This is a genomic window from Streptomyces sp. NPDC053673 (assembly GCF_055585225.1).
In genome coordinates, this window is record NZ_JBVJKN010000012.1 from 55,692 (window position 1) to 218,681 (window position 162,990).

Sequence of the window (162,990 nt, forward strand, 5' to 3'; positions counted from 1 at the left end):
TCCCGACCGCCGCAGCCGCACAGGGACACGGCTTCCGGGCCTGCCGACGCTGCCGGCCGGACGCCGTCCCGGGATCGGCCGAGTGGAACGTACGGGCCGATGTCGTCGGACGGGCGATGCGGATGATCGGTGACGGCGTGGTCGACCGGGAGGGTGTGCCCGGTCTCGCGGGCCGCCTCGGGTACAGCGCGCGGCAGGTGCAGCGGCAGCTCAACGCCGAGCTCGGCGCGGGGCCGGTCGCGCTCGCCCGCGCCCAGCGGTCCCACACCGCACGCGTTCTGCTCCAGACAACCGGGCTGCCGGTCACGGAGATCGTGTTCGCGTCCGGTTTCTCGAGTGTGCGCCAGTTCAACGACACGATCCGCCGGACCTACGCCCGTACGCCGAGCGAACTCCGCGCCGAGACGGGATCCAGGCAGGCCGTGAACAGCGCCGGGATCCCGCTGCGCCTCGCCCACCGGGGGCCCTACGCGGCCCGCGAGGTCTTCGACCTGCTCGTGCAGGAAGCCGTGGACCGGATCGAGGAGGTCGCCGGCGCCACCGGCAGCCGTACGTACCGGCGTACCCTGCGGCTTCCGTACGGCTCCGGCATCGTCTCCGTCGACGAACGCTCGGCCGGACCCTGGCTGGAGGCCCGCATCCAGCTGAGCGACCTGCGCGACCTGACCACCGCCGTCCAGCGGCTGCGCCGGCTCTTCGACCTCGACGCCGACCCGTACGCCGTCGAGGAACGTCTCTCCGCCGACCCCGCGCTCGCCCCGCTCGTCGCCGCCCGCCCCGGGCTGCGCTCACCCGGGACGGCCGAGCCGGAGGAGTTCGCCGTGCGGGCCGTCCTCGGCCGCGAGGAGGCCGCGCGACTCGTCGAGGCGTACGGCAAGGTCCTGGACCAGCCCTGCGGCGGGCTCACACATCTCTTCCCCGAACCGGCCGTGCTGACGGACCACCCGGTCGCCGGCCCGCTCGCGAGCGCCGTCGCCGACGGGCACCTGCGCCTCGACCCCGGCGCGGACCGCGACGAGGCCGAGCGGACGCTCCTCGCCCTGCCCGGCGTCACGCCCCGCACCGCCGCGCTGATCCGCATGCGCGCACTCGGGGACCCGGACGTCGCCCCCGACGACGGCCGCGACGACGAGTCCCACCGGCCATGGCGTTCGTACGCGGCCCGGTACCTCGCCACCACGGACCGCTAGGTCGTGTCTGACACATAGCGCCGTCCGCCCGCAGGGCGGGGCGCGCGGCGTCCGGTGCGTGCAATCGCAAGGCGGTGGGGGCACCTCCCAGGCGCAGCTCTGGGGGAGATCATCCTCGTACTGGACGTACGTGGACGACTCCGACCACGCAGCGTGGGGGCAGCTCCCGTGCCCGAAGGGCTACGGGGGAGGGCGTGCCGGGCATCGCGCGCCAGGCGGGATTTGTCAGACACGGCCTAGCGCGTCCGGCCTACGGCGCGAGCCACTCCGCCTGGAGCCGGGCGCCGCGTTGGTCTCTCCTGTGAACAGCCAGTTCGAGGTGACGGCACTTCCGGTGGTCCGGAAGGCCCTGAGGGAGATCACGTCACCGGCATTCAGCTGAACGATCGTTGACGCGTCCTGCGAGGTGCCCGGGCCGACCGGGGCGTCCGCGGTGTCCTGTCCGTCGAAGGCGACGACACTGCCGTTGACGGAGATGCGGAGTTGACGCTGTCCCTCGTCAGGCTCGTGATCAATACACCTCGGCCCTGTCCGGCTCCTGGCTTCCGGCTCCCGGCCTCCGGCTTCCGGCTCCCGGCCTCCGGCTTCCGGCTTCCGGCCTCCGGCCTCCGGCCCTACGGGGAGGGCTCTTCCAGGCCCCAGCTGTGGATCTTCTTCGGGTGGATCCGGATCACCTCCTCGCTGAAGTGCGGCCCCAGCTCGTGCGGCCCCGTCAGCAGCTCCGCCTCGCCCCGGATGTCGACCCCGCGCACCCGCCACGGCCGCGTGCTCACGATGTCGTCCACAACGAGCGCGACCTTCGGGTTCGCCTGCAGATTGCGCCACTTCTTCGTCTTCCCCATGGCCAGTCCGCCGACGAGGATCGTGCCGTCGCCCTGGGGGAAGAAGCCGACCGGGTTGGCCTGTGGCTGCCCCTGAGGGTCCACGGTCGCCATCCGCCCCAGCTTCTGGGTCCTGAGATACGCGCGCTCGGCTTCGCTGAATTCGGTCATGAGGTGAGCATCGCCCGCCCCGATCGGCTGCGCATCGGCATGTCGTCCTCGTCCGGAGGTCCTAGGCCGTGTCTCACAAATCCCGCCTGGCGCGCGACGCCCGGCACGCCCTCCCCCGTAGCCCTTCGGGCACGGGAGGTGCCCCCACGCTGCGTTGTCGGAGTCGTCCACGTACGTCCAGTACGCGGATGATCTCCCCCGGAGCTGCGCCTGGGAGGTGCCCCCACCGCCTTGCGATTGCACGCACCGGACGCCGCGCGCCCCGCCCTGCGGGCGGACGGCGCTATGTGTCAGACACGACCTAAGCCAGGGCCGGCCCGGCGCCCGGTGCGGCCGCCCCTCGTTCGGCCGGGGGTTCAGCCCCAGACCACCGCACCCACCCACGCGCCCACGACCAGCAGACAGCCGAACAGCTCGACCAGCACGCTCGTCCCTGCTGCCCGCATCACCGTCCGGGTCGAGGTCATGGCCTCCCCGTGCCCGCCGAGGCGCAGCCGCTCGGAGCCGTACACGCCCCCGATGAATCCCACCACCGCGCCCACCACGGGCAGCAGCACGAAGCCCAGCAGCGCCCCCGTACCCGCGAAGACCGCCATCCGGCGGGTGATGCCCACACCACGCATCCGGCGCGGTCCCAGCTGCCAGACGACCACCTGATTGACCAGCAGCAGCGCCGTCGCGCCGACCAGTACCCACCACGCAAGGGCCGTCCTCGCCTGCACCGCCCACCACAGCACCGCGGACCAGACCAGCCAGGTGCCGGGAACACCCGGAACCAGCACCCCGAGCAGGCCCAGCAGCATCACCATGCCGACCAGTACGAGCTGCCATGCACCCATCTGCCAAGGGTGCAGGACCCCGCTCAGCTCCGCAGGTCGCGCACCAGGTCCTGGCCCGCGGCGCGTTCCAGGTCGCGGGTCGTGTCATGTCCCAGGTCGTGTTCCAGGTCGCGGGCCGTGTCGCGCGCCACCCAGCGCTTCTCGTACGCGTGCCACCCCAGCTGCAGCCGAGTGGTCACCCCGGTCAGCTCCATCAGCCCCTTCACCCGCCGCTGCACGGTCCGCAGGCCCAGCTCCAGCTGCTTCGCGACGCTCGCGTCCGTCATCCCCGCCAGCAGCAGCGACAGGATCTCCAGATCGGTGGCGTCGGGGCCGGGCGTCTGCTCCTCCGTCAGCTGCCCGCCCGCCCCGAGCCGCAGCGGCAGCGCCTCCCGCCACACCGCCTCGAACAGACCCATCAGCGACTCCAGCAGTCCGCTCGCATGCACCACGAGCGCCGCCGGCTCCGAACCCCGCCCGGTCAGCGGCACCATCGCCAGTGTCCGGTCGGCGACCACAAGCTTGGTCGGCACCCGGTCCACGACCCGGACCTGCTCGTCGCGGCCGAGCGACGCCGACACCTCGGTGAGCCCGGAGGGCAGCGCCAGTACCTCGCGCTCGATGACGATGCGGTACGCGACCCCGCGCTGCGAGGCCCGCTCCTCCGCCTCGTTGTCCATCCCCGACACCACGACCGGCTTCCCCGTGACCAGCGCGCAGACCTCGTCCGTCGCACCCAGCTGAAGCTGCAGAAAGCGGTGCGCCACCGCGCTCGCGCCCGTCACCACTTCGACCAGGTCGTGCACGGCCGGTTCCGTGGCCTCCGCCCGGTACTCCTCCGCCAGCAGTGCCGCCGCCAGCTCCGCCTGTTCCAGCTCGTGGCGGTGCTGGGTGAGCAGTGCGCCCAGCGCGACCCCGGGCGGCGCCGCCACCCAGCGGCCCGCCCGCGCGGACGACTGCGCGGCCAGACCGTGCCGCTCCAGCAGACGCAGCGCACGCTCCGTGTCCGTCTCCGGAAGTGCGAGCCGGTGCGCCAGATCGGTGACCTCCGCGGCGCCCAGCGCCACCAGCGCGCGGTACGCCGACTCCTGTCTCGTATCGAGACCTATCGCTCCCAGCACCCCTGTCCCCTCCCCGGACCTGGGCCCTGTCTTCCGGATCCTGCCGGGCTCGCGTGCCCGGCACGCCGATCCAGCCTGATCCAGAAGGCAGGACCTGACCATTCCGCATGTGGCCGACATGTGGCCGACATGATCGTGGCGGAAATCGGCCACGGCGTAAACCCGCCGATCACATCATCCCTGCACCACCCGTCGCTCTGCCAATGAGGCGCCACCGCAGCAGCAACAGCCTCCGGATACATGGCATTTGGTGCCTGTGTGCCGAAATCAAATGGGGAGAGCGATGTGCCCGGTATCGCGTACGGCCGTGGGGGTGGCGACCGCCGCCGCCCTGGTCGTCACCGCGGTCGCGCCGTCCGTGGCCGCCAGGCCGCAGGACGACCCGGCCGGGAACCGACCTCTGACAGGCAGTCAGGCCGCGTCGGCCGCTCAAGGACGGCCCGTCACCGTCACCCTCGTCACCGGCGCCCGCGTACTGGTGCGCGGGGCCGGCACGGCGAGCCCCGCCGCCGCAGCGCTGCCCCGCGAGGACGGCACCGTACCGCTGCTCCAGACCCGCCGTGCAGTGGGCCGTCGACAACAAGGCCGGCATCGCCTCGATGAGCCTCGGCAGCCGCGTACCGACCGACTGCACCGACCCGATGAGCGTCGCCGCCGAACAACTCGCCCAGAACAAGGGCACCCTGTTCGTCGTCGCCGCAGGCAACTCGGGCCCCGCGCTGAACACCGTCTCCTCGCCTGGCTGCGCGCCGAGCGTCCTCACCGTCGGCGCGGTCGACCGCGACGACTCCACCGCGAGCTTCTCCAGCCGCGGCCCGGCGATCGTCTCGCACACCCTCAAGCCGGAGATCGCCGCGCCGGGCGTCGCCATCTCCGCCGCGGCGGCGGGCGGCCGCGGCGTGTACGCGGCGGCAGGAGCCGTGAACCGGTCACCCTGAAGGCCGAGTTGACCGACGCCAACGGCAACTCCGTCACCCAGACGGCGGAACGCGCGTACGACGTGCGCTGACCACCGGTACGTCCGCCGGGCGGCCTTCCCGTGGGGGGCGGGCCGCCCGGTGGACCCATGTGCGGACAGATTCGGGATCGATTTTCGGAATGCTCCGTTTTCGTGCGGCCGCCGCCGTGGACAATATGGGCATGAGTCAGCAGGGGGAGAGGCCCGCCGCCGGCGACGACTGGTGGAACCGGCTGTACGACGAGTCCGCACCGGACACGGGACCCGACCAGGGGGCGGGCGACACCCTCGACGACCGCTTCGACTCCGCGGCGGACACGGTGGGTGTGGTGCCTCCCGAGGCGGCGCCCGAGCACCGCCCCCGCGCCTGGTGGGACCCGTCCCCCCAGCAGGGCGGGGCGCCGTGGGAAGCACCCGCGGCCCCGCCTCGCCCGCAGCGCGCTCCCGCACCACCCCGCCCCCGTACGCCACCGTCCACGGCCCCGGCGCGACCGGAGCCGTCCGCGCCCGCCGCGGCCGGCCCGCCGGTTGCCACCCCGCCGCACGCCGCCGCGCCCCGGCAGCCGGACGTGCCCGCACCGGCTGTGCCCGCACCGGCTGTGCCCGCACCGGCTGTGCCCGGTCCGGATGTGCCCGCACCGGATGCGCCGCCCCGGCCCGCGGCGCTCCCGCGCCCGCGCACCGGGCACGTCGGGGACCGGCCGCCCACCTACGACGCCGAGCCCACCGCGCTGCCCGCCGCACGCCCGCAGCAGCTGGACGAGCTCGTCGCCGACACCGTGCTGGACGGCGCGCGGTACGGGACGTACACCCTGCGGGCCGCGTCCGTGCGCGGCGACTCCGCCCGCTACCGGGGCGAGCCCCGGCGCGACGCGCTGCTGACCGCGCGCTTCGGCGCGGGCGAGGGCGCCCTGGTGCTGGTGGCCGTGGCCACCGGCGCACGCGCCACCGAAGGAGCGCATCTCGCCGCGGCCGACGCCTGCCGCTGGATCGGCGGAGCTGTGGGCCGCAGCCACGCCCGGCTCGCCGACGACATCAGGTCGGGTCGCCGGGGCGACCTCAAGTCCGGGCTGCACCGGCTCACCGACCGTTCCTTCGGCAGGCTCCGCGCCCGCGCCGCCGAACTCGGCCTGCCCCCCGAGGAGTACACGGCGAACCTGAGGTGCCTGCTGCTCTCCGCCGACCCCGCGTGCCGCACCCGGGTGTTCTTCGGCATCGGCGGCGGCGGGCTCTTCCGGCTCCGCGACGGCGGCTGGCAGGATCTCGAACCCGTCGTGCCCGAGCCCTCGGCCGTCACCGGCGAGCCGGTCGTCGGCTACGGATCCCCGGCGCCGGAGGAGACCGGGGACGACCGGCTCACGATGGACCTGGGCATCGCCACACCTCCGTCCCCGTACGTCGAAGCCCCCGTCCCGCCGCCGGCCGAGCCCTTCCGCTTCCGCGCCTCGGTGGCCCGCCCCGGCGACACCCTCCTCCTGTGCAGCGCCGGCCTCGCCGATCCGCTGCGCAGCGAGCCGGCCCTCGCCGGGGAACTCGCGCAGCGCTGGGCCGCGGCCGAGCCGCCGGGCCTCGCTGCGTATCTCGCCGACACCCAGCTCAGGGTGAAGGGCTACGCCGACGACCGCACGGCGTGCGCCGTCTGGGAGGCGTAACACGAGAGGCGTCGCTCACCCGGCCATGGATAGATGGACCCATGGCCAAGCAGAACGTCGCAGAACAGTTCGTCGACATCCTCGCCCGCGCGGGCGTGCAGCGGCTGTACGGAGTCGTGGGCGACAGTCTCAACCCCGTGGTCGACGCCATCCGGCGCAACAGCGCCATCGAGTGGATCCAGGTACGCCACGAAGAGACCGCCGCCTTCGCGGCCGGCGCCGAAGCGCAGATCACCGGCAGGCTCGCGGCCTGCGCCGGCTCGTGCGGCCCCGGCAACCTCCACCTCATCAACGGCCTCTACGACGCCCACCGCTCCATGGCGCCCGTGCTCGCCCTCGCCTCCCACATCCCGTCCTCCGAAATCGGCCTCGGGTACTTCCAGGAGACCCACCCCGACCAGCTGTTCCGCGAATGCAGCCACTACAGCGAGCTCATCTCCAGCCCGAAGCAGATGCCGAGGCTGCTCCAGACCGCGATCCAGCACGCCATCGGCCGCAGCGGGGTCAGCGTCGTCTCGCTCCCCGGGGACATCGCCGCCCAGCAGGCCCCCGAGAAGTCCATCGAGCACGCCCTGGTGACAACCCGCCCGACGGTCCGCCCCGGCGACACGGAGGTCGACGCCCTCGCCCGCATGATCGACGACGCGGACCGCGTCACGCTGTTCTGCGGTAGCGGGACGGCCGGCGCCCATCACGAGGTCATGCAGTTCGCGGAGCGCATCAAGTCACCCGTCGGCCACGCGCTCCGCGGCAAGGAGTGGATCCAGTACCAGAATCCCTACGACGTCGGTATGAGCGGACTGCTCGGCTACGGCGCCGCGTACGAGGCCACCCACGAGTGCGATCTGCTGATCCTGCTCGGCACGGACTTCCCGTACAACGCCTTCCTCCCCGACGACGTCAAGATCGCCCAGGTCGATGTCCGGCCCGAGCACCTCGGCCGCCGCTCCAAGCTGGACCTGGCCGTGTGGGGCGACGTACGCGAGACGCTGCGCTGTCTCACCCCGCGGGTGCGGATCAAGAACGACCGGCGCTTCCTCGACAAGATGCTGAAGAAGCACGCCGAGGCGCTGGAGGGCGTCATCAAGGCGTACACCCGCAAGGTGGAGAAGCACATCCCGATCCACCCCGAGTACGTCGCCTCCGTCCTCGACGAACTCGCCGACGAGGACGCCGTCTTCACCGTCGACACGGGCATGTGCAACGTATGGGCGGCCCGCTATCTCACGCCCAACGGACGGCGCCGCGTCATCGGTTCCTTCAGCCACGGCTCGATGGCGAACGCGCTGCCGCAGGCCATCGGTGCGCAGTTCACCGACCGCGGCAGACAGGTCGTGTCGATGTCGGGCGACGGCGGATTCGCCATGCTGATGGGCGACTTCCTCACTCTCGTCCAGTACGACCTGCCGGTGAAGGTCGTCCTCTTCAACAACTCCTCGCTGGGGATGGTCGAGCTGGAGATGCTGGTCTCCGGACTGCCGTCGTACGGCACCACGAACCACAACCCGGACTTCTCGGCGATCGCGCGGGCGGCAGGTGCGTACGCCGTGCGCGTGGAGAAGCCGAAGCAGCTCGCGGGCGCCCTGAAGGACGCCTTCCAGCACCGGGGCCCGGCCCTGGTCGATGTGGTCACGGACCCGAACGCGCTCTCCATCCCGCCGAAGATCAGCGCCGAGATGGTGTCGGGCTTCGCGCTCTCCGCCAGCAAGATCGTGCTGGACGGCGGGGTGGGCCGCATGGTCCAGATGGCCCGGTCGAACCTGCGGAACGTGCCACGGCCCTGAGACGCGGAGAGTGCCCCGCCGATGACGCGGCGTGAACCGGCATGCGTGGCGGCACCGGGGCGGGGCATGCATGTCGTGGGCGCTCGTGCGAGTGCCGTCTCGAAGAGGAGAGGACCGTTCCGACGTGCGGTGGGGGATGATGACGAGACGTCAGGGAAGGTCCGGGCCTGCGCAGCTGCGTCGCAGTGTGGGGCGCGCGGATCTCAGGGCCGTACCGGAAGTGCGGCGGGCCCTTCGTGACTTATTGGGGCACTGGGGCGAGCCGGGCTCGGCCGAGGTGGCGGAGCTGCTGACCAGTGAGCTGGTGACCAACGCACTGATCCACACGGACGACGGCGCGGTCGTGACGGCCACCGTCGCGCCCGCCAGGCTCCGGGTCGAGGTACGGGACTTCACGAGCGGCCCGGCCGAGCCGCACGCCAGAGCCGCGTCCGACGACAGCACGCACGGCAGAGGGCTCGTCCTGGTGCAGAGCCTCGCGGACGCGTGGGGAGTGCGGGCGCACGAACTGGGCAAGGTGGTGTGGTTCGAACTGGCCGGCGGGCAGACCTGATCGGTAGGGATCGCGCCCGCCCGCCGTACCGGCTCGTCGGCTGCCGCTTCAGCCGAACTGCTGCTCAAGATGCTTGAGCTTCTGCTCGAGGGAGTCCAGACGCGGGAGCGCCTGTGTGTCGTCCTCCGCGGTGAGGTCGACGGTGACGGGCTCAGTGCCCTTCACGGCCTGAAGGGAGGGCCGGGGGCGCAGTGGCAGCTGTCCCGGCTCGGCTATGGCAGGCTCCGCGACCGGCCCGACGGCCGGTGCGGAGCCCGCCGGACCACTCAGGGTGGGGACATCGACCTGGCGCCCGCCGCCGCGAGCGCGGCCCCACGCCCGGTGCTGCCGGTTCAGTGCCCGCAGGTGCGCCCGCTCCAGCTTCTCCTGGTCGCGCCTGCGCATCCGGGTCTGTTCCTTCTGCCGTCGGTCCTCGCGGACCTCGTCGACCGCCTCGTCCAGCGTGCGTACGCCTTCGAGCAGCATCAGCGACCAGGCGCCGAAGGTCTCGCGGGGCGCCCGCAGCCACCGTACGACGCGGATCTGCGGCAGCGGGCGCGGCACCAGGCCCTGCTCGCGCAGCGCGGCCCTGCGGGTCTGCTTCAGCGCGCGGTCGAAGAGCACCGCGGCCGACAGCGACATGCCGGCGAAGAACTGCGGGGCGCCCGCGTGATCCAGACCGCGCGGCGCGTGGACCCAGTTGAACCAGGCGGCCGCACCCGCGAACGTCCACACCAGCAGCCGGGAGCCCAGGGCGGCATCGCCGTGGCTCGCCTCGCGCACGGCGAGTACCGAGCAGAACATGGCGGCGCCGTCGAGGCCGAACGGGACCAGGTACTCCCAGCCGCCGGAGAGGTTCAGGTTCTGCCGGCCGAAGCCGACCAGACCGTGGAACGAAAGCGCCGCGGCGACCGCCGCACAGCAGAAGAGAAGCAGATAGGAGGCGGTTCCGTAGACCGCCTCTTTACGCCGGCGGCGTTCCTCGCTGCGCTCCCAGGAGTCGTCGGCCGCGGAACCGTCACGGGCGCGCATGTTGCGCGCGAGCACCGCCACCGCCGCCACGACCCCCGCGAGCAACACGCCAGCCGGAAGCAGCCAGTCCAGCGATATCTCGGTCAGTCTCATGCGGTGTCCCTTGCATCTGCATCGCGGTAGGCGTTTTCGGGCGCCATATTGGCCGAAGTCACGGGGCGGTCAGAGGGTTTCGGGGCAAGAGAACGCCAAGAGAGCATCAGGGCATACGAATAGGTGCGTTCTGCTCGAACACACCTCAGAGCGAAGGGATTTGAGTTCGATTTATGCCACCTGGATGAGTGGCGTGGCGTGAGGCGGCCGCTGTCAGCCCTCCGTGGCGCTGAGCCTCCGGACGCGGTCGGCGTCGCACGTGCGAGGGCAGGTGACGCAGGTGTCCTCGGGGCGCAGCGTGTAGAAGAGGCAGCAGCTCGCCCGGTCGCGGGTCGGCAGTGGCTCGCCGCCCGGACCGCTCAGCTCACGGAAACCGGCCGTGCCGACGTACGGCTTGGTGGTGCCGGGCAGCAGTGCCTCCAGCTCCGCCATCGCGCGCCGCTCCTCGCCGAGCAGATGCGCGACGTACCAGAGCCCCTCGACGATCTCGTCGGTGGCCATGCCCCACAGGGCCCGCCTGCCGCGCCGCATCCGCGGCCCGAATCCGTCGAGCACGGGTCCGATGTGCTCGGCGACGGCGTCCCGCACCTCCGAGAGCAGCGCCTCCTCGTCCGGCACGATCCGGGCGCCGGGCAGCGCCGCGGCCGGGTCGCCGGGAAGGCAGGCGAAGTCACGCACCCGCACGGTCATCCGGCCGAGGGCCCGGTGGACGGACACGTTGGCGACGGGCAGTCGGGGCACCCGGCGGTCCAGAAACCAGGGGACCGTGATCAGCAGACAGGCCGGCCATGCGTACCGGTGGAGTCCGAAGCTGGCGACGACGTCGGCGCGGGCCTGCTGTCCGTAGTCACGCAGCACCTGTGCGTTGTCCCAGGCCAGGAAGGCGTCGAGGGCGGGACCGCCCGCCGCGAGGTCAGCCGCCGCGGCCCAGCCGGCCCCGCGGGGGGCCTGCTCGCCGTCCGTCAGCTCCTGGACGCGCAAGCCGGGAAACGCCGTTGTCAGGCGCGCGTACGCGTCCGTGAGGGGCGAGGAAGCGGCAGGCCGCGAGCTGGGGAGGACAGCGGGGACGGTCATGCAGGGACCACCGAATCGCGATCGTCAGCAGGTTAGCCTTACCTTACCCGAAGCGATCGATGTTTGAACTCCGCCCTCGTCCGCCTATCGTGCACAGGGGACCTGTGCCACGCGAGCCGGGCCCGGTACGAAGCCGGAGGAGGACCCGAGTGGAGCAGGGCAGAGCGCGCGCGAGCGCCGCGGTACGTCCCTACGCGCCCGCCTCCGTCCCCGGGCAGGTCCGCGGTGAGCAGGTCCCGGGCGGGGGCCCCGGCCAGAGCCGCGGTGAGGAGGCGCGCGGTGAGCACACGCACAGCGAGCCACCCGCACCCGGCACCGTCGTACGCCGCCATTCCGTACGCGGCCAGATCCTTCAGGCCCTGCGGGCCGCCCTCGTCAGCGGTGAGCTGCGCCCCGGCGAGGTCTACTCCGCGCCCGCCCTCGGGATGCGCTTCGGCGTCTCCGCCACCCCCGTACGCGAGGCGATGCAGCAGCTCGCCCTCGAAGGGGCGGTCGAGACCATCCCGAACCGCGGCTTCCGCGTCACTCTGCGCAGCGCCCGCGAGCTCGCCGAGCTGGCCGAGGTCCGTGCCCTCCTCGAGGTCCCGGTCATGCTCCGCCTCGCCCGCACCGTCCCGGCCGCCCGCTGGGCGGAGCTGTGGCCCCTCGCCGAGGCGACCGCGGCGGCCGCGGCCATCGGCGACCGTGCCAGCTACGCCGAGTCGGACCGCGCCTTCCACCGGGCGGTCCTCTCCCTCGCCGGCAACGACCAGCTCGTCGCCGTCGCGGACGATCTCCATCGCCGTTCCCAGTGGCCGCTGGTGAGCTCCCCGGCCCCCCGCAGGGCGGACCTCGTCGCCGACGCGGCCGAACACTCGGCGCTGCTGGAGGCGCTGATCGCTCAGGACCTGGCGGTGGTGAACTCGCTGGTGCGGGAACATTTCACCGGCGCGGACGGCTGAGGCGGGGCCGTTGCCGGACGCGGTTGTTCTGCTCGCGGGCCAGAGCGTACGAGGTGCGGTGTGGGCTCTGGCGAACCAGCTCGGAGTGGCCGCGCGGACACCGGGCGAGCTGGTCGGTGCCCTGACGGCCGACGCCCGCCGGAGGGTGGTCGTCCTGCCCGATCTGAACGCCGCCCACGATCCGGACGCGATCGCCGAACTCGTGTGCGCGCTCAGGGATCTGGGCCACATCGAGCTGATCACCGGGACCCGGTCGCAGGCGGCGGACGTGGCCGGCGCCGCGCCGGCCCTGGACGACCCCGCCGCGGTGTGCGCCGCGGACCCGTCACGGGTGACGACCGCGTACGAGCACCACGGCGACCCGCAGGGCGACCACGGCGGCCTGCGGTCGGCCTGGTTCCGGGCCGGCCCGTCGCTGATCCGCGACCAGCCGGTCTCCGGGCGGGCCCTGGTCCTGCTCACCGCTCTCGGTGACGACGCGGACCCGCGGCTGCGCCCCGCCCTCACCGAACTCGCCGCCGACGCGCCCTGGCAGGCCGACTGGACCCGGATACGCGGCGACGTCAGCCCGCCCTGGCCGGGTCCGGTGGCCGCACTCGCCAACGGCACCGGCCGCTGGGCGGGCCATCTCCTGGTGGCGGACCAGCGCGGTACGGTCCGCTCGCTGCACCCTGCCGACGCCGAGCCCGCGGCGGGCTCCGCCCCCATGCCCGTACGGATCAGGGCACTCGCGCCCGTACCCGACGGCACCCTGTTGATGCTGGACGAGCGGGGACGTCTGCACACCCACGGCCGTACGCCCCTGACGGAAGCCGTCACCGCCACGCTGGCGAAGCACCCGGGCACGGCGCTGGCCGCCACCGACGGCCTCGTACTCGCCGGCGACCGGCACGGCTCGCTGCATGCGTTCGGTCCGCGGGGCGTGCACCAGGCGGCCCCGCACCGCGGCCGGGTCACGTGCCTGACCGTGGTCCGCCGTCCCGCACCGCTGGTCTGCAGCGGAGGAGCGGACGGCACGGTCCGCACCTGGTCCCCGGGCAGGCCTCCGGCGTCCGCCCCTGTCGCCGAGCGTTCCTGTCCCGTGGTCGCCCTCTCGGGCGAGGGCCCGGCCCTGGCGGTCGCCTGGGCCGACGGCCTCGTGGAGCTCCACGACTTCGGAACGGGCGAGGTCCTGGGCTTCCGCCCGGGCCCGCCGGTCCGCGCGGTGGCGGTGGTCGCGGACCGGTCGGTGGTCATCGGCACGGACGAGGCCCTGATCCGCCTGACGGCGCGGTCTGCGCACTGAGGTCGGGCGCGGACTGCCACGCGGGCCAACACGGGCTTCAGCGCGTCTCTTTCGCACCTTCGGCCTGTGCCTCGCCCTGCGTTTCGGCCGGTGCTTCGCCCTGCCCATCGGCCTGGGCTTCGCTGCGCTTGTGCCGCCACACGGAGAGGGCCCCGATGCCTCCCGCGGCGACGAAGAAGCCCACCTTCACGGCGGCTTTGGCGGAGAGCCAGGCGATGCCCCAGCGAAACCCCCAGCCCAGCCACCACACGAGCGCGCAGACGGCCCCCGCGGCGAGAAGCCCCGCCGCGACACCCAGGGCGGTGCGCTTCCACGTCCGCCCGTCGGTGGTTTCCCCCGTGTCACTGTTCATGCGGATCACGCTAGGGGCCGTGCCGCCGGGCCTCGTCGGCTCGAAGGACGATCGTGCCTGCGACTTTCGTCGCGGCGTCCGCCCGGGAGACGAGCCGAAGGTCGCTAGGGCCTCTCGTTCGGATCAGGCCGGGCTCGCGTGCCCCGGTGCCGTACCTCGCTGTGTTGTCGTCAGTCGCCAATGTCCCCCGTAGCCCTTCGGGCACGGGAGGTGCCCCCACCGCAGTGGCTCCTTTCTCCGCCTTGCGATGCACGGCACCGGACCCCGCTCGCTGATCCGGCCTGATCCGAACGAGAGGCCCTGGTCCGGCGGTTCGGGAGGGGTTCGCCGGTCCGTGCCGGACGGGGATGCGTCAGGCCGCCGGCGCCGGTGGTGCCAACTGGTCCGCGAGCCACGTCGGTACGCCACCCAGCAACCGGAACAACCGGGTGGCCTCGGCGCGCAACCGGCCCGCCTCCGGCTCCGGTTCGGTGTCGGCGAGGGCGGCGAGCGCCGGGGCCGTGCCGATGAGATAACCCAGCTCCTCGCGGATACGGAGCGACTCCGTGAAGCCGTGCCGGGCCTCGGCCAGTTCGCCGTCGCGCAGCGCGAGCGCGGCGAGATGGCGCCAGGTGAACGAGAGCAGCAGGGTGTCGCCGTGGGCGACGGCGCCCGCGTGCGCGCGCTGGTAGGCGGCGCGGGCGGCCTGCGGGGAGTCGGCGAGGTGTTCGGCGATCAGACCGCGGCGGAAGTCCAGGAGAGGGCGGCCGGGCGCGGACGGATCGAGCAGGGCGGCCGCCCGGCCGAGCGCGGCGCGAGCCTCGTCCGCCCGGTCACGCACGCTCAGCACGGTCGACGCGTACGCGAGTTGCCCGCGTTCGCAGGCCGCCGCGCCCCGCTCGTCGTCGTCGCCGGCCGCGGCCTCCGCGGTACGCAGGGCGTCCTCCGCGTCCTCCCAGCCCTTGCCGGTGAACAGACAGCGCTCGACGAGCAGTGCCGCGCGCTGCAGCGTGAGCGCGGGAGACCCGGTGTGCGGGGCGAGCAGCGCCGCCGCGTCGGCCCAACAGCCGCGCGAACGCAGCCGCCATACCGCGGTCTGGAGTGGATCGTCACCTGCTGTGGTTCCGTAACCAGACATGGCGGTATGCGCCACATTGCCCTCCCCGAGCGCGCCATTGTGCTGTTGAGTCAGACCGAATCTCAGCATGGATCAGCGTGCCTGGCCAAGAGGTCTGGTGAATGAATTCACAATCGCCGTGGGTTCAACCGGTGCAGGCGGATGGAATTCGCCGGGATTCAACGGCCACTGGTCAGCTTGTCGTCAATTCGGGTGAACGGGCGTACGCCGTTTGACATCCGGCGCTGTGGGAAACCGGCCGTGGCCGAACTCCCACACCGGAGGTGAAGGTTGCGCGGCGCGAAGCCGGCGCCCCGCCGGAGGGCGCGGGGGTCCTGCCCCCACGCTCGCGCCTCCGCCTAGTGCCCCTCCCGGCGAGCTTTGCCCTGTCGGGCAAACATTGCCGGTCGCGGCACTAGGTCCTGTCCGGGCGATCTTCGAGGAACAGGCCGCGGCGTCGGATGCATGGGGTCTCCCCAGGCCCGGAGGGCCGAGGGGACGCATCGCAAGGCGGTGGGGGCACCTCCCAGCGGCAGCTGGGGGAGATCGCCCTCGTACTGGGTGTACTTGGGCGACTCCGACAACGCAGCGAGGTGCCGCAGCTGGGGGTACTCCCCCTGGCTGCGCCGGGGGCACCCCCACCCAGGCGAAGCTCTGGGGGAGCGTCGCGGCCCCGACAAGATCGCCCGGACAGGGCCTAGGACATCCGCAGCGCCAGGAAGAAGTCCAGCTTGTCCTCGAGTCGCGACAGGTCCCGCCCCGTCAGCTGCTCGATCCGGCCCACCCGGTACCGCAGTGTGTTCACATGCAGGTGCAGCCGGGTCGCACAGCGCGTCCAGGAGCCGTCGCAGTCCAGGAACGCCTCCAGGGTCGGGATCAGTTCCGCGCGGTGCCTGCGGTCGTAGTCGCGCAGCGGGTCGAGGAGGCGTGCCGTGAAGGCCCGGCGGACGTCGTCGGGGACGAACGGCAGCAGCAGGACGTGCGAGGCGAGCTCGTGGTGGCCGGCCGCGCACACCCGGCCCGGGCGTGCCGCGGCGACGCGGCGGGCGTGCCGGGCCTCTTCCAGGGCGCCGCGCAGGCCCTCCGCCGAGTGGACGGCGGCGCTGACGCCGAGGGTGAGGCGGCCGTCGCCGTCGAGCCCCGCGGACAGAGGGTCGCGGACGGCGGCGAGCAGGGCGTCCGCGTGCAGCCCGATGCCGGCCGTGTCGGCCATGTCGGGGGGTGTGCTGTCGAGCAGGTCGGCGTCCGCGGTGACGGTGACCGCGGGCAGGGGCACGAGCGCGATCGCCTCGTCCCCGGTGTGCGCCACGGCGATGCGGTCGGCGGAGTCCGAACCCGTCGTCGCGGGGTCGACCAGGATCTCCTCCAGCAGCGACTGGGTGACGGGGCCGGCCTCGATCGGGGCATCGCCGCCTTCCTGCTCCCACTCGACGCGCGCGACGACGACCTGCCAGTGCGGCGCGGTGCCGAGGCCGGGGAGCAGTACGGGTGCGGCGACCCGCAGCCGGGCCGCGATCTCGGCGGGCGCGGCGCCGGCCTGGACGAGTTCCAGGACCTCCTGGGCGAGCCGGCGCCGTACCGTACGGGCCGCGTCGCGCCGGTCCCGCTCGACGGCGATCAGCTGGGTGACGCCCTGCAGCAGGTCGAGGCGGGCCGCGGGCCAGTCGGAGGCGTCGGCCTCGACCGCGAGCAGCCAGTCGGACAGCACGGTCTCACGGACGTCCCGGGACGCCGGGACGGCGCCGCGTCCGGTGTTACGGATCGGGAAGAGCGAATAGGTGACGCCCGCGGCGGTCGCGCGGTGCGGGCCGCGCCGTCCGGTCCGGGTCGCCGTCAGATGCTCCGCGGCGAGCGCGGCGCTCGCCTCGGCGGTCAGCGGCTCACCGGCCCCCGCGATCTGCCGGCCGGTGGGGGAGAGGACCCAGGCCCGAAGGTCCAGGTCGGAGCCGAGGAGGTCGAGAACCACCTCGGGGCCGCCGCCCGTGGGTCCGGAGGTCATCAGCCGGCGGTGCCGGTCGACGACGGCGGCCAGATCCCCGGCCCGCTCGCCGGAAACCTGTCGCACCACATACTCGGTGATCGTCGCGAACGCAACGTCCTCATTGACCGCGAACACCGGCAGCCGGTGCCGTACGCACGCCTGCACGAGGTCGTCGGGGATGTCTCCGAGCTCCGCCTCGCCCGCCGCGAGCCCCGCGACCCCCGCGCTTGCGAGAATACGTACAAAAGGCTCGGAATCATCGGCGGTGCGTCGCCAGGCGAGCCCGGTGAGGACCAGCTCACCGCCCGAGAGGTAGCGGCTCGGGTCCCGTAGGTCGGTCGTCATCACGCCGCGGACGGTGCGGTCCAGCTCGTCGTCGCCGCCGAGCAGCCGCAGTCCCAGCGCGTCGGTCTCCAGCAGTGCGCGCAGCCGCATCTCGTCGCCGCCGATCTGTCTCGTTGTTGCCGTTGGACTGTGCTGATGGGTGTGCCGTTGGTTTCGGGAGGAAAGCGGAGAGGTTACTGAGCCTCGCCTTTCGTTCGAATCTACAAGACGAGGGTGGCGACCAGCCAACTCCTTCATGGTTTCGGTGACTGCACCGGGCGGGACGGTGCTTGTGTACTTGGGCCACACCGCGTTAACAGGACATGAATAACCAGTCCAGGGCCGGCCGTCCCCAGCCCCTGAGAACGACCGAATCACGTAGAAGAGAGCCACTCATGGACTTCCTTCGCCCCGCCAGCTGGGAGGAGGCGCTCGCTGCCAAAGCAGAGCACCCCACCGCTGTGCCCATTGCGGGTGGCACCGACATCATGGTCGAGATCAACTTCGACCACCGGCGGCCCGAGTACCTCCTGGACCTGAACCGCATCGTCGAGCTGCGCGAATGGGAAGTCGGCGAGGAGAACGTCCGTCTGGGCGCCTCCGTCCCGTACACCCAGATCATGGAGAACCTGCGGGCCGAGCTGCCCGGCCTGGCACTCGCCTCGCACACCGTCGCCTCGCCGCAGATCCGCAACCGCGGCGGCGTCGGCGGCAACCTCGGCACCGCGTCCCCGGCCGGTGACGCCCACCCGGCCCTGCTGGCCGCCGGCGCCGAGGTCGAGGTCGAGTCCGTACGGGGTGCGCGCTTCATCCCCATCGATGAGTTCTACACCGGCGTGAAGCGCAACGCGCTCGCCCCGGACGAGCTCATCAGGGCCGTCCACATCAAGAAGGCCGACGGGCCCCAGCAGTACTCGAAGGTCGGCACCCGCAACGCGATGGTCATCGCGGTGTGCGCCTTCGGTATCGCTCTGCACCCCGAGGCCCGCACGGTGAAGACCGGCATCGGCTCGGCCGCGCCCACCCCGGTGCGCGCCAGGGCCGCCGAGGAGTTTTTGAACGCCGCGCTCGAAGAAGGCGGCTTCTGGGAGAGCGGCAAGATCATCACTCCCTCGATCGCCAAGCAGTTCGCGGAGCTGGCCTCCGCCGCCTGCAACCCGATCGACGACGTCCGTGGCACCGCCAAGTACCGCCGTCACGCGGTCGGCATCATGGCCCGCCGCACGCTCGGCTGGACCTGGGAGCAGTACCGCGGCACCGGCCGCACGCTTGAAGGAGCTGCATAACCATGCGCGTGAATTTCACGGTCAACGGCCGTAAGCAGGAAGCCGACGACGTCTGGGAGGGCGAGAGCCTCCTCTACGTGCTGCGTGAGCGCCTGGGCCTGCCCGGTTCCAAGAACGCCTGTGAGCAGGGCGAGTGCGGCTCCTGCACGGTCCGCCTCGACGGGGTGCCGGTGTGTTCGTGTCTGGTCGCCGCCGGTCAGGTCGAGGGCCGCGAGGTCGTCACCGTCGAGGGTCTGGCGGACTTCGCCAAGCAGCGCTCCGAGCACGGCGGTGCCTGTGGCACCGGCGCCTGCGGCACGTCCCTGCAGGAAGCCCAGCAGTGGAACGCGAAAGGCACCGATTCGCAGACCGGCGAAGGCGTGGAACTCGCCCCGATCCAGCAGGCGTTCATCGACGCCGGCGCAGTGCAGTGCGGCTTCTGCACCCCGGGTCTGCTGGTCGCGGCCGACGAGCTGCTGGAGCGCAACGCCTCCCCGTCCGACGCGGACATCCGCGAGGCGCTCTCCGGCAACCTCTGCCGCTGCACCGGCTACGAGAAGATCCTCGACGCGGTCCGCCTCGCGGCCGCCCGTCAGGAAGAGGCGGTCTGAGCACCATGGCGCTGAATCCACGAGTCGCCGCCGTCCCGGCAGGCACACCCACCAAGGTCACCCAGGGATCGCAGACCAAGGGCGGCATCGGCGAGTCCACGCTGCGCCCCGACGGCACCCTCAAGGTCACCGGTGAGTTCGCGTACTCCTCGGACATGTGGCACGAGGACATGCTCTGGGGCCAGACGTTGCGCTCCACCGTCGCGCACGCCGAGATCAAGTCGATCGACATCTCCGAGGCCGTGGCGATGCCCGGTGTGTACGCGGTGCTGACGTACGACGACCTGCCGGCCGAGATGAAGAACTACGGCCTGGAGATCCAGGACACCCCGGTCCTCGCGCACAAGAAGGTCCGCCACCACGGCGAGCCGGTGGCCCTGGTCGCCGCCGACCACCCGGAGACCGCGCGCCGCGCCGCCGCCAAGATCAAGGTCGAGTACGCCGAGCTGCCGCTCATCACCGACGAGGCCTCGGCGACCGCGCCCGGCGCGGTCCTGGTCCACGAGGGTCGCGACGACCACCACATCGGTCACGTCCCGCACCCGAACATCGTGCACCGCCAGCCGATCGTCCGCGGCAACGCCGACGAGGCCGCGAAGCGCGCCGACGTGATCGTCAAGGGCGAGTACACGTTCGGCATGCAGGACCAGGCCTTCCTCGGCCCCGAGTCCGGCCTCGCCGTACCCGCCGAGGACGGCGGTGTCGACCTGTACGTCGCCACCCAGTGGCTGCACTCGGACCTCCGCCAGATCGCCCCGGTCCTCGGCCTGCCCGAGGAGAAGGTCCGTATGACGCTCTCCGGCGTCGGCGGCGCCTTCGGCGGCCGCGAGGACCTGTCGATGCAGATCCACGCCTGCCTGCTGGCGCTGCGCACCGGCAAGCCAGTCAAGATCGTCTACAACCGGTTCGAGTCCTTCTTCGGGCACGTCCACCGCCACCCGGCGAAGCTCTACTACGAGCACGGCGCCACCAAGGACGGCAAGCTCACGCACATGAAGTGCAGGATCGTCCTGGACGGCGGCGCCTACGCGTCGGCCTCCCCGGCGGTCGTCGGCAACGCCTCCTCCCTCTCCGTCGGCCCGTACGTCATCGACGACGTCGACATCGAGGCGATCGCGCTCTACACCAACAACCCGCCCTGTGGCGCGATGCGCGGCTTCGGCGCCGTCCAGGCGTGCTTCGCCTACGAGGCGCAGATGGACAAGCTGGCGGCGGAGCTGGGTATCGACCCGGTCGAGTTCCGGCAGCTGAACGCCATGGAGCAGGGCACGATCATGCCGACCGGCCAGCCGGTCGACTCGCCGGCCCCGGTGGCCGAGCTGCTGCGCCGCATCAAGGCCCGCCCGCTCCCGCCGGAGCGCCAGTGGGAGGTCGCCGGCGGTGACGCGGACGTACGCGCCCTGCCCGGCGGTCTGTCCAACACCACGCACGGCGAGGGCGTCGTCCGCGGTGTCGGCTACGCGGTCGGCATCAAGAACGTCGGCTTCTCCGAGGGCTTCGACGACTACTCCACCGCCAAGGTGCGCATGGAGGTCATCAACGGTGAGCCGGTCGCGACCGTGCACACCGCGATGGCGGAGGTCGGCCAGGGCGGTGTCACCGTCCATGCCCAGATCGCCCGCACGGAGCTGGGCGTCACGCAGGTGACGATCCACCCGGCCGACACGCAGGTCGGCTCCGCCGGCTCCACCTCGGCGTCCCGCCAGACGTACGTCACCGGCGGCGCGGTCAAGAACTCCTGCGAGGCCGTCCGCGAGAAGGTCCTGGAGATCGGCCGCCGCAAGTTCGGCTCCTACCACCCGGCCTGGGCCACCGCCGAGCTGCTGCTCGAAGGCGGCAAGGTCGTCACCGACGGCGGCGAGGTCCTCGCCGACCTGGTCGATGTGCTGGAGGACGAGGCCGTCGAGCTGGAGCTCGAGTGGCGCCACCGTCCCACCGAGGCCTTCGACCTGCGCACCGGTCAGGGCAACGGCCACGTCCAGTACTCGTTCGCCGCGCACCGCGCGGTCGTCGAGGTGGACACGGAGCTGGGCCTGGTCAAGGTCATCGAGCTGGCCTGCGCCCAGGACGTCGGCAAGGCGCTCAACCCGCTGTCCGTCGTCGGCCAGATCCAGGGTGGCACCACCCAGGGCCTGGGCGTGGCGGTCATGGAGGAGATCATCGTCGACCCGAAGACCGCGAAGGTGCGCAACCCCTCCTTCACGGACTATCTGATCCCCACGATTCTCGACACGCCGACCATCCCGGTCGATGTGCTCGAACTGGCCGATGAGCACGCCCCGTACGGGCTCCGTGGCATCGGCGAGGCCCCGACCCTGTCGTCCACCCCGGCCGTCCTCGCGGCGATCCGGAACGCGACGGGGCTGGAGCTCAACAGGACGCCGGTACGCCCCGAGCACCTCACCGGCACGTAACCCTCCGGGGGGTTGGGGGGACTTCGTCCCCCCCGGCCCCCATAACCCCCCCTCCGGGGGAGGTGACCTGGGGACTCGTCCTCGGACCGCTTCCCCTCTTCGGGGGAGGTGGCCCGGGGACTCGTCCCCGCACCGCTTCCCCCTCCGGGGCGGAGGTGGTCCGTGGGACCTGTCTCCCGGACCGCTTCCCCTCCAGGGGAGGTGACCCGGGGACTCGTCCCCTGGACCCCTCCCCCGACCGGAGCGGAGGTGACCCGGGGACTCGTCCCCGGACCGCCTCCAACCCGGAGCCGCACCGCTCGCGGTCAGCAGCAACACCCGGCAACACCCAGCAACACCCGAAGAACTGCAGAGTCGAGCCAGTCCCCGTGGCTCCCCGATCTGCAGCCCCGTTCGTCTCGGGCCGTCCCCCGGGTCGTGCAGCCAACGCAAGATCCCAAATCCCGCAGCTTGTCTGACGTTCCAAGTCTTATGCGGGTGCCCCTTTGAACCTTGGGAGTAGGCACCATGACCCAGTCGTCAGTGGAGCCCAAGACCGCATCGGAGGACGCGGGCCCCGGCTCGCACGTCCCCGCCGGTAGGTCTTGGCTCGACCGGTACTTTCACATATCCGAAAGAGGATCGACGGTCGCGCGTGAGGTGCGCGGCGGCATCACCACCTTCATGGCGATGGCGTACATCCTTTTGCTCAACCCCCTGATCCTCAATGGCAAGGACGTTGCGGGCAATGTCCTCAGCCAGCCGGGACTCATCACTGCGACTGCCTTCGCGGCCGCCGCGACCACCCTGCTGATGGGCTTCGTCGGCAAGGTTCCGCTCGCCCTCGCGGCCGGCCTGAGCGTCTCCGGCGTTCTCGCCTCGCAAGTAGTGCCCCAGATGACCTGGCCGCAGGCCATGGCCATGTGCGTGGCATACGGCCTGGTGATCTGCCTCCTGGTGGTCACCGGTCTGCGTGAGCTGATCATGAACGCGATCCCGCTCCCGCTGAAGCACGGCATCACCATGGGCATCGGCCTGTTCATCGCCCTGATCGGCCTCGTCAAGTCGGGCTTCGTCGGCAAGGGCTCGGAGTTCGGACCGCCGGTCACCCTCGGCGTCGGCGGCGAGCTCGCGGGCTGGCCCGTCCTGATCTTCTGCTTCACCCTGCTCCTGATCTTCATGCTGCAGGCCCGCGCGATCCCCGGCGCGATCCTGATCGGCATCGTCGTCGGCACCGTGGTCGCGGTCGTCGTCCACAACGTGGCCGGCCTCGACGCCAAGGCATGGAACATGGCCCCGCCGGAGCTCGGCGGCAGCGCGGTCTCCATGCCCGACTTCTCGCTCTTCGGACACGTCGAGTTCGGCGGCTGGGGCGACGTCGGGGCGATCACCGTCGGCTTCATCGTCTTCACGCTGGTGCTGGCCGGCTTCTTCGACGCCATGGCCACCATCATCGGTGTCGGCACCGAAGCCAACCTCGCCGACGACAAGGGCCGGATGCCCGGTCTGTCGAAGGCGCTGTTCATCGACGGTGCCGGCGGTGCGATCGGCGGTGTCTCGGGCGGCTCCGGCCAGACCGTGTTCGTCGAATCGGCCACCGGCGTCGGAGAGGGAGCCAGGACCGGCCTCGCCTCGGTCGTCACCGGCCTGTTCTTCGCCGCGTGCCTCTTCTTCACGCCGCTCACCGCGATCGTGCCGCCCCAGGTCGCCTCCGCGGCCCTGGTCGTTATCGGCGCGATGATGATGCAGAACGCCAAGCACGTGGACTGGAGCGACCGCTCGGTCGCCATCCCGGTCTTCCTCACCGTCGTGCTGATGCCGTTCACCTACAGCATCACCCCGGGTGTGGCCGCCGGAGTCATCTCCTACGTCGCCATCAAGGCGGCCCAGGGCAAGGCCCGTGAGGTGGGCGGCTTCATGTGGGGCCTGACCGCGATCTTCATCGTGTTCTTCGCCCTCAACCCGATCGAAGGGTGGCTGGGGGTCCACTGACCCCGCCCAGGTCCTGTCCGCCCGATCGAGCCCGAGGCAAGATCGGGCGGACGGGACCCAGCCCCCGCGCATTCCCCGACCCCCTGAGGAGAAGACATGCTGGACATCGCCGACGAGCTGCACCGGTGGGTCGAGCAAGGGCGTGACTTCGCCGTCGCCACCGTGGTGGCGGTCGGCGGCAGTGCGCCCCGTCAGCCCGGTGCCGCGCTCGCCGTCGACGGCGAGGGCTCGGCGATCGGGTCGGTCTCCGGGGGATGCGTCGAGGGCGCCGTGTACGACCTGTGCCGGCAGGCGCTCGAGGACGGCGAAACCGTCCTCGAGCGCTTCGGGTACAGCGACGAGGACGCCTTCGCCGTCGGTCTGACCTGCGGCGGGATCATCGACATCCTCGTCACCCCGGTACGCGCGGACTCTCCCGCCAGGGAGATCTTCGCGGCCGCGCTGACCACCGCCGCGCGAGGGGAGGCAGCGGCGGTCGCGCGGATCATCGACGGACCCGCCGAGCTGATGGGCCGCGCCCTGCTCGTCCGTACGGACGGCTCGTACGACGGCGGCCTCGGCGGCCACCCGGAACTGGACCGCACCGCCGCCGGCGAGGCCCGCGCCATGCTGGACGCCGGCCGTACCGGCACCGCCGTCATCGGCGCCGACGGCGCCCGCTGCGGGCGGCCGCTGACCCTGCTCGTCGAGTCGAGCGTCCCCGCCCCCCGGATGATCGTCTTCGGTGCGATCGACTTCGCGTCCGCGCTGGTGCGGGTCGGGAAGTTCCTCGGCTACCACGTGACCGTGTGCGACGCCCGCCCGGTCTTCGCGACGAAACTGCGCTTCCCCGAGGCGGACGAGATCGTCGTCGACTGGCCGCACAGATACCTGGAGTCGACCCCGACCGACAGCCGTACGGTGCTGTGCGTCCTCACCCATGACGCCAAGTTCGACGTCCCCCTGCTGGAACTGGCGCTGAAGCTGCCCGTCGCCTACGTCGGCGCGATGGGCTCCCGCCGCACCCACGAGGACCGCAACACACGGCTGCGCGAGGTCGGCGTCACCGAGCTGGAACTCGCCCGGCTGCGCTCGCCGATCGGCCTCGACCTGGGCGCCCGTACGCCCGAGGAGACGGCCCTGTCGATCGCGGCGGAGATCGTCGCCGGCCGGCGCGGCGGCAGCGGGATCTCACTGACCGGCGCGCACACCCCGATCCACCACGACGAGCCGCGCATACCGGCCCAGGTCGTCCCCTCCGTCGCCTGACGGCGCGCCGCCCGGTCGGCGCCCCGGTCCGGTCCGTGGTGAAGGCGACCGGGGCCACCCTCGTCGCCACCCGACCCCGGTCCGCCGCGCCGGCGGGCCGGCATCAGGCGGGCAAAGCCGACATCGGGCGAGCAAAGAGATCAAAAGATAAGATCGAGGCATGGCTGAGCGGCCCGCAGCGCCGACCGCGCCCGAGCTGGTCATCGAAACCGACGGGGGCTCGACGTTGATGAGCCCGGGCCGGGTGTACCACGTCGGCCGCGACCCCATGAGCGAGATCGTCCTCGACGACGCCCGGGTGTCGTGGCACCACGCCGTCCTCAGGACCGTGGCCGGCCAATGGACGCTGGAGGACGCGAACAGCACCAACGGCACCTACGCGGAGGGCTGCCGCATCCAGGAGTCGGACGTGGGTCCCGGCACCGTCATACGGTTCGGCAACCCCGACGACGGCCCCCGCGCGGTCCTCGTCGGCTCGGCGGCCCCGCCGGAGCCCGCGTCGCCGCGCCCGCCCGGCGAGGCCCGCCTCTCCGCCGTCTCCATGCCCTCCGCCACCGGCACGTTCCAGCAGCCCACCACCGTGCGCCCGCTGCCCACCCGAACGGTCCGCATCGGCCGCGGCGCCGACAACGACGTCGTCATCGACGACCTCGTGGTCTCCCGCCGCCACGCCGAACTGCGCATCCAACCGGACGGTACGTTCGAGATCGCCGATGTCGGCAGCCACAACGGCACCTATCTCAACGGGCAGCCCATCACCCTCGCCACGGTCTCCGCCGGGGACATCATCGGCGTCGGCCACTCCGCGTTCCGCCTCGTCGGCGACGAGCTGCAGGAGTTCGTCGATTCCGGCGAGGTCTCGCTGGACGTCCAGGATCTCGGCGTCGCCGTCGACGAGGGCCGCAAGGTCCTCCTCGAACATGTCTCGTTCCCCGTCGGCGAGAAGTGCCTGCTCGCCGTCGTCGGACCCAGCGGCGCCGGAAAGTCGACCCTCCTGAACGCGCTCACCGGACTGCGCCCCGCCGACCACGGCACCGTCCTCTACGACGGCCGCGATCTGTACCGCGACTACGCCGAGCTGCGCCGGCGCATCGGACTCGTACCGCAGGACGACATCCTGCACATCCAGCTCACCGTCCGGCGGGCCCTCGGCTACGCCGCCGAACTGCGCTTCCCCGAGGACACCACGCCCGCGGAACGCGAGGCACGGGTCGAGGAGGTCATCCGTGAGCTGGGCCTCGAACAGCGCGCGGAGCAGACCATTCACAGTCTCTCCGGCGGCCAGCGCAAGCGGGTCAGCGTCGCCCTGGAGCTGCTGACGAAGCCGTCTCTGCTCTTCCTCGACGAGCCCACCTCTGGCCTCGACCCGGGGATGGACCGCTCGGTGATGAACATGCTGCGAGGCCTCGCCGACGACGGCCGTACGGTCATCGTCGTCACCCACAGCGTGCTCAGCCTCGAGGTGTGCGACCGGCTGCTGGTGATGGCGCCCGGCGGCCGGGTCGCCTACTTCGGCAAGCCCGAGGACGCCCTCGCCTTCTTCGGCTTCGAGGAGTGGCCCGAAGCCTTCGAGGCGTTCGAGAACGATCGCGGACGCGACTGGGCGGGGCAGTACCTCGCATCGCCGTTCCACCGCCAGTACATCGACGCGAGCGCGCAGCCCCGGCTCGCCCGCGAGCGGCTGCCCCAGGGTTTCGCGCAGCCCCCGCCCAAGTCGCAGAGGTGGGTCGCCCAACTGCAGACCCTCGTACGGCGTTACGTGGCCGTGCTGAGCACCGACCGGACCTTCATGTTCGTCATGGTCGCGCTGCCGTTCGGGATGGGCGGCATGGCCCGGCTCATGGCCGGCAGAAAACTCGACGCGGAAACCGCGATCAATACCCTGCTCGTCCTGGTCGTGGGTGCGGTCCTGACCGGGGCGGCGAACGCGGTGCGCGAACTCGTCAAGGAACGCGTCATCTACCGGCGGGAGCGCGCCGTCGGGCTGTCCAGATCCGCCTATCTGACGTCCAAGGTGGTGGTGCTGGGCATGATCACGGTCGTCCAGGCCGTCGTCATCACCCTCGTCGGACTCTTCGGCGTCAATCTCAACACTCCCGGCGGCGAGGGCGTCCTGATGCCGCCGCTCATCGAGATCACCCTGGCCGTCGCGCTGCTGGCGTTCTGCTCGATGATGGTCGGCCTCGTCATCTCCGCACTGGTGAGCAAGGAAGAGGTCACCATGCCTCTGCTGGTGCTCATGACCATGGTCCAGATCGTCTTCTGCGGTGCTCTGTTGACGCTGTACGACACGGTGGGCCTGGAGCAGCTGACATGGCTGGTGCCGGCCCGGTGGGGCTTTGCGGCCTCGGCGGCGACGATCGACCTCGGCAGAATCGTGCCGGAGAAGCAGTTCGCCGACCCGCTGTTCGAGCACGCCGCCGACGCGTGGCTGATCAGCATGGGCGTCCTGGTGGTGTACTGCATCGCGCTCTGGTTCGTCGTCGCCCGGCTGCTGCGACGTCATGAGCCCGCGATCATGCGAAAGTAGAGAGCGGTGACGACGTGATCGATTCCGTTTCCGTGCCGGGCTTCCGGCCCACCCATGTCGTCCCCGGTGACGGGATCGCCACCTGGGAGGCCCCCGACATCAACCGTCCCAGCGCGCCGCTGGACCCCTTCCTGCCGGTCGAGCTCGTCGACCGGCGCGGCGACTGGGGCCAGATCCTGTGCGCCAACGGCTGGTCGGCCTGGGTCGACGGCCGGCTGCTCATCGCCGTACCGCAGGCCCCGCCGGCGGCCGGGCAGCCGCTCGCCCGTACGGCGGACCCGCGGCCGCTGCTCGCCCGGGCGGAGAAAGCCCTGGCCGACTACCGCAGCGTGGTGGAGTCGCTGGCCGCGGGCCAGGTGGACGGCGAGACCTTCCGCACTCGCACCCGCGGTCTGCACGTGGGGATTCTCGTGGACGGCGAGGCGGTGTGGCTGTACGAAGCCGAACACGAGCGGTGGGTGTACTGCGACGGCAAGCGGCTGGCCACCTTCGCGACCGAATCGCCGCCGCAGGACGTACCCATGGACAGCAAGCCCTCGGGCGGAGCTCCGGCGGAGAAGCCCGCCGACCCGACGCCGACGCAGATCGTCACTCCGGGCGGGCCCACACCGCCGGCCCCCGGTACGGGTGGTGGTCAGGGAGGCGCCGGCGGCGGGTGAACGACCTTCGCGGGTGAACGACTTCAATCAAGTCCGGTACGCCCAGGTACACGTCCGTACGCCCAGGTACTACAAGATTGCACGAACACGCCAGTACACCCGGGTCAGTACCACTGCGACCGGTCGCGGGGCCGGTCCCGGGCCGGGACGCCGGGGGCGGTCTCCACCTCGCCGCGGCGCCGTACCCGGGCGGCCATCAGGGAACCGAGCAGCCCGGCGACGAGCCCCCAGACCAGACCGAGGCCAACGGCCGTCCACAGATGGGGCTGCAGCTGCACCTCGCCGCCCAGCCCCTCGAGGTCCCCGATGCCGATCAGGGACAGCGCGAACCGGGCGGAGAGCGGGCTGAGCAGGCAGACCACCAGCACGGTGAGAGCCAGTGCCACGCCCATGTGCAGGGCGTGCTGCCAGGGCCGCATGCGCGCCGGTGAGCGCACCGCCATGAGGAACGCCGCGGCGAGCACCAGGACGACGGCCACGACCACGAGCCACCACAGCTGCGCGTTGTGCTCGGCGAGCGTGGAGACATTCAGCGTCGCCGTGTCCCCGGTGCGCAGGACAGCGTCCAGCGACTGCGGCATCGGCAGCCCGAAGGGCCCTTCCACCCGGCCGTTCCAGGAGGCGCCGAGGCCGAGGGTGAGCGACGGCCAGGCGATGTTGGGCAGGCCCAGCAGGATCACCGCGAACGTCCGGTCCGGGTGACCGCGGGTCGCGGCGACCACGAGCCCGACGCACAGGCCCGCGACGACGTACGCGAGCAGCAGCGCGACCATCGCGAACGCGGCCGGGCGGACCGACTCCTGAAAGCGCACCAGCCGGGTGGGCAGCGGAGCCTTCCGGGACACCAGGAGCGCCATCGCGACCACACCGACGAGCCACAGCAGGCCGAAGAGGAGCGTGAGTCCCACGTCCGCCCGGAAGCCGACCTTCGGCGAGGCGTCGAGGAAGTCGCCGATGTCGCCGACCAGGGAGTCCTTGCCGAGCGAGAGGTCGAAGGTGTGCCGGGCCAGTCCGGCGAGCCCCGCGAGCCCCAGCAGCCACAGGACCGCGAGCTGGACGAACCGGCCGAGCAGCTCACGGGTCCGGGCCACGGCGCGGTGCCGCAGCGGCCGCAGGAACAACCCGGCCGTCACCAGGGCGCCGACGAGGCTCACGGACAAGGGCATGACAGCGAGTTCGGCCTGAGACTCGGCGACGAAGCCCGCGTCCCCGGCGAGATCCACGGTGCCGCCGGCCGCCATGACGACGAGGGCGGCGACGACATGCGGGAAGGCGCCGTCGGGGAGGTCCGCCCCGCCCGCCGCCCACAGACCCAGTGCGGCCACCACGATCATGGCGGCGAGGCCCGCGAGGACCGCCACCAGCGCGTCGCGCCAGTCCCGTACGGTGTGTGCGGCACCGGCCCTTGCGGTCGATGGGTACTGGCTCACTCTGTCCACGGTAGGCAGCGAAGAGGTTCCCCGCGCGCCGGAGGGTCCGACCCCGGTCCGGCTTGCGGGCTGCGCGGGAGCGGAGCACACAATTGGGGGAAGGCTTCTCCGAATCTCTGGGACAGCTGGGATGTCCGGGACCGCCGGAACGCGGGAGTCCGGGACGTCTGGGAAGTAGAGCCCGTGAGCGCCCAACCGCCGTCAGGCCGACCCACCGGACCCCCGTCCGGACCCCTGTCGGGCCCGGAACAGCCGCCACCGCCGCCACCCCCCGAGCCACCGGGCGGGCCGCCGAGCGGGCCTCCCAGCGGCGGGGGAGGGGCAGGACCGTCCGGCGGTGGCCCGTCAGGTCCCAAGGGCCCCGCGGGCGCCGGAGCGGGCAACGGGGGCCCCTGGTGGCGCTCCATACCGAGGATCGCGTCGATCGCCGCGGTGCTCGCCGCGGCCGTCGCCCTCGCCATCGTCCTCACCCGCCCCGAACCCGCGTACGGTGGCGAGGTCCTCCTGGAGACCGCGAGTTCGACCGGCCCCGACCCCTTCACGGCGTCCACGGCACGCGCCACCGCGACGACGCAACCGGCCGCGGTCCTGCCACGCGGGGCCACCACCGCGACGCCGACCGAAGGCAACGTCACCCGCGGCGTGCGGGGTTCGATCCCCGGTCTGTACGGCGGGACCCGGGAGCTCGCCAGTTGCGACACCGAGATGCAGATCCGCGAACTCTCCGCCGCGCCCGCAAAGAACACCGCCTTCGCATCGGCCCTCGGCATCGCGCCGTCCGCGGTCCCCGGCTATCTCCGCTCCCTGACCCCTCTCACCCTGCGGATGGACACCCGGGTCACCAACCACAGCTACGTCGACGGCAAAGCCACCCCCTACCAGGCCGTGTTGCAGGCCGGCACCGCCGTCCTCGTCGACGACCGCGGAGTGCCGCGCGTGCGGTGCGCCTGCGGGAACCCGCTGGCGCCCCCTGTCATCGTCCGCGGCGGCGCGCCCCAGCAGAAGGGCGAGGCCTGGCCCGGATACCGCGCGTCCAACACCGTGGCCATTCAGTCCTCGCCGACGGCCGTGAAGACCTTCGTGGCGTACGACCCCAAGGACGAGACGTACTTCGCCCGTGAGCGCGGAGACGCCACCGGCGGGACGGACAAGCCGGCCCCGGCGCCCCGTCATCCCCTGACCCCGGTCCCGGCCCCGTTCGTGCCGACGCCCACCGGACCCACCGACGAAGAGGAACCCGACGACGACACGGACGACACTGACGAGACCGACAAGGACAAGAAGACCGACAAGGACAAGAAGACGGACAAGGACAAGAAGACCGACAAGGACGAGAAGACCGACAAGGACAAGAAGACGGACAAGGACAAGAAGACCGACAAGGACAAGAAGACCGACAAGGACGAGACCGACAAGGGCTCGACGCCGCCGAAGAGCCCGACCAAGCCGACGCCGTCGAAGAGCGAGAAGACGGAGCGCGAGTTCTCCGAGAGCCCTACCGAGCCGACGCCGTCGACGAGTCCGTCGCCGCAGAGCCCGGAGAAGCCCACGACGGGACCGGGGACGCCGGGCGGGACCACGCCGAACGTGCCGCCCACCGGGCTGACGCCCCCGGCGCCGTCCCCTTCGCCACCAGCCGTATCGGAGCCCGCCCCCCCGTCCCCGCCCCAGACCGGCGGACCTCCGACCCAGGAGCAGCAGCCGAAGGAATCTCCGAGGCAGGAGGAGCAGCCGGAGCAGCCGGCCGATACGCCGCAGCAGGAGCAGCAGGAGGAACCCGAGGCCCCCGCGGAGCCGGAGCAGCCTCAGGAACCCGGGTCCTAGGTCGTGTCTGACACATAGCGCCGTCCGCCCGCAGGGCGGGGCGCGCGGCGTCCGGTGCGTGCAATCGCAAGGCGGTGGGGGAACCTCCCAGGCGCAGCTCTGGGGGAGATCATCCGCGTACTGGACGTACGTGGATGACTCCGACAACGCAGCGTGGGGGCAGCTCCCGTGCCCGAAGGGCTACGGGGGAGGGCGTGCCGGGCATCGCGCGCCAGGCGGGATTTGTCAGACACGGCCTAGCCGTCGGCTCGCAGAGCGCGCCGACGACGTGGCTCCGATGCTGCTGCGTCCGACCGTCCAGGGCCCTTGTCCTGACGGGTCCTTGTCCTGCTGGTCCGGTCCCGCTCAGGACTCCTGTCAGGCCCGTATCTGGCTCTGGACCGGCTGTTCCTCCGTGACCTGGGTCGAGCGGCGGCGGCGGATGCGGGCGGCGAGCAGCGCGACATCGTCCTCCGCGTGCTCCGCGTCGAGCGCGGTCACCACCGCGTCGACCAGATCCTCCACCGGTGCGGTGCAGGGCTGCCGTACCCGGGTCAGCCGTGCCAGCGACGCGTCGATGTCCTCGTCGCGCCGCTCCACCAGGCCGTCCGTGTACAGAAGCAGCGTGTCGTCCGGGGTGAGCTCGCGGGTGACGACCTCGTACCCCCCGAGACCGGTGCCGAGCGGCGGCCCGGCCGGTACGTCGACGAGCTCCGCGGTCCCGTCGGCGGTGAAGACGACGGGCGGCAGATGACCGGCGCTGGAGAACGTGCCGATTCCGCGGGCCGGGTCGACCCGGACGAGCAGACACGTCGCCGGCCGGGCGCTGGTGTCGGCGATGGCGAGGTCGAGCTGGCGCAGCACCCGGTGCGGCGGCAGATCGGCGGCGGCGACATCGCGCAGCATCGCGCGGTACGTGTTCATCTCGACGGCCGCATCGACGCCGTGTCCCATCACGTCGCCCATGACGAGCAAGGTCCGCCCGTAGTGGAGGCGTACGGTCTCGAACCAGTCGCCGCCGACCAGATTGCTGGTGCCGACCGGCAGATAACGGGTGGCGAACTCGAGGTTGGGGTGGGGCTTGCCGGGCTCGGTCAGCAGAGCGCGCTGCAGCTCGACGGTCTTGCGCTGCTCCGACTCGAACTCACGGGCGTGCGTGATGCCCACGGTCGCGCGGCGGGCCGCGTGCCGGGCCATGGCGATGTCGTTCCCGCTGAACGCGGAGCCCGTACGGCCGAGCAGGGCGACACCCAGCACGTGGCCGCTCCGGCCGGTGGCCCCCAGCGGTACGGCGAGGACCGTGGCGCGGCCGGCGACGCCGTGCTCGGTCGCCGGCAGTCCGGACTCCATCGCCCGCCGGGCCGCCGACTGAGCCTCCTCGTTGCTCCGGCAGCGGCCGCCGAGCAGTTCGACGGGGCCGGCCGTCGCGGCACGGAGCATGCTGGCCGGGGTGGGCGCCTTCGGCGCGCCCTTCGCGGGCGGGGGCGGGAGCACATCGACGGCCACGGCATCCCCCAGCCAGGATTCGAGGAAGTCCGCCAGCTCCCGGCAGGTGCGGGTCTCGTCGAGGGAGCTCCCGATGCGCTCGACGGCCTCGTCCGCCGCGGCGAGCCGGGCCCTGGCCAGTTCCAGCTCCTCGTACAGCTCGGGGGTGGGGGTCGGGATCACGATGCACAGGACGCCGGTCACGGTCCCGTGGTTCTCCAGCCGGAGGCAGGTGGTGTGGTAGCCGGCACGTGGGCCGGTGATCCGGGCGCGCGGGACACCGTCGGCGAGCACATCGGCCAGCAGACCTGCCGGACCTATGTACTGTTCCGCGACCGCGCTCGGGGACCGGCCCGCGAGGCCGGCCGGGGACTCGCCGGTGATCCGGCAGTAGGCGGGGTTGGCGAAGAGATAGCGGAGGTCCGTGCCGAGAGCGCCGACGCCGGCCGACGTGCCTTGCAGAACGTCCTCCAGGGCCCAGTCACCCGGCCCGCCGGCCTCGGCCGTGCGGAGTCCGCGACGGCCCTCCGACCAGGCCTGACGATCGGCTGCCACACGATCACCTCCTCCCCTCACGGGGCGGTGACCCCAGCTTGCTCCAGTGCCTTTCCGCCCGCACCACCCGCCGGACGGCCGTGGCACACAATGGTCCTGTGACCGGCACTGCTGAGAACCATTCGGACAGGTCCATGATTCCGGGTGCGACCGGATCCGACTTCCTCCAGCTGAACACGCGCGAGGCCCCGCCGGGCGGTCTCGCCGACTGGCTCGCCGGCCACCTCCGCCTCGCGATCGCCGACGGCCGGCTTCCGGTGGGCAGCCGGCTGCCCGCGACGCGTGTCCTGGCGGCGGATCTGCGGGTTTCCCGCGGCGTCGTCACCGAGGCTTACCAGCGTCTCACGGACGAGGGGCACGTCGCGGGCCGAGGCCGGGCGGGCACGATCGTGGTGGCGGCCCCAGGGCTGTCCGGCGCGCCCCGGGCCGGGGCCGGGACCTCGCCCGCGCCCGGGACCGTTCCCGCTGCCGTGGCCGTGCCCACGGCTGAGCCCCCGGCACCGGGGCCGGGGCTGTTCACGCGCCCGCCCGGGCCCGAGATCTTCGAGGCCCTGCGCGCGGCGCCGGCACGGATCGATCTGACGCCCGGGGTGCCCGACCTCGCCGCGTTTCCGCGGGCGGCGTGGATGCGGGCGGAGCGGGCCGTACTGGCGGAGCTGCCCGCGGCGGGACTCGGCTACGGAGACCCGCGGGGGAGGCCGGAACTGCGCGTGGCGGTGGCCCACTGGCTGGCCCGTAACCGGGGGATCAGGGCGGACCCCGGGGAGGTACTGGTGGTGGCGGGGACCGCGCAGGCACTCGGGCTGCTCGCGAGGGTGTTCCGGGACGACGGGATCGCGTCGGTCGCGGTCGAGGACCCCGGCTCGCTCGGTGCGCGGCAGCATCTGCGCCACTGGGGCCTCGACACCCCGGCCGTGCCGGTCGACGCCGAGGGTGTACGGGTCGACGCGCTGCGTGCCACCGGCGCGCCGGCCGTGCTGCTGACTCCCGCGCACCAGTTTCCGACGGGGGTGGTGCTCGGCGGCGCGCGGCGCCGGGCGCTGATGCGGTGGGCTGCCGGGGACGGCGCGCTGATCGTCGAGGACGACTACGACGCGGAGCACCGCTACGACCGGCCCCCGGTCGCCGCCCTGCGGTCACTGCTCCCCGACCGCGTCCTGTACGCCGGCAGCGTCTCCAAGCTCCTCGCCCCGGCCCTGCGGACCGGCTGGGTTCTCGCACCGCCCCGATACCGGGACGTGCTGGTGGACGCGAAGCGCTTCGCCGACCTCGGTAATGCCGCGCTGCCGCAGCTCGTGCTGGCCCGGCTGATGGAGTCCGGCGAGATGGAGCGCCATCTGCGGCTGATCCGGCGCCGGCACCGCCGCCGCCGCGACGCCATGATCGAGGCGATCACGGCCCGGCTCCCGGGCGCGCGGGTGCACGGCGCCGCGGCGGGCCTCCATCTGATGATCACCTTCGACGCCCGGTTCTCCGACACCGCACTGGCGGCCGCGGCGCTCGCGCGCGGGGTGAAGGTGCAGCCGCTGTCCTGGCACACCACCGGCCCGCACCGCCCGGGACTGGTCCTCGGGTACGCCGCGAGCTCACCGTCCGGCATCGCCGAAGGGATCGCCGTACTCGGCGAGGCCGTCCGTGCCCTGTCCCGATCCTGACGCGCGCACCGAGGACCGCGAGGGGTCGCCCCGGCGCGCGGCTCGTCCGCGCCGTGAGCCACGCCGGGCGTCACCGGCGCTCGTGGTCACTCCGCGGAAGACGGCGCAGCGGGAGGCGGCCGTCCCGCTACCGGCTCTCCCCCAGGAATTCCGCGATCACGGGCGCGAGCGCGACCGGATCGACCATGTGCGTCTGGCCGTCCAGGATCCGCCGGCGCCCGTCGCGCACCGCCCGGGCTATCACCCGCCCGGCGTCCTTCATCCAGCCGAAGCCCTTCCCGCCGTTCACGACCAGCACGGGCACCCCGACCGACGCCAGCCGCTCCTCGGGCACCAGTCCGTCGCCGAGGACCGCGTAGTCGTACGCGATCGTGGGCGCAAGCGTCTCCAGCTGCCCCCACAGCGGGGTCTGCCGCATCCCCGCGATCAGCTCGGGCGCCATGCCCGTGCCGGACAGAAAGAGCTCCAGGGCGTCCCCGCGGCGGCCCTCGGCCAGCAGTTCCCGCAGCCATGCCGCCTGTTCCCGCCGCGCCGGGACGGCCGCCTCGTCGATCGTCATCGGCGGTTCGTACACCGCCACCTTCGTCACCGGCAGTCCGGCGGCCGCCGCCTCCAGCGCGAGCGCCCCGCCGGACGACATGCCGTACAGCGCCGCGCTGCCGCCCACCGTGTCGATCAGCGCCGCGATGTCCTCGACCTCCCGGGCCACCGCGAACGGTTCCGTGTCACCGCTGGCGCCGCGGCCCCTGCGGTCGTACGTCACCGCCCCGAACCCCCGCTCGGCCAGCTGCGCCGCCAGCGGTGCCTCGGCGGCGCCCGTGCACGTCGCGCCGCTGACGAGAATCACCGCCGGCCCTTCGCCGGACCGCTCGTACGCGATCGGCGTGCCGTCGCGCGAGATCACTTTGCCTGTGGTGCCCATACCGGTGCTGACCGTTCGGGACCGCGGAACTCATCGGCCCGCCTGGCACGGCTTCGGCATCCCGGAGTCAGCAGCTCAGCGTCAGCGCGAGAACGGCCTGGTCGTCGTTGTCCGCGGCGGCCGACCAGCGTTGCGCATCGGCCCGTACGAACGCCACGACGGCCTCGGGGTCGGGTGCCGTCGTGCCGTCGTGCCGTTCGAAGTGCTCTGCGAGCCGCTCCAGGACCGGATAGAAGACGCCCTGCGCGTTCCGCGCCTCGCTCACCCCGTCCGTGTGCGCGACCAGCACCTCGCCGGGCGCCAGCGGATGCACCGTCGCCTCGGTGTCGCCCAAGGACAGACCGCCGAGACCCAGGGGGAGCCCGGGCGCCGTGACCAGTCGCCGCGCGCCGTGGGGGCCGACGACGATCGGCGAGGGATGGCCGCGGTCGACGATCCGCACCTCGTGGCCCGAGAGCGGGAACTCCAGCACCAGCGCGGTCACGAACAGTTCGGGGTCGCCCTCGTCCCCGGCCGGACTGTTGCGGGTGATGCTGAGCTCCAGACGGTCCGCCAGACTGCTCAGGCTCTTCCACTCATGGGCGGACACCCGGAAGCTGCCCAGGACGGCCGCGACCGTCTGCACCGCGTCCAGTCCTTTGCCGCGGACGTCGCCGATGATCGCCCGTACCCCGAAAGGGGTCTCGCACACGTCGTACAGATCCCCGCCCACGAGCGTGCCGCCCTCCCCGGCCTCGTAGAACCCGGCGGCCCGCACCGGACCGAGCCTGCGCGGCACCGGACGCAGCAGCGTCCGCTGCATCGCCTCCGCGACCGAATGGGCGCGGACCAGATGCCGCCGGGTCCGCTCGCGCTGCGCGGAGAGGGCGACACTCGCGATCCCGATGGCCAGGGTGGCGGCGTAGACGGCCACATGGTGCTGCTCGTCGAAGTGGCCCGGGCGGCGGGCGGCCATCCACATCTGGAGCCCCAGACACACCGCGGTCGACAGCGCCGTGCCCCGCGGGCCGCGCGTCGCGGCGGCGAGCGGCGGGACGGCGATGAGCAGGAAGCTCACGGGCTCCCGCCCCCTGACGATCAGCTCGGCGGCCACATCGATCAGCACCGCGACCAACGGCAGCCACCAGACCCACCCCCGATGGCGGAACAGGGAGTGCCGGTCGGTGCGAGAACTCCTGCGTCGCATGAGGCGCACCCTAAGAGCCCCGACGCGCGGGACCGGTCACGGAGCGTGCCGTGTCGTGGACCGAACTCTCGATCCGGGCGAGCTGTGCGGTGAGGCTGCGCAGCCAGTACTCGAGGTCGATCAGCATGGGCAGGGGCGGGCCGTCGGGCACCGGGAGAGGCGGATCCGGCGGCCGCGGCGGCCCCGGAGCGCCCTCGGCGAGGGCCGCGACCCGGTCCGTGGTCCGCGCCAGCCGGTCCGCGGCCGTACGGGCCCAGTCGGCGGCGACCGGCGGGACCGGCACCGCAGGAGGATCGAACCGGGGAAGCCAGTGGGCGCCGAGGAGGACCTGGTTCGCCGTGATGAGCACGGCGTGCCAGTCCGCGGGGGCGGTGGCACCGTCGCCGCCCGGTTCGCTCCGGTACTGGTCGTACGCGACCTCCGCGAGCCGCAGGTGGCGCAGGGCGGACCACGTGGACGGCGACTGCGGCCCGGCACCCGGCGGGGTGGTCAGCAGGACCCGGACCGTCCCCGTGATCAGCGGGCCGCAGCAGCGGAGCAGGGCCGCCATGGTTCTGCGCACCTCGCGCCGGGCCCCGGCGGGCCAGGCGAGCAGTCCGCAGAGCAGCCCGATCGCGCTGCCCGTCACGACGTCGATGATGCGTGCCTCGGCCAACTGCCAGGACGCGGGGGCGAGCTGGCCGAACGCGGACGCCACGACGAGCGTGAACAGCGCCTGCGCCCACGCGATCCCGAGCAGCGGCCCGAGCGCGAAGGCGACGAGCATGCCGGGCGCGAGGACGACCGCGTACGCCACGGTGTGCCCGCCGATCCACTGGATCAGCGCACCCGCCGCCACCGCGCCGAGCAGGTTCCCGGCCACCGCCTTGCGCACGGCCGTCCACGTCGCCCCGAACGTGGTCCGGCTCAGGGTCAGGACGGCGAGCAGCACCCAGAAGCCGTGCGTCAGATCCAGGGATCCCGCCACCAGCCGGGCGGCCCCCAGACCCAGCGCGGTCCGCGCGGCATTCTGGAACTGCACCGACCGCAGGGTCAGGTTCCCGAAGAGCCGCGCCGTCCACAGCCGCACGGCGCTCGCGTCGGCGTACCAGAACAGCGCCTGCGGCGGAATCGGCGCCGTACGCCGCCCGTCCATGCCGACCCGTACCGAGGTCTCCAGGATCCGCGCCGACTCCGCCATGGCCAGCACTGCCGCCTGCCACCGCAGCACCGGCACCGTCGGCACGGCGTCGGGCGGCCCGGTGGCCTGCCGGACGCGCAGCTGCTGGAAGCCCCGTATCGCCTCTTCGAGCGTCCCGGGCGCCGGGGGCGGCGTGCCGGTGCGCAGGGCGCCCGCGATACGGGTGCACAGGGCCGAGACCCTGCTCAGGAGCGACGCGGAAGCGGCGTCCTGCGCATCGCCCCCGTAGCCGGGCCGCGCCGTGTCCGGCCGCACCGGGCCTCCGGGAGACAGTGCGTCCGCGTGATGCGCCAGCTGGTCGAGGAGGCGGCGCGCCGCACTGCCCGCCTGGAACATGGCACGGTCCGTCCGCCAGGGGCCGGCGGGCCGTTCGGCCGGCGGCAGCTGCGAGAGGCGCAGATCGCTTCCGGCCGAGCGGAGGCCGGCGGGGGAGGCGGCGGAGGGGTTCGCCGCCGCGGCGGCGGCGATGTCGACCGCCGCCGCGAGCCGCTCCCGAGCGGAGACGGTCGCCGGGGTGGGCAGCAGGAAGACCTCGCAGGCGACCAGGAGCAGGACCCCTGTGGTGAGACCGATGAGGCGCAGTCCCAGGGTTTCGGGGGCGTACGGCGGGAAGCACGCCAGGATGTAGAAGAGCTGCAGCCCGGGCCCCACCCCGGCCGGGCGGGGGCCCGCGACCGCCGCGAAGGCGAGCAGGAAGCCGACGACGAGCATCCCGAGCACCGCCGCCCAGGTCCGTACCGCCAGCGCCGTTCCCAGCGCGACCAGCACCAGACCGATCGGCAGCGCCTTCAGCATCACGACCGCTCGCTGCCGGCCCGACCCCGGGACCCGTGAGAGGACGCCGAGGGAGATGGGGGCGAACAGCGCGTACAGCGCCGTCACGGGCTCACCGAGCCCGTACAGGAAGGAGTAGAACCCGGCGCTCGCCGCGACGGTCACCCGGACCGCCCGGTGCAGTATCTCCGTCCGCTCCGCTCCGCCGGTCACTTCAGGTCACCGGCCTGTGCACCCGCGCCCACCGGCGGCCAGGGCGCGCTCATGGACAGCGGCGGCAGCTTCCCGTGGACCACGAGCCGGTGGCGTGCGACCTGAATGCAGAACAGCGCGACCGTGACCGCGATGAAGGCCCCCGTCCGCGCGGCCGACGACGACTCTGCGCGCATGGGCACATTCCTCTCGGGCGACGTCGTCGCGACGCCACCGTGGTCGGACCTGCGACCTGGTCCCATTGTGGGGCGGCGGCGTACGGACCGCAGCCCGGCCTGTTCGGTCGCGGGGGACGGCGGGCCGGGGTCACCATGGCAGGAAGTACGGGACGCACGACGCGGGTGGAAGCGGGAGGTCGTACGGTGCAGACCCTCCTCCCGGTCCTTTTCGCCCTCGCCTCGGCGCTCAGCAACGCCTTCGCCACCGTGCTGCAGCGCCAGGAGGCTCTCAAGGTGCCCAGCGCCACGGGCTTCCGCGCGGGGCTGATGCTCGATCTGCTGCGGCGTCCTCTCTGGCTGGCCGGCATCGGCGCCGTGATCGTCGCGGGCGTGGGCCAGGCGCTGGCTCTGAACAGCGGGCCGATGGCGGTCGTTCAGCCGCTCTTCGTCCTGGAACTGCCGCTCGCGTTGATCGTCGCGTCGTTGCTCATGCGCCGCCATCTGCCCCGTGCCGGCTGGCTTGCCGTGATCTGTGTGGTGGTGGGCCTGGGCGTCGCCCTCGCCGCCCTGGCCCCCGCAGGCAATCGCACACAGGTCCCGATGGATCGGTGGCTGCCCGCTCTCGTCGCCTGTGCCACAGCGGTCGTCGTCCTCTCCGCCGTGGCCCTGCGGCGCCCTCAGGGGCGGGCACGGGCGGCCTTCCTGGGCGCGGCCACCGCCATCAGTTACGCACTGACCGCGGCACTCATGAAGTCGGCGACCCACACTCTGGACGACCACGGGATCGCGGCCTTCTTCACCGCCTGGCAGACCTATGCCTTCGCGGTGACCGGCGGTACCGCGCTCTTCCTGCTGGAGAACGCGCTGCAAGGGGGGCCGCTGGTCGCGTCGCAGCCTGCGCTCACACTCGGCGACGCCACAGTGAGCCTCACGCTCGGCATCCTCCTGTACGAGGAGCATGTGCGCTCCGGCTGGTGGCTGCTGCCGCAGCTCCTCGGCCTCGCGCTGATCGCCCTCGGCGTGGTCGCTCTGGCCCGTATCCCGCTCACCCGGTCGCTCGTCGCCGACGGGGCGTCCGGTCCGTCACCTCCTCCAGCCGCGCTGCCGCCGCCGTGAGCAGCATGTCGAGCGCCCTCGGGTAGGCGCTGAGATTCATGTCCGCCACCAAATGCCGTGCCGTGGCGGCGATATGGGGGTGGGTCTCGGCGGGCAGCCCGGCGTACGTCGACCGCCATGCCGCCTCGTCCGCCTCCCGTGCGGCCGCCGGCAGCGCGGTGGCCGCCGAGTCCAGGGCCGCGAACGCCAGGGCCTGGTCGACGAAGGCGTGGTAGATCCGTACCGCCTCGGCATCGGGGAACCCGGCCCCGCGCAGCACGCCGATCATCGTCTCCACCGCCCGGATCTCATGCAGCCGGCCCGTCACCCGGCAGGCGCTCAGCACCGCCGCCTGCGGATGCGCGAGGTAGTCGGCGTGCATCCGCAGACCCAGTGACCGCAGATCGGCGCGCCAGTCGCCGGTCGGCCGCCAGGCGCGCAACGTACGGCCGATCAGCTCGTCGGCGATGGCGAGCAGCAGCTCGTCGGTGTCCCGGAAGTACCGGTACAGCGCGCTCGGGTCGGCGCCCAGCGCGAGGCCGAGGCGGCGGACCGTGAGCGCGTCGGCGCCGTGCTCCTTCATCAGCCGCAGGGCCGTCTCGACGATCAGCTCCTCGGACAGCACGACGCCCTGCTTGGTCGGGCGCCTGCGCCGCCGGGCCGCCGGTGGTACGACGCGTTCGCTCATCGACGTCCTCCTCACCCAGGGCCCGTCTTCCGGATCCTGCCGGACCGCACTGTCCGGTCGGGCCATGGCCCCGCACCTTATGACAACGCCATTGACCTGTGAAGTGCACCGCCAGTTTCATGTGCGGTCACCGGGGCCGGCCAGGCCCCTTCGGTGCGAGCGGAGCTGGCCATGACAGTGAAGAAGACCCTCTACGGCGCGGATGGTCCCGCCCACGCCTCCCTGCGCAAGTCCCTCGGCGTCGTGGACTGCGTCGCCATCGCCGCCTCCAGTACGGCGGCGACCACCAGCATCGGCATCGGCCTCGGTGTCACGGCCGCAGTGGTCGGGCTGCATCTGCCAGCGATCATGCTGGTTGCCTTTCTGCCCGTCCTCGGCATCGCCGGTGCCTTCTCCCGGCTCAACCGGGTCGAGCCGAACGCGGGCAACGGCTATGTCTGGGTCGGCCGTTCGCTCACTCCCTGGCTCGGCTTCCTCGTCGGCTGGCTGGCCATCGTCGCCACGGTCGTCTTTCTCGCCTACACCACGGCCGTCACCGGGTCCACGGTCCTCCAACTGGCCGGACAGGCCGGTCTCCACGACGTGGCAGGACTCGTACTGGACCCGGACTCCACGGCCCAGGCGACCGCGGTGGGCATCCTGGTCCTGGTCGCCGTCACCCTCACCGCGGTCACCGGCGTCCGCACCGCGGCCAGGCTGCAGGGCTGGCTGCTGGTCTTCGAGTACCTGGTGCTGCTGGGCTTCTGCGGCTACGGCATCGTCACCGGGCCGCACTCCTTCAGCCTCGACTGGTTCAACCCCCTCGACATACCTTCGCCGTCCGCGCTCGCGCAGGGTCTGCTGCTCTCGGTCTTCTGCTACTGGGGCTTCGAGGCGGCGTTCACCGTGAACGAGGAGGTCCAGGAGCCCCGCGACGCGTCCCGTGCCGGGATCACCACCCTGTTCACGATGCTGGCGCTCTTCCTGCTCGGCTCGGTCGCCTTCCAGCGCGTCCTGGGCGAGGAGGAACTTGCGGGCCACGGCGCGCAGGGGCTGGCGTTCTTCGCCGAACGGCTGGCCTCCCAGCCGCTGGCCGCGCTGCCGCTGGTGGCCCTCATGTTCTCCGCCGTCGCCTCGCTCCAGGCAGGCGTGATCCCGGCCGCCCGGGGCATGTTCGCGATGAGCCGGGACCGTACCGTCGGGCCCGTGTGGTCCAGGGTCAGCCCCCGGTACGGGACACCCGCGGCCGGGACCGTGGTCATCGGCGCCCTCGCGGCCACCGTCGCCGTCCTGTCGCTGGTCATCCCCCAGCTCGCCGACCTGATCCTGGCGGCGGTCAACGCGATCGGCATCGTCGTCGCCCTCTCCTACGCCCTCATCGCCCTGGCCGCCGCCGTACGGTTCCGCGGACTGCTGCGCGAGGCCTGGTGGGAGGGCGTGCGCGCGGTGATCCTGCCCGCGCTCAGCGCCGCCGCACTGCTCGCACTCGGCGGCTACCTCGCCTGGTCGTTCTACGACTCGGCCGACCACTTCGAGGTCAGCCCGGACAACGGCTGGTTCATGCTGCTGGTCCCGGGACTCATGATCGTCTCCGGGTTCGCGGCCGCCGCCTGGGCCAAGTGGGGCCGCAGGTCTCCGTACTTCCGTACCGGCCGCGGCACCGATGCCGACGACGTCCGGCTGCTCACCGACGAGCCGGCCACCACCGTCTGACCGTTTGACCGCCTGACGACCTGACCGCCCGACTGCCTGACCACAGAACCTGACTGCCCGACCACAGAAACGGAAGCCGTATGCACTCCCGCCACGCCGACCTCGTCTTCACCGGCGGCCCCGTCCTCACCCCCGGCACCGCCGCCGACGGCCGGCCGGCCGCGGTCGCCGTCACCGGCGACCGCATCACCGCCGTCGGCGACGCGCACGACGTACAGGACCTGATCGGCCCGAAGACCGACGTCGTCGACCTCGCCGGACGGCTGCTGATGCCCGGCTTCCAGGACGCCCACATCCACCCGGTGCCCGCAGGCCTCGAACTCACCCAGTGCGACCTCACCGGTGCCAGGACGGCCGAGGAAACGCTCGCCGCCGTACGGGCGTACGCCACCGCCCACCCCGACCGTGAGTGGATCACCGGCGGCGGCTGGTCCATGGAGGCCTTCGAAGGCGGTACGCCGACGAAGGGACTGCTCGACGCGGTCGTCCCGGACCGGCCGGTGTATCTGCCCAACCGGGACCACCACGGCGCCTGGGCCAACAGCCGCGCCCTCCGGCTGGCCGGTGTCACCCGGGACACCCCCGACCCCGCCGACGGCCGGATCGAGCGCGACGCCTCGGGCGAACCCACCGGCATGCTCCAGGAAGGAGCCATGCAGCTCGTCGGCCGCCTGACGCCCCCGGCCACCCCCGACGACCGGCTCGCCGCCCTCCTGCACGCCCAGCGGTATCTGCACTCCCTCGGCATCACCGCCTGGCAGGACGCGCTCATCGGCGACTTCCTCGGCATGGACGACCCGTCCGGCGCCTACGTGACGGCCGCCCGGGACGGGCTGCTCACCGCCCGCGTCGTCGGTGCGCTGTGGTGGGACCGCGAGCGTGGGGCGGAACAGATCCCGGAGCTCGTCGAACGCCGGGCCGCGCTGACCCACGGCCGGTTCCGCGCCGGCACCGTCAAGATCATGCTGGACGGAGTCGCCGAGAACGGCACCGCCGCCCTGCTCGACCCCTATCTCGACCGCTGCGGCTGCGCCACCGCCAACCGCGGCACCAGCTTCGTCGACCCGGCACAACTGGGCTCGTACGTCACCGAGTTGGACGCGCTCGGCTTCCAGGTCCACTTCCACGCCCTCGGCGACCGGGCCGTACGCGACGCCCTGGACGCCGTCGAGGCCGCCCGTGCCGCCAACGGCCCGACCGACTCCCGCCCGCACCTGGCCCATCTGCAGATCGTCCACCCCGACGACGTCCCCCGCTTCCGGCAGCTCGGCGCCACGGCCACCATGCAGCCGCTGTGGGCCGCACACGAACCGCAGATGGACGACCTCACCATCCCCTTCCTCGGACCCGAACGGGCGGCATGGCAGTACCCGTTCGGCGCTCTGCTGCGCGCGGGCGCGACCCTCGCCGCGGGCAGCGACTGGCCGGTCAGCAGCCCGGACCCGATCGAGGGCATCCATGTCGCGGTCAACCGCGTCCTGCCGGGGGAGCGGGGCCCGGTGTTCCTGCCCGACGAGCGCATCGCCCTGACCACCGCACTCACGGCCTACACCGCGGGCTCGGCGTACGTGAACCACCTCGACGACACCGGCAGCGTCCGGACCGGCACCCTCGCCGACCTGATCGTCCTGGACCGCGACCCGTGCGCGGGGCCGCCCGAGGCCATCGCGGAGGCCAAGGTCGCGCTGACCTACGTCGGGGGAGAGCGCGTGTACGCCGCACCCGACGCCTGAGCGCCGCGACGGCCCCGGCCCGGCAACGACCCGGATGGGCGTACTGGCCGAGCGGCAGGGGATGGAACGCATGGAGGCGACGAAGTCCCCGTCCGAGCACGTTCCATCCCCTGCCTGAGGAGACGCATGAACGCCGGTCCGTCGGAGCCCACCCGCCGCACGAAGAAGACCGCTGCCGCCGAGGCCACCACCCGCAGGACCACCGGCCGAAAGACCGCGGCCCGCAGGACGAGCCCCGACGGCGGGACGGCACCCGCCCGCAAGACGGCTTCCCCCGGAAGAAGGCCGCCGCCGGCACGGCCGCCTCGTCGAACGGCAGCGGCCGCGCTCCTGGCGCGACTCGACGAGCGCGACCCGGAGCGCGAACCGGGTCGCGCCCCGGAGCGGGCCCCGGCACCGATGCCGGCGGGCAGGCCGGCATGACGGACACCGTCGCGGGCTTCGTGGCCCTCCCCGCCGACACCCCGAGGGCCCTGGCGGCCCGGGTCCTCGTCGAGGTCCGGGACGTCTCGCCGGCCGACGCTCCTTCCACGGTGGTCGGGGCACAGGTCCAGACGGACGTCGAGCTGACTCCGGGGGGCCGCGTGCCCTTCGCCGTCAGGGTGCCGGACCTCGATCCCGGCGCCTCCTACGGACTGCGGGTCCACATCGACCTCTCCGGCACCGGAGCTCTGTCCCAGGGGGACCTGATCAGCACTCAGGCGACCCCCGTTCCGCCGGAGTCGGCCGATGAACTGATCGCTCCCGTCACCGTCGTATGACCGTGCCGCAGCCGCCCGGACACGGTCCGTATCCGTCCCCACGAGTTGTCCCGGCCGCGTTGACCGGAACAGCGCAAAAAGCGTTTCATTGCAGGTGAAGGGCCGATTTCACGCTTCCGAAGGAGGCGGCCCGCCATGACCACCCACCCAAGCATCGAGCAGCACCCCGACCTGGCCGAGATGCGCGCACGTTTCGAACGGGCGACCGCGACGCCTCGCGCGCAGGCGATAGAGACGCTGGCCCTCCTCACGGGCCTGTACCTGGCGGCTTCTCCGTGGATCGCCGGGTTCAACGGCCTCACCACGCTGGCCGTGTGCAACCTGATCACCGGTGTCGCCTATGCCCTGTGCATGGGCGGGTTCGGCTCGGCCTACGAGCGGACCCACTCCCAGGCCTGGTGCGCCATAGCCATCGGAGCCTGGACGATCATCTCCCCCTGGGTCGTCGCCGGTAACGTCGCGACGGCCCGCAGCATCGTCAGCAACGTCATCGTCGGCGTCGTGGCGCTGCTGCTCGGTCTGGCCATGGCGGCCGTGGCCGAGCGCCGCGTCGGCGGCCTCCGCCGCACTCGGGCCTCCGCGCGCGGCGGCCCGGACATCGGTCCCATGCGCTGAGCGCGCGTCCCGCCTCAGGGAAGGCTCCGGCCCCGGCAAGTGCCGACCGGGTCGGGGCCTTCCCGCACGACTGCCGGTTGTTCCGCTCAGCCGTCCCCGAACTCGCCGCACGGCCGCCGCAGTCGGCAGCCGCGTACGGGGCTGTCCCACCAGCCGGACAGTGGCCGACGGTTCCCGTGGGCGACCACGGTGCGTGAGCTATGTTGAACCCAAGTGGGATGCGAAGGAGGCACACCGTGCCATCAGATCAGCAGGCGCGCGCGCAGGCGTCTGCGATCACGCCGGGAAGGCAGTCTCCCGATGCGGAGCCGACGCCTGTGGAGAGGGTCCGTGCTCTGTTCGGCGGGCATCGGCTGTCTCCCGGGCAGCGGCGGATCGCGCAGTACATCATCGACCACCTCACCGAGGCCGCCTTCTTGTCGATCACGGATCTCGCGGACCGGGTGGGGGTGAGCCAGCCGTCGGTGACGCGGTTCGCGTCGTCGGTGGGGTTCAGCGGATTCCCGGCGCTGCGGGAGGCGCTGCAGCCCATCGCGCTGAGCGCGGTCGCCGGGTCGGTGGACACGGGGGAGGACCGCCGCAACGAACTGCAGGCGGCCGTCGACGCCGAGATCGGCAGTCTGGAGGGCCTGCGCCGTGTGTTCGCCGACACGGGCAAGGTGCTCGACGTCGGCCGGGAGCTCGCCCGGTCGGTCCCGCTGACGGTTCTCGGCCTGCGGATCTCCTCGTCGCTCGCGGAGTACTTCGCGTACGGGGCGAGGCGGATCCATCCGGACGTGCGTCTGGTCTCGCGCGGGGGGAGCGTGGCCTACGACGCGCTGCTGCAGTCCCGGGAGGCGGGCGGCACGTGGGTGCTGGCGTTCGCGATGCCGCGGCACGCCAAGGAGACGCTGGCGGCGATGCGGGCCGCACGCAGTGCGGGCCTGCGCACCGCACTGATCACGGACCTGACGATGGGGCCACTGGTCGACGAGGCCGATGTCGCGTTCACGGCCGCCACCGGATCACGTCTGGTCTTCGACTCGTACGCGGCGCCGGGGGTGCTGTCGGCGGCCATCCTCCAGGCCATGGCCGATGCCGATCCCGAGCGTACGCAGATGCGTCTCGAGCAGTACGAGCAGGCCGCTGAGCAGCACGATTTCTTCCTGGAGGACTGACGCCGGCGGGGCCGGGCGGCGGTCTTGCGGAAGGGACTTTCACACCCAGAGGTGCATGAATTTTTTCATGCCCTTGCTTACTTGGCAGTAAATATATTTACTTCAGGTGGCACTGCGGACGACACTCCTCCTCGTCGGCCCCACGGTGTTCTGTTAGGGCAGCCTCTCCCCTTGGCTGCCCCCCGGCGGCCCCGGTCAACCCCTGGGCCGGGGCCGCCGGCAAGACGGCCGGTCTGCTGCATGCAGGCCACCCGCACCCGCGCATCACCTTCCGGAATGTGAACAGTGATGTCCGCGCACCCACGTACCCCCTACGCTGACCGTGCAGCTGGTACGCCCTGTCAGCCGGACAGGAGCGTCGTAAGAGGGAACCCGGTGGGAATCCGGGACTGCCCCGCAGCGGTGAGCGGGAACGACCGCCGTCATACGCACTGGGCCCGGCCGGGTCTGGGAAGCGACGGCCAGTAGATGTCCGCCGGGAAACCGGCAGACGTGCCCGCGAGTCCGAAGACCTGCCCGTTGCCCGCCCGCGACGTACGCGTGCGGAGATCCCGGTGACCTCGAGGGCGGGTCGGCGCACACACCAGGCGGAACGGGCAACACCCGGCCGCCCGGTCGCCGTTCCTTCGCGCCCTCGACCCGTCCCGGGGTCGTATCGGAGACACGCTCGCGAAGGAGAGTTCCGTGACCAGCAAGTCCGCAGCCACGGGAGCACGGGCCACCGTGTACGGCTACCCCCGGCAGGGCCGGAACCGGGAACTGAAGAAGGCGATCGAGGGCTACTGGAAGGGCCGCGTCACCGCGGACGCCCTCCGGGACACCGCCGCGGACCTGCGCCGCACCCACTGGCGGCAGCTCGCAGAGGCCGGTGTCCACGAGATGCCGACCGGTGACTTCTCGTACTACGACCACGTCCTGGACACCAGCGTGATGGTCGGCGCGATCCCCGCCCGCCACCGTGCCGCCGTCGAGGCAGACGCCCTGGACGGCTATTTCGCGATGGCACGCGGCACCCAGGACGCGGCGCCGCTGGAGATGACCAAGTGGTTCGACACCAACTACCACTACCTCGTCCCCGAGCTCGGCCCCGGCACCGTGTTCTCCGCCGATCCGGCCAGGCAGGTCGCCGAGTTCAGGGAGGCGCTCGCACTCGGCCACCGCGCCCGCCCCGTGCTCGTCGGCCCGGTCACGTACCTGCTGCTGGCCAAGCCCGCTCCCGGCGTCGACGACGGCTTCGAGCCGCTGACACTGCTGGACCGGCTGCTGCCGGTGTACGCCGAGGTACTCGCCGATCTGCGGGCCGCCGGGGCCGAGTGGGTGCAGCTGGACGAGCCCGCCCTCGTCCAGGACCGCACCCCCGCCGAACTGGACGCCGCCGCCCGCGCCTACCGCGCCCTCGGCGGCCTCAGCGACCGGCCCAGGCTGCTGGTCGCCTCCTACTTCGACCGGCTCGGCGAAGCACTGCCGGTCCTGGCCAAGGCTCCCGTCGACGGTCTCGCCCTCGATTTCACCGGCCCGGCCGCCGCGAACCTCGGCGAACTCGCCGCGGCCGGCGGGCTGCCCGGCAAGCGCCTGGTCGCCGGAGTCGTCGACGGCCGCAACGTATGGATCAACGACCTCTCGGCCTCGCTCGCCACCCTGGGTACCCTGCTCGGTCTCGCCGACCGGGTCGATGTGTCCGCCTCCTGCTCGCTTCTGCATGTGCCGCTGGACAGCACCGTCGAGCACGACATCGATCCACAGATCGCCCGCTGGCTCGCCTTCGCCCGCCAGAAGACCGCCGAGATCGTCACCCTGGCCCGTGGTCTCGCGCAGGGCACGGACACGATCGCGGCGGAGCTGGCCGCGAACCGGGCCGATCTGGCTTCCCGTGCGGGCTCGGCGATCACCCGCGACCCGGCGGTGCGCGCCCGGGCGGCAGCTGTCACCGACGCGGACGGCCGCCGCGCGCAGCCGTATCCGGAGCGGGCCGCCGCCCAGCGCGCCCACCTCGCGCTGCCGCTGCTGCCGACGACCACCATCGGATCGTTCCCCCAGACCGGCGAACTGCGCACCGCCCGTGCCGATCTGCGCGCCGGGCGTATCGACACCGCCGGCTACGAGGAGCGCATCGAGGCCGAGATCCGCGAGGTCATCTCCTTCCAGGAGAAGGCCGGAATCGACGTCCTGGTGCACGGTGAGCCCGAACGCAACGACATGGTGCAGTACTTCGCCGAGCGGCTCACCGGCTACATCGCCACCCGGCACGGCTGGGTCCAGTCGTACGGCACCCGCTGCGTCCGCCCGCCGATCCTCGCCGGCGACATCTCCCGCCCCGAACCGATGACCCTGCGCTGGACCCGCTTCGCGCAGTCACTCACCGACCGACCGGTCAAGGGCATGCTCACCGGCCCGGTCACCATGCTCGCCTGGTCCTTCGTCCGCGACGACCAGCCGCTCGGGGACACCGCACGCCAGGTCGCCCTCGCCCTGCGGGACGAGGTCGACGACCTCGAAGCGGCGGGAACCTCCGTCATCCAGGTCGACGAACCCGCCCTGCGCGAGACGCTGCCGCTGCGCGCCGCGGACCGGGCCCGCTATCTCACATGGGCGACCGAGGCGTTCCGCCTCACCACCAGCGGGGTGCGCCCGGACACCCAGATCCACACCCATATGTGCTACGCCGAGTTCGGTGACATCCTCCAGGCCATCGACGACCTCGACGCCGATGTCATCAGCCTGGAGGCCGCCCGCTCCCATATGCAGGTCGCCGGTGAACTCGCCATCGCCGGCTATCCGCGCGAGGTCGGCCCCGGTGTGTACGACATCCACTCGCCACGCGTCCCTGGCGCCGCCGACGCGGGGGCCCTGCTCCGCAAGGGACTCGAGGCCATCCCGGCGGAGCGGCTGTGGGTCAATCCCGACTGCGGCCTCAAGACCCGCGGCTGGCCGGAGACCCGGGCGTCACTCGACAACCTCGTCGCAGCGGCCCGTGAGATCCGGACGGACCTCTCCGCACCGGCATCCTGAGCCCACTCCGTGCCGGGGCCGGGCACCGATGTGCGTGCCCGGCCCGGCACACCCCCGACCAGCGCCGGAGTGGGACCGCTCGGCGAGGCGGTCACGCAGCAACTCTGTACGTACGCAGCGACACCCGGCGCGGCGAGGCCGCCCAGGTGCCCGGCTGCCCGGGACAGCGGATGAGGCTGGCTCCGGGGTGCCCGGGCCCACTAGTGCCGCGACCGGGCAAAGCTTGCCGGGAGGGGCACTAGCTTTCGTCGGGACCATCCGGTACTCGCGGCCCGGGGATTCCTCCCCGGGCGGCGGTCGACCCCTGTGGGAAGGCGAACGATGAGCGAGAACCCTGCGGTGCGGATCGAGCGCGAGGGCCCCGTGCTCACGGTGATCCTCAGCCGCCCCGAGGTCCGTAACGCCGTCGACGGCCCGACCGCCGCCCGACTCGCCGAGGCCTTCCGTGAATTCGACGCCGACCCTGACGCGGCCGTCGCCGTGCTGTGGGGCGAGGGCGGTACCTTCTGCGCCGGCGCCGATCTCAAGGCCATCGGCACGCCACGCGGAAACAAGGTCCTCGCCGACGGTGACGGGCCGATGGGCCCCACCCGGATGCGGCTCGGCAAGCCCGTCATCGCGGCGGTCTCCGGCCACGCGGTGGCCGGTGGCCTGGAACTGGCGATCTGGTGCGACCTGCGGGTCGTGGAGGAGGACGCCGTCTTCGGGGTGTTCTGCCGCCGCTGGGGCGTTCCGCTCGTGGACGGCGGCACCGTACGGCTGCCGCGCCTGATCGGGGAGAGCCGGGCCATGGACATGATCCTCACGGGCCGCCCCGTCCCGGCCCCGGAGGCGTACGGCATGGGGCTCGCCAACCGGCTCGTACCGGTCGGCGACGCCCGCCGGGCGGCGGAGCAACTCGCCCGGGAGATCGCGGCGTTCCCTCAGCTGTGCCTGCGCCACGACAGACTTTCCGCCCGCGAGCAGCACGGCCTGAGCGAGCCGGTCGCCCTGGCCGCCGAGTACCGGCACGGCATGGTGCCGCTGACCGCGGGGGAGACCCAGTCGGGCGCCGACCGGTTCGCGGGTGGCGCGGGCCGTCACGGGAGCTTCGCGGACTGAACCGCGGAGCCTGCCCATGCCCCGGCCCGCGGCTCCGCCCCCGGCCCGGCGGCGGACCGGGCATGTGGCCGGGGGCATCGGGACCGGCTGTGGTTCAGGCCTTCGCGGCCTTCGCGGCCTTCCTGGCGGAGTCGAGGTGGGCGAAGACGACGACGTTGTCCTTGTAGTCCTTGGTCTTCAGGTCGAATTCGCCACCGCACGTGATCAGGCGCAGCTGCGCCGACGGGGTGTCGTTGTAGACGCGCTCATTGGGGAAGCGCGCCTTGCTGAACATCTCCACCGAGTCGACTTTGAACGTCGCGACCTGCCCGTCCTTGCGGGTGATGTCGATATGGTTTCCGGGCTTCAGCGCACTCAGCCCCACGAACACGGCCGGGCCGGTCTTGGTGTCGACATGGCCCGCGACGATGGAGGTGCCGCGTTCACCGGGTGTGGCACCCGCCTCGAACCAGCCCGCCAGATTCTTGTTGTTGGGTGGCGGCGGGTTGAGCTGTCCGGACGGGCCGATCTTCAGAGGGGTGAAGGGCGCGTTGACGGAGATCGCCGGGATGGAGATCCGAGTCGGGGCGGAACGGGTCAGCACCAGCCCGGTGGTGGCCTGGGGGGAGCCGGCCTTGTGGGTGGTGGGCGCGGGGGCGGCGGCCGCAGGAAGGGGTCGCGGTCTGTTCTCCCCGATGGAGTCGAAGGAGTTGTGGAGGAGCAGAGCGCCGAGCGCGACCGCCGCGGCGGGCCACAACAGGCTGCGGCTGACGGAACGGGAGGAGGACGGTTGCCCGGGCGTCTTCGGATCGGGCGGCTGCTGGGCGGTCATGGGAAGTGCCTTTCGTGTACCCGGAGGGGAGCGGCGTGAGCGAGCGGCGGATCGGGGCCGTGGCGGCGGAAACGTAATCGCCGCGGCCGCCGTCCGAGGGGGACGGCGGCCGCGACAGCGCAGCGAACTGCTAGTGGTGCGGCCTCATCAGGCAGAGGTCCCGGACTTGACGCCGCGGCGACGCAGCTTGTAGACACCGGCGCCGATGCCACCGAGCATCAGAGCCGAACCGGCAGCCAGGCTGCTGCTGTTCATCGCCAGACCGCCACCGCCGGTGCCCACGCCACCGTTCGGCTTGTCCTTGTCGTCGTCGTCGTCATCGTCGTCATCGTCGTCGTCGTGGTCGTCCTTGTCGTGCTTCCACGACTTGCCGTGGTCGTCCTTCTTGTCGCCCTTGTCGTGGTCGCCCTTGTCGCCCTTGTCGCCCTTGTCGTAGTCGGAGTCGTCCTCGGCTACGGCCATGGCGAGGGCGCCGCCGCCGGCGTCGACGCCGCCCTTGGGCTCGTCGTCATCGTCGTCGTCGTCATCGTCGTCGTCGTCGTGGTCGTCCTTGTCGTGGTCCTTCTTGCCGTGGTCGTAGTCCTTCTTGTCGTGGTCGCGCTTCCACGACTTGCCGTGGTCGTCCTTCTTGTCGCCCTTGTCGGAGTCGTCCTTCTTGTCGCCCTTGTCGTAGTCCGACTTATCGCTCTTGTCGTAGTCGGAGTCGTCCTCGGCTACGGCCATGGCGAGGGCGCCGCCGCCGGCGTCGACGCCGCCCTTCGGCTTGTCGTTGTCGTCGTCGTCATCGTCGTCGTCGTGGTCGTCCTTGTCGTGGTCGCCCTTGCCGTGGCCGTGGTGCTTCTTGCCGTGGTGCTTCCACTTGTCGTGGTCGTCCTTCTTGTCGCCCTTGTCGTGGTCGCCCTTGTCGGAGTCGTCCTTGTCGCTGTAGTCGTCCTTCTTGGAGTCGTCCTTGTCGCTGTAGTCGTCGCTGTAGTCGTCCTTCTTGGAGTCGTCCTTCTTGCTGTAGTCGTCGCTGTAGTCGTCCTTCTTGGACGTGTCCTGCTTCTCGGAGTCGTCCTTCTTGCTGTAGTCGTCCTTCTTGGACTCGTCCTTCTTGCTGTACTCGTCCTTCTTCGAGTCGTCCTGCTTCTTGGACTCGTCCTGCTTCTGGTAGTCGTCCTTCTTCTCGGACTTGCTGTGGTCCTCGCTGGAGGAGGAGCCGGAGTCCTGGCTCCAGTCCTCCGCAACGGTCATGGCATATGCGACCGGAGCAGTAATCGTCAGAACCGCGGTGATGGCGGCTGAGGCGCACAGGGTGCGGGCAGAGCGCATGAGAGCACGTTCCTTTCGCCGCTTCTGCGAGGGCTGACACATCGTCGGCTCATCGGATCGCAGCTGCGACTCGTTCACCGTCAGCCAGATCACGGCTCCGCACCAGCGGAGAAAGCTGCATTAGGGGGACACCGTGGGCCCTTCGAGTGGCGACACGCCGCACAATCACCCGTTGAGCGGCAGTCAGGGCGGAGCAACGCCTGGAGGGCTCTGTGAGAGCGGCCGGACTCCGACGTCCCGCGGAGCCTTCGCCATGCATCGGGGACTCAACGTAAGCACTCGTGTCGGTGCTGTGATTTTCCGGGCTTTTGCCCATCCGGGTTCGCGGCGGCGCCGAACTAGTTGTGTCACTGCCGAACACGGCCATCGGGTGCCGGATCCGAACAGCAGAGGCAGGGTCCTCGGCCCGGATACGGGCAGCGCCGTGGCGTGTGCGTCCGTTCCACATCAGGGAGGAGTGTCCGATGGCTGGTTCCATCCGTTTCCGCCGTCTGGTGACAGGCGTCGCTGCCACGGGCCTGCTGGCCGGAGGCGCGGCGTTCGGTCCCGTCGGTGCGGCTGCCGCCACGCCCGTCCCGGCGACCACTGCGGCGAGCACACACGTTGTCGGCGGCGACGACGATTGCGAATGGAAGAAGGGGCACTGGGAGAAGAGGTGGGTCGAGGACGACTCGGAGAAGGCGTGGCACAGGGACGACTCCGATCGTGACGACAGGAATCGTGACGACGAGCGGACCAACGGCCACTGGGAGGAGACCTGGGAGAAGGGACACTGGGAGTGCACACAGCGGTGACCGCGCCGGTGACCGGTACCGGTGTGCGGAGCGGACTCCGGCCGCCCGGATCGGGGCGGCGGAGGCCCGCACATCCAGGCGTGCGGACGGTTCGAATCAGTGGTGGCATGGATAGCGGGCCAGCCCGCTGGGCACTGCGGTGTCCACGACGCACGAGGGAACGAGTGTCAGCACCTGATCCGGATCCTGGCGTCCCGGGGCCGCTGAGCGAGCCGGGGCTGGATGAGCTGATGGTCCGGGTGGGTCGTGGTGACCAAGACGCCTTCGTGCCTGTGTACGAAAGGGTCAGCGGTCCGGTACTGGGGCTGGTGCGCCGGGTCCTGAGGGATCCGGCCCAGTCCGAGGAGGTGACTCAGGACGTGCTGGTGGAGGTGTGGCGCACCGCAGGCCGGTTCCGGCCCGAGCAGGGCAGCGCCCTGACATGGGTGCTGATGCTGGCCCACCGGCGCGCGGTGGATCGCGTCCGCTCGGCCCAGGCCCGCGGCGAACGGGAACGCCGGGTGGCTCTGCTGGAGTCCGGGCCGCCCTTCGACGAGGTGGTGGAACAGGTCGAGACCAGCCTCGAGCGTCAGCAGGTCCGCCGCTGTCTGCAGTCGCTGACCGACCTGCAGCGGGAATCGGTCGTGCTCGCCTTCTACCACGGGCTCACCTACCGGGAAGTGGCCGACTCTCTGTCACAGCCGCTCGGCACGATCAAGGCACGCATGCGTGACGGCCTGATCCGGCTGCGTGACTGTCTGCGGGAGGGAGGGGCACGGCGATGAAGAACGGAGAGCGGCACTCGGCAGCCGGCGCGTATGTGCTCCACGCACTGCCGGACACCGAGCGGCGCGCGTTCGAGGAGCACCTGGCCTCCTGCGACGCGTGCACGGCAGAGGTCGCGCAGCTCTCCGCCACGGCCGCGCGGCTGGGGCAGGCGGCGGCCGCCGAGCCCCCGGCCGATCTGCGGCGGCGCGTACTGGAACGGATCGCCGTCACCCCGCAGGATCCGATCGTCCCGCGGCAGGCGGGAGTGCGAAGCCGCGATAGGGGCCGCCGACTGCTCCAGCTGGCGCTGGCGGCGTGCCTGGCGCTGGCGGCGGTCCTCGGCGGCGTCGCCGCCTGGCAGTACCAGGCGGCGGAGGATGCCAGGTCGGAGCTGGCCCAGGCAGAGGAACGGTATGCCGGTGTCGCCGACATACTGGCCGCGCCCGATGTGGAGCTCCACACGCAGACGCTGTCGGACGGAACCACCGGCACGATCGCGGTGTCCCGCAGCGCGGACGCCGCGGCCTTCTTCGCCTCGAGAATCCCGCCGCTGCCTGCCGACAAGACGTACGCGCTGTGGTTCAGCGACGACGGTACGTTCAGGCCGGCCGGGCTGGTCAGCGGAGCCGAGGCCCAGGAGATGCAGATGCTGGACGGGCCCCTGAACCAGGCGACGGCCGTGGGCGTCACCGTCGAGCCCATCGGCGGCTCGCCGCAGCCGACCAGCCAGCCGCTGGGTCTGATCGGCATTCCGACGTGACCGTCTGATCGGCATTCCGGCATGACCGCACGTGCCGCCACACGAAACCGTCAGCGGGTGGCGGGTCCGGGGCTCATGCGCAGCAGCGACCTGCCGCCGATCGCGGCGAGCGTGAGAATCCCGATGCCGGACACCACCAGCGGAACGTTCACCTCGGCGACCTTCGCGACCGCGCCGGCCGCGAGCGCCCCGAACGGCGACACGCTCACCGACAGCAGGCGGAACACGCCGTTGACCCGGCCCAGAATCTCCGGCGGAATGGTGGCCTGCCGGAAGGCCGTGATCAGTGTGTGCCAGATGGCGATGCCGAGCCCGACCGCGCCGAAGGAGACGGCCGCGACGGCCGGCGACCGGGTCGTGCCGAGCAGCAGACAGGCGACTCCCATGACGACGAGGGCCAGTACGGCGCCGGGCAGCACACCGATGGCCCGCCGGACCCGGTCGCTGCCGAGCCCGCCGATGACCCCGCCGACCGCGTTCGCCGCCAGATAGAACCCGAATGCGCTCTCCGGCAGGTCCAGCCACTGCACGACGTACAGCACCATCAGCACACCGAGGCTCATGGTGAAGAAGTTGAGGGCACCCAGAATGGCCGCCAGCCTGACGAGCAGGCGGTCCTCCCGCAGATAGCGCAGCCCCTCACGGATCGCCTGCCACCAGCTGGTGCGGGGCCCGGCCTGCTCGACCCGCACCCGCCGCACCAGCGGAAACATCAGCAGCAGCACACCGAGCAGGAAGGAGACGCCGTCGAGAACGAACGGCGCTGCCGCCGCGAACGCGAAGAGCACACCGCCCAGGGGCTGGCCGAGGCTGTCACGCATCACGACCTGCACGGCGTGCAGACGGCCGTTGGCCGTCGTCAGCGCGTCCTTCGGGACGACCTCGGGAAGCAGCGCCTGCGCCGTGACCAGGAAGAACGACTCGGCCATGCCGAGCACCGCCGCCGCGACGTACACCGCAGCCAGACCGAGCGTGCCGGTCAGCTGGCCCAGAGCGATCAGAGCGACGACGCCGAACCGGCACAGGTCGATCACGATCAGCAGGGCCCTGCGGTTGAACATGTCGGCCCATACGCCGCCGAGCGGCGCGAGCATCATTCCCAGCCCGATGACGACGGTGATCAGCGACAGCAGCAGCGGGTCGTGGGTGAATGACAGGGCGAGCAGAGGCAGCGCGGTGTTGCGCACGCCATCGCCGAGAGACGACAGGGCGTTCGCCGTCCACAGCCGGCCGAAATGCGGCCAGGACGGTTTCTCCGCCGCCGGTTTCGCGGAATCCGGGGTCCCTTGCCGCAGCGCGTTCTCCGGGCCGTCCATGCTGCTCGCTTTCGTCACTCGTCCACCGGACAGGCCCTAGCCGACGGTCTCGACGCCGGTGACGAGACTCAGCAGGCGCCCGTCCTCCTCGAAGAGGATCCGGTGCTGCTGGAGCGTTTCCAGCCAGTCGGTGACCTGGGACGGCGACGTACCGTCGGGGCCGGTCAACTGGTCGGGCCGCTTGGGCGAATTCAGCGCCCGCAGCAGGGGCAGCATCTGCTCGTCGACCGGGATCCGCTGCGCCGGACCGAACCGGGTGTCCTCGATGTGGAGGTCGTCGCCGTCGCGCAGCAGCACGAGGCGCGGTCGCCCTTCCGGGCTGTCCCAGCGGGCGCGCCAGTCGTCCACGACCCGCTGCAATGCGGGATACCATTTCAGGCCGGTCATGGCGTAGGGCGCGGGACCGTGGTCGGAGAAGAAGTACGCGAGCTGGTCGAGACTCTGCGAATCGAAGGGGAAGACCAGCGGATAGAAGTCCATCGGACGCAGGTCGAGACCGTACTTGAGCCGCTCGTTGTAGTACGGGCTGAACCGGTCGAAGCGGATGAAGAACGCACCGGTCGGCGGAGTCAGATGAACGAGCAGGGGAAAGTCCCGCTCGTACTTCGCGTACATCTCCTCCGGCTCCTGCGGCGCGCCGATGAGCAGATTCCACTCCGGATGGATGCGGTACTGGAGGCAGTGCTTCATGAACTGCAGGTTCTGGAACGAAGTGGTGCCTTTGCCCAGCAGTTTGAGGGTCTCGGAGTTGAGCGACTCGATCCCTGCCTGGAGACGGTTGACCCGGGCGTCGGCGAGTGTCTTCATGGTGGCCGCGCTGACCGGGACCTTGAGCTCGTAGAAGATCGACGCGTCGTCCGGCGGGGAGGTGTGCGGGAAGACGTCCGTCGGGTAGTTCCTCGGCATGATGTAGTCGGTGCACATGTAGTTCTTGAACTGCGGATGGAGCGAGAAAAGCCACTCGAACTGCCGTATCGCGAGCTCCGGCGCCATCTGCCGGAATCCGATGGTCTCGTCGTTGAGACCACAGAATGTGCAGTGACTGCGGGCACCCCACCAGCATCCGCGCGAGGTCTCGAAGAACAGCGTGGGCTCCAGCTGTCCCTCGGCTACGACTTCGGCCGAATCCCGTATGGCGTCGGCGAAGTCGTCGTAGTAGAGGGGCACATAGTCGTTGATGTCACGGTCCCGGCCGACGCTCAGCCGGACCTGCGGCTGCTTGCAGTTCTCCCGGCTGATGACGCCCCGGATGGAGGAGAGTTCGGCAGTCCGGCCGGCGAGCAGGTGCTCCAGGAATTCGGAGAAGCTCACCAGGCTCGGACCGGAGAACACGTAGTCCAGATAGTCCACTTCCGACGCGAGGACGGCGCCCATCGTGGTCTCGCAGTTGGACCCGCCGAGGAGGATCACACACTCCGGGTTCCGGTCCTTGATCATCTTGGCCAGTGCGAGGGCCGGCGTGGTCTGTGCGAACATCGAGGTCAGACCGACGACGTCGGCGGAGGCCAGGTCGTACCGGTCGATCAGCCCGGCCATGAATTCCTCGATGCCGTCGCGGTGCCGCAGCAGGTCCTCGCGGAACGAGTCCCAGGCGGGCTCGCGGTAGTACCGATGGAAGTAACTGTCGGCGTTGTCGGGCTCATCGGGAAACGCGATGTGCCGGAACAGCCACTCGCCCACCCCGCTGTAGAGGTGGGTCATGTCGCCGGCGATCTCCTCGTACGTGCCGACGCCGAAGTATTTGGTGAAGTCGAGGTTCAGGTAGTGCAGCTGGGCCGTGGCCCGGTCGGAGAACTCCTGCTTGATCAGACCGGCGAGCTGGCTCAGCGCGAACGAAGGGCGATTCCAGTCGGCGAAGGGCATGTTGACGAAAGAGACGCGAAGCACGGCGAAACCTCTCGGAATGGCGGGCGACTCTCGCCGGATTCTCCGTATGAGAACACTTCGTACGAGGTGTCAGAGGTCTCCGGCGTCGAGCGTGTCGTCGACTGCCACGGGAGAACGGGCGCTTCGCGCCACGTCGGGCTCGGCCGAGATAAAGGCGAGACTTCTGCAAGGTGCATTGAGGTCATCGGCTGGCCCTCCCCCGTGTGGCCGAATGCTGCACGAGCCTAGGCACAGGAACTTCGGCCGGTCAAGGGTCGAAAGTGATGCATGACGCGGCCCGGGCGGGCTTCCCGCTCGGCGGTCCGGCGTCGCTGCCGACGCGGTGGCCTCCTCGGCTTGCGGTCCCATCAATTCCGGTTGGCTGAGAGCGAGTTGACGTACAGTGGGCGTGCTGCGCCGGGCACGTCCACGGCCGCCGAGTTCAGTCGACCGACCCGCGGGGGGAATTGCGTTGAACACCGACACCGACAAGCGGACGCCGACCGAGTCCAAAGTGGTGGAGATCTGGACGGATGTCCTCAACCATGATCAGTTCGGGCTCGACGACAACTTCTTCGCCGTCGGCGGAAACTCGATGTCCGCGACAATGGTGACCTACCAGTTGCGTGATGCATCCGGACTTGAACTCCCGCTCACTCTCATCTTTGAACACTCCACGGTCCGTGAACTCGCGAATGCCGTCGACGAGGCCACGAAGGGCGGCGCAGGCTCCGGAACCATCGCTGACTGAACCGGTCGTCAGAACGGTGCGACCCGGCATCCGGGTCCGCGCCGTTCCTCGGCGTGCCGTCCGCGCCGATCCCGCGCGAAAGATGTGGCGAGATGCACTCAGACCTGACTCTCGAACAGCGGCGTGCCCGGTTTCTGCGCCGGATCCACCGCGCCGCCGCCCGACGCGACCGGCCCCGGCCCCGGCCCCGGCCCGGGGCCCAGACGGTTCCCACGGCACTGCCCCGTGCCGTGGCCACGGGTCCGGCTCCCCGGCCCGCCCGCCGACGGGTGGTACGCGACCTCGACGAAGCCTGCACCAAGGCGCTGCACCACATCGCCGCGGAGTGTGATGTGCCGGCCGCGACGGTCGTGGTTGCGGCCGCGCTCGCGACCATCGCGCGGTACTGCGCGGAATCGGACCTGCTGGTCGCCGTCTCCACCGGACCGTCCGGCAGCCGGCCGCTCGCACTCGCCATCGACCCGGCGTGGCGGACGCCCGACCTCGTCGCGGCGACGGACCGCGCCCTGGCCGAGTCCCGGACGGCCGGCGCCCCGCCTGGGACCGCGGCCCGGCCGCCGGTCCTGCTGCGGATCGACGAGCACATTGGCGAGAACGACGAGAACGACGAGAACGGGGAGCACGTCGACGCCGCTGTCCACGGCGACGACAAGTCCCGTACCGGCACCGGCGACGATTCGCGCGTCGGCGACGTCCACATCGGACTGTCCACGGCCACGGGCACACTGACCGCGGCCTACGATCCCGACCGCTACGAGACGGAGCTGGTCGAAGGCGTGCTGCGAGGCACCGAGACCCTGCTCAAGGCCGCATCCGCCACCCCGGACCTACCGGTGTCCGCCCTCGCGCTCCACTCCGACGACGAGCTGCGCGACGTGATCGAGGGCCCCAACCGGACCGCGACCTCCCGTCGGCCCGACACCCTCACCGCGGCTTTCGACCGTGCGCAGCGGCGTTTCGCCGACCGGACGGCGCTCGTGGATGCGGCAGGCGCGCTCACCTACCGGCAGGTGGCGGAGGCTGCCGCCTGGCTCGGACGGAGGCTGCGCATGGCAGCCGGTGCCGGGCCCGAGGACCTGGTTGCCGTCCATGTCACCCGTGACGACAAGCGCTGGGTGATCGCCTGCCTCGGGGCGCTGTACGCCGGCGCCGCCTGGCTGCCGATCGACCCGGCGGTGCCGCCCGGCCGGCTGGCGACGCTCCTGCGCGACGCCGGGGTACGTGCGGTCGTCTCCGACGCCCGGCTGCGAGGCAGGATCCCGGCCGGTGACTGGGTCGTCGTGAATCTCGACGACGACGCCGTGCCCGACTGCGCCCTGCCCGATGCCGCCGGTGCCGACGACTCCATGCCCATGGAACCGCCGGCCACCGACCCCCGTCAGCTCGCCTACGCCATGTACACCTCGGGCAGTACCGGAGCACCACGCGCGGTCCTGGTCGAGCACGACAGCACCGTGAACTTCGTCGAATCCCTGCAGCGGCTCTTCGAACTGACCCCCGACGACCGGCTGTTGCAGTACGCGTCGCCCGGCTTCGACGTCTCGGTGTTCGAGATCTTCTGCGCACTGCTGAGCGGTGCCTCCCTCCGTATGATCGGCGACGACGACCGCCGCTCGGTGGAAGGACTGACGCAGGCGCTCGTCCAGGGCGGCATCACCGTCGCCGAGCTGCCGCCCGCCCTGCTGGAGCTGCTCGACCCCGGCCGCGTACCGATGCTGCGCCTCGCATCGGTCGGCGGCGAGCCGTTCTCCGGCCGGCTGACCACACGCTGGGCCGAAGGCCGCCGGTTCGTGAACGGATACGGGACGACCGAGACCACCATCGGCGTCATCTACAAGGAATGCACCGGCACATGGCGGTCCTCGCCGCCCATCGGGCGGCCCGTCGACAACCACCAGGCGTACATCCTCGACGACGACCTGCGCTCCGTACCGCCCGGCGCGGTGGGCGAACTGTTCGTCGGCGGAGCCGGCGTGGCGCGCGGCTACCTGGGCCACGCGGCCCGCACGGCGGAGCGTTTCCTGCCCGACCCGTTCCGGCCGGGCGAACGCCTCTACCGCACCGGCGACCTCGCCCGCTGGTCCGCCGACGGCGACATCGTCTTCCTGGGGCGCCGGGACCGTCAGGTGAAGGTCCGCGGACAGCGCGTGGAGCTGGGCGAGATCGAAGCGGCCCTCGCCGAGCGGCCCGAGATCTCCGCCGCCGTCGTCGCCGACATCGACGCCACCCTCGTCGGCTACCTCGTGCCCGCCGCCGGTCACCGGCCGCACCTCGACGACATCCGCCGGGATCTCGCCGATCGCCTCCCGTCGTACATGGTGCCGGGGCTGCTCGTCGAGGTGGAGCAGATCCCGATCACCGCCTCCGGCAAGGTCGATCTGGCCGCGCTGGCGGCCCGGAACCCCACCGGCTCCGCCGGCCCGGCCGCGCGCGACGAGGAGCGGGGCGCCCGGCTGCAGGGACACGGGACCGGCCCCGGGGCCGCCCTCGTGCGGCGGATCACGGAAGAGGGCTATGCCGCCGTACTGCCCGGTGCGGCCGTCGGCGACGACACCAGTTTCTTCGCCGCGGGCGGCGACAGCATCCGCGCGATCCGGCTGCTGTCCTGGGTGCGTGAGGCATTCGGTGTCGAGGTGGCGATGAGCCGGTTCTTCCGGCGTCCCACCCCCGCGGCGCTGGCCGAGACCGTCGAGCGAGCCCTGAGCGCAGACCCCTCGGACGGCCCGGAGCCGGCCGGCTCGCCGCCGCGGACGCCCATCCCCGTCACGGCCACGGACACGGACGCCGAAGCACCGTTGTCGTCGGCACAACAACGCCTGTGGTTCCTGGACCAGTTGCAGCCGGACAACGCCGCGTACAACGTCACCGAGGTGTTCCGCCTGCGCGGTGCCCTCGATGCCGAGGCCCTGCGCCGCGCACTGCACGCGCTCATCGTCCGGCACGAGATACTGCGCACCCGGTACCTGACGTCGGCCGGAGTGCCCCGCCAGGTGGTGGACCCCGAACCGACCACGGAACTCGCGGTCGTCGATCTGACCGGCGCCCCCGGCGGGGAGCTGGACGAGCTGCTGGCCGCCGCCGCTGCCGGGCCGTTCGACCTCTCGACCGGTCCACTGATACGCATCACGCTCGTGCGCCTGGGCCCTGATGAGCACGTGCTCTCGTGGGTCATCCACCACATGGTCGCCGACGGCCGCGCTACCGAGGTGCTGTTCTCCGAGCTGAGCGAGCTGTACCACTCCTTCCGCCACGGAGGGCCCGCGGGCCTGCCCGCCGTCCCCCTGCGCTTCCGGGACTACGCCCGCCGGCAGCGGGCAGCCCTCGGCGATGACGCGCACCACCGTGACCTCGCCTACTGGCGCGAGCAGTTGGCCGGCGCGCCGGCCCAACCGGAGCTGCCGGCGGACCGGCCCCGGCCGGCCCGCCCCACGAACCGCGGCGGCACCCTCCACTTCAGCCTCCCGCCCGAGACCGGAGCCGCACTGGCCGGATTCGCCGCCCGCTCCGGTGTCACCTCGTACATGACGCTGCTGACCGCGTTCTTCGCGCTGCTGTCCCGGTACGGGCGCGGCAAGGACATCATCGTCGGCACGCCGTTCGCCAACCGCAACCGGCGCGAGGTCGAGGATCTGGTCGGCTTCCTGGTCAACACGGTGCCGCTGCGCGCGGACTGCACGGGCGACCCCACGTTCGCCGCCCTGCTCCGCCAGGTGACCGAGACGACGCTCGCAGCGGGCGATCACTCCGAGGCGCCGTTCGAGGACCTGGTTTCCGAACTGCGCGTGGAGCGCGATCTGCGGGGCAACCCGCTGGTGCAGGTGATCTTCCAGGCGATCGAGGCCCCGGAGGACCAGTTGCGGCTGGAGGGCGTCGAGCTGACGAAGATCCCGGTGGACGAGCGGTCCGCGGCCTTCGACCTCGTCATGGAGGTACGCACCGACCGGCACGGGCGGCTCACCGGGCGGATCAATTTCAGCGCCGACCTGTTCGACCGGGAGACCGTCGCACGGATGGCCGGGCACTACCGGCGGCTACTGAGCTCGGCACTCGCCGATCCCGACCGGCGGCTGTCACAGCTCGACATGCTCGGACCCGACGAGCGACGGGAGCTGCTGGAGACGTTCAACTCGACCGTCACCACCCCGGTGGACACCATCACCGCGGTCGTCGAGCGGCAGGCCGCGGCGGCCGGCGCCGCCATCGCCGTCGTCGACGAGGCCGGGCGGACCACGTACGCGGAGCTCAACGCGGCCGCGAACCGGCTCGCCCACCACCTGCGGTCGCTCGGTGTGGGCCCGGACGTCGTCGTCGGCGTCTGCCTGCGACCTGGCGCGGACCTCGTCACAGCCATGCTCGCGGTGCTGAAGGCCCAGGGAGCGTATCTGCCGCTCGACCCCGGGCATCCCGCGGAAAGGATCCGCCTGCTCCTCGCCGACTGCGGCGTGACCGTGGTGATCGGCCACCGGGACGTACACGACAGACTGCCGTCCGGCCTCTCGCTCGTCGTCCATCTGGACGACGAGCGGGCAGACATCGCGGGCCTCCCGTCGGACAATCCGCCCGGCCCCGATCCGGAGGGTCTGGCGTATGTCATCCACACCTCGGGCTCCACCGGGCGCCCGAAGGGCGTCGCCGTACCGCACCGGGCCCTGGTACGGCTCGTGTTCGGCGGCGACCAGGCGCCGGTGGGCAGCGACGACACGTTCCTCCTGCTGCATCCGGCCAACTTCGACCCGTCGAACCTGGAGATCTGGCTGCCGCTGGCACACGGTGCGACCATCGCGGTGCCGGGGGAGCGGCTCACCGATCCGGTCGACATCGGCGCGGCCGTCCGCCGCCACGGCGTGACCGTCCTGTGGATGACTGCGGCTCTGGCGCATCTGGTCGTCGACACCGATCCCCAACTGCTCGCCGGGGTACGGCAGCTGGGCATCGGCGGCCAGGCCCCGTCGGTACCGCACATACGCCGTCTGCTCCGGGAGCTGCCCGAGTTGCGGCTCCTGAACTGCTACGGCCCCACCGAGTCCGCGACCAACACCACGCTGCACCCCATCGAGTCCGAACCGGCACCGGACGCCACCTCGATACCGATCGGCCGGCCCGTCGGCGACACCCGTGTCCACGTCGTCGGCACGGACGGCGAACTGGTGCCGATCGGCGTACCCGGGGAGCTGTACATCGGCGGCCGCGGGCTGGCGCGCGGCTACCGCGGCGCTCCCGCCCTGACCGCGGAACGTTTCGTTCCCGACCCGTTCGGACCCCCCGGGCAGCGCGCCTACCGCACCGGCGACATGGTGCGGTGGCTGCCGGACGGCACGCTCGACTTCCTCGGGCGCGAGGACGACCAGGTGAAGATCCGGGGGTACCGGATCGAGCTCGGCGAGGTGGCCGCGGTGATCCGGCGCCACAGCGGCGTACGGGACGCCCATGTACTGCGGCGCGGCGTCGCAGGGACGGCCGAGCTGGCGGCGTACGTCGTCGGAGCGGACGGCTTCGACACCGATGACCTGTTCCGCGGTCTGCGACAGCAGCTCCCGCACTACATGGTCCCGGCGACGATCACCCCGCTGCCCGAGCTTCCGCTGTCGTCCAACGGCAAGGTGAACCACGCGCTGCTGCCCGAACCCCGGCAGACCGGCGCGGACAGCGCCGGCCGGCCGCCGCGGACCGACCTGGAGAAAGTGGTCCATGCGGTGTGGGCGGATGTACTCGGCCGCGGGGAATTCGGCATCGACGACGACTTCTTCGCGCTCGGCGGCAACTCGTACCAGGCCACCCGCGTCATCGCACGGCTGCGCTCGCTGCTGAGCGTCGAGCTCCCGGTGCGTGCGATCTTCGAGCACCGGCGCGTCACCGAACTGGCGACCGCCGCGGCGGCGGCACCGGTGGCATCCGACGCCGGCAGCACGGCGATCCGCCCGCGGCCCGCAGACCGGCCGGCGCCGCTCTCGGTCGGCCAGCAACGACTGTGGTTCCTCGACCAGCTCCACCCGGGAAGCGCCGACTACAACGTGCCGCTGAACCTGTGGCTGCGCGGGAGTCTCGATGCACGGGCGCTCCGGGCGGCGCTGCGCGAGGTGGTGTCCCGGCACGAGGTCCTGCGCTCCCGGTTCACGCTGGGCGAGGACCGGGTCCTGGTGCAGTTCGTCGAGCCTGCCGACGCCTTCGAGATCTCCGAATCCGACCTGTCGGGCCTGCCCGCCCCGAAGGCCCGGTCAGCAGCCGAGGATCGGGCGGCCGGGGCCGCACGGCGGCCGTTCCGGCTGGACCGGGGTCCGCTGATCCGCGCCGAGTTGCTGCGCGTCGGAGCCGAGGAGCACCTGCTCTCCGTCGTGGTGCACCACGCTGCCGCGGACGCCGAGTCGTTCCGTCTGCTCCTTGCCGAACTGGCACAGCTCTACGGCACGTACGCCGCGGGGCTGCCCAGTCCCCTGCGGACGCTGCCGGTCCAGTACGGCGACTACGCGCTGTGGCAGCGGCAGCTCGGCGGGACGGCCGAAGAAGCAGCCCTGGGGTACTGGCGGGACCGGCTCGCGGACCTGCCCGTGCTGCGACTGCCGACCGACCGGCCCCGCCCGCGGATCCGGACCGGGGCCGGCGGCCGGCACCACTGCGACCTGCTGGACGAGTTGGGCGCGAAGCGGCTGAGCGCGGTCGCACGGGCCCACGGCGCGACGGAGTTCATGGTCCTGCTCGCCGCCGTGCAGACCGTCCTCGGCCGGACCGGCAAACAGGACGACTTCGGCGTCGGCACGCCGGTCTCCCAGCGGACACGGCCCGAACTGGCGCCCCTGATCGGCTTCTTCGTCAACACCATTGTGCTGCGCGCCGACCTCTCCGGCGACCCGACCTTCGCCGAGCTGTTGACGCGGACCCGCGACATCGCCCTGGCCGGGTACGCCCACCAGGAGGTGCCGTTCGACCGGTTGGTCGAGGAGCTGCTGCCGGCCCGCACCCCGGGGCGCAATCCGCTCTTCGACGTGGTCTTCCACGTGGACGACGCCTCCGGCACGGTGCCGGCGCTGCCCGGGCTCGACGTGCACCAGACCGATGTCGACACGGGCACCGCGAAGTTCGACCTCGATATCGCCGTGGTCCCCCGGGACGGGGTCCTGACCTGCACGGTGGAGTTCAGCACCGACCTGTTCACCACGCCCACGGTGACACGGCTGATGGCCGGGCTGCGGGAAACGCTGGGCGCGGCATTGGCCGATCCGGGACGGCGGCTGTCCGAGCTGCCCGGGCCGACGGCGCTCCCCGGGTGCTCCGGGGATTCCGGGCCGGACGGCGGATGACCGGCACCGGAGTGAGCCTGCACAACGACGAGACAGATTCGATCATGGGGGTGGGAGGATGAGCGCCGGCGTCGAGAAGACCGGTGTATCCGACGACGTGGACCGCTGGTTCCTCGGCGGACTCGGGCGGTCGTGGCGCGGGACCCAGATGCTGTGCCTGCCGCACAGCGCCGGCAACGCATCGAGCTACCGCACCTGGCTGGCCGCGGTCGAGGCCGATGCGGGCGCCGACGCGGGCATCGACGTCGACGCCGACACGGGCATCGACGTGGTCCCCGTACAGCTCCCGGGCCGGGAAACCCGGCTCTTCGAACCGCCGTTCACGGATCAGCCGACGCTGATCACCGCGCTGGCCGGCGTCGTCGAGCGGTCCGGCTTCCGGCGCATCGCGCTGTTCGGGCACAGCATGGGCGCCGTGCTGGCCATCAATCTGTGCCGCGCGCTGGAGGCGGCGGGCACCCCGGTCGCCCATGTCTTCGTCTCCGGCCACGCCGGTCCGGCCCAGCGGCCGACGGCCGCCTTCCCGACCGACGTCTCCGACGAGACCGTCATGGAAGCCCTCGGCGCCGCCGGCTCACCGAGCCATCAGATGCTGCTGAAGCACCCCGAACTGAGGGAGCTGGTGATTCCCGTCATGCGGGCCGACCTCCAGCTGGTCATGACCGGTATCGCCGCAGGGCCGCCGGTGCAGGCGCCGATCACGGCAGTGAACGGGGCGGACGACGACTCGCTGGACGGGCGGGATCCCAGCGGCTGGGCCGCCCTCACCACAGGGCGATGCGTGTCGCATCGCCTGCCCGGAAACCACTTCTACCTGGCGGAGCAGGGCGACGAGGTCGCCCGCATCGTCCAGGACGTCCTGGCGGACGGGGACTAGGCCGTGTTTTAGAACTCCCGCCTGGCTCGCGACGCCTGGCACGCACACTCGCTGCGTTGTCGGAGTCATCCAAGTACGTCCAGTACGAGGATGATCCTCCGCTTTGCGATTGCACGCACCAGACGCCGCGAGCCCCGCCCTACGGGCGGACGGCGCTAGTTCTAAAACACGCCCTAGGCCGAGTCTGCAGGCACCTCCACTTCTCACCACCTCCACCACTGAGAGGATCCACATGTCGTCGTACACCGTCGTCGTCAACGACGAGGAGCAGTACTCGATCTGGTCGGCGGACCGCGAGATCCCGGCCGGATGGCGGGAGACCGGTATGCGCGGATCGAAGGACGAGTGCCTGGCCCACATCGACGAGGTCTGGACCGACATGCGCCCGCTGAGCCTGCGTCTGCGGATGGAGTCGACGAGCCGATGACGTCCTCACGTGTAGCAGTCGTCACCGGCGCCGGACGCGGCATCGGTGCCGCCACCGCCCTCCGGCTGGCCGCCGACGGTGCGGCCGTCGGTGTCCTCGACATCGACGAGGACACCGCGGCGGACACCGCCGACCGTATCCGTGCGGCCGGTGGCACCGCCGTCCACGTCGTCGCCGACGTCGGCGATCCCGATCAGGCCGGCGCCGCGCTGGCCGCCGTGGCCGCCGAACTCGGTCCCCCGGTGATCCTCGTCAACAACGCCGGCGTCATCAGGGACCGGCCGCTGCAGGACCTGACACTCGACGACTGGAACACCGTCATCGACGTGAACCTCCGCGGCGCGTTCCTGATGTGCCAGGCGATCCGGCCCCATCTCGTCGCGCAGCGGTGGGGCCGCATCGTCAACCTGTCCAGCTCCTCCGCGCTGGGCAACCGCGACCAGGCGAACTACTCGGCCGCGAAGGCCGGGATCGACGGTCTGACCCGGACGCTCGCGATCGAACTGGGATCGCACGGGGTGACGGTGAACGCCGTGGCCCCCGGATACATCGTCACCGACATGACCGCCGGAACGGCCGCGCGCATGGGCGTGGACTTCGAGAAGCTCCAGCGCATGGTGGCCGCGCAGACACCGGTGCAGCGGGTGGGCCGGCCGGCCGATGTGGCGAACGCCGTCGCGTTCCTGGTCGGGGAGGACTCCGGCTTCATCTCCGGCCACATGTTGTACGTCACCGGGGGCCCGATGCGCTGACCGTGTCCGCCGCCGCCAGCGCCGCTGCGAGCTCCGCCACCGTACGGTGCTGGAACAGCATCAGCGGCGGCACCTCGGCACCGCACCGCTCGGCGAGCGCGGCGGCCACATGGAGGGTGTCGAGGGACGTGCCGCCGAGGGCGAAGAAGTCGTCGGTCACGCCGGCCGGCGACCGGCCGAGGACGGTGGTCCAGACGTCGCTGACCGCGGTCTCCCACCCGGTGCGGGGAGCCCGGTCGCCCGACGTGGCGTCGCGTCGGCGTACGGGGTCCGGCAGCGCCCGCCGGTCGACCTTCCCGTTGCCGGTCAGCGGCAGCCGGTCCAGCGACACGAACGCCCCTGGGACCAGCGGTTCGGGCAGCCGCTCCCGCAGATGGGCGCGCAGCGCCGCACCGTCCACACAGTCCGCCACCACGTACGCCACGAGTCCGGCCGTCATTCCGCTGCCCCGGACGGTCACGAACGCGTCGCGCACGCCCGGATGCCCCACCAGCGCCGCCCGGACCTCACCTGGTTCGATACGGAAGCCACGCAGTTTGACCTGATCGTCGATGCGGCCGGCGAACTCGATGGTGCCGTCGGGAAGCCGGCGGGCCAGATCTCCGGTTCGGTACAGCCGGCCGCCCGGCGGCCCGAACGGGTCGGGCACGAACCGTTCCGCGGTCAGCGCCGGCCTCCCCAGGTAGCCCCGGGCCACACCGGCCCCGCCGATGAGCAGCTCGCCGAGGACACCCACCGGCACCGGATCGCCGTTGGGGTCCACGACGTAGGCACGGGTGCCGCCGATGGGCCGGCCCACCGGAACCGGGACCCCCGTGTCGAGCTGGTCCAGGGCGACCGGATGTGTGGTGGCGAAGGTCGTGGTCTCGGTCGGCCCGTAGCCGTTGACGATCCGCAGCCCGGGAACCGCCTCCAGCAGGGTGCGCAGATGCGGGACCGACAGCGCCTCGCCGCCCACCACCAGGGTGTGCACCGACGCCAGGGCCTGTGGGTGGACGTCCGCGACCAGATTCGCCAGCTGGGCGGTCAGCCACAGTACGGTCACGCCCAGCCGGTCCAGTTCCGCGCCCAGCTCGCGTGGACCGACGGGCCCGGGCGGATGGACGGCCAGCCGGGCTCCGTTGCAGAGCGCGTTCCACATCTCGAACGTGGACGCGTCGAACGCGGTGGGGGCGAGCATCAGCAGGGTGTCCCGTGGGCCGGCCTCGACCTGGTCGAGACCGCACACGAGCCGTACGACGCAACGGTGGGTGACCGCGACCCCTTTGGGGACGCCCGTGGAGCCCGATGTGTAGATGACGTACGCGAGATGGTCCGGCGCGATGTCGACCGCCGGCGGATCCGACGACTGCCGTTCGGCGCCGGGCGGCGGCACGTCGATGAGCAGTCGCTCCACATCGACGGGATACCGGCCGGACAGCTCCTGATCGGTCACCAGCAGACGTACCGAGCTGTCGCGGTGGACGAACGCGATCCGCTGCGGGGGAAGGGCCGGATCGACCGGTACGTACGCACCGCCTGCCTTGAGCACCGCCAGCAGCGCCACGACCTGCTCCGGCCCGCGCGGCAGCAGCACCGCGACCCGGTCGTCCGGGCGGATGCCGAGGGCGACGATGCGGTTCGCCAACCGGTTGGCCTCGCCGTCGAGTTCGGCGTACGACCGCTCATATGGCGGGCTCCACAGGGCCGTGGCGCCGGGGGAGGCGGTCACCTGCCGGGCGAAGAGGCCGACCACCGTCGCCGCCGGTGTGTCCGCCGTCCGGTTGACGGCCTCGACGACCTCCTGCCGCTCCGCCTCGCCGAGCATGTCCAGTCCGGACAGCGGCCGGTGTGGGTGGGCGAGCGCGTGGACGAGCAGTCGCTGGAAGTGGCCCGCCATGCGCTCCGCCGCGTCCGCGCTGAACAGGTCGGCGTTGCAGGTGAAGGCTACGGGGTACGCGTCGTCGTCGCTGTCGTCGCCGCTGTCGACGACGGTGACCGCCACATCGAACACGGAACGCGGCTGCGCGGCGACGGCCGGCCGCAGGCAGTCCCGCGCCTCCTGCTCGTCCCGCCCCCGGTGCCCGTCCCCGGCCGGTGCCGTCCTCGGCCAAACGTCAAGTGCGACCTGCGCGATCGGATGCCGGCTCAGGTCCCGATCAGGTGCGACGGCCCCGACGAGCCGCTGGAACGGCAGACCGCCGTGGTCGACCGCGGCCCGGGTGGCCTCGCGTACCCGGTCGACCAGTGCCCGCAGCGAGGGCGTGCCGGACCCGTCGATCCGCAGCACCAGCAGATTGGACAGGTACCCGACCACCTGCTCGGCCCCGGCGGGCCTGGCGCCCGGCGTCTGCGTGGCGAACACGACGTCACGCGAGCGCGAGTACCGCGCGAGAAGTGCGGCGAGCGCGGCAGCGAAGACCGTGAACGGCGTCGTACCGTCGGCGGTCCGTGTGCACAGCTCCCGCACGGGCCGGCGGGGAACGGCGACGACGACGGTGCGGCCGCGCTGGGTGTGCACCGGCGGCCGGAGCCGGTCGCTGGGCAGCTCGGCCCCGGCGGGCAGATCCCTCAACCTGGCCTGCCAGTAAGCGAGTTGCTCGTCCTGGTCGTCCTGGTCGGCGGGTGGGGGCTGCTGCACAGGGATCGCCGGGGGTGACGCCGCGGACTGCGGCGTGCCGGTGACGGCCGACCGGTACAGCGCGGTGAGCTCGGCAGACAGGAGTCCGGCGGAGTGGGGATCGCAGACGATCCGGGGCACCGCGACCGTCAGAAGATGCTCGTCGGTGCCGTGTTCGGTCACGTTTCTCGTCACGATGGCGCGCAGGAGCGGACCGCGGCGGAGATCGAACGGCTGACGCGTCACGGCGTCCACGGCGTCCACGACGTCCGGAGCCGTCGTCCCGTCGCGGCCCTGCGGTTCATCGGTGGCCAGGGTCAGTTCGTAGTCATCCGTAGTCGCCGTCGACTGCCGTGGCACGACCTCGTCGGAGCTGAAGCGGGTCCGCAGCGCCGGGTGGCGCCGCACCAGTGCCGTCAGCGCCGCGCGCAGCGCCGTAGGGTCGGGTCGGCCGCATATCCGCCACGCCAGAACGACGTTGTCCGCGGGACCGGACAGGCACCGCTCGGCGATCCATTGCCGCTTCTGCGCATCGGACAGCGGTGCCCGGTCCCGGCCGGCCGAGCCGGCTGCTTCGGTGTCGACCGGTGCGGCGCCTGCCGTCACTGCGCCCTCCTGTTGGGTCGGGACATTCGATCACCGTAGCAGCCGAGATCGAACTGGACGGTGACTTTCGAACCGGTGCACTAGGCTTCGGCGGAGCGCGCTCGCAGGGAACCGGAAGGCTCTGAATACGGGGGGACATATGGAATTCGGCCATTCCGCCGATGAATGGGAGTTCCGCGACCGGGTCCATACCGAACTGGAATCCGCGGAACTCGTCGCCGAACTGGCACGGTTGCATCGCAGTGACGAACGGGAGCCGGACGAACGGGAGTTGTACCGGCTGCTCGGCGAGCGGGGACTGCTCGGTGTCGACTGGCCCCGCGGTTATGGCGGACAGGGACGCAGCACCGTGCACGCCGCCATCGCCGTGGAGGAGATGATGCGGGCCGGAGTGCCCGACACGCTGTACGTCAACGGTATTCAGACCGTGGGAAATCTGATCCTGCTCACCGGCAGCGAGGAACAGAAGCAGCGCGTTCTGCCGTTGCTGGCCAACGGCCGGGGCTTCGCTAGCGTTCTCTACACCGAGCCCGGCGTCGGTTCGGACCTGAGTGCCCTGACCACCCGGGCGGTCGCGGTCGACGGCGGCTTCCGTATCGACGGCGTCAAGATCTTCAACCTCAAGAGCGGCATCACCGACTTCGGACTCTGTGCGGCGCGTACCTCCACGGAGGTGTCGCGGTACGAAGGCATCACGCTGTTCCTGCTCGACATGCGTGCACCGGGGGTCCACGTCGAACGCCTGGACACCATGGCCGACGAGCAGTTCCACCGGGTCGAGCTGGACGGTGTCCTCGTCACCGACGCCGATGTCGTCGGTGGCATCGGCAACGGCTGGGCGGCGCTGGCCGAGGCACTGCCGCTGGAACGCACGGGATTCGACTTCGCCCTGCGCGCCGAACGCTGGTACCGGGCCGGCTGCTCGGGACTCACCGGCGCGGACGCCGCGCCGGAACCCGGACCCGGCGCCGACTGGCTGGCGGAAGTCGGACGGCACGGGGCCGCCGCCACGGCGGCACGCCTGCTGGCCTGGCGCTGCGTCGGGGCGGCCGACGCCGACCGGTACGACGAAGTCCGGACGTCGGCAGCGAAGTGGTACGCGAGCGAACAGGCGGCGGCGATCGCCCGCTGGGCCGCGGTGCGCCACGGATTCGACGCGCCGCCGGAACTGGCGGCGCTGCTCGACAGCGCCTATCGGGAGGCGCCGGGCCTGACCCTCTCCGGCGGCACATCGGAGATGATGCTGCAGACTCTCGCCGGTTTCCTGCTCGCCGGTGAGCCGTCGGCTCCCGGCCGCCCGGCGGTGGTCTGACATGCGGCTCGAAATCGACGACGTACAGCGTGACATGGCCCTGGCCGTGCGCGCCGGGCTCGAACAGGTGGCCGGTTCCACGGGGGAGATCGATCCCGCCGACGTACATGCCTGTCTCGCCGGCCTGGAGCTCTTCGCGCTGGAACTGCCGGCCGAGGCCGGCGGGCTGGAGTTCGGACCCGCCGACGCGGTACCGGTCTGCGAAGAACTGGGGCGTTGGGCCGCCCCCGACGCGTACCGGACGAACACGCTGTTCGCCGACCTCGTCATGTCGGCCGGAGCAGGCGTGGACGGCAGCGGGCACGGGGCACCCCTCAGAAGCGACCTGCTCGCCGCGGTCGCTGCCGGAAAGGTCACCGTGAGTCAGGCCGCCGGCGCCGGCGTGACCGCGGCAGCGGCGTCCGACGGGCTCCGGCTCACCGGGGAATGCGCGCTGCCGGACCCACTGCCGGACCCGGGCTTCCACCTCGTTCCGGCCGGCCGTGACGGAACGGCCGTGTTCGCCGCGGTCGCCGCGGACGACCCCGGCATCACCATCCGGACCACCCGGCGCGACGGGGTGCGCCGCCTGTTCCTGACGGGCGCCACGGCGCTCACACTGTCCGGGCCGCTGCACGCCACGGACGGCGTACCCGCACCTCTGCTCGTACGCGCTCGCCTCCGGCAGGCCGCCTACCTGCTGGGGCTCGCGGCCGGCGCGCATCGGCTCGCGGTCGCCCGGGCGGCGACCCGGCAGCAGTTCGGGCGCGGCATCGGTGAGAACCAGGCAGTCGCCTTCCCCCTGGCCGAGCAGTTCGCGCACCTCGAGGCGGTGCGACTCCTGGTGCACCAGGCGGGCCGGGCCGACGGCCGGGACGCGGCGCTCGGCGCCACACAGTCGCTCGCGTACGCGGCGGAACTCGCCCTGCGGGTCACCGCTCACGCGGTGCACGTCCACGGCGCGGCCGGCATCACCCGGGACTCCCCGGTCCAACGGCACTACCGGGCCGCAGCCATCGAGGCGACCCGATGGGGCGCACCCGCCTCGTTGTGGCGGGAGGCCGGAGCGCTCCGGCTGGCCCCGGACAGCGCTCAGGCGGACTGAGCCGGTGGCGGAGGTTCGGGCAGTGTCACGCGGGTGCCCGGACCTCCGTCGGACGTGGTCCCCGGCGCACTCGCCGAGAGGCCGTCCGTGATCCGCACCTGCGCCACACCGCCGGCGAGCGCCTCGCGGGCCGCGACGAGCTTGATGGTCATGCCGTCCGTCACCCAGGCCGGCGCCGCGGCACCCGCCGGCGGCAGACGGTACGTGTCGAGCACGCTCGCCGGATCGGCGGGGTCGCGGAGCACGCCGGGCGCACCGGTCAGGAAGACCAGACTGCGGGCCCGGAGCGCGACCGCGACGGCGGCCGCGGCGCGGTCGGCGTTGGTGTTGACCGGCTCTCCGTCCTCGGCGAGCGCCGGGGGCGACACGACGGGGACCATGCCCGCGGCGAGAAGGCCGTGCAGCAGCCCGGCGTTGACGTCGACGATGCGGCCGCCGCGGTCGTCGCGTACAACGGTGAGCCGCCCCTCCACGACGGCGCGCACGGCGGCCCGGCGGCGGGCTCGCAGCAGCCCCGCGTCGAGGCCGGTGAGCCCCACCCCGAGGACGCCGTGCCGGGCCAGGGCGGCGACCAGAGCGGGCTTGACCCGGCCCGCCAGCGCCAGCGTCAGCACATCAAGGGTCGCCGTGTCGGTGTAGCGGGTCACCACACCGTCGGGTGCGGTGAGGTGCCGCAGCCGCACGCCGAGCTGCCCCGCGAGCCGCTCCATCTCCGCGGACCCGCCGTGGACCAGCACCACCTTCCCGCCCGCCGCGGTCAGCCGGGCGACGTCCGCGCAGAGCCGGGACACGTCCACGGCGCCGCTGCCCCCGCACTTGACCACCAGGATCCCCGGCTCCGGGCCGGACTCGTCGGTGCTCACAGCGGGTGCAGTCCGGCGAACTCCAGACCCAGCCGCTCCGGCCAGCCCTGGCGGATGTTGACGCACTGCACCGCGTTACCGGCCGCACCCTTCATCAGGTTGTCCAGCGCCGCCACGGCAACCACCTGCCCGTTGTCCTCGTCGAGGGCGAAACCGACGTCGCAGAAGTTCGAGCCGCTGAGCATCTTCGGCTCGGGCAGCCGGTACAGCCCCCTGCGCTGAGCGACGACCCGCACGAAGGGTTCGGTGCCGTAGCAGTCGCGGTACACCCGGCGCAGATCCGGCTCGCGCACTTCTGTGACCAGCGAGGCACGGCACAGGACCTGTGCGCCGCGCACCGCCTCCACCCCGGTCGCGCTCATGCTCACGCTCAGGCCGGTGGCCTGCGCCACCTCCGCCTCGTGCCGGTGTCCGGCGGGTGCGAACACCCGCATGGCGCCGCTGCGTTCCGCGTGCAGATTCATCCGCCCCGCGCCGGAGCCCGAGCCGCTGGACCCGATCCGGCCGTCGACCGTCACGCGCGCGTCGACCAGGCCGGCCGCCGCCAGCGGATACAGGGCGAGAATCGCCGCGGTGGCCATGCAGCCGGGGACACTGATGCGGTCGGCGTCCGCTAGTTCCTTGCGATGCCGCTCCGGCAGTCCGGTGACGAAGTCCGGCAGCAGCCCGGGGGCGGTGTGCGCGGCACCGTAGTACCGCTCGTACACCTCCGGGTCGCGCAGCCGGAAATCGGCGCTGAGGTCGACCAGGCAATCGGCCCGGTCCTTCCACTGCGCCATCATGTGCATCGTCTCGCGGTGCGGGGTCGCCAGGAACAGCACGTCGCACCGGGGCGCGTCGTCCCAGCCGACGAACGTCAGGTCGGTCAGACCCCGCAGGTTGGGGTGCGCACCGTCCACCCGCTTCCCCGCCAGACCGCGGGAGACCGGCGCGACCAGATCGAGGAAGGGGTGGCCGAGCAGCAGCCGGCACAGCTCCCCTCCGATGTATCCGCTCGCGCCGACGACTCCCGCCCGCAGGACACGGCCGTCCGCGTCACTCACCCCAGTCCTCTTCCACCTCCGGCGCCAGCGCCAGCAGGACCGGCTCCACGCTGAGGATCTCCAGCTCGCTGCGGCACTCGGGGCACTCGACGATCTCGTTCTGCCGGGGCGCGGCGTCGAGCGCGACGCCGCCTTCACAGCTGGGGCACAGGGCCGTGGTCGTGGGCATGGTCAGACTCTCCTTGTGTCGGTGTGGTCGTTGTGGTGCGTGTGGTCGGTGTGATGGGTGGTACGGGGATCGACCAGGGTCAGCGCCTCCGCCACGATGCGTTCCACCGTGACGCCGGAGTCCTCCAGCAGCTCCCGCTCGCTGCCGACGGTCTCGACACGGCTCTCCGCGACCCCGACCCGGCGCACCCGGCACGGGTGATCGGCGGTCACCACCTCGCTCACCGCGCCGCCGAGGCCGCCCACGACGACGTGGTCCTCGACCGTGACGATGCCGGCGGTTTCGCGTGCCGCGCGCAGCACCGCCGCCTCGTCGAGCGGCTTGACCGTGTGCATGTTCAGCACCCGGGCCGCCACTCCCGAAGCCGCGAGCCGGTCCCGGGCGGCGAGTGCGAGGTGGACCGGCAGCGGTCCCGTCGCGATGAGGGTCACGTCGTCGCCCGCGGCCAGTTCCGCCGCGGTGCCGATACGGAAGTCGTACGGCTCGCGATACACCTGCGGCGTCTCGGTGCGGCCGAGCCGGATGTACACCGGCCCCGGGTGGTGGGCGGCGGCTCGCACGGCCAGGTCCGTCTCGGCGGCGTCGGCCGGCACGACGACCGTCAGATGCGGCATCGTCCGGGCGATGGCCAGATCCTCCAGGGCGTGGTGGGACGGGCCGTAGTGCCCGGCGGACAGCCCGCCGTGCGTGGCGACCACCCTGACCGGCAGGTTGTTGCCCGCCACGTCGAGCTTCAGCTGCTCGCAGGCCCGGGTGGTGGCGAAGGTGCTCATCGTGTTGGCGAACGGAATCATCCCCGCGGCGGCGAGCCCGGCGGACGTCCCGAGCAGGTTCGCCTCGGCGATGCCGACGTTGACGTACTGGCCGGGCAGTTCGGCAGCGAAGCCGTCCTCGAACCCGCCCATGTCGGTGTCGACGCAGAAGATACGGTCGTCGGCGCGGGCCAGCTCCAGCAGCGTACGGCGGTAGACGTCCCGGGTCGCGCCGGTGTACTGCGCCGCCCAGGTGTCCGTGAGCACCGGCGCCTGCTCGCCCGCACCCGTGGCTGCCGCGCCCGGATCGCTACCCGTAGCTCCCGTACCCGCTGCTGCGGCCCTCGCCGCCGCGGCCCCGGTCATCGCTGGTTCCTGTGCCGTGCTCGCAGCCCTGCTTCCGCCCGTTCGTACAGTCGCGGCGAGAGCCGGACGTAATGGCTCGCCTTGCGGTCCTCGAAGATCGGCACCCCGCGGCCTTTCGTGGTTCGGGCGATGACGACGGTCGGCCGTCCCGGTGCGGCCGGCAGCGAACCGAACGCCGCCCGCAGCGCGTCGAGATCGTGGCCGTCCACGTCGAGAACGGACCAGCCGAAGCTGCGCCAGCGGTCGGCCAGCGGCTCCAGCGCGACGCAGTCCTCGGTGCGGCCGCTGATCTGCCAGCCGTTGCGGTCGACGACGGCCGTCAGGTTGTCCAGACCCAGTTGGGCCGCCGACATGACGGCCTCCCAGTTCGAGCCCTCCTGAAGTTCACCGTCGCCGAGCAGGACGAACGCCCGGTTGCCGCGGCCGGCGCGGTCGGCGGCCAGCGCCACGCCGCAGGCGAGCGACAGCCCGTGGCCGAGTGAACCCGTCGGGAACTCCACCCCGGGCAGTCGGCGCATCGGATGGCCGGCCAGCCGGCTGCCGCGCTGTCCGTAGCTGTGGCACTCCTCGGTCGGAAAGTAGCCGTGCTCGGCGAGCACCGCGTACAGCGCGGCGCTCGCATGGCCCTTGCTGAGGACGAACCAGTCCCGGCCGGTCCACTGCGGCTGGTCCGGCCGGACCCGCAGCACGGCCCCGTAGAGCACCGTCAGGATGTCCACGGCCGACAGGCTGCCGCCGACATGTGTGCCGTGCTCGGTCGCGCCCATCGCGAGCACCGAACGGCGGGCCCGGTAGGCGCGCTCCGCCAGCTCCTCGGTGCTGACCGGCACGCCAGTCATTGCCGCACCAGGCATGTCCGCACCAGTCATTGCCGCATCAGTCATGTCCACGCCGGTCATGTTCGCGCCACGGCCTGACCGGCCTGCTGCCACAGTGGCCGGTACGCCATCGTCCGGGCCGGCGGCACCAGCAGTCCGCGCTGCTCCCACACCTTCTCGAATGCGTCCGCGCAGCTGTCGAGCAGCGGTCCCGAGGCCGGGTTGAGGTGCCATCGCTGCATCGTCAACGAGTCCTCGATCACCGCCAGGGTGACCGGGTGGTCCTCCGGGCGGTACGCCGCTCCTTGCGGCGCCGCCGCGCGCAGCGCCGGCTGGGCGGGCAGCGGCAGCGACTGGTACGGCCGCACCGGCACTCCCTCCGCCCGCAGCGCGCGCTGCAGCATCGTCCGCAGGGCGCCGGGGGCCACATCCGGGCATCCCATCCGTACGGGGTCGAAGCGCAGCCGCAACTGGAACCAGGCGTGCGTACGGTCGGCCGGGCAGTGCGGCGTCACGAGCCCGTCGAGCGCGGCCAGCCGGCCGAGGAAGCGGCGTACGGTGCGGTCGCGTTCCTCGTGCCGCTCCTCCAGCCGGGCGAGCTGACACCGTGTGAAAGCGGCCTGAACGCTGCTGAGCTTGGCGTTCCCGGCGATCACCTGCGAGACGTAGGCACGATCGCCGCGGCCCGACAGGTCCTCGCCGAACTGGCGGCGCAGCACCACACGTTCATGGATGTCCTCGTCATCGGTGGTGAGCAGACCGCCCTCGCCACTGGTGGGCAGGTTCTTGGACGCGTTGAGACTGAACGCCGCCACATGACCGAGCGCGCCCGTGCGCCGCCCGCGATAGGACGCGCCGTGCGCCTGGGCGGCGTCCTCGATGAGGACGAGGCCATGACGGTCGGCGAGGCCACGCAGCTCGGTCATGTCGCACGGCAGCCCGTGCAGGTGCACCGCGAGGATCGCCTGCGTCCGCGGGGTGATCGCGAGCGCCGCGGAGGCCGGGTCCATGGTGTAGGTGACCGGGTCCACATCGACGAAAGCGGGTACGAGTCCCCGCATCACCGGGGCGGCCGCGGTGGCGATGAACGACAGCGCGGGAACAAGGACTTCGGCACCGGGCTCCAGACCGGTGGCGGCCAGTGCCAGCTCGATCGCCGCGGTCCCGGACGAGACGGCGGCGCAGTGCCGGACACCCGTGAAGCCGGCCCACTCCTGTTCGAGGAGCTGCACCTCACCCTTTTCGACGGAGGTGAACCGGCCGCTGTCGAGCACGCCCAGCACCGCTTCGCGCTCGGCCTCGGTGACGATCGGCCAGGCCGCGGCGTCGGAGGTACGGGCGCCGGCGTCAACGGTCCGGGGGCCGCCGAACATTGCCAGCCGTGGCATGACCATCAGCTCCTCACCAGTTGCTGTACGAGGTAGTCCGCGTAGCGGCCGGCCAGGTCGGTGTCGAGCACTTCGGCGGCGCCACGGAACTGCGGTGTGTGGTTGATCTCGTTGACGAGGAGCCGCCCGTCGCGGTCCTCCAGGACGTCGATTCCGTAGACTCCGGGGCCGATCGCGGCGGCGGCGGCCGACAGCAGGCCCTCGAGCTCCGGGGACAGCGGGCAGGGCAGGGTACGCGCGTCGCGCGCCGTGTTCGTACGCCACGACGAGGACGTCCGGTACACCGCACCGGCGACCTCGGTACCGAACACCAGCCCGCGGATGTCACGCCCCGGCTTGTCGACGTACTCCTGCAGATAGGTGATGCGCTGCTGCGGGTCGGGCAGCGCCGCCCGGAGCTCGAGCACCGCCTCCGCCGAGTCACGGTCGCTCAGCCGGGCGACCATCCGCCCCCAGGAACCGGTCAGTGGCTTGACCACCGCCGGATAGCCGAAGTCGTCGAGAGCGTCGACCGCCGCCTCGGGGGTCAGCGTGACCGCACATCGTGGGACGGGCAGGCCGGCCGCCTGCAACGCGAGGGTGGTCCGCAGCTTGTCGCCGCACACCGCGATCGCCTCGGCGCTGTTGACCGTGGCCACACCCAGGTGTTCGAGGACGCGCGCCGCCGTCAGACCGCGGTGGTGCGACACCTCGCGCACGACGGCCGTCGACCAGGCCGTCCGCGGCCGGTCGAGACGGAACACGGCCGTGCGCGGGTCCAGGACGTCGTACGGGACACGGCGGCGGTCCAGCTCGTCGAGGAGACGTTTCTCCTCGAAAGCGACACGGGAAGCGACCACGGCCAGTCGCGGGGGCAGCTCCGCCCCACTGCCGTTCTGGTTCACCTGAGCGTCTCCGGGGCGTGGCCGTGCCGGTGAGCGGCGGCACGCGGCCGCCGGCCGCCGGCCAGCGCGGCGGCCAGTTCCTCGACGCCGGTGGTCAGGACGTCGATCGCGGTCAGGTACTCGCCCAGATCCAGATGCTCCTCGTCGGTGTGGTCCAGCCTGGAGTCGCCCGGCCCGTAGGCGGCCATCGGCACGTTCCACACCGGGCCGACGACGTTCATGTCGGAGGTGCCGAGCTTCACCTTCTCCGTGGGCGCTCCGGCGTGCCGCCGGATACCCGCACGCAGCGCGCCGACCACGACATCGGTCCGGGGCGACCGGACGGCCGGAAGGCTCTCGACGACGGTGAGCCGGTCGGGAGTCACCAGCTCGCGGAGCCAGGTCAGAAATCCGTCCCGGTCGAAGCCGAGCGGTACCCGGCAGGAGATCTCGACGCGGGCGTGCAGCGGGTCGCCGTTGAGACCCACGAGCGCGGGGATCGGCCTGTTGAAGGCCGAGCCCGAGGTGCCGGCCTGAAAAGGCCCCTGCGGAGCACCGTGTGATGCGCCTTCCGCACCGAGCCGCTGACCGACGGCCGACCAGTAACCGGCGGCGACCTCGACGGCCCTGGGGCCCGGCGAACTCGTATGCGATCCGGCGCGCGACACGTCGACGGCGAAACGGATGATGCCCTTGTAGCCGAGCACCACATTGCTGACGCCACTGGGTTCACCGATGACGACCGCGTCCGGCCGAATCGCACGGCTCAGATGGTGTGCACCCGGCGAGGAGCCCTCCTCGCCGACCGCGCCGACCACCATGAGACGGGCCTGGCCATGGGCGGCGGCACGGCGAGCCGCCCACACCATCGTCGCGAGCGGGCCCTTGGCGTCGACCGTCCCGCGGCCGTACAGCTTGCCGTCGCGTTCGTGGACGGGCAGGTCGCCCGGGACCGTGTCGAGGTGGCCGAGCAGCAGGATGAGCGGCCCATCAGGGTCTCCGATCTCACCGACCGCATTGCCGACGTCGTCGCGACGGGCCCGGAAACCTAACTCCTGCAACTCGCCGACGAGACAGTCGGCGAGGGCGTCCTCGTCACCGGTGACCGAAGGAATCTCCACCATGCGGCGGAGCAGTCCCACTTCGTCGATATCGACCACGCTTCAGCCCTGAGCCGCGGTACATGCGTGAGGAGCCGCTTCCCGCGGACAACCACGCGGACAGCCCGCTCGTACCTGGCTGTGGTCACCGTGCCGGCGCCGATGCGGCACGGACCTTCCGGCAGCCGGCCAATACCGGCTCCGACGGTCGTTCATTGGTCTTCCCCCCGTGTTGTCCGCACTCGACCCGGCCCGCGTGTTTCCTCGCGGGCCCGCACGAGTGCGTCACCTTCTACCGCGACGCTAGATGTGCATCGTCGCGATGGTCAAGGGGTGATCGTCCGGCCGGCGCCGTGACGGCCGCGGCGGCCAACTCGTCCATACGGAAGCCCAATTGCCGGGATGTGCCGCGCGACGGCGGTGCTCTCGCCGGGGGTGACCCGCGGCCCGGCCGCTCTTTGCGCCTTCCGGGACCGGGCCGCCGGCAACGGCCTTCCTCACCCGCCCGCCCGGCGTCCGGCCGAGGCGGCCCCGCATGGCTGCACGATCACCGGGCCCGGCTGGTGTATCCAGGGGGGATGGACCCTCGGAGCCTGCGCGAGGACCAGCGATGGTCATGGCTGCCGAGCCATGCGCTGCTCGTGGTGCCGCTCGCGTTGATCGTCATCGTCACGGTCGTCGACGTGCTGGCTCCGCCCGATGTGCACCTGGGACCGTTCCTGGTCGCGGCCCCTGCGATCGCGGCGTCGTTCGCCGGGCCCAGGATCACCGCTTTCGTCGGCGCGGTCGCCGTCCTGGCTCAGGCCGTCGTCGCGATTGTGCGTACCACCCTCATTGACTTGAACCATCTGTTCCAGATCACCGCACTGATCTTGATCTCGGCGATCGTGACCTTCTTCTCGTATCTCAGGGAGCGGCACGAGAAGGAGCTGACGCAGCTGCGCACGGTCGCCGAAGCCACCCAGGCGGTGGTTCTGCGGCCTCTGCCGCAGCAGGTAGGGCCGCTGAGGATCGCCTCCGTCTACCTGGCGGCCGAGGCCGAGGCCCAGATCGGCGGTGACCTGTACGCGGCCGTACGCACCGATCGCGGCACCCGGTTCATGATCGGGGACGTCCGCGGCAAGGGGCTGCCGGCCATCGGTGACGCCGCGCTGCTCCTGGGCGCCTTCCGGGCGGCCGCGCACCGCCAGGCCGAGCTGCCGATGCTGGTCGCCTATCTGGAGGGGACCGTCACCTCGGAGCTCGACGATCCCACCGCCGGCGGGGCGGAACAGGAGGGCGTGGGCGAAGCATTCACGACCGCGGCCGTACTCGACGTCCCCGACGCGGAGCCGGTGCTGCATCTGATCAGCTGCGGGCATCCGCCGCCCCTGGTCCTGCGCGAAAGCGAGGTCGTCCTGCTGGAGGCGAGCAGTCCATCCCTTCCGCTGGGCCTCGCCGCCTTCGGGGAGCCGTCGTACGTCGCGGACACCTTCGGCTTCACGGCCGGTGACACTCTCGTGCTCTACACCGACGGCGTCGTCGAAGCCCGCGACGCGCACGGCGAGTTCTACCCCCTGGCCGAACGCGTTGCCGCCTGGCGGGGCGAAGACCCGCAGACGTTCCTGCGGCACCTGTGTGCGGACCTCGTGGACCACGTCGGCGGCTATCTGGGGGACGACGCCGCCGTGGTGGTGATCCAACGGCTTCCCGCGCCGGCCGCTGCCACCGCATGATCTGTCGGGCAGCCCGTTCCGCATGGTGCAGGACCGGACGACAGCCCTCCGGTCCCGGCCCATTTCACTGCTTTTGTGGCTATGGACCCGATCGCGGCACCCCGCTCAGGTGGCACCGCTTGAATGATCAAATTGGCAGCGGGTTAGCATGTGAGCGCCGCCTAGCTCGAAAGATAAACCTGTGACTGTCAATGACGACTCGTTCACCAATTGGAAAAACCGCGAGGAGATCGCGGAGTCGATGATCCCCATCATCGGGAAGCTGCACCGGGAGCGGGACGTCACGGTCCTGCTGCACAGCCGCTCCTTGGTGAACAAGTCGGTGGTCAGCATCCTCAAGACCCACCGATTCGCCCGGCAGATCGCCGGTGAGGAACTCTCGGTCACCGAGACGCTGCCGTTCCTGCAGGCGCTCACCGCGCTCGATCTCGGACCTTCCCAGATCGACATCGGCATGCTCGCCGCGACGTACAGGACCGACGACCGCGGACTGTCGGTGGAGGCGTTCACCGCCGAGGCCGTCGCCGGCGCCACCGGCGCCAACAAGATCGAGCGCGGCGAGGGCCGCGACGTCGTCCTGTACGGCTTCGGCCGCATCGGCCGCCTCGTCGCCCGCCTGCTCATCGAGAAGGCCGGCTCCGGCAACGGCCTGCGCCTGCGCGCCATCGTCGTCCGCGGGGGCGGCGAGGCCGACCTGGTCAAGCGCGCCTCGCTGCTGCGCCGCGACTCCATCCACGGCCAGTTCCAGGGCACGATCACGGTCGACGAGGCGAACAGCACGATCATCGCCAACGGCAACGCGATCCGCGTGATCTACGCCAACGACCCCTCCGAGGTCGACTACACGGCGTACGGCATCAAGGACGCCATCCTCATCGACAACACCGGCAAGTGGCGCGACCGTGAGGGCCTCTCCAAGCACCTGCGCCCCGGCATCGACAAGGTCGTTCTGACCGCCCCGGGCAAGGGCGACGTCCCGAACATCGTCCACGGTGTCAACCACGACATGATCAAGCCGGACGAGCGCATCCTGTCCTGCGCCTCCTGCACCACCAACGCCATCGTCCCGCCGCTGAAGGCCATGGACGACGAGTACGGTGTGCTGCGCGGTCACGTGGAGACCGTCCACTCGTTCACCAACGACCAGAACCTGCTGGACAACTACCACAAGGCCGACCGCCGCGGCCGCTCCGCGCCGCTCAACATGGTGATCACCGAGACCGGTGCCGCCTCCGCCGTCGCCAAGGCGCTGCCGGACCTCAAGGCCCCGATCACCGGCAGCTCGATCCGCGTCCCCGTCCCGGACGTCTCGATCGCCATCCTCAGCCTGCGGCTGGGCCGCGAGACCACCCGCGAGGAGGTCCTCGACTACCTCCGCGACGTCTCGCTGCACTCGCCGCTGAAGCGCCAGATCGACTTCACCACCGCCCCCGACGCCGTCTCCATGGACTTCGTCGGCTCGCGCCACGCCTCCATCGTGGACGCCGGTGCCACCAAGGTCGACGGCGACAACGCGATCCTGTACCTGTGGTACGACAACGAGTTCGGTTACTCCTGCCAGGTCATCCGCGTCGTCCAGCACGTCTCCGGCGTGGAGTACCCGACCTACCCGGCCCCGGTGGTCTGACCCCGGCGCACCGTCCGATCCGGTGTCCCGGCAGGCCGGGCGGCGGTGGGGCGGCAACCGATCCGATCGGCGTCCGGTTGCTCTCCCACCGCCCCCGTCGGCCGTCGCCGGCAGCGCAATGACCCGGCTGCACCGAGCCACCGCTGAGCCGTCCGCCCTGCGGCATGCCCGCCGGACCGGCGTCAGGTCCGGCCGATCTCGCTCCTCCGCCCCGGGGCTCACCTGAGTCCTCCGGCCCGCTCGTCGTCCATGGCCCCGTCGTTCTGGGCGGGGACGGTGTGCTGGTAGGCGCGGGACTGGAGCAGGTAGGCGTCGCGGAACGCCCCGGTGCCGGTGCGTGGGTGCATGAGCTCGTCGAAGGTACCGGCTTCGACCACCCGCCCCTGGTCAAGGACGTAGATCAGGTCGGCGTGGTGCACGGAGTGGAGCCGGTGCGTGATCAGGATGATCGTCTGGCCCTCGCCGGCGAGGTCGCGGATCTGGTCGAACACCCGCTGTTCGGCGACCGCGTCCAGCGCGCTGGTGGGCTCGTCCACGATCAGCACCTCGGCGTTGCGATAGCGGGCGCGGGCGATGCCCAGACGCTGCCACTGGCCGCCGGAGATCTGGTGCCCGCCCCGGTAGCCGCGGGCCAGCAGTGTGCTCAGGCCGCGCGGCAGCTTTTCGAGGACCTGGTCCGCGCCGGCGTAGGTGGCGGCGGCTTCGATGCCCACGTCGTCGAGCGGTTCGCGGGAGCGGCCGATGCCGATGTTGACCCGCGCGGTGAACGGCCAGCGGTAGAAGTCCTGCGCGACCATGGCCACGCGCCCGAAGATCTGCGACCGGTCCGCCTCGGCCGCATCGACCCCGTCCCACAGGATCCGGCCGCCGCCGGGATCCGGACGGTAGAGCCCGCTCAGCAGCTTGACCAGTGTCGACTTCCCGCTCCCGTTGCTCCCGACCAAGGCGATGATCTTCCCTGCCGGGATGGTGACGTCCACCTCGCGCAGGGACGGATCCGGCTGGGTGCTGCCGGGATAGGTGAACGTGACCTTCTCGAAGCGGATCTCGTCGACACGTTCGGGCAGGTCGAGGCCTGTGCTGGGAATGGCGCGCTTGACCGCTTCCTGGCACAGCGTCTCGAAGTCGGCGACGAACAGGGCCTCTTGATGAAGGTCGGTGATCTGCAGCACGAGCTGGTCAAGGCTGGCGGAACCGGTGCGGATGGCCAGGACCGCGGTGCCTGCCACGGACAGTTCCATGCTGCCGGACCACAGCAGAACCCCCAGCACGCCGTAGGTGACGATCGTGGCGAGGCCGGTGGCACCGTCCGCGATCAGCCCCTTGCGGGCGGCCGCGCGGGCCAGCCGGGTCTGCTCCCGCTCGCTGGTCTCGGCCATGCCCCGGAAGTGGGCCAGCAGGAACGGGCCGACGTCGTGAACACGAACCTCGGCGGCGGCCTGCTGGTCGATCAGCAGCCGGCCGAGCAACTGGCCGGCCCGTGCGTGCTGCACGAACTGGTGGAAGGAGATGTAGCGCATCTTGGCGATCGTCAGCGAACTCCAGGCGCTCGGCAGCGTCATCGCCACCAGCAGCGGCAGCAGCAGGGGGTGCAGGACGGTCAGCACACCGGCTGCTGCCACCAGAGAGATGAGCGAATTGAGCACCGCCGTGCAGTACTTGACCATCCGCCGGGCCGAATCGGCGCCGTATCCGGCGGAGTCCAGCAGCCGGTGGAAGTCGTCGTCCTCGATCGCGGACAGTTCCACCCGGGCGACCAGCGACAGGTACCGCTCGGTCGCCACCCTCTGCACCTTCGGCTCCAGAGCCCCTGTGGCCGCCGTCGAAGCCGACCGCAGCAGCGACCCGAGCAACGCGGCAACCGCCACCACCACCAGCGCGGGCACCGCCCTCGACAGCCGCTCGGTCGACGTCCCGTCGGCGAGCAGATGCCCCAGGACCGAGTTGACCGCCACCAGCCCGACGGCCTGCACGACGCCCCGTCCCACCTCCGAGATCCAGACCCTGCGCAGCGCCCGCGCGTCGGCCTGGTGAGCCAGCCGCACCGCGGTGCCGATCAGTTTCGGCAGCGTGCGGGCCATCGCCCACAAGTCCAGGCCCAGCCATGCCCCCTGGTGCCGGTACCAGCCGATGTCGTACGCCAGCTCGCCCCCGAACAACAGCCGCTCCGACTCGGACACCTCTTCGGGCGAGGCGGTCCGCAGCTCCGTTTCCTGCGTCATGCCCCCCACCTCGTATCCGGTCGTGATGAGCGGCGGACACCGCGGGCGACAGCGTCAACACCGCGTCCGAACGGGCGTGGGGACAGGCCGACCGCCCGGTGCTGTTCGAACGCGGCGGGGCCGTTCACGGGTACGGGCACGGGATTCACGACAACTCCAGAAGGGTGGGCGATGAGTACACGTGCTCTAAGAACGGTCCCCATTGCGCCCCGTAACGGGTGACGAGGAGGCAGATCGTGGACATATGTTCCAGTGGTCGGGGGAGGGCAACGGGCGGCTGGCCGGTGGGCGCCAGGGGGCACTCGAACAGATCGGATCACACCGTCGAGGTATTGCGCAGGGCCGACCGGGAATGAGCGCCTCCCGTCAGGACGGCACCGCACGGACTCGCACGCCGTCATGCGAACGGCGCGGCAGACGATGTCTGCCGTGCCGCGTTCAGAGGCGTTCGGGTTGCGCCGCAGTGCCGACGACGCGGTCCGCTTCCGCGGGGGTACGCCGTCAGGTGTCCTTGTTGCATCCCTCCATGGTCCCGTGAAACCCGCGCCATGTGGTTGCAGATGTTGCTTGCGGGACAGTGCCTGGTGCAGTCTTCTTGCCATGGATGCCACAGACCGGGCAATCATTGCCGAGCTGGAGCAGGACGGACGGCTGACCAACGTCGAGCTGGCGCAGCGGGTCGGGCTCACCACCGGGCCGTGTCTGCGGCGTGTGCAGCGGCTGGAGGCCGACGGTGTCATCCGCGGCTACCGGGCCGTGGTCGACCCGGCCTCCGTGGGCCGTTCCTTCGAGGTCCTGATCGACCTCACCCTCGACGCCCAGGACGCGGGGACCGTCGAGCGCTTCGAGTCGACCCTGGCGGAGGCCGAGGAGGTCCGGGAGCTGCGCCGGCTGTTCGGCAGCCCGGACTACTTCGTGCGCGTGGCGGTCGCCGACCTGGCCGCCTACGAGGCTTTCCTCAGCACGCACGTCATGACCATCCCGCGCATCAAGAACGTCACCTCGCACTTCACGATGAAGACCGTGAAGTCGGCTTCCTGACGGCGGCGGGCGCGCTCCTCGTGAAACAGCGGGCCCGCGCGGTCGGAGCCAAGGTTGTCTTCGTCACCGACGAAGTCAGCGAGCCGACCACGGGCCGGAGGGCGACGCGCGTCGGCAAGCCGTCGTTGCTGTACGCCGACATCAGCCCGCCCCCTGGCGCATGCGTGACCCTGCTGATCCTCACAGCGCCGCTCCAGCGCGTGTGTGACGAGCGTTACCGCCCACGAGCGGCCGGGGTCACATCGACGTAATGGGTGTTTCGTACCGTCGAGGGCACGTTCGATCGACAGAGAGGCCACCCGGTGCCCCCACAGGACTCGCCGACGGCCGTATCCCAGGTGCGGACGGTCTGCTCGTACTGCGGTGTGGGCTGCGGGATGGTGCTCGACATCGCGTCCGGTCCGGACGGACGCCGCAAGGTCCTCAAAGCGTCGGGGGACAAGGCCCACCCCGCCAATTCCGGCCGACTGTGCACCAAGGGCGCGACGACGGCGGACATGCTCGCCGCCCCGGGCCGGCTGACCACCGCACTGATGCGGCCCGAGCGCGGCGCCGAGCCCGTACCCGTCGGTGCGGACGAGGCGATCACGCGGACGGCCCGGCGGCTGCGGGCGATCATCGACGAGCACGGCCCGGACGCCGTCGCGTTCTACGTGTCCGGGCAGATGAGCCTGGAGGCCCAGTACCTGGCGAACAAGCTGGCCAAGGGCTTCATCCGCACCAACCGGATCGAGTCCAACTCCCGGCTGTGCATGGCCAGCGCCGGCACCGGCTACAAACTGTCCCTGGGTGCCGACGGGCCGCCCGGTTCGTACCAGGACTTCGAGCACGCGGACGTCTTCTTCGTCATCGGCTCCAACATGGCCGACTGCCACCCGGTCCTCTTCCTGCGTTTGACGGAACGGGTGAAGGCGGGGGCCAGGCTCATCGTCGTCGACCCGCGGCGCAGCGCCACCGCCGACAAGGCCGACCTCTTTCTGCAGATCAAGCCGGGGACCGACGTGGCTCTGCTGAACGGCCTGCTGCATCTGTTGGTGGAGAACGGGTACACGGACAGCGGCTTCATCGCGGAGCGCACCGAAGGCTGGGAGGGGATGCCGGAGTTCCTCGCGGACTACCCGCCCTCGACCGTCGCCGAGATCACCGGCATCCCGGAGGCCGACATCCGCCAAGCGGCGGAGTGGATCGGCGGGGCGGGGGAGTGGATGAGCTGCTGGACCATGGGGCTCAACCAGTCCGCCCACGGCACCTGGAACACCAACGCACTGATCAATCTGCATCTGGCGACCGGCGCGATCTGCCGCCCGGGCAGCGGCCCGTTCTCGCTCACCGGCCAGCCCAACGCCATGGGCGGCCGCGAGATGGGCTACATGGGGCCCGGCCTGCCCGGACAGCGGTCGGTGCTCGTGGACGAGGACCGAGCCTTCGTCGAGGAGCTGTGGGGACTGGAGCCCGGCACCGTACGCGAGGACGGATCCGGCAAAGGCACCGTCGAGATGTTCCAGCGCATGACGGACGGCGAGATCAAGGCGTGCTGGATCATCTGCACGAACCCGGTCGCCTCGGTGGCCAATCGCAAGACGGTCATCGAGGGTCTGGAGGCGGCGGAACTCGTCATCACCCAGGACGTGTTCGCCGAGACCGAGACCAATGCCTACGCCGATGTCGTGCTCCCGGGCGCCCTGTGGACCGAGACCGAAGGCGTGCTGATCAACAGCGAGCGCAACCTCACCCTCGCCCAGCGTGCCGTGGATCCGCCGGGGGAGGCGCTCGCGGACTGGCGGATCATCGCCCGTGTCGCCTGCGAGATGGGCTACGAGCACGCCTTCTCCTACGACAGCGCCGAGGAGGTCTTCGAGGAGATCAAGCGCGCCGCGAACCCGAAGACCGGATACGACCTGCGCGGCGTGACCTACGAGCGCTTGCGCAAGACGCCCGTCCAGTGGCCGGCCGCGACCGCCGCCGGCCCGGACCGCAACCCCATCCGCTACCTCGGCGACGACGGCGGGCCGGTGTTCCCGACGGCGAGCGGACGCGCGGTCTTCTTCGCCCGCCCGCACATCCCCGCCGCGGAAATGCCCGACGACGACTACCCGTTCGTCCTCAACACGGGTCGGCTCCAGCACCAGTGGCACACCCTCACCAGGACCGGAAAGGTCCCCAGACTCAACAAGCTCAACCCGGCGCCCTTCGTCGAGCTCCACCCGGACGACGCGGAGCGGCTCGGGATCGCGGAGGGCGACCCGGTGGAGGTGGCCTCGCGGCGCGGCCGGGCCGTGCTGCCCGCCGTCGTCACCGACCGGGTGCGCCCGGGTTGCTGCTTCGCGCCGTTCCACTGGAACGACCTGTTCGGCGAGTACCTGAGCATCAACGCCGTGACCAGCGACGCCGTGGATCCGATCTCCTTCCAGCCCGAGTTCAAGGTGTGTGCGGTGACCTTGGCGAAGGCCGCCGCTCCGGCCGCCGGGACGTCCGTGCCCGTCGTCGCTCCCGCCGAGGAGCCGGTGACCGTCGAGGAGCCGACGGCCGCCTGGGAGCCGGTGACCGTCGTGCCGACCGCCGTCACCCCGGGCGCGGCAGGAGTGTTCGGGCTGGAGAGCACGCCGCCGCCGGTGCTCGCCGAACACGAACGCCAGTACCTCGTCGGCTTCCTCGCGGGGCTGGAATCGGGCACGCCCGGAGTTCCCGTGCTGCCGCCCGGTGCGCCGTTCAGCGAGGAGCACGCGCGATGGGTGAACGGTGTGCTCGCCGGCATGTACTCCAGGGCGCCGCGGACCACAGCGGAATCGACGGCTCCAGCCATTTCCCCCGGCCGCGACGTGGTCGTGCTGTGGGCCTCGCAGACCGGCAACGCCGAGGAGTTCGCCGCTGCCACCGCCGACCGGCTCTCCGCGGCCGGGCACCGGCCGGCGCTCTTCGGCATGGACGAAACCGACCCCGGCGCGCTGCCCGCCACGGCCGACCTGCTGCTGATCACCAGTACGTTCGGCGACGGCGACGCCCCCGACAACGGCTCCGGGTTCTGGGACGCCCTGTCCGCGCCCGACACACCGCGCCTGGACGGCCGGCGCTATGCCGTGCTCGCCTTCGGCGATTCCTCGTACGACGACTTCTGCGGCCACGGTCGCCGACTGGACCGGCGTCTGGACGAGCTGGGTGGCGTACGTCTGGCTCCTCGCACGGACTGCGAACCGGACTACGAGCCTTCTGCGCACGCCTGGCTGGAGCAGGTCCTCACCAACCTCACCGGACAGCCTGCGACCGGTGCGGCCCCCGCCCCGCCGGCCGCACCTGTCCGCAGGGTGAAGCCGGCCGTGGCCGCCGCCCGTCTGACCGGCAACCGGCTGCTCAGCCTCCCGGGGTCGGGCAAGGAGGTCCGACGGTTCACCTTCGACACCCAAGGCAGCGGGACTCCGCTCGTCTACGAGGCCGGCGACGCACTCGGCGTGCGCCCCGTCAACTGTCCCGACCTCGTGACCGAATGGCTGGCCGTCACGGGACTCGACCCCTCCGCCCCGGTCCGCGTCGACGACATCGACGGCACCGGAGAGGTCGGGCTGGCCGACGCCCTGCACCGCCACCTGGACATCACCAAGCTCACTCCCACCCTCCTGGGATTCATCACCGAGCGCACCGGCGACCGCGATCTGAAGAAGCTGCTGCGCCCCGACAACAAGGGGGAGCTCGCCCGGTGGTCCTGGGGGCGCCAGGCCGTCGACGTCATCGCCGAGCATCCGGTCCGTGCCACGGCACAGGAGTGGGCCGGTGTCCTGGGGCGCCTGCAGCCTCGCCTGTACTCGATATCGTCCAGCCCGCTCACCGACCCCCGACAGGTGTCGCTGACGGTCTCCGTCGTCCGGTACGACAACGTCCACGGCCGCCCCCGCAAGGGCGTGTGCTCGCCGTTCCTCGCGGACGCCGCGCCCGACGCCGCGGTGCCGGTCTTCGTCCAGCGCTCCCCCCACTTCCGGCCTCCGGCGGATCCCGGGACGCCGATGGTGATGGTCGGCCCGGGGACAGGGGTCGCTCCCTTCGTCGGCTTCCTCGACGAGCGCCGCGCCCGCGGCCACCGCGCCCCCAACTGGCTCTTCTTCGGCGAACAGCACCGCGCCACCGACTTCTACTACGAGGACGAACTGACCGCTTTCCTCGCCGAGGGCACTCTGACCCGGCTCGACACCGCCTTCTCGCGCGACCAGCGCGCCAAGGTCTATGTGCAGGACCGGATGCGCGAACACGGCCCCCAGCTCTGGTCCTGGCTCCAGGACGGCGCCCATTTCTACGTCTGCGGCGATGCCGCGCGGATGGCCAAGGACGTCGACCGGGCGCTGCGCGACATCGCCGTCACGCACGGCGGCCTCGATGAGGGCCGAGCGGCTCTGTACGTCAAGCAACTCGCCGCGGACAAGCGGTACGTTCGCGACGTCTACTGATCTGCTGCTGATCTGCTGCCGATCCGCGTTGGTCCATCGGGAACGCGCGACCGGGTGGCGGCCAGGGCGTCCTGGTCCCGCTGGTCACCGTCCGCCCGGCTCGCGCCCGAGGTGACCGGCTCAGAGGGCAACTGCGGTTGCCTCGGTCGCCTTGACGCTGGTCCAGACGGGAGCGCCGTCGGTGAGGCCGAGTTCGGCGAGAGCGTGCGGGGTGATCTCGGCGACGAGGTCCGGGGCCTGGTCCGAGGTGATCAGGATACGCAGCCGGCTTCCGCTGCCGGTGATCTCGCGCACGGTGCCCGGCCAGACGTTGCGGGGGCTGCCGGCGGGCTTGTCGCGGTGCACGGCGACGGCTTCCGGCGCGATGATCGCGAGGGCGTTCGTGCCGGCCGGGAGCGGGTCGGCGACGATGAGCGTTCCGCCGCCGGTGAGTCGGATGCCGTCGGCGGTGGCGGTGCCGGGCCAGGCGTTGCGTCCGAGCATCCGGGCGACCCAGGGGGAGCGGGGGTGCCGGGTCACCTCGGTGGGTGGGGCGTCCTGCAGGGCACGTCCGCCGTCGAGGACGAGGACCCGGTCGGCGAGCGCGACGGCCTCGACCGGGTCGTGGGTGACGATCAGGCAGACGCCGCCGAAGCCGTCGAGATGACGGCGGAGGGTGTGCCGGACATGGGCGCGGGTGGTCTGGTCCAGTGCGGCGAGCGGCTCGTCGAGCAGCAGGAGCCTGGGGCGTGCGGCCAGCGCGCGGGCGAGCGCGACACGCTGTGCCTGACCGCCGGAGACCTGGGCCGGTTTGCGGTGCGCGAGGTGTCCGACGCCGAGCCGGTCCAGCCACTCCTGGGCGCTGCGGCGGGCCTCGGCGCGCGGGACTCCGTGAGCGCGCAGCCCGTATGCGGTGTTGGCCAGGGCGTTCATGTGCGGGAACAGGGCGCCGTCCTGCGGGACCCAGGCCACGTGACGGCGGTGCGGCGGCAGGTCGGTGACGTCGCTGCCGCCGAGCCGGAGTTCGGCGTGGGCGCGTGGGGTGAGGCCGAGGAGTGCGCGGAGCAGCGTGGTCTTGCCTGCGCCGTTCGGACCGACGACGGCGACGGTGGTGCCCGGTTCGGCGTCCAGCGCGAGCCGGTTGAACCCGGTGACGTCGGCATGCAGGGACCAGCGTTCCTGCGCAACGGCATCGTGTGTGTCGGTGTGCTCGGGGTCGAAGTCGGGGTTGGGGACGGGAACGGGGACAGGTGCCCGGGTCACACCCGGTTCTGCCTCGTCGGCCGGGGGCACGGGTACGTGCGAGCGGGCGGCGGGTGTGACGCCCCAGCGGCCGCGCAGGGCGATGAGGACGAGCATCGCGATGGCGAGCAGCAGGAGGGAGACCGACGTCGCCGCCTCGGGCTCGTCCTGGAGCAGCAGGTAGACCTGCAGGGGCAGCGTCTGTGTGGTGCCGGGGAGGTTGCCGGCGAACGTGATGGTGGCGCCGAACTCGCCCAGCGCGCGTGCCCAGGTGAGGGCCGCGCCGGCGAGGAGGCCCGGGGCGACCATGGGCAGGGTGACGGTGAAGAAGACCCGCACCGGCGAGGCGCCCAGGGACGCGGCGGTCTCCTCGTAGCGGGGGCGCAGTCCGCCCAGCGCGCCTTCGAGGCTGATGACGAGGAACGGCATCGCGACGAAGGTCGCGGCGAGGACGGCACCCGAGGTGTGGAACGGCAGGGTGATCCCGAAGGTGTCCTCCAGCCAGGGGCCGAGCAGACCCCGCCGGCCGAAGGCGAGCAGCAGCGCGACTCCGCCGACGGTGGGCGGCAGGACCATCGGCAGCAGTACGAGGGACCGGACGAACGCCTTGCCGGGGAACGGAACGCGCGCCAGCAGCCATGCGAGCGGCACGCCGAGGAGCAGCGACAGGCCGAGTGCCCAGAGCGAGACCAGCAGGGAGAGCCGCAGCGCCTGGGTGGTCCCGGGGGTCGTGAGATGGTCCGTGAGTTCGCCCCACGGTGTCCGTACCAGGATTCCGATCAGCGGCAGCAGCAGGAACGCCACCGCCAGCAGTGCGGGGATCGCCAGGGTGACCGGGGTGCGGTGACCCGGTGTGCGACGGCGGGTTCGTTTCATCGGGGGATCCCTGGGACGCGGATGACGGACGGGGAAGGGCTGCCCGCTCCCGGGGAACGGGCAGCCCCCTCAGGGCAGTCGCCGGGACTAGGGCTGCTGGAAGCCCGCGTCCTGGAGGATCTTCTGCGCCTCGGGCGAGGACAGCCACGCGACGAACGCGGCGGCCGCTTCCGCGTTCTCGGACTGCTTCAGCGTGGCGGCCGGGTACTCGGCGATGGCGTTCTGCGCGTCCGGGATCTCGACGGCGTCGACCTTGTCCGTGGCGGACTCCGCGTCGGTCTGGTAGACGAGACCCGCGTCGGCCTCGCCGAGTTCGACCTTGCTCAGCACGGCCCGGACGTTCGGCTCCTGGGAGACCGGCTTCACCGTGATCTTCTGGGCGTCGAGGATCTTCTTGCTGTACTTGCCGGCCGGCACCTCGGGGGCGGCGAGTACGACCTTCAGCTTCGTGTCCGCGAGGTCCTTGAGCTCGTCGACCTTGTGCGGGTTGCCTTCGACGGTGGCGATGACGAGGCGGTTCTTGGCGATGACGGCCGGGGTGCCGGTGTCCGCCTTCACGCTGTCCATGCTCTTGGTGTCCGCGGTGACGAGCGCGTCGGCCGGGGCGCCCTGCTTTACCTGGGCGACCAGCTCCTGTGACCCGGCGAAGGAGAAGGTGATCTTCGTGCCCGGGTGCTTCTCCTCGTACGCGGCTCCGGCGGTCTTGAAGACGTCGGTCAGTGAAGCGGCCGCCAGCACCGTCAGGTCGGCCTTGGGAGCTCCGGCTGCGGACTCAGTCGTCTTTCCGTCGCCACCGTCCTTCTTGGAGTCGTCGTTGCCGCAGGCGGCAAGCGGGACGAGGAGGGCGGCGGTCAGTACGGCAGCGGCGGCGCGGCGTCCGGTGAGGGTGCGGGACATCAGGGTGGGACTCCTTGGGACATGGCCGGCTTGGCGCCGTCCGAGCGGGATGGTGATGAGCCGCGCCGGTGACGGGCGACGCCGCTTGGTTGTGCAAGGGGTCAGGTGCGGTCGATTTGGTTGTGCAAGGGGTCAGGTGCGGTCGATGTGCACGCTGGTCGACTTCACGCGGGCGGTGGCCTGCATGCCGACTTCGAGGCCCAGTTCCTCCACGGCCTCCCTGGTCAGCAGCGAGACGAGCCTGTGCGGGCCTGCCTGGATCTCGACCTGGGCCGCGACGTCGCCGAGCTTGACCGCGGTGACGATGCCTGGGAAGGCGTTGCGCGCCGACGTGTAGGAGGCGTCCTCCTCGACGCCGCCCTGGGCGACCTCGATGGAGAAGGCGGCCAGGTCCCGGCCGTCGATGAGGCGGCGACCGCTGTCGTCGCGATGGGTCGCGACCCGGCCGGCGTCCGCCCAGCGGCGCGCGGTGTCGGGACTGACGCCCAGCAACCGTGCGGCCTGTCCGATGGTGTAGGACTGCATACGCGCCACGCTAGAGCCAGTGACCTGGCATCTGCAACTCTACGTGTAATTATCCATCGCAGATGCCAGCCCAGCAGGAGGAAGGTCCAGCTGATCGGTGTGAGGGCGTCGCTGCGGTGCACGGGTGGGAGGCCGCGCTTCGAACCGGACGGACCGGAACCGCGAGCAGCCGGACTCAGGAGTGCGCGCGGGTCCATGACTGCGTCGCACACCTGCTGTGCGCCAGGATGGCCCCATCCGTCTCCCGGGCCCCGTTGTGGCCCGGCGCTCCCGAGGTCGCGCCGAAGCGACAGTGACGGTACGTAAGCTTCAGGCGCGTTGATCAGGCGGACGGGCCGTGGAAGTAGTGGCCCTTGTCGAGATCGTGGATGAGTCCCGGCTGTGTCGGCTGCCATCCCGTCAGCTCGCGGGTCAGGGCGCTGGAGGCCGGCTGGTCGCCCGCGAGGATGGCGGTCAGCCAGGTGAAGTGCTCGCCTGCGTCCGTGGGAGAGACGGAGACCACTGGCAGGTTCAGATGGCGGCCGATGACCTCGGCGATGTCACGTATGGGCACGCCCTCGTCCGCGACGGCGTGCAGCGTCGATCCCGCGGGAGCCTTCTCCAGTGCGAGGTGGAAGAGGTGTGCGGAATCGAGGCGGTGTACAGCGGGCCAGCGGTTGGTGCCGTCGCCGATGTAGCCGGAGACGCCCTTGTCGCGGGCGATGTGGACCAGGGCCGCGATGAATCCGCGGTCTCCCTCGCCGTGAACGGTCCGAGGCAGCCGTACGACGGACGAACGGACGCCACGGGAAGCGAGGGAGAGCGCCCAACTGGAGGTGGCGGCGCGGGACTGCGGGCCGTCACCCCGGGCCGCCGTGTCCGGGAGGCTGTGCCCGTCGCGTTCGGTCGCCGAATGCCCGGGTTCCACGGGCGTCCCGGAGGCGATGACGAACGGCCGGTCAGAACCCGCCAGCACCTCGCCGATCGCCTCGACGGCGCGGCGGTCGGCGTCGGCGGCGCCCTGGAAGTCCCCCGAGAAAGCGATGTCGTGCTTGAACGCGAGGTGGATCACGCCGTCCGATGCGGCCGCTGCGCGCCGCTGGGTTTCGAGATCGTCAAGGGTGCCGCGGACGGTCTCGGCCCCCGCTGAGGCCAGGGCGGCGGCTGAGGCATCCGACCGGGCGAGCCCGACGACCTGATGACCCGCGCCGATGAGCTCGGGGACGACGGCGGAGCCGATCCAGCCGGACGCGCCGGTGACGAAAACGCGCATGCGAAGACCTCCATGTGAGTCAACCGTCCGGGCCGCCGGGTGCGTGGCGATGGACTGATGACAGTGACTGACATCAACCCTAACATGCGATGTCAGTCACTGTCATCGCGTAGGATCAGGGGCATGGGTCGATGGGAACCAAACGCGCGCGGACGGCTGGAACAGGCGGCGCTGGAGCTCTACAGCGAGCGCGGGTTCGAACAGACCACCGTGAAGGAGATCGCCGAGCGGGCGGGACTCACGGAGCGAACGTTCTTCCGCCACTTCACCGACAAACGTGAGGTCCTGTTCCCTCACGCCAACCCCCTGCAGGAGTCCCTCGTCACCGCCCTCGCCGGCGCCCCTGATGCGGCGGCGCCGATCGACGCGGTGGCCGCGGCCCTGGAGGCCGCCTCCGATCTGTTCCGGGAGCGCCGTGAGCTCTCCAGGCGGCGCCAGGCCGTCATCGCCGCCAACTCGGAGCTTCAGGAACGCGAGCTGATCAAGCTGGCGTCACTCTCCTCGGCGATGGCCGATGCACTGCGCCGACGCGGCGTCGCAGACCCGACCGCGAGCCTGGCCGCCGAGGTCGGGGTGGCCGCCTTCAAGATCGCGTACGCACGCTGGATCAGCGAGACCAAGCAGCGGGACATCTCGGAACTCATCCGGGATTCACTCGACGAACTCAAAGCCGTGACCGCAGGCAAGTGAGCAAGGCCCAAGCCTGCGGCGTGGAACGATGCCGCACCTACCCTTCGAGCGCGGCCCGTTGCTCGCCCGACAGTCCTGACGCCAACTGCTCGAAGCCGCGGCCGGTTCCGGCGAGGCCGCACCGTCTAGAGCCAGTCCCGCCGTTTGAAGATGAAGTACAGGCTCACACAGACGAGCCCCATCAGGCCGATCGCCAGGGGGTAGCCGAAGCCCCAGTGCAGCTCCGGCATGTTGTCGAAGTTCATGCCGTAGATCGTTCCCACCAGTGTGGGTGCAAAGAGGATGGCCGCCCACGCCGAGATCTTCTTGATCTCCTCGTTCTGCTCGAACCCCGCCTCCGCCAGCGCCCGCATCTCCGCGTTCTGCTGCTGCGTCACCAGGGTCGTGTTGACCGTCAGGATGTCGGCGAGGGCCTGGCGGAAGCCGTCGACGCGCTCGCTGGTGTGGGTGACGTGGTCGGCGACGTCGCGGAGGTAGCGCTGGAGCTCCTCGTCCGTCCCGTATTTGGCGAATCCCGCCATCAGGCCGTGGAGCATGCCCACCAGGGGACGGGTGGCGCGCTGGAACTCGACCATTTCGCGGGCGAGTTCGTAGATACGGCGGGACACGGCGGGGTCGCCGCCGAAGACCTCGGTCTCGATCTCGTCGATGTCGTTCTGTACGCCCGCGACGACCGGGGCGTAGCCGTCGACGACCGCGTCGAGGATGGCGTAGAGGACCGCCTCCGGGCCGAGCGCCAGCAGCTCGGGGGTGTCCTCCATGCGGCGGCGGACCGCCGAAAGGTCTGGGGCGGCGCCGTGGCGGACCGTGATCAGGAAGTCGCGGCCGACGAAGACGTGGAGCTCGCCGAAGTCGACCTCCTCCGGGGCGTCGAGGTAGCGGGCGGCGCGCAGGACGACGAAGAGCGTTTCGCCGTAACGTTCCAGCTTCGGGCGCTGGTGGGCCTCCAACGCGTCCTCGACGGCCAGCTCATGGAGGTCGAATTCCTCGGCCAGCGAGAGCAGCTCGGACTCGGACGGCCGGTGCAGACCTATCCAGGCCATCCCGGCCGGCTCCTCGCGCAGCTGGCGGAACGTCTCGGCGAGCGACGCGGGTGCCGAGACGCGGCGGCCGTCGCGGTAGAGCGCGGCCTGGACGATGCTGCCCTGGTCCTTCTGCACGGGGGCCGAGGCGGGCGACTGTGCGGCGGGTCCCGGCGGCCGGGGCGGGGTCGCGGCGGGGGCCGTCCGGCGACGCCAGGCAGGCTTCTTCGGGATCGGAACGGGGCGCGCTCGTCGGTCGGACATCCTGAGGTCACCTCCCACGCGACGTACGCGGCGCCGTACGCGCTGCGTACAGGCCTCCCTGATCGGCCACGGAGCAGGATATACGGGCTCAATCGCACCGGCATGGCGGCGCCGGGAAACACTATTGCGGACAGAAAGTGTCCGCAAGGATGGGTAGCGTGCCGGTCATGGTCTCGAAGACACTCCCCGTGCTCGGCCCCAGGGCGCTGGGCCGCGCCACGCTGGACCGCCAGCTGCTGCTGCGCCGTGACCCGGAGAACCGGCCGGCCGTCGAGGCCGCCGTGAACCACCTCGTCGGCCTCCAGGCGCAGAACGTCAAGCCCCCGTACTACGCCCTCGCCGCCCGGCTGCACGGATTCCGCCCGCAGGAGCTTTCCGGGCTGATGGAGTCGCGGGAGGTCGCGCGGCTCGTCACGATGCGGTCCACCATCCATACGCACACCGCGGGCGACTGCCTCACCCTCCGCCCGTTCGCCCAGGCAGGAGGCCCCGACCGGGAGCTGAGAATGTTCGTCAAGCGGCTGAACGGCGTCGACCTCGACCACCTCGCCACGCTCAGCCGGGAACTGGTCGAGGAACGCCCCCGCCCGGTCAAGGAGCTCCGCGAGGCGCTGCTCACGCGCTGGCCCGACGCGGACCCTCTCGCCCTCACCGTCGCCGCGCGCTGTCTGCTGCCGCTGGTGCAGGTCACCCCGCGCGGACTCTGGGGCAGCAGCGGCCAGGTCATGCTGACCACCGCCGAGCAGTGGTTCGGCAGGCCGGTCGAGCCCGCGCCCGAGCCCGAAGCGGTCGTACGGCGCTACCTCGCCGCCTTCGGGCCCGCCTCGGTGAAGGACATGCAGACCTGGTCCGGGCTGACCCGGATGCGGAGCGCCTTCGAGCGGCTGCGCCCCGGGCTTCTCGCCTTCCGGGACGAGAACGGCGTGGAACTGTTCGACCTCCCGGACGCGCCCCGTCCGGACGCCGGCACTCCAGCCCCGCCGCGCTTCCTTCCCGAGTACGACAACCTGCTGCTCTCGCACGCCGACCGCTCCCGCTTCATCCCCGAGGAGTTCAGGCTGCGCACCTGGAAGGGGAACCAGCCCTACTGCGTCTTCCTCGTCGACGGACTCCTCGCCGGGATCTGGCGGCTGGAGGAGGCCGGGGACGCGGCCACGCTGACCGTCCAGCCCTTCGAGAACCTGACGCGGTCGCAGCGCGCGGCCGTGGCCGAGGAGGGCGAGCGGATGCTCACCACGATGACCTCGGCCACGACCCGCGACGTGCGGTTCGGGGCGTTCGCGGACTGACCGGCGCACCGGCCGGCGGTCCGCCTCGGTCCGTCGTATCAGCCCGCATCCATCCGCATCAGTCCGCGCGACCCGTCGCCGCGACCGTCACCCCGAGCCCGATCATCGCGAAGCCGCCCGCCCCGCCGACGAGGGAGAGCCGCCGCTCCGAGCGGGCGAACCAGTTCCGCGCGGCCGCGGCGCCCAGCCCCCACAGGGTGTCCGTGACCAGTCCGATCGCGATCGGAACCAGGCCCAGCACCAGCATCTGCGCGGGCACGTTGCCCTGGGAGTGGTCCACGAACTGGGGGAGTACGGCGGCGAAGAAGACGATCCCCTTGGGGTTGGTGACCCCGACGACCATCCCGTCGAGGACGGTGCGCAGATCACCGTGCGCCGGGCCCGCCGGTGCGGCCGCGATGGCCGAGGTCTTCAGCTCCTTGCGGTGCCGGAACGCCTGGACGCCCAGAAGGACCAGATACGCGGCGCCGGCGAGCTTCACCACGAGGAACACGGTCACGGAGCTCTCCACGAGCGAGCCGACACCGAACGCGACGGCGACCACGAGGACGTATGAGCCGAAGACATTGCCGATCACCGTCGCCAGCGCGGTACGCCGGCCATGGGCCAGCGCACGCCCGATCACGAACAGCACGCTCGGCCCCGGGATCACGATCACCAGGAGCGACATCGCCGCGAACGCGAGCACCCGATCCGCCGACACCATGCCGTACACCTCCGTCGTCCGTCGTCCGCCGCCGCGACCACTTCGCGTCGCGGCGCGCCCGCACACGGTCTCACGCGCGGACCCAGCCCGGGGCGGCATCGGCCTACGAGACGGGGCGTGGGCGTCCGGAGCACGCCCACGCCGCTCCCGCCCCGCCCACTGCGCACCCCATGCCTACGGCAGCAGCCCCGCCCGCCGGGCCGCCACCACCGCCTCCAGGCGCGTGTGCGCACCCAGCTTGCGCATCGCGGCGCGGAGGTAGCCCTTGACCGTCTCCGGGCGCAGCCCCAGGCGGTCGGCCGCGGCCGCGTTGGTCGAACCGCCGGCGACGCAGGCGAGGACGTCCAGCTCGCGCGGTGCGAGTGCGACGCCCGGGACACGGGCGGCCGAAGGGCCCGTCGCGGCGAGCCGCCCGCATACGGAGAGCAGGTCCTCGCGCAGCGAAGCGTCGGCGATCCGTGGTGCCAGGGCGCGCAGTTCGCGGTGGACCTCGCGGACCTCCTCCCAGGCGTGCCGGCCACCGGGGCCGGGATCCGGTTCGCGCGCCACGGCCAGCAGCCGCTGCACCTCGTCCTGGACGGCCAGCGTCTGCTCCACGTCCCGCGCGGCGGCCACCGCGGCGTCCAGCGTGCGTTCGCCCAGCGGCAGCGGCGTACGCAGCGCCCCGTACAGCACGCCCCGTACCTTCCGGCGTACGACCACGGGCACCGCGACCACCGACCGCAGTCCCTCGGCCGCCACCGCCGTGTCGTACTCGTGGCTGATGTGCCGGGCCGCGGGGTAGTCGGTCACCGCACAGGGCCGCGACAGCGCGATCGCCTTTCCGCCAAGACCGTTGCCCGACCAGATCGCCAGCCCGCGCAGCGCGCCCGTCAGCGCCCCGTTCAGCTCGGCGATCCGCATCTGCCGCGGTTCGTGCAGCAGTCCGCCGAAGGCGATCTGCAGCCCGGTGGCGCGGCGGAGCCGCAGCAGTGCCGCCCGTATCTCGACCGCCTCCGCCACTGAGGTCATGTGTTCCGGTCCTCCCGACAGCACAGCACCCCCGTACGGGGGTAGTGAGACCTGCGTCACCGATTACACGATGCCACTGACGGGTCCCGCAATGAGGAGGGCACATGACGGCAGGCAGCGAGACCGAGAGGTTCCGGGCGGCCCGGGATTTCCTGCTGCAGCACCGGGAGAACTACGCGACGGCGTACGAAGGATTCAGCTGGCCCCGTTTCGAGCGGTTCAACTGGGCCCTGGACTGGTTCGACGCGATCGCCGCCGGTAACGACCGTACCGCGCTGCACATCGTCGAGGAGGACGGCCCGGCCACCCGGATCACCTTCGCCGAGATGTCCGCGCGGTCGAACCGGGCGGCGAACTGGCTGCGGGAGCAGGGCGTACGCGCGGGAGACCGGATCCTCGTGATGCTCGCCAACCAGGCCGAGCTGTGGGAGACCGCGCTCGCCGCGATGAAGCTGCGCGCCGTGGTCATCCCCGCGACGCCGCTGCTTGGCCCGGCCGATCTGCGGGACCGGATCGAGCGGGGCCAGGTCCGGCACGCGATCGTCCGGGCCGAGGACACCGCCAAGTTCGCCGATGTGCCGGGGGCGTACACCCGTATCGTCGTCGGGGAGCGCGCGGAGGACGGCTGGCTCGCCTACGAGCAGGCGTACGACGCGTCCGAGAGCTTCGAGCCGGACGGGCCCACCCGCGCCGACGACCCGCTGATGCTGTACTTCACCTCCGGCACGACCGCCCACCCCAAGCTCGTCGAGCACACCCATGTCTCCTACCCCGTCGGCCATCTGGCCACGATGTACTGGATCGGGCTCCAGCCGGGCGACGTCCATCTCAACATCTCGTCACCCGGCTGGGCCAAGCACGCCTGGTCGAACCTCTTCACGCCGTGGAACGCGGAGGCGACCGTCTTCATCCACAACTACACCCGCTTCGACCCGGCCCGGCTGATGGCGGAGATGGACGACGCGGGCGTCACCAGCTTCTGTGCCCCGCCCACCGTGTGGCGGATGCTGATCCAGGCGGACCTGAGCCGGCTGCGGACACCCCCGAGGGAGGTCGTCGCGGCCGGAGAGCCCCTCAACCCCGAAGTGATCGAGACGGTACGGCGCGCATGGGGCGTGACCATCCGGGACGGCTTCGGACAGACCGAGACGGCGGTCCAGGTCTCCAACAGCCCCGGCCAGCTGCTGAAAGCGGGCTCGATGGGCCGGCCGAGCCCCGGCTTCCGCGTGGAACTCCTCGACCCCGTCAGCGGGAAGCCGGGCGCCGAGGAGGGCGAGATCTCCCTCGACCTGTCGGACCGGCCGGTGGGCCTGATGACCGGCTACCACGGCGACCCCGAGCGTACGGCGGAGGCGATGGCGGGCGGCTACTACCGCACCGGCGACATCGGCTCCCGCGATGCCGACGGGTACATCACCTACGTGGGCCGCGCGGACGACGTCTTCAAGGCGTCCGACTACAAGATCTCGCCGTTCGAGCTGGAGAGCGCGCTCCTGGAGCACGAGGCGGTGGCGGAGGCCGCGGTGGTGCCTGCGCCGGACCCGCTGCGCCTCTCCGTCCCCAAGGCGTACGTGGTGCTCGCGGCAGGCTGGGAGCCGGGACCCGGGACGGCGAAGGAGATCTTCGCGCACTCGCGCGCGGTGCTGGCGCCGTACAAGCGCGTCCGCAAGCTGGAGTTCGGCGAGCTGCCGAAGACCGTCTCCGGGAAGATCCGCCGTATCGAGCTGCGCGAGGCCACCGCCGCCGGCTCGACGGCCGAGTACGACGAGGGGGACCTGCGGTGACTCTGTCGTACGCACACGGTGTCAGCGGCACCGAGCTGCTCGGCGACACGATCGGCGCGAACCTGGACCGGGCGATCGCGGCACACGGCGAGCGCGAGGCGCTGGTCGACGTGCCGTCCGGGCGCCGCTGGACGTACGCGGAGTTCGGCGCGGACGTCGACGAGCTGGCGAGGGCGCTGCTCGCGCGCGGGATCGCCAAGGGGGACCGGGTCGGCATCTGGGCGGTGAACTGTCCGGAGTGGGTGCTCGTGCAGTACGCCACAGCCCGCATCGGCGCGATCATGGTGAACATCAACCCGGCGTATCGCGCCCACGAGGTGGAGTACGTACTGAACCAGGCCGGGATCTCGCTGCTCTTCGCTTCTCTCGCCCACAGGACGAGCGACTACCGGGCGATCGTCGAGCAGGTGCGCGGGAACTGCCCGGGGCTGCGGGAGTCCGTGTACATCGGCGACGACAGCTGGACGGAGCTCCTGTCGGCGGCGGCGTCCGTGGGGCCGGACGAACTCGCCGCGCGCGAGGCGCAGTTGTCCTGCGACGACCCGGTCAACATCCAGTACACCTCCGGCACCACCGGATTCCCCAAGGGTGCGACCCTCTCCCACCACAACATCCTCAACAATGGTTATTTCGTCGGGGAGATGGTCGGCTACACCGAGCAGGACCGGGTCTGTCTGCCCGTGCCCTTTTATCACTGCTTCGGCATGGTGATGGGCAATCTGGGTGCCACGTCGCACGGTGCGTGCATCGTCATCCCGGGGCCGTCCTTCGATCCTGCCGCCACGCTGCGGGCCGTGCAGCAGGAGCGCTGCACGTCGCTCTACGGCGTCCCGACGATGTTCATCGCGGAGCTGAACCTCCCCGGCTTCGGGACGTACGACCTGAGTTCGCTCCGCACCGGGATCATGGCGGGCTCGCCCTGCCCGGTGGAGGTGATGAAGCGGGTCGTCACCGAGATGAACATGGCGGAGGTGTCGATCTGTTACGGGATGACGGAGACCTCCCCGGTCTCCACCCAGACCCGGCGCGACGACGACCTGGAGCGGCGCACCGGCACGGTGGGCCGGGTGCTCCCGCACGTCGAGGTCAAGGTCACCGACCCGGCCACCGGCGTCACCCTCCCGCGCGGTGAGGCGGGCGAGCTGTGCACCCGCGGCTACAGCGTGATGCTCGGCTACTGGAACGAGCCGGAGAAGAGCGCCGAGGCCATCGACCCCGGCCGCTGGATGCACACGGGCGACCTCGCGGTGATGCGCGACGACGGCTACGTCCAGATCGTCGGCCGCATCAAGGACATGATCATCCGCGGTGGCGAGAACGTGTACCCGCGCGAGATCGAGGAGTTCCTGTACGGCCACCCGAAGATCGCCGACGTCCAGGTGGTCGGCGTGCCGGACGAAAAGTACGGCGAGGAGATCCTGGCCTGCGTCGTCCCCCGCGACCCGGACGATCCGCCGACGCCGGACGACCTCGCCGCGTTCTGCCGCGAACGGCTCGCGCACTACAAGATCCCCCGGCGGCTGGAGATCCTCGACGCCTTTCCGATGACGGTGAGCGGCAAGGTGCGGAAGGTGGAGCTGCGGGAGCGCTACGGCTGAGCCACGTCCCGGCGCATGCACACCCGGGGCCAGCGGTCCAGGCCGTGTTCGGCCTCCGCGTGCCGGATCTCCCGCAGCCCCTGGGTGAGTTCGCCGTCGCCCAGCGTCCGGAAGCCGAGGCGCGCGTAGTACGGCGCGTTCCACGGAACCTCGGTGAACGTCGTCAGGGTGAGGGCGGTCAGGCTCTCGGCCGCGGCCACTGCCGCCACGTGGTCGATCAGGGCGCGGCCCAGACCGCGCCGGGCGACGGCCGGGTGGACCGACAGCTGCTCGATGTGGGCGGCCCCGTCGACCGGGTCGCAGAGGAGGTACGCGACGGGAAGGCCGTCCCCGTCCGCCGTCACCCAGGCGTGGCCGTCCCGGCGGTACTGCTCCAGGACGTCGAGCGCCGGCGGCTCGTCGTCGGCGATCGACGCCATGCCGAGGGCGCGGAAGGGTTCCCCGGCGGCCCTTTCGATGTCCTGGAGGAGCGGCAGTTCGGCGCGGGCGGCCGGTCGGATGCGCATACGGCGAGTATCGCTCAGCGACCGGCCGGCCGGGCCGCCGCCGTCACCACGAACCCGCCGCGCGATGGTGGCCCAGGGAATGTCTTCAAAGTAGCGTCGGGCAGACGGGATTTCGAAGACACGACCCACCGCGACCGCTTTCCGTGTCGTACGAGATGCCGCGGACGGCCGTCGTCAGGCGCCGGCCGACAGAAGCTCGTCCGCGGGACCGTTCACCGGCTGTGGGGTGCCGGTGAGGTCCATGACGAACAGCGGGACGCCGAGATCGTCGGCGCGGGCCCGGGCGTCCGCCGCGTACCCCGCGAGGGAGAAGAAGACGCTGACCGAGGACGCGCTCAGCCCGTTCAGCCACAGGCATTCGACGGCGCGCAGGGTGGCCGGGCGGGTGGTGGGGTCCACCTGGGCGACCAGACCGGGTCCGCGCAGATCGATCCCGCTGGTGGACCGCTCCTCCGGCTGGACGACCTCACGGAATCCCAGCCAGCGCAGATACAGCGCGGCGGCGGTCACCGCGTCGCGCGCGGTGCGGATCGTGACCGGGTGGAAGGTCGGGCGCGGCACGGAGGTCGTGCGGGGCAGCGGGATGTGCGAGGGCCGGCCCGTCGCGCCGTCGCTCGCCTCCGAGGTGGCGTCTGGGGTCGACGAGGTGGACGAGGCGGGAGATCCCGGCGCCGGGGTGGGAGACGGTGCGGACGGGGAGGCGGCGCCGGACCCCGGGCCGCCGGATCCGGGTGCGCCCGACCCCGGCCCGCCCGGCACCGGTCCCGTCGCGCCCGAGGCGGCGGAAGCGGTCCGTGGTGACGCCGCCGCCCCCGCGGACGATGTCGGGGCGGCCGTCACCGGCCGGACCGGGACGCGCAGGACCGTGCCGCACGGGCAGCCCAGCTCCGGCTGCGGCCACTGGTCCTGTCGCCCGCACGCCTGACACCGGACGGTGACCCAGTCGTCGGTCCATGTGCGGCGCCGTATCGGCTCACAGGGGGCGCCCTGGAGCAGCGGCGGGGCGAGCGGCGCCCCGCAGGCGCACGGATAGACGGGCGACGCGAACGTGTGCGTACGGCGGCAGACCGGGCAGCGCACCGGTACGTGATCTCCCATGGCTGTCCCCCTTCGGCGCTGTCGGCCACGCCTCGTGGTCCATCGTCCACCAACCGAGACGCCTTGGGGAGGGACTTCGGCCATCGCCGGCAGGCCCCTCCCTTGACGCGATCCGGGAGGCGGCTTAGATTGATTCCGGATAGTAGAAGAATACTTCCGCATCCCGGAAAGCCACCGGAAGAACACCGGAAAGCATCCCGGAACAGCACGGAACAAGCTCGGAATCGACGCTCTCAGGTGGCGCGACAGAGCCCGATCCGCCAGGCCGAAGCAGGAGCACTCCATGCCCCGTATGACCGCCGCCCGAGCGGCAGTTGAGATCCTCAAGCGCGAAGGCGTCACCAACGCGTTCGGTGTGCCGGGCGCGGCGATCAACCCCTTCTACAAGGCCCTCAAGGAGGGCGGCGGCATCGACCACACCCTCGCCCGCCATGTCGAGGGCGCCTCGCACATGGCCGAGGGCTACACCCGGACCTGCCCCGGGAACATCGGAGTCTGCATCGGTACGTCCGGCCCCGCCGGCACCGACATGATCACCGGCCTCTACTCCGCCATCGGTGACTCGATTCCGATCCTCTGCATCACCGGCCAGGCGCCGACCTCCGTGATCCACAAGGAGGACTTCCAGGCCGTCGACATCGCGTCGATCGCCAAGCCGGTCACCAAGGCCGCCACGACCGTCCTGGAGGCCGCGCAGGTCCCCGGCGTCTTCCAGCAGGCCTTCCACCTGATGCGCTCCGGACGCCCCGGCCCGGTCCTCATCGACCTGCCGATCGACGTCCAGCTCACCGAGATCGAGTTCGACCCGGAGACGTACGAGCCGCTGCCGGTCTACAAGCCCGCCGCGACCCGCGCCCAGATCGAGAAGGCGATCTCCTTCCTGCTGGAGTCCGAGCGCCCGCTGATCGTCGCCGGCGGCGGCATCATCAGCGCCGACGCCTCCGACCTGCTGGTCGAGTTCGCGGAGATCACCGGCACGCCGGTCATCCCCACCCTGATGGGCTGGGGCACCCTGCCCGACGACCACGAGCTGAACGCCGGCATGGTCGGCGTCCAGACCTCGCACCGCTACGGCAACGCGAACTTCCTGGAGTCCGACTTCGTCCTCGGCATCGGCAACCGCTGGGCCAACCGCCACACCGGCTACAAGCTCGACGTCTACACCAAGGGCCGCACGTTCGTCCACGTGGACATCGAGCCCACCCAGATCGGCAAGATCTTCGCCCCGGACTACGGCATCGCCTCGGACGCGAAGGCCGCGCTGGAGCTCTTCGTCGAGGTCGCCAAGGAGCTGAAGGCCGCGGGCAAGCTGCCCGACCGCGACGAGTGGATCGCCTCCACGCAGGAGCGCAAGGCCACCCTGCAGCGCCGTACGCACTTCGACAACGTGCCGCTGAAGCCGCAGCGCGTGTACGAGGAGATGAACAAGGCCTTCGGCCCGGAGACGCGCTACGTCACCACCATCGGCCTCTCCCAGATCGCCGGCGCGCAGATGCTGCACGTCTACAAGCCGCGCCACTGGATCAACTGCGGCCAGGCGGGCCCGCTCGGCTGGACCATTCCAGCCGCGCTCGGTGTCGCAACCGCCGACCCGGAGGCCCAGGTCGTCGCGCTCTCCGGCGACTACGACTTCCAGTTCATGATCGAGGAGCTGGCGGTCGGCGCCCAGCACCGCATCCCGTACGTCCATGTCCTCGTGAACAACTCCTACCTGGGCCTGATCCGTCAGGCGCAGCTGGGCCTGGACATCAACTTCCAGGTCAACCTGGAGTTCGAGAACATCAACGCGCCGGAGCTCGGCGTCTACGGCGTCGACCACGTGAAGGTCGCCGAGGGCCTGGGCTGCAAGGCCATCCGGGTCACCGAGCCGGACCAGCTGCTGCCCGCCTTCGAGGAGGCGAAGAAGCTCGCCGCCGAGTACCGGGTGCCGGTCGTCGTCGAGGCGATCCTGGAGCGGATCACCAACATCTCGATGAGCCGCACCATGGACATCAGCGACATCTCCGAGTTCGAGGAGCTCGCGACCGAGCCGGGCCACGCACCCACGGCCGTGAAGGCGCTCAAGGTCTGACGGGGCGGCTGCGGAAAGAGCAGCGATGGCCCCGCCCGGCGACTGCCGGGCGGGGCGCTCCCGGTGCCGGGTCCACCGCCGGGTCAGCCCTGGCAGATCCCCCGGGCGTAGTCGAAGGTGGCGGTCGCCTGCGCGTACTTCCACTGCGGGGCCAGCAGCTCGGCGGAGAGCTGTCCTGCCGCCTCCGGGCTCTCCACGATGTACCCGAAGTCCTGCAGCCAGGCGGGGTAGAGGTTCTTCGATCCGATGTAGAAGGCCGATCCGTCCACCGAAACCAGCTTGTGGTGCTGCGCGTACGGCTTGCCGTCGGCCCATGCGGCAGCGTCGGAGTGACGACCGGCGGCCAGCTGCAGGCTGCTGCACATCGCCGCCGTCGCCCCCTGCCCGCCACCGGTGATCAGCGCGAGGCGGCTCCGCAGCACGTCGCTGATCTCGCTCAGCGACTTGATCTGCGAGTAGCCGCCGCTGCCGACCGCACCGCGGTTGGCGGGGTCGCTCACCACGATGCGGACCTTCACACCGGCAGCCAGCTTCGCCGCGAGGGCGTCGTACAGGCGGATGTCGTACCGCGGCAGCGGAGGACATGTGGCGTTGAGGTCCTGCTGGGAGATCTCGATGTGGCTGCTCGCGCTGTCGATCAGCGCCCGCAGGGCACTCTCCTCCGGATTGACCGTGTCGTAGTCGCGGTCGGCGTTGGTGCGGTCGTGCAGGCCGACGACGCACTTGGTGTCGGACGCGGTCGGCAGCGTCGGCCGGAACGCCGACAACGGGTCGGAGTCCCTGATTCCGACACCGAGGCCGCCGACGGCGATCACCGGGACGTTTCCGGTCGCGGGGGCCTGGGCGGGGTTGGAGTCCTTCTCCATCGCCGGCATGCAGTCCGCGCCGGGGGACGAGGCGAACCAGACCTTGGCGAAGTTGCCCTTGTTCCGGCACGTCCAGGCCCAGAGCTCGTCCAGGTACCTGCCGGCGGATCCCGCGGCGGGACCGGTGAGCGCGAGGTCGACGTCGGACACCGGGTGAGTGGTGTCGATGTAGTCGTTCTTCCAGCTGTTGATGCCGCCGGTGATCACCGACTGGCCGTCCACCACAAGGAGCTTCGAGTGGTTCCACGAGAACGCGGTCCTGGAGGTCGTCATCGACGCGACGTTCAGGGTGACACCGTCGGCGGCCTTGCCGAGTTTGGACCGCAGCTCGTCGCGGTACTTCGACGGAACCACGTTCATGTGGTAGATCGGCGCAGCCCCGACGAGAACGCGCACCTTGAGCTTGTTGCCGGCCCCGGCCGAGCTCTTGAGGCCCGCGACGATCGCATCCTGGAACGCCCCGTCCGGGAACGGCGCCAGGGTGGATATGTCGACCGTGCGCGTGGCCTTCGAGATGTTCTCGGTCATCTTCGCCAGCAGCCGCTCGGTACCGGAACGCTCGGCACAGGTGGCGTCGCCCCAGCAGCCGGGGGTCTGCAGCAGCCAGTCCGAGGAGTTGCCCGGGGAACCGTCCAGCTTGTTACCGCTCGTGCGCTCCCACACATGGCCTTCGAGCCCCGGTGACACCTGCCGCAGGGTCCGCTCGACGGCGTCGAGGTGCGGCGTGGACGACTCGGCGAGCGCCGGGGTGGCGGGCAGTACGGACGCGGCGAGGGCGAAGACCGCGGCGGGCCCCGCGAGACGGGATAAACGGTTGAGCCGGAAGCGGGTCAATTGGGCATCCTTAACGAGTGGTCAGGGTGTTCCTGGCGTGCTGATCAGGCGCGGCACGGCAGGGCGGCGCGCAGTGGTCCACGGGCCGACGGGGCCGCGGTGGATGATCAACTCGACGAAGTTACCAGGCAGTCGGAAAGCGGTGCGCACCGCGGAGCCGCCGCTGAAACCGTCCTGTGTCCGAGCCGCACTCGCGAAGCACTGTCGAAGCCGACGACGCCTGAGAGAGGGTGCAGCCGGCGAGGGCGATCGCCAGGCTCGCGGCCGGAGAGGAAGTGCGCTGAGAGCGTTGGCCGTTGTCCCTTTCCGACGGGGAACAGGTCCAGGGCCTGTCCGTGGACAGCCCTCAGGGGGGAGGCGGTTCGCGCACGCGCGGGCGCGGGCGGCGAGCAGGGTGGCCAGGACGCACGGCGCGAGCAGGTCCATGCCGGCGGCCGCGATCGCGACCGCCGGCATCAGCGCACCGGCCGCGACCACGCGCTGGAGGGGGCAGCGCTCCAGCAGGGACGTCGCGGGAACTGCCGCGCGGGCGGACTCTTCGAGCAACGCGCCCGGGGCCGGTCTCGGCCCGGCCGGGCCCCGACGCCCGGCGGCCCGGACGGCTGGGCATCACCCGGTGGTTCCACCGCGGCCTGCTTCCGCCCCGACCGTCCTGTGATCGGCACCTCAAAGCGATAGAAATTACCTATGCGCGGAGTTTTGGGTCGAATCAGGCGTAAATTGTTCAATTCGCCTAAAGGTATTCATGTGCCCGGTCGGCTTCATCGCCCCGGACACGGCCGTCAAGGGCGCCACGACCAGGAACAGGACCAGCCGCACCGTCGTGGAACGGCGGGGCGTCTGCTGCGGCGCCTGCGTTCCCTGCTGAGCGTGCGCAGTCTCGCGGGCCAGGTGTTCCTCCTGCAACTGGCGGTCGTCGTGCTGGTCGTCGCCGCCGCGCTGGTGGCTCTCGTCGTGCAGGCGAGGCGCGACAGCATGGCGGACGCCCGGCACCGGACACTCACCGCGGCCCAGACGTTCGCGACCTCCCCGGGGCTCCTGACGGCGTTGGACAGTCCCGACCCGACCGCAATGCTGCAGCCGAGCGCCGAGGCGGTCCGCAAGGCCGCCGGCGTCGATGCCGTCATCGTGTACAGGCCGGACGGGATCACCCTCACCCACAGTGATCCGAAGCAGATCGGGAAATACGTCATCGGCCCCTACGCCGAAGCGGCGTCCGGACAGGCGTTCACCAAAACCTTCCAGGGGGCCCTGGGGCTCTCCGTGATCTCGGCGGTCCCCGTCAAGGACGCCAGTGGCTCGGTCGTGGCCATCGTCTCCGCCGTCGTCACGGTGGGGAAGGTGCAGGACAGGGTGAACCAGCAGCTCCCCGTCCTGGTCGGGGTCGTGGCCGGGGCGCTCGCCCTGGCCGCAGCCGGGTCGGCACTGGTGAGCCGGCGGTTGCAGCGGCAGACCCATGGCCTGGGCCCGGCCGAGATGACCCGGATGTACGAGCACCACGACGCGGTCCTGCACGCGGTGCGGGAGGGGGTGTTGATCATCGGGGGAGACGGCCGGCTGCTGCTGGCCAATGACGAGGCCCGGCGGTTGCTGAACCTTCCGGCGGACGCGGAGCACCGTCATGTCACCGCTCTGGGGCTGGAGGCGGACCTCGCCGAGCTGCTGACGTCCGAGCGCCCGGCCAGCGATGAGGTACACCTGGCGGCCGACCGGCTGCTTGCCGTCAACAGGCGGTTCACCGCCTCCCGTGGGCCGGCCAGCAGTGTGGTGACACTGCGGGACACGACTGAGCTGCAGGCTCTCGCCGGCAGGGCCGAGACGGCCCGCGGACGGTTGCAGCTGCTCTACGACGCCGGGATGCGGATCGGGACCACCCTGGACGTCACACGCACCGCCGAGGAACTCGCGGAGGTCGCGGTCCCCCGGTTTGCCGACGTCGTCACCGTCGAGCTCCTGGACCCGGTCCTGCGCGGCGAGGAGCCGTCCGGTGCGAGCACCGTGATGCGCCGCACCGCCGTCGTCGGCCTGGAGGGGGACCATCCCCTCTATCCGGTCGGCGAGTCGATCCGGTTCGTCGCCTCCCACCCCACGGCCGCAGGCGCGGCCGACGGCCGAGCGGTACTGGTGGGGGACCTGAGCGCCTCCGAAGGCTGGCGGGCCCAGGACCCCCCACGTGCACAAAGAGTCCTGGACCGCGGCATCCACTCCCTGATCGTGGTCCCGCTGCGGGCCCGGGGGGTGGTGCTCGGAGCGGCGCACTACTGGCGGGCGGACGCCTCCCCACCGTTCGAGGAGGAGGACGTGTCCTTCGCCGAGGAGCTGGGCGCCCGGGCAGCGGTGTGCATCGACAACGCCCGCCGCTACACCCGCGAGCACACCATGGCCGTCACTCTGCAGCGCAGCCTGCTGCCGCGCGGACTGCCCGAGCAGACAGCCCTGGAGGTGGCCTACCGCTACCTGCCGGCCCAGGCCGGGGTGGGCGGGGACTGGTTCGACGTCATCCCGCTGTCCGGTGCCCGGGTGGCCCTGGTGGTCGGCGATGTCGTCGGCCACGGCCTGCACGCGGCGGCCACCATGGGCCGGCTGCGCACCGCCGTTCACAACTTCTCCGTCCTGGACATGCCTCCGGAGGAACTGCTGGGCCGTCTGGACGATCTGGTGACCCAGATCGACACGGGCGAGGACGTCGCCGAGGGGGACGGGCAGGGGATCAGCGGGGCCACCTGTCTGTACGCCGTCTACGATCCCGCATCCGGGCAGATGGCGGTCGCCACCGCCGGCCATCCGGGGCCGGCGGTGGTCCACCCCGACGGCACCGTGGCCTTCCCCCCGCTGCCGATCTCCCCGCCGCTGGGCCTGGGAGCCGGCCTGCCCAGTGAGAGCGCCGAACTGACCGTGCCCGAGGGTTCCCGGCTGGTGCTCTACACCGACGGACTGATCGAGGACCGCGACCGGGACCTGGACGCCGGCCTGGCGGCCCTCAGCGGCGCCCTGGCAGGGCCCGACCGCACTCCGGAGGCCACCTGCGCCGCGGTGATCGAAGCCATGATGCCCGCTCAGCCCGGAGACGACATCGCGCTGCTGGTGGCCCGCACGCGCCGGCTCGACCCCGCGCAGGTCGCCGAGTGGCACGTGCTCCGTGACCCGGCGGCGGTGGCTCCGGTCCGCACCGCCTGCGTCCGCCGGCTCGCGGAGTGGGGCCTGGAGGAGATCGCGTTCGCCGCCGAGCTCGTCCTCAGCGAGCTGATCACCAACGCCATCCGCTACGGCTCCGAGCCCATCACCCTCCGGCTGCTCCGCGACCGCGCGCTGATCTGCGAGGTCTCCGACGGCAGCAGCACCTCACCCCGCCTGCGGCGGGCCAAGGTCACCGATGAGGGCGGCCGCGGTCTCTTCCTGGTCGCCCAGTTCGCCGAGCGCTGGGGCACCCGCTACATCCCCACGGGCAAGGTCATCTGGGCCGAACTGTCCCTCCACGACGGAACCGCCCCCTCGGCGGAGAGCCTCGGCGAGATCCTGATCGACCATTGGGACGACACGGCATGGTGAGATTGATCCCCGCAGTCGCCGCACGACCGGCCTCCCGGGGGCGCCCCGCGGGCCCGGCCACGGCTTCCGGCCGGCGGTCGTTCCCCTGGTCACAGCGGGCGTGCTCCCGGTCCCGGAGGGTGATCGCCCGGGACCCGGCCGTCCAGTCGGCCGGGTACCCTGGCCTCGATGACCGGTCTGTCGCCCCCCGTACTCGTGACAACCGCTCGTTCCTGAGCCCCCGGAGTCATCGTGCCTGCAGCTCGTGCCCGAACAGCGGCGGCCTGCGCCTGCCTCACCCTCGCGGTCCTGAGCGCATGCGGTGAGACACCGGCCCCCGCCCCCGAGAAGCCGTCGGTTGCCACCTCCGCCGAGAACATGGGCGGCATGGATGCGCTGATCGCCGCGGCAAAGGCCGAGGGCACGCTCAACGCCATCGCGATTCCGCGTGACTGGGCCAACTACGGCGGCCTGATCGACGGATTCGAGAAGAAGTACGGGATCAAGGTCACGGTCGACGATCCGCAGGGCTCGAGCCAGGACGAGATCGACGCCATGAAGAAGACCAGGGGCAGGGCCAACGCGCCCGACGTGATCGACGTAGGGGATACGTTCGCGCGGGCAGCGGCCCGGCAGAACCTGCTGGCGCCGTACAAGGTCGCCGCGTTCGACTCGATCCCGGACAACCAGAAGGACCCGGGCGCCCGCTGGGCCAACAACTACGGCGGCTACATCTCCATCGGCTGCGACGCCAATCGGGTCAAGCCCTGTCCCCGGACCTTCGCCGATCTGCTGAAACCCGCGTACAAGGGCAAGGTCTCGCTCGACGGCAACCCCACACGGTCCGGTACCGCCTTCGCCGGCGTGTACGCGGCCGCCCTGGCGAACAACGGGTCGTTCGACGACATCCGGCCCGGTCTCGACTTCTTCGCCGAACTCAGCAAGAAAGGCAACTTCAACCCCGTCGAGTCCACCTCGGCCGCGGTCGAGAGCGGCAGGACGCCCGTCAGCATCGACTGGGACTACGTCAACCTCGACTACGCCGACCGGTTCCGCAGCAAAGGCCTGGACTGGCAGGTCGCGATCCCCTTCGACGGCAGCTTCGCCCAGTACTACGCGCTGGCCGTCAACAAGCACGCCCCGCACCCGGCGGCTGCCCGCCTGTGGCAGGAGTACCTCTTCAGCGTCGAGGGCCAGAACCTCCGGCTCGTCGGCTACGCCCGCCCCGTGCTGATGGATGTCATGAAGAACGACGGCACCCTCGACGAGGCGGCCGCCGCAAGGCTGCCGACGGTCGAGGGCACGCCGCAGTTCCCCACGGACGCGCAGTTGGAGAAGGCGAAGAGGACGGTCGCCCGAGGCTGGGAGAGGGCCGTCTCCGGCTGACATGCCGGCCTGCGGAGACCGACGGACGGCAGCTGCATGCACGCTGCCGCCTCCGGACCGGAGCACGATTGGTCGGTGGCTTCTGTACGAAGCCACCGGCTGATCGCTCGGGCAAGCAGTGGGGGGACCGAATCAGTATCCGGCACCACCCCGGCGCGAACTATGCTCCAGCGCCGTCACGGCGCTCGCGGCGTACCTCCTCGGTGAGTTCTTCCACCCGGCCGGCGGCGATGGCCTGTGCGTCGATCTCGGCCCAGGCCCGCATCGAGACGCGGTAGTTGACGGGCCGGCCGCCGGACGCGGCGGATTCGCGTTCCGCCTGGGCCTTGAGGCGGGCGCTCTCGGCGGCGTAGATCGGGCCGGCCCCGGGGACGTCGCAGGACAGGTTGCCGCTCGACGCGTTGCCACTGAAGCGGACGACGGTCGGCGGGCTGGTGCATCCGCCGGCGGACTTGCCGTTGATGGTCACGCTGACGGTCATGACGGCGGTGACCTGGTTGATGTCGATACGGGCCCCCCTTTCGCGAGGGACGATCCTTCCGGTGAAGCTCTCGTTGATGGAGCAGCCGCCGTTGCCGCAGTTCAGGGAGCCGCCGGTGTTCAGCGTGAAGTCGACGTTGTCGTCCACCGCGTCGCCGAGCTTCTCGATGTAGTCCTCGAGCCTGTCGAACATCGCGTCGGCCTCGGGCCCGGTGAGCGGGGTCAGCTCCATCCCCTCGGAGTCGCCCTCCTTCAGCGGGCCTTGTTCCACCGTGGGGGGAAGCGAAGGCGTCGCTCCCTGCGAGTACGAGTCCTTGATCCGATCGGCCATGTCGCCGACGTCGTACGGTTCCAGGCGCAGCACGCGGTGGGGCGCCTTCTCGGAGACGACCAGGCTGCCGGCGGAGGTGTCGACGCGCAGGGCCGGTACGCCGTTCATGACGAGGGGCGGTGTGTCCGGATCGTCGGCCAGGGGGAACCGCTCGACCTGGTCGAGGGCGCGGCTGAGATGTGCGGCCAATTCCTTGGGAGAAACGTACTGTTGGAGCGTCTCGTCAAGGGTCTTGGTGCCGCCGAGCGGGTTGAGCGTCCACCGCCCCGGCCCGTCCTGCCTCTCCTTGGGGAGGTTGTTCTTCTCGTGTTCGGGAGCCTTGGTCCACCGGGTGTAGGTCTTCCCCCCGATCCGCAGGACGTCCTGCCCCAGACTCTTCAGGTCGTCGCCGAAGCCCGTGACGCCGAACTTCTTGCCGGACGCGGTGACGGTGACGTCCCGCGCGGTGATCCCGGCGATCGCGGTGTCCTTGTAGCGCAGCCCTTTGGCGACCGCCAGGTTCGCCACCGCCTTGTCGAACGGTCGGCGATCCCCCTTGGCTTCGGCCTCGTCGTCGCCCCCGGAGAGCCGGACCAGCAGGCCTGCAAGCAAGGCGAGTACGAGAGCGCCGGCGCCGATGAACCGGGCTTGCCTGCGCCGCTGCGGAGCACGGTTGTCTGCTTGTGGCTTGTCAGTGCCTTCGGTGTGCAACGCCTGTGGTGTCGTCGGCGTCTCGTCCGTGTCCGGTGTCTCGTGCGTCGGTTCCGGGTCGGTCACGACTCCCCTTCGCGGATTCAGGGGCGCTCTGTCTCAGGAGCGCCCTCGGGCGTGGTGGATGCCACGACGGCATCCCGTTCCGCGGAGTGCGCGTTGACTCCGCTTGGCAATCGATGTGTTCGGTGAGGAAGGTGAAGGACTGTCGGGTATCGAAGCGGCGGTTTCGGTCGGCCGCCGGGAGCCCGCCGCTCAGGGCGACATCACGACGGCCTGCGCAGGTGACTGGCTTCGGCCGCGGCCCTCGGGCGACGTCGGCGCCACCACAGCAGTACGGCGAGGGGGACGAGCACGGGCAGAAGGCGCAGCACCAAGGCAGCTGTCGACAGCGGGTTCGCAGGCGCGGCGAGGCCGGCGGCCTGGCGCGGTGTGGGCGCGCCCAGCCAGACGATGTCGTCCCCGTCGGCGACGGACGGTGCGTTCAGCGAACGGTCGATGTTCTTGGGAAGCTTCGCGAAGTCCGCCGCGAAACGGTCGTCCGAGACCTTCTGGAGAGGAATCCTCGTGAGGTCGACACCGCCGTAGGTATACGTCCGTACGTACGTTTCGCCGCCGGTGGTTGTCCGGTCGGTGACGTTGAACTCGCCCTTGGTGTACGAGCGGACGAACTTGTCGAAGGTGTCGGTCGGCTTCCAGTCCCCGGTGGCCTTCCAGCTGTCGATGTCGCCCTTGTCGACGAGTGCACCGTAGGTGGTGTCCTTGGCCCGGCTCAGGTCGCGGTACCACTCGGCGGCGACCCGGGCGAGATACACCCGCCGCAGTTCGGTGTATTCGGGTGCGGTGTTGATGGCGTGCTTGAGCTCGGGCAGGATCAAGCTGCGGAAATGTGCCTCGTTGTGGTCGTCGGTGGCCTTGTCCTGCTGCGGGCATGTACCAGCGGCGGACTGGCCGTGTTGCTGGAGGTACTGGGTCTCCATCCTGACGTCGAGAGGAGCGTCGAGGATGTACAGCTTCTCTCCGTCCTGGTGGACCGAAGCGGGTGCAGGCAGGATCCACGTGCGGTACGACATGCAGTCGCCCCGGACGCCGTTCCAGAACCTGCGCCCAAGCGTGGTGTGGGGATGGATGAGCTTGCCGATGGTCTTCTTCATCCGCAGGTCTGCCTCGAGCATGACGCGCCCGACATCCGTACGCCCCAGCTGGTCGTCGACGATGCGATGCGGTTCGTTGGGGTTGAGGTTGACCCAGAACGCCGAAGGGTCGAGGGAAAGCCAGACAAAGAACGCGTCGGAGGTCTGACTGGCGGCCTCGAGTCCGGTGCGTGTGCCCGTGTCGCCCTTCATCGGATTGCTTTCGGCGCTGAACGAGTACTGCAAACCGCTGCCGTCGCCCGGATCCGACAGATAGCGCAACTCCAAGCTGGAGAAGTCGATGCCGCCAGGCGCCGACTTGGCGTCGGCCAATGCTGTGGCCAGACCAGTGGCGTGCTTCGTCGCCTGCTCGGGTGGACACGGCCGTGACTGTGCCCGCGCTCGAGGTATGGCGAATGCCGCTGTCGCGTAGGGCGTGTCGCCGGGACGAGCTGCCCCGTTGGCCTTGCCGTAGGGGCAATCGCTCTCAGGGACGGTGAGAATACCTGCTGCTTCCCAACCGAACTCCCCTAGTTCCTTGTCGTACGCACGGGATGCCCCGCTGATGTCGGCCGCCAGCCCATTTTGTGCGACGACTTGCCTGTCTTTGAAGATTTCCTCGTACTTCTCATGGACGCCCTTCACGGTGTCCTTGTCCTGGCCTGCGTCCTTGAGTTCCTTGGCGTACTGACCGATCTCCTTGGCGGTGAGATCATAGGGGTGGACATGAAAGTGCCTGGCGTTGGGGGAAGTCTTTTTTGTGCAGGCTGAGCATTCGGCCCGCTCCGAGCCCCAGGTGAGTTCCTCCAGTTCGGCATTCTGGTATGTCTGGAGAAGGATTTTTCGCTGACCCAGAATGAGAGTCTCCGAATGACTGCCGCTACTCTTGTCCTTTTCCTTCCCGAACTTGCTGTACGCGTCCTTGGGGAAGCTGAGTGCCCCTATCATGAGCAGCCGCTTGTCGCCGTCCAGATTCTTGTACGCCCCTTGGGGCAGATAGTCCTTGAAATAGGTGGCATCCAACAGGCGTGCGACGACGAGCGGGCCGTTGCGCGCCGGTTCCCTTTTGACTATCTGGCGTATGTTGGAGTTTGTCAGGCCACTGGGATCGAGCAGAACAAAGGCGGCGTTCCGGTAGGCCGTGAACACGCGATCCCCTTGGAACGGCGCTCCGAGGAGACGAGTCGTGTACAGCAACCGCATGAGACGATCCCCGTTGTAGGGGAGTATTCCGTTCTCAGGAATGGACGACGAGGCGGTTATGGTCGAGGAAGGCGCTGATCTCGCATGGGAGGGACCAGCGCCCATGGCCGGCAAGAGAACTGTGAGTACGGCGGACAGCAGGCCCGCCAGTACACCTCGACGAAATCGATGTGGTCGAGTCATGACGCCGTGTCTCCTGCGTGTCCCGTGAGGCGCGAACGCCCGGCACGACGCCATCAGTCGGCCCGTACGAAGCTGAGCAGCACACCGGTGCCGAGCCACGGCTCGATTCCGCAGCACTTCCAGCCCGCGCCCTCGACGGCCTGGATCGCTTCGTCGACCCCGCGGTCCGCCCGCCTGACGGCCCGTTTCCCGTACACCGGCCGATTGAGGTAGAGCTGCACCGTGTGCGTCATCTCCCCCGCTTCCCGCGCCCTGCGGGCCTCTCGGGCCAGGCTCCACAGGTGGCGCCGCTTCATGCTCGTCATCTGGTACCTCCGTGTCGTCTTCGCGGGCCGGACCCGTGCCAGGTCCTCCCACTCGGCGTGATCGGCGACCGCGCACACCGCCGCGCTCCGGCTGGGCAGGTCGGTGGCGACCAGGACCTGACAGCCGTCGTGCCGCCGTGCCCAGGCGCTCCAGGCGCCCGCGCTGCCTTCCACCCGGCCGACGGCCGGGCCGCCGGCAACGCGGATCCGGCAGCCGCCGTCGTCCAGGCCGTACAGAACGAGGCCGCAGCGGCCCAGGAGCAGCGCAACCTCAGGGGTCATGGCTCCTCCGCGGATCTGGCGCGCGCGGCGCCGGGTTGCAGGCGACGCCGCCGGTGCCGCCCCCCGTACGGCACCGCGACCGCAGCGGTTCCTGCGCTGACTTGCCAACTGTGGTGCCCACCGCTGCAATAGCGATGAAGTTCTGATGATCCGTGATGACCCAGGGGGAGGGCCCGGATGAAATCGGGGGCGCCGGAGGACCTGCACATCGCGTTACTCGGCCCCGTGCAGGCATGGCGAGGCGACCGGGAGGCGCCGATCGGCCCGGCCCGCCGGCAGGCGGTGCTGGCGGCACTGGTGCTGCGCGGCGGCCGGCTGGTCAGCCACGAGCAACTGATCAACGGAGTGTGGGGCGACCAGCCGCCGCCGACGGGCCGGCGCGTCCTGCCGAGTTACGCATACGCGCTGCGGCGGGCCCTGGACGTGCCGGGTGCGGGGCAGGACAGATCGGTGATCCGCGTCGGACCGGGCGGCTACCGGTTTGCCGCACCGGTCCGCCTCGACACAGCACACCTCACCGAACTCTCCGCGGGGACAGGCCGGCTGCTCGCCGCCGGTGACACCCAGGGGGCGCTGGACACCGCCGATCAGGGCCTGCGCCTGTTCCGCGGGGAGCCGCTGGCGGGGCTGCCCGGGCCGTACGCGCTCGGGAAACGGCAGCGGCTGCTGATCGAGCGCCGGTCCTTGCAGCAACAGCGGCTGGAGTGTCTGCTGCAGCTCGGCCGCGGCAGCGAGGTCCTCGCGGAACTGGCCTCCCTGGAGGCCGCCCATCCGCTGGACGAATCGCTGATGGGCTTAAGGATCCGGGCGCTGTACGGCACCGGCCGGCATGGCGAGGCGCTCGCCGCGTACGAGGGGCTGCGGCGGCGGCTGCGAGACGAGTTGGGGGCCGCACCGTCCGCGGCGCTGCGGGACCTGCACGCGGCAGTGCTCCGTCACGACGGCACGGCCGTCCTCCGCGGCTCGGCCACCCCCGACGGGTCTGTCTTCCCGGACACAGCGCCCGCCTCGAAGGCCCCCGCGCCAGTTGCCTCGGGACGTCCCCGGTCATCGCTTCCTCCGGTGTCGGCGCAGACCCGGCCGCTTCGCACGGTGAACGAACTCCCCGGAAACGCCGGTAAGTTGATCGGCCGCGCCGCGGAGGTCGCCGCACTGACCGCGCCCGGCTCCGACGATGCCGTCACCGTCGCGACGGTGGACGGGCCTGCCGGGGTCGGGAAGACATCGCTGCTGGTGCACGCGGCCTGGACGCTCCGCCCCCAGCACCCGGACGGCGTCCTCTTCCTCGATCTGCGCACGCACCACTCACCGGCGGGCGACCGGCCCTTGACGAAGCGGCTGCTCCAGCGGCTGCTGCGCACGCTCGGCACGGCCGACGCGGACGTACCCCAGGACCGCGACGATCTGATCGCCGCATGGCGCGACGCCACCAGCGGGCTGCGGCTGCTGCTCGTTCTCGACGACGTGGGAAGCGCCGCGCAGGTGCGGCCACTGCTGCCTGCCGGTCCGGGCAGCCGCGTGCTGGTGGCGGGACGACGCAGGCTGACCGGACTGGACACGGACCGGTGCGTGACCCTGGAGCCCCTGCCGGCCACCGACTCGATCGGGCTGCTGCGCCGCCTGATCGGCGAGGCGCGCACCGACGCCGACCCCGAGGGGGTCGACGACCTGGCGCGGCTGTGCGGGGGCCTGCCGCTGGCCCTGCGGATCGCGGGAGCGCGGCTGCAGCACCGGCCGTCGTGGTCGCCGGCCCACCTGGCGGCGCGGATGGCGCGGGACGAGCGGCGACTGGGCGAGCTGAGCGCCGGGGACCGCAGCGTGGAGGCCGCCTTCCACATGTCCTACGAGCAGTTGAGTGAGGCCCGGCAGCGGGCGTTCCGGCTGTTGGGACATGCGCCGACGCCGGAGTTCGACGTGTGGACGCCGGCCGCGATGCTCGGGGTGGGTGTCGACGAGGCGGAGATCGTGCTGGAGGAGCTGTACGACGCGAGCCTGGTGCTGCAGCCGGGCCCGGGGCGGTACCGCCTCCACGACCTTGTGCGGGTCCACGCCCGGAAGCTGGCCGACGCCTTGCCCGAGGAGACGGCGCAGGCCCGCCGGCAGGCACTGGAGCTGTACGTCCAGGTGGGCCGGCTCACCAGTGACGACGGCCGGGCATCGGACGGGGATCCGCAGCGGTTCGACTCCGCGCGGGACGCGGCGCGGTGGCTGGACGAGGCGGGGGCGGACCTGGCGGACGTGCCGGGGTACGCGGCGGCGCACGGCGAGGACGTCCTGACGGTGCAGCTGGGTGTGGCGCTGCGGGACTACTTCCTGCACCACGATCGCTACGACGAGGGACGTACGGCGCTGACGACGGCGCTGCAAGCCGCGGAGCGGACCGGGGACCCCGCGCTGCGGGTCCTGGTGGCGGCGTCGCTCGGGCTGCTGGACTACCAACAGGGCCGGAACGCGCAGGGCGGAGACTGGTTCCGGCAGGCGCTGGAGTGCGCCCGCGAGAGCGGCGACGAGACGTTGGCGGCGCAGCCTCTGCTCGGTCTGGCCATCCAGGACTTCCTGCCGGGGCGGTACGACACGGTGGCGGCCACCATCGACGAGGTGCTGCCGGTCCTGGAACGGGCCGACGACGAGTGGGGGGTGTCGATGGCGCTGGCGATGCGGTCGATGAGCCGGTTCATGCGAGGCGACGTGCAATCAGCGTTTGCCGACGCGCGGGCGGCGCTCGCCGCGGCGGAGCGCAACGGCCGCCCGATACCGATCAGCCAGCGCCTGCTGTCCCTTGCGGACGGGCATGCGGCGCTCGGCGAACGGGCGGAGGCGCGGGCGGTGCTGCTGCGCGCTGAGGCACTGCTGCGGGAGGCCGGCGACCCGTTGCTGCTGGCGCTGACGCTGACCCGGCTGGGGTCGGTCGCGGAGGACCTCGCAGAGGCGGAACGCCACCACCGCCAGGCGCTGGCGCTGCACGCAGGCATCTCGCGGCGTTCGGAGCCGCACCGCACACGGCTCGAGATGGAGATCCGGCGCCGCCTGGGTGAGTCGTACGCGGCGGCGGGAGCGCGGGCGGGGGCACGACGGGAGTTCCGTACGGCACTGGCCGTGGAGCGAGCGGCGGAACACACGGAGCTGCAGGAGGCGTTGCGGGCTTCGCTGGCGGCGGTTGACGGGGAGTGAGCGGGCGCCACCGGCGGCCTCGGCGGCATGGGCGGCCTCGGCGGCACCGTTGGCCGACGGCTCTGGCTCAGGGCGTGAACCACCGGACAGGCCCTAGGGCCTGTGTGATGTCGTGATCAATCTTGCCGATCCGGATCCGCCTGGAAGGCGGATCCGGTAGGAAGACGATCGTGACGCGCAGGCAACTCACCGACGAACAGTGGAAGTTGATCGAGCCGTTCCTGCCGATAGGCGAGTACGGCCCATACCCCGAACGGCTGCGGGATCATTTCGAGGGGGTGATCTGGCGGTTCAGGACAGGCGCGCAGTGGCGTGACCTCCCGCAGCACGCTGAAGGACGCCCTCTACAGCTATGACGCGCTCGGCCGCCTTCATGCGCTCAGGCTCCAGCAGGAAAAGGTCCGTGAGGGTGACAGGGAGGCGTCCAAGGACGACATCGCAGCCTTTCTGCATCTCGGGCCACTGGGAACGGCCCTGTTGCCGTCCTCCAGGCCCCGCGCTCTTCTCATCGACGAGATCGACAAGGGCGATCTCGATCTTCCTGGTGATCTCCTCGACGTGCTGGAGCGTGGCGAGTTCCGCATCGACGAGCTGTTGCGGGAGGGGCAGGACAGCGTTCACGTGCGTATGTGGGGAACCGACGCGAAGCATCTCGTCGAGCGTGGACATGTGCAGTGCACGGAGTTCCCGTTCATCGTCATGACGAGCAACGGGGAGCAGGAGCTGCCCGCGCCGTTCCTGCGCCGATGCGTACGATTCACCATGCCGGGACCGACGTCCTCGCTGGTACGGGAAGTGGTACGTCGCCACCTGGATCTCGACGTTCCCGACTCCGGACCTCTCGCCGAACCATCAGAGCCGGGCCGCCGGCGGCGAACTCACCGCCATGCTTGAGGCGACCCTGCCCACCAAGCTGAGCCAGGGCCGAGCCGCCTCACGCGCGGCGGCCCGAGGCGTACCCAGCATGGAGGCGTTCGGTCGGATCCTGCCCCAGGTGGTTGAGGCCGCCGCCCAGCAATACCTGAGGCACGCGCGGGTCTATCCAGCCGCCGGCGGCAGCCACACCGAACGCCCCAGGATGCCCGGCCCGATGGGGGCTGAGTACTCCAGGACGGAGTACGTCACACCGGGCCTGCTCGGCCAGGCGCCCGATCCGGAGGACTCGGACGACAGCCAGTCGTGACGGGCACCTCGTCCCTGGCTCCCCGCCACCCCGTAACGACCGGGGGAGCGTGCCCTTCTTCGGCGGGTTCCGCCTTCGCCACGACCGCCCGCTGCGGCAGCCGCGGCCGTAGATGGGTGTTCGCGGCTCGCGGACGGCATCTATCAGAACCGCTGCCATCGGGCAAGTCCCGAATTTCCCCGTCACGAGATTCAGTGGCATGACGCGATTTCGACAGCCTGCCTTGAATGGAGACGTGACTTCGACAGACCTGGCGGTTCACCACTGACAGGCCGTCGTACAGCCCTTAAGCCTCTCCAGCAGAAATGATCTTTCCATGACCCACCGATCTCGAACGCAGCGCCTTCTGGTCCTTGCCGCCTCGACCACCTTGGCTGCAGCAGGCGTACTGCTTCCCACCAGCGCGTTCGCCGCCCCGTCAACGCCGCACACCGACACCGTAGCCACGATGCCCGCCGGGTACGGCGGTGACAGTTACCCCGGCATCACCGACACCACCGCAGAATGGGTGGAGACAACCGATTCCCCCAGTGGCATCACATTCAAGCTCCCCGGAAAGCCCACGGTCCAGAACGTCCCCGGCATGCCGGGCCCCTCTCGCGTCCACCACGTCGAGACCGCTGACGGGCTCCATGCCTTCGTCTTCGTCGTCGACGCACCCGGCGACCAGGAAATGCTCGATAAGTATCTTCAGGGGCTCGTTTCGGGCTACAACCAGCCACCTGGCGGGACCATCACCAGCACCAAAGGTCAGGAGACCACGGTTGATGGCCGCCCCGCCCTCGACGCGCGTCTGTCCGGCGAGGACGGCGGACCCGTGGTTGGTGAAACTCGCATCATCGCCGATGACACCCACGTCGTTCAGGTCGTGACCCTCGGTCCGAAGGCGGACGAGAAGGCCCTGAATGAGATGCACCAGCAGCTCCTCGCCAACATCCGCATCCCCTGACGCCACCCTTGAACAAGGGAGCTCGGGCAGGCTTTGGTGGAGACGGCCCGCCGGGACCGTGAAGGCCGTGGACGGACTTGAGGAACAGGTGACGCCGGCCGAGGAGGCCGCCCGGCGACTGGACGGGAAGGGCTACGCAAGGCTTGTGCGGCCGGTCGTGCGCCTGTATCCGGCAGCGTACGCGCGCATACGCTGGTGATGTCTCGCCGAACCGGAGCGGGTGCTATGAACGCAACCACGAACGGATCTTCCCTGCCATACCGGAAACGGTCGCCCCATCCGTTTGCCGGGCAGCCACGTGATCGTCGCGAGTCCCTGCTGAACCCGCGCAGTATCGCCGGGCGGGTGTTCATCGTCGAGATCCTGATCGTGGTTCTGCTGGTTGCGGCCGGGGTGACGTCCGTAGTACTTCAGGCGGCACGCGACGCGCTGGAGCAGGGGCGCCGAGAGTCGGTCGTCGCGGCTCAGGCATTCGCGCAGGCCCCGGGCGTGGTCGAGGCGCTGCGTAGCCGAAACCCGACGGCGGTGCTGCAGCCGCGCGCGGAAGCGGCTCGGAGAAGTGCGAGTGTGGACTTCATCGTTGTCATGGACACCAATGGGATTCGCTATACATACCCGTACCCGGAAGAGATCGGGAAGAGGTTCGTCGGCAGCATCCAACCGTCACTGGAAGGCCGCACCACCATCGAGGAGGCGGGAGGGCCGCCCCTGCCGGCGGGTCGGGGAACGGCCGTCCAGGCAGTGGTCCCGGTGACCGACGCCGGCGGCGAGGTCGTCGGCCTGGTGTCCGCCGGGATCACGGTCAAGAACGTGGCGGGACTGTGGATGCCCCAGCTGCCGATCACCTTGGGTGCCGGTGCGGTCGCGCTGGCGATGGCTGCCGGCGGGACAGCTCTGGTCACCCGGCGGCTGCAGCGGGAGACCCATGGCCTGGGCCCGGCAGAGATCACGCGCATGTACGAGCACCACGACGCGGTCCTGCACGCGGTGCGGGAAGGGGTGCTGATCACCGACGCCGACGGGCGGCTGCTCCTGGCCAACGATGAGGGGAAGCGGCTGCTGGGCCTGGCGGCGGACGCGGAGGGGCGGCATACGCGGGAGCTGGGTCTGCCGGGGGAGATCACGCGCATGCTGGCGTCGGGGGAGGCGGTCACGGACGAGGTGCACGTGGTCGAGGGCCGGTTGCTGGTGGTGAACAAGCGGCCCACGTTCCCGCACCAGGTCCAAGGGGGCAGCGTGGTCACGTTGCGGGACACCACGGAACTGGCGGTGGTGTCGGGGCGGGCAGAAGCGGCCCGGGAGCGGCTGGACCTGCTCTATCAGGCGGGGGTCCGGATCGGGACGAAGCTGGATGTGGTGCGTACGGCACAGGAGCTGGCTCAGGAAGTGGTGCCGCGCTTTGCCGACCTCGTCACGGTCGATCTGCTGGATGCGGTGCTGGAAGGCCATGAGCCGACGGCGGAGAAATGGCGGCATCTGAGGCGTGTGGCAATCAGCTGCGAGGAGCAGACTTTGCCGCTGTACCCGGTGGACGAAAAGATCACGCTTTCACCAGCGACGCCGCAGATGCGGGCGTTGGAGCGGGGGCTGGCGGTGCTGGAGGCGGACCTGCAGCAGGCGCGGGGGTGGCAGGAACAGGATCCGGATCGCACGCGCGGGGCACTGGAGCACGGGGTGCATTCGCTGGTGACCGTGCCGCTGCAGGCGCGGGGTGTGCCGCTGGGCGTGGCGAACTTCTACCGGATGGGGGATTCGCCCGTGTTCGAGCAGGAGGACCTCTCCTTTTCGGAGGAGTTGGCCGCGCGGGCGGCGGTGGCCATCGACAACGCGCGGCGGTTCACCCGCGAGCACACGATGGCGGTGAAGCTGCAGCGGAGTCTGCTGCCGCGGGGGCAGCCGGAGCAGGATGCACTGGAGGTGGCCTGGCGGTATCTGCCTGCGGAGGCAGGGGTGGGCGGGGACTGGTTCGATCTCATCGCGCTGCCGGGCGGGCGAGTGGCGCTGGTGATGGGCGACGTCGTCGGTCACGGACTGCACGCGGCGGTGACGATGGGGCGGCTGCGCACCGCGGTACAGAACATCTCCTCGCTGGACCTCCCCGTGGACGAGGCGCTCGGGTACTTGGACGACGTGGTCGTGCGTATGGACAGCGAGGAGAACACCGGCGAGGCCGCGGAAGGCCACGAGGGACCGGGGGTGACGGGAGCGACGTGTCTGTACGCGATCTACGACGCGATAACAGGAACATGCACAGCGGCCCGTGCCGGACACCCCGACCTGGTAGTGGTGCACCCCGACGGGACCGTCGCCGGTGCGGACGTGCCGGCCTCACCCCCGCTCGGACTGGGTGGCTACCCCTTCGAAACCCGTGAACTGCACCTGCCCGAGGACTCGCGACTGGTGCTGTACACCGACGGGCTGGTGGAGGACCGGACCCGCGACATCGAAGACGGGCTGATCGGACTGCGTCGCACGTTGTGGCGAGCCGGGGAACGCACACCTGAGGAGACCTGTCAGGCGGTGGTCGATGCGATGGTGCCGGCACACCCCTCCGATGACATCGCGCTGCTGGTTGCGCGTACCCGGGTGTTCCCGCCGCCGGGCGTGGCGGAGTGGGACGTACCGCCGGACCCTGCGGCGGTCGCCTTGGTGCGGGCGCACTGCAGGGAGAAGCTGCATGAGTGGAAGGAGGAAGAGATCGGGTTCAGCACGGAACTGATCATCAGCGAGTTGGTCACGAACGCGATCCGGTACGGATCACCTCCAATCAGGGTGCGACTTCTGCACGGGCGCTCTTTGACCTGCGAGGTGTCGGACGGCAGCAGTACCTCGCCACGTCTGCGCCGGGCGGCCACCACGGACGAGGGTGGGCGGGGGCTGTTCCTTGTGGCCCACCACGCTCAGCGATGGGGAACGCGGTACACGTCCGGTGGCAAGGTCATCTGGACGGAACAACCTCTTGGCAACGGCGCGTCCACCGCCAAGGTCAGCACACCGGCCGACGTTCTCCTTGAGCAGTTCGATGATCCCACCCTCTAACGATCGGACAGTGCTGCCCGCTCGCTCGGGCTGTCTGAACGCCACCGCAGGTCGTGGCCTTTCGTCGTCCTTTCGTCGGTAGCCCGAGATGGTTCCGCGAGGGCCGTGGATGAAATGGGGGCGTGCGGTGGGCCGTTCTGGCATGCGCCCCGGTAATGGCTCCACACCCGCTCTACGGGGGAGGGCGCCCGTCCGTGACGACGAGCCGGGAAGGGAAGAGCCCCGGCCGGCCGACAGGGGACGGCGGGCCGGGGCAGGTCCAGAGGTTCAGTGCTGGCCAGTGGGGCGGGCGCTGCCCGCCAGTTGGCCCTTGCGGGTGGCGCCGCCGCAGTCCTCGCACGAGACGACGACCGCGCCCTCATACACCAGAGCGCAGGTGTTGTGGCCCCGGCATTCCCGGCACGGGGTCCTCGCGAACCGCTGCTGCACGTGCGCGAATGCCTGGTTGACCTGCTCGGCGTTCATGGTCAGGTGGCCGCCTTGGCAGCCTGCTCCAGCTCCGCGTCGGTGGCCATGAAGTCATCGAACTCGCCGTCCCTGATGCCCTGCGCGAACTTCGTGAACTCGGCGCGGGTGAAGTACAGGACCGGGCTGCCGGGGTCCTTGTCGTCGGAGAGCGCCACCATGCGGGTGCCGTCCGGGACGTGGGGGTGGGGGTGGTCCTTCGCGTCAGGCGCTGCGGCGACGATGACGCAGTCCTTCAGGATGGGGTCGAGGTCGGTCCGGCTGGCCTTGCGCCAGTCCAGGCCCGTGGCGTTCAGGTTCTCGTACGCCATGGTGCTGCGTCCGTTGCTGATGGTTCCCACAGGTCTGCCTCTCTGGTAATTGCTCTGGTTGGGACTCGGCCCCGCACTCGGCCTGTCCAGGGTTGGGAGTGCGAGGACGGGGTCTTGCAAACCCGCCTCGGTCGGTTCATACGGTTCTGGCCGGGGCGGGCGTTCAGCGGGCGCGACTTTTGACTCGGTGCGGTCGCCACGGGTGGGCCTGCGCGGCCCGAACGGGTGCCTCTCGGCAGTTGATACGCGCGACCGTCCTTTCGACGGCGGGCGCGGTCACTGCGGTTCCGGGCCGCGGTTCGGCCAGCGAGCCGGTGTGTAGTGGTCCTCGTGGTCGCCCTTGTGTTCCGGGTCGCGGGTGCAGCGCGCACGGCCGCCCTGGCCGAGTGACGGTCACGGCTCCGGGCGAAATGGATATCTACCTTCGTGCCTTCGCCAGGCTCACCGAACTGGCCGTTTACGGGGCGGAGGCCCGGGCGCTGATCGTGAAGGCGGTCGAGGCCCTGCACTGACCCTGGACGCACGAAGGCGCCCCCTCCCGCGCACGCAGCGCGAGAGGGGGCAAGGCGTGTGGGCGTCAGCCCAGGATGTGGATCAGGTACCAGGTAGCTGAGCCCAGCCACTCGACAGCGAACACAGCACGGCCGGCAGGGGTGCGGACCCGGAACCATGCCCGTGTCCGATCTGAGAGTGTGTCTCCCTGGGGGCCGTTGCGCAGCGCATACACCTCGAACGCGGCCCCCGCAGTTAGGCGACCGCCCCATACCCAGTGAGCAGACGCCACATGGCCTCCACTCAGCGGCCAGTCATCCGGTAGAGGGACAGGAAGGCCCGCGACGGCCGCGAGCGCGGCGATCGACGGCAGCGGCCACCGGCCCTTCTCCCGCGCGCGCCCAGCCGGTTCTGGTCGGCGATGGCCTTGTCCGTCTGGTCACCCCGCTGCACCAGCAGCGCCAGTTGGCCGGGCTGCTCGGCGAGTCAGCGGACTTGGTAGGTGGCGGAGCCGTCCTTCTTCTCGAGCTTCCTGATGCTCGCCATGGCCGGGGGGACTGTGCGCCTCGCCAGGGAACCGTTGTTTGGCCACGGTTTGGCCAGATCTGGAAACACGATCGGCCTGCGACCTCTGTGCGAAGGTCACAGGCCGATCGCTCGGGAACGCAGTGCGGGACCGTAAACCGCACTGTGCGCCCTGGCACATGGAGCCGTGAAGCGGGGAAGCTCCGGCGTTGTTGCCGCCCGACGGTGCGAGGCTGGCGCGACAGGACGTTCGCGCCGCCGGGCGGAGTCTTGGTGTCTTCTGGCCCCGGATCCGACGGACGGAGTCCGGCGCAGCCTCCGAAGCCTGTGAGGCCCCCTGGGGCCGAGCAGTGCGAGGGCGGCGTGAGGGATGGGTCGTTTCGCGCCGCCGGGCGGAGTCTTTCGTGTCCCACAGTGGGGGTGCCCCGGGTCAGGGGGTCTCAGGGACCGCGGCGGGGCGATGGGCTCTCCGGCCGGCCCTTCCTTCAGGTCAAGAAGGGGGCCGGGCGGCCCGTACCACCGCACTGGCTCGCACGCCGCCGCGGTCCTCAAGCTGTCCTCACCGCTGACCACCCCTCATCCGGGCCGGCGGTTCGGACGGCGTACGGGAGGCAGACCTCCAGTCAACTCCCGTACGCGATCTGGGCGTTACCGGGAAGAGCTCAGTCCTCGCGCAGGGCGCGGACGGCCTCCTCGACGCGCTTGCCGTAGTCCGGGTCGGCGGCGTGGAAGTGGGCGAGGTTCTTCTCGATCACGTCGTCGCGGGAGACCTGGGACAGGCTGCCGGCGATGTTCGCGACCAGACGCTGCTTCTCCTCCTCCGACATCAGCCGGTACAGCTCACCGGCCTGGAAGAAGTCGTCGTCCTTGGAGTGCAGCGGGGCCTCGTGGGTGCCCGTCCAGCCGTGGACGGCCAGCGGGGCCGACAGGGCCGTGTCCGTCTGGGCCGGACCGGCGTACGAGTTGGGCTCGTAGTTCTTGTCGTGGCGCGAGCCGTTGCGGGTGGCCATGAAGCCGTCGCGGCCGTAGTTGTCCGCGCGCCCCCCGGAAACAGCCTTGGGCGCGTTCACCGGCAGCTGGGTGTGGTTCACACCGAGGCGGTAGCGGTGGGCGTCCGCGTAGGCGAACAGCCGGCCCTGAAGCATCTTGTCCGGCGAAGGGCCGATGCCCGGAACGAAGTTGTTCGGGGAGAACGCGGCCTGCTCGACCTCGGCGAAGACGTTGTCCGGGTTGCGGTCGAGGACCAGGCGGCCGACCCGCTGCAGCGGGTAGTCGCTGTGCGGCCACACCTTGGTCAGGTCGAACGGGTTGAACTTGCAGTCCGCCGCCTCGGCTGCCGGCATGATCTGCACGTACAGCGTCCAGGACGGGTTCACGCCGCGCTCGATAGCCTGCAGCAGGTCGGTCTGGTGGCTGTTGGCGTCCTTGCCCACGACCTCGGCGGCCTGCTCGGACGACAGGCTGCGGATGCCCTGGTTCGTCTTGAAGTGGTACTTGACGAAGAAGGCCTCGCCCTCGGCGTTGGTCCACTGGTAGGTGTGGGAGCCGTAGCCGTTCATGTGGCGGTACGAGGCGGGGATGCCGCGGTCACCCATCAGCCACGTCACCTGGTGCGTCGCCTCGGGGGCGTGCGCCCAGAAGTCCCAGACGTTGTCCGGTTCCTGCTTGCCCGTGAACGGGTCGCGCTTCTGGGAGTGGATGAAGTCGGGGAACTTGATGGGGTCCTTGATGAAGAACACCGGGGTGTTGTTGCCGACGAGGTCGTAGTTGCCCTCTTCGGTGTAGAACTTCAGCGCGAAGCCGCGCGGGTCGCGGACGGCGTCCGCGCCGCCGAGCGAGTCGGCCACGGTCGAGAAACGCAGGAACGTCTCGGTCCGCTTGCCCACCTCGGAGAGGAAGGCGGCCCTGGTGAAGCCGGTGACGTCGTCGGTCACCTCGAAGTAGCCGTAGGCGCCGGACCCGCGGGCGTGCACCACGCGCTCCGGAATGCGCTCGCGGTTGAACCGGGCGAGCTTCTCCAGCAGGTGCTGGTCCTGGAGGAGGAGCGGGCCACCGACGCCGGCGGTGGCGGAGTTCTGGTTGTCGGCGACCGGAGCGCCGGACTCGGTCGTAAGCACACGCTGCGTCATGGGTGGCGGGGGTGACCTTCCGTGCGGGAGCTGCTGAGAGTGCCTGGAGCGTAAATTCACTCCGGCGAAAACGTCAACAGTTTGTTGAAATGAACGTGATGGATCCGGGCCGTGGCTGCACTTGGGCGCGACAGGACAGGTGTCAGCGCAGCCACGGCCCGGATGTCGGGGGAGGCCTTCAGGCCTTGGGGGAGCCCTTGCGGGCTCAGGCGAATCAGGCGACCGGCCGGCCCGATAGGCGCTCGACGGCGCGCAGCAGGGCCGAGTGGTCCAGGCCGCCGTCGCCCTGCGCACGCAGGGACGCGACCAGCTGGGCGACCACGGCGCCGACCGGCAGCGCGGCACCGACATTGCGGGCGGCGTCGGTGACGATGCCCATGTCCTTGTGGTGCAGGTCGATGCGGAAGCCCGGCTTGAAGTCCCGGTTCAGGAAGTTGTCCTTCTTGCGGGTCAGGACCGTGGAGCCGGCCAGGCCGCCGTTCAGGACGTCCAGGGCGGCCTGGAGGTTCACGCCGGACTTCTCGAGGAAGACGACGGCCTCGGCGCAGGCCTGGATGTTGACGGCGACGATCAGCTGGTTGGCGGCCTTCACCGTCTGGCCGGAGCCGTGCGGGCCGCACAGGACGATGGTCTTGCCGAGGGCCTCCAGGATCGGGAGGGCCGCGTCGAAGTCGGCCTGCTCGCCACCCACCATGATCGACAGTACCGCCTCGATGGCGCCGGCCTCGCCGCCGGACACCGGGGCGTCGATGACGCGGATGCCCTTCTCGGCCGCGTTCTTGGCCAGGTCGACCGACGTCTGCGGGGTGATCGAGGACATGTCGATCAGCAGCGCGCCCTGCTTCGCGTTCTCCAGAATACCGTCAGGGCCGTACGAGATGGCCTCGACCTGCGGCGATGCGGGCACCATCGTGATGATCACGTCGGCGTCCTCGACGGCCTCGGCGATCGAGCCGGCGGCGGTACCGCCGGCCGCGGCCAGGCGGTCCAGCTTGTCCTGCTCCAGGGTGAAGCCGGTGACGGAGTAGCCCGCCTTGATCAGGTTCTCGGACATGGGGGAGCCCATGATGCCGAGGCCGATCCACGCGATCTTGGGGAGTGTGCTCATGGTGAGGGTGCCTCTCGAAAACTGGTGGTACGGGAAGAAGTCAGCGGGCGGCGCGCGCGTCGGCGGGCAGCCAGTCGAAGGACTCGGCGCTCGGGCGGTCGCCGGCCTTGTACTCCAGGCCGACCCAGCCGTCGTAACCGGCCTTCTTCAGCTCGTCGAGGAGCTGTTCCAGCGGCAGTGAGCCGGTGCCCGGCGCGCCGCGGCCCGGGTTGTCGGCGATCTGCACGTGGCCGGTCCTGTCCGCGTAGGCCTCGATGACCTGGCTGACGTCCTCGCCGTTCATCGACAGGTGGTAGATGTCGAGCAGGAACTTGGCGTTGCCGAGACCGGTCGCCGCGTTGACCTTGTCCACGACCTCGATCGCGGAGGGCGCGCTCACCAGCGGGTAGAGCGGGGACTCCGGCTTGTTCAGGGTCTCGATCAGGAGGATCGCGCCGACCCGGTCGGCCGCACGGGCCGCCAGGACCAGGTTCTCCAGGGCGAGCTCGTCCTGGACGGCGGGGTCGACGCCCTCGACGCGGTTGCCGTACAGCGCGTTGAGCGCCTTGCAGCCGACCGAGGCGGCGAAGTCCGCCGCGACGTCGATGTTGGCGCGGAAGCGCTCCGACTCCTCACCGGGTACGGAGAGGGCGCCGCGGTCGGGACCGGGAAGCTGCCCGGCGTAGAAGTTCAGGCCCACCAGCTGGGTGCCGGCGTCCTCCAGGGCCTTCTTCAGCGCGTCGAGCTCGCTCTGGTCGGGCGTGGGGGTCTCGATCCAGGGCCACCACAGCTCGACCGCCGTGAAGCCGGCCGCGGCGGCGGCCGCGGGACGCTCCAGGAGCGGGAGTTCCGTGAAGAGGATCGACAGGTTCACATCGAAGCGCTGGTCCGTGACTGCGCCTTCTGAGAAGCGGGCCATGAGGGGCGGCGCTCCTTCCGTATTGCGGAAGTTTGTTTCTGCTTAATGGAAGATTGCCTGGGGTGGGGGAGTGCTGTCAAGAGCGGTCCACGAAAAGGCCTGCGGAAAGGCGTGCGAAAGGCGTGCGAAAGGGCATGCAAAAGGGCGCCTCCCGAGCGTGCGACAAGAGACCGTGTCCGGCCTTCTCTCGTCGCGGCCCGGGGAGGCGCCATGGCATTCCCGCTGCGGACTGCAGCGCGTCTACAGCGCGTCTACGGCGCTCACCTTCCACCCACCGGAAGTCAGCGTGAGCTCCATCCGCACCCGGTTCAGGTCGACGCGCGGTCCCTCGACCTGAGTGCTCCGCGTCACCTGGTTCACGAAGAGGAGCACGACGGCCTTGTCCGGCGAGGCCGACACCACCGAGGCCGCGGGATCACCACCGCCCGGCGGTGTCACCACCGTGGCCGTGACCACCCCCTGGTACTTCTTCGCGGTCGGCGCCACCACCGTGGTGGTCGTCCTGCGGTACTCGTCACGGAAGGATCCGGTGAGATGGCCGCGAGCCGCGGCGAAGTCCCGGTCCAGGTGTCGGTGGTCGTACGACAGGACCACGGGAGCCGCCTTCCGCGCGGCCGCCAGCGCCTGGACCCGCGCCTGGTCCGTCCGCCTGCCGTCCAGATACCGCGGGCCGAGCACGGCGACGGCGATCAGGCCCGCCAGGGTCAGCACGGCGAGCACGGCGCCGACCCGCCCGCGCCGCCGACCGCGCGCCTGGCCGGCGGCGTCCTCCTCCGGCTCTTCCGGCTCTTCCGGCTCTTCCGGCTCCTTCCGCTCTTCCAGCCCTTCCGGCTCCGCCGTGGCCGCAGCCACCCGCGGCGCGGCCGACTCCGGCTCCTCCCAGTCCGGTGCCTCCCAGTCCGGCTCGGCCGAGTCCGGCTCCTGGTCCTCCGCGCGCAGGGTGCGTCCGGCCACCACCCCGAGCGGGTCCGGCCCCTTCCCGGGGGCGTCCTCGCCCGGAACGGCCCGCTCGGCGCGCTTGGCAGCCGCTCGGGCGGCCGCGGTCATGGAGCGGCGGGCGGGGGAGCCGACGACCCGGCCCCGGGTGCTCGTGTTCGCCACGGGTTCTCTCCTTACTGGTCGTCCTGCGGGACGGGCACGGTCAGCCGACGAACTCGACGTCGGACGTCAGCCAGCGACCGCCCTCGAGCACGAGGTCGAGCTGGAGCCGGTAGGTACGGGACTGGCCCTCCGGCGCGGCGGTGTTGGTCACCTTGCTGTCGGCGACGACCAGGACGCGTGCGGTGCGCTCGTCGGCCCGGGTGATGCCGGCTTCGAGCACCCGTCCCTCGGAGACCGACTTGTTCGCGGCGACCAGCTTGGTCAGCTCCGCGGTCTGTGCCGCGAACTGCTCCTTGAAGTCGCCGGCGGCACCCTTCAGCACGTTCCCGCTGTCCCGCCCGTAGTGCCGGTAGTCGAGCGAAGTGAAGTTCAGCGCCGACTGGCGGGCCGCGGCCAGAATGTCCTGGTGCCGCTGCTCCTCGACGCGCTGCTCGTACACCTGGAGGCCCAGCCACACCGACAGGGCTGCCGTCACGGCGGTCGCCACCGCGAGTGCCGCGGGCATCGCCCTGCCGCGCCGGGCGGCCTCCGCCGCCCCGGCGCCCAGGCGGCGCAGCCGCCGTATCACCTGCGCGAGGGGCCCCGCGCTCATGCCATCGGTCCCACGAGCAGCCATTGCCACGAGTCCTTTCCGAACACGCTCTGTTCACCGCCCGTCGAGCCGATCTCGACGAGCGTTCCGTCCGGTCCGGCTGCCGCGCCGGTCTCCGGGTCGTACGGGGTGATGTAGGCGGCCGGGTCCGTGCCGCCGGAACCCGGGCGCACCGACGCACCCGGGACGTTCTGTGCGCCGCGGACCGAGGTGGGACCGCCCCGCGGGGCCGAGCAGTGCGCTCCGGTGTTCGCCGGCCGCTCGCTCGTGTCCGCCGGGTCGCGCCGCTGCGTCCCGTACCCCTGTCGGCACGCCGGCGGATCGTCGGCGTTGACGACCATGCCGAAGTGGGTGGTGCCGTCGCCCGGGATCACGGTGTAGCTGCCCGACACCACCACGGGGAAGGTGACCAGGGCCTGTTCCACACCGGGCAGCCGCGCCACCGTGATCTGGCCGCCGCTGATGAGATTCCCCAGCAGCACGGGCATGTGGGGCCGGGTGGCCGTCAGCAGCGAGGTGACCTCCTGGGCGGCGGGCGCGCCCGAGCCGATCAGCCTGCGGATGTCTCCGTCACTGGCCTTCATCTCGGCGGTGAAGGCCGCCAGGTCACGGGAGAAGGACTTGATGGCCGAGCCCTTGTCGGCCTGTGTCTTGAGGACCTTCCTGGAGTCCTCGATCAGCGCGATCGTCTGCGGCAGCGAGTCGGATGCCGACTCGACCAGTGCGTTGCCCGAGTCCACCAGTCGGCTCAGCTCCGGCCCGGTACCGGCGAACGCCTTGCCGAGTTCGTCGACCGTGATCCGCAGATCTTCCTTGCCCACGGAGTTCACCAGCCGGTCCAGGCTGAGGATGATGTCGGAGTTGGGCAGCGGCACCCGCGTGTCGCGGCGGGCGATGGTGCTGCCGTCCTGCAGGTAGGGGCCACCGACGGCTCGCGGCTGCAGATCGACGTACTGCTCACCGACGGCCGAACGGTTCGCCACCACCGCCACGGTGTCCGCCGGGATGCGCGTCCCGTCCTCGATCTCCAGCGCCACCGAGACCCCGTCCGCGCCCGTGAGCCGCAGCTCCCCGACCCGGCCCACCGGCACCCCGCGATAGGTGACCTCGGCGCCGCGGAAGATGCCCCCGGAGTCGGCGAGGTCGGCCCGCACGGTGTATCCCCGGTCGAGGAGGGCGTCGGCCAGCCCGGTGTACTGGGCGCCGACATACGACACACCGACGGCGGTCACGGTGGCGAAGGCGAGCAACTGGGCCTTGACCGTACGTGTGATCACGGTTGCATCCCCTTCAGCATGAGGTCCGCGAGGGCGAGATCGACCCCGGCCGGAAAGTCGTCCCCGGTCCCTTCTCCGTACGACGCATAACTGCTGGTGCACACCGGCGGGCAGAGCGGAACGTCGCCGCCCGGCGGAGCCGAGGGGCTGCCGGGTGCGTCGGGCGACTCCGGCAGCGCCGTGGGCCGTGGGGCCCCCGGAAGCGAGGGGACTTCAGGAACCCCGGGGACACCGGGGACATCCGGAAGCCCGGGCTTCCCCGGTTCTGCCGGCTTCTTGCCGGGTTCGTCGCCGAGGTTGCCGTAGAGACTCGCCAGATCGAGATCTGCGGTGATCTTGAGATTGACGTAGTCACCGTGGATCGCATCCACGACGTTGCGCGGGAACGGATACGTCGTCAGCAGTTCCAGGGAGTTGGGCAGATCGGTGCCCGCCTTGTTCAGCTGTTCCAGGATCGGCCGCAGACTCTTCAAATTGGCGACCGTGTCGTCCCGTGACGCGTTGATGACCTTCGTGCCGGTCGTGCTGAGTTTCGACAGCGACGTGAGCATGGCGGTCAGCTTGCGCCGCTGGTCGGCCAGCACCTTCAGCGCGGGCGGCACGGTGTCGACGGCCTGGGCGATCGTCTTCTTCTCCTGCGCGAGCCGCTTGGCGAGCCGGTCGATGCCGTTCAGCGCGCGGACGATCTCCTTGCGCTGGCTGTCGAGGCCGCCGATGAAGGTGTCCAGCTCCGTCAGCAGGGACTTGACCCGGTTCTCCCGGCCTTCCAGGGCCTTGTTGAGCTCTGTCGTGATCGTCTTGAGCTGGGCCACCCCGCCGCCGTTGAGCAGTGCGGAGAGTGCGGACAGCACTTCTTCGATCTCCGGGTTGCGGCCGCTGCGGGAGAGCGGGATCCTGGCGCCGTCCTTGAGCCTGCCGACCGGGGCCGCGTCCACGGGGGCGGCCAGGGCCACGTACTTCTCGCCGAGCATGCTGGTCTGCCGCAGCTCGGCGATCGCATTGCCGGGCAGCTTCACCGAGTCCGAGATACGTAGCCGCACCCGGGCGTGCCAGCCGTCCAGCTCCACCTTCTCGACCGCGCCCACCGTGACGTTGTTGACCTTCACCGCGGACTGCGGCACCAGGTCGAGGACGTCCCTGAACTCGACCGTGACCCGGTAGGCGTTGCCGTCGGCCGCCGCGCCGCCGGGCAGCCCGACGTCGTACAGACCGTTGAACTCACAGCCCGTCAGCAGCAGCGAACCGGCCGCCGCCCACACCGCCGTGCTTCTGCGCAGTGCGCTCATGCGCGGGCCTCCAGGATTCCGCCCAGCGTCCGGTCGACCGAGCCGGTCCCGGCGACGGGCTGGGTGCCGCCCGGCCGGAGTTCCGGCAGGGAGTCGAACAGTTTCTGCAGGTCCTGGCAGTCCGCGGGCTTCGCCTCCCCGGTCGTCCTGAGCATCGAGCAGAGCAGCGCGGCCGGATCCTGCGGGTGGTCCGGATTGTTGCGGGTGTCGAGGGTCCCGGAGGGCGGGTTGTACGCGTTCTGCAGATTCGACAGCCCGGCCGGCGCGACCTCCAGCAGCTCCGCGAGCGCGGCGCGCTGCGTGACCAGCACCTTGGTGACCTTGCTCAGCCCTTCCACATTCGACGTCAGCGACTTCTTGTTGTTCTTCACGAAGTCGGACACATCGGCGAGCGCCACCCCCAGATGCCGCAGTGCGGCCGCGAGGTCCTTGCGCTCCCCGGCGAGCTGTTCGGCCACCTTCGCCAGGCTGTCGTTGAACGACCGGACATTCTTGTCGTCGGCGGCCAGCGCCGCCGTGAACACCTGAAGATTACGGATGGTGGAGAACAGGTCCTGCCTGCCGTCGGACAGAGTGGTCACGGCGAGGGAGAGGTCCTCGACCGTCTGGTGCATCTGCACACCCTGTCCTTCGAGGTTGTCCGCGCTCACGCTCAGCAGCCGGGAGAGCGAGCCGTCCTTGTTGGCGCCGCGCGGACCCAGCGCCTCCGACGTCGTGTGCAGACTGGCGAAGATGCGGTCCAGCTCGACCGGTACGGCCGTGCGCTTCTCCGGGATGACATCGCCGCTCCGCATCACCGCTCCGCCCCGGTACACCGGCAGCAGCTGTACGTAACGGTCGCTGACCACCGAGGAGTTGATGATCGCCGCCTTGGCCTGGGCGGGGACCTTCTGCCCGGCGTCGTACTCGAGCACCACCCGCACCCGGCGGCCCTCCGGGGTGATCTCCTTGACCTCACCGATCCGGACGCCCAGAACCCGTACGTCGGAACCGGGATAGATGCCGACCGTCCGCGGGAAGTACGCCGTGACCTCGACCGGTTCCGGCTCGGGCCAGAGCACCACGGCGCCCGCGGCGACGACCACCGGAGCGGTGATGAGCGCCGTCCGGCGCAGCAGACGCGTACGCAAAAGGCGCATGTTCAGCAGGCGCGATTTCACGACGAACCTCCCGTCCGCGGGACCACCGGAGTGGCGACCATGTTCTGGATGTAGCTGTCGAACCAGCGGCCGTTGCCGAGGGTGTTGGTGAAGACCCGCACATAGGGGGCGAGCAGCCTGACGCTGCGGTCGAGCGCGGACTGATTGCGTTCGAGCATGCTGACGACCTGGTTCAGGCCCTCGAGCGCCGGTCCGATCTCCTTGCTGTTGTCCTTGACCAGGCCGGACAGCTGAACCCCGAGCGCGGCCGAGCTCTTGAGCAGTGCGTGGATCGCCGCCCGCCGCCGGGAGATCTCCTTGAACAGCTCGTCGCCGGCCTTGATCATCGTGGAGAACTCGCCGGATCGCTCGGCGAGCACACCGCTGACCCCGTTGGCGTGATCGAGGAGTTCACGCAGCGCCTGGTCGCGGGAGGCGACCGTACGGGAGATCTTCGACAGGCCCTTGATGGACGCCCGTACCTCGGCGGGGGAGTCCTCGAAGGTGGTGGAGATGGTGTCCATGGCCGTGGCCAGCCGCTCGGTGTCGACCTTCTCCGTCGTGGTGGTGAGATCGCTGAAGGCCGCCACGACGTCGTAGGCGGGTGTCGTCCGGTTCAGCGGGATCTCGCTGCCCGGCTCCAGCTGCCCCGGCCCCTTCGGCTCCAGCGAAAGGAACTTCGCACCCAGGATCGTCTTGACGCGGATGGCCGCGCCCGTCCTGGTCCCGAAGGCCGGGTCACCCTTGATCCGGAAGACCACCTTGACGTGGTCTCCGTCCAGCTCCACCTCGTCGACCTTGCCGACCTTCACCCCGGCGATGCGGACCTCGTCGCCGGGCTTGAGACCGCCCGCCTCCGAGAACGCCGCACTGTAGGTCTCTCCGTCGCCGATCAGCGGCAGGCTGTCGGCGTTGAACGCGGCGGCGGTCAGCAGCGCGAGCGTGGTGAGGCCGACCGCCCCGATCACCACGGGGTTCCGCTCGCGGAACGGCACCATACGTCCCTTCATGCGCCCTTTCATGCGCACCTCGCCCGGGCGACATGGAGCTCGGGAGTGAGCACCTCTTTGGTCTTCGGCAGCACGATGCGGCCGTCGAAGTCGCAGAGGTAGAAGTTGAACCAGGAGCCGTACGAGGCGGTCCCCGTCAACTTGTTGAGCTTGTTCGGCAGCCGCTTCAGCACGCCCTCCACCGTCTTCTCGTTGTCGTTCAGCGTCTTGGTGAGGTCCCCCAGCTCGGCGATGTCGTCCTTGAGCGGCGGACGGGCGTCTTCCAGCAGGCCCGAGGTGGCCTCCGTCAGGTCGGCGATGTTGACCAGCGAGTCCCCGATGGGCTTGCGGTCGGCGGACAGCCCGGAGATCACCCGCTGCAACTGCTTGATGAGTCCGGAGAAGCGGGCGCCGCGCTTGTCCAGGGTCGCCAGCACCGTGTTGAGGTTGTCGACCACGGAACCGATCAGCTCGTCGCGGTCGGCGAGCGTGGTGGTCAGCGAAGCCGTGTGCGCGAGCAGGCTGTTCACCGTTCCGCCCTCGCCCTGGAGCGTCTTGATGATCTCGGTGGCGAGCTGGTTCACGTCCTTCGGGCTGAGCGCGGCGAACAGCGGCTTGAACCCGTTCAGCAGCGCGTTCAGATCGAGCGCGGGCTGCGTACGGGACAGCGGGATCCGCCCGCCGGGCGGCAGCTTCGTGCCGTCGCCCGCGCCCTCCGTCAGTGCGATGTACCGCGAGCCGACCAGGTTGCGGTAGCGGATGACGGCGCCGGTGCTGGTGAGCAGCGGGCGGTCCTGGGCGACGGTGAAGGTGACCTCCGCCAGGGTCCGGTCCTTGATCCGGATGTCCTGCACCTCGCCGACCCGCACGCCGGCGACCCGGATGTCGTCGCCCTCCTCCAGGCTGGTGACATCGCTGAAGAGCGCGCGGTAGGTGTGCTCGGGAGTGGAGGAGATGTTGACGATGGTGGCCGCGAGCAGCGTGGTCGCGAGCACCGTCACCACCGCGAAGAGGATGAACTTGATCAGCGGCGACGCGGCCTCCCCGGCGCGCTTGAGCCGTACGAACCTCATGCGACGCTCACCGCCGTTCCGCGGGCCATCGGACCGAACAGCAGCGTGGCCACCGCGGGCACCTCATCGGCCGGCACGCCCATGACGGGCGCCACGAGCGAGCCGACGGCTCGCTGCTCGGCCTCGGTGGCGGACACCTGGGACACCGGGGACCCGCCCGACGACACCCTGTGCGTACCGTCGTTGAGTTTGATGTCCGGTGCCGGGACCCGCGGATGGGGCAGACCGTGGCAGTCGGGTCCCGAGCGCTCCCCATAGCGCGGCTCCTCACCGGGCCGGTACCCGGGCCGCGCGCGGACGATTTCGAGGGTGATACGCATCTTTCCGCCTCTGAAGGTCTGTTCCGCCGCGGCCTCCTGCCTCACCAGGCCTTCGAGGAGGCAGGGGTACTCCGGCGCGTAGCGGGCGAACAGCGCCAGCGTGGGGCGGGAGACCCGGCCCAGGGCGATGAGCCGCTCGCCGTTGTCGTCCAGGAACGCGTCCGCGGTCCCCGCGACGGTGGTCGTCGAGGTGAACAGCTCGGCCAGCTGATCCTGCTTCTCGACGATGGTGCGGCTCGTGGTGAGCGTGTTGCGCAGGATCCTCATCAGATCGGGTGCGGCATCCCCGTACACCTCGGCCACGTCCGCGAACCGCGAGATGTTCTCCTTGATCGACGGCATATGCGGGTTGAGCCGGTGCAGATAGTCCTCGACACGGGTGAGATTGGCACCGATCCGGTCGCCGCGGCCTTCCAGCGCGGTGGAGAACGCTGACAGCGTGGCGTTGACCTCGGACGGCTGTACCGTACGCAGCAGCGGCAGCAGGTCGTTCATCAGCTGCTGTACCTCGATGCCGACCCTGGTGCGGTCCTGGGTGATGACGTCTCCGGCGCGGATGGATCGCGGCGAAGGGCTACGAGGGGCCACCAGATCGACGTACTTCTCCCCGAACAGCGTCTTGGGCAGCAGACGGGCCTGTACGTCGGACGGGATACGGGAGACGTGCTCCGGATCGAGAGCGAGGTCGAGTGTGGCCTTCTCACCATCGGCCCGCACCTCGCGCACCTCGCCGACCAGCAGCCCGCGAAGCTTGACGTCGGCCTGCGGTTCCAGCTGGTTGCCGAGGGTGTCGGCCTCCAGCGTGACCCGTACGACGGACGTGAACACCTTCTGGTACACGGCCACGGAGAGCGACAGCAGCAATGCGAGAACGGCGATGAAGACGATGCCGTAGATCCGCAGTCGAACGTGCATCGGCCCTACCCCGCAATCCGTACGGTCGTGCTGGCGCCCCAGATCGCCAGGCTGAGGAAGAAGTCCAGGACGTTGATTGCGACGATCGAGGTACGCACCGCACGGCCGACCGCGACCCCGACACCGGCCGGGCCGCCGCTCGCGTAGTAGCCGTAGTAGCAGTGCACCAGGATGATCACGACGGCGAAGACGATCACCTTGCCGAAGGACCACAGCACATCGACCGGCGGCAGGTACTGCTGGAAGTAGTGGTCGTACGTGCCGGCCGACTGCCCGTAGTAGCCGGTGGTGATGGTCCGGGCGGCGAAGTACGAGGACAGCAGCCCGACCACGTACAGCGGGATCACGGCGACGAAACCGGCGATCATCCGCGTGGTCACGAGGAACGGCAGCGAGGGAACGCCCATCACCTCCAGGGCATCGGTCTCCTCACTGATCCGCATCGCGCCCAGCTGAGCGGTGAACCCGGCTCCGACCGTCGCGGACAGCGCGAGCCCCGCCACCAGCGGTGCGATCTCGCGGGTGTTGAAGTACGCCGACAGGAACGCGACGAAGTTGGAGGTGCCCAGCTGATTGAGCGCCGCGTACCCCTGCAGTCCCACCTCGGTGCCGGTGAAGAACGAGAGGAAGGCGATCACGCCGACGGTGCCGCCGACGACGGCCAGCGCGCCGCGGCCGAAGCTCACCTCGGCCAGCAGCCGCAGGACCTCCTTCTTGTAGCGGCGCAGGGTGCGGCCGGTCCAGGCCAGTGAGCGCCCGTAGAAGGACAGTTGGGTTCCCAGCTCCTCCAGTGAGCGGAGCGGGCGCCCCACGAAACGGTTGATCAGCGCCACGCTCAGCCCCTCTGCGGAACGACTTGGAAGTACACGGCGGTCATCACGAAGTTCGTCACGAACAGCAACATGAAGGTGATCACGACCGACTGGTTCACCGCGTCGCCGACGCCTTTCGGCCCGCCCTTGGCGGTCAGCCCCTTGTACGAGGCGACGATGGCGGCGATCGCGCCGAACACCAGGGCCTTCAGCTCCGCCGCCCACAGATCGGACAGCTGGGCGAGGGTGGTGAAGGAGGCCAGATACGCGCCGGGCGTGCCGTTCTGAAGGACGACGTTGAAGAAGTAGCCACCGGCTACTCCGACCACCGACACCAGGCCGTTGAGCAGCACCGCGACCACCATCGAGGCCAGCACCCGGGGTACGACGAGCCGGTGGATCGGATCGATGCCCAGCACCTGCATCGCGTCGATCTCCTCGCGGATCTTGCGCGCTCCGAGGTCCGCGCAGATCGCTGTGCCGCCCGCCCCGGCGATCAGCAGCGCGGTCACGATCGGCGAGGCCTCCCGCAGAACCGCGAGCACCGAGGCCGCGCCCGAGAACGACTGGGCGCCGAGCTGCCGTGTCAGGCTGCCGATCTGCAGCGCGATGACCGCCCCGAAGGGGATGGAGACCAGTGCGGTGGGCAGGATCGTGACGCTCGCGATGAACCAGGCCTGCTGGATGAACTCCCTGACCTGGAACGGCCGCCGGGGAAGCGTCCTGATGACGTCCAGGGCCATCGCGAACAGGCTGCCCGAATGCCGGAGCGCGCCGACAGGGGAGAAGCTCATGCGTCCGCCACCTCCTTGCGGTTGTGCAGTTCCGCCTCGCGTCGCGCGATCGCCCGCCAGCGCGGCGGCCGGAGGATTCCGTTGCTCGGCAGCAGACGAGGAGTCAACTCGTCGCCGACCTCCGGGCCGGGCCGCTTCGACGCGCCGAGCCGCGCCAGCTCCTGCTCGACCTGGGCGGCGTCCTTCTCCTCCGCCATGCCGATCGGCCCCTGCATCCGGCCGTTCAGGAACTGCCGTACGACCGGCTCGTCGCTGGTCAGCAGCTGTTCGCGGGGCCCGAACATCACCAGTTCGCGCCGGAAGAGCAGGCCGATGTTGTCCGGGACCTGGCGGGCCGAGGCGATGTCGTGCGTGACGATCAGGAACGTCGCGTTGATCTGCGCGTTGAGATCGACGATCAGCTGGTTGAGGTAGGCCACCCGCACCGGGTCGAGACCCGAGTCCGGCTCGTCGAAGAGAATGATCTCCGGATCGAGCACCAGGGCTCGCGCCAGCCCGGCCCGCTTGCGCATACCGCCGGATATCTCGCCGGGCAGCTTCTCCTCGGCCCCGATCAGTCCGACCATGTCCATCTTCTCGAGGACGATCCGCCGGATCTCGCTCTCCCCTTTCCGGGTGTGCTCGCGCAACGGGAAGGCGATGTTGTCGTACAGATTCATCGACCCGAACAGCGCGCCGTCCTGGAAGAGGACGCCGAACAGCTTCCGGACCTCGTACAGGTCGTGCTCACGGAGCCTGGTGATGTCCCTGTCCGCGATCCTGATCGACCCGCGGTCGGGCCTGAGGAGCCCGACGAGGGTCTTGAGGAACACCGACTTGCCCGTGCCGGACGGGCCGAGCATGACCGAGATCTCCCCGGCGGGCAGCGTCAGTGACACGTCCTGCCAGATGACCTGGTGGCCGAAGGACTTGGTCAGCCCTTCCACACAGATCTCGACACCCATCCGGTTCACCCTTCAGCCGTTGAGCAGCTCCGACACCTGCTCTACGGGGGAGTGCGGACCGTCCGTCGCGACGAAGTCCGAGATTTTTAACGAGCGCGCAATCAGCGGTGCATGTGGGTGTGCGGGGTCCGGGCCGGGGGCCCCGGCGCCCCGGCGTGTCGGCAGGCGACCAGGGCGCAGGTGCCGGTGGGCGGTCGGCTGGGCGTGCGCGACCCGGTGAGCGCCGGGGGTGGGCGCCGGAGCTCTGGTGGTGCGATCGGCAGGGTTTCCTGCCCGCGCGTCGCGGGCCCCGGGCGTTGCACGGCCTGCGGTGCTGCGGACGGCGACATGCCGCGGGCGCGGACGACGGTGTGCTGGGCCATCGGTCCCGGCGCGCCGTCGGGTGCTGCCCGAGGCCAGCGCTTCGGGGTCCAGCGGCGAAGCCCCTGGTTACGGGAAGGGGCGGGGTGGGGGAAAGAGGCGGCGCGTCAGGGCGCGGGGGCTTCGGCAGGGAGCCCGGCGGAGGCGTCCGGCACGTCCACGGGAAGGGACGGCGTTGCGGTCACCGACAACTCAGGCGCGTCCGGGACGTCAGGGATAGCCGGGATAGCCGGGACAGCCGGGACGGTCGCGCTCGGCAGCGGCGGCAGTGAGGCGGCCGGGATGCCCGGCACGTCCGGCACCTCCGGCACATCGGGAACGGCCGGGGTGGACAGCGCCGGCAGTGGCGGAAGCGAGACCTCCGGCAGGAGCGGTGGCACCGGCGCCCGGCCGCCGGTCACGCCCGGCGCAGGTGTCGCCGAAGGGGCGGCCGCGGTCGGCGGCCGCGTCCCGGCGCTGTCGGCCGTCCGTACGTCCGCGGCCTGAGAAGCGGGGGGCGAGGCCGGGGGCCGATCGCCGCCGCCGTCATGGGCGTACGGCAGTACGAAACCCGCGACGGCCAGGGTCGCCGCCGTCCCGGCCATGGCCACCACCTGCGCGTTCCCCACCGTCCGCGGACGGCCGCGCCCCAGCAGCCACAGAACGAGCCCAAGGGTGGCGGCCAGCGAATTGCGCAGCGTCCGCCGGGCCCTCGCCAGCAGCGACTCGACCGTCCGGTAGCTCAGCCCCATCTTCCGGGCGACCTGCCCGACGTCGAGGTCCTCGGACTTCAGCCAGAGCGCCTCCGCCTGCCGCGCGGGCAGTTCCCCGCTCCGGCGGGCCAGCCACTTCGCCTCGGCCCGGTCGCACACCACCTCGTCGACGGGCGCCGGGCTGGGCGCGATCAGCGTCGGACTGGTGCGCACCTCGGCCTCACGGTTGACCTGCCGGTACCGGTCGACGCACAGCCGCATCGTCACCGTCGTCAGCCAGGCGCCCAGCCGCTCGTCGTCGAGGTGCGGGTTCTCCGCGGCGCGCAGCATCGCCTCGTGCACGGCGTCCTCGGCGTCCTCCACGCTCATGGAGCGGCGGCGGGCCACCTTGAGCAGCTGCTCGCGGTGGCTCCACGCACGCTGCCACCGGTCCCTGGACGTGTCCTCCTTCGGACCGTCCGAATACGAGGCATGCATGTCCGCCGCCATGAGGGCCCCTTCGCGCTCACCCGCCGATCCCGTGCCGCCCGGCGGGAACGCGACATTACCGCCCGGTATCCGGAGTTGTGGAGGGGGCGGCCGTCATCGAGTCCTTACCGTTGCCGACCAGCGGATCAGCTGTGGGCAGGACGTCGCCGCCGGGCACCTCGACGCTCGTTGTGGGCACCGGCAGTACGGGCTCCGCCGGCTCCTCGGCCCCGTCCGCCGGCCGGGTCTTCGACGGCGAGGGTGAGGGGGACGGCGTACCGGCCCCGCCGCCGCCCGTCGGTCGGGTCTTCGACGCCGAGGGCGACGGTTCCGTGTGCTCCGGACGGGACGCCTCGGGCTGCGGCCGGACCGCGTCCCCGGCCGCGCCGCCGAGCTGGTCCGGCACCACCCGGTGCCCTTCGAGGAAGTACGCGAACCACGCCCTGACCGTCCTCAGATACGCCTGGGAGTGGTTGTAGCCGAGGATCGCGCGGTCCAGCTCGTACGGGTCGGACAGATCCCGCCCGCCCGCGCACAGATAGCGGCCCGCGGCGAGAGCCGCGTCGTAGATGTTGTTCGGATCGCTCCGGCCGTCGCCGTTTCCGTCGGCTCCCCAGACGGCCCAGGTCGACGGGATGAACTGCATCGGGCCGACCGCGCGGTCGTACGCGCTGTCCGCGTCGTACGCCCCGCCGTCCGTGTCGCCGATGAGGGCGAACCCCTTGCCGTCCAGCCGGGGCCCCAGGATCGGCCTCAGGGTCGTACCGTCCGGGCTCACCCGGCCGCCGCGCGCCTGCCCGGACTCCACCTGGCCGATCGCGGCCAGCAGCTGCCAGCGCAGATTGCAGCCCGGGGCGCTGCGCGCGAGCTCCTCCTCTGCCTGCCGGTACGCGGCGAAGACCGTGGCCGGCAGCGCGCCGGCCGTCACGGCGGATTCGTCCGAGGAGCGGCCGGTGTCCGTTGTGGCCCCGGCCCGCGGCCGCAGCGGCGGGAGCGCCGTGCGATACGGGGAGTTTCCCGAGACGCTCGGCTCGGGCGCGGCCGGAGCCTCCTCCGTCCGACCGGACGCGAGCGCACCCGGTGCCTGCGAGGCGGTCAGCACCGCCATGGCCGCCATCGCGGCAAACGTTCCCTTGACACCCCTGCGCCCATGCCCTGTCATGACGCGTACCCCTCCCTGTCCCGCTGCCGCACCGGAGATGAGGGCCGATGCAGCTTCCTTCACAGGCTCTACGCGGGAAGGACGCCGATCCGTCGCACGGATCCGAACAACGCGACGAAGCGGTGGACCGACGGCCACGGCGGACTTTGCGGGGGCCGCCCGGCGGAGCGCGGCACAGGCGGGCTCAGGGCCTGTCCGGTGGATCTTGCTGGGCTCGCGACGCCCTGCGACTCCGTCTCCTGCGTTGTCGTCAGTCGGCAGGGCTCCGCCATGACTTCTTCCTCCGCCTTGGATCCGAAGCCGCATGACGCCGCTCACTCACCCAGCCTGATCCACCGGACAGGCCCTAACGTGGGGGGCATGCTGCGATTGCGAGTGGAGTTCACCACCGAACCCTTCGACCTGGACGAAGCCCCGGCCCATGCGCTGGTGGCACGCGAGGTCATCCAGGCTGCCGATCTGGACGCCGTGGACGTCGGACCGTTCGGCAACACGGCGGAGGGCGCGGCGGACGCGGTGCTCACCGCGGTCGACTCGCTGCTGCGCCAGGCTCTGGGCGCGGGCGCCACTCGGGTCTCGTTGCAGGTCAATGTGATCGGGGAGGAGGAGAAGTGACCGAGCCGGGAGAGCACCCCCTGATCACCGCGGTCAAGCCGCTGGTGGACGCCATGGGCGCCGAGATGCTGCTGCCCGAGCAGGCCGGGCGCGACGACGTGGTCCTGGCCTGGGAGGGTGTCGAGGTGGTTGCCGTACGGCTGCCGCAGCTCTCCGAATCGCTGGACCACATTCTGGTCGCGCTGGAACGCCGCCACGGCATGCCGCTGTCCGCGCTGGACCGCAAGACCAAGCAGTCGGTCGTCCGGCTCCTGGAGGCACGCGGTGCCTTCTCGGTGCGGCATGGGGTGGAGACGGTGGCGAGTGCCCTTGGTGTCAGCCGCTTCACTGTGTACAACTACCTGAACAGGGAAAACGCGGCGAAGAGTGAGTAGAGGCTGACTCCGCGTACACGGCCGCCGTCCATATGTCGGGACGGCGGCTTTTATGGCAACGAAGTTTCAACAAAGTGTTGACGGGGTGTTGAGGGAAGGCGTTAGCTATCCGCAGCCCGTCCGACGCACCTTGCAAAACAGCCACGGAGGCTCCCGTGACTTCGACTTCCGTACCGGGCCTCGCCCGGTTCAACACCTCGGCGGACAGCGAGGCCCAGGCCGCGCTGCACGAGGTGTGTGCCAGCTCGGCGTGGGGAAGCAAACTGCTCGCCCAGCGCCCGTACGCCACTGTGGACGCCCTCTTCGCCGCCAGCGACGCCGCCATGGCCGAGCTGACCGCCGCTGATCTGGCCGAAGCGATGGCAGGGCACCCGCCGATCGGCCGGCCGAAGCCCGGTGACCCGACCTCCTCCCGCGAACAGAGCGGAATGGCCGGCGCCTCCGAGGGCCTCAAGGCCGAGATGCTCGAACTGAACCTGGCCTACCAGGACAAGTTCGGCCACGTCTTCCTGATCTGCGCCACCGGCCGGACCGGTGAGCAGATGAGGGACGCCGTCCGCGAGCGGATCGACAACTCGCCCGAGCAGGAGCGGGAAATCGTCCGCACCGAGCTGGGCAAGATCAACCGCATCCGGCTGAGCCGTCTCGTAGAGGAAGAGAGCGCATGAGTACGCAAACCACGGCGTCGGTGTCCACGCACATCCTGGACACCAGCATCGGCCGGCCCGCCGAGGGCGTCGTCATCCGCCTGTCGGCCCGTGGGTCCGCCCGCGACGGCTCCGGCGCGGAGTGGGTGGCACTCGGCGGATCCGCGACCGACGCGGACGGGCGCTGCAAGAACCTGCCGGCGCTGCCGGAGGGCACCACCCATGTACGACTGGACTTCGAGACCGAGCCCTATTTTCTCGAAGTCGCGAAAAAGCAAGCCGATGCGCAGCAGGACGCCCCCGCGAATCGGGACAGCGGTGCGTTCTTCCCGGAGGTGGCGATCACGTTCGCCGTCGAACCGGGCGAGCACTACCACGTACCGCTGCTGCTCAACCCGTTCGGCTACTCCGTTTACCGAGGGAGCTAGCAGACATGCCCACGATTCTGGGACAGAACCAGTACGGCAAGGCTGAGAACCGTGTCGTCAAGATCACGCGGGACGGCGACACCCACCACATCAAGGACCTGAACGTCTCGGTCGCCCTCTCCGGCGAGATGGCCGAGGTCCACTACTCCGGCTCGAACGCCAACTGCCTGCCGACGGACACCACCAAGAACACGGTGTACGCGTTCGCCAAGGAGTACGGCATCGAGTCCGCCGAGCAGTTCGGCATCCACCTCGCCCGTCACTTCGTGACCTCGCAGGAGCCGATCCACCGGGCACGTATCCGCATCGAGGAGTACGCCTGGGAGCGCATCGCGACCTCCGACGCCAACTCGAAGTTCATCGGCGCCGACGAGGTCAAGCACTCCTTCGTCCGCAAGGGCCAGGAGACCCGGGTCACCCAGATCACCTACGACGGTGACTCGTGGGAGGTCATCTCCGGCCTCAAGGACCTGGTCGTGATGAACTCGACGAACTCCGAGTTCTGGGGCTACGTCAAGGACAAGTACACGACGCTCCAGGAGGCGTACGACCGCATCCTCGCCACCCAGGTGTCCGGTCGCTGGCGGTTCAACTGGACCGACGACGAGCAGCGCATGCCGAACTGGGAGAAGTCCTACGAGCAGGTCAAGAAGCACATGCTCCAGGCCTTCGCGGAGACGTACTCCCTCTCGCTGCAGCAGACGCTGTACCAGATGGGCTCGCGGATCATCAACAACCGCTCGGAGATCGACGAGGTCCGCTTCTCCCTGCCGAACAAGCACCACTTCCTCGTCGACCTGGAGCCCTTCGGGCTCAAGAACGACAACGAGGTCTACTTCGCCGCCGACCGCCCCTACGGCCTGATCGAGGCCACGATCCTTCGGGACGGCGTCGAGCCGCGGATCCCCGTCGACATGACCAACCTCTGACGCGGGACCGACCATGGCCCCGCCCGCCCCTGACCTGGGCGGGGCCGTACCGGACAGGAGGGAACAGGTGGTTTCCTTGACACGTGTACGCAACGCGGGAGCGCCCGCGGCGGTCCTGCTCGACCTGTCCTTCCACCGTCCTTGCACCCTCTCGGCACCCACAGCCGCGCGGCTGTGGCACTCAAATCCTCCCAGGGTCCTGCCGTGCCCACACCGCCACTGAAAGACAAAGGACGCACCGCCATGGCAGCACCGGCAGCAGCCCCGCGCATCGTCATCGAGAACTGTGCGATCGCGACCGTGGACGCCGACGACACCGAGTACGCCTCGGGCCACATCGTCGTCGCCGGCAACCGGATCGAGTCGATCGGCGCGGGCAAGGCCCCCGAGAACCTGGAGAACGTGGTCCGCCGCATCGACGGCACCGGCCACCTGGTCACCCCGGGCCTGGTCAACACGCACCACCACTTCTACCAGTGGATCACCCGTGGTCTGGCCACCGACCACAACCTCTTCAACTGGCTGGTCGCGCTGTACCCGACGTGGGCGCGCATCGACGAGCAGATGGCGTACTCCGCCGCCCAGGGCTCGCTCGCGATGATGGCCCGCGGCGGCGTCACCACCGCCATGGACCACCACTACGTCTTCCCGAAGGACTCCGGTGACCTGTCCGGCGCGATCATCCGCGCCGCGTCCGAGACGGGCGTCCGCTTCACCCTCGCCCGCGGCTCCATGGACCGCAGCGAGAAGGACGGCGGCCTGCCCCCGGACTTCGCCGTCGAGACCACCGAGGGCGCGCTCGCCGCCACCGAGGAGACCGTCAAGAAGCACCACGACGCCTCCTTCGACGCGATGACCCAGGTCGCCGTCGCCCCCTGCTCGCCCTTCTCCGTCTCCACCGAACTGCTCAGGCAGGGCGCCGAGCTCGCCCGCCGGCTCGGCGTGCGGATGCACACCCACGGCTCGGAGACCGTGGAGGAGGAGAAGTTCTGCCACGAGCTCTTCGGCATGGGCCCGACCGACTACTTCGAGTCGACCGGCTGGCTCGGCGAGGACGTGTGGATGGCCCACTGCGTCCACATGAACGACTCCGACATCGAGGCCTTCGCCCGTACGAAGACCGGCGTCGCCCACTGCCCGTCCTCCAACGCCCGCCTCGCCGCCGGAATCGCCCGCGTACCGGACATGCTCGCCGCCGGTGTGCCGGTCGGCCTGGGTGTCGACGGCACCGCCTCCAACGAGTCGGGTGAGCTGCACACCGAGCTGCGCAACGCCCTGCTGATCAACCGCCTCAGCACCGTGCACCGCGAGCGTGCGCTCAACGCACGCCAGGCCCTGCGTCTCGGTACGTACGGTGGCGCCCAGGTACTGGGCCGCGCCTCGCAGATCGGGTCGCTGGAGCCCGGCAAGCTCGCCGACCTGGTGCTCTGGAAGCTGGACACCCTGGCCCACTCCTCCATCGCCGACCCGGTGACCGCCCTCGTCTTCGGCGCGGCGGCCCCGGTCACCCTCTCCCTCGTCAACGGCAGGCCGGTCGTCGAGGACAGCCGCCTGCTGCACGTCGACGAGGACGCCATCGCCCGCTCCACGCGGGACGAGGCCCAGCGCCTCGCGCGGATCGCTGCGCAGGCCTAGGGGGTGTCTTGTGGATCAGACCACGCGAGCGCGGCAAGATCCGCAAGACACCCCCTGACCCCCGGTAGTCCGGCGGAGGGGGACGGCCCTCGGCCGGCAGCCATGGACCCGAGCGGGGCCCGTGGCAGTCGTCACCGGGGGGTGCGTGCGCCAAAGGTACGCACCCCCCGGGGACGGTGAATCGAGTCGGCATCCCACCGGCATCTCTTTCTTGGGCGCACGCATCACCCCGCATCACCCGCACCACCTCCCTGACACCCACGTCTGAGCCGACGTGTCAAACGACCGGAGGAACCGCTGTGGCAGCCAAGCCCAGGTTTCACAACGACGCAGATGCCGCACCCGACGACCAGAAGCATCCGGTCGACGCGACACTCCCGCCCTTCAAGATGGTCACCAGCGGTCTGCAGCATGTGGCCGCCATGTACGCGGGGGTGGTGGCCCCGCCGATGATCGTGGGTCCCGCCGTCGGCCTCAGCGCCAAGGACACCGCGTTCCTGATGGGCGCCAGTCTCTTCACCGCGGGCATAGCGACCCTGCTCCAGACCCTCGGGTTCTGGAAGGTCGGCGCCCGCCTCCCGTTCGTCAACGGCGTCTCGTTCGCCGGAGTGACCCCGATGATCGCCATCGGCAAGGACCGTGGCTACGACGGCATCGCCGTCGTGTTCGGCGCGATCATCGTCGCGAGTGTGCTGGGCTTCGTCCTGACCCCGTACTTCTCCAAACTCGTACGGTTCTTTCCGCCCGTCGTCACCGGCACCGTCATCACCCTGATCGGTGTCTCCCTGCTTCCCGTCGCCTTCCGCTGGGCCCAGGGCGGCAACGCGGCGGCACCGGACTTCGGCTCGATGAAGAACATCGGCATGGCGGCCCTCACCTTGGTGATCGTGCTCGCGCTGAGGAAGCTGCTGCGCGGCTTCCTGCAGCAGATCGCCATCCTGCTCGGCCTGGTGGCCGGCACGCTCATCGCGATCCCGATGGGCATGACGAGCTTCGAGGCCATGCGCAACGCGGACCTGGTCGGCTTCCCGGCCCCGTTCCACTTCGGCGCCCCGCAGTTCGAGATCGCCGCGATCATCTCCATGTGCATCGTGATGCTCGTCTGCATGACCGAGTCCACCGCCGACATGCTCGCCCTCGGCAAGATCGTGGACCGGCCCGCCGATGAGCGGATCATCGAGGGCGGACTGCGCGCCGACACCCTCGGCAGCGCGATCAGCCCGCTCTTCAACGGCTTCATGTGCAGTGCGTTCGCCCAGAACATCGGCCTGGTCGCCATGACGAAGGTGCGCAGCCGCTTCGTCGTCGCGGCCGGGGGCGGCATCCTGATCCTGCTCGGTCTGTGCCCGGTCGCCGCCTCCGTCATCGCCCTCGTCCCCCTGCCGGTCCTCGGCGGCGCGGGCATCGTCCTCTTCGGCTCGGTCGCCGCGAGCGGAATCCAGACCCTGGCCACCGCCGCGCTGGAGAAGGGCGAGAACGCACTGATCGTGGCGGCCGCCGTGGGCATCGGGCTGATCCCGATCGCGGCGCCGGAGTTCTACCACGCCTTCCCCAAGGATCTGCTGGTGGTGCTCGACTCGGGTATCTCCATGGGGTGCGTGGTGGCGATCGTGCTGAACCTGGCCTTCAACCACCTGGGCACCAAGGCCCGTTCGCCCGAGACGCAGGCGGAGTCGGAGCCGGAGCCGGTACCGGTTCACTGACGCGCGTACGGCGACGGCGTTGTACGACGCCGTCGCCGTACGGCCTTGTTCAGTCGATGTGGAAGCTCTCGCCGTAGACCTTCCAGTCCAGCGGCGTGTTCAGGTTCAGATTGCGCTTGTTGAGGAAGACCCGCTGCGCGGTGTCCACGCGGCTGGTGTCCTCATGGGCCTCTTCCTGCTTCATCGCCCAGACACGGGCGTCGAGGAAGGCGTGGAGGTACGTGACCTCGTCACCGCCCTGAGCCGGCGGCCTGGCCTTGGTCAGGGCCCGCTTGCGGATGTTGCTGAAGCTGGTGCTGTCGCCGCCGTCGCCGTGCATGACGATGGCGTCGTAGTAGATGAACTGGCCCAGGACGCCGATGCCGTCGCTCTTGCCGCGCTTGACCGCCGGGTTGAAGTAGACCCGGTCGCGCTCGTCGTTCTGGGCCTTCTTGAACTCGGCGTCCCGGGCGGCCCTCTTCCAGTCCCGGGTGAAGTCCGGATCGAGGCCCTCGTGCGAGTCGGTGCCGTCGACCCTGCGCAGAGCGGGGAGGTACGGGGCGAGGACGTTGTCAGGCTTGCGGTCGGTGTAGAGCTCGACCAGATCGAGCATGTCGCCCGTGCCGGAGCAGAATCCGATGATGCCGGCCGTGTAGCCCCGGCCGTCGCCGATGTCCTCGATGTACTTGTACTGGGCCTTCCAGTCCAGCGAGGAGTTCTCCGCGCTGGACACCAGCTTCATGGCGATTTCCTTCTTCGCCGGGTCGTCGAGCCCGGTGGCACGTACGTCCTGCGCCGCACCTGCCGTGCCCGGCAGAGCCGTGACAGCGAGCCCGAGCAGGGCGGTGGCGAGGACCGTACGTCGTGCGATGGTGCTTCGGTGGGGGGCGTGCACCTGTGACCTCCAAGGGGAGTTCATCGCTTCGGTGTTCTCGGTGTTCTCGGTGTTCTCGGTGTTCTCGGTGTTCTCGGTGTTTCTCTCGGTGTGCTGGGTGGGCTGGGTGTTGCTGCTGCTCCAGTGCTCCGGTGTTCCCCTGCTTTGTTAGGAAGCTTTCCTATCAGAGCATCGGGAGGCCCGTACACCCCTGCCGTACGGCGGAATTCGGCCGTACTCGACGGACGGTTCCCGCTGGGGGACGGGCCAATTCCGACGCCCTGAGAAGGGCTGCCGGGAGCGGGAGTTCAGTCCAGGTTTCAGCCAAGGAGTTCGAACGAGGAGGTCTGCCGCGGGAGCTCGGCCCAGGAGCCCGGCGCTGCCCGCCGGCTCCTGGCGCGGCTGCCCGTCGAGGCGGTGGCGCTCGAATCGAGGAGCGCCGGTGGACCTGCCAGGGGGAGGGCCGCTCCGGCCACACTCCACGGAAGAAACCGCTAGGGCGCGATGCGAAAATAACGCCGTCCGCCCGGAGGGCGGGGCCCGCGGCGTCTGGTGCGTGCGATCGCAAGGCGATGGGGGCACCTCCCAGGCGCAGCTCTGGGGGAGATCATCCTCGTACTGGACGTACGTGGATGACTCCGACAACGCAGCGTGGGGGCACCTCCCGTGCCCGAAGGGCTACGGGGGAGTGCGTGCCAGGCGTCGCGTGCCAGGCGGGACTTTCACAACACGCCCAGGGCCGACCGCAGGGTCACGCCGTACCGACTGCGCAGCCGTCGTGCCTCCCACACCGAGAGGGCGGTCACCGACAGCGGACCGCCGAGCAGGAAGGTGTAGAGCACCTCCGGTGGCGCCGCCACGTCGGCGTCGTCGAAGAGCTGAAGGGCGAAGAGCGACCACACCAGCAGCGGGGAGAGCAGGGCCGGCAGCAGCTCGTGGACGTCCGCGGTCCGGAAACAGGAGTTCAGTCCGTTGACGGCGGCCACCAGTGTGAAGCCCGCCGCCGCGAGGAGGACGACGGCGCAGACCACGGCCGCCGCGACGAACAGCAGCGCGATCACAAGGCCGCTGATCAGCGTGCCGGCGGTGTCGCCGAACAGGCCGAAGAAGAAGTCGTGCCGGCCCACGTCCGAGGTCGTGACGATGTCGCCGCCCAGCGCGGCCGTCATCAGCCAGCAGACGCCCGCTCCCAGAGGTATCGCGGCCAGCGCGCGCAGCGGGCCGCCGACGCGGCTTGCGTACATGCGGCCGAGAGGCGGCCGGGCCGAGAAGACAAAGGCGCCGACGCCGATGATTCCGGCCACCAGCACGATGACGCAGCCGATGACCAGCTCCTCCAGCTTGCCGAGGACGAACTCCTCACGACCCTTGCGCAACGGGTAGGAGAGGAGCAGCCATGCCATGGCCACCAGGCCCAGCGCCGTGCGGCCGTGCTGCAGTCGGGTGATGACCGGGTCGTGAATGCGGTCGGGGCGGGAGGGGCGCGTCAGTACGGCAGCCGTCGCGAGAGGACTGGGCATCGTGCGTATGCGAGTGATCAGACGCTGACGGGTGGTCAACGTGGCCAACTGGGTCCCCCGGAACGTATTCATGTGTGTCGCTGTGCGCTCGGCTCGGCAACAGCCGCCCGTCACCTTAGCCGATCATGTTCGCGTCACGGCCGGCCGGCTGTATGCGGCGCCGAGGGCGATGCCGAGCGGCAGGCGCCCACGTCGGCTCAGGCCACCCCGGGCGTCCAGTCCGGTCGCCGTCCGCTGAGCCCGATGACCCGGTCGAGCAGCGGTGCGTCATCCGGTACCGGTACGACCGGGCCGAACATGCCGCCGCGGCCCGGGTCGTCCGCGGCCGGGGCCATCAGGGCGTACGACACCTGGAGGCCGGCCTCGTCCGGGGCGTAGTCCTGGCCCGTGGCGCGGGCCAGGTCCCAGCCGTGGACGAGGAGCTCGTTGAGGGCGACCCGGCCCGCGATCGCGGCCGGGAAGGTGATCCCACCGGCCTGGGTGTCGCCGTCCCAGGCGCCGGGCTCGCGCCAGGCCGTCACGAGCTCCTCCAGAACGCGCGGCAGCTTCGTACGCCAGTCGTCGTCCAGAACCCACTCGACCGTGCCCGGGTCGGTGCCGGTCGTCGGGCCGAAGTCCTTGCGCGCGGCATCGCGGAACGCCACGGACAGCCCCACCACATGGGCGAGCAGTTCCCGTACGGCGTACTTCGGACAGGGGGTCGGGTCCCCGAGCCGGGCGTCGTCGATGCCCCGCGTGATCCGGTCCACGCCCGCGGCGACCGGTCCCAGGTCCGGGGCGCTCGTCGTGTTCATCTTGTTCCTCTCGTTCGTTCCCATGACTGGCAGACCTTCGCGTGCGCGCAAACTCATCGCCGGCCGCTCCGCCGTCCGGCATACGACCAGTGACCAGAGGTTTCCTCCGATCGGGCTATCCGCTCGCGCCAGGGCGGGCAGCGCCCCGCGGTCGCCCGTACGCTCCCCGGGTGACGCGTACGACTGCCCTGAACACCGGCCTCGACGACTTCCTCGCCTGGGCGCGGACGGAGCGGGGAGCCGCTCTGCCCGTACGCCCTGCGGACGCCGTGCTCGCCCTGCTCGCCCTGCGCGGTGCGGACCGGAGGGCGGGCGTGCCCGAACCGACGCCGGAGCTGCTGCGGCGCGTGCTCCATGAGGACGTACCGCTGCTGCTGTGGGCCGCCCCGCCCGAGCTCGCCGCAGTCCGCGACGTCCTCGCTGCTCTCGCGGACTACGTTCGCGCGGCGGGCCGGCTCAATGCCAAGCGCCATGCCCGCTTGCTGGCGGCCGTCGACGAGGCCCTGCCGGAGTTCGAACGGGCGATGTCAGACCCGCGGAACCTCACCTGGCACCGCTGGTACGCGTCACTGCTGCGGGCGGACGGTGTCGATGCCGACGATGCCGACGCCGTCCGGACCTGGCTCGCCGCGCTGGACGCCGCACCGCGTGCCGACCGCCCGGAACTCCCCGATCCGCTGCACCGCTCCGACGTCACGGCGTGCACGTTCGCGTCCCGCGTCCGGCTGACCGAGGCGCTGCTTGCCGCATTCGCCCACGACATGGAACGACCGCCACCGGCCGGGCCCCTGCTGCCCGCCACCCCCGCCCTCTCGGCCGACCGGCCGGAAGAGGCGCTCACGGCCGAGCTGGAGAACCTCGCGGCCGCCCTGACCGACCACTGGACCGCCGAGGGGCTCAGCGCCGCGCTGGCGGGGCCGTACGAGGGTCTGGCCCCCGGCCCGGAGGCGCTGCCCCATGTCGTCCTGGCCGACCGTTTCCTCGACGAGCATCTCGACTACTACGGCGACTCCGCCGTCCCGCTGCCGCCGCCGTCCGCACTGCCCGCCCCCGACGAGATCAAGGCACTGCTGCACGCCGCCCCGCTGCCCGCGTCGCTCGCCTCGGGCGCCGACGAGGTGCGCGACCTCGCCGAACAGTGCGGACTCCCCGGCCCGGCCACCGCCGTCTGGACCGGTGGAACCCCGCAGGAACTGACCGAACTCGGCGCGGACATCCTGGCCGTGACCGTCGATCGCATCGCCGCCGGCCCCGGCCCGGGCGAGGAGCTGCGCGGGGAGCCGGGCGAGGAGCCCGGCGAGGTGTACGCCCTCGACGCGGCGCACGTGCTCTACGCGCTGTACGAGCGCGGCTGCACTCCCGACTCCGTGGCGCGGAAGGCCTCCGACCACGCCGACTGGAAGATCTCCCCGGAGCTGGAGGACGCCCCCGTCCCGGTCCCGGACACCGCGCCCGCCGCGTACACGACGCCGCCGCTCGACGAACTCGCGGCCCTCCTCGGCCTGCCCGAGCTGACCGAGGCCGACCGCTCGGAGCTGGAAGAACACGCCCGCGCCCTGGTCGGCGTCGTCGACCAACTGGCCGGCACCGGCTGCGTGTTCCGTACCGGCGACGCGTACGGCCTCACCCCGCTCGGCAGCGCCGTCGTGCGCCACGTCCTGGCCGTGGGCCATGTCGCGGCGCCCGACGACCGGTCCGTCGTCGCCTGGGACGCCGCGCAGACCGTCGCGGCCGTCCAGTACTGGCCCCCGGCGATCGCCGCCGCGGCCCTGTCCTCGTGGACCACGGCCCGCGGCGCCACGGACGCGCCCTGGGGCGAACTGCTGGCCGCCGTCTCGGCCGGTTCCCCCGGCCTGTCCCTGTCCGCGCTCTTTGCCGCGCTCGACCTCGCCGGCATCCCCGCGAGCGTCCTCCGCCCGGCCCTCACCGACCCGGCCACCGGCGCCCACGCCCGCCTCGTCCTCCTCAACCGAGGGGAACCCGCCTCGGAGGACATGGTCCCCCTCAGCGCCCGGGCGGCACTGCTCCTGGAAGACCTGGACCTCCACTGGAGCGAGGACATGCGCGCCTCCGTCGCCTCCGCAGCCGAGGAACGCAAGCCCGAGGCGCCCCCGGCGGCCCTCCTCGACGCCTTCGACGAAGCCGCCTCCACCTGGCCGGGCGGCGCAGCGTCCCTCATTCCGGCCCTGGCCACCACCGACCCGTCGCTGTCCCTCCGCGTCCTGGAGGGCCTGCGCGACCGTCACCCGGACAGCGTGGTCCGGGACTTGGCGGCGCACGCCGCGAAGACCGTGAGGACGGCGGGGCGGGGGAGGACGCGCCGATAATTCGCAGGTCGGAATCCCACCTCGTCCCGTAACGTGCCGGACCGGGCCCGAAGAGCCTGAATCGTCTGAACGGGAGAGCCGGCGGTGCATCGACCACGTATCTGCCCGCGCATGGCCGGCTCTCGATCCGGGCCATGCCGAAGCCGCGAACCGTGAGCTGGTCCGCCTGCGGGACGGGCGCGGACCACAGCCGCGCGCTACCCCGAGCGACCGCCTTGAGCGATCGCCGCCCCACAGCAGGTCGGCGGTGTGCTGTCGTATCCATTCCATGAACTCCGCAGGGAATGAAGGCCGGTGACGGCCTGTAGCGATCAGGGAGCGAACCATGCGTGTAGGCGTCTACCTCGCACACCCACGGCCGGGCAGCTTCAACCACGCTCTGTTCGACGCCGTGGTGCACGAGCTGCACGGGCGAGGGGCCCAGGTCGTCGCGCACGACCTCTGTGCCGAGGGCTTCGTCCCGCTCCTGTCCGCCGAGGAGACGGACACGGTCCGGCCGGCATCCCTCGCGCACGACCCGCACCTGGCTCTGCACCGGGCCGAGGTGGCCACCCTCGACGCCATGGTGTTCGTCCACCCGAACTGGTGGGGCATGCCGCCGGCCGTCCTCACGGGTTGGGTTCAGCGCGTGTTCGTGCCGGGTGTTGCCTACAAGCTCGGGACCGCGGACGGGGAGCCGGCCGGGCTCCTGAAGGCGGGCCGGGCGCTCGTGCTGAACACCTCGGACACGCCCGCCGAGCGTGAGGAGAGCGAATTCGGTGACCCGCTGCAGGCGGTCTGGTCGGCATGCGTGCTGCCGTACACAGGAGTTGCCGACGTCCGCCGGGTCGTCTTCCGTACCGTCACCGACTCGACCGATGAGCAGCGCGCGCTCTGGCTGCACCAGGCACGCCAGGAGGCCGCCGCGCTCACGGTGTGACCGCCACCGGTGGTCAACCGCGCACGCTCGGGTGCGCGCGGGCTCTTGCCGGGCGTGACCGACTGTGCCATACAGGTCTGGACCATTGCTCCGTCGGACGGAGGCAGTCCGGTGCAACGCCCCCTGCGATTCCTCCTGTTGATGTGCGCGGCGGCGCTGCTGCTCGCCGCCTGTGGTGGTGAGCAGCAGGCGAAGGACACCCGCAGCCCGTCCGCGCCGGGCGGTGTCACGGCACAGGCCGGCAGCTCCACTTCCGTACACGTCATGTGGGAACGGTCCGCCGATGACCGCGGCGTCACCACGTACGAAGTCTTCCGCACCGGCACCAAGGTGAAATCCGTCCCCGCCACCAAGCACATGATCGACGTCGACGGTCTGACGCCGTCCACCGCGTACACCTTCACGGTCCGCGCCCTCGACGCCGCCGGCAACGCCTCGCCGCACAGCGCGTCGATCCCCGTGACGACCCTCGCCCCGGCAGCCGAGGACAGCCGCCCCCCGAGCACCCCCGGCCTCCCCAAGGGGAGGGTTGAGGGAGCCCGCTCGGTCATCCTGACCTGGGGTGCGTCCAGCGACGACACGGCCGTCACGTCGTACGACATCTACCAGGCCGACTCCCGCATCCACACCGTCCCCGCCACGACGACCACCGCCCGCATCACCGGCCTGCGGCCCGGCACCGTCTACACCTTCACGGTCCGAGCACGCGACGCGGCGGACAACTCCTCCCCGGACAGCGCGACGCTCGACCTCACGACCGCCTCCGCCCCCGGGGACGGCCCGAGCACCGCGCCGACCCATCTGAAGGCCACGGTCCGCAAGGGCGCCGTGGACCTGACCTGGACCCCACCGAAGACGGGCGCCCCGGTTACGGAGCACCAGCTCTTCCTCAACGGCAAACTCGCCACGACCATCGTCTGGGGCGCCCAACCCCCGCCCGGACGGGCGCACTACAGCTTCACCGTCACCGACAAGCCAGGCACCCGCTACTCGGTCAAACTCCGGGCGAAGCTCCCGGACGGGAACTGGGGGGACTTCTCGGCTCAGCGCACGGTGGCGGTCGGCTAGGGCGTGTTGCGAAAGTCCCGCCTGGCTCGCGACGCCTGGCACGCACTCCCCCGTAGCCCTTCGGGCACGGGAGGTGCCCCCACGCTGCGTTGTCGGAGTCATCCACGTAC

The 162,990-nt window shown here is 71.0% G+C and carries 123 protein-coding genes, 3 pseudogenes and 1 riboswitch (1 of these 127 cut by a window edge); of the genes and pseudogenes, 63 read left to right on the forward strand and 63 right to left on the reverse strand.

Annotation, left to right across the window (positions count from 1 at the left end; genetic code table 11):
* Positions 1-1,190 carry the 3' portion of a bifunctional transcriptional activator/DNA repair enzyme AdaA gene (locus ACZ6ZQ_RS18955; RefSeq protein ID WP_469769761.1) on the forward strand. It extends 145 nt beyond the left edge of the window, so only the last 1,190 of its 1,335 coding nucleotides appear in the window; its start codon lies beyond the left edge, outside the window; it ends in the stop codon at positions 1,188-1,190.
* A 614-nt stretch (positions 1,191-1,804) separates the two neighbouring features.
* Here ACZ6ZQ_RS18955 and ACZ6ZQ_RS18960 read toward each other — a convergent pair.
* The 3 genes from ACZ6ZQ_RS18960 to ACZ6ZQ_RS18970 all read right to left on the reverse strand — a co-directional run bounded on the left by ACZ6ZQ_RS18960 (position 1,805) and on the right by ACZ6ZQ_RS18970 (position 4,121).
* A complete protein-coding gene (locus tag ACZ6ZQ_RS18960) occupies positions 1,805-2,182 on the reverse strand; it encodes a PPOX class F420-dependent oxidoreductase (protein WP_469769641.1) in 378 nt (125 codons plus the stop codon).
* 356 nt (positions 2,183-2,538) lie between these two features.
* Positions 2,539-3,021, reverse strand: coding sequence for a DUF456 domain-containing protein (locus ACZ6ZQ_RS18965; protein WP_469769642.1), 483 nt, complete (start codon positions 3,019-3,021; stop codon positions 2,539-2,541).
* A 23-nt stretch (positions 3,022-3,044) separates the two neighbouring features.
* Positions 3,045-4,121 carry a helix-turn-helix domain-containing protein gene (locus ACZ6ZQ_RS18970; RefSeq protein WP_469769643.1) on the reverse strand — a complete coding sequence of 359 codons (1,077 nt, stop codon included), beginning with the start codon at positions 4,119-4,121 and terminating at the stop codon, positions 3,045-3,047.
* A gap of 560 nt (positions 4,122-4,681) precedes the next feature.
* Here ACZ6ZQ_RS18970 and ACZ6ZQ_RS18975 point away from each other — a divergent pair.
* The 4 genes and pseudogenes from ACZ6ZQ_RS18975 to ACZ6ZQ_RS18990 all read left to right on the forward strand — a co-directional run.
* A pseudogene (locus ACZ6ZQ_RS18975) lies at positions 4,682-5,029 on the forward strand (S8 family serine peptidase); the annotation flags it as partial.
* Between the two features lie 232 nt (positions 5,030-5,261).
* A complete protein-coding gene (locus ACZ6ZQ_RS18980; protein WP_469769644.1) occupies positions 5,262-6,731 on the forward strand; it encodes a protein phosphatase 2C domain-containing protein in 1,470 nt (489 codons plus the stop codon).
* Positions 6,732-6,772: 41 nt separating this feature from the next.
* Positions 6,773-8,515, forward strand: coding sequence for a pyruvate dehydrogenase (locus tag ACZ6ZQ_RS18985; protein ID WP_469769645.1), 1,743 nt, complete (start codon positions 6,773-6,775; stop codon positions 8,513-8,515).
* A 136-nt stretch (positions 8,516-8,651) separates the two neighbouring features.
* Positions 8,652-9,068 carry an ATP-binding protein gene (locus tag ACZ6ZQ_RS18990; protein ID WP_469769646.1) on the forward strand — a complete coding sequence of 139 codons (417 nt, stop codon included), beginning with the start codon at positions 8,652-8,654 and terminating at the stop codon, positions 9,066-9,068.
* Positions 9,069-9,116: 48 nt separating this feature from the next.
* Here the strand turns inward: ACZ6ZQ_RS18990 and ACZ6ZQ_RS18995 are convergent, their stop codons facing one another.
* Positions 9,117-10,172: a DUF2637 domain-containing protein gene (locus tag ACZ6ZQ_RS18995; RefSeq protein ID WP_469769647.1), complete on the reverse strand. Its 1,056-nt coding sequence runs from the start codon at positions 10,170-10,172 to the stop codon at positions 9,117-9,119.
* Between the two features lie 213 nt (positions 10,173-10,385).
* Positions 10,386-11,246, reverse strand: coding sequence for a (2Fe-2S)-binding protein (locus tag ACZ6ZQ_RS19000; RefSeq protein ID WP_469769648.1), 861 nt, complete (start codon positions 11,244-11,246; stop codon positions 10,386-10,388).
* Between the two features lie 149 nt (positions 11,247-11,395).
* On the opposite strand from ACZ6ZQ_RS19000, the gene ACZ6ZQ_RS19005 reads away from it, so the two are divergent.
* A complete protein-coding gene (locus tag ACZ6ZQ_RS19005) occupies positions 11,396-12,187 on the forward strand; it encodes a GntR family transcriptional regulator (RefSeq protein WP_469769649.1) in 792 nt (263 codons plus the stop codon).
* A gap of 10 nt (positions 12,188-12,197) precedes the next feature.
* Positions 12,198-13,472 carry a WD40 repeat domain-containing protein gene (locus tag ACZ6ZQ_RS19010; protein ID WP_469769650.1) on the forward strand — a complete coding sequence of 425 codons (1,275 nt, stop codon included), beginning with the start codon at positions 12,198-12,200 and terminating at the stop codon, positions 13,470-13,472.
* A gap of 37 nt (positions 13,473-13,509) precedes the next feature.
* Here ACZ6ZQ_RS19010 and ACZ6ZQ_RS19015 read toward each other — a convergent pair whose 3' ends face one another.
* From ACZ6ZQ_RS19015 to ACZ6ZQ_RS19025, 3 genes are all read right to left on the reverse strand, one after another.
* The gene (locus ACZ6ZQ_RS19015) at positions 13,510-13,824 is read right to left on the reverse strand and encodes a hypothetical protein (protein ID WP_469769651.1); all 315 of its coding nucleotides are present in this window, start codon (positions 13,822-13,824) and stop codon (positions 13,510-13,512) included.
* A gap of 352 nt (positions 13,825-14,176) precedes the next feature.
* The gene (locus ACZ6ZQ_RS19020) at positions 14,177-14,941 is read right to left on the reverse strand and encodes a hypothetical protein (protein ID WP_469769652.1); all 765 of its coding nucleotides are present in this window, start codon (positions 14,939-14,941) and stop codon (positions 14,177-14,179) included.
* Between the two features lie 676 nt (positions 14,942-15,617).
* Positions 15,618-17,336 carry a PucR family transcriptional regulator gene (locus tag ACZ6ZQ_RS19025; RefSeq protein ID WP_469769653.1) on the reverse strand — a complete coding sequence of 573 codons (1,719 nt, stop codon included), beginning with the start codon at positions 17,334-17,336 and terminating at the stop codon, positions 15,618-15,620.
* A gap of 284 nt (positions 17,337-17,620) precedes the next feature.
* Here ACZ6ZQ_RS19025 and ACZ6ZQ_RS19030 point away from each other — a divergent pair, with 284 nt between their 5' ends.
* The 7 genes from ACZ6ZQ_RS19030 (at position 17,621) to ACZ6ZQ_RS19060 (ending at position 27,923) form a co-directional block, all read left to right on the forward strand.
* Positions 17,621-18,511, forward strand: coding sequence for an FAD binding domain-containing protein (locus ACZ6ZQ_RS19030; protein ID WP_469769654.1), 891 nt, complete (start codon positions 17,621-17,623; stop codon positions 18,509-18,511).
* Between the two features lie 2 nt (positions 18,512-18,513).
* Positions 18,514-19,101: a (2Fe-2S)-binding protein gene (locus ACZ6ZQ_RS19035; RefSeq protein ID WP_469769655.1), complete on the forward strand. Its 588-nt coding sequence runs from the start codon at positions 18,514-18,516 to the stop codon at positions 19,099-19,101.
* Between the two features lie 5 nt (positions 19,102-19,106).
* Positions 19,107-21,515, forward strand: coding sequence for a xanthine dehydrogenase family protein molybdopterin-binding subunit (locus tag ACZ6ZQ_RS19040; protein WP_469769656.1), 2,409 nt, complete (start codon positions 19,107-19,109; stop codon positions 21,513-21,515).
* Positions 21,516-22,022: 507 nt separating this feature from the next.
* On the forward strand, positions 22,023-23,486 hold the full coding sequence (locus tag ACZ6ZQ_RS19045) for an NCS2 family permease (RefSeq protein ID WP_469769657.1): 1,464 nt from the start codon (positions 22,023-22,025) through the stop codon (positions 23,484-23,486).
* Between the two features lie 96 nt (positions 23,487-23,582).
* Positions 23,583-24,734: an XdhC family protein gene (locus ACZ6ZQ_RS19050; RefSeq protein ID WP_469769658.1), complete on the forward strand. Its 1,152-nt coding sequence runs from the start codon at positions 23,583-23,585 to the stop codon at positions 24,732-24,734.
* Positions 24,735-24,894: 160 nt separating this feature from the next.
* Positions 24,895-27,264, forward strand: coding sequence for an ABC transporter ATP-binding protein/permease (locus ACZ6ZQ_RS19055; protein ID WP_469769659.1), 2,370 nt, complete (start codon positions 24,895-24,897; stop codon positions 27,262-27,264).
* 14 nt (positions 27,265-27,278) lie between these two features.
* A complete protein-coding gene (locus ACZ6ZQ_RS19060) occupies positions 27,279-27,923 on the forward strand; it encodes an SH3 domain-containing protein (protein WP_469769660.1) in 645 nt (214 codons plus the stop codon).
* A 104-nt stretch (positions 27,924-28,027) separates the two neighbouring features.
* On the opposite strand, the gene ACZ6ZQ_RS19065 is transcribed toward ACZ6ZQ_RS19060, so the two are convergent.
* On the reverse strand, positions 28,028-29,353 hold the full coding sequence (locus ACZ6ZQ_RS19065) for a streptophobe family protein (protein ID WP_469769661.1): 1,326 nt from the start codon (positions 29,351-29,353) through the stop codon (positions 28,028-28,030).
* Positions 29,354-29,785: 432 nt separating this feature from the next.
* On the opposite strand from ACZ6ZQ_RS19065, the gene ACZ6ZQ_RS19070 reads away from it, so the two are divergent.
* Positions 29,786-31,177, forward strand: a complete 1,392-nt coding sequence (locus ACZ6ZQ_RS19070; protein ID WP_469769662.1) for a DUF6777 domain-containing protein — start codon at positions 29,786-29,788, stop codon at positions 31,175-31,177.
* Positions 31,178-31,534: 357 nt separating this feature from the next.
* Here the strand turns inward: ACZ6ZQ_RS19070 and ACZ6ZQ_RS19075 are convergent, their stop codons facing one another.
* On the reverse strand, positions 31,535-33,196 hold the full coding sequence (locus ACZ6ZQ_RS19075; protein WP_469769663.1) for a PP2C family protein-serine/threonine phosphatase: 1,662 nt from the start codon (positions 33,194-33,196) through the stop codon (positions 31,535-31,537).
* A gap of 134 nt (positions 33,197-33,330) precedes the next feature.
* Between ACZ6ZQ_RS19075 and pdxR the strand changes: the two genes are divergently transcribed.
* A complete protein-coding gene (pdxR, locus tag ACZ6ZQ_RS19080; protein WP_469769762.1) occupies positions 33,331-34,851 on the forward strand; it encodes a MocR-like pyridoxine biosynthesis transcription factor PdxR in 1,521 nt (506 codons plus the stop codon).
* Positions 34,852-34,978: 127 nt separating this feature from the next.
* Here the strand turns inward: pdxR and ACZ6ZQ_RS19085 are convergent, their stop codons facing one another.
* The 4 genes from ACZ6ZQ_RS19085 to ACZ6ZQ_RS19100 all read right to left on the reverse strand — a co-directional run bounded on the left by ACZ6ZQ_RS19085 (position 34,979) and on the right by ACZ6ZQ_RS19100 (position 39,302).
* Complete coding sequence (locus ACZ6ZQ_RS19085; RefSeq protein ID WP_469769664.1) at positions 34,979-35,773, reverse strand: alpha/beta fold hydrolase; 795 nt, start codon at positions 35,771-35,773, stop codon at positions 34,979-34,981.
* Positions 35,774-35,840: 67 nt separating this feature from the next.
* Positions 35,841-36,959 (reverse strand): PP2C family protein-serine/threonine phosphatase, encoded by a 1,119-nt coding sequence (locus ACZ6ZQ_RS19090; protein WP_469769665.1) that lies wholly within the window; start codon positions 36,957-36,959, stop codon positions 35,841-35,843.
* A 10-nt stretch (positions 36,960-36,969) separates the two neighbouring features.
* Positions 36,970-39,126 carry an FUSC family protein gene (locus tag ACZ6ZQ_RS19095; RefSeq protein ID WP_469769666.1) on the reverse strand — a complete coding sequence of 719 codons (2,157 nt, stop codon included), beginning with the start codon at positions 39,124-39,126 and terminating at the stop codon, positions 36,970-36,972.
* Entirely contained in the window at positions 39,123-39,302 is a 180-nt protein-coding gene (locus ACZ6ZQ_RS19100) for a hypothetical protein (RefSeq protein WP_469769667.1), read from the reverse strand. The genes ACZ6ZQ_RS19095 and ACZ6ZQ_RS19100 overlap by 4 nt, the downstream gene beginning before the upstream one ends.
* A 186-nt stretch (positions 39,303-39,488) precedes the next feature.
* Between ACZ6ZQ_RS19100 and ACZ6ZQ_RS19105 the strand changes: the two genes are divergently transcribed.
* The gene (locus tag ACZ6ZQ_RS19105; protein WP_469769668.1) at positions 39,489-40,400 is read left to right on the forward strand and encodes a DMT family transporter; all 912 of its coding nucleotides are present in this window, start codon (positions 39,489-39,491) and stop codon (positions 40,398-40,400) included.
* Here ACZ6ZQ_RS19105 and ACZ6ZQ_RS19110 read toward each other — a convergent pair.
* Positions 40,330-41,067, reverse strand: a complete 738-nt coding sequence (locus ACZ6ZQ_RS19110; RefSeq protein ID WP_469769669.1) for a TetR/AcrR family transcriptional regulator — start codon at positions 41,065-41,067, stop codon at positions 40,330-40,332. The genes ACZ6ZQ_RS19105 and ACZ6ZQ_RS19110 overlap by 71 nt on opposite strands.
* A 171-nt stretch (positions 41,068-41,238) precedes the next feature.
* On the opposite strand from ACZ6ZQ_RS19110, the gene ACZ6ZQ_RS19115 reads away from it, so the two are divergent.
* From ACZ6ZQ_RS19115 to ACZ6ZQ_RS19150, 8 genes are all read left to right on the forward strand, one after another.
* A complete protein-coding gene (locus tag ACZ6ZQ_RS19115; protein WP_469769670.1) occupies positions 41,239-42,759 on the forward strand; it encodes an APC family permease in 1,521 nt (506 codons plus the stop codon).
* Positions 42,760-42,839: 80 nt separating this feature from the next.
* Positions 42,840-44,492 (forward strand): amidohydrolase, encoded by a 1,653-nt coding sequence (locus ACZ6ZQ_RS19120; protein WP_469769671.1) that lies wholly within the window; start codon positions 42,840-42,842, stop codon positions 44,490-44,492.
* A gap of 126 nt (positions 44,493-44,618) precedes the next feature.
* On the forward strand, positions 44,619-44,915 hold the full coding sequence (locus ACZ6ZQ_RS19125) for a hypothetical protein (protein ID WP_469769672.1): 297 nt from the start codon (positions 44,619-44,621) through the stop codon (positions 44,913-44,915).
* On the forward strand, positions 44,912-45,253 hold the full coding sequence (locus ACZ6ZQ_RS19130; protein ID WP_469769673.1) for a YbaY family lipoprotein: 342 nt from the start codon (positions 44,912-44,914) through the stop codon (positions 45,251-45,253). The genes ACZ6ZQ_RS19125 and ACZ6ZQ_RS19130 overlap by 4 nt, the downstream gene beginning before the upstream one ends.
* Before the next feature lie 135 nt (positions 45,254-45,388).
* Positions 45,389-45,868: an SPW repeat protein gene (locus tag ACZ6ZQ_RS19135; protein WP_469769674.1), complete on the forward strand. Its 480-nt coding sequence runs from the start codon at positions 45,389-45,391 to the stop codon at positions 45,866-45,868.
* Between the two features lie 236 nt (positions 45,869-46,104).
* Positions 46,105-47,025, forward strand: coding sequence for a MurR/RpiR family transcriptional regulator (locus ACZ6ZQ_RS19140; protein ID WP_469769675.1), 921 nt, complete (start codon positions 46,105-46,107; stop codon positions 47,023-47,025).
* Positions 47,026-47,337: 312 nt separating this feature from the next.
* A riboswitch (cobalamin riboswitch) is annotated at positions 47,338-47,559 on the forward strand.
* A gap of 150 nt (positions 47,560-47,709) precedes the next feature.
* The gene (metE, locus tag ACZ6ZQ_RS19145; protein WP_469769676.1) at positions 47,710-50,034 is read left to right on the forward strand and encodes a 5-methyltetrahydropteroyltriglutamate--homocysteine S-methyltransferase; all 2,325 of its coding nucleotides are present in this window, start codon (positions 47,710-47,712) and stop codon (positions 50,032-50,034) included.
* Positions 50,035-50,355: 321 nt separating this feature from the next.
* A complete protein-coding gene (locus tag ACZ6ZQ_RS19150) occupies positions 50,356-51,135 on the forward strand; it encodes a crotonase/enoyl-CoA hydratase family protein (protein ID WP_469769677.1) in 780 nt (259 codons plus the stop codon).
* Positions 51,136-51,229: 94 nt separating this feature from the next.
* Here ACZ6ZQ_RS19150 and ACZ6ZQ_RS19155 read toward each other — a convergent pair whose 3' ends face one another.
* Both ACZ6ZQ_RS19155 and ACZ6ZQ_RS19160 read right to left on the reverse strand, forming a co-directional pair.
* On the reverse strand, positions 51,230-51,946 hold the full coding sequence (locus ACZ6ZQ_RS19155; RefSeq protein WP_469769678.1) for a class F sortase: 717 nt from the start codon (positions 51,944-51,946) through the stop codon (positions 51,230-51,232).
* Positions 51,947-52,093: 147 nt separating this feature from the next.
* Positions 52,094-53,179 (reverse strand): hypothetical protein, encoded by a 1,086-nt coding sequence (locus ACZ6ZQ_RS19160; RefSeq protein WP_469769679.1) that lies wholly within the window; start codon positions 53,177-53,179, stop codon positions 52,094-52,096.
* Between the two features lie 542 nt (positions 53,180-53,721).
* On the opposite strand from ACZ6ZQ_RS19160, the gene ACZ6ZQ_RS19165 reads away from it, so the two are divergent.
* The 3 genes from ACZ6ZQ_RS19165 (at position 53,722) to ACZ6ZQ_RS19175 (ending at position 55,558) form a co-directional block, all read left to right on the forward strand.
* The gene (locus ACZ6ZQ_RS19165; protein ID WP_469769680.1) at positions 53,722-54,051 is read left to right on the forward strand and encodes a hypothetical protein; all 330 of its coding nucleotides are present in this window, start codon (positions 53,722-53,724) and stop codon (positions 54,049-54,051) included.
* 107 nt (positions 54,052-54,158) lie between these two features.
* Entirely contained in the window at positions 54,159-54,815 is a 657-nt protein-coding gene (sigK, locus tag ACZ6ZQ_RS19170) for an ECF RNA polymerase sigma factor SigK (protein WP_469769681.1), read from the forward strand.
* Entirely contained in the window at positions 54,812-55,558 is a 747-nt protein-coding gene (locus ACZ6ZQ_RS19175; protein ID WP_469769682.1) for an anti-sigma factor, read from the forward strand. The genes sigK and ACZ6ZQ_RS19175 overlap by 4 nt, the downstream gene beginning before the upstream one ends.
* A 50-nt stretch (positions 55,559-55,608) precedes the next feature.
* Here ACZ6ZQ_RS19175 and ACZ6ZQ_RS19180 read toward each other — a convergent pair whose 3' ends face one another.
* Together ACZ6ZQ_RS19180 and ACZ6ZQ_RS19185 are read right to left on the reverse strand one after the other, a co-directional pair.
* Positions 55,609-56,892, reverse strand: a complete 1,284-nt coding sequence (locus ACZ6ZQ_RS19180; RefSeq protein ID WP_469769683.1) for an MFS transporter — start codon at positions 56,890-56,892, stop codon at positions 55,609-55,611.
* A gap of 18 nt (positions 56,893-56,910) precedes the next feature.
* On the reverse strand, positions 56,911-58,761 hold the full coding sequence (locus tag ACZ6ZQ_RS19185; protein ID WP_469769684.1) for a RiPP maturation radical SAM C-methyltransferase: 1,851 nt from the start codon (positions 58,759-58,761) through the stop codon (positions 56,911-56,913).
* Positions 58,762-59,212: 451 nt separating this feature from the next.
* Here ACZ6ZQ_RS19185 and ACZ6ZQ_RS19190 point away from each other — a divergent pair, with 451 nt between their 5' ends.
* The 5 genes from ACZ6ZQ_RS19190 to ACZ6ZQ_RS19210 all read left to right on the forward strand — a co-directional run bounded on the left by ACZ6ZQ_RS19190 (position 59,213) and on the right by ACZ6ZQ_RS19210 (position 68,842).
* Positions 59,213-59,491: a phosphopantetheine-binding protein gene (locus tag ACZ6ZQ_RS19190; protein ID WP_469769685.1), complete on the forward strand. Its 279-nt coding sequence runs from the start codon at positions 59,213-59,215 to the stop codon at positions 59,489-59,491.
* A 92-nt stretch (positions 59,492-59,583) separates the two neighbouring features.
* Positions 59,584-66,786 carry an amino acid adenylation domain-containing protein gene (locus ACZ6ZQ_RS19195; protein ID WP_469769686.1) on the forward strand — a complete coding sequence of 2,401 codons (7,203 nt, stop codon included), beginning with the start codon at positions 59,584-59,586 and terminating at the stop codon, positions 66,784-66,786.
* 58 nt (positions 66,787-66,844) lie between these two features.
* Positions 66,845-67,663, forward strand: coding sequence for a thioesterase II family protein (locus ACZ6ZQ_RS19200; protein WP_469769687.1), 819 nt, complete (start codon positions 66,845-66,847; stop codon positions 67,661-67,663).
* A gap of 232 nt (positions 67,664-67,895) precedes the next feature.
* A complete protein-coding gene (locus ACZ6ZQ_RS19205) occupies positions 67,896-68,090 on the forward strand; it encodes an MbtH family protein (protein WP_469769688.1) in 195 nt (64 codons plus the stop codon).
* On the forward strand, positions 68,087-68,842 hold the full coding sequence (locus ACZ6ZQ_RS19210) for an SDR family NAD(P)-dependent oxidoreductase (RefSeq protein ID WP_469769689.1): 756 nt from the start codon (positions 68,087-68,089) through the stop codon (positions 68,840-68,842). The genes ACZ6ZQ_RS19205 and ACZ6ZQ_RS19210 overlap by 4 nt, the downstream gene beginning before the upstream one ends.
* On the opposite strand, the gene ACZ6ZQ_RS19215 is transcribed toward ACZ6ZQ_RS19210, so the two are convergent.
* Positions 68,820-72,047 (reverse strand): non-ribosomal peptide synthetase, encoded by a 3,228-nt coding sequence (locus ACZ6ZQ_RS19215; RefSeq protein ID WP_469769690.1) that lies wholly within the window; start codon positions 72,045-72,047, stop codon positions 68,820-68,822. The two genes, ACZ6ZQ_RS19210 and ACZ6ZQ_RS19215, sit on opposite strands and share 23 nt — an antisense overlap.
* A gap of 139 nt (positions 72,048-72,186) precedes the next feature.
* Between ACZ6ZQ_RS19215 and ACZ6ZQ_RS19220 the strand changes: the two genes are divergently transcribed.
* Together ACZ6ZQ_RS19220 and ACZ6ZQ_RS19225 are read left to right on the forward strand one after the other, a co-directional pair.
* The gene (locus ACZ6ZQ_RS19220; protein ID WP_469769691.1) at positions 72,187-73,359 is read left to right on the forward strand and encodes an acyl-CoA dehydrogenase family protein; all 1,173 of its coding nucleotides are present in this window, start codon (positions 72,187-72,189) and stop codon (positions 73,357-73,359) included.
* 1 nt (position 73,360) lies between these two features.
* Complete coding sequence (locus ACZ6ZQ_RS19225) at positions 73,361-74,443, forward strand: acyl-CoA dehydrogenase family protein (protein ID WP_469769692.1); 1,083 nt, start codon at positions 73,361-73,363, stop codon at positions 74,441-74,443.
* Here ACZ6ZQ_RS19225 and ACZ6ZQ_RS19230 read toward each other — a convergent pair.
* From ACZ6ZQ_RS19230 to ACZ6ZQ_RS19265, 8 genes are read right to left on the reverse strand one after another with little or no spacing between them, the layout of a single operon-like run.
* A complete protein-coding gene (locus tag ACZ6ZQ_RS19230) occupies positions 74,431-75,306 on the reverse strand; it encodes a [LysW]-aminoadipate kinase (RefSeq protein WP_469769693.1) in 876 nt (291 codons plus the stop codon). The genes ACZ6ZQ_RS19225 and ACZ6ZQ_RS19230 overlap by 13 nt on opposite strands.
* Positions 75,303-76,349, reverse strand: coding sequence for an N-acetyl-gamma-glutamyl-phosphate reductase (argC, locus tag ACZ6ZQ_RS19235; RefSeq protein ID WP_469769694.1), 1,047 nt, complete (start codon positions 76,347-76,349; stop codon positions 75,303-75,305). The genes ACZ6ZQ_RS19230 and argC overlap by 4 nt, the downstream gene beginning before the upstream one ends.
* Positions 76,342-76,518, reverse strand: coding sequence for a lysine biosynthesis protein LysW (locus ACZ6ZQ_RS19240; protein ID WP_469769695.1), 177 nt, complete (start codon positions 76,516-76,518; stop codon positions 76,342-76,344). Before ACZ6ZQ_RS19240 ends, argC begins: the two co-directional genes overlap by 8 nt.
* Before the next feature lie 2 nt (positions 76,519-76,520).
* A complete protein-coding gene (locus ACZ6ZQ_RS19245; RefSeq protein WP_469769696.1) occupies positions 76,521-77,636 on the reverse strand; it encodes a transketolase family protein in 1,116 nt (371 codons plus the stop codon).
* Positions 77,633-78,475, reverse strand: coding sequence for a transketolase (locus ACZ6ZQ_RS19250; protein ID WP_469769697.1), 843 nt, complete (start codon positions 78,473-78,475; stop codon positions 77,633-77,635). The genes ACZ6ZQ_RS19245 and ACZ6ZQ_RS19250 overlap by 4 nt, the downstream gene beginning before the upstream one ends.
* Positions 78,476-78,531: 56 nt before the next feature.
* A complete protein-coding gene (locus ACZ6ZQ_RS19255) occupies positions 78,532-79,842 on the reverse strand; it encodes a DegT/DnrJ/EryC1/StrS family aminotransferase (RefSeq protein WP_469769698.1) in 1,311 nt (436 codons plus the stop codon).
* A gap of 5 nt (positions 79,843-79,847) precedes the next feature.
* Positions 79,848-80,726: a lysine biosynthesis protein LysX gene (gene lysX / locus ACZ6ZQ_RS19260; protein ID WP_469769699.1), complete on the reverse strand. Its 879-nt coding sequence runs from the start codon at positions 80,724-80,726 to the stop codon at positions 79,848-79,850.
* A complete protein-coding gene (locus ACZ6ZQ_RS19265; RefSeq protein WP_469769700.1) occupies positions 80,723-81,865 on the reverse strand; it encodes a M20/M25/M40 family metallo-hydrolase in 1,143 nt (380 codons plus the stop codon). Before ACZ6ZQ_RS19265 ends, lysX begins: the two co-directional genes overlap by 4 nt.
* A 518-nt stretch (positions 81,866-82,383) precedes the next feature.
* On the opposite strand from ACZ6ZQ_RS19265, the gene ACZ6ZQ_RS19270 reads away from it, so the two are divergent.
* Together ACZ6ZQ_RS19270 and ACZ6ZQ_RS19275 are read left to right on the forward strand one after the other, a co-directional pair.
* A complete protein-coding gene (locus tag ACZ6ZQ_RS19270; RefSeq protein WP_469769701.1) occupies positions 82,384-83,520 on the forward strand; it encodes a PP2C family protein-serine/threonine phosphatase in 1,137 nt (378 codons plus the stop codon).
* 181 nt (positions 83,521-83,701) lie between these two features.
* The gene (locus ACZ6ZQ_RS19275; RefSeq protein WP_469769702.1) at positions 83,702-85,147 is read left to right on the forward strand and encodes a glyceraldehyde-3-phosphate dehydrogenase; all 1,446 of its coding nucleotides are present in this window, start codon (positions 83,702-83,704) and stop codon (positions 85,145-85,147) included.
* Between the two features lie 218 nt (positions 85,148-85,365).
* On the opposite strand, the gene ACZ6ZQ_RS19280 is transcribed toward ACZ6ZQ_RS19275, so the two are convergent.
* Positions 85,366-87,369 (reverse strand): ABC transporter ATP-binding protein, encoded by a 2,004-nt coding sequence (locus tag ACZ6ZQ_RS19280; protein WP_469769703.1) that lies wholly within the window; start codon positions 87,367-87,369, stop codon positions 85,366-85,368.
* Between the two features lie 600 nt (positions 87,370-87,969).
* Between ACZ6ZQ_RS19280 and ACZ6ZQ_RS19285 the strand changes: the two genes are divergently transcribed.
* Together ACZ6ZQ_RS19285 and ACZ6ZQ_RS19290 are read left to right on the forward strand one after the other, a co-directional pair.
* Positions 87,970-88,410, forward strand: coding sequence for an Lrp/AsnC family transcriptional regulator (locus ACZ6ZQ_RS19285; protein WP_469769704.1), 441 nt, complete (start codon positions 87,970-87,972; stop codon positions 88,408-88,410).
* A 377-nt stretch (positions 88,411-88,787) separates the two neighbouring features.
* Complete coding sequence (locus tag ACZ6ZQ_RS19290; protein WP_469769763.1) at positions 88,788-92,843, forward strand: molybdopterin-dependent oxidoreductase; 4,056 nt, start codon at positions 88,788-88,790, stop codon at positions 92,841-92,843.
* Positions 92,844-92,963: 120 nt separating this feature from the next.
* On the opposite strand, the gene ACZ6ZQ_RS19295 is transcribed toward ACZ6ZQ_RS19290, so the two are convergent.
* From ACZ6ZQ_RS19295 to ACZ6ZQ_RS19310, 4 genes are all read right to left on the reverse strand, one after another.
* Positions 92,964-94,940 carry an ABC transporter permease gene (locus ACZ6ZQ_RS19295; protein ID WP_469769705.1) on the reverse strand — a complete coding sequence of 659 codons (1,977 nt, stop codon included), beginning with the start codon at positions 94,938-94,940 and terminating at the stop codon, positions 92,964-92,966.
* Positions 94,941-95,027: 87 nt separating this feature from the next.
* Positions 95,028-95,837, reverse strand: a complete 810-nt coding sequence (modA, locus tag ACZ6ZQ_RS19300; RefSeq protein WP_469769706.1) for a molybdate ABC transporter substrate-binding protein — start codon at positions 95,835-95,837, stop codon at positions 95,028-95,030.
* A gap of 132 nt (positions 95,838-95,969) precedes the next feature.
* The gene (locus ACZ6ZQ_RS19305) at positions 95,970-96,362 is read right to left on the reverse strand and encodes a TOBE domain-containing protein (RefSeq protein ID WP_469769707.1); all 393 of its coding nucleotides are present in this window, start codon (positions 96,360-96,362) and stop codon (positions 95,970-95,972) included.
* A gap of 322 nt (positions 96,363-96,684) precedes the next feature.
* The gene (locus ACZ6ZQ_RS19310) at positions 96,685-97,614 is read right to left on the reverse strand and encodes an SDR family oxidoreductase (RefSeq protein WP_469769708.1); all 930 of its coding nucleotides are present in this window, start codon (positions 97,612-97,614) and stop codon (positions 96,685-96,687) included.
* Positions 97,615-97,737: 123 nt separating this feature from the next.
* Here ACZ6ZQ_RS19310 and ACZ6ZQ_RS19315 point away from each other — a divergent pair, with 123 nt between their 5' ends.
* Positions 97,738-98,304 carry a TetR/AcrR family transcriptional regulator gene (locus ACZ6ZQ_RS19315; protein ID WP_469769709.1) on the forward strand — a complete coding sequence of 189 codons (567 nt, stop codon included), beginning with the start codon at positions 97,738-97,740 and terminating at the stop codon, positions 98,302-98,304.
* Between the two features lie 125 nt (positions 98,305-98,429).
* Here ACZ6ZQ_RS19315 and ACZ6ZQ_RS19320 read toward each other — a convergent pair whose 3' ends face one another.
* Positions 98,430-99,590 carry a magnesium and cobalt transport protein CorA gene (locus ACZ6ZQ_RS19320; protein WP_469769710.1) on the reverse strand — a complete coding sequence of 387 codons (1,161 nt, stop codon included), beginning with the start codon at positions 99,588-99,590 and terminating at the stop codon, positions 98,430-98,432.
* Between the two features lie 167 nt (positions 99,591-99,757).
* Between ACZ6ZQ_RS19320 and ACZ6ZQ_RS19325 the strand changes: the two genes are divergently transcribed.
* Complete coding sequence (locus ACZ6ZQ_RS19325; protein ID WP_469769711.1) at positions 99,758-100,879, forward strand: winged helix DNA-binding domain-containing protein; 1,122 nt, start codon at positions 99,758-99,760, stop codon at positions 100,877-100,879.
* A gap of 58 nt (positions 100,880-100,937) precedes the next feature.
* On the opposite strand, the gene ACZ6ZQ_RS19330 is transcribed toward ACZ6ZQ_RS19325, so the two are convergent.
* Both ACZ6ZQ_RS19330 and ACZ6ZQ_RS19335 read right to left on the reverse strand, forming a co-directional pair.
* Positions 100,938-101,585, reverse strand: a complete 648-nt coding sequence (locus ACZ6ZQ_RS19330) for a LysE family translocator (protein WP_469769712.1) — start codon at positions 101,583-101,585, stop codon at positions 100,938-100,940.
* Positions 101,586-101,759: 174 nt separating this feature from the next.
* A complete protein-coding gene (locus ACZ6ZQ_RS19335; protein WP_469769713.1) occupies positions 101,760-102,596 on the reverse strand; it encodes a helix-turn-helix transcriptional regulator in 837 nt (278 codons plus the stop codon).
* 104 nt (positions 102,597-102,700) lie between these two features.
* Between ACZ6ZQ_RS19335 and ACZ6ZQ_RS19340 the strand changes: the two genes are divergently transcribed.
* Positions 102,701-104,380, forward strand: coding sequence for an AMP-binding protein (locus tag ACZ6ZQ_RS19340; protein WP_469769714.1), 1,680 nt, complete (start codon positions 102,701-102,703; stop codon positions 104,378-104,380).
* Positions 104,377-105,978 (forward strand): AMP-binding protein, encoded by a 1,602-nt coding sequence (locus ACZ6ZQ_RS19345; RefSeq protein ID WP_469769715.1) that lies wholly within the window; start codon positions 104,377-104,379, stop codon positions 105,976-105,978. Before ACZ6ZQ_RS19340 ends, ACZ6ZQ_RS19345 begins: the two co-directional genes overlap by 4 nt.
* On the opposite strand, the gene ACZ6ZQ_RS19350 is transcribed toward ACZ6ZQ_RS19345, so the two are convergent.
* Complete coding sequence (locus ACZ6ZQ_RS19350) at positions 105,969-106,484, reverse strand: GNAT family N-acetyltransferase (RefSeq protein WP_469769716.1); 516 nt, start codon at positions 106,482-106,484, stop codon at positions 105,969-105,971. The genes ACZ6ZQ_RS19345 and ACZ6ZQ_RS19350 overlap by 10 nt on opposite strands.
* Positions 106,485-106,658: 174 nt before the next feature.
* On the reverse strand, positions 106,659-107,582 hold the full coding sequence (locus ACZ6ZQ_RS19355; protein WP_469769717.1) for a hypothetical protein: 924 nt from the start codon (positions 107,580-107,582) through the stop codon (positions 106,659-106,661).
* 283 nt (positions 107,583-107,865) lie between these two features.
* Between ACZ6ZQ_RS19355 and gcl the strand changes: the two genes are divergently transcribed.
* The gene (gcl, locus tag ACZ6ZQ_RS19360) at positions 107,866-109,653 is read left to right on the forward strand and encodes a glyoxylate carboligase (protein ID WP_469769718.1); all 1,788 of its coding nucleotides are present in this window, start codon (positions 107,866-107,868) and stop codon (positions 109,651-109,653) included.
* A gap of 83 nt (positions 109,654-109,736) precedes the next feature.
* On the opposite strand, the gene ACZ6ZQ_RS19365 is transcribed toward gcl, so the two are convergent.
* On the reverse strand, positions 109,737-111,353 hold the full coding sequence (locus ACZ6ZQ_RS19365) for a phospholipase D-like domain-containing protein (RefSeq protein WP_469769719.1): 1,617 nt from the start codon (positions 111,351-111,353) through the stop codon (positions 109,737-109,739).
* A gap of 870 nt (positions 111,354-112,223) precedes the next feature.
* On the opposite strand from ACZ6ZQ_RS19365, the gene ACZ6ZQ_RS19370 reads away from it, so the two are divergent.
* Entirely contained in the window at positions 112,224-114,902 is a 2,679-nt protein-coding gene (locus ACZ6ZQ_RS19370; protein ID WP_469769720.1) for a SpoIIE family protein phosphatase, read from the forward strand.
* Positions 114,903-115,133: 231 nt separating this feature from the next.
* Positions 115,134-116,267 (forward strand): ABC transporter substrate-binding protein, encoded by a 1,134-nt coding sequence (locus ACZ6ZQ_RS19375; protein WP_469769721.1) that lies wholly within the window; start codon positions 115,134-115,136, stop codon positions 116,265-116,267.
* Between the two features lie 160 nt (positions 116,268-116,427).
* Here the strand turns inward: ACZ6ZQ_RS19375 and ACZ6ZQ_RS19380 are convergent, their stop codons facing one another.
* The 3 genes from ACZ6ZQ_RS19380 to ACZ6ZQ_RS19390 form a co-directional block, all read right to left on the reverse strand.
* Positions 116,428-117,834: a hypothetical protein gene (locus ACZ6ZQ_RS19380; protein WP_469769722.1), complete on the reverse strand. Its 1,407-nt coding sequence runs from the start codon at positions 117,832-117,834 to the stop codon at positions 116,428-116,430.
* A 200-nt stretch (positions 117,835-118,034) separates the two neighbouring features.
* Positions 118,035-120,050, reverse strand: coding sequence for a hypothetical protein (locus ACZ6ZQ_RS19385; protein WP_469769723.1), 2,016 nt, complete (start codon positions 120,048-120,050; stop codon positions 118,035-118,037).
* Positions 120,051-120,340: 290 nt separating this feature from the next.
* Positions 120,341-120,874 carry a hypothetical protein gene (locus ACZ6ZQ_RS19390; RefSeq protein ID WP_469769724.1) on the reverse strand — a complete coding sequence of 178 codons (534 nt, stop codon included), beginning with the start codon at positions 120,872-120,874 and terminating at the stop codon, positions 120,341-120,343.
* A gap of 177 nt (positions 120,875-121,051) precedes the next feature.
* On the opposite strand from ACZ6ZQ_RS19390, the gene ACZ6ZQ_RS19395 reads away from it, so the two are divergent.
* From ACZ6ZQ_RS19395 to ACZ6ZQ_RS19420, 6 genes and pseudogenes are all read left to right on the forward strand, one after another.
* Entirely contained in the window at positions 121,052-124,045 is a 2,994-nt protein-coding gene (locus ACZ6ZQ_RS19395; protein ID WP_469769725.1) for an AfsR/SARP family transcriptional regulator, read from the forward strand.
* 170 nt (positions 124,046-124,215) lie between these two features.
* Positions 124,216-124,368 (forward strand): annotated as a pseudogene (locus tag ACZ6ZQ_RS19400) (transposase); the annotation flags it as partial.
* Positions 124,358-124,939, forward strand: coding sequence for a MoxR family ATPase (locus tag ACZ6ZQ_RS19405; RefSeq protein ID WP_469769726.1), 582 nt, complete (start codon positions 124,358-124,360; stop codon positions 124,937-124,939). The pseudogene ACZ6ZQ_RS19400 and the gene ACZ6ZQ_RS19405, both read left to right, overlap by 11 nt.
* The gene (locus tag ACZ6ZQ_RS19410) at positions 124,932-125,228 is read left to right on the forward strand and encodes a hypothetical protein (protein WP_469769727.1); all 297 of its coding nucleotides are present in this window, start codon (positions 124,932-124,934) and stop codon (positions 125,226-125,228) included. The genes ACZ6ZQ_RS19405 and ACZ6ZQ_RS19410 overlap by 8 nt, the downstream gene beginning before the upstream one ends.
* Positions 125,229-125,544: 316 nt before the next feature.
* On the forward strand, positions 125,545-126,177 hold the full coding sequence (locus ACZ6ZQ_RS19415; protein ID WP_469769728.1) for a hypothetical protein: 633 nt from the start codon (positions 125,545-125,547) through the stop codon (positions 126,175-126,177).
* A 198-nt stretch (positions 126,178-126,375) separates the two neighbouring features.
* Positions 126,376-129,216: a SpoIIE family protein phosphatase gene (locus tag ACZ6ZQ_RS19420; RefSeq protein ID WP_469769729.1), complete on the forward strand. Its 2,841-nt coding sequence runs from the start codon at positions 126,376-126,378 to the stop codon at positions 129,214-129,216.
* Positions 129,217-129,483: 267 nt separating this feature from the next.
* Here ACZ6ZQ_RS19420 and ACZ6ZQ_RS19425 read toward each other — a convergent pair whose 3' ends face one another.
* Both ACZ6ZQ_RS19425 and ACZ6ZQ_RS19430 read right to left on the reverse strand, forming a co-directional pair.
* Complete coding sequence (locus ACZ6ZQ_RS19425) at positions 129,484-129,681, reverse strand: hypothetical protein (RefSeq protein ID WP_469769730.1); 198 nt, start codon at positions 129,679-129,681, stop codon at positions 129,484-129,486.
* Between the two features lie 2 nt (positions 129,682-129,683).
* Positions 129,684-130,022 (reverse strand): DUF397 domain-containing protein, encoded by a 339-nt coding sequence (locus tag ACZ6ZQ_RS19430; protein WP_469769731.1) that lies wholly within the window; start codon positions 130,020-130,022, stop codon positions 129,684-129,686.
* A gap of 353 nt (positions 130,023-130,375) precedes the next feature.
* On the opposite strand from ACZ6ZQ_RS19430, the pseudogene ACZ6ZQ_RS19435 reads away from it, so the two are divergent.
* Positions 130,376-130,504 (forward strand): annotated as a pseudogene (locus ACZ6ZQ_RS19435) (transcriptional regulator); the annotation flags it as partial.
* A gap of 1,167 nt (positions 130,505-131,671) precedes the next feature.
* Here the strand turns inward: ACZ6ZQ_RS19435 and ACZ6ZQ_RS19440 are convergent.
* From ACZ6ZQ_RS19440 to ACZ6ZQ_RS19515, 16 genes are all read right to left on the reverse strand, one after another.
* On the reverse strand, positions 131,672-133,138 hold the full coding sequence (locus tag ACZ6ZQ_RS19440) for a catalase (protein ID WP_469769732.1): 1,467 nt from the start codon (positions 133,136-133,138) through the stop codon (positions 131,672-131,674).
* A gap of 214 nt (positions 133,139-133,352) precedes the next feature.
* A complete protein-coding gene (locus tag ACZ6ZQ_RS19445; RefSeq protein ID WP_469769733.1) occupies positions 133,353-134,246 on the reverse strand; it encodes a 2-hydroxy-3-oxopropionate reductase in 894 nt (297 codons plus the stop codon).
* Positions 134,247-134,286: 40 nt separating this feature from the next.
* Positions 134,287-135,144 (reverse strand): TIM barrel protein, encoded by an 858-nt coding sequence (locus tag ACZ6ZQ_RS19450; RefSeq protein WP_469769734.1) that lies wholly within the window; start codon positions 135,142-135,144, stop codon positions 134,287-134,289.
* A 240-nt stretch (positions 135,145-135,384) separates the two neighbouring features.
* Positions 135,385-136,245 carry a hypothetical protein gene (locus ACZ6ZQ_RS19455; RefSeq protein WP_469769735.1) on the reverse strand — a complete coding sequence of 287 codons (861 nt, stop codon included), beginning with the start codon at positions 136,243-136,245 and terminating at the stop codon, positions 135,385-135,387.
* Between the two features lie 40 nt (positions 136,246-136,285).
* A complete protein-coding gene (locus ACZ6ZQ_RS19460) occupies positions 136,286-136,837 on the reverse strand; it encodes a hypothetical protein (protein WP_469769736.1) in 552 nt (183 codons plus the stop codon).
* Positions 136,834-138,114, reverse strand: a complete 1,281-nt coding sequence (locus ACZ6ZQ_RS19465) for an MCE family protein (RefSeq protein ID WP_469769737.1) — start codon at positions 138,112-138,114, stop codon at positions 136,834-136,836. Before ACZ6ZQ_RS19465 ends, ACZ6ZQ_RS19460 begins: the two co-directional genes overlap by 4 nt.
* Positions 138,111-139,400, reverse strand: a complete 1,290-nt coding sequence (locus tag ACZ6ZQ_RS19470; RefSeq protein ID WP_469769738.1) for an MCE family protein — start codon at positions 139,398-139,400, stop codon at positions 138,111-138,113. The genes ACZ6ZQ_RS19465 and ACZ6ZQ_RS19470 overlap by 4 nt, the downstream gene beginning before the upstream one ends.
* Positions 139,397-140,539, reverse strand: coding sequence for an MCE family protein (locus tag ACZ6ZQ_RS19475; protein ID WP_469769764.1), 1,143 nt, complete (start codon positions 140,537-140,539; stop codon positions 139,397-139,399). The genes ACZ6ZQ_RS19470 and ACZ6ZQ_RS19475 overlap by 4 nt, the downstream gene beginning before the upstream one ends.
* 17 nt (positions 140,540-140,556) lie before the next feature.
* Positions 140,557-141,537 carry an MCE family protein gene (locus ACZ6ZQ_RS19480; RefSeq protein ID WP_469769765.1) on the reverse strand — a complete coding sequence of 327 codons (981 nt, stop codon included), beginning with the start codon at positions 141,535-141,537 and terminating at the stop codon, positions 140,557-140,559.
* A 20-nt stretch (positions 141,538-141,557) separates the two neighbouring features.
* Positions 141,558-142,601: an MCE family protein gene (locus ACZ6ZQ_RS19485; protein WP_469769739.1), complete on the reverse strand. Its 1,044-nt coding sequence runs from the start codon at positions 142,599-142,601 to the stop codon at positions 141,558-141,560.
* Positions 142,598-143,836, reverse strand: a complete 1,239-nt coding sequence (locus ACZ6ZQ_RS19490) for an MCE family protein (protein WP_469769740.1) — start codon at positions 143,834-143,836, stop codon at positions 142,598-142,600. Before ACZ6ZQ_RS19490 ends, ACZ6ZQ_RS19485 begins: the two co-directional genes overlap by 4 nt.
* 5 nt (positions 143,837-143,841) lie before the next feature.
* Positions 143,842-144,669 (reverse strand): MlaE family ABC transporter permease, encoded by an 828-nt coding sequence (locus tag ACZ6ZQ_RS19495; protein ID WP_469769741.1) that lies wholly within the window; start codon positions 144,667-144,669, stop codon positions 143,842-143,844.
* A 2-nt stretch (positions 144,670-144,671) separates the two neighbouring features.
* Positions 144,672-145,442, reverse strand: coding sequence for an MlaE family ABC transporter permease (locus ACZ6ZQ_RS19500; RefSeq protein WP_469769742.1), 771 nt, complete (start codon positions 145,440-145,442; stop codon positions 144,672-144,674).
* Complete coding sequence (locus tag ACZ6ZQ_RS19505; RefSeq protein ID WP_469769743.1) at positions 145,439-146,386, reverse strand: ABC transporter ATP-binding protein; 948 nt, start codon at positions 146,384-146,386, stop codon at positions 145,439-145,441. The genes ACZ6ZQ_RS19500 and ACZ6ZQ_RS19505 overlap by 4 nt, the downstream gene beginning before the upstream one ends.
* 467 nt (positions 146,387-146,853) lie before the next feature.
* Positions 146,854-147,927, reverse strand: a complete 1,074-nt coding sequence (locus ACZ6ZQ_RS19510) for an RNA polymerase sigma factor (protein ID WP_469769744.1) — start codon at positions 147,925-147,927, stop codon at positions 146,854-146,856.
* 55 nt (positions 147,928-147,982) lie between these two features.
* Positions 147,983-149,068, reverse strand: a complete 1,086-nt coding sequence (locus ACZ6ZQ_RS19515; protein ID WP_469769745.1) for a lytic transglycosylase domain-containing protein — start codon at positions 149,066-149,068, stop codon at positions 147,983-147,985.
* A 363-nt stretch (positions 149,069-149,431) separates the two neighbouring features.
* Here ACZ6ZQ_RS19515 and ACZ6ZQ_RS19520 point away from each other — a divergent pair, with 363 nt between their 5' ends.
* From ACZ6ZQ_RS19520 to ACZ6ZQ_RS19550, 7 genes are all read left to right on the forward strand, one after another.
* A complete protein-coding gene (locus tag ACZ6ZQ_RS19520) occupies positions 149,432-149,683 on the forward strand; it encodes a YkoF family thiamine-binding protein (RefSeq protein ID WP_453668054.1) in 252 nt (83 codons plus the stop codon).
* A complete protein-coding gene (locus tag ACZ6ZQ_RS19525) occupies positions 149,680-150,057 on the forward strand; it encodes a helix-turn-helix domain-containing protein (protein ID WP_469769746.1) in 378 nt (125 codons plus the stop codon). Before ACZ6ZQ_RS19520 ends, ACZ6ZQ_RS19525 begins: the two co-directional genes overlap by 4 nt.
* 155 nt (positions 150,058-150,212) lie before the next feature.
* Positions 150,213-150,725 carry a 2-oxo-4-hydroxy-4-carboxy-5-ureidoimidazoline decarboxylase gene (gene uraD / locus ACZ6ZQ_RS19530; protein WP_469769747.1) on the forward strand — a complete coding sequence of 171 codons (513 nt, stop codon included), beginning with the start codon at positions 150,213-150,215 and terminating at the stop codon, positions 150,723-150,725.
* Positions 150,722-151,132, forward strand: a complete 411-nt coding sequence (gene uraH / locus ACZ6ZQ_RS19535; RefSeq protein WP_469769748.1) for a hydroxyisourate hydrolase — start codon at positions 150,722-150,724, stop codon at positions 151,130-151,132. The genes uraD and uraH overlap by 4 nt, the downstream gene beginning before the upstream one ends.
* Positions 151,133-151,137: 5 nt before the next feature.
* Positions 151,138-152,061: a factor-independent urate hydroxylase gene (gene pucL, locus ACZ6ZQ_RS19540; protein ID WP_469769749.1), complete on the forward strand. Its 924-nt coding sequence runs from the start codon at positions 151,138-151,140 to the stop codon at positions 152,059-152,061.
* Between the two features lie 243 nt (positions 152,062-152,304).
* Positions 152,305-153,696 (forward strand): 8-oxoguanine deaminase, encoded by a 1,392-nt coding sequence (locus tag ACZ6ZQ_RS19545; RefSeq protein WP_469769750.1) that lies wholly within the window; start codon positions 152,305-152,307, stop codon positions 153,694-153,696.
* Positions 153,697-153,995: 299 nt separating this feature from the next.
* Positions 153,996-155,399, forward strand: a complete 1,404-nt coding sequence (locus ACZ6ZQ_RS19550) for a nucleobase:cation symporter-2 family protein (protein ID WP_469769751.1) — start codon at positions 153,996-153,998, stop codon at positions 155,397-155,399.
* Positions 155,400-155,448: 49 nt separating this feature from the next.
* On the opposite strand, the gene ACZ6ZQ_RS19555 is transcribed toward ACZ6ZQ_RS19550, so the two are convergent.
* From ACZ6ZQ_RS19555 to ACZ6ZQ_RS19565, 3 genes are all read right to left on the reverse strand, one after another.
* Positions 155,449-156,273 (reverse strand): chitosanase, encoded by an 825-nt coding sequence (locus tag ACZ6ZQ_RS19555; protein WP_469769752.1) that lies wholly within the window; start codon positions 156,271-156,273, stop codon positions 155,449-155,451.
* Positions 156,274-156,974: 701 nt separating this feature from the next.
* Positions 156,975-157,772: a hypothetical protein gene (locus tag ACZ6ZQ_RS19560; protein ID WP_469769753.1), complete on the reverse strand. Its 798-nt coding sequence runs from the start codon at positions 157,770-157,772 to the stop codon at positions 156,975-156,977.
* 197 nt (positions 157,773-157,969) lie between these two features.
* A complete protein-coding gene (locus ACZ6ZQ_RS19565; RefSeq protein ID WP_469769754.1) occupies positions 157,970-158,590 on the reverse strand; it encodes a TIGR03086 family metal-binding protein in 621 nt (206 codons plus the stop codon).
* 146 nt (positions 158,591-158,736) lie between these two features.
* Between ACZ6ZQ_RS19565 and ACZ6ZQ_RS19570 the strand changes: the two genes are divergently transcribed.
* The 3 genes from ACZ6ZQ_RS19570 to ACZ6ZQ_RS19580 all read left to right on the forward strand — a co-directional run bounded on the left by ACZ6ZQ_RS19570 (position 158,737) and on the right by ACZ6ZQ_RS19580 (position 162,880).
* Positions 158,737-160,893, forward strand: a complete 2,157-nt coding sequence (locus ACZ6ZQ_RS19570) for a hypothetical protein (RefSeq protein ID WP_469769755.1) — start codon at positions 158,737-158,739, stop codon at positions 160,891-160,893.
* A gap of 325 nt (positions 160,894-161,218) precedes the next feature.
* Complete coding sequence (locus ACZ6ZQ_RS19575) at positions 161,219-161,812, forward strand: NAD(P)H-dependent oxidoreductase (RefSeq protein ID WP_469769756.1); 594 nt, start codon at positions 161,219-161,221, stop codon at positions 161,810-161,812.
* A 111-nt stretch (positions 161,813-161,923) separates the two neighbouring features.
* The gene (locus tag ACZ6ZQ_RS19580) at positions 161,924-162,880 is read left to right on the forward strand and encodes a fibronectin type III domain-containing protein (protein WP_469769757.1); all 957 of its coding nucleotides are present in this window, start codon (positions 161,924-161,926) and stop codon (positions 162,878-162,880) included.
* Positions 162,881-162,990 lie beyond the last annotated feature (110 nt).

Bases quoted from the DNA above. Each gene is read 5' to 3' on its own strand.
- ACZ6ZQ_RS19440 (WP_469769732.1), bottom strand. From the start codon at position 133,138: ATGACGCAGCGTGTGCTTACGACCGAGTCCGGCGCTCCGGTCGCCGAC.
- ACZ6ZQ_RS18990 (WP_469769646.1), top strand. From the start codon at position 8,652: ATGATGACGAGACGTCAGGGAAGGTCCGGGCCTGCGCAGCTGCGTCGC.
- ACZ6ZQ_RS19220 (WP_469769691.1), top strand. From the start codon at position 72,187: ATGGAATTCGGCCATTCCGCCGATGAATGGGAGTTCCGCGACCGGGTC.
- ACZ6ZQ_RS19425 (WP_469769730.1), bottom strand. From the start codon at position 129,681: ATGAACGCCGAGCAGGTCAACCAGGCATTCGCGCACGTGCAGCAGCGG.
- ACZ6ZQ_RS19035 (WP_469769655.1), top strand. From the start codon at position 18,514: ATGCGCGTGAATTTCACGGTCAACGGCCGTAAGCAGGAAGCCGACGAC.
- ACZ6ZQ_RS19020 (WP_469769652.1), bottom strand. From the start codon at position 14,941: ATGTCTGGTTACGGAACCACAGCAGGTGACGATCCACTCCAGACCGCG.
- ACZ6ZQ_RS19485 (WP_469769739.1), bottom strand. From the start codon at position 142,601: ATGAGGTTCGTACGGCTCAAGCGCGCCGGGGAGGCCGCGTCGCCGCTG.
- ACZ6ZQ_RS19030 (WP_469769654.1), top strand. From the start codon at position 17,621: ATGGACTTCCTTCGCCCCGCCAGCTGGGAGGAGGCGCTCGCTGCCAAA.
- ACZ6ZQ_RS19320 (WP_469769710.1), bottom strand. From the start codon at position 99,590: ATGTCCGACCGACGAGCGCGCCCCGTTCCGATCCCGAAGAAGCCTGCC.
- ACZ6ZQ_RS19395 (WP_469769725.1), top strand. From the start codon at position 121,052: ATGAAATCGGGGGCGCCGGAGGACCTGCACATCGCGTTACTCGGCCCC.
- ACZ6ZQ_RS19545 (WP_469769750.1), top strand. From the start codon at position 152,305: ATGGCAGCACCGGCAGCAGCCCCGCGCATCGTCATCGAGAACTGTGCG.
- ACZ6ZQ_RS19565 (WP_469769754.1), bottom strand. From the start codon at position 158,590: ATGGGAACGAACGAGAGGAACAAGATGAACACGACGAGCGCCCCGGAC.
- ACZ6ZQ_RS19355 (WP_469769717.1), bottom strand. From the start codon at position 107,582: ATGGGAGATCACGTACCGGTGCGCTGCCCGGTCTGCCGCCGTACGCAC.
- ACZ6ZQ_RS19310 (WP_469769708.1), bottom strand. From the start codon at position 97,614: ATGCGCGTTTTCGTCACCGGCGCGTCCGGCTGGATCGGCTCCGCCGTC.
- ACZ6ZQ_RS19350 (WP_469769716.1), bottom strand. From the start codon at position 106,484: ATGCGCATCCGACCGGCCGCCCGCGCCGAACTGCCGCTCCTCCAGGAC.
- ACZ6ZQ_RS19210 (WP_469769689.1), top strand. From the start codon at position 68,087: ATGACGTCCTCACGTGTAGCAGTCGTCACCGGCGCCGGACGCGGCATC.
- ACZ6ZQ_RS19410 (WP_469769727.1), top strand. From the start codon at position 124,932: ATGCTTGAGGCGACCCTGCCCACCAAGCTGAGCCAGGGCCGAGCCGCC.
- ACZ6ZQ_RS19285 (WP_469769704.1), top strand. From the start codon at position 87,970: ATGGATGCCACAGACCGGGCAATCATTGCCGAGCTGGAGCAGGACGGA.
- ACZ6ZQ_RS19055 (WP_469769659.1), top strand. From the start codon at position 24,895: ATGGCTGAGCGGCCCGCAGCGCCGACCGCGCCCGAGCTGGTCATCGAA.
- gcl (WP_469769718.1), top strand. From the start codon at position 107,866: ATGCCCCGTATGACCGCCGCCCGAGCGGCAGTTGAGATCCTCAAGCGC.
- ACZ6ZQ_RS19340 (WP_469769714.1), top strand. From the start codon at position 102,701: ATGACGGCAGGCAGCGAGACCGAGAGGTTCCGGGCGGCCCGGGATTTC.
- ACZ6ZQ_RS18985 (WP_469769645.1), top strand. From the start codon at position 6,773: ATGGCCAAGCAGAACGTCGCAGAACAGTTCGTCGACATCCTCGCCCGC.
- ACZ6ZQ_RS19475 (WP_469769764.1), bottom strand. From the start codon at position 140,539: ATGCGCCTTTTGCGTACGCGTCTGCTGCGCCGGACGGCGCTCATCACC.
- ACZ6ZQ_RS19250 (WP_469769697.1), bottom strand. From the start codon at position 78,475: ATGACTGGCGTGCCGGTCAGCACCGAGGAGCTGGCGGAGCGCGCCTAC.
- ACZ6ZQ_RS19460 (WP_469769736.1), bottom strand. From the start codon at position 136,837: ATGAGCGCGGGGCCCCTCGCGCAGGTGATACGGCGGCTGCGCCGCCTG.
- ACZ6ZQ_RS19240 (WP_469769695.1), bottom strand. From the start codon at position 76,518: ATGCCCACGACCACGGCCCTGTGCCCCAGCTGTGAAGGCGGCGTCGCG.
- ACZ6ZQ_RS19050 (WP_469769658.1), top strand. From the start codon at position 23,583: ATGCTGGACATCGCCGACGAGCTGCACCGGTGGGTCGAGCAAGGGCGT.
- ACZ6ZQ_RS19155 (WP_469769678.1), bottom strand. From the start codon at position 51,946: ATGACCGCCCAGCAGCCGCCCGATCCGAAGACGCCCGGGCAACCGTCC.
- ACZ6ZQ_RS19390 (WP_469769724.1), bottom strand. From the start codon at position 120,874: ATGACCCCTGAGGTTGCGCTGCTCCTGGGCCGCTGCGGCCTCGTTCTG.
- ACZ6ZQ_RS19280 (WP_469769703.1), bottom strand. From the start codon at position 87,369: ATGACGCAGGAAACGGAGCTGCGGACCGCCTCGCCCGAAGAGGTGTCC.
- ACZ6ZQ_RS19150 (WP_469769677.1), top strand. From the start codon at position 50,356: ATGAGCGAGAACCCTGCGGTGCGGATCGAGCGCGAGGGCCCCGTGCTC.
- ACZ6ZQ_RS19015 (WP_469769651.1), bottom strand. From the start codon at position 13,824: ATGAACAGTGACACGGGGGAAACCACCGACGGGCGGACGTGGAAGCGC.
- ACZ6ZQ_RS19470 (WP_469769738.1), bottom strand. From the start codon at position 139,400: ATGAGCGCACTGCGCAGAAGCACGGCGGTGTGGGCGGCGGCCGGTTCG.
- ACZ6ZQ_RS18995 (WP_469769647.1), bottom strand. From the start codon at position 10,172: ATGAGACTGACCGAGATATCGCTGGACTGGCTGCTTCCGGCTGGCGTG.
- ACZ6ZQ_RS19165 (WP_469769680.1), top strand. From the start codon at position 53,722: ATGGCTGGTTCCATCCGTTTCCGCCGTCTGGTGACAGGCGTCGCTGCC.
- ACZ6ZQ_RS19115 (WP_469769670.1), top strand. From the start codon at position 41,239: ATGACAGTGAAGAAGACCCTCTACGGCGCGGATGGTCCCGCCCACGCC.
- ACZ6ZQ_RS19085 (WP_469769664.1), bottom strand. From the start codon at position 35,773: ATGGGCACCACAGGCAAAGTGATCTCGCGCGACGGCACGCCGATCGCG.
- ACZ6ZQ_RS19255 (WP_469769698.1), bottom strand. From the start codon at position 79,842: ATGCCACGGCTGGCAATGTTCGGCGGCCCCCGGACCGTTGACGCCGGC.
- ACZ6ZQ_RS19160 (WP_469769679.1), bottom strand. From the start codon at position 53,179: ATGACCGTTGCGGAGGACTGGAGCCAGGACTCCGGCTCCTCCTCCAGC.
- ACZ6ZQ_RS19120 (WP_469769671.1), top strand. From the start codon at position 42,840: ATGCACTCCCGCCACGCCGACCTCGTCTTCACCGGCGGCCCCGTCCTC.
- ACZ6ZQ_RS19290 (WP_469769763.1), top strand. From the start codon at position 88,788: ATGGTGCTCGACATCGCGTCCGGTCCGGACGGACGCCGCAAGGTCCTC.
- ACZ6ZQ_RS19175 (WP_469769682.1), top strand. From the start codon at position 54,812: ATGAAGAACGGAGAGCGGCACTCGGCAGCCGGCGCGTATGTGCTCCAC.
- ACZ6ZQ_RS19200 (WP_469769687.1), top strand. From the start codon at position 66,845: ATGAGCGCCGGCGTCGAGAAGACCGGTGTATCCGACGACGTGGACCGC.
- ACZ6ZQ_RS18965 (WP_469769642.1), bottom strand. From the start codon at position 3,021: ATGGGTGCATGGCAGCTCGTACTGGTCGGCATGGTGATGCTGCTGGGC.
- ACZ6ZQ_RS19415 (WP_469769728.1), top strand. From the start codon at position 125,545: ATGACCCACCGATCTCGAACGCAGCGCCTTCTGGTCCTTGCCGCCTCG.
- ACZ6ZQ_RS19135 (WP_469769674.1), top strand. From the start codon at position 45,389: ATGACCACCCACCCAAGCATCGAGCAGCACCCCGACCTGGCCGAGATG.
- ACZ6ZQ_RS19195 (WP_469769686.1), top strand. From the start codon at position 59,584: ATGCACTCAGACCTGACTCTCGAACAGCGGCGTGCCCGGTTTCTGCGC.
- ACZ6ZQ_RS18980 (WP_469769644.1), top strand. From the start codon at position 5,262: ATGAGTCAGCAGGGGGAGAGGCCCGCCGCCGGCGACGACTGGTGGAAC.
- ACZ6ZQ_RS19225 (WP_469769692.1), top strand. From the start codon at position 73,361: ATGCGGCTCGAAATCGACGACGTACAGCGTGACATGGCCCTGGCCGTG.
- modA (WP_469769706.1), bottom strand. From the start codon at position 95,837: ATGTCCCGCACCCTCACCGGACGCCGCGCCGCCGCTGCCGTACTGACC.
- ACZ6ZQ_RS19270 (WP_469769701.1), top strand. From the start codon at position 82,384: ATGGACCCTCGGAGCCTGCGCGAGGACCAGCGATGGTCATGGCTGCCG.
- ACZ6ZQ_RS19445 (WP_469769733.1), bottom strand. From the start codon at position 134,246: ATGAGCACACTCCCCAAGATCGCGTGGATCGGCCTCGGCATCATGGGC.
- pdxR (WP_469769762.1), top strand. From the start codon at position 33,331: ATGATTCCGGGTGCGACCGGATCCGACTTCCTCCAGCTGAACACGCGC.
- ACZ6ZQ_RS19295 (WP_469769705.1), bottom strand. From the start codon at position 94,940: ATGAAACGAACCCGCCGTCGCACACCGGGTCACCGCACCCCGGTCACC.
- ACZ6ZQ_RS19305 (WP_469769707.1), bottom strand. From the start codon at position 96,362: ATGCAGTCCTACACCATCGGACAGGCCGCACGGTTGCTGGGCGTCAGT.
- ACZ6ZQ_RS19500 (WP_469769742.1), bottom strand. From the start codon at position 145,442: ATGAGCTTCTCCCCTGTCGGCGCGCTCCGGCATTCGGGCAGCCTGTTC.
- ACZ6ZQ_RS19205 (WP_469769688.1), top strand. From the start codon at position 67,896: ATGTCGTCGTACACCGTCGTCGTCAACGACGAGGAGCAGTACTCGATC.
- ACZ6ZQ_RS19315 (WP_469769709.1), top strand. From the start codon at position 97,738: ATGGGTCGATGGGAACCAAACGCGCGCGGACGGCTGGAACAGGCGGCG.
- ACZ6ZQ_RS19480 (WP_469769765.1), bottom strand. From the start codon at position 141,537: ATGGTGCCGTTCCGCGAGCGGAACCCCGTGGTGATCGGGGCGGTCGGC.
- ACZ6ZQ_RS19100 (WP_469769667.1), bottom strand. From the start codon at position 39,302: ATGCGCGCAGAGTCGTCGTCGGCCGCGCGGACGGGGGCCTTCATCGCG.
- ACZ6ZQ_RS19330 (WP_469769712.1), bottom strand. From the start codon at position 101,585: ATGGTGTCGGCGGATCGGGTGCTCGCGTTCGCGGCGATGTCGCTCCTG.
- ACZ6ZQ_RS19125 (WP_469769672.1), top strand. From the start codon at position 44,619: ATGAACGCCGGTCCGTCGGAGCCCACCCGCCGCACGAAGAAGACCGCT.
- ACZ6ZQ_RS19575 (WP_469769756.1), top strand. From the start codon at position 161,219: ATGCGTGTAGGCGTCTACCTCGCACACCCACGGCCGGGCAGCTTCAAC.
- ACZ6ZQ_RS19335 (WP_469769713.1), bottom strand. From the start codon at position 102,596: ATGACCTCAGTGGCGGAGGCGGTCGAGATACGGGCGGCACTGCTGCGG.
- ACZ6ZQ_RS19510 (WP_469769744.1), bottom strand. From the start codon at position 147,927: ATGGCGGCGGACATGCATGCCTCGTATTCGGACGGTCCGAAGGAGGAC.
- ACZ6ZQ_RS19515 (WP_469769745.1), bottom strand. From the start codon at position 149,068: ATGACAGGGCATGGGCGCAGGGGTGTCAAGGGAACGTTTGCCGCGATG.
- pucL (WP_469769749.1), top strand. From the start codon at position 151,138: ATGCCCACGATTCTGGGACAGAACCAGTACGGCAAGGCTGAGAACCGT.
- ACZ6ZQ_RS19040 (WP_469769656.1), top strand. From the start codon at position 19,107: ATGGCGCTGAATCCACGAGTCGCCGCCGTCCCGGCAGGCACACCCACC.
- ACZ6ZQ_RS19560 (WP_469769753.1), bottom strand. From the start codon at position 157,772: ATGCCCAGTCCTCTCGCGACGGCTGCCGTACTGACGCGCCCCTCCCGC.
- ACZ6ZQ_RS19130 (WP_469769673.1), top strand. From the start codon at position 44,912: ATGACGGACACCGTCGCGGGCTTCGTGGCCCTCCCCGCCGACACCCCG.
- ACZ6ZQ_RS19490 (WP_469769740.1), bottom strand. From the start codon at position 143,836: ATGCACGTTCGACTGCGGATCTACGGCATCGTCTTCATCGCCGTTCTC.
- ACZ6ZQ_RS19045 (WP_469769657.1), top strand. From the start codon at position 22,023: ATGACCCAGTCGTCAGTGGAGCCCAAGACCGCATCGGAGGACGCGGGC.
- ACZ6ZQ_RS18960 (WP_469769641.1), bottom strand. From the start codon at position 2,182: ATGACCGAATTCAGCGAAGCCGAGCGCGCGTATCTCAGGACCCAGAAG.
- ACZ6ZQ_RS19420 (WP_469769729.1), top strand. From the start codon at position 126,376: ATGTCTCGCCGAACCGGAGCGGGTGCTATGAACGCAACCACGAACGGA.
- ACZ6ZQ_RS19110 (WP_469769669.1), bottom strand. From the start codon at position 41,067: ATGAGCGAACGCGTCGTACCACCGGCGGCCCGGCGGCGCAGGCGCCCG.
- ACZ6ZQ_RS19505 (WP_469769743.1), bottom strand. From the start codon at position 146,386: ATGGGTGTCGAGATCTGTGTGGAAGGGCTGACCAAGTCCTTCGGCCAC.
- ACZ6ZQ_RS19325 (WP_469769711.1), top strand. From the start codon at position 99,758: ATGGTCTCGAAGACACTCCCCGTGCTCGGCCCCAGGGCGCTGGGCCGC.
- ACZ6ZQ_RS19025 (WP_469769653.1), bottom strand. From the start codon at position 17,336: ATGCGGCTGCGCGCACTGCTGGAGACCGACGCGCTGGGACTGCGGCTG.
- ACZ6ZQ_RS19090 (WP_469769665.1), bottom strand. From the start codon at position 36,959: ATGCGACGCAGGAGTTCTCGCACCGACCGGCACTCCCTGTTCCGCCAT.
- ACZ6ZQ_RS19000 (WP_469769648.1), bottom strand. From the start codon at position 11,246: ATGACCGTCCCCGCTGTCCTCCCCAGCTCGCGGCCTGCCGCTTCCTCG.
- ACZ6ZQ_RS19450 (WP_469769734.1), bottom strand. From the start codon at position 135,144: ATGGCCCGCTTCTCAGAAGGCGCAGTCACGGACCAGCGCTTCGATGTG.
- uraH (WP_469769748.1), top strand. From the start codon at position 150,722: ATGAGTACGCAAACCACGGCGTCGGTGTCCACGCACATCCTGGACACC.
- ACZ6ZQ_RS19245 (WP_469769696.1), bottom strand. From the start codon at position 77,636: ATGACCGGGGCCGCGGCGGCGAGGGCCGCAGCAGCGGGTACGGGAGCT.
- sigK (WP_469769681.1), top strand. From the start codon at position 54,159: ATGGATAGCGGGCCAGCCCGCTGGGCACTGCGGTGTCCACGACGCACG.